The sequence below is a fragment of the Paenibacillus sp. MMS20-IR301 genome (genome assembly GCF_032302195.1).
In the GTDB taxonomy this organism is placed as follows: domain Bacteria; phylum Bacillota; class Bacilli; order Paenibacillales; family Paenibacillaceae; genus Paenibacillus_AQ.
Map to the genome: position 1 here is coordinate 5,262,412 of NZ_CP135275.1, position 230,686 is coordinate 5,493,097.

Below are 230,686 nucleotides of genomic sequence, written 5' to 3' on the forward strand. Positions count from 1 at the left end.
CTACCCATTCACAGCTGGCGCAGAGTATTCTCGAACTGACCAGCTCCGGCGGCAAAAGACTGCGTCCGCTGATGGTCATTGTCGGCAGCCGTTTCGGCCGCAAGCCCGCCGGGCGCAGAACGCTGCAATTATCCGCCGCTGCTGAATTCATCCATGCTGCCTCACTGATTCATGATGATATTATTGACGGTGCCGAGCTGCGGCGGGGCGGACCTGCGCTGCATATGAAGACCGGCATTCTGTCCGCAGTACATATCGGCAACTATATGTCTGCCCGCATTATTGAACTGCTCAGCAAGTACTCAGGTGATAAGAACCGTTATGTCCATGATTTATCCTCTGTAGCCACTGCCCAGCTATGCCTGGGCGAATACCAGCAGATGGAGCATGTCTTCGATTATGACCTGACACTTGCGCAGTATCTGGAGAAATCACGCAACAAAACAGCCCTGCTGATGGCCACCTGCCTGCGGGTAGGCGCCCTTTCTGCAGAGAGCACAGAAGAAACCGCCGATCTGCTCTATAATTTCGGTGAAGCACTCGGCATGTCGTTCCAGATTCAGGACGACATTCTCGATTTCACCCAATCTGCTGATGTGCTCGGCAAGCCGGCCGGCAGCGACCTGCGCCACGGCCAGATTACCCTGCCAGTGCTCTTCGCCCTGCAGGACCCTAAGCTGGCCCCTGTGATCCGCAGCATCGGCCCTAATTCTTCACCTGAAGAATTAGAACATGTTCTCCAGCTGATTAACAGAAGCGACGCTCTGGCCCGGACAGAAGCTGTCAGCCAGGACTACTTGTCTCAGGCAGCTTCCATCGTGCAGCAGCTTTCCAGCTTCCCGGCGCATGCCGATCTGGAGATTCTGCTGGAGTATTTCGCCGGTCGTGACCGGTGAGTAACAAGGATTAGCCATACGCACTCCAAAAAACGAGCCATGTCGGGCTCGTTTTTTTTGTTTCCCGCTGTTCATCGTCCGCCTAACTGCATTTCGTACAACTAAATTCACAGTTCATCGCTCTATCCACACTATAACTGCACTCTCTACAACTATTTAGCTCATTTGCTTGAAAACTCCCCTTCCCTCATTTTTAGTTGTACGGAATACACTTATCTTGATAAATCCTGCTGTTTGCTGTCTTTTAGTTGTACGAAATACACTTATTCCTCGCTCTCAGTTTCTCTTGCCACCGTCACAATCACTCACTCCCTTCTTTTCGCTAAACAGCGAACGCAGCAAAGCGCCCGTGAACGTATTTAGCTAAAGTGTAGTTTAGGTGTTTTGTTTTTAAGGTTTGCTCTTTGTTGTTTGCTTTTTGTGGTTTGCTTTTGAGGTTTGGGTTTTGCTCTTGGCGGCAAAAAGAAAAGCGCGAAGCCTAAGCTTGTCGCGCTCTTTACTGCCCACCCCAGCCGGGCGGGCCTGTTGTCTTTTTGAAGTTAATGTTGTCTGGGGGAGCGGTTAGGACGGAACGGAGAGGAATTTGGGAACTGAAGAAGCGTCAGCGTTCGCCTGAAAGCTTTCCGCAGGAAAGCTCGCTTCGGAAGCATATGCTTACTTCGGATTCCTACCGCGATCAGCGGTTCTAATCAGGGAATCCGAAGTTAACAGCGATCGGAAGTCCGAAATTCATCGCAGTGCAGTTCCCCAACCGCAACCAGCGCCAGCCCAACCGCCACCCCAGCCAAACTAATTAACGTAAAAATAATCAATTAGCGTGCACAGCAATATCACCATACTGATCACCTGATTCAAATTATAAGAAGCCACCTTCATCAGCTTGCGGTTCGACGGCTTGATAATCTTGTGCTCTGTCATGAGGAGCACCGTTGCAACCCCGATGCCGATCAGATACATCCAGCCCAGATCGCGCCAGAGGTACAGGAAGAGCAGCAGCATAACCATGATGAAATGCAGCGCCTTGGAGATCCGCAAGGCGTTCTCCAGCCCGAAGAAGCTCGGGATCGACCATAGGCCGCTCCGCCGGTCGAAATCAATATCCTGCGTGCCGTAGATAATGTCGAATCCGGCAATCCACAGCATCACTACAGTTCCGATAACGAAGGGAGTAAAGGCGATATTCCCCGTCACTGCAAACCAGGCACCGATCGGCGCTGACGCAATTACAAATCCCAGATACAGATGGCTGAGGAACGTAAACCGTTTCGTATACGAGTAGCTGGAGATCAGTACAATCGCTACAGGCGACAGCAGCAGACAGAGCAGATTCAGCATCCCGGATGCCACAATGAACAGCGCATAATTGATGATGATGAACAGAATAACTTCCTTCTCCGCAAGCAGCCGCTGCGGCAGATGCCGGTGCGCGGTACGCGGGTTATTGCCGTCAAAGGTCCGGTCGACCAGCCGGTTGAACGCATTGGCCCCGTTGCGCGCACCGATCAGCGCGATCAGCCCCCACAGCATCATATGGCCGGACGGCCAGCCGCCCGCTGCCCAGACCATCGAGATGATGGCAAACGGCAGGGAGAATAGCGTGTGGGAGAACATGACGAGCTCGCTGAACATTTTCAGCTTAAGTGCCGTATGCTTAAAAGCATTAATGATAACCATAATAGTATGCCTCTTTCTTAAAATGTACCTTATCGCTTCACATGCCATAGAATAAAGAGCCAAGCGGACACATTACAACGCTTCACCCAATATTGTAAAGGAGCCGGCCTGCAAAGTCATGCTCTTTCTAGAGCCGGGACAGCACTTCATCCAGTGCAGCCAGCAGGGCATCCACATTATCTGCGGTGACGACCAGCGGCGGCTGGAAGGCGAGAACGTTGCGGCCGATGCCGTTTTTGCCGATTAAGAATCCGCGGTCCTTCACCTCTTCAAGCACCAGGTCCGTAAGCTCTGCCGCGCTCACAGCGCCTGAACCGGTCAGCTCCGCACCCAGCATGAAGCCCGTTCCACGAACATCGGTAATCAGCGCAGGATAACGCTCCTGGAGCAGAAGCAGACCCTGCTTCAGACGTCCGCCCAGCTCAGCCGCCCGCTCCGGCAGCCGCTCACTCTGGATATAATCCAGCACGGCCAGCGCGGTAGCTGCGGATACCGGGTTTCCGCCGAACGTCGAAGCCGAAGGCTTGTTCAGTGAAGCGGCAATCTCGTCTGTAGTAGCAAATGCGGCGACAGGAACGCCATTGCCGAGCGCTTTTGCCATACTGATGATATCCGGAACTACACCGAAATGCTCCATCGCGAACATTGCGCCTGTCCGGCCGTAGCCGGTCTGAATTTCGTCGTCAATCAGCAGCACACCATACTCCTCCAGCAGCGCCTTCACCTCACGGAAATAGGACAGTGCAGGCATAATCATGCCTCCGTTGCCTTGAATCGGCTCAACGATCATGGCCGCGATCGAATCACCCTTCTCAGCGAGGACAGCCTTCAGGCCCGCAATAGACCGCGCAGCAGCTTCCTCCAGCGTCATCTCAGGGTGGTAAGGACGTTCAATGAATGTCACATCCTCATCCAGATAAGCATCCGTTCTCCACATCTGCAGGCCGGTGACGCTCATCGTAAGATTGGTCCGCCCGTGCAGGCCGGCTTCCAGTGCGATAAAACCTTTACGCCCTGTATGCATCCGGGCCAGCAGCAGCGCGCCTTCATTCGCCTCGGAGCCGCTGTTCACGAAGAACGTCCGGCGCAGTGCACCCGGCAACAACTCCTCCAGACGCTCCGCCAAATCTACATTCGGCTGGGTCAGGTAGACAGTTGAGGTATGCTGCAGCTGCTGCAGCTGTGCGATTGTGCGTGAAGTGATGGCCGGATTGCAGTGGCCGCAGGCAACAACCGATACCCCGGCGAAGAAGTCCGTATATTCCTTACCCTTCTCATCGTAGACGTACTGCATGCTTCCGCGGACAATTTGCGGGGCATCCCGGTAAAAATGTGCGGTGCACGGGTAGAAATACTGCTTTCTTTTAGCGGCTACCGCTTCTCGTCCAATATAATTGCTCTGTTCCATGAATGTTCCCTCGCTTTCAGCGGCTGTTAACCCCAGATGTTGGCTCTGATAACGTTATGAATGATGAATTAGTCTAAATAGTATGTGAAAAAAGTAACTTTCAAGCCCGCTACCTACCGTTATTATACTAGCTCCGGCATTATTTTAAAATTGAATTATTAATTGAACTGCAGTGAACCAAGTGTGTACCCCGCGTAGACTGGCTTTAATCCGCCAAGCAAATCATCATCCTGTGCCTGAATTCCCTGAATCGCGGCCTGATAAGCAGCAATGATCGTGCGCAATTCTCCGGTGCTGTAAGTAGCGCCTTCGATCCGGAAGCTCGTAATGCCAAGCCCGTTCATCTCCTCAAGCATCGGCAGGTAACACAGCTCTTTGGCAAACAGCAGGTGGCAGCGGCCGTATTGGTCGCGGTAGACCGGGTTCTCGCCTTTATCGGTTTTGAGCACCAGCACGTTATTAGGCACAAACTGGTTATCTTCCTCGCCGATCGGCTCCATTACCTCGGTGTTCTCGAACAGGTCATGCTCCATGTACATCAGCGCAGGCGTACCGTGAGCTACAACCTCCAGCGGCAGATCCGTGCGGGAAATGAAGGTGGCGAAATGCTCCAGCGTCATCTCCGGTGAAACCGTAAGCTTCGTAAGTCCAAGTCCGGCATAGAGTCCGGCAGACAGATGGTTGTATACGTTCAGGTTGGCATCGCCAATCATCGGATAACCGGCTGTACGGTAACGGCGGATCGCCCCAAGGTTCGTAATCATCAGCCCGTCAATCGGCAGCTTCTCCCCATTCAGCAAATGATCATACTGGTCAAAATGCAGCTCGGTCATCATCCGCGGCATCCCGAGATACAGCCTGGTCTGGCCCTTGATTGCACCAAGATCTTTAATGTCCTGTTTAGTGAACGGCCGGTCCGGTTCAAATACATCACCTGGCAGATACAAGCTCTCTACGCCCATCTCCAGCACCAGACGCGCCTGCTCCATATTGTTCACACGTACAGCCAGTTCAGCTTTGTTCCGCTTCGCCTGCTTATCCTCTGTCATCCGTTCACGCAGCTGCTTCACCCGGTCGCCTGACAGCTCACGCTCTGCAGTCGGTGTACTGAATACTTTGCCGGTGCTGTAGAACTTGCCTGTGCCCTCATAACGGCGGTTAATATTTGAAAGTCCCGGTTTGCCAAAAGCATAGGCGGTCGAAAAGTCACGTTTGCGGTTTTTGTACAGCTCTTTGGAGTCCGTGGTACGGTCAAAGCCGAGCGGATCATCAATGTAGCGGTCAAGTGCATCGCCGTAGCTGTTCGCCAGCATCACCATGAATTCCTTGTCGCGCATCCGGCCTTCAATCTTGAAGGAAGTGATACCGGACTCGATCAGCTCCGGAAGATGCTCATACATGAACATATCCTTCACGGCCAGCGGATATTCCGCAGGATAGATGAAGCCGTCACGTTTGATCCGGTAATCCCAGCGGCAAGGCTTCATGCATTTGCCCCGGTTGCTGCTCATCCCGAACACCTGGGAGCTGAAATAGCAGTTCGCCCCGTGCACGGAACACATATCGCCATGAATGAAATACTCCAGCTCCATACCGCTCCGGCTGCCCAGCAGCTTCGCTGTCTGCAGATCCATCTCACGCGAGGTAACGACCCGGCTGACACCAAGCTCCCGCAGCGCATGAATCATCTCCAGATTGTGCACATTCATCATCACTGAAGCATGAACCGGAACGGTAAGCTCCATCTCGCGGATCAGCTGCAGCACGGCCATATCCTGCACAATCAGCGCATCCGGACGGGCGCCGTCGAGGAACCGCAGATACTCCCTGGCCTCTTCCACATCCTCTTCGCTGAACAGATTGTTAACGGTGATATATACTTTTTTGTCCATGCTGCGGGCAATGCTCAGAGCTTCAATAATTTCCTCATGAGACAGGTTATAGCCCTTGCGCATCATTCTCATATTCAGTACTGGTCCGCCAAAATAGACGGCATCACACTTCGACTCAATTACAGCCTTGAAAATATCAAACGTTCCTGCCGGTGCCAGCAGTTCAACCTCTTTGCCATTAAAATAACGTGCCATTTCTTGTTTCCTCCTAAATTCCTACAATAATGCTGTCAAGACTAAGACGACGATAAACATAGCAACAAACAGCGTATCAGCTGCGCCCCACCTCAGGCGGTGGTACCGGCTGCGCGGCGCATCCATGCGGAAGCCCCGGGCTTCCATGGAATAGACCAGGTCCTGGGCACGCCGGAAGGCACTGGCGATTACCGGAACCAGCAGGGATACCAGCATCTTCGCCTTCTCCTTCAGCGGCAGCTCCTTCAGATCCGCCCCCCGTGAAGCCTGGGCCTTGAGGATAATCTGTGCTTCATCGAGAATCGTCGGAATGAAACGCAGCGCAATGCTGATCATCAGTGTAAGCCGGTCCGGCGACAGCCCCAGCTTCTTGAATGGTGCGAGCACCCCTTCAAGACCCTGGTTCAGCTTGGCGGGAGTTGTTGTGAAGGTCAGCAGTGCCGTGAAGGTCAGCAGGAACAGCATGCGGATGACGGAGAATGCCCCCAGCCGCAGTCCGTCCTCATGGAGTGCGAACGCCCCCAGTGACCAGAGGACCTCCCCTTCCTTCACCGACAATGTCTGGACAATGAAAATGAATAGCATCAAATACCGCAGCGGCTTCGCAGCCTTAATAAAGTATTTAAGCGGAATGCGGGTGGTGGCCATGACGGCAATCGAAAATACCGCCAGCAGCCCCATCTCCATCCAGGAATTCGAGATCAGAATGATCGCTACGTAGAGGAGCATCCCGGTTATTTTGGATCTGGCGTCCAGCTTGTGAACCCAGGAGCCTGTATCAATGCTGCGTCCCAGCAGCAGCCGCTCATTCATGGTTATCCCCCGTTTCCTGCGCTCCGCGGGCTTCGCCGCGTTCAGCCAGCAGGGAGGATATCCGCTCAGCAAGGCCCTCCGCGCTAAGGACCGGCTTCTCACCGGCCAGGCCGAAGCGCTCAGCGGCGGCCTGCCAGTACCTTAGCGACTGCGGAACCGTCAGTCCGCAGCGCTCCAGAATCGCCGGATCAGCGGCCAGCTCCTGGCCGCTGCCCTGGAAGGCGAGCTCGCCGCCCTTCAGCAGGGCCCAGCTGTCGGCATACGGCAGCAGCTCATCCATCCGGTGCGTCACGATGATGATCGTCCGGCCCTGCTCGCGGCACAGCCGCTCCAGCAGCGCGATCAGCTCCGCGCGGCTTACGGGGTCCAGGGTAGCCGTCGGCTCGTCGAGCACGACAATATCCGGGTCCATCGCCAGTACGGAGGCGATAGCTGCCTTACGCATCTGGCCTCCGCTAAGCCGGAACGGATTGCGTTCCAGCAGGGCAAGATCAAGCCCCATATCGGTCATCGCTTTACGCGCCCGCTCCTTGGCTTCTTCCAGGCTCATGCCGAAGTTCATCGGCCCGAAGCAAAGATCCTTCTCGACCGTATCCTCGAACATCTGCTGCTCCGGGAACTGGAACACTAATCCGACCCGGCGGCGCAGCGGAAGCAGCTTCGGTGATTTCTCTCCTGCCTTAATCGTCACATCCAGCACCTGGACCGTGCCTTCTGTCGGCTTCAGAATCCCGTTGAACAGCTGCAGCAGCGTCGACTTTCCAGAGCCGGTAGCCCCGGCAATCCCGGTCAGCGAACCCTGGGCAATCTTCAGATCAATCCCGTGCAGCGCCGCCACCCGCCACATGCTGCGCTCAGCGTAGGTGTAGCTTACTTGCTGTAATTGTATGGCCATAGCTTGTCTATAAGCTCCTTTTCGCTGGCGGGTACATCCACCGTAATTCCCCGGCTCTGCAGTTCCCGGGCAAGACGCCACGGGTACGGTTCCAGCAGATGGCATTGCGCAAGGAGGCTTTCGCTGCGGAACAGCTCCGCAGGCGGCACATCAGCAGCAATACTGCCGCCATGCAGGGCAAGCACACGGTCGGAGGCCAGAATCTCATCCGCATCATGGGTAATCATCAGAATGGTGTAGGTCCCTTCTGCGCGCATATCCTGCAGAATAGCCATCAGCTCATTCCTGCTGCCTTCGTCTAACATAGAAGAGGCCTCGTCGAAGATGACGATGCCTGGCTTCATGGCGAGAATCGAAGCAATGGCGACACGCTGCTTCTGTCCGCCCGAAAGCTCTCCGGGATGCTTGGACAGCAGATGGTTAATCCCCAGCTTCCCGGTATAGAACTCCAGCCGCTGCTTCATTTCCTCATAGGACAAACAAAGCCCTTCCAGGCCGAACAGAATATCCTCCTCTACCGTCTGCCCGATGAACTGATTATCAGGATTCTGGAACACCATCCCGACACATTGCCGGATGTCCCGGGTCGTCTCCTCCTGCAGTCTGTGCCCGCAGACATAAATCTCCCCGGCACTCTTAGGCAGCAGGGCATTCAGCAGCTTAACCAGTGTAGATTTCCCGCATCCGTTCGGGCCGACGATGCTTACCCACTGGCCCTGCGGAATGGACAAGGTAATATTATGGAGAATCGGATGCTCCGGATCATACCCGAAGGAGACCTCTTTGAGAGCTATAACAGCGGACTCCCCGCCTGCCTTATTCTCTTGGTTCAAATCATTCATGTTAGTCATCCTTCCGCTGCTAGTGACCCGGTCCGTTCAGGAACTCTTCAAACAAGGATATCTTGGATAGCGACGCTACCACATACCGGACGGCAAAGCCCACAGCAATCCCTGTAACAATCCCGGTGATCAGCAGAACAGGCAGGTAGTAGAAAATACTCGACGAATGGAATACAAACGAAGCCGCAAGCAGCTGGCCGGTATTATGGGCAAGCCCGCCTGCAATACTGATGCCGATGACGCTGAATCTGGTGCCGCCAAGCTTCACAAGGGCGAACATGACAACAAAGCTGAACAGCGAGCCGAACAGGCTGAAGAGCAGACTGGACAGTGTCCCAAGCAGAAAGGCCGTCAGCAGCGTCTTCAGAATCACGAGTACGAATACATCCCTCGCGCGCAGAAAGTAAATACAGGTCAAAATCATAATGTTGGCAAAGCCAAGCTTCGCCCCGGGCATCAGCCCCATCCCGGCAAGCGGGATCTGAGCCTCAACAATACTGAGCACCACCGCAACGGCTGCAAAAATCGCAATGATTACCGTCCGTTTGAGTGCTGTTGCGGATTCACTACTGGACATAGCCATCTACTTCATCCTCCCCCGACCCGCCTGCAATTTCTACTAATACCCGGTGCGGCAGACATACTATGGTCTGCTTGGGCAGTGTAATAAACCCGAATCCGAGGCATACCTGGTCCGGACAGTCGGCATCGTACATCTCGATTCCGTAATCATGCACCTTCAGAATGTTATAGCCCCGGTCAGTCCGGACCTCAATCGTCTGTTCTTCCTTGGTCAGTGTTACCGTTTTGAATAATTCTCCGTCCACCGTTATATTCGCCACGAGCTCTTTGCCCGGCCCGCCTTTATCAGCATCGTTTGACAGCCACCTCGGCACTATAAAAGCGAGCGCAGCAATCAGAACAATAGAAATCAGCAGCACATCTGCGCGTTTCATAAAAATCTCCCTTATTTTTTAATTAAAAACCAGACTTAATAATTATAACGGTCTGCCCTCAATCCTTCAATGAATGTAGTCGTTAATTGTCGCATTTCATGCCCAGTTCACAAAATAGGCACGCAAAGCAGAAGCGGAACCTTCCTGAAATTGGATGGCATCCGCTTCTGCAAGAAATATAAGGATAAACGGGAGGTGAAGCCCTTTTTATCCGGTTTTGACCGGATAGATATCCTGGTGCAGCCGGGCCTTCCGCCCGAAATAGTCCAGGAACAATCCGGCGAATTCCGGGTCCCACTGGCTGCCTCTCCCCTGCTCCAGAATGGCCAGTGCCCGGTCATGATCCATCCCCTTGCGGTAAGGCCGGTCCGAGGTCATCGCATCATAGGCATCCGCCACCGCAATAATCCGGCCATGCAGCGGAATATCCGTTCCTGCCAGACCATCCGGATATCCTCTGCCGTCATAACGCTCATGATGTGAACGTACGCCGCCAAGATAAGGCTCCATCTTCTCAGCCGGCTCTATCTGACGCAGGATGTTCTCCCCCAGCACCGGATGGCTCTTGATCTGGTCAAACTCCTCCTCCGTCAGCGCCTCTTCCTTGAACAAAACGCTGTCACTTACACCGATTTTGCCGATATCATGCAGCAGAGCCGATTTGCGCAGGTTATCCAGCTCCTGGCCCGTAAGCCCGGCAAGCTGTCCGATAATGACGGAATATTCCGCCACCCGCAGCGAATGACCCGCGGTATAGGAGTCACGGGCATCCAGCGCCACAGCAAGCGTGGTGAAGTAGCTGTCCAGCAGCTGCCGGTTCTGTTGCTCCCGGGCCTGCAGCCCCCGGACCATCATATTAAAGCCCGCTACCAGCTTCGAGAATTCATCGGAATATTCGTCCTGCACCTGGATCAGATTCCCGTCCTTCACCTGATTCATTGCCTGGTACAGCTCATCAATCGGGTGCTGCACACTGCTCGTCAGCAGCCAGGCCGCGATGGAGGAGAAGGTGGTCCCGATCAGCAGCACCATCCCTGCCCAGGCCCAGTAATTCTGCATCCCGACTCCAACTACCGCACCTCCTTGATCATGCAGGCGGATATGTGTAGCCATGATAAACAGAAACAGCGGAAAGGTGCCGATCAGCATACAGCTCACCATAAATTTGGGGCGGATCGGTATAAACACATGCCCTTCCAGTGAAAAATCAACACCATACTGTTCCAGCGCGCGGTTTCTGAATTCTTTGATCAGGGGAATAATTGCCGTACAGGTAAGGAAAAACTCAATCAGCGCATGCATACTGGCCACCAGTACAGCTCCGCCCATTGCTATAAGCATATAGAAATACGGTATCGTAATCCATCCATTACGGATCATCCAGAACGTCATTAGTATAGCCGGCAGGGATAACCCCATGAGATGCGGCCCCAGAATCCGCTGTACCGCCCGTTTGGGCATTTGATGGGTATGGAGATATGCCTTCTCCAGCATCGGCAGTGTCAGATTCTCCTCAAGCAGAGCTGCCCGGATTGGCTTAATCTGATTAAGGAAGACCCCGATCTCCATTACTGCCATAATGATGAAGGAAAGCATGAGAACCAGCAGAAGACGGAAAAACTCCTGGGTGCTTATCGTCAGCGAGGACAACAGAAGCAGACTTCCTACGGCCAGCACTGCCACTACTGAGCCGAATATATAATTCCGGATCTGATTCTTTAAAAATATTCTGTATAGTCTCATCTGTACCTCATTCCCGTCCGGCCTCAGCCCGTTACCGCTTGTATTTATATATTTTTCATGATATAATAATCCAATATTTGTTTTCGAGTATATTATCCCCATCAAGAAGATGTCAGGCCGATGAATCACTTTTCTATACTATCGGCAGTTTGGACACAAAATCTTACGTTTTCTTGCAGGACCTTTCCTTTTTATGAGATCAAATTCGAACATAGCATTCCGATTCACACTGGCGCGGCCACGGAGCCGCAAGGACAAAAGAGAGGTAGGGCTTTTGTCGTATTGGAAGGATTTTTCTCGCCACACGGCTGCTGGAAATAACAAGGAACTACGACACCCGTTTCGCTCACAAACGGCGGGGGATTCATATACCGATAAGCATGGCTGTGCTGCTTCCCTGAACGCAGGGAAAGGCCCCATGTGTGGAACATATTAGCGCCCGGTAACCGCCTAATTTGCGGATACCGGGCGCGTCTACGTTTCAGGAGGTATTCAGACCGGACGGACCGATGCCGGATTGTCTACATAACGCTCCACGAATTGGCCAACCTTGCGGACATATTGTATTTTATCCGTATCATAAGCAAGACCATGCCCCGCTCCATGCACTACCATCTGCTCCTTCGGACTGCTGCAGGCGCGGTACAATTCCTCCATCATCGCAAACGGCACGAACTTATCCGCGTCTCCATGAATGAACAGGATCGGAACCCTTGCTTTGCGCACCTGCTTCAGCGCAGAGGCTTCACCAAAGAGATAACCGGCCTTGAGCTTGGTAACTAAGCTGGCAACCGGCACGAACGGAAAGCTCGGCAGACGGTACATCCGCCATAGCTGATAGGACAGCTGGGCTTTGACCGAAGTGTATCCGCAATCCGCTACCACTGCCTTCACCTGCGGAGGCAGCTCTTCCCCGGCCGTCATCATCACGGTTGCTCCGCCCATCGATACACCATGCAGTACAATCTGCGCTTCAGGTCCGGTTTCCTCCAGAATATAATTGATCCACTGCAGATAATCGCGCCGTTCGTGCCAGCCGAAGCCAATATAGCTGCCTTCACTCTGCCCGTGCCCTCTGGCATCAGGAAGGAGCACATTATAGCCCAGATTATCGTAATAGTTCTTGGCGGTTGCTCCCATATCCTTGGCTTTGCCGGAATAGCCGTGGGCAATAATCACCGTACGCCCGGCAGCCCGCCCCGATGCCAGAAAGTAACCCTTCAGCTTCAGTCCATCATGCGAGATCAGTTCAGCTTCGCGGAAGCTTTGCCGTGACACCCAGTCTGCGCCTTCCCCCCATGAAGCGCCGGCTACCGGCGGGTCAACCTTGAGATCCGGTGTCTTTGCCAGGAAATCCTTCGGCGCCCGCTTAATTGCCACTCCGTAAAAGAAGAATCCTGCATACACTACCCCTGCTACCATAATAATAAGCCCTGCAAGCAGGATTACACTCCACATACACGTTTCTCCTTCCGGTGAATACCCAGATACTTCAGGGTGATTAATACTCTTGTGTCAACAAACCAGCAGCTATGCAGTCAGTATAGCACGGCTTCCAGCCATCTTGAAATTTCTGCCGGCAGTCTGGATGTTGCGGTTATTCCGCATAAAATAACCCCACAATGTGGGGCTGTATGACTGAGGCACTTTGCGGACTCCTAACCCTTATTGATTCTAAAGGATTAAAAGGGCTGCTCTCGGAGCATATTTCCTCCAAAAGCAGCCCCAAAGTCGCCATTAGCCCGTGGTAAACAGCAAATAGTTTATTTACGTCTGCTATTTCTTGCTCTTCTGCCCAGCAGCAGGCCCAGACCCGCAAGAGCTATACCGGCAATATAATAAGGCGCCGGACTGGATTCTCCCGTCTGCGGAAGAGTGGCTGCCGCAGTCACACTACCCTGCGGAATCTCTTCATCATCTATGGTTAATTCGGGACCCGCTGACGGCGAAGCTGCAGGAGTTCGCACCGGTGCCGCAGTGGCTGGCCGGATTGTAGCCTTCGGCAATATAGTGGCTACCGGTCCGAGCGGAACCGCATCATCCTCTACAATGAAAGTGGTAACCGGCGTCGGCGTCGCCAGAATGAACGTAAACGGCGATACCACTGGCGGAGCCGTTGGTGCCGGTGTCGGTGGCGCTGTTGGTGCTGGCGTCGGTGGAGCCGTTGGCGCTGGTGTTGGTGCTGCTGTTGGTGCTGGCGTTGGCGTCGGTGTCGGTTCCGCTGTTGGTGCTGGCGTTGGTGTTGGTGTTGGTGTTGGTGTTGGTGTTGGTGTTGGTGTTGGTGTCGGTGTCGGTGTTGGTGTTGGTGTTGGTGTTGGTGTTGGTGTTGGTGTCGCTGTCGGCGTTGCCGTCGGTGTCGCTGTCGGCGTTGCCGTTGGTGTCGCTGTCGGCGTTGCCGTTGGTGTCGCTGTCGGCGTTGCTGTTGGCGTTGCCGTTGGTGTCGCTGTAGGTGTTGCCGTCGGTGTCGCTGTCGGCGTTGCTGTCGGCGTTGCCGTTGGTGTCGCTGTCGGCGTTGCTGTTGGTGTCGCTGTCGGCGTTGCCGTTGGTGTTGCTGTCGGCGTTGCTGTCGGCGTTGCCGTTGGTGTCGCTGTCGGCGTTGCCGTTGGTGTCGCTGTCGGCGTTGCCGTTGGTGTTGCTGTCGGCGTTGCCGTTGGTGTCGCTGTCGGCGTTGCCGTTGGTGTCGCTGTCGGCGTTGCTGTTGGTGTCGCTGTCGGCGTTGCCGTTGGTGTCGCTGTCGGCGTTGCCGTTGGTGTCGCTGTCGGCGTTGCTGTTGGTGTCGGCGTTGGTGTAGATGGATCTTGACCTGTATATGGATAGTGGTGAGATTCCCCTGATCCAGAGAATGAAGCTCCAATTACATTGCCGTTAATTTGAGCATTGTTGAAGTTAATGGAAGCTAGCGGTGCAAATACAGTTCCCAATACACCTATGCCTTCAATCTGCACGCTGGTTGCCTGACTGAAGTTATATAACACTTTTGTAGCCTGGGCTGTGCTGCTTTTACCATTTATCCAGACGCCCATGTTCTTCATAGAAACTGTAGATCCGGAAATATTAATTATGGCTGTCGAGCCTTCAGGAATATCAATACTCAGACCATGAGCACTGGATAGCTTGCTGCCGTCTACTGTAAATACATTCACACCGGAATTTTTACCTGTAAGAGTAAGGCTGCCATTATCCGTTGTAGTCCCGTTAGCGGAGACGGCGGCTAGCTGTTCCGATTTATTACGTAATAAGCTGAACTCGGCCGCGAAATCTATGACATTCTTTTTGAGCTGCAATGTTCCTGTACCTCCGCGAGGACCGCCGTTTCCGGTGTAATGCTCTCCGTACACTACATCACCAACGGTCTCCCCCTGCGAATAATTCAAATCGCCACCAGCGATAAGTGAGTAAGCTTCCTTCGTTTCTTGACTAGTCAGACTGTGCCCAACTGAATAGCCTTCTTTTAAATTTACATTTCCGCCCGCGGCTAATCTGCCTTCCACATCACTGTGCATGCCTTCATAGCTGCCCAATATGAACACGTTATACTTAGAAGCATTACCAGGCAAAGAAGCTCCTTCGGCTTTTACTGAAATATTGCCAAGTAGAGTTATTCCGCTGCCACCTACAACCAAAACAGATATAAGACCTAACACGATAAGACGCTTAAACTTACTGAACCGGATCATACAGGCTCACCTCACAGTTAATATAATAAATGCCTTGTTTCATATAACAAAAAAAGGCCGCCGGAAAGAGAGTATGCTCTTTACGGCAGCCGGACGATCATGGCGCTGTCAGGCGCTTTAGATTCCTTGACTTTGCGTCCCGCACTTTCGTACGGTTTGCTTTTATACGTGAGTAAGTTATTATGTTGTGAAATTATGCACTAAATCATATCTACAGTGAAAAGTCTATGACATTCGTTACTCTGGAACTATTTTCAGTTTATCTGCTCCCTCTGCCTGTTGTCAATTAATTCCTTTGTGAATTTTTGAATTATTTCCCCCTTAAAATCTCCCAATGCAGCACTATACAAGGATTTAACGCCAAATGCAGCAGTTTTCTCCCTAATCTCCCTTCTTCTTTTCATACTCCGCAATAAACGATCATGCTTTTTTGAAACTGCGCTAAAAGAACTATTTTTAAATATCGCAAATTTAAGTAAATCAAGATAGGATTCCAGCCCTTCTTGTATTGATTGCAGTTCTTCTAACGTATTCAGCTTCCGCAGGAAATATTGCAAAAATTATACCACACCGTTCCGAGTAAGCTTATGCAGCATCTATCCACATAAAAAAGAGCTGCCTGCGGGAGGACGTCTTCTCCCCAAGCAGCCCCTGTCCCGTTCAGCGGTGATACCGCCAGCTTTTTCGGGAAGAGCCTAACTCTTTAGTTTATTTACGTTTCCCTGATCTTGATTTTCTACCGAGGAATATCCCTAATCCCGCAAGCATTACTCCTGCCAAATAATAAGGGAATGGACTTGATTCACCGGTCTTCGGTAAAGTTGCTACGGCCGGGACACTGCCTAGGGGCATCTCTTCATCAATGATGGTCACCATCGGCGTTGCGGTTGGTGCTGGTGTTGCCACGGCCGGTTTAGGTGTGGCTGATGGCACCGCAGTTGCTACTGGACCCAAAGGCAGAGGATCATCGACGATTATTACAACCGGGATTACCGGCGTCGGTGTTGGTGTGGCAAAAATAAATGGCGGTGTTATTGGAGCCGGTGTTGTTACTGCAGTTGGCGGGGCTGTTGGCGCTGGCGTCGGCGTTGGTGTTGGCGGTGCTGTTGGCGCTGGTGTCGGCGTCGGTGTTGGCGGTGCTGTTGGCGCTGGTGTCGGCGTCGGTGTTGGCGGCGCTGTTGGCGCTGGTGTCGGTGTTGGTGTCGGTGTTGGTGTTGGTGTTGGTGTTGGTGTCGGCGTTGGTGTCGGTGTCGGCGTCGGCGTTGGTGTCGGTGTCGGTGTCGGTGTCGGCGTTGGTGTCGGTGTTGGTGTCGGTGTCGGTGTCGGTGTCGGTGTCGGTGTCGGTGTCGGTGTCGGTGTCGGTGTCGGTGTCGGTGTCGGTGTCGGTGTCGGTGTCGGTGTCGGTGTCGGTGTTGGTGTCGGTGTCGGTGTTGGTGTTGGTGTCGGTTCTGGGGTGTTCGGTGTTCTGGGGTTGGCGTTGGTGTGTGGTGTCGGTCTGGGGTTGGCGTTGGGTGTTGGTGTCGGTTCTGGGGTTGGGGTTGGTGTTACCGTTGGTGTCGGCTCTGGGGTTGGCGTTGGTGCTACCGTTGGTGTCGGCTCTGGGGTTGGCGTTGGTGCTACCGTTGGTGTCGGTTCTGGGGTTGGCGTCGGTGCTACCGTTGGCGTTGGTGCGATTGTCGGTGTTGGGTGTTGGTGCTGTTGGTGCTATCGTCGGCGTTGGTGTCGTACGTTGGCTGCGGCTGTCGGGTTGGCGTTGGTGCTATCGTCGGAGTTGGCGTCGGTGCGGCTGTTGGTGTTGGCGTTGGTGCTATCGTCGGCGTTGGCGTCGGTACGGCTGTTGGTGTTGGCGTTGGTGCTATCGTCGGCGTTGGCGTCGGTGCGGCTGTTGGTGTTGGCGTTGGTGCTATCGTCGGTGTTGGCGTTGGTGCTATCGTCGGCGTTGGCGTTGGTGCTATCGTTGGCGTTGGCGTCGGTGCGGCTGTTGGTGTTGGCGTTGGTGCAATTGTTGGCGTTGGCGTCGGTGCTGCTGTTGGTGTTGGCGTTGGTGCTATCGTCGGCGTTGGCGTTGGTGCTATCGTTGGCGTTGGCGTCGGTGCGGCTGTTGGTGTTGGCGTTGGTGCTATCGTCGGTGTTGGCGTTGGTGCTATCGTCGGTGTTGGCGTTGGTGCAATTGTTGGCGTTGGCGTCGGTGCTGTCGGTGTTGGCGTTGGTGCTATCGTCGGCGTTGGCGTCGGTGCAGCTGTCGGTGTTGGCGTTGGTGCTATCGTCGGCGTTGGTGTAGGCTTCGGCGTTGATGTAGGTTTGACTGTCGGTGTCGGTTTTGGTGTACACTTCGGTGTCGCCGTTGGCTTCGGTGTCGCCGTTGGTGTAGCTGTCGGCTTTGACGTTGCCGTTGGGGTTGCCGTTGGCTTCGGTGTCGCCGTTGGTGTCGCTGTCGGCTTCGGCGTTGATGTAGGTTTGACTGTCGGTGTCGGTTTTGGTGTACACTTCGGTGTCGCCGTTGGCTTCGGCGTGCCGTTGGTGTGCTGTCGGCGGTGTGTTGGTGTTCGTTGGTGCTATCGTCGGCGTTGGCGGCTTCGGTGTCGGCCGTTGCCGTTGGTCGTCGGTGTCGGCGTCGGTGCTTCGTTGGGTGTCTTCCGTTGGTGTCGCTGTCGGCTTCGGTGTCGCCGTTGGTGTCGCTGTCGGCTTCGGTGTCGCTGTTGGCTTGGTGTCGCCGTTGGTGTTGCCGTTGGTGTTCGGCTTCGGTGTCGCCGTTGGTGTTGCTGTCGGCTTCGGCGTTGATGTAGGTTTGACTGTCGGTGTCGGTTTTGGTGTACACTTCGGTGTCGCCGTTGGCTTCGGCGTTGCCGTTGGTGTCGCTGTCGGCTTCGGTGTCGCCGTTGGTGTTGCTGTCGGCTTCGGTGTCGCTGTCGGCTTCGGTGTCGCCGTTGGTGTAGCTGTCGGCTTTGGTGTCGCCGTTGGGGTTGCTGTTGGCTTCGGCGTTGCCGTTGGTGTAGTTGTCGGCTTCGGTGTCGCCGTTGGTGTAGCTGTCGGCTTCGGTGTCGCTGTTGGTGTTGCCGTCGGCTTCGGCGTCGGTGTGCACTTTGGAGTTGCCGTCGGTTTCGTTGTTGGACGTATTGTCAGTGTGACAAAGTCATTAGCAGCCTGCTCATTCGAGGATTGCGCAGCTGTATAATCTTCACTCCGCGATATATCGCTGCCAACTGCAATATTCCGCTCATTCAGATCCAGTGTTTGCTTGAAATCCCTAAAGATCAAAGCGTTCACTCCGCCTGCAGCCTCTAACGCGGGTATAGGGACAAATGGCTTGTTTGAAGCCGCTTCTGCATCCCAGCCCCAGCTGAAGGCGCTGCTCACTGTCAAAACGCCCGTCAACAGAAAGACGGCCGTCTTACTCACTCTTTTTCTCAATAATCTACACCTCCTATTCAGCTATTCTATGAAACTGTCGCCATGCTATAACAACAAAAAGACCGCCACGAAGGGTTAACTTCACGGTGGCCGGACGACCATAGCCTGTGCTAAAGCGGCATTAGATTCCTGACTTTGCGTCCCGCTCTTTCGAATCGGTTTGCGTTTATACATGATCATATGAAATTAATTTGAGCTTATGTACAAACAAGACAAATTCTATTCTTCCACTACTTCAGAACCAATTTCAGTGTATGCGCTCGGCCAGATCATGTCAATATATTTCCAATTAATTATCCATCCTCAGATTAATTTAAACTCCACGAAAAACCCTTATTTTTCAAGGTTTTTTTCATTATCATTCTACAAACCCTTTGCAAAGAAAGTCGCTTTTTCGAATGTTTTAGCGAGATTCAATTTAATTATTAAGATCATACGTTCTCATAATGGGTTATATCATCATAGTAAAATAGTCCTGTTTCAATTAATAAAAAAGAAACGGCTTCTCTCCCCCTTAGGACAGTAACCGTTCCCTTCAATGGCCCCCCGGAGTCGCGTTGTCCCGAAGTTAATCTGCCTCTGCAAAAACTGTCGCCAAGGCCCTTCCCCGCAGCAGCCTTTAATCGACATTTCCAGAGCATTTATAGATAAAGCTGCACGCAGATCGCAGCAGCTTAGAGCAATTGAATCCAGCCGATCATTGAGACCCAGAGTGGAATGCTAAACAGCAGACCGAATACTAAACCACGGCGGAGATTTCCTTCATGACTCATCGCCATTCTCCTTCAATTCAAATTTATTTAAAATATTTATTATTTGATTTTAATATAAATCATATCGTCTGATTTTATTGTGAATTATGTCACATTATCGCTATGTATTTTATAAATACCATTGATTATTTTAAGGACTCCGGGTTAATATACGAATATACGTTCCCTTTGGAGGTGATTTATTCATGCAGAGAGCAGAGGCCCGGGACTATCTGCTGGTGAAATTATATATACTGATTCCGTTCATTGTAACCGCCTTTGAACATGATTCTTCTATAATATCCTTAGAGCTGCGCACCCCCGCACCTTACCTGGAAGCCCTTCATTCAGCGCTCAATGCCGCCAGTGCCGATCTGCGGGCTATACGGGCCGAGATGCGGACTCGCGGGCTTAGAATCTATGAACAGAACTGGCTGGCGGCCGGCGCCGAGGTCAGATTTATCTGCAGAGGCTACCATGAACGGATACTGCTGCTGGATGACGTGATTTCTGTTGAGGCCACTATGCAAATGCGCAGATACCTGGGTCTGGATACAGCCGCAGGCCCTCTTGTCCCGCTAGCAAAAAAATAGGTCCCGCCGTAAACGGCAAGACCTTAAGTACCATATTACACCGGGGGATGTCTGGTAACCTCAATATACATCCTCTACCTGAAAAGAAGCTGATAGCCGGATAAAAATTTGCTTAAATTCCGGGAAACTCCCAGAACCCCAGCCGCCCCTTGGCGGAAACCGGCTCAGCCAGCAGACTTATCTCTTCAAGCTTCCAGGCAAACCGCCCTTCCGCATAATCACCAAATACATACTCGTTCCCGCCGGGCCAGCCCTGCATGGCCAAATCGGATGTAACCTCGCAGCAATCCGCCAGACGGCCGGTGGCAAGGATCTTTCCTGCCGGCAGGTTGTCCGCCGTATAGCCGTGCCGGGCAAGGACGGACAGATACGGCTCACTCCTGCATATCTCCTTATCCACCTGTATTCCTGCGTGGATAGCCAGCTCCCCTCTGTAGGCGGTACGCCAGGAACGGGTTTCGATTTGCTTTTCTCCGAGCGCGATTAAGGTTGCCCACGGCTGGCGGATCGTCAGACATTTCATACGCGCCTTACCTCCTGTTATGTACAAACAAAAAGCGCAGTTCCCGTGCCGGGAAGTCGCGCTGTGTATAACTTCTTAGCTGTATTTTATATTATACATCCTATACCAATTTGTAAAATTTCCAGAGTTATTTCATGGGATACCCCTTACACAAGCTGCTGTACATGCCGAGCAGCCGATTTGCGTACAGATCCGGTGACAGATTCATTTCGACATGCTCCTGCCCATTCCTCCGCATGTATTCTCTTCTGCCATCCTTACGCATTAACGCCAGCGCCGTTCCCACAGCCTGCTCCACCTGTCCCCGCTGATAGATCCTCCCGGTGCGGCCGTCGATCACAAGCCGGCGTATACCATCGGAATCTGTAGTCAGCACAGGGCAGCGGCATAACATCGCTTCAGCTACAGCATAACCAAAGCCTTCAAGGATGGAGGTTGAACACAGCAGCCCTCCCGAATCACCAATAATGCTGAAATAATCCGCCATCTGCTCATGCGGAATATTTGAATACATAATCAGGCGCGGGCTCATATTATTCTCGGCCACAAACCGTTCGAAATCAACTTTTTCTGCCGGATCATACAGTGTATCATCCTGAAAAACCCATAAGTACAGCTCCGAATTATGCTTCATCAGCTGCAGGCCGATTTGCAGAAACTCCCGCCAGTTTTTATTGACCTGCAGACGCCCTACCCAGCCGATAACCGGATAATCCTTCACCGGGTACGCAGTATAGCCGAAGTCCCGTGCATCCACCGGATCATCGAAACAAAAGTGGGGAATACAGGTTATCTTTTCCTGGAGCAGCTTTTGCAAATGGGGCGTCTCCGGGTACAGCAGCGCATCCGCATATCTGCAGATCCGTTCCTTGAAGTCCTCGATAATCTGCCTGGCCTCTTCAATTACGCCCAGTCCCTGGATCTCGAAGACAAGGAGCCCCCGGTACCCGAATTTCCGGATCCGCTCAGCAAGATAGATGTCCGTACAAACAACGATCAGATCAAACTGCTCCCGCTCCAGCAAATTCCGGATGTCGTGATCACTGCTGATAATATGCGTAGGCACATTGCGGATATTATGCCTCCCCTCCCCGTTATGGGTGTAGAGCAGATGGCATTCAATCCCTTTTGCGGCCAGTGCCTTGCAGCGGATCCGGTTTAAAGTCTCCATTCCGCCGCTCGGGTTATAAAACGAAAATAATATTTTCATAACATCACTCATTCTGCACAGTATTTTTTCAACAACCCCGCACTCTTACAAATTCTATAATGATTAGATAGAGCTGCCCAACAGCTCCTTCAGCGCGTCCGTCCGGAAAAGCTCATTGTACAGGTTGTCTTTGACAGAGGGCGTACTTTTATGGCGGTAACCGATCTGCGTGTGGTCATCTGTATAATAGTTGGAAATAGCCGCATCCCCGGTCAGGATTAAATTGTCCAGCATATATTGAACATCCAGATAACCCTTAAACTGCTCCGGTCCGAGGATCATGGTAAAGGGCGTACCGATATGCTCGAGACTTCTGTAAAGCGCATGCTGCACGGCAGCACCAGGCATCCAGCTGAAATCCGTAGTCGGATGAGCAATAGCGGCGAGTTCGATGGAAGGCCGGGAACTAAGCGACAGGTCAAGCACTCTGAAAATGTAATTGCTGAATGTCTGCTCATAAAAACTCTCCGCCAACACATAATCCCCCGCCGCTTCCACAGGATACAGAACAGTAAGGACGGGATGGATATTTCTGCGGTTGCGTGCCTGAAGCCGGGTCAGATGATACATATACCGCCATCTGCGGTGATGCTCGGTGGTAAGCAGCTGTGCCGATACACTAAAAGATGAATTCACCCGGTAATTCATCAATTCCACGGGAATATACCGGATATCGCAATACTCGGTCATCCGCAGCCAATAATCATAGTCCTCTACCGGCTGCATGCCGTAATCCCCGACGAGCCGGGCAATCCCGGCTTTATACATGAAGGAGACCCCAATAATGGAGGAGTCCAGCAGCTTCTCCTTGGGCTGTGACTGATATTGGCGGAGCGCCGCTAACTGATGTTCATCATTCAGCTGCTTCCCGTTATTGTCTATACTCTGAAAAGAACTGTACACGAGCCCCAGCTCCTCCCGCCCTTTAGCTAACGCTGCCCTCAGAAGCTCCAGAAACCGGGGATTATACACATTGTCACTCGACACCCACGTTAAGTATTTTATCCGCTCATCCGTAAAGAGAAGATTAAACCCGGTGTTCAAGGCATGCGCCACACCTTTATTGCTGGAATGAGAGATAACGGATACCCGGGGATCACCGGCAGTATACAATCTGACCAGCGGAAGCATGTCCGGATCGCCATCAATAACAATGATCAGATGAAATTCCTTAAGTGATTGCTGAAGAACTGATTCAAGGGCCTGATGCAGAAAATCCGGCCTTTGCGTGTAGACAGGCATCACTACCCCTGTATCCATCAGCTTCCCCCTCCTTTCTGTGCAGGCATACCAATAGTGTATTTCACTTCCTGCTTATTGCCTGTGTAACCGCCCTGCCTCCGGCTGAACGGACAAAAAAAAGCGGAAGGCCGCTGCAAAGAGCGGTCTCCGCCTCATTCCTGTCAGATACAGCTGCCCTAAATCGGCCAGGAGAATACATCAATCGGTGTAAATTCCGACTGCAGCACCCGCTGTTCCGTGACCAGATTACCGAATTCGTCCAAGCCAAACGAAGAGAATGCAACCTTGGACATCCCGTCAGTATTGCTGATCTGAACCTCATAAGACACATTGCCTGCGATAAAAAACTCCCGGATATCCGCTGCACCACCGGCAACAGTGTACCCGCTGACATACACCGGGACAAGCGTCAGGGTAGTGATCGGCACAGCAAAAATCTCCACAATAATTGTAGCCGCCAGTGTGCCCAGATTGCGCACGCTGACTGCAATGTTGCTGGCTGCTGTTCCTGTAGCCCGTGTATTGGTAATCAGACCTGTAGTATACGGCATGTTCCTCACTCCTTTCTGTTTTCTATCATTCTATTCAATTGCAGGGTTATAGTATCGGGCTCGCTTCCCGGTACAATCATGGAATATTCCTCTACTGGTCAATGACACAACCAACTGCGGCCTATAAACATAACCTGTTATTAAAAAGAAGGAGCATTAGGACATGACTAATTTCAACTTCCAGGTCACCACCGGCTTGCTTCCGAAATTCGAACCATCGATCGCTGTAAACCTGCTTATTCCCGGAATTATGGTTGCAGTCGCTGTAGATTTCACTACTGGTGTACCAATGACCGGACTGTACCGTTCACTGGACGGAGGTGCCAACTGGAGCAACTCCATGCTGCCTCTGCCTCCGGGCTTCACCGGAGCCGAAGCGCCGGTAGTTGCTTATGGCTTCCCCAGCACCTTTGTAGTGACCGCCCATGTCTTTCCCGGAGCGTCGGACGGAACTACCGTTATCTATAAGTCTACCGATAACGGCGCTACCTTCAGCCCGCCGGTCATTGTCAACAGCGGCTATGGCGTATACATCAATAATGATGAGACGAACGTAACAATTGATGTCGGACAATCCAGCCCCTACCTGGGTAACACGTATGTAACCTATAATCATCAGTTTAATGTGGCGAACGGCGGGAACTCCACCGCCTTCTTCAGCCGGTCCCGGGATGGCGGAACCACTTGGGATCAGCCTATCGTGCTGTCCAGCATCTCGGACCAGGTAGAGCGCCCTGATGTCGCCTTTGACTTGGTAGGTACCGTCTACGGTGCCTGGGTCACGGTAAATACCCCCTCACGCTTTTTTGTCAGAATCTCACTGGACGGAGGAACCACCTTCGCCCCCCAGCGGCTCGTGTCCGAGGTCACTCCGGTCCCGACAGTTCTTCCCGTACCCGGCTACGCCTTCCGCGTGCTGACCTTTGCAAATGTGTCAACCGACCGCTCCTCCGGCCCGTTTAGCGGCCGGGCTTATGCCGTCTGGCAGGATTTCAGGCAGGGATACTCCGACATCCTCATGTCCTTCTCGGATAACACGGGAACGAGTTGGTCCAGCCCGGTCAGCATTACCGGCGCACCGGCCGGTTCACAGAATTTCTTCCCTGCCATTGATGTTGACCCCCTGCTTGGCGTAGTGAACATTATCTATTACAGCAACCAGGTAAACGGCTTCCTGCTGGACGTTTATGTCGCCCGCTCCATTAACGGGGGTCAGAGCTTCACCAATACCAGAATCACCAATACCTCCTTCGATCCTAACGCCGGCAGCGTAACCCCGGTCACCGTAATAGGGGATTATATCGATATTTCATCGGTTCCCCCCGGCGGATATATCGGCATCTGGATGGATACCAGCACCGGCGCACAGAACATCGTAGCCGGTTACTCTGACACCGTGATTACCTGAAGCAACCACGAACAATGTCAGCAGCAGCTCCGACTCCGGGCAGTGCAATTCAAAAAGGCGCAGCCCCGGAAATTCCGGAAGCTGCGCCTTAATTAAGTTATTCGGGATGCTGGTGAAGGGAATTGAACCCCCGGCCTACGCATTACGAGTGCGACCAAGCTAGTATTTACTAGGCTTTATAGTGGTTTATAAGCATAATTTATATACCGAAAATACGTATAGATACTTAAGGAGGTTTTTAGATATTTGGATGCCGTTAGAAGTCTTGTTAGAAGAAAGTATTCGCTCATTTACCAATAAATAAATGAACAGAAGCTAAATCTGAGGGAGAATTGGGGGCAGCGTTAACGCCGTCCCCGAGCTTTAATTAGCGCAACTACCGAGACTGCCAGCGCGGCAATTATAATAATCCAAGTTATCACATTTAGCATTTGAGTGCCTCCTTTAAAGGGCTGTTGCCCACCATATTTTATTTTTCTACTGGATCCATCTTCAGACGGACAGCTTACCATCTCTCCCAACATTCCTGAATTCCGTTTATTTCAAGAAAGTAATTTGCACGACGCTCGGTGTCAAATATAAGTCCTCTGCGTTTGCAACACCATTCTTCCGCTTCTGCAATTTGTTCTTCCGTGTAATCTTTGTTGGCTGCTTCTTCATCTTCTAAGTCGAAAAACATTTCAAAGTCTTCCCAATCACCAATGATGGGTATTCCGTTAAATGGGCACTTAAACCTTACTCTCATTATTATCTCCTCCAAGGTTAAAGCTGGCTCAGGAGGAAATGACCAAAGAGGAGTAGTAATGGTTATGGATTGGGAAGAATACCATTATCGAGCTATATTGCAATCCGCAGCTTCAACTGATCCCAAGGATTTGGTCAGTGCAGCAAACAACTACGTAGCAAATTTCGCTGCTCATTCCATGCTTGTCCGCCGTAATCTTACATTAGAAGATCTGGAACCAGTGGTTAAAGCATACGATCGAATTTTCGATGGGTACTGGAGTAAACAAGTCGAAGAATAGACGCAGAAGAACCCCGCCAAATAACTATACGAGGTCCACTTGTATGTCTTTAGTTTTGAATAAAACAATAGCAATAGATAATTCGTCTTGTTCATTAACAAATTAACTAATCATGTGCTACTTTAAAGCCTTCTACAGCCCTTACAAATTGCGAATGTCATTAAATATGGGATGCAGCCTTAATAGGTACAATCGGGTCACTGTAGAGTGAAGTTGTTTTACCAGTAACTCTTCTTACGACAATAAGCGTTATTGCTATAATAATTATAAAGAGAGCCAGTAATTGTGAAATTCTTACGTTTCCATACACGGGATCAAGATAACCTTGTTCAAAACCTAAGGACATCATAGGTGACCACAATCCATTAACAATGTAAGGGATCCAGCTCGGAGACTGAAAGCCCAAGCTATCTGTTCGCAATGCCTCTATGAAAAAACGCCCTGCGGAATACCAGATGAAATAAGACATAAATAGTTCACCAGAGCGCAAAAATTTCTGCCTTCGCAAAATCAGCAATAGAATGAGGCCAACCAAATTCCAAAACGATTCGTATAAAAATGTAGGATGATGAAATACTCCTTCAATTTCCATCTGATTGACAATGAAGTCAGGGAGATGCAATTTTTCGATGAGGAAGGTTTCTTCAACCGGTCCGCCATACGCCTCCTGATTAACATAGTTGCCCCATCGACCAATCAATTGGCCTACAATTAACCCCGGAGCACAAATATCCGCCATACGCCAAAAACTATACCCTTTCTTCCGAAAAAATATTACAGCGAATACAACCGCGCCAATTAATGCACCATAAATTGCAATACCACCATTCCAAATTTTGAAGACTCCCCAGATGTTATCTCTGTAGTCATCCCATTTAAATACAATGTAATATATACGAGCGCCGATGATAGCAGAAGGTAATCCTAACAAGAGCATATCCATGAATACTTCCTGAGGAATATTAAATCTTTTCTTCCCTTCATAGATTACAAATAATAAACCAATTAACGCTGCCATACCAAGAATTAAACCATACCAGTGTATATTTATTGCCCCTAATGAAAAAGCAATTTTGTTCAATTGCAAGTACATCACTTTCAATTCACTCTCCAAATCACCTTAAGTATAAATAATTATAATTGAGTTCCAATTTTATACGCCTCGTCAAGATGATTGTTAAAGAGAATTTCTTTATTCTGCTCAACATGATCATCAAATTCCCCTAAAGTGTTTGTCATAAAATGCACTTTAGAATCTCTCACACCAACAAAGCCGGATAAACCGATGTTAAAGTAGTGCTCCATCATTTGATGATAATTACGTTTTTCCAATTTTACTTGTGTAAACCCAGTCAAAGCAATCCATCTAATACACTTTACTGGAAGCTTATTTGAATTTCCATACGCAAAACCAAAATTCCATACCCGGTCAAGGTAACCCTTCATGATTGCGGGTACACTATACCACCAAACTGGAAATACAAAAACAAGAGCCTCACTAGATTGAATTCTTTTCATCTGCCGCTGGACCTCTTCAGAGTACACCTTATCAGGGTTATTCCAATCGGGTTCGTCCGAGGTTAAAAGAACAGGGTTAAATCCTTCTTTGTAAAGGTCTACTAATTCGTATTGGTTACCAGCTGCTTCAATACCACTAATTAAGCGCTTTGTTACATTCATAGTTAAGGAATCTTCCCTCGGGTGAGCTACAACAATTAGCACTTTCATATTTTTATACTCCTTTATCTGTGACTTAATCAAAGGTTAAACCCTACCAACATTGTAGAGTCAAGGATTAATTTGAGCGACTATCCCCCATGAGCTGATATCGTTATTATTAGGTAGGACCGTGTAACAAAATTCATATACATCGCTAAGTAATGTTTTATTATTTTTCTTTACGAAATTCTTAAACTTCATGTAATACATTTTTGATTTTGAGTAGCTGTCCTCAATGTAAAGGGAACAGTATGTTCCCTTTGGTAAACGAATTTCTTCAAAACCTTCAGGTACAACGGAAGGATCTTCAAGAAATAAATAAGATGCTAAAAATTGGTTTTGTAGAAATTTGGATTTTTCCACAATAAATCCTGGACTTACATTAATATAATCCAAAGAATTGGGTAATGAGATGAACGATTTATAGTACTCTGTTTCCTGGTCTCTTGTTGAAGAAACATTCACAGCTTTACTATAAATAGTTCTTTCTTGAAATTCAGAAGTTACAATTTCATTTGTAGGATGCGATTTCAAGGCCTTGAAAATATCTTGTCTTAACTGAATCCCCTGTTTTAATTTTGTTAATTCCTCAATGCTTTGTTCAATGTGTTTAATCTGTGCTGAATACAATATGTCCAGTTTATTTAGATCCCAATCATCTATACTCGAGTTCTTTATTTCAGCGATGGATAGATTAATGCTTTTTAAAACCTTAATATGATGCAATTGCTGTAGTTGACTGAGTGTGTAATAACGATATCCTGTTTCCTGATTAACGTGGGCTGGAGAAAACAGTCCGATTTTATCGTAATACCGCAAGGTTTGTTGAGGAATACCAAACAACTTTGAAATTTCTCCTATTCTAAACATCATATTCATCCTTCTGTATCCCTACTTTCGAATTACTTATTTATACTTATATTCACAAAATTTAAAAACCTAAATGGATTTGATATTAATGATAAATTCAAATTAAAAAAGCCATCAGCTAATGGCTTCTTAATGATCATTCTGTAGATGTATTTTCCGCTATATAACATTGATTAGCAAACCTTATGACACCCAAACTCCTAGACTTTTTTTAATAAGACCTTATGATCTGCAACCCGGACTATATAATGATACCTGAATTGGAAATATGGTATAATAAATAATTCCCTGAATTGGAAATGGAGGTCTATGCATTGCAATATATTATATATACAGATGAATCTGAAAAAAAGGGGAGGTACTTTGGGAATTTTTATGGGGGGACTTTAATCAGATCTACTGATTTTGATTATATTAACAAGGAACTAAACAAAAAAAGAGAGGAATTAAATCTTACTGGTGAAATAAAGTGGCAAAAAGTAACAGAAAACTATTTAGAAAAGTATATGGACATCATTAATTTGTTTTTCGACTTTGTAAAAGAGGACAAAGTAAAAATCAGAATTATGTTTACCCATAATATGTACCAAGCAGTTGGATTAAACGAAGCACAGAAGGGCAATGAGTATTTCTTACTGTACTACCAATTCTTCAAACATATTTTCGGATTTCAATATTCTAACCCTACAAATGAACCTATCTCTTTATATATTTTATTGGATCAACTTCCTGACAAAAAAGAAAAAAATGAGGAGTTTAAAAAATTTATATATTCCCTTCAGTATCAGGAAATATTCGTCGAATCAAAATTACATTTCAAAAGTATGGATGATATAGGCGAAGCTACCTCACATGAACACATAATATTGCAATGCCTCGATGTTGTTCTCGGGTCTATGGAATTTAAGTTAAATGGAAAAGATCAAGATAAGCCTCCGGGGCAAAGATTACGAGGAAAAAGAACACGAGCAAAAGAAAAATTGTACAAACTAATTAATAAAAGAATACGCGAAATATATCCTAATTTTAATATCGGTGCGACAACAGGTTGTTCTGATCTAAGCGATCGGTGGTCACATCCTTATAGACATTGGAAGTTTGAACCCAAGTATACTAAAGTTAACACTCAATACAATTCAAAAAATAAATGAGCCCCACTTCACCTACTAAGTAGCCCACGTGGAACGTAAGCCTTCGGTGATAGTCAAGCTCATTGTATTTTTATTATATCGTCTGCCCAAATATTTTGCAATGGGTTATAAGCAACTTTTATAATGTATCAAAAATACATTCATAGTTCAAGTGTTTTTTCAGGACAGACTTTAGTATAACGTCTGTCCTTTATATTTGTTCATATGAGCGGAAACTTATACCTTTTAATAATTATTCTCTTTTATTCGTTCGGCATGCCCGCGGCTGCCCGCAGGTGATTAGCCATGTTGTTGTAGTAAGCCATAGCCGACTTATCGCCCTTTACCTTTGCCGCTTGCCAGCCGGGAGACAACCACCGGAAAACCAACTCCTGGACATTGCTCTTCGGCAACTGTGTGAACGGTGCAGTTGATCCCGGCTGCAAAGGGATGCACGCAGCCAGCCGCAGGTTATTAGCAAGATTATGCAGATGCTGCATACCTACTGAGTCACCTGCCTGCCGAGCAGTAAACCACGCCGGAGATACATAATCATCAATGAGTGCCTGGGCCACACTGACCGGCAACTGCACGGCAGCAGGAACCGCAATAACCGCCGGCTCTTAAGCAGTGCTCCGGGGCATTGGCGATTCCATCCTTGGAACGCGTAAAGAAGTCGCAATAACGACCGAAACCCCCACTTTACTTAACTAAAGGTTAGAAGAATGTTAGAAGACGGCCGGTTTAATAAAAAACGACGCGGCCCCGAAACCCCGGAAACCGCGCCACTATCGAATTTGCAAACATGCTGGTGAAGGGAATTGAACCCCCGGCCTACGCATTACGAGTGCGTTGCTCTACCCCTGAGCTACACCAGCTTAAAGGGATGCTTACTCTGCCAAACAAAAAATATTATAACTCTTCCGGCAGAAAACGCAACCCCTTTCCGTCTATAACCTCTTATGTTGCTTAAGCCCTATGCAAGTCCCAGTCTGCGGAAGTAGTCCAGTGCCTGCTTGGCACTTTCCAGCGAAGATACCGCATAGACCTCCTGTTCGACAATATAGTACAGAATTCCGCTTTCCTCCGCTGCATCAAAAACGCTTTGGAAATCTACCGCCCCTTGTCCAAGGTCCGTTTCTTCATGATCTGCCCCGAAATCCTTAATGTGAACCAGCGGCACACGGCCCGCATAGCGGGTGACATAGTCAACCGGCCGGGCCCCGCCCCGGTATACCCAGCCCAGATCAAATTCTGCAAGCATATGCTCTCCCGGAATCTGCTCCAGCCAGATATCGATGATCGCCTTGCCGTCCACTTGCTGGAATTCATAGGCATGGTTATGGTAGCCGTATTTCATGCCAGCCGCCCGTACCATCGCAGACGCCTTCTCCAGAAACGGAACTACCGCTGCTACATCCTCGGCAGACGGATTCTCCGGCAAGGGTGCCGCCGGGGTAATTATATATTGAAGTCCAAGCTCTGCCGCATATTCAATCTCTTGGGATAATGCTTTCTCCATGTTGTCCAGGCTGCTGAAATCCAGGCCCACATGCGCCGAGGGCGCCTTAAGCCCCAGCTTGTCCAGCGTACGGCGAAGCTCCCCGGCAGGCACGCCGAAGTATCCGGCAAATTCCACTGCCCCGTATCCCATTTCGGCAACCTTAGCCAGTGTGCCCAGGAAATCCTGCTCACTCTGGTCACGCAGCGTGTACATCTGAATACCTACTTGCGGTGATTCTCCTGCCATGTAACAATCAGCTCCTTAGCGGTTATTTAATCATACCTTGTCATTCCCTACTGCAATACAGGCAGCAGCATTATTCCCCCAGCAGCTTACGTTCAACGGACTCCAGCTTGCTGCGGCTTGTCGAGGGCTTGTCCCGCCGGTCATCAATTTTGAGTGAAGTCGAAACTCTCAGTGCCCCTGCTGTAAACGGCGACTCATGCAGCGCTTCCACAGCCGCCAGAATCCGCGCAACCGGCCCCTCAATAATCGTCCCCATGGAGGTAAGCTCATAGGTGATTCCCTCCACCGTCTGCAGCACACGCTGCATTTCAGCCACATAGCCGCTGAGACTGGTGCTGCCGGTGCCGACCGGTATAACGGTTACTTCGCCAATTGCCATTTTGTAATCCCTCCCCGGAATATTGTGCACAGCCTGCCCTTTCCTCTCCATTGTAACCCTTCTCATGCCCGCCTACAAACAGCCTGCCGCTTCTTTTTCCAGCCCTGTTTCTGTGGGATTATCCCTGAAATTCTCATTTTCTCCTGAAGCTATTACTATATCCCTAAAATAGTTTCACGAGGGACATGCGTACTATATTTATGGAGTCTTTGTGGCAGCTTTTGGGACAATTTATGACTCATTGAAGACAAAATTTGCAGTCAGACTGTGGATTACCTGTGGACTAACTGTGGATCAGCTGTGAGTAAAACCCGGGAAGCCGCTCCACGCCTGGATTTCCAAAAAAATGTTTACAAACACAATATATTGAGTTACTTTTATTTAACAACAACAAAATATAGTAGAAACAGGTGTTTCACTCATCTAGTAGAGTTGAAGCTTAATAGGGAAACGCGGTGCAAATCCGCTGCGGTCCCGCCACTGTAACCGGACGCTCCAAGGCCTAAGCGGCCTTAAGGGCAGCAGCCTCCGGCAAGACGCCACTAAGAGGCCAGCAGCCTCCCGGGAAGGCGCCGGAGGGTACACGGCAAGCCAGGAGACCTGCCTGTTTCTGTGACACCGACAGACTCCTGCGAGGAACAGGTGAGGTGTCCGTATGCGGCCTGCAAGAGCAGAGCTAGCCTTTCCGTTATTCGGGCCAAAGGCTGCCGATACCTGAGGACAATTATATATTGCTCTCAGGTATCGGCCTTCTGCGGAATGTACTGGAACGGGTTCTACACACCACTGGGCATAATTCTGATACCCGTTTGTATATTCCACTTAGACTACCGGCAGCTGCCCTTTATGCGGGCAGCTGCACTGCGCATCCGGGCATTTCCCGCCTTCCTGGCCGGAGATGCCTTTTTACTGATGTCTTGAAGCATTGCCTTCAAGTTTACAATACTGAGAGGAGAGAGCTATACATGACGCTGCTGGAGAAACGATATAACGGAGGACAAGCTGCACAGGAGGTTCTTCTGGAAGAAGTAATTCATTTGGGTAAGGATATTATCGACAGCCGGGATCTGGATTTGCTGCGTGAGAACGCCAACTTGAACGGGGAGAGCTTCTCCGGCAAGATGAGCAAATTCGGCAGTGAGTATTCCAAATGGTACGCCCGGAATTTCACTATGCCGCCACAGCTCGTTCAAGCGACGCTCGATAATGTCGTATATGTTCACGATCTGGATCAATACGCCATCGGAACAACCAACTGTATCTTCATTCCGTTTGAGCGTCTTCTCCGCGAAGGCTTCAACACCGGCAACGGCAGCGTACGCCCTCCTAACTCAATCATGACGGCAATGTCGCTGGTGGCGATTATTTTCCAGTCCCAGCAGAATGCCCAGTACGGCGGTGTATCCGCGAACAAGCTGGATTACGATCTGGCTCCCTATGTGACCAAATCCTTCGCCAAGCTGTTCCGCAAGGGCCTCGAGTATTTCGAGGAAGGTACCGCAGGCGAGCAGCTCGGTGAGATTACGATGAGCCGTACCGATCTGGAAGAGCAGTATCCGCGCGCCTTCCGTTTCGCTCTGAAAGAGACCGAAAGCGAAACACTGCAGGCAGCCGAGAGCATGGTACATAACCTCAATACAATGTCCAGCCGTTCAGGCGGCCAGATTCCTTTTACCAGCATCAACTATGGTACATGCACCTCACCTGAGGGCCAGCTCGTCATCAGCTCACTCCTGACAGCCACTATGAACGGACTGGGCAGCGGGGAGACACCGGTGTTCCCGATCCAGATTTTCAAATGCAAGCAAGGGGTTAACCAGCAGCCGGGCGATCCTAACTATGAGCTGTTCCTGAAGGCCGCCGAGTGCTCTGCACGCAGATTATATCCGAACTTCGCCAACCTGGATGCTCCGCTGAATATGCAGTATTATGATCCGGAGAATCCGGACACCGAGTTTGCTACGATGGGCTGCCGGACACGGGTGCTCGGCGACCGCTTCGGACGCAATCACTGCTCCGGTAAAGGCAACCTTTCGTTCAACACGCTCAATCTTGTACGTCTCGGACTTGCCTACGGTACAATAACCGGCCGCCGCCTGGCTGCCGACGAGGCCGGCTTCTTCGAAGACCTGAACTATTACATGGATGTTGCACTGGACGGGCTGCTTCACCGGTTCCGTATCCAGGCTGCCCAAAAGGCCAAAGCCTCTGACTTCATGATGCGTGAAGGGGTCTGGGAAGGCGGAGAGCAGCTCGCACCTGACGAAAGCGTCGGCGAACTGCTGAAGCACGGCAGCCTGTCGATCGGCTTCATCGGGATGGCAGAATGCATGAAGGCTATGTACGGCAAGCATCACGGCGAAGATATGGAGATCCACGCCAAAGCTGTAGCCATTGTCCGCCATATGCGTGAATATTGCGACCGGAAGAGCGAAGAGCTGGATCTCAACATTACACTGTTCGCGACTCCTGCCGAAGGACTCTCCGGCAAGTTCACTAAGGTGGACCGCAAAGTACTCGGCTCCATTCCGGGAGTAACAGACCGTGAGTACTATACGAATTCCTTCCACATTCCCGTCTACTACGACCTGAGTGCAGCTAAGAAAATCAGCCTCGAGGCTCCTTTTCATGAGTATTGCAATGCCGGAGCAATCTCTTATGTCGAGCTGAACGGAAATGCCCGCAGCAACCCTGCCGCCTTCGTCAAAATCATCAAATATGCGCTGGAGCAGGAAATCAGCTATTTCAGCATCAACCATCCGATCGACCGCTGCTCGGGCTGCGGCTATGAAGGGGTAATCGGTACGAACTGCCCGTCCTGCAACGCCCATGAGGATACAACCCATATCCGGCGGCTGCGCCGGGTAACCGGCTATTTGACCGGCGATTACCAGACCCGCTTCAACGCCGCCAAGCAAGCCGAAGTACGGGACCGCGTTAAGCATCTATGAATATATGCGGCTATTACCCGGAGTCCATTAACGAAGGAGAGGGCCTGCGGGCCGTCCTCTTCTTCAGCGGCTGCCGCCACCGTTGTCCCGGGTGCTTCAATCCGAAGACCTGGAACTTCAATTACGGTGAGCTGTTCACACCGCAGCGCAGGCAGGAGATCATAAGCGAAATCGCCGGCAATCCGCTGCTGGACGGCCTGACGCTTGCGGGCGGGGACCCGTTCTTCTCAGCAGAGGCGGCTGCAGAATTCATTCACGAGCTGCGCGCCGAGCTGCCGGATTTCCCGGTCTGGATCTACACCGGGTACACGTATGAGGAGCTTACAGCTTCCCCCGGCTCACCGGAATGGGAGCTGCTGGCGCTTTGCCAGGTCGTGATCGACGGGCGGTTCGTCGAAGAGCTCAAAGATACGACACTCCCCTACCGGGGCAGCAGCAATCAGCGCATTATAGATATTCCGGCTAGTCTGGCAGGAGATACAATTGTACTATGGGAGCCTATCCTTAGCTTTCAAGGGGTGTAAAGCTATCTATCTGTTAAAAAAGGGCACTAACCTTCCGCAGCGCGGTGGTTTAGTGCCCTTTGGTATGCTAATTTTCCAGATACCGCGCTTCTGCTCCTACGCCTGTTCTCCTGCTTTGCGGGCTGCCTTATGCGCCGTCTCATCCGCCAGCTCTTCCAGCACGCTGTTCAGACGCAGCTTCAGCTCGTCGGCCAGCTCCACTACCCCCTGGTCGTTCCGCACGGCCTGGGAGTCCACGGCGAAGACGCCGCCCAGGATATGACGGGCGCCCAGCACCGACAGCACCGGCTTCAGCGCATAGTCGATCGAGAGCAGATGCGCCAGGCTTCCGCCCATGAAGAGCGGGAGGACGATTTTGCCGGCCAGCCCTTTTTGCGGGATCAGATCCAGGAAGGTCTTAAGCACACCTGTAAAGGAGGCTTTGTATACGGGACTGACTACAATGACTGCGTCCGCTTCAGCCACCAGCCCGTTCGCTTTGACGATAGCCTCACTCTCAAACTTCGTGTGAATCAGATCCTCAGCCGGAAGCTCGGCAATATTAATCCGCTCCACGGTAAAGCCGCGTCCCTGCAGGTCCGCCTCCGTATATTCGATTACTGCATTAATCCTTGAGACCAGGGATGGTGTACCGTTAATCACAACTATTTTGGCCATTTCCGCACCTCTTCCGTCTGCTTGTATAGGATATGCCGGACTCCGGCACCGGTCATAAATACTTTAAATTAGTAATAATCCTAGCAGAGTACAAGGAATATTGTCAAACCACAATTGTGCTTGCAACCCGGCGGCGCTCTCGGTATAATAAACGGCAAACCTATATCCCGACCAGGCCAATGACCGGCATCCAACCGCGAGGCGTCTGCGACCGGAGCAGTTTCCCTGCTTCCTAAGTTTACCGGGTTTCGCCCGTTACCGCGAAGACCAAAGAGGGCCTTATTCCGCTGCTGTACAGCTGCTTTACGTGAATTAGGCCAACCTGGGTGGCACCGCGAGCTGACGCTCCTCGTCCCATGGATGAGGGCGTTTTTTGCATTTTTTTAAACCCAAAGGAGCGGATCGCGGATGCTGGACATGAATTGGATCAGGGAGAATGAGGACATTGTACGGAAGACGGCTGAATGGAAAAGAGTGGAGTTCCCGCTTACGGAACTCCTGGACTGGGACGACCGGCGGCGGGCGGCCCGCCGGAATGCAGAGCAGCGCCGGGCGGAGCGCAATGCGCTGACGAAGGAGGTCGAGCGCCTGCTGCGCCAGGGCGACACTGCTGGCGGCGAGCAGGCCAAGGAGCAGGTGCGGGAGATCAACCGCCTGCTCACCGGGCTGGAGGCGGAGCTGCTTGAAGCGGAGCGCCGCTGCGGTGAGCTTCTGCTGCTCGCGCCCAATCCCGTATCGGCGGATACGCCGGTCGGGCCGGATGACAGCGCGAATGTGGAGCTGCGGCGGCATGGCGTGCTGCCGGTATTCGGCTTCACGCCGCGCGATCACGTCGAGCTCGGCGAGCTGCACGGCATCCTCGATATTCCGCGCGGCGTCAAAGCCGGAGGCCCCCGCAGCTATGTGCTGAAGGGGGCCGGGCTGCTGCTGCATCTGGCTGTGCAGCGGCTGGCCCTGGATGTGCTCATGCAGCGCGGCTTCACCGTAATGGATGTGCCGGTGATTGTCCGGCCGGAGGCGCTGGAGCGGACCGGCTTCTTCCCGGGCGGCATGGATCAGACCTATGAGCTGACCGGGGAGAAGCGCTGGCTCGCCGGGACCTCGGAGGTCTCGCTGGTCTCGCTCTACAGCGATGAGACGCTGGAGCTCGCTGAGCCGCTGCGGCTGGCCGGGATGTCGGCCTGCTTCCGCCGCGAGGTCGGCTCGGCAGGCCGCGATGTGCGCGGGCTGTACCGTGTCCACCAGTTCTCGAAGATCGAACAGGTGATCATGTGCCGCAGCACCCCCGGAGAATCGGAGCAGATGCTGCAGGAGATTCTCGGCAATGCCGAGCATATTCTCCAGCTGCTGGAGCTGCCTTACCGGGTAGTCGCCGTCTGCAGCGGCGACATGTCGCTTAAGACACACAAGCAATATGATGTGGAGACCTGGATGCCGAGCCGTGGCGCCTTCGGCGAGACCCATTCGGCTTCGAACCTGCTGGATTTCCAGGCCCGGCGCTCGGGCATCCGCTACCGTGACGAAGACGGGCGGCTGCAATATTGCCACACGCTGAACAATACCGCCGTGGCAACGCCGCGCATCCTGATTCCGCTGCTGGAGAACCATCAGCTGGAGGACGGCTCGGTCTACATCCCGCCGGCGCTGCGCCCTTATATGGGCGGTGTGGAGAAGCTGGATTTAACCTGACGAGATACAGAGAAGCTGCTATGGCCTGACCCTAACCGGAGCTCTGTGAGCGTGCACCAACACGAAGAATCTGGAGCGTGTGCCGTCCAGAGAGTGATCGAGAGTTAGCTCAACCGTTATATATTAATTCTGCGGCAAACTTGTACGCAGTTGTATGAAAGGCACTATTCCCCCTTAGTTAAGTGACTAGGGGGGAATCCATATTGTATTCGGTTTTCCGCATACATTTGCCCCGTTCACCCCCGCAGCTTTCAACACGAACCTTAGTAATCAGTAATCCAGCAAGTAAAGCAGCAGGCACAAAAACGGCTTCACTGCCTCTCAAGGCGGCGGAGCCGTTTTTCATAGTTTACATTAAAATAACATGTAGTTTACATTAATTTCAGGAAAATCAACGATTTTCAGCCGGTCTATATATTTACTTTATATATTTTTGGATCATCCTACTATTAATCTATACATTTTCAACAAATTATCCCGAAAAATTGCTTTAAAATTCTATTATCTCTATTATAATAGAGTGCGAATGATATTTTATGGGGAGGTATACTTACATGAAACTTTCTTCACAATGCAGAAGGCCGCTAAGTTTGTTCCTCGCGGTTGCATTGCTCTTGACCGGGATATTCCCGGGATTATCAGCAGGATCCGGCATAGCTGCAGCAGAGCCAATAATAACGGCAGATACCGGAGTTACTCAAGCTCCCCCGGTTACAGCCTCTCCTGCCTCCGGCAGCAAGATTGGCACAGGCTCCACGATTACATTAAGCACTCCGGTTACAGCAAGCGTATACTACAGCGTATATGCTAACGGCAGTATTACCGCAGAAGTGGCAGACCAATTATACACTGCCCCGATTACCGTTGATTCCAGCTATACTTCCCTTACTATTAAAGCCTACTCTTCATTACCCGATTTAGGGAATGGTCCAACAGCAACTTTGCAATATAGCGTTGTGCCTGCGGAGAACAATCTGAAGATCAGCCAAATTCAGGGCGCAGGGCATACTTCCCCTTACGTTAACACTATGGTTGTAAACGTCAAAGGTATTGTTACCTTCATTAAGGATGCGGACAATTTCTATATTCAATCCGCAGCCGCTGATATGGATAATGACATCAAAACCTCCGAAGCTATTCTCGTCTATCAAAAAGGCGGCGGCAACGCTGTGAAGACAGGCGATGCCGTTGCGGTAGACGGAACTGTCAAGGAATACGGCTTCTCCGGACAATTAACGACTACAGAAATCGCCGCAACCAAAACAGCGGTCCTCAGCAGCGGCAACACGCTTCCGGCAGCAACCCTGATTGGAACCGGCGGACGGATCATTCCGCATACGGTTATTGATGATGATAACTTCGCTAAATTTGAGCCGGACAAAGATGCCATCGACTTCTATGAGAGTCTCGAAGGTATGCGCCTGGAGCTTACTAGACCGACCACTGTAGGTCCCGCAGTCTATTATGCTTCCAGCAGCACCTTTGAAATTCCGGTAGTAACGGTTAATGGTACAGCTAACACGACAGAAGTCACTTCCGCAGCAGGCGGACTTGTGCTGACAGGTGCTGATTACAATCCCCAGCGTCTGATTCTCTCGGCGAAGACCGCTCCGGTCCTCAACACCGGCCAGCAGTTCGCCGGCAATATCACCGGTATTCTAACCTATGATTACGGAAAATTCCTTGTTTCTGCCGAGTCAGAAACATTGCCGGCGGTTTCTCCCAGCAAGTTAGTCCGGGAAGTAACCTCACTCAAACCGGAAGGAAGCAAGCTGAATATCGCTTCTTTCAACATTGAGAACTTCTCGCAGCATAATGATCCTAGCAAAATTGAAAATGTAGCCCGGGATATCGTCATTAATCTCAAGACTCCGGACATTATCGGCCTGACAGAAGTGCAGGATAATGACGGAACCGGCACTGGCGGAACCGATGCCAGCGAGAACTACGAAGTCCTGATCGCCGCCATTGCGGCTATCGACGGCGGCGCATCCGACTACGGTTATACGGATATCGCCCCGGAGAACAATAAGGACGGAGGCGTTGAGAACGGCAATATCCGCTCGGGCTTCCTGTACAACAAGAACCGTGTCTCCCTGAAGCCAGGTACACCGGGTACGGCTACTGAAGCTGTCAGCTATAGCGCTGCTTCCGGCCTCAGCCTGAATCCGGGGCGGATCAGCCCGGAGGACGATGCCTTTATAAAGTCGCGTAAGCCACTGGCTGCCGAATTTACTTTCCAGGGCAAAGATATTATCGTCATTGCCAACCACTTCAATTCCAAGAGCAGCGACAACTATTTGTTCGGTTCCGTTCAGCCTCCGGTCTTCACTACAGAAGTACAGCGGGCCAAGATCGCCAGGGTGGTCAACAGCTTCGTTGAAGATGTACTGCAAGAGAACGCAGATGCCAATGTTGTCGTACTCGGCGATCTGAATGACTTCCAGTTCTCGAATACCCTGAATATTCTTAAAGGCAGCGCCCTCACGAATCTCGTGAACACCCTGCCGCTGAATGAGCGTTATTCCTACGTATTCCAAGGCAACTCCCAGACGCTGGATCATATCCTCGTCAACAACAAGCTGGCATCAGCCAGCACACTGGATATCGTGCACATTAATGCCGACTTCGCCGATCCCGGCGATTACCCGAAGGGTACGGAATTCCCGGCCGGCGGAATCCGGATCAGTGACCACGATCCGCTGCTTGCCCAAATTGACTTCGGAACCACCGATTTCAATTTGCGGGTGCTGCATACCAATGATACGCATGGCCATTTGGAAAATGTAGCCAAACGCACCTCCGCCACCAGCAGCGAGCGCACAGGCAATACTGTTTTGCTGGATGCGGGTGATGTTTTCTCTGGAACACTCTATTTCAATCAGTTCAAGGGACAGGCAGATATCAAGTTCATGAATAACATCGGCTATGATGCCATGACCTTCGGTAATCACGAATTTGATATGAACAAGGAAAACCCTGAGGTGCTGAAGAATTTCGTAACAGCCGCCCAGTTCCCGTTTGCAAGCTCCAATATCGACTTCACCACCAACAATAGTGAGCTTGCCGATCTCTACCATGAGATGACCGGAATCCTTGCAACCGATGAAGCTAAGAGTACAGCCAAAGACGGTAACATCTATCCTTCCGTTATTAAGGATGTTTACGGTGAGAAGATCGGTATCTTCGGGCTGACTACTGAAGATACCGTCGGCCTTGCGTCACCGGGCGACAAAATTATTTTCAAGGATCATATTGAAAGTGCGAAGAAGACCGTCAAGGCCCTGGAAGATCAGGGGATTAATAAAATTATTGCCGTTACCCACCTGGGGTACACCGTGGATCAGGAACTCGCTAAGGCTGTTCCGGGTATCGACATTATTGTTGGCGGACATTCACATACGAAGGTGGACAACCCTCCAACTCCAATTATCAATGTAGGCACAGACAAGAAAGTACTGATTGTACAGACCGGTGAATACAGCCAGTTCCTCGGTGAGCTGGACGTTACCTTCGACAAGAACGGTGATATCAAAGCTTACAAAGGAAAACTGCTGGATGTTAACCTGTTCGGCGAAGATGCCGTTGCCAAGAGTATTCTGGCTCCAATCGATGCCGAATTAGCAACCGTTCGGAATACGGTTGTAGGCTACAGTAATGTGGATCTCTATACTCACCTTAACTCCCAGCGCGTTGTACGCAAGCAGGAGACACCAATCGGCAACATGATTGCCGACAGCATCGCTGAGAAGGTTACTGAGCTGATGCCTAGCTTCGTCTCTGAAGCAGACCGCGCTGCCATTAAAGGCGTTGTTGCGATCCAGAACGGCGGCGGTATCCGTGAAGCCATCAATGTGGGCGATATTACAATGGGTGAAGTGCTGACTACACTACCGTTCGGCAACGGGCTTGCCGCGCTCAAGGTTACTGGTGCAGAGATCATCTCTTCGCTGGAGAACTCAGTCAGCGGTCTTGCCTCTGACCAGGGGCGGTTCGCACATGTATCCGGTATGAGATACACCTATGATTCCACTAAGAAGCCTGAGATTATAGATTCATTATCCGGGGCTGTAACCCAGGCCGGTGAACGTATCGTCTCCGTAGAGATCAAGCAGGCAGACGGATCTTACCTGCCGGTTGATCCGAAGGCTTACTATATCCTGTCCACGAACTCCTTCATGGCGGGCGGCGGTGACTTCTACCGCGCATTGGCATCCGCCAAGGCAGACGGACGTTATTATGAGCTGGGTCTTCCGGACTTTGAAGTCCTGCTGGCTTACCTGAAGAAGCATAATCCCGTAACTTCAAGCATTGAAGGCCGGATTACAGATCTGAAGGGCGCGACCCCAAGCCCTACACCGACAACGACACCAGCGCCAACTTCGGCCCCTGGCGGTTCAGGAACAATTACACCAGCTGCAACACCATCACCTGGTCCGTCCGCCACAGCTACGGCAGCCGTACCGGCACAGGTGACGACAATTACTGCAGCCGACCTGACCGCACAGCTCGCAGCACTGCCAGCCGGCAGCAATGAGCTGGTTATTCCGCTTACCGCATCCGCGGGCGGAGCACAAGTCATTCTGCCTGGCAGTGTGCTCGTGCAGCAAGCTGCAGCTAATCCCGGAACAGTGCTTACATTCAACTCGACAGGCGGAGCTTCATATTCACTGCCGCTTAGTATTATTAACGCAGCGGCGCTGACTGCCCAGCTCGGCACCAGCGACTTTACAATTACAGTGTCTATCCTGCAGGCTGATGCAGCGACACTCAGCAGCATCAGCACAGCAATAGCAGCACAGGCCGGTTCCGTTACGCTCGCTGCACCGGTTATCGAATTTACAGTTACCGCCCAGGCCGGAAATAACAGCGTATCGTTGAACAGCTTCGGCAGTACCTACGTGGAGCGTTCAATCACTGCAGCCGGAAGCTTAAGTTCACAAGGAGCCACAGCCGTTTCCTACGATCCTGCCACCGGCAAGCTTTCCTTCGTGCCTTCTGTCTTCTCAAGCGCTACAAGCGGAAACACTGAAGTTACCATTAAACGAAACAGCAACAGCTATTATACTGTGGTGAAATCATCCAAGACCTTCAGCGATACTGCCGGACACTGGGCACAGTCAGCCATTGAGCTGCTGGCCTCCAAGCTGATCATTACCGGCACCAGCAGCACCGCCTTCTCGCCTTCGCAGTCCATTACCCGGGCAGAATTCGCGGCACTGATTACCCGCTCCCTCGGACTTGCCTCCGCGAGCGGTGGAACAACCTTCAGCGATGTCAGCTCAGCTGCATGGTATGCAGACAGCGTACAGACAGCGGCTGCAGCAGGCCTGATTACCGGCTATACAGACGGCAGCTTCAAGCCGGGCAGCCCGATTACCCGCCAGGAAATGGCTGCGGTTCTGTCCAAAGCTATGAAGTATACCGGTAAATCTCTGACTGCTGATCCGGCCGTACTGGCCAAGTTCAGGGATGCTGCAAGCATCCCGGACTGGTCCAAAGCAGCCGTAGCAGAAGTAGCTGCTGAAGGCATCATCCAGGGAACGCCAGACGGATCATTTGCTCCGGCGAAGCTCGCTACCCGTGCGGAAGCCGCCACCATGCTGGAGAAAACACTGAAGTCACTTCAATTCATCAACTAGATTCAAGCGGTTATACGAATATATCCCAATTAGTAAAAGGCGGTTACCCGGCGCATGCTGCGCTGCGGGAACCGCCTTTTTTTTATAAACCGAACTGATCCGGATCAGACTGCTGTCATCGCCGCTTAATTCGCCAATACAGGCAGCTTCACTTCAAACTCAGGAATATACTCCTTCACCTGGTATCCGTCCCGCTCTATGGACAAGATCCGGTAAGGCCGGATCACCAGATAGCTTGTCTTATGCTCCAGCGGCTCGAATAGAGCTGCCGTGATCAGGATATTCCCGCCTGACGCATGCCATCCGCTGCCCCCGTTGATCTCCTGCAGCACATTCCCCTGATCATCCGTAAGCTCATACCCCAGGTAATCCCTTCCAGGATCGATAGACTGCTCTGCCGGCAGCTCAAGCCGGGTTGTAATCCGCGTTGTAATCGGCGTAAGCTCGGCTGTCTCAAGTAGGAAGCGCAGACCGGAGGCTGTGCGGACTATCGGCTCGGCAATGATACTCGAGTAAGTCTGCTTCCTCACCGGCAGCCTGATCTGAAAAGGCTCTTCTATCCCGGCAACATCAATGCTCAGCGTAAGCTCAAAAGCATCAGGAAACGACCGACCGCCCTGATTCTGCAAATCGGTAAATTGAATGATCCGGGAATCCGCATCCTTCCCGGCCAGTGAGAACGGACCGAATGAACCGCCGCCGCTGCTGCCAAGCGGGCCATAGGTATTGATATCCTCACCGTCAATCAACAGCTTAATATTGGTCATTAGATCGCCCAGCTCTCCACTCCGGAACGGCTCCGCCACAGACTGGCGCTGTAGCCCCAGAGACACACGGATTCCGTCGTAAAGCACTTCCGGCACTGATAACGTCAATCCCTCATGGCTATCGCTCTGCTGTTCTATAGCTGCAATCCCCTGCTGCTGCGCATTCCGCAGCCCCAGATCCCCGGCAAGCCGGAAAATGGAATTCATCCCGGGGATTTGCTTGAGTGAATCCGCAAGGGCTGGTGAAATAAACTCTGTGCTTGTAATCAGCAGGAACAGCGCCAGTACCGCAGCTACAATACCCGCACTTCTGCGCAGCAGCCAGCCCCGTGCGGCTCCCGGCCGTGTTGTCTTCAGTTGTTGCAGCTGTCCGCTCTCATGCCGTTTCATAATATCTGCTTCCAGATCTACACGGACCGGTGTATCCCGGATCAGCCGGCTAATACGCTCCAGTTCGTCATCCTCCATATTAGCGTGATTCATGAGTGATCATCCTTTCAGCATTCCGGCCGCGTCCGAGCTTTTTACGCAGCCGTTCATATTTTTTGCGGACTGTCGCCGGGTTCATATCCATAATGGTTCCGATCTCCTCATAGCTATGCTCCTCCAGCGCCCGCAGCAGCAGAATCTGCCGCTCTTCCAGACTCAGCTGCTCCAGCAGCCCGTGGACAACCTCCGTATATCTGGATTCTTGGGTGCCCGCAGCCTCTGCCTGCTGCTGCTGTTTCTTATAGAGTGAGAGCAGCCTGAACCCCCGGTTTCTCTGTTTGATCCGGTCCAGACAATGATTGTGCGCAATACGGTATAGCCATGCCGGAAACGATGCCTGTACTGAATACTGGCTAACCCGTTCCAGCGCTTTGATGAAAATATCCTGGGCTGCATCCTCCGCTTCTTCCCGGTTGCCAAGCAAATAATAACAATACAAATAAATCTGCCGCTGAAAGGTCCTGATGATCAAGGTGTAGGTCTGCACTTCCCCCTGCTGGACCCGCTCCACCATTTGCTCTACCGTAAGCCCCGGGTCCGGCTCAGCTGACAGCGGCGTCTGGAATTCATACTCTGATGTTTTGTTCATCCGGCTGTCTTCCGGCTCCATCACAGCTCCCCCTCCTTTCTTGCCTGTATAACTGAAAAAAGCCGTATTTTGTGACATGCCTGCCAAAAAATTTATGAAATCCGGCCGATTGATCTATTGCACATTCTCATTAGTTCGTTTAACATAAAACTAATATAAAGTTCTATATTTATAGAACTTATTTTCCGTATAATTCACATAGAAAGCAGGAATGCCGTATGAGTTATAAAATCACCGTCGATTTTGCACCCGTCTATGAGTGTATTACCAGCTTAAACGCTTTTCTCGGCAAACAAAATCATAACGCCATGGATGCCGGTGCATTGTGGGTCCGCGGGGTACAGGGCCGCTTCGCCCCTGTTATGCTGCAGAAGATGAAAGAGGTCATGAAGTTCACCGATAATTTCAGCCTGTCCTTGTATATATGGACCTGTCCGGGAGAGCGCTCCGCCGAGGGCTTCCTGGACTGGTTCGAAGCATTGTCCTCAGGGGAGCTGTATGAAATAGCCGGAAGGTTCGGGCAGACCGTTCCCTCGAATCTGGCCGGGCTGCGGGACTCAGCTGCGGAGGTCATCCGGGTATGGAATGCAGAGTATTACCGGCACATTGATCCGGCCATTCTGGAGGGGCTGCAGCAAGAGGCCAAAGCCCGTGCGGCATCACTGAACGAGGACAATGGCCTGGAGGTGTTTGAAGCGGCTACTGAGGGCATGCGGCTGTACCCGCCGGAGACCTTGAAGCAGATTATTCTCACCCCGCAGTATCATGCCCGGCCGCTGGTCACTTCTACCCTTTATGATGAATATATGTTCACCGCCTATTCCTGCGATGCGCTCCCCCCGGAACAGGGCCGCCCCCCTGCATCTTTGCTGCGGCTTACCCGGGCACTCTCGGATGAGACACGCTTGTTCATTCTACGCCTGTTGACCGGCAGACAGCTGAATTTCACTGAAATTGTCAAGGAAGTCGGCCTGTCCAAAAGCACTATCCACTACCATCTGATTGCGCTGCGGGCAGCAGGTCTGGTCATCGTTCACACTTCCGGCAAGAGCACTTCCTACAGTCTCCGGCCTGAAGCGCTGCACAGCCTGCACGGACGGATCGGCAGCTATCTGGAGGGATGAGCAGGATGCAAAAGCGCAGCTACTATGGACTGCTGTCCACCATCTCTTTAAGTGCCTTCGGCGATGCGTTCGGGCTGCTCGCAATGGAATGGCTTGTCTATGAGCTGACCGGCTCCAAGCTCGCAATGGGGGCGCTTGCGCTCAGCTCCATGATCCCGGAGCTGCTGCTCCGGCTGCTCGGCTCGCCGCTGTCCGACCGGCTGCCCCGCGTGCGCTTCATGGCCTGCCTGGCGGCACTCCGCCTGCTGGCCATTCTGCTGCCGCTCGGCATGGGCCTGGCCGGCCGCCTGGAGCTATGGCAGCTGTTCGCGGCCGCCAGCCTCAGCGGAGCCTGCTCGGCGCTGTTCATGCCCACCGCGATGGCCGTCATTCCGGGTGTCGCCGGCACCCGGAAGCTGATGCGCGCCTTCGCCATTATCGACGGCTGCCGGGGCGCGGCAGCACTGCTCGGCCCGGCGCTGGCGGGTGTGCTGACCGCCTCCAGCGGAACGCTCCCGGCGCTCGGCGTCAACGCAATCTGCTATGCTGCTGCGATTGCCACGTTGCTGTGCCTGCCCTGGAACGGCAGGCCGGCCGCCCCTGCCGGCAGCTTCTCTCTCCCGCTCTATCTGCGGGAGATCGCGGAGGGCTTCGCCTTCTACCGGCAGTTCCCCGCAATGCTGACGATCATGTCCATGGCTGCCGTCAGCAATCTCAGCTCCGCGGCCATCGGGACGATGATGGTCCCCTATGTCCGCGAGGTACTGCACCGCGATGCGGCAGCGGTCGGCTCGCTGACCACCGCTTCGGCCCTCGGCTATTTATCCGGCCTGGGCCTGATCACCCTGCTCGGCGAGATTACCCGCAGGCGGATTGTGATGCTCGGCAGCCTGGTCCTCTCCGGCCTGGTCACTGTGCTGTGGAGCTTCATCCCCAGCTATGCCTTCGCCTTATTTGCGGTCTTTGCCGCCGGCCTGCTGGGTCCGTTCTTCAGCTCGCTTAGCTCCTCCCTGCACGGCCAGCTGGTTCCCGGTCCGCTGCAGGGCCGGGTGAACTCGCTCCGCTTCCTGATCGGCGGCAGCCTGCAGCCGCTGGGTGCTCTGGCGGGCGGCGCCGTTGCCGAGCTTTACGGGGTACCGGTTCTGCTGCTGGCCGCAGGAATGCTCCCGGTCCTGTTCTCAGGCGCGGCGCTGCGCCTGCCGCGCATGAAGCTGCTCGACGGCGACTTGTCCGCACTGGAGAAGCGGAGCAGTCCGAAACAGCCAGCCGCGATGACGGGTAGTTTCGAGTAGACAAAGCTGCAGGATAATCTGCCGTCTGCTGTGCTTGCCGCGTATGCCGCTCACCCTCAGCTGCCTGTTGCCCGTCCGGCCGAAGGCCTGCCCACATGCTTTACAACTTTAACCGGTTGATTGAATCTAGCAGTATACTTATACAGCAGATAGATATTAAGTGGATAATCAAAAAGTTTGGAAATAACGGCGGCGGGAAGTCCAAAACTCATCTTTAAGCGGAAAATCATGTACAATGAGCTGCCGTGCGTAGCCAGCCACGCAACGGTTGTTCAAGGGACTAGCTTAGCGTTACGGACATGAGAGACGTTAAGCCTGCGGAAAGGTACATGAGTGCCGGACCTTAAGGACATGAGCGCCGTTATTTCACCGGAAAAGTGGAGTTTATCCATGAAAAGCAGCGGATAAGGGCCGTCATGTCCGTAAGCCCGCCCAAGTGACCTTTTTCGAGCGAATAAAGGCTGTGGTGTCCGTCAGATTGGGAGTGTATTTGAACCAGACAGAGGGGATTGGCCCTCTAAAACCTGCTCCACCCCCACGCTTGGCTTCCTTAGTGGGAGCGAAGGCCAGCAATCGTGTACAATAAGCTGTCACTCGGGTAGGCGGTGAATTATGCCACACACACACACGCGCACGCGCACACTCACCTGCCCGCGCCACGCCAAACAGACGATGCCAGCCATGCGCATCGTCCGTTATCTTTAATCTTATGATTGCCGGAATTCAGTCCATTCCGCTCTCACTGGTTTCGTAATGGCTGATATCCCCGTGAAGCACAATTGCCGGTACACCGTCCGTGATATCGATCCGGCAGAGGCAGGTCGGATGAATATAAGGCAGATCCCAGAGCTTGTTCATGGCCCGCCCTTCGAAATGTGCCATCAACACCTTAATTACAACCGTATGTGTCACAATAAGCACCGTACCGCCGGCATGACGGCCGATAATCTCCTGCAGTCTGCGCAGCGCCCGCTCCTGCACCTCCGTAAAGGACTCGCTGCCCTCTACACGGAACTGCTCCGGATCACCCCAGAAAAACTGATGCTGCTCCGGATATTCCAGCTGAAGCTCCGCAGAATCCCGGCCTTCCCAGATCCCCATTCCGATCTCCTTGAATTCATCGCAGGCCGTGAGCGGCAAGTCCCGTTCCCCCCGGATAAGCTCTGCTGTCCGCAGCGCCCGGGCGCTTGAGCTTGCATACACCGCATCCAGCTTAACATTATGCATGCTCCGGCCCAGCCACTGGGCCTGCTGCACTCCCAGCGGCGTAAGCTCCGAATCCTGATGGCCCTGCATCCGCTTCAGCACATTCCATTCCGTCTGTCCGTGCCGCGTAATATATACTGTTGTCGTATTCATGAACACCTATTCCCTCCTGAAGTTCTCAAGAATCACCTGGCGCAGCCTGCTGCAGAGCAGCTTCAAACTTCAACTTCAAGCCGCTCTGCACCATTATACCGCAAGACTGCACCTCGATTCTCTAGTCTCTCCACGCTCGGATAAGCCGCTGTGCGAGAGCTACATCCGCTTGCGCTCCAGCCACTTCACTGCATAATCCACAATCTCCCGCTGCGGGACCAGTTGAGCTGCCGATGCAGCAACCTTACCGTGGAGGATCAGTCCGGTGTCCTGGTCAAACTCCCTGCCCAGCTCCGCAAAATCGTCCGAATTCCAGTCATAATCACTAAATTCCACCCACTGCCTGGCTCCATCCACCAGCATCGGTGCCGCTGCCATAACCTCCTGCTTGCAGGGATAGTCCGCCCGGTATTCCGCTAAATGCAGTGAAGTATTATTGAGATGTTCTACCCCAAGCAGCAGTACACTTCCCCCCAGCTCATAAATCCGGGCCAGCGGAGAGTGTTCGCCGAAGGCGTATTCAAGCTTATGGCCGTCAATAATGAAATCCCGGTGCCTGCCCCAGGCTGCAAAAGAATCAATCGGATGGCTGCTGCGCCGCACGCCTTGCTGCTTACGAAAGCATTCAGGAATAATCCCCATGCCTCTCAGCGGCGTTAAGTCCGGGTCATACGGCGGCATAGCTTTACGGATCTCCGGCCACCAGGCTTCCGGTACCGGCGGATTACTCCAGCCCGACGGATCGGTCAAATCAGCAGACTGTGTCGGCATGACGAGTGTACCCTCCTCACCCAGCACCTGCTCCAGTGCGAGAATGACGGCAACCGGGCCGCCGGCCACCCACTGCCCCAGCGACTTGAACGAAGAATGCAGCAGCAGGGTCATGCCTTCCTTCACACCAAGCCTCCGGAAATCTTCAGCTAGTCTATCTACTGTTATTAGTGTTCCTTGTACTTCTTCCATGCGGGTACCTCCCAGCCTTCCATCGGTCATGATTGTAGCGAATCTACTATTCCTTATCCTCCGCCTGGCCGGTGTAATGTCCCATTAGTATTTTTGCCCGGTATTCACCTGGAGAGATACCCTCCAGCTCCTTAAATACCCGGGCGAACTGCTTACTGTTCTCGAAGCCGACCGCCTCTGAAACGCCGGCCAGCTTAACGCGGCTATCGGCAAGCAGCTCCTTGGCATGGCGGATGCGAACTTTTTTGAGATAAAGGACAAAGTTCTCCCCGGTATAGGCCTTAAAGGCTTCACTGAAATAAGAATAATTCAGGGAGACATGGTTACTGACCATCGCCATATTCAGCGGACGGGCATAATTGTCTTCAATATACGCAAGAGCCGCTTCCATATCGGCATGCTCGGTATGTGCTGATCTGATTCCTATAATATAATCGTTGACGCTAAGGAGTAAATGCTCAAGCGCACGGTAATATTCGTGGAAATGGCGGAAGTTATGCAAATTTCCCACAAGCCGGTAGAGCTTCAGTACCTCCATCGAGGCTTCCCCATGGACGCGGAATACTTCATCAAGCACCCGCTCATTAATACTCCGCCCTACATGCTCCAGGTAAGCTAAATCCAGATGCACCAGATGATCCGTCTGAAAAATAACGCCAAGCAGCGCCTTGATCTCCTTCTCGCGTTCGGTGCCCAGCATGTTAAGCAGCTTGCGCAGCTCCTCTTCCGGAGAAGGAAAGCTCAGGCGTCCCTCGTGAATATCGGTATAATCCACAAAGCTGGCCTGCGGTGACAGAAAGGTATATTCCAGCGCCCGGCAGGCTTCCAGATAAGAGCTGCGGAACTGCTCTATCTCCGCATTTTCACTGCTGATGCCGACGATTAGCCGCTTGAGCTCCTTGGCTTCAGCCTTCCGGGACAGCTCCAGGAATTGCTTCCTGCTCCCGACAAGCACAAGCTTCCCGTCCCAATCCGTAAGAATCTCCGGGAAGAAATTCTCCAGCGGACCGTTCAGCTGCTCCAGCAGTCCCTGCAGCTCCCCGGGCTTCATTCTTCCGCCGTCCCTGTGATAATAATTCAGCACCCCTACCGTATAAGGAACCTCCAGCCGTGCCAGCTCCTCCAGCTGTGCCGCTGAGACCTCGGCTTCACGCTGCATCAGAAGCCCCCGCAGACGGGCAACCCGCAGCTCCCGGCGGTAGCCCTCCTCCTCCTGCTTCTGCATGCGGCTGCTGGACTCCCGTTCCGCTCCCTCCCTGGCAATCCGTTCAAGGATTTCGAACAGCTCCTCGCGGCGGATCGGCTTCAGCAGATAATCCTTCACACGGTAGCGGATCGCGCTTTTGGCATATTCAAAATCATCATGGCCGCTCAGGATAATCACTGCCGGAGCTTCACCCGGTCCTGCTTCCGCAGATAACCGTTCCAGCAGCGTGATTCCGTCCATGATCGGCATTCTGATATCTGTAATAACTACCTCCTGCCGCTCCTGCTGGTATAGCTCCAGTGCCTCAGCACCGTTACCGGCCATCGTTATGCTATAGACAGACGGATATTCCCGTTCAATCATCGCCTTCAGGCCATGACGGATCATTTTTTCATCATCTACAATCAGCAGATTAGTCATAGCTAGTTATCCCCCGTCAATAGAACTTTGGGCAGTGACATGAACACGGTTGTCCATTTCCCTGCTTCACTCTGCACTTCCAGCCCGTAAGCTTCGCCGTAGAACAGCTGGAGGCGCTGATGCACATTCCGCAGGCCGATGCCGCCCGACTTATATCCGCCGGCACTGCTCCCGGAAGGATCTGCGCCCGGCTCCTCCTTAGCGTAGATCGCCTCATGCAGCGCAGCCAGCCGCTGCGGAGTCAGCCCGAGACCATTATCACGCAGTGCAATGAAGATGTCACCTTCGGCCTCTGTAATATCAATGATCACCGTACGGTCGGCAAGCTCTACGCCATCCCCGCTCCAGGCATGCTTCACACTATTCTCGACAATCGGCTGCAGGGACATTTTTAGCACCTCTATTTCAAGATAAGCGCTGTCAATATTAAGCTGGAGCCGGATAGTGTGTTCAAACCTTATGTTCATGACCTCGATATAATTCTCGATATGGCGGATTTCATCCTTCAGCTTCACATACTCACCCGTCCACTTGAAATTATAGCGCATCATGCCGCCAAGCCCGGTAAGCGCATCCGAAATGGTCCGCTGGTTTTCAATTTCTGCCAGCATTTTGATATTCTCCAGCGTATTATAGAGGAAGTGGGCATCAATCTGATTATGCAGCGTCCGCAGCTCCGCTTCCTTCGATAACGCCTGCTTATGAACAGCCTGGGCCACCAGCGTATTGATAGTATTCAACAGCTTGGAGAAATGATGTGCAAGCTCCCCGACCTCGCCGCCCCCGCTGACGCGGATACTGCCGTACGGCTCACCCCGGCGGACTTTTTTCATTGTCTCAGTCAGGCGGCGGAGATTCTTCAGGATAAAAGCATTCAGCACATAAGCAATAACCGTGACCAGGAAGATGAACCCGATATTTACCCCGATAATCAGATTGCGGGTACGCGAAATATCCGTCAGCAAGCCTTTCATCGAGACCACAGTGACCAGTGACGCATCGATCTGCCCCAGCGGCGCCTGAATCAGCATGAAGGAATTGCCGTTCTCCTTGTAATTCATCTCCCATTCACCAGTTTTGCGGAATGCAGCCAGCCGGTCTTTAATTACTGCGCTCAGCCCCGTGTTATTCGTGAGAAAAGAGTTCTCTGTCCGGGTGAATAAATTCAGCGTATCATCCGCAATGATCATCTGTGACTCATTATCCTGTACGGATGAATACGTCTTCGGAGTGAATTTGCTCAGCAGCATGTCTACCTGTACCATCCCGATGTGATTGCCTGCCGGAATACTGATCTCCCGCAGCACCGACACTTTAGGCTGTCCCTGCTCGGTTTCTCCCGAGAAGCGCTGAATTACATCGATATCTGAGTTCTGAAAGGACCACAGATTCCGCACTCCCTCCAGCTCCATGGCCTTCTGAAACCAGGGCTCCATCGACACCCGGGATTCACGGAAGATGACCGGCCAGAGCTCATATACATTTTTACTGCTGGAGTACAGGTAGAGATGCTCGATATTCGGATTGTTGAACTGGATTTGGCTGAGATTTATAAAGCTGGTTGTACTATAGTCAATCAATTCCCCAAGGGTGGGGTCATTTTCACTGATCAGATATTTCCGGGTGATTTTATCACTGTAAGCCATCTGAAGCGCCCGCTCCATTGCCTCGATCTGGTTAAGCACATGCTGCTTCTCCATTTGCAGAAGATAATTGTTCTTCTCTATCGCATCCCGCATATAGGTATTGTTAATCGCCTTGTACGAATAGAAGGACACCAGCAGGCTGGGTCCCAGAACAATAAAGATATAAGCCACAACCAGCCGGCTCTGCAGTGATCTCCGTCCCAGCCAATAGCGGAAGGAATTCCATAATGCTCCTGTTCGTTCGCGCATGCTCACCTCTCCGTTACCGGCAAATACTTTCCCTAACCAGCCTATAACTTGAAAATAACCCAAAAGCCCGCGGGCAGCGGGCAAATGGGCCTTGCTTATTTACTTACATTCCGAGTTTTGTCTTGTTTTCTTCATACTTAGTCTGGCGGTAAGCATCGAAAGTTGCCTGGCCTTTTTTCTCTTTTTGCGTTAAATATTCAGCCCAGATCTTATCGAAAGCAGCTTCACTTTCAGCCATCAGCAGCTTCGGCATGGTTTTACCGCGCAGCTGTTTCAGCTCAGTGCCAATGATACCCTCCGGTGAGTTTCCTGTAGGATCGATCAGCTGGAATTCCGAAGTGTTGATGGATTTACCCTTGGTCCAGTCTTCCAGTTGTTTATAAGGCTCAACGGATTCCGGTTTCCACTGGTCGGTAATATTCGTGTTCTGCATCATCCAGAAGGTAAACGACGATCCGTATTTCTTATCGAATGCTGCACGGTCTGTATTTGCTAAAGTAAGTGCCTCAGGCAGGAATTGGTCTTTGCCGTCAATTGTATCATAGCTGACCCCTTTTTCGCCCAGGTAAAGATCTTTTTGGCCTTCTTCACTGTTCAGATAGCTGAGGAATTTAATTGCCCGTTCTTTATCCTTAACATCTTTGGAGATCAGAGTAACGGTCCAGCCGGAGATCCCAGGGCCGTTCAGGGTAGGCGGATCAAGCTTGGTATCAGCCGGGCCGTCTACAGCGATATAGATCTGGTCAGGATTTTTCTGCGAAATGGTTCCGAGCTGGGAAGCAAAGTCAGTACGTTGGTACAGCATTGCGAAATAACGTCCCTGTACAATTTTTTCTTCCATTTGTGCCCGTTTGTCAATGAAGATATCTTTGGCCAGCAGTCCGTCCTGGTTAGCTTGACGGAGTGTTTTCATCCAGCGTACGTATTCAGGGTCAGTCTCACGGTCATACACCTTGCCGTCTTTTTCCCAAGGGATCGCCAGGAAGTTCTGAATATAGCCTTCCAGCGAGTCGTTGCCGTTCTCAGTGAATTCATGCAAGCCGAGCGGGATCAGCGGCTGCCCGTTCACTTCAGGGAATTTCTCCTGTGCTGCTTTCAGTGCAGCGAGGAAGCCTTCAGGCGTACGCATGTCAGGGCTGCCAATGGCTTCATAAATATCCTTACGTACTACGAAAGTCTGGTTGGATACATAAGTATCACCGTATTTCTCGTAATCGGCAGGCGAGGAGGAAGAGTTAGGATAGCCGTATACATTGCCGTCCGGTTGTGTGTACCAGCCAAGCTTATCTTTATCGGAAACTTTGAAGAAATACGGATCATATTCTTCAGCCAGCTTGTTGAGCGGAAGCACGAGCTCGCCTTCAACCATCTTCTTGATGGCATCTTCCCAGAAGCCGAGAGTGATGAAGTCAGGCAGCTTGCCGGACGCAATCAGGGTATTCAGCTTTTCGTTCTCATTCCCTGCAGGAACAATAAAGTTAACGTTAACACCGGTTTTCTTGGTAACATATTGCGAAGTTGGATCTACGCCCCATTTGTTGGCGAACCAGGCAAAGTTCAGATACCAGTCAAAGGTGATCGGTGAAGTATCGCTCATCCAGCCCGGCTCATCGCCAGTAGCTGCTGGTGCTGTAGTCTCTGTGGCATTGGTTGCCGGTGCCTCTGTAGCTTCCGTAGCCGGCTTCTCCGTCGCTGTATTTCCGTTTGCGGCATTATTGTTGCTTGAACAGCCCGCAGCCGAGAATGTCAACATTAGTCCCAAGAGCAGTAAGACCATTTTCTTTGGCTTATGTTTCATGCCCATGTTTTGTTTACCCCTTTTCTAGAGAAAATTAATTATAAGCAACTCCGTAGCCCTCAGGATTTCCGGACACCGGAGGAGTTATCTTGTGGTTTGCATTGCAGAATATCAGCCTTTGATGGAGCCGATCATCATGCCCTTAACGAAATAGCGCTGCAGGAACGGATAGACGAACACGATTGGCAGCGTAGTGACTACCATGGTAGCCAGCTTGATGGACTGTGAGGTTACAGTCCGTGTTACCGCACTGCCTTGGGTAGCAACCATCATGGTATTGGAGCTGGACTGCGCCACGACCCGGAACAGATAGGTCTGAATCGGCTGCAGATCCACGTTGTTGATGTAGATCATACCGGTAAAATAATCATTCCATTGATAGACGCCGTGGAACAGCGCAATGGTCGCAATAACCGGCATGGATACCGGAAGTACAATCCTCAGAAGGATGGACCAGTCATTAGCTCCGTCTATCTTGGCTGCCTCTTCCAGACCATCAGGAATTTCCCGGAAGAAGGTCATGAAGATGATGAGATCGAAGAAGCTGAACATCACCGGAATGATATAGACCAGGAAATTATCCAGTAAATGAAGATCGCGGTTCAGCAGGAAGGTCGGAATCAATCCGCCGTTGAAGAACATTGTAATGGTGCCGATCAGGATGTAGATCTTGCCGCCAACCAGCTCTCTGCGGGATAAGGCATAAGCTACCATAGCTGTGAAGAACACATGCACAATAACACCGATTACCGTCTTGGCTACCGTAACCCCCATGGCCAGCATAATCCCCGGATTCTGGAAGACAGTTGTATAATTCTCCAGTGTGAACATCCGCGGCCACCAGTAGATGCCGCCCATCATGGCATCCGTACCATCGTTGAAAGCATTGACCAGCACGTACCAGATCGGGTATAGGGTTATGAAGCAGATGCAGAGCATGACCAGATTGTTGACGATATCGAAGATAGCTTCACCTTTGGTTTTACGTTTAAGAGCAAACATATATAGGTCCTCCTTGTCCTAGAACAGCGACGTGTCGTTGATTTTTTTGGTTACCTGATTGGCAATCAGCAGCAGGAACAGTGCAATGACCGCTTTGACCAGGGTGACCGCCGATGAATAGGAGAAACGGTTAGAGACAATACCGGTCTGATAGATATAAATATCAATTACACTCGATGCACTCTCATTGAGCGAATTCTTCAGCACCAGAATCTGGTCGAAGTTGGAATTCAGTACGCCGCTGACCGCCAGAATGAACAGAATGCTGATCGTTCCGCTGATGGCCGGCAGTGTGACAAACCGCATTTTCTGGAAACGTCCTGCCCCGTCGATCGTCGCCGCTTCATACATTTCCGGAGATACGCCGGCAATCGCTGCGAGATAGATGATGGCGGACCAGCCAAGCTCCTTCCAGATATCGGAGGTAATAATTATCGTCCAGAAGTAACTCGGTTCAGCCAAGTAAGTAATCGGCTTGTCAATCAGATGCAGTGCAAGCAGAATGTTATTGACAATCCCTACATCGGCGAGCCAGGTGGCAAGAATGCCGCCAAGCACAACCCAGGAGAGGAAATGCGGCAGATAGGAGATCGTCTGAATCGCCTTCTTATACCGGAAAGAACGGACCTCGTTAAGAAATAGTGCGAAAATAATCGGCAGCGGGAATCCGATCAGAAGCTTGATCAAACTGATTCCCAGCGTATTCTTGATAACATTCGGCATATCCTCATCTTCGAATAATGCCCTGAAGTGCTTCAATCCTACCCACGGCGCTTCACCAATCGACTTGACGATATTATATTCCTTGAAGGAAATGATCAAGCCGTAAATGGGAATGTAGTTAAAAATGATCATCCAGGCTACACCGAGCAGGGCCATAGTCTGCAGATGACGTTGGGCCACTAATTTCTTCCAGAGCGCGTTTTTACGACCTGAACCGGTTTCGATTGACGCCGGAGTAAGCGGTCCCATGGTGGGACTCGGTCTGGTATTGCGTTTGTTCTCCATCGTATGGACCTCCAAAATACCTGTCTTTATTCTGTAAAGCGTTTTCATCTCTATGCATTTATTGTATGCGTTTTAGTTCTTTCCGAAAAGGTGCCAGATTTCGTATTTGGGGGCTCATTTTTCGGTTTAGGGAATTCTGCTAAAAATCATTTGCCCGTGAGTTTGGATCGGCTAACCAAAGCCGACACGCCCTCCCCTCTGTTGGCGTTCACTCACTAAGGAAGCTAAACGAGGGGGGACTGGTTATAGAGGACCAGTGCCATCTGCCTGGTTCAATAACAATTCAAATCTGACCCTTAACGGACGCCACAGCCTTTATTCGCTCAAAAAAGGTCATTTGGGCGGGCTTACGGACACGACGGCCCTTATCCGCTCCTTTGCATAGGCAAACTCCACTTATCCGGTGAAATAACGGCGCTCATGTCCCTAAGACCGACACTCCGGTACCTTTCTGCAGGCTTAACGTCTCTCATGTCCGTAACGCTAAGCCAGTCACTTGAACAACCGTTGCGTGGCTGGCTGCTTTACTTGCGCGCGGCAGCTCATTATACATGATTTTCCGCTTAAAGATGAGTTTGGACTTCCGGCCGCTGTTGTTTCCTATTTTTTGATGATTACTGCTGTTCATGGTGAAAATCCAGTAACACAGGCGGTCACTGGCATCCCTACAGATCCCAGCTCCCCTCCACCGACTCTCCTTTTTCTAAAGTTTTAGAGTTCAATCTATATAGATCAAGTTAAGATTGATTTTTCTCATTTTTTAAAGAATCCATTTGTTCAAATGGAAAACACACCATGAGAATGAATAAGAAGGCAGCGTTATAATGAAGCACGCTGCCTTCTTTGTGTTAGGTACTTGCTAGTAATTATCCCCGAGATTCGACCCCTTTTAAACGGAAACGTTCTGCGGCGCCTGCAACTATTTATTTGGTTTCTTCAGGAATTTCAAAAATCTCTCCTAATTTCATACCTTTCTGTCCTAGTGTAATGATTTCTCCGCTAGTCTCAATAAACCCATAACTGGCTGCACCGATGGGTCCCATAAAGTTATAGAAAACCACACGATCTGTTAGCTTGGGAATTGTACCATCCTGGTTAGTAATCTTTTGCGGGAAGAAGAACAATCCGCTCGAGGCTTTAACGGAATTAAAGGTAGCACTCCATTTTTGTAAGCAATAGTCTCCTGTAATTTCATAATACGAAATGCCATTTCCTCCAGACAAGAAGAACTGGTCCGCTCTACCCTCTGGAAAATAGTACATTTGCCCTTGGCTCTCATTAACAACATCGAATGACTTTAATGAACTGACGACTGGATATTTTAGTGCTGCGGTTCTAGCTTCGGAAAGTATGGTGGAATTAAATTGATCTTTTAGTTCTTCACTGGCCTTGGCGACAAATACAATCCTTTGTTTTGCATTCCACAGGACATAGCTTTGAGTGGATTCAGCAATAAATCGCAATGGAACCATGACACGGCCTTGTTTGAGATTAGAGGCAGCTTCCAGTTTGACTTCTTTATTCCCGACCTTTGCCGTTTTTTGACCAGCCACTAAAGTGATTGTTTCACTGCCTCTAATTATAGTGACGGTCTTGGACTGGTTATTCCATTGTACTGAAATGCCGGGAATCTTTTGGGCCACCTGCAAGGGAACCATGGTTGTCCCATTTGTAATATACGGAGCTATATCCGTATCTACAAAAGCGTTATTCATAACAATTTCGATAGGCTTAACAGCTGCCGAGACTGTTCCAGCGGTGGTCAATGCGCTCCCCGTGATCAACAGAGAAGCAGTAAGCCATGCGATGACCCCCACCTTTAAATTATTTTTCATGTTGCAATATCCTCCTTGACCCATTTTAGTAAATAACACCCTATTTTTTAGACGTATAAAAATCTACAAAGTTACTAAAACAAAGAGGAAACATGTCTGTTCATAGTTTAATTTCTTCTTTTTTATCTGAATTGAGTAGCGCAGAAGCTGACGCGCCGTTTTGCTTCTCACGTTCTTTTTCAGTTATTTGCGCAAAAAAGAGTAGGTTATCTTTTCAATAACCTACTCTTTTTTTGTTTTTGGCCCTGCGCTTTAACTTAATGACATTGCATCCGGACCTACTCATTTCATCTCATTGGATCTTACAGCGCCTTATAGATTGCAGATGGCAGCTTACGCCATTACCGCCAGAATGGAGGTAATCTCCCCGCGCCGCAGAGCTTCGGCATCCGCGCCGCGCAGCAGCCCGCCCGTAACGATCCGGCTCTCGCCGCTGCAGAAGGTCAGCTCCAGACTCTGGATAACCGCTTGCCCCTCCCCGTAGGTATCCGCATGCCGCGGATTGTTATAGGTCACTTCCGTGCTGCCCAGCAGCTTGAAGGAGACATTGCCCTCTCCGTCGAACAGCCAGCCCGGCAGCGCCGGATTCAGCGCCAGGGTCAGCTCGCCATCCTCTACAGAGAATACCCGGCTGCCGGCCATCATCGTTCTCCACATGCTCAGGAACTCCGCCGTGGAGCCGCTCAGCCGGGCAACGAACCCCCGGCCATGTGTAGCCGGGTCAGGATTCCCGCCTGTGGAAATGAACGAAGAGTTCTCCAGCGTACTGCGCCCGTAAACCGCCGGATCGAGGAACGGAATCAGCGACGTCTTCAGCTCGCTGTAGAATTCGTCATACAGTCCGGCCTTAAGCAGCTCCAGCAGATACTTGTACGACATATGCAGGAAGTTAGATTCACGTTCCTGCCAGCCCGGTGTGAACGCCCGGATCCGGCCGATATCATGCGATTCCTCTTCCAGGGAGGCGGAGGTCCGGTACATCGAGGTTACCGGATCGAACAGCCCGCTCTGCTTGACTTTACTGTATATATCCTGTGCTTCTTCCCTGCTGTCCAGTGTCTTCAGCCATCTCGCCGGCCCTTCCAGGAAATACGGCAGTGCGGAAGCTTCGAATTCCTCCACTACAGCCTTCGGCAGGCCGTATCCGCTGATGACCGGCTGGCCGGACTCATCCGTTACAGGCTGGAAGCGGGTCGCCTCGAACCGGAAGTAAGTCGGCACCAGCCCGCCGCCGATAGCCACTGCGCGCCCGATCCCCTGGTCTACCTTGCTCAGCCAGTTCGCCAGCGTCCTACGGATAACCGCAAGATCAATTTCCGCCGTCTCGCCGGTAATGCCGAAGCGGATCTCCGCCCGGTAAGCCTCACGTGCCGAAGCCACGCGGTCCCAATACGCGAACTGCTCCAGCTTGCCGTCCAGCAGTTCATCCACAGCACTATCTACCCGGTATAGCAGCAGCCCCATCTCGGACGGGAGTGTCACGGTCTCAGGCAAGTCAGTACCGCTCTCCAGCGCCTCCAGCATGAAGACCAGCATCCGCTTCAGCTCAAAGGTCTCGCTCATCCCGGAGCCGACCAGTCCCGGCAGACCGTTCATCGCATCGTTCCAGCCCGGCTTGTTGCCTTCCATCTCTACACCCATTCCGTAAGGATCGAGTGTGGCAAATTTATTGAGTGCAAGCGACAGCAGCTTCACGAACAGGCTGGTCCGGTAGATATCGCCATGTCCGCCTTGTGTACGCAGCCACTGGGTCTCATTAGCCTTACGCTTCAGCTTGTGCAGCTTCTCCTCATCCTCCAGGAGTGCCCCGAACTGCCGGACCTGTCCGCCGCTGATTACATATTTCTCGCTGCGCGGCAGCACATAAGCCGGGCTGTCGTAGAAGGTGTAAGTCTCATCGCCGAACAGCAGCTCCTCCTGGCGTTCCGGATAAATATCCAGATAACCTTCCACCAGATCCAGATTATACGTCCAGTGATCGGACCAGTACCCTTCCCCGAAGGCTGCTTCAACATTCTGCTGCGACCGTGCCAGCACACCGCTCAGAAGTTCCTGTTCACTGATGTTCAGGGCGATATGGTGGTCCGCAATATAGTTAATCAGGCTGCCCGGTGTAAAGCGCTTCGCCAGCAGCGACTCAAACTCTGCATGATGATCCCCCAGTGCTCCGGCAAGCCATGCCTTCAGCTGCTCCTGCTCAGCCGGCAGGATTTCAAAGCTCGTTCCCTGCACACTGAGCGGATTGTAGCCGTCAGCCTGGATGAGGCTGTAGAACATTTTAATGTTGAAGCTGCCGACCTGAGGATGGAAGAATACATCGTTACGCCGGTTCTGGTTCATGTCACGGAAGTTTCCGTTCCCCTGCGAATAGTATTCCGGAGCCAGCGAGAAGAAGTTGTAGTCCCGTTCCATATCGCCATGCTTGCGTGAATACAAATGCACTACGAAGCCCTCACCGCCATTCTCAAAGATGAACGGATAGCCCCCGCGCAGAAAATTGTCCAGATAGGACTGCCGGCAATACGCATCGAACAGCGGCGAGGAGGTGCGCGTGGCAATATCCGCAGTCAATTCTTCAGTCAGACTGGCGGCTTCTGCAGCTTTGGCGGCAAAATACTCCTCACGGCACAGTTCAGCCGCCTTCTTATTGATTCTGGCGATATCATTTACATGCCCGATAATCGTGTTCAGCTTAAGTGACGCACCAGGTGCAAGCGTTCTGGCTGCACCGCTGAAGCCGCATGGCACCTTGTTAACCGGATATTGCGGCTCCGCCAACAGCTCAGCCAGCGGCAGCGCGGCGAAGCGGTCCGGGTACGTAAGCGAGGTGTTCCCGCCGAAAATCACTTCATAATCTACCAGCGGCGTCAGCTGCTCCCCTTCCGCAGTGGAAGAGAGATAGAAATGCCCGCTCTTGATCTCGCTGACCTCTGCATCATCGTTCGTGCTCGAGCGCAGCTTGTAGAACGGAATTCCGTTCTCCATATTGTACACATCCATCCAGCTGCGCAGGAGATTGCCGATTTCCTTGTATCCTCCGTTCGCAACACCGAACGGCAGGATCTCCGGCAGACCGTCCAGCAGCTCAAGCGTAAGCTCCGCGTCCCCGGTATTGGTAATTTCCACACGCCGGATCAGCGCGGCATAATCATCACCGGGCAGATTGAAGTATTGGACAGTCGTCTTAAGTCCATGTACGGTATGAAGCTCTTCAATGTTCAGGCCGTTCGGCAGAATCGTCATAGTCCGCTTGGCTGCAGGATCAGGCCGTGCCGACTGGAACGGCTCATAGATCTCTGCTGTCCCTTTTAGCTTAATGAAAGTACGGAAGCCGGAGGAGGATACATTCTTGTAGGAAATATTGGCCGGGGAGAACTCCATAATGGGCGAGTTCTTGTCACGCACACCGAAGCTGCTGATCCCCTGGCCGCGGTTCACGTAGAAGGTCCACATCGGGATACCCTTCAGCCCGGCAAGTCCGGGCAGGAAGCTGGCGAACGGTTTGCCCTCATGGAACTGCTCAATCACAAATTTACCTGAATCGAAATAATAATGGCTCATGCTTGAATCCTCCTAAAAAAATTATAGATGCTAAACTCCATGGTCTGCAGGCGACCCGGGAAGTACAGTGTATGTCCGCCGGAGCACTTACCCCTGCGTAATCAGATGTGTAACGATAGAATGCGCCGGCAGCGTGCACTCAGCGGTTTCACCGCCTAGTTCCAGCGTAAGGGAACGTTCTTCATCGCCCTCATTCATCAGTATCACTGCGATGCTGCCATCCGGATTACGGAATGCCGCCGACAGTACACCCTCAGCCACCGACTCCCGCCCGATCCGCACCGCACCCGGAATAACGAATTTGCTGAAATGCCCGATGTAATAATACGAGCTGTTGTAATGCACCTCATCCGACGTGGTGTCGGCAATGACCGGCGCATCGCAGAAATTACCGACATGGTTCGGACCGCCCGTCTCATCCAGCACGAGATTCCAGTCCAGATAGCCTTCGGTCCAGGCATTCAGGTCGCCAATCATATTCCGCCCATAGCGTTCACCTGTGAACCACTCACCCAGACGCACGCCGCCCTCCTGGCAGCCTTCGGTGAAGAGCACATGCTTATCCGGGAAAAGCTCATGCACCTGCTCCACCTTGCTGAACTCCTCGCCGCCGTACCAGTGGATACCGGTTCCCCAGACATACCGGGCAGCCTCAGGATCAGAGAGAATCGGCGTTACACGCTCGATCATAATGTCGCGGTTGTGATCCCAGATTACGATGTTCACATCGTCCATTCCTGCATCATGCATAACCGGACCCAGATGATTTTTGACAAAATCACGCTCTTCCTCGGCACTGTATACACAGGAGTCCCAGGTCTGGACAGCGGCCGGCTCATTCTGCACAGAAACCGCCCATACAGGAACACCTTCCTTGCGGTAAGCCTCAATGAACTTGGTATAATACTTTGCCCATACTGCGGCGTACTCCGGCTTCAGCGAACCGCCGTTATTCATCTCCCCGTTCGTCTTCATCCAGGCCGGCGGGCTCCACGGGGAAGCCAGCATCGTGAACGGGCCGCCTTTTACCGCCATCGCATCCTTAATCAGCGGCAGCACCCACTGATGGTCATGGGAAATATCAAAGGTAGCCAGCTCTGTATCGTGATCCTCCACATAGGTATAATTGCCGAGTGCGAAATCGCAGCTGTGTATATGCACACGGCCCATACTGTAACCCAGTCCGTCTACCGGGTGGAAATACCGCCGGATGACCTCTGCCCGCTTCTCCGGGCTCATCCGGGACAGCGTATACGCAGCCGCCTCCGTGAAAGCGCCGCCAAAACCTAGAATAGTCTGAAATGTCTGCTCCGGCTGCAGCCGGATATCGAATCTCCCTCCGTCAGCCGCCGCTGTGAATTTAATTCCCTCTTTGACGCTTAGCCGGTCCCCGGTATCCTTGGCGGTAACTACGGTTTGAACAATTGTCATGATTCTCACTCCTTGATTAATTTGTAAACGAAAGAAATCGAAACCGGTTTCGAATCTGCTGAAAAAAAAGGCATCCGCAGTCGAACGCACTTTTCATTCTTAATACGGCGGAGTGCATGAGGCTCTCTCAACGATCTCTACAGGGAGAACCAGCGCCTGCTTGTTACCCGCAGGACCGTTCATGGAGGCCAGCAGCAGCTCAGCTGCCCGGGTGCCCAGCATCTCCGTGTTCTGGCGGACCGTTGTCAGTGCAGGTGTAACATATCCTGCAAGCTCAATATCATCATAGCCCATGACTGAGATATCTCCCGGAACCGCAAGTCCCAGCTCCTTCGCAGCCATCACCGCACCCAGCGCCAGCAGGTCGCCCGAAGCAAACACGGCTGTCGGCCGCTGCGGCAGCGCAAGCAATTCCTTCATCGCCCGTTGCCCGTTCTCCAGAGAGAAGAATGCCCCTACGGCAATATAACCGTCCGGCACCTCAAGTCCCTGCTGCTGCATTGCCGCCCTGTATCCCAGCTCCCGCTGCTTGCCCGGATATGTGTTCTCCCCGCCGGAGATATGGGCAATTCTGCGGTGTCCAAGCGAAGCCAGATATTCCACAGCCTGCATTGCACCAGCCATATTGTCCGAACAGACCGTATGCGACAAAGCTGTGTCGAAATCGAGAATCACTGTGGGAATATCACTCTCCAGCAGCTCCTTGAAATACGGGTCTTCATAATCCGAGAGGAATACGACAACTCCATCCACGCCGCGAATCCGGCAATTCTCCAGATATCCGCTGCGCTTGCCGCCGACATCCTTCGAGATAAACATAAGAGCGTAACCCTTGGCCACAGCAACCTGCTTGAAGCTCTCAATAACTGCACTGAAAAAGGGATGGCGGATCCCCGCCCCTGTGTTCTCCACAAACAGCACACCAATCGTCCATGATTTCTTGGTGGTCAGCGTGCGGGCATGCGCATTGGGCAGATACCCCATCTCCTGCGCGGTCCGCAGAATCTCCTGGCGCGTCTTCTCCCGCACATCAGAATAGTTATTGAATGCCTTGGATACCGTGGTTGGCGAGTAGCCGGTTCTCTTGGCAATATCGTAAATTGTGGTCATTTCCGGTTCACTCCCGCGGCCTAAATGAAAGCCCTTTTATGCTCACTGCCATTCTAACTTCTTTCCGCACGGCCGTCCAGCACAAAATATCGCTGTACCGAAGGCAGCAGGGTAACAATCTGAATCAGCATTCCGAGTGACATATAGAATACATGAACAACACTGACCGCATTCATCATGTATGTCTGCACCATAATCCAGATAATCTGTCCGAAGCCGATATACATAGAGAAGGACCAGGCGGCATGCAAATTAGTGAATGGAGTCAGCACATTACCCCTGGACCAGTCAGGCTGTTTAAGCAGTCCGTAGAACACAATCAGCGGCAGCACTCCAAAGATGAGCAGCAGTAAAATTCCCGGGATTACGAAATCAGTAAACGGCGATCTTTCCAGCACGGAGGCCGGCATGCCCATCATCTCACCGCTCGGGTCGACTAGCAGCGCCAGCCCGCCTCCAATTGCCCCCAGCCCCAAAAAGGCCTGCAGCACCAGCAGCACAACGACGGATCCGGGTCTTTTTTTGCCAGAGTTCATTTCATTCCCTCACTTCCGGTTCATAGTATATAATGCAGGCCGATCCGCGGAGACAGCATCCTGCCTAATTGCGATTTTACAGGTTTTCCCTCCCGGCCGCCGAGAGAGATGTCACATAATAGGGCAAATTGTCCGCTTTTCCTCCCGGTTATGTGAATGCCTCTGCAATACGCTATACTATTATCAAATCACTGCACAGAAATGGATGGCAGTCTGCATATACGCTGATTTATCAAAATAAAGAAGGGATTGGCAGCGGCGGCCAAAGACCGGCCTGCCAAGTACACTTATGACTGAAACTATTTCTCCGTTATCCAAACAATGTGCATACTGCCATCAGACTAAGCCGGTCTCCGAATTCCGCAGGCGTACCGGCAGGCGCTCCAAGGGAATGTCGCGGCGCGGAGCCTGCCGGGAATGCCGCAAGCTCCGCGGGTCAGAAGCTGCCGGGAATACCCGGCAGCCGGACCGGGAAGACATTCAGCTGCCGGGGCGCCCGCAGAATGCCGGGTTACCTGCGCGGGAACAGAGCGCCCCCCCTCTCTCTGCGCCGGCAGCAGAGGCCGGGGCAGGCACGCCGCGGGCTGCCCGGGTCCGCCAGCCGAAGCAGGCCAAGGAAGCCGGAGCTGCGGCTCCCGGTCTTAAGGGCAAAGCCCGTGCCCGCGCCGCCGAGCCGGCCCGCCGGGCGGCGCAGCAGCGCGGACCGAAGCCGGATCCGCAGGATGCCTCTGCGCTGATTCCGTCCGCCGGCGGCATGATCTTGATGCGCGGGCACAGCGACAAAGGGCGGCGCTGGCATCAGGAGATTGACCATGAGCTTGCGGTAACGCTCGTCCGGGAGCATGCTGCCGTTGTCGTGAACCGGCGTACGATCCGCCGGCTCTACAGCAACAAGGATTTCCGGACCTACATTCTGACCCGGGATAACTATACCTGCTGCTTCTGCGGCCTGTATGGCGATACCATCGACCATCTGCTGCCCCGCGCCAAAGGCGGGCATACAACACCTGACAACTGTGTCTGTGCCTGCAACCTGTGCAATCAGACCAAAGCCGACCAGTATGTTGCGGAATTTATGGGCCGCTAGCGGGCCAGCCTGTATTGGGATGCCTCAAAGTGCTGTCTCTGCAGCAGTATAGCAAAAAAACGCCACTGTCCGGCAGCTGTGTGATAACAGCTGCTCCGGCCTGCGGCGCTTCTTGAGGCTCATTATTATTTCCGAGCTTATGCGTGCTTGATTACCCTGTAATGTTCTTGACCCGCCCTACCTGGCCGTCCGTCAGACGCACCTTGATTCCATGCGGATGGCGGGGCGAATTCGTGAGAATGTCTTTTACCGTACCCTGTGTAAGCTTGCCGGTGGCCTGATCCTGCTTCAGCACAATTTCAACCTGGAGTCCGGGACGGATATCTGCTCTAACCTGTCCGTTCACTTGATCCCCCCTTTCTGCAATCATGTTCTGTTTCATGAATTCAATATGAGTAAATAAGGATGATGACAGCTATGGCCTTTGGCATAACAAGAGCGGAGCTGGCCCGCTGGAAGCAGGCGGTTGCCGCAGGAGAGATTGCTTTCCTCACCCACTACTGGACCGATAAAAGGTTCCCTGATATCACCACAGTAACCAAGGTCGGCTGCAGCGATCTGCCCCGCCTCAGAGAATGGTGTGCAGACAATGGCCTGCCGCCGCAATATATTCATAACCGCGACCCGTTCCCCCACTTCGATCTGCTCGGCCCGAAGCAGGCGGATATTCTCCGGAAGGAAGGACTATGGGAGCAGCTGGAACGGTTCCGTATGCTCTGAATCAGGCACTGCCGTTTATTTCTTGTTCCGCAGATCCTTCATAATCTGCCGCCCGGTAGGAGTCTGGGCCAGCCCGCCTTCTGCCGTCTCGCGGTGCTTCTCAGGCATGGCGGAGCCTACCTCCAGCATCACCTTGATCACTTCATCAGACGGAATGACGCTGCGGACACCGGCCAGGGCCATATCTGCCGCAGCCAGCGCTGTAACCGCACCGAAGCCGTTACGGACAATACAGGGAATCTCAACAAGCCCGCCTACCGGATCACAGATCAGCCCCAGGGTGTTCTTCAGTGCCAGACCTACGGCATGTACGGCCTGGGCCGGTGTACCCCCGCGCATTTCTGTAAGGGCACCCGCCGCCATCCCGATAGCCGAGCCGACCTCAGCCTGGCAGCCGCCTTCCGCTCCTGATACAAACGAATTGTTGGCAATCACATACCCGATAGCTCCGGCAGCGAATAAACCGGTCACCATAAAATCATCATCCCAGCCGAAGCGTTCCTGACAGCTCAGAAACACACCGGGAATAATTCCGCAGGACCCTGCAGTTGGTGTAGCAATAATCCGCCCCATGGACGCGTTCACTTCCGAGACAGCGAGAGCATACGCCATCGCCTGGCCGGCAGGACCGCCAAGACATGGCTCATCTGCCGCGTTATATGCAGCGACCCGCTGGGCGTCCAGACCAGTCAGGCCGCTGCGCGAAGTGGTATCTTCTGTCATGCCGCGGTGAACCGCCTCTTTCATTACGCCGTAATACTGGCTCATGGTGGCGAATTCCTGTTCTTTGGAGCGTCCGGATTCAGCGCTTTGTTCCTCGATCATCAGCTCACCGATGCCGAGTCCCCGTTCTTCACATAATACAGCCAGCTGGCTGAGGGTTTGAAAATTCATGATGTAATGTCCTTCCCTTTCTCATCGCTTACATTATCGTTCAAATCTACCACTGTAACTGTGGCTACCGCCGGCAAAGCCCGCAGATTCTGCAGCAGCTCCGCTGTCGCCGCCTCATCCAGCTCAAGTACTGTCAGGGCTGCGCCGCTGCGGTTCTTGCGGTCCAGCGACATATGCCCGATATTGAACTGGCCCTGCCGCATGACTTCCGTCACGCTCGCCAGCACGCCGAGATAATCCATATGACGAATCAGCACGGTCGGATACATACCGGTAAGCTTCACACCGAATCCGTCGATATCCACAATCTCGATATTGCCGCCGCCGATCGAAATCCCGGTCAGTGTCAATTCGGTTCCGCTTTCCTTGCCGACAAGCCGCAGGCGGACTGTATTGGGATGAGGAAACAGCCCCGTTCCCTGGCCGAAGGAAATCTGCATTCCCGCTTCCTCCGCAAGCTCTATGGAGTCCGGCAGCCGGTGGTCATCGGTAGCGAAATCAAGCAGGCCGCCGGCAATGGCCCGGTCTGTGCCATGGCCCTGATACGTAGCCGCAAAAGAACCGAAGAAAGTAACCTCCGCCTCCCGCGGCAGCTCCCCCAGAACCTGCCTTGCCGCCCTGCCGATCCGCGCCGCCCCCGCTGTATGCGAACTTGAAGGCCCGACCATTGCCGGACCTATAATTGAGAAAACATCTTTAAACCGCATCGCTCAGATCTCCCGCTATCAAAATTCGGCATCGCACAGCAATTCGTGCTGCCTGTATACAGACATATATATTATACTGCGTCCGTGCCAAAGCTACACTATTACATTGTTTGTCATCTTGTGGCGGACTGCTTATGAAGTTAGCACAGGAGCACAACAGTATGTACCGGCACATAACCGGATCTGGCATGCTGCGCGATTATCAGCTGTTACAGGAAAAGAGCACAATATCATCCCGCAGCTGCCAGCCTACAGATGACCAGAAGCTGCGCCCCAGGTCATTCTTCTCAATTACCATCAGATGGCATTTCGTTATGCCTTCTTCCCGTAATCTGCCGAGACAGCGTGTTACCATTTCGCGTCCGGCCCCGCTTCCCCGGCAGCTGCTGCTGACAGCCACATGATACATGTATCCCCTGCGTCCGTCATGCCCGCATAGTGCCGTGCCCGCGAGTGTGCCGTCCTCGTTAAGACATACCTGGCTGATGCCCGGATTTCGTTCCAGGAACCGTACTATATCCGCAGGCTTGTCCGCTGAGCTAAGCCCCATACCTGGCGTATTCTCCCACAAATGATAAGCCACTTCATAATCTTCTGAAGCCATTGGTCTGTATATCATCTCTGCTCCCCGTTTCTATTACAGATTTCCTCTCACCGATTCCGCCTCATACCTCTGCCCTGCCAGAAAGCAGGCAGAGCAAGCAGCCCCGCGGCCGTACACTCCCCTGCAGGCGCGCACCCTTTTCTGGGCGCATGCATAACAATATACGGAGAAGCGGAGAAATGGGCTGCCCGCTTATTACCGCCCGTTCTGCTAGCATAAGGCCCGCAGCCCTCTGAGCTGACCCGGGCCCCGCACCCATCTGACGCCTGTGCTCATCCCCCACCCCGAAAGGATGTTTACCGATGACCAAACATAAGGACTATGATCTGCCGTCCGTCCGCCTGAGCGCGGGCATGTATGCTTTGACCAAGCTGTCTGCCGCCGGACTGACCTTTGTACTTATCTCCCTGTTTATGCTGGGCCATGGTTACGAGAACGGAGTGCCCCAAGGCTGGCCGGTGTCGGTGCCTTATGCCATCTACGCCTACGGCCTGCCGGCAGCAATCCTTGCCGATGCCTTGCTGCGCATGTTCCGTTCCACTTCACTTAGCCCGGCTTTAGTATTATATGCGGTAGCCGGGTTTGGCGCAGGCCTGTGGCTGGTGTCTGAGCAAGGCGGCGAGGCTCTGGCCAGCGGGCTGGCCGGACTTGTAATGCTGCTGATCTTCCGGCTGGCCCAGGTCGCCGGCGAACGCCAGCCGCTGCTGCTTCCGGTATTCGCCCTGTTCATCCCGCTCCTCTGCCTGATTCTTGTCTGAATCAGCGCCGCCCCAGACTACAAACTCCCGGGACGCTGTTTACAGCGCCTCAATGATATCCCCGGCGATTACGGCCGCCGGATTATTCCGCTTCAGGGCAGCCCGTTCCCCGGCCAGCCCGTGGAGATAGACTCCGAATGCTGCCGCTTGTGCAGCATTCAGGCCCTGGGCCAGCAGGCCGGAGATGATTCCGGTCAATACATCGCCCGCGCCTCCGGTTCCCATACCCGGATGGCCTGTAATATTAATATATGCCTGCCCTTCCGGCGTAGCAATGACGGTATGGGCACCCTTCAGCACAAGAATTACGCCATGCTCCCTGGCATAAGACAGAGCTATTCCAATGCGGTCCCGCTGCACTTCAGCTGTGGAGATCCCGGCCAGCCGCGCCATCTCTCCGGGATGCGGTGTCAGAATTACCTGCTGGCGGCGGCTCCATGAGCCGTATCCGGCATCCGCGAGTATATTCAGCGCATCTGCATCAATGACCATCGGGGACCCGGTCCCCTCCCACAGGCTGCGGAGCCATTCTGTATCACTTGCGAACCGGCCAAGGCCGGGGCCGACAGCTATCGCGTCGCGGCTTCCGCTTAGCCGCAGCACTTCAGCAGACGTAGAGGCATTCCATTCCCCGCTGCCGCCGGCAACCGGGGCCAGCATCACCTCCGGCACATTGCCGATCACATAGGGCAGCAGCCTTTCCGGCAGCGCCCAGGTCACCAGCCCGCAGCCGGCGCGCAGCGCAGCGCGGGCTGCCAGCAGGCCGGCGCCGCTCATGCGCAGGCTTCCCGCCGCGAGCAGGACATGCCCGTATGTGCCCTTGTGGCCCTCCGGCGAGCGGCGGCGCGACACGTCAACCTGCAGGCGTGTCCGCAGCACTTCCGGCGTCAGCAGGCTGGCCTCGGCGCCGCTCTCACGGGCCAGGGCAGCGGGGATGCCGATGGAGCGGACCACTACCCGCCCGGCGGCTTCCGCGCCGGGATACTGGAGCAGCCCGCGTTTGAGGAACGCGAGGCAGACCGTCACCGCCGCATGTATGCACGGCTCATGCGTCTCCCCCGTGTCCGCGTCCAGCCCGCTCGGGATGTCCGCGGACACAACCGGTTTGCCGCTGGCGTTGGCGGCGGCAATCAGCTCCGCATAGGCACCGCGCGGGGCACCCGCGCTGCCGGTGCCGAGCAGCGCATCTACGATGCCGCTGCATGCGGCAAAGTCAAGCCGGTCCCTGCCGCAGACCACGGCAGGGAGGCCCAGTGCTGCAGCGGCATCCCGCTGCAGCGCGGCTTCGCCGGCCAGCGACTCCGGCGCGGCCGCGTACACCAGCGTGACGGCGATGCCGGCCTCACGCAGGGTCCTGGCGGCGGCGAGCCCGTCGCCGCCGTTGTTGCCTTTGCCGACGAGGACGAGCCAGTGCTCGCTGCCGGCAGATTCAAGCGCCAGCGCCGGATCGGCGCTGACCGTAAACCCCGCAGCACCCCCTACGCGGGTTCCCGACACTGAGCCTGCTCCATCTGCACCCCATTCGCGGGTTCCCGCCACTGAGCCTGCACCATCTCCTCCCCATCCGCTGGCTTCTGCCCCGTATCCCTGCTCTGCCCTGCTTGCTCCAACTTCACCCGGTCTGCGATTCTCCGCCGCTCCTCCCGCTCCATCAGCACTTCGTCCGCGGGCTTCCGCTCCGTATCCCCGCTCATGCCCCGCCAAGACCCCGCTGCGCTTCCCGCGCCGCCGGCACAGGGCAATAACCTCCTCGGCAATTGCCCGCCCGGCGTTCTCCATCAGGGCAATTGCCGGTATGCCCAGCCGCTCGATCGTCTCCCGGTCCAGTGCCCGCATTTGCTCCGCAGTAACCACATCCATATCCCAGCCTCCTTTAGTTGCTTCGATTGTACTAAGTCATTTACGCTCAATCAAATTACAGGTCCACCCGCCCGCCGGACAACACAGCTGCGGCAAAAAGCCCTCCTGAGTAATCAAGAGGACAAACCTTAAGCTGACTGAGTTCATGCTATACCGAATGAGCTGCCGCGCAGGTCAATGGACAGAATTGGCCCTCTGGAAAGAAAGTAGCCAGGCACGTAACGGTTGTTCAAGTAACTATCTAAGTCTTACGGACAGGAGAGACCTTAAGCCTACGGAAAGGCACCAAATTGCTGGACCTTAAGGACATGAGCGCCGTTATTTCGCCGGAAAAGCGGAGTTAGCCTATGAAAAGCGGCGGATAAGGTCCGTGGTGTCCATAAGACCGCCCAAAAGGCCTATTTTGAGTGAATAAGGGCTGTGATGTCCATAAAGGTCAGCATGGGGGCTGTACTTGAACCGGAGAGTTAGCATTCGTCCTCTATAACCTGATTTAGCGCCACATTTGAATGAGTATCTGCCGGCCGTTCAGCAAGGGGTTTCTTTGGGCATATTCTATTGCATTCCGTACCATTGAACTCTCCATTCCTCATACGGCCTGCAGCATCCAAGCGCACCTGGCCCTATCCCGCTTTGCCTGCCGCAGGCACACATTAACTCCCCATCAATATCCCACAGTGAACCGCTCCCGGCTGAAATTGCCTTCCTCCAGCTCATCGACAACCGCAACGGCAAAATCCTGAATGCTGATGCTGCTCCGGCCGTCCTCGTCCACAATCAGCCGGTCCAGGCCGATGCGGAACTGGCCGGTACGGCGGCCGTTAATGAAGGCTGAAGGGGGGCTCAGGTAGGTATAGTCCAGCTCCGTGCTCCGATAAATTTCGTAGGCATCAGCGTGAGCTGATGCAAGCGGGAAGTAGGCTTCGGGGAAGCTCTCCGTATCCATCAGCCGCTCCCCGGATTCTGTCTTCAGGCTGCCCGCTCCGCCCACTATGATCAGGCGCTCAAGCCCTGCGGCCCGCATGCCTGCCGGGAGTGATTCCGCTACCTTCAGCAGATCCCCCTCATGTCCGGCCGCAGGGCCGAACGCACTGATGACCTCTTCATGTCCGCGCACTGCCTCGGCTACCGAAACCGGGTCCAGAAGATCTGCAGCAACAGCCTTCAGCCGGTCATGGCGGAGACTGAAAGCCTCCGGATTGCGGACGGCTGCCGTGACCTCATGTTTTCTTTTTAACGCTTCCTCCACAATTGCACTTCCGATCCTGCCGGATGCGCCGAATACGACAATATCCATCCCTTGTTGCCTCACTTTCGTCTTAAGCCATGATGTTTACTTACAGCTTTCTCTTTTATTCTTCTACCCGCAATCAGCGCCGCAGGAACATCCCTTGTGAATAAGGCATCACCGGTACAAATCCATACTGCTCATACAGCCTGGCCGCTTCACCGTCAGCGATGAGGCTGGTGTAAGACTGCTCCGGCACCGTTTCCAGATAACCGCGGATTTCGCGCATAATAATTTTCCCCAGACCCCGTCCCTGGCAGGAAGGCTTCACGGCAATATCCGTCACCTGAAAAAAACAGCCCCCATCGCCAACTACACGCCCCATCCCGATCAGTTCATCCTCTGCATACAGGGTCACAGCAAACAACGAGCGGGGCAGGCCTGCTGCCGCCCCCTCCGCACTCATGGCACTAAGCCCGGCTTCCAGCCGCAGGGCCAAATATTGCTCCACCGAAGGCAGCTGATGCCGGATTTCCGGCTGCAATGCCTGTTCCATACGTTCTCCCCCTTAATCTGGCCTTCGGTCTGCATGCAGACGTTCCGCCAGCCTGTTACCAATATATATGACCCTAAGGTTCCCAGGCAAGGCAGCGCCTATTTATCAGGAAAAAATGAAACAGACTCCGCCCCTTCGGCGTACTACTACTCAGAAACTTTGCTGCCCCTGCACCTTGTACCTGCAAGCCGGTTATTCGTAATCCGTATCTGCGGGTAAACTTTGGAATAAGCTCATATTAAGACTACTTGGAAGGTTGGTGAAGTTATTATGTCTCCTACAGGAAAACTCTTTAAATGGGGAACCTTCGCGTACGAGGCTTTTCTGGCACTGCCGTTCATCGGGGGCACCTTTGTAGTGGCGAATGCCTGGGTCCCGCTGGGGATAGCTTTTCTGCTGCATGCCGTAGCCGTGATAATTCTGCTGAGGGAAGGCGGCCCTGTCATTGGTAATATTGTCGGTATTATCACTTCAGTAGTGGCGTGGATTCCGTTTGTCGGCTGGGCAATGCATGCCGTTACCGCGCTTATTCTGCTGATCGAGGGACTGTCCCGTTCACGTAATTCAAACGGCCGCTACTAATGCTGCCCGGACGCACAAAGGGGTATCTCAGCCAGCCGGTTCAAGGCTGCTGAGATACCCCTTCTCATTGCCTCATCAAGGGAGGCATGAGTACTACCTGTGTCATTCTGTTGCTATCCTCGTCCCGCAGAACGGGAATCGGTCCGCCGGCTTCCGGTTTCTCCACTATACCGTGCATTTGCTGTGCTGTTCTCGAAACGTTTGCGCTCCGTGCGCTCCATCTGTACGATCTGACCTTCATGCACCACAATATGCAAGGAGCCAAATTCCATATCATTGAGCAGTTCCGTGATCCGCGCAAGCCATACCTCATCCACTTTCAGTGGTTTAGCCATTCTCCAGCCTCCCTTTCCCCGGACAGGGGATACTCTCCGCCTAAATCCCGTAATAACCAACATGTATACTATGGATTAACTTAGCATGGAACTAAACGGACTGTCAATGAGCATTTTTACGCACAAGAATGCTCTTCACAATCATCGTCACCAGGGCCAGCAGAAGCAGCAGGGAGGCGACGGCGAAGGAGGCTGAGAACTGATATTCGTTGTACAGTATCTCAACATGCAGCGGCAGCGTATTCGTCTCACCGCGGATATGCCCGGATACAACGGAGACCGCGCCGAACTCACCCATAGCCCGCGCATTACACAGAATAATGCCATACAGCAGTCCCCATTTGATATTCGGCAGGGTCACCCGCCAGAAAATCTGCCAGCCGTGCGCACCGAGCGTAATCGCCGCTTCCTCCTCCAGTGTCCCCTGCTCCTCCATCAGCGGAATCAGCTCACGCGCCACAAAGGGGAAGGTGATGAACAGGGTAGCCAGCACAATACCGGGCAACGCGAAGACAATCTTAATATCATGCGCGCTCAGCCAGGAGCCGAACCAGCCGTGGGAGCCGAATACCAGAATGAAGATCAGACCGCCGATAACCGGAGATACGGCAAACGGCAGGTCAATCAGCGTAATCAGAAAGCCCTTGCCGCGAAAACGGAATTTGGTCACCGCCCATGCCGCCGTTACGCCAAATACCGTATTCAGCGGAACCGTGATTGCGGCAACCAGCAGCGTGAGGCGCAGCGCCGAAGCCGCATCCGGGTCGGTCAGCGCCGCCCAGTAGACATCCAGGCCCTTCTTCAGCGACTCTACCAGCACGATAATCAGCGGCAGGGCGATCAGCCAGAGCAGTACCAGCCCGGCAAGGGAAATCAGCAGCCATTTCACTGCTTTTGACTCCGTTGTCCGGGGCGGCGACATGCTTTTCTGCGGCCCGGAGACATGTAAAGGGACTGTACCGGCCATTTTTGTTCCTCCTAAAGTTTTGTGAGCTTCGCTTCCCGGTTTACTTCGTACAAAACTTACTTCGGAAGCATTGACTTAAGTTTTATGGAGCATTTACTTCTCCGATGAATCTTCGCAATAAAACTCGCTTCGTAAGCATTAACTTAGACGGAATCCGTCAAGCGCCCGGGCCCTGCCTTACCGCGAGCTCTTCCGGACCCAGTGCTGGAGCGTATTGATGACCAGCAGCATCAGGAAGGAGATCAGCAGCAGCAGCAGCGCCACTGCCGTTGCTCCGGCATAGTCGAACTGCTCCAGCTTCGACATGATGAGCAGCGGAGCAATCTCCGTGCGCATCGGCATGTTGCCGGAGATGAACACTACCGAGCCGTATTCGCCGATCCCCCGGGCGAACGCCAGGGCGAAGCCGGTAAGCAGCGGCGGCAGCAGCTCGGGCAGGACAATCCGCAGGAAGGTCCGCCCGCGGCCTGCTCCCAGCGTCGCTGCAGCCTCCTCCATGTCCCGGTCAAGATCCTCCAGCACCGGCTGGACAGTGCGGACTACGAAGGGAATGCCGATGAACATCAGCGCGAGTGTAATCCCGAGCGGTGTAAAGGCAATCTTCAGGCCCAGCGGCTCAAGCAGGGAGCCGATCCAGCCGTTCTGGGAATAGAGTGCCGTGAGGGACACACCGGCTACGGCTGTCGGAAGGGCGAACGGCAGATCGATTAGCGCGTCGAATATTCTTTTGCCGGGAAACTCATAACGTACCAGCACCCAAGCCAGTAGCAGCCCCAGACCCGCATCAATCAACGCTGCAGCCGCTGCAGTACTCAGACTGACACGGTAGGAAGCCAGCACACGGGCATCCGTGGCCACATCCCAGAATTTAGCCCAGCTCAGCCCCGTAGAATTGAAGAGCAGCGCCGACAGCGGCAGCAACACTACTAGACTTAAATACAGAACGCTGAATCCCATCGTAATTCCGAAGCCCGGCAGCAGCCTGCGCCGTGACACAGCCGCCCCTGCAGCCTTAGTCGTGACATTCATTTCCCCATTCATCCTTTCCTGCCTTCGGCATGTGGCCGATCAGCACCCTGGCGGGACCCGCTAGCCAAATTCCCCTTATTTTATCCGCATACTCGCAAGCATTAACGCTCTGCCTCTGTTAGCTGCCCGGCACGTAGATTTTGTCGAAGATACCGCCGTCGTTAAAGTGCTTCTCCTGCGTTTCCTTCCAGGTTCCGAATTTATCAGCCAGCGTGAACAGCTTAATCTCCGGGAACTGGTCCTTGAACTGCTCCTTAACACTCTCAAGTGTTGGACGGTAGTAGTTCTCGGCAGCGATCTTCTGGCCTTCCTCAGTGTATAGATACTTCAGGTAAGCATCCGCTACTTCGCGTGTTCCCCGCTTGTCGGCAACCTTATCCACGATGGCTACCGGCGGCTCTGCCAGAATGCTCTCCGAAGGATTGACGATCTCGAATTTGTCCGGACCCAGCTCTTTGATCGACAGATAGGCTTCATTCTCCCACGCAATCAGCACATCGCCGATCCCGCGTTCCACAAAAGTAGTGGTAGAACCGCGCGCACCTGTATCCAGCACCGGCACATGCTTGAACAGCTCGGCTACGAATTCCTGGGCTTTGGCCTCGTCATTATTATTGTGGTCCAGCGCATAACCCCAGGCAGCCAGGTAGTTCCAGCGTGCACCGCCGGAAGTTTTCGGGTTCGGGGTAATCACCTCCACACCTTCCTTCAGCAGATCCGGCCAGTCCTTAATCCCCTTTGGATTGCCCTTACGCACCAGGAATACGATGGTCGATGTATACGGGGAGCTGTTATGATCATATTTGCTCTGCCAGTCCGCGCCGATCAGGCCGGTCTCCTGCAGCGCATCAATATCGTATCCCAGCGCCAGGGTAACCACATCCGCTTCCAGACCGTCGAGCACAGCACGGCTCTGCTTGCCTGATCCGCCGTGGGACTGCTTAATCGTAACCTTCTGGCCGGTCTCCTGCTCCCAGTAAGCAGCGAATGCCTTGTTGTAATTCTCATATAATTCGCGGGTAGGGTCGTAAGATACATTGAGCAGTTCTACCGGGTCCTTGGCAGGCGCTTTAGTCGCCTCAGGTGTAGCCGCAGTGTTCGCTGCAGCCTCCGTTGCCGCCGGAGCTTCTGCCCCCGCGCTGTTTCCAGCGTTGTTATTGCCGCAAGCCGTCAGCCCTGCCGCAAGCAAAAGTGTGAACCCGGTAATAAGCCCTTTCTTAATCCCTTTCTTCATCACAAACCACTCCCCCATCATTTTTGTAGTAGCCCTCATTGCCGCTTCGTTTCATTTGCATGACTTGACAGCTTCAGCATCAGAGATAAGGCGGATTCATGAAGTGAAGACCTATGTACCTTATCCTGATAAAAAAAGACAGAAGAAGGCCCACTTGCGGCCAGTCAAATCGCTCATAAAGACACGTATCTGCAGGCCTGAAGCAGGCGTTCCTCCGTCTGTACGGTAAGAACTTATTTGATTATTCCTACCCATTTAGTAGGTTATACAGATATAATACTGACTGCCGCCTGTACTGTCAAATCTTTTTTTCAATATGGATAAAAGCCCCCGGTTCTGTCTAGCCGCCAGCAAGTGGCCGGTGTTCCTGTAAGACCCACTTGTTATTGATCGCCCAAAGTAATATTATTGCTACATCTTATAGCTCGAAAAAAACATATAATAGATTGAATTACTAGAGCGGTGCACTGCCGGAGACAGGCAGCAGCATTGCCGCAACTGCCGGGGGAAATCATCATGGGAATGGATTTGGAGTACGCGCCTTTGCCGCAGGGACCTCGCCTGCACAAACGCATACTCAGTGAAATCGGAAGACGAATCATTGAAACATACAAGTATGATACACCGCTATGGAGGTTTGCCCTCTGCGGCCCTTGGGCTCTATGTACCCTTGCATTTACTATAGCTGTTATGGGCATTCCAACCGGGCTCGGGAGTGCTGCCGATATTATGCTGGCCGCCGCGGCCGCCACGCTGGTGATGGCGCTGGCCGGCAATCTGCTGGCCGTCTTATTCTCCTTAACCGGGCTGCGCATCCCTCACCTGTTCACTGGCACGCTGCTCAGTACACTTGGAGCCGTGCTCCTCATTCTGTATTATGCCGACCTGGATCTTGAAGCAGCCGCACTCCTTGCAGTCCTTAGCGGCGCAGCCGGCGGGCTTGCAGGTCTGGCCGCCGGACTACTGCGGACCCGGAGAACGGTCACAGGGCTGCTGCTTACTGCTGTGCTCGTTCTCACCCCGCTGGCGCTGGCTTACGGCACAGGGAGCAGTACGGATTCCATTCAGCCCGCAGGTATTGCGGCATCCGCCGCCGACGGCCTGGCTGCCCTGGCAGCCGATCCCGGCCAGCCGGGCAGCTATGCCGTCCGCAGCTTCACGTACGGCAGCGGCCACGACCTGCACCGTACAGAGTACGGTGATGAAGCTTCACTGCTCTCCACCTCCGTGGATGCTACAGAATATATTTCATCCTGGCCTACGCTGCGGACCCTATTCTGGGGCTTTGATCCCGGCGCCCTTCCCTTGAACGCCAAGGTCTGGATGCCGGAGGGAGACGGGCCTTATCCGCTCGTCCTTATGGTGCACGGCAATCATATGATGGAAGACTACTCTGAAGGCGGTTATGCTTATCTCGGGGAGCTGCTGGCCAGCCGGGGCTTCATCGCAGTTACGCTGGATGAGAATTTCCTGAATTACTCCGCCTGGTCCGGCATTCCGGATAATGACTTCAAGGTGCGGACCTGGATGATCCTGAAGCATCTCCAGCAGATTGCCAGCTACGCGGAGCAGTCCGGCACGCCGTTCTATCAGAAGGTTGATTATGACCGCACCGCTTTACTAGGCCACAGCCGCGGCGGTCAGGCCGTAGCCATGGCCGCCGATGCCGCCCGCTGGTTCACCGGCGACCCGGCCCTTGCGGCCACGAAGCAGTTCCATATCCGCTCTGTTATTGCACTGGCCCCTACGGATAAAGCGATAGACAGCAAGCAGGCCAGTCTGGTCGATGTCAATTATCTGACTCTGCAGGGCGCCCGTGACGGCGATGTACATGATTTCTACGGAGACCGGCAGTACATGCGGACCTCCTATACCGGCGGGTCCGCCGCTTTCAAGAGCTCGCTGTATATTGCTGATGCCAACCACAGCCAGTTCAATACGGACTGGGGACTGCATGACCAGACGCTGCCGACCGGACTTTTCCTTGACCGTACCCATATCATGGACGGGGCAGAGCAGCGGCAAATTGCCAAGGTCTATGTCTCCGCCTTTCTGGAGACTACACTGCACGGCAATGCCGGCTATCAGCCGCTGTTCCGCGACTACCGCAGCGGTGCGCAGTGGCTGCCGGATACCACCTCTTACTATAACCGGTTCCAGAGCGGAGCCTATATTGCCGTCGCCAATTATGAAGAAGACCGCAAGCTGAATACGGTGCGGGGCGGTACAGCCACAGTAGAGGGTCTTGACTGGAGCGAAGAAGCCGCGAAGGACCGTGAATCCAAGACCAAGCCTTCCCGCGGCATCGTGCTGGAGCGGAGCAGTATTTCTGAAGCCGCAGCCGATCAGGAAGATTCCGGACAGGAAGATTCCGGACAAGAAGCGTCCTATACCATTCAGCTGAGTAAGTCACTCATCCGCAATCTGTCCGGCTCTGCTGTCCAAGGCCTGACCTTCTCCCTGGCAAATCATAACTCTGCCGGAGAACCTGCAGCAGAGACTGATTCAGCTGCCGGGGCGGTCCTTCCGCCGGATGTGGAGGTAGAGCTGACCGACAGCAATGACATCGCGGCCAGGCTTCCTCTGGATGAGGTAATGGATATTCTGCCATTGCCGCAGACGGAATTCACAATCAGTCCTTGGCTGGAGGAGCGGATCGCAGACGGTAAATTCGGCGATCCCTCAGAAGCCGTATTCCAGACCTATGAGCTGCCGTTTGAACGGTTTCTTGAGGAGGAGCCTGAGCTTGATCCGGATAGCCTGACTGAAATTACATTCTATCTGCAAGGCGAGAACGACAAGATTATGCTGGATGATATCGGCTTCTATGAGCGTGAAGACCTGCCGCAGGGACTGAATTAACCGGCTATTATAAGCTTCATATGACAAACAGCAACAGCCCCCTCCCTGCCTTACACGGCGGAGAGGGGGCTTTCCTGTACAGAGCTGCTGATTGCCCGGGTTCTGCAATTTTATAGAGGTTAAAGTGCCTTAAGACAGACCGGAGCCTGCAGCTCCAGCTCATTGCCGGTCGGAATCAGCCTGCCGCTCTCGCTGTCGATTCTGAAGGAGACAATATTGCCGCTGTTCTGGTTGGCCGCAAGCAGCATTCCCCCGATAATTGCGAAATTCCGCGGGGTCCGTCCTCCGGAGTTGACCCAGTCCGCCGCTTCCAGCAGACCTGTAGCATTATCAATATGGAACAGGGCAATGCTGTCATGTCCGCGGTTTGATACATACAGGTATCTCCCGCACGGGGATACATGGATATCTGCCGCCGTATCGTCACTTCCGGCAGTGTAATGCTCCGGGAGCGTACTGATATGCTGCAGAATCTTCAGATCCCCCTGCTGCTCATCATTCGCAAAGACGGTCACTGTACAGTTCAGCTCATTGACCAGGTAGATCCAGTGCCGGGATGGATGGACGGCGAGATGCCGCGGCCCGGAGCCGGGAGGCAGCCCAACTTCACGGTGGGTGACGAGCTTGCCGTCCTCCACGCGGTAGAACACAATCTGATCCAGGCCAAGGTCACAGACCAGCACATGCTCTCCGGTATGATCCGGAATCACAGAATGCGGATGGGGTGCATCCTGCCGGTCCTGGCGGATACCTGATCCTTCATGCTTCACCTGGGAGGACATGTCCTGAATGGAGCCGTCACTGTTCAGCGGGAACACATTCACATTTCCTCCTGAATAGTTAGCCGTGAATATGTATTCCCCCTGCGGAGCCACCGAGACATAGCAGGGGGCGCCGCCCCCGGTAGGCCGGCTGCCCAGCAGGCGCAGCGCTTTGCTGCCGGGTTCAATGGCGTAGGCATACACCTCGCCTTCGTCCTTTTCACTTACTGCATATAATGCAGTCTTTGCGGCATTAATAGCCAGATACGAGGGATTCTCGATTCCCCGGGTGCTGCCCAGAATCCTCATTTCTCCTGTATCCTTATTCAGCGCGCCCAGAAGAATGGCTGCTTCCTGCTCGCTGTTATAGGTCCCGGTATAGAATAATACTTCGTTAGGCTGGTGCATGGCAGCGGCTCCTTTTATGTAGAATGTTATTACTCTTTATATAACCTGTACTGCAGTGTTTATATTCAAAGCATCTCTGCAAAATTTACTATAGCATGTTTATGGGGGAAGCACATCTGCAAGGATAAAACGTATAAAACAGGGCAGGATAGAATACTAATCATTAGTGTCACGGCAATATTTTACACTTGGTTTAAACGTTCCGCATGAGGTTAATAGTAACCATCGAAGATAATACACACTAAGGAGTTGAGTGATAATGAGTTTACTTTGGATGTTAATTGTTGGTGGCGTAATCGGCTGGCTGGCGGGTCTCATTATGGGCAGAGATATTCCGGGCGGTATTATCGGCAACATTATCGCCGGTATTCTCGGTTCATGGCTCGGCGGCATGCTGCTGGGCAGCTGGGGACCGAAGATCAGTGACTACTATGTCTTCCCTTCACTGATTGGAGCTGTACTACTAATCTTCATCGTCAGCCTGATTCTGCGTTCGGTTGGCGGACGAAGCCGTTCTTAAGCAATAAGGCTGTATTCTTGCCTGAAGCAGCTGAATTATACAACCACAAGACCCGCCAGGGGGACCCTGGCGGGTTCGTTGTGTCAACTGTGCCGGGACCGGGCCACCCGCCCGCACTTCATTCTGAAATGAATTGATTTTCTGCTATAATGGAGAAATAAGTGATCCAAATCACAGAGAGGAACGTGAAGCATGGGTAATATCAACCCCTCACTTCTGCATGTGGGCTCCACGCTGGGAGCCGTGTTCATGGCGCTGATGGTAATTTTCATCCGTATGAAGGCAAGCGCCCGCCCGGTAACTATCCGCAAAATATGGATCCCGCCGCTCGGCATGTCCACCGGCTTCGCCATGTTCGTAGTTCCGGAGGTCCGCTTCCCCTGGTGGTGGGCGGTTGCGGCCTTTCTGGTCGGCTGGTTCATCTTTGCCTATCCGCTGATCCGCAGCACCCGCTTCGAGGAACGGGAAGGGCAGATTTATGCCCAGCGCTCCAAGAGCTTTGCCTTCATTCTGCTTGGGCTGCTGCTGGTCCGCACCCTGCTCCATGAATTCATTAACCAATATGTATCTGTTCCGCAATCCGGCGGCCTGTTCTTCATTCTGGCCTTCGGCATGATCCTCCACTGGAGAGTATTCATGTATAAGCACTATACTCAGATGCTGCCTGCAGAGGCACAGATTCCGCAGCCCCGGGGGTAAGCCGGATACATAAGGAATCGTTACACCAAGGGGGTGTCCCCGGCAGCCATTCACACAGCTGCCGGGGACACCCCCTTATTATCTCTATCCATCCGGTCAGCCTTTGACCGCACCTACCGCGATACCCTTGATGAAATAACGCTGGAAGAACGGATAAGCGGCCAGCACCGGGATAACCCCGATGACTGCAATCGCCATCCGGACCGTCTCGCCCGGCAGATCAAGAATCTGGCCTGACCCGTAGGCTGAATTCGAGTTTTTGAGCGCATCGATATTCTGCATGATCTGATTGAGCAGGTTCTGGATGCTGTACAGCTTCTGGTCAGTAATATAGATGAGGCCGTTGTTCCAGTCATTCCAGTAGAAAATTCCGGCTGTCAGGCCGATGGTAGCCATGATCGGCAGGGAGAGCGGCAGAACGATCTGGAAGAAGGTCCGGTATTCTCCTGCCCCGTCTATTCTCGCCGATTCCAGCACAGGAGCCGGAACGGTCATGGTGAAGTAAGAGCGGGCCAGCATTACGTTGAAGCCGTTCATCAGCAGGCCGGGTACAATCAACGCCCAGATCGTATTTTTGATGCCGAAGAACTGGGTATAGATCAGGTAAGTCGGCACGAGCCCTCCATTGAAGATCAGCGTGAAGAACACCATGAAGGAGAATATTTTATGCCCCGGCATATCCTTCTTGGATAGTCCGTACCCAAGCATGGAGGTAATCAGCAGACTGACCGTGGTACCGGCTACTGTAACTATAACGGTAATCCCGTAAGCCCGGCCGATCAGCGACAGATTTCCGGTCAGATAACGGTACGCATCCAGGCTGAAGGCGCTGGGGAGGAAAGAGTAGCCTTCTTTCAGAATCATATCCTCCGCTGTAAAGGAAGAGATAATGAGCAGGGCAAAGGGAATGATGCAAAGAATGCTTAGAAGAATCAGAAGGATATGGGAGATCCACTGCCATAATCTGTTGTCTGTGTTCATGTAATTCACCTCGTCTTAGAATAGGGCGTTGTCCTTGCTGAACCGCCGGACTGCGTAATTGGACAAGACCACCAGGATAAGTCCGACTACGGACTGGTAGAAGCCGGCCGCCGAGGACATTCCGATATCACTGCTCTGGAGCAGGCCGCGGAAGACATAAGTATCAATTACGTTCGTTGTGTCATACAGCATACCGGAGTTCATCGGCACCTGATAGAACAAACCGAAATCGGAGTAGAAAATCCGCCCCACGGCCATCAGTGTCATAATGATGATGATCGGGGTGAGCAGAGGCAGTGTAATCGTGCGGATCTGCTGCCATTTGCTGGCTCCGTCCAGTGTAGCCGCTTCATAGTATTCCGGGTCGATACCGATTATGGTCGCCAGGTAGATAATGCAGCTGTAGCCTACCGTCTTCCAGATATTCACCAGGGTCAGGATGTACGGCCAATACTTCGGGTCGGAGTAAAAGGACATTGAATCCAGGCCCAGCAGGGGCAGCAGGGTGTTATTCAGGTAGCCCTGGGTATCCCCCAGGAAAGCAAATACCAGGTAGCTGACAATAACCATTGAGATCAGGAACGGCAGCAGTACGATGCTCTGATACAGCCTGGACATGAACTTGTTCTTCACTTCGTTCAGCAGGATAGCAAGTCCTACAGAAAAGATCAGCCCGAGCAGGATGAATGTCCCGTTATAGAGCAGGGTGTTGCGTGTGATGATGTATGCATCCGAGGTTCTGAACAGAAACTTGAAGTTGGTCAGTCCGTTCCAGTCGCTCCCGAGAATACCTTTGGCATAATCAATATTTTTGAACGCAATAACTAGACCGAACATGGGCAGATAATTATTAATCAGCAGGTAAATCATACCTGGCAGCATCATCACCAGAATAGGCAGATAAGGCCTCCACTTCTTCCGGGCTCTGCGCTCGGTAAGCGGCTGCTCAGCTACTGGCGTTACGAGAGTATTCGTCGACATAATGTTGCTCCTTCCGGGTTGTACATAATCTGGTCTCTTGCTCTACCTCTATCTTAAAGATTCACCGCATGCCCCACTACCGCAGGTTCGACCAGATAACAACACATTTTCGACCCGTTTATTTTCCAGTTCAAAGCTCATCTTTGAATCAGATAATAATCTTCTTTACTTTGAATATTATGATTAAGCAAAGGTTCCGCTATAATTTTCCATAAACTAACTAAATGCTTCTACTACAAGGGAGAATTCAAATGGAAAAGTTGAAAATATCGGAGAATAGAAGATTTTTCACACGGCAGGATGGTAAGCCGTTTATCTGGCTTGCAGATACAGTTTGGACCATTGCCCAGAGACTGAAATGGGATGATGCGGAATATCTGATGCAGAAAAGAAAATCACAGGGCTTTACTGTACTTCAGATCGTCGCCCTTAACCCGGAACAAGACAAGGAAATGAAAGATCCTGCCGGGAATAAGGCTCTGTTACATAATAATTTGAACACGCCAAATGAACAGTATTTTCAGTATTTAGATTTCATTTTAGATAAGGCTGAACAATACGGATTCTATGTATTATTACTTCCTGTGTGGGGAGAACTGGTGGTCGGACATAACTGGATGGGAGAATTCTCAGATAAGATTGTTACTGAGGATAATGCTTATGAATACGGGAAATGGATAGGCAACCGCTATAAGGATAGATCAAACATCATTTGGTGTCTTGGCGGGGACAGGCAGCCAGTACATCTTGAGATCGATTATAAGGATGTATGGCGGAGTATGGCCGAAGGTCTTGCAAAGGGTGTACTCGATAAGGACTTACAGTACAAAGGCAAAGAACCTGATTGGGAAAAGCTTCTTATCACTTATCATCCATGCCATGAACAGGAAACCGGGGAATGCTCAACGATGTCCTATTGGACAGACGAAGAGAGCTGGATATCATTTATCATGATTCAATCAGGCCATGGGTTAACACCCAAAAATTATGAATTAGTAAAGACTCAGTATGACAGGGAACATCCGATGCCGGTATTTGATGCAGAACCTGCCTATGAGCAAATGCCGACAGTCTGGCCGGCGACACCTTCAGATTTCCATGGAGAATGGATCGTAAGGAAACGGGCCTATTGGAGTTTGTTTGCCGGTTCTTTTGGCCATACATACGGACATGCATCTGTCTGGTGTATGATTTCAGAAAGGGAACGGGATGTATGGAGAGCCTATTCATGGTTTGAAGCTCTCGACAGGCCTGGTGCGTGGCAGATAAAGATACTTCGTGACTTTTTGGAGTCAAGAGATTTAAGTCAGTGTATCCCGTGTCAGAAACTGCTGCTGGAGCAAAGTGAAACGACAGGCGGTCATATAGATGAACATATTCAGGCTTGCTCTGGAAGTGACGGGAGCTATATCTGCATTTACTTCCCGTCAGGTGGAGAAGAAACAATAGATATAAGCAGACTAAACAGCGATCATTTACAGATGTCTTGGTTTAATCCCAGAGACGGGCAGTGCTATTCGCAAGAGAATGTTATTTCAAATGAACCCGTCCGGTTTGCAAAGGTGTCTACCCATGCAGAACGTGACGTTATCAGGATAGTGACACCAACACGCGGGCAAGAACAGGACTGGGTGTGTGTAATAGAAAGCGGGGAGAATGGCAACATAATTCCCGGAAAAGCACAAACCTATGGGGAAATGCCGGTACCATCAGAAGTTAAGAAAGTTTTCCCGGCATGGTAACAAGCCAACTCCAGCCTAATAATGAAACGGATCAATAGCATAAAAGACCGGTCCCAAGGGACCGGTCTTTTATGCTATTTGCCGCTTGCAGCCAGCCATTCATCCAGCTGCTTCTGTTTCTCGGCAATGATCTTATCAATGCCCGCTGCCTTCAGCTTCTCATTGAACTGCGGCAGGATTTTCTCCGGATCCACGCTGCCGGTCTCCAGTGCGACCTTATACTGGTTAATAACGTTATTCACTGCGGATACCTCAGTCTTGATCGGGTCCATGTTCGGAATGAAGCCCAGCGCCTTGGACTGCACCATATTGTCGCTGAATATCTTCTCTTCCACCCGGCCCTGCGGATTCTCACCGTCAAGCAGGTAGGTAAGATGAGTGTCGCCGAACATGAAGCTCTGACGCACGACATAACCGTTGTCTCCCTCTACAGGAACGATGACATCATCGCTTTTCTTCGTATAATGCTTGCCTTCGATTCCGAAGTTGATCAGGTTGATAATATCCTTATCCGAATAGGTCAGGTTCAGGAATTCCATTGCCTTGGCCGCATTCTTGGTATTGTTGGTCGGAATGGCCCACATCAGACCCAGTACGGTCTGTGTGGTATGCATCGGCTTCTGCAGCGAAATCTTGACCATCTCGGTGCCGTTATTTGCGGTTTCCTTATCCGCCGCCGTCGGACCGTCTGAGGTAATAGTCGCGAAGGCTTTGCCTGCTCTTACTACGTCATTCGGCTGTGTTTTGATGGTAGCCGCATCCTTCGGCAAATATCCCGCAGTGTACCAGCCATGGATTTTCTGCAGTGCAGCCAGATATTCAGGCGTTTCGTACAGATTCACAACCTTCATCGAAGCGTCCCCGGTCATCAGCACACCAAGTCCGTCAGTCAGGGTGTCGTAATCCAGCGAATCAATCAGTGCGGTCATGGACATGCCGCCCAGCGTATTGGAGGAAGCCAGCGGGGTCATCCCGGATTCCTTCTCCTTCACCGTCTGGAACACCTGGTCCAGATCATCCGCTCTAGTCACTGCACTAAGATCGATCCCCAGCTTATCAATAATATCCTTGCGCATTACAATGGCACTTCCGCCCTCAGCTAGCTTGTTGGACGGAGTCGCATAGATTCTGCCGTTGATCTTGGCGGCATCCAGCTTGCTGCCGAGCGAAGTCTTAATGCCTTCCCCGTATTGATCAATAAGGTCCGTTAAATCTGTCAGCTGGTTCTTTGATACCGCATTACTGTAGGCAGCGAAGTCCGTCAGCATAATATCCAGCTTCTCACTGCTGGCGAGCATCAGATTGACCTGCTGATTCCACTGTCCGAACGGGACCGCCATAAGTTTAACTGTTGCGTTTATTTTGGGTACGGTAATTTCGTTGATTGCCGCCTCTACCTCAGCGATATCTTTAGGCGTGTTCCCCAGCATCGGGAAGCCCATAACCACTTCATACGTTTCAGCAGATTCTGTCTGCACCGCTGCTGTGCCTGTATTAGTGCTGGCAGCGCTGCCGTTGTTGTTAGTCCCGGCTGTGTTATTCGAGCCGCATGCCGACAGCAATACCATGGCCGAAGCCAGCAGAAGTCCTGCTGCTTTTCTTTTTTTACTCATTGATCCAACCTCCATGACCATTTTGTTTGTTCCCTGAGTCCATAATATAGCGCTTTCAATCAGGGGACCGCTCGAACTTCGACCAATGGACAACACTTTTTCGACCTGCTGCCTGGGGTCCGGCTTTAGGACCTGCCGCTGCCCTGCTTCAGCTGACGGTACTCATTCGGGTTGATTCCGGTACATTTACGGAACAGCTTGGCGAAATGGGACAGATTCGTATAGCCGATATTGGCGGCGATCGTCGTCACCGGCAGCTTCGTTTTCACCAGCAGCTCTGTCGCCAGAGACATCCGTTCCTGCAGCAGGTATTCTGTCATGGACTGGCCGGTTTCTTTTTTGAACAAACGGTTAATGTAGTCAGGATGCAGATAGAACTGGCCCGCAATGCTCTCCCGGTTCAGCTCCTGCCCCAGATTCTGCGTGATATAAGCCTTCACCTTATTGACAACCGGCTCCGCCTCTTCCAGCTCAGCCGCATAACCCAGCGCCTTCCCCAGCAGATGAGAGATCCAGTCCTTCAGCTCAGCTACACTGTCTGTCGCATGCTCCAGCAAATCAATAGAGGTCGGGTCCTGGAACAGCTGATGCGCCTGGATCCCTTTATCCTGGAGAATGGAGTAGACCATCTGCAGCAGATCCTGGACGAACCGGTGCAGATCTCTTGCCGAAAGTCCCCGTGTTGACTTAAGCTTCTCCAGATACTGGTCCGCCTCATGAAACAGCTTGGCTTGCAGGCCTTCGCGGATCATCACGCTCCACACCTTCATATCAGGCAGCTCCAGCTGAATCCGGGCAGGATACTCCTCCCGCAGCGTCAGCACCTGATTATCGGAGGCGATATTATCCTTCGCCCATTCGCCCAGCCGCCGTTTCAGCTCCGGAAGCTCCTCCATAGATACGGAAGCTCCGATGTAACAGGTCAGATCGCAGTAAAAGAATTTGCGGCAGGAGGCTATATATGTCTCCAGCAGCGTTGTCAGCTCGGCCGGTCCCGACTTCACCTCGTAGAGAACAGCAAGCAGCCGCCCTTCCTCTACAGGCAGGGTCTCTGCACTCTCCCCGTACTCGCCGGCAATCTCCCGGAAGGCATTCATCAGGGCAAACTCCATAATCTTCTTATCCCGGTGGCTGAGCGGCTTATGCCAGCGGCGCACCTGAATCAGCACCGGCAGCACCTGAAAATCCTCAGGAATATAGATATTCCGCTCCTGTGCCGCTGCCCGGATTGCAGCAGGTGTAGAGGGGATTGTCCGGGTAATGATATCGGACCAGAATCTCTCGATGAACAACGGATGATGCTTCACCCAGGACTTGCTCTGCTGCCGGAGTTTATGCTCGCTCTTAATCTGCTGGACAGCCTTGCGGATAGCTGACTCCAGCTCATCCGGCGGGATTGGCTTAAGCAGGTAATCAAGACTGCCCAGTTGAATCGCTTTCTTGGCAAAGTTGAAGTCGGCATGACAGGTCAGGAAGATCGACTCCGTAACCGGAGAATGCTCACGGACCCATGCCAGTAGCTCAATTCCGCTCTCGCGGGGCATCTCAATATCGCAGAGCATGACATCAATGGAATACTGCGCGTAGATCTCCCTTGCCTGGCTGGCATTATTAGCCGTGAAGACCCGGGTAATCCCGATACTCTCCCAGTTCACCGAATTGACCACACTGCGGATTGCCAGCGGTTCATCATCCACAATTAAGAGCTGCGTCATTCATCATACCCCCTGTGTTCATCAGTTGTTAGCATGCAGCGGAAGCTTTAGCTGCACTATGGCCCCATGCGGCTCTGCATTAGTGAATAGAAGGGTAGCCTTATCCCCGTACAGAAGCCGGAGGCGGTGCCAGACATTCCAGATGCCGATATGCTCGTTCCCCTGCCCGTCTATAATCCGCTCACCCTTGTTCAGCAGCGCCAGCATCGACTCTTCATAGCCGGTCCCTTCATCCTTCACGGTAATCAGCATATAAGGTGTGGCGCCGGTCTCGTCCAGGCTGACCTGAACCTCCAGTACAGGCAGCTCTTTCACATCTGCATAAGCATGCTTCAGGGTGTTCTCCACGAAGGATTGGATCAGTAGCGGCGGAACCGGAACCTGCAGCAGCTGTTCAGGGGCTTCGATCCGGCAGATCAGCTGCTGCTGATATCTCAGCTCGTGGATACCGGTGTAGTTGCGCACATGCTCCAGCTCGTCCCCCAGCGTCACGAAGGTCAGATTACTGCGGAACATATAGCGGAAATAACGGACCAGGCGGAGTGTCATCTCCTTGATCAGCTCATAATCCTTATCGAGCGCAAGACTATAGATCAGATTAAGTGTATTCATGAAAAAATGCGGATTCATCTGCAGCTGAAGATGCTGCAGCTCCGCCTTCTGCTTGCTCAGCTGCTCCTCGTAGACATGAATTTTCAGCTCCTCCATCTGCTCCATCATCCGGTTAAAGGTGGAATGCACGGCCATGAATTCTACCGAGGTAGGATACGGCTCGATCCGCGTATTCACGTTACCGTCCCCGATCCGCTTCATCGCCGTAAGGATCCGGTTCAGCGGCACGAGAACCACCTTGCGCAGATACAGGAAGAACACAGGCAGCAGCAGGATGCTGATAATGGTAATGCCTGTGACAATCCGGTTAAGATAGGGCAGATTCTGCAGCAGCGTTGCATTCGGAATAATAGCTGCCAGACTGAAATTGCCCTTGGAGGAATGCTGCATAACAACGAGGTATTTACCGCCGCCGGAACCGGCCAGGCCGTTCTCCGGCTGCCCTGCAGCCAGCTTGAACTTGTGGGCATCCAGATAGCCCTCATCCGACAACGGCTGATTCCGGTCATCCAGAAACATGGAGGTGCCGTCGGCCCCCAGGTTGATATAGGCTAACGGTGTCTGCAAAGTGCTGAGGTTCACCCAGGCGCCCGCCCAGGCATTCTCGGCACGCAATAACCGGAATAAATAATGGCTGCCGCCGATATCCTTTACGAACCAGCCTGTGCTGAACTCATCCGGGTCCGGGCTGACCAGCAGCTCCTCCCCGATATAGCGGGATACCCTCAGATACTCCGCATCTCCCACCCCGGCAATGGAGTCGGTCAATTCCTTGCGGGACAAAGAGTAGACAAACATCGAGTTGACCACCGTCTTATACATCATCATGTCCGTATTGAGCTTAGTGCTCACCCAGTACTGCGTGAGGCGGTATTCATCCTCTGAAGACGGTGCTCCGAGATTGCGGACATCATAGTTTGAAGAGGCCAGGCCCAGCAGATATTGATCTACAGTATCCAGCCCTTTATCAATCTGTTTCATATACAGCGAGATCATATTATGGTTCGAGATCGACACCTGGTTCTGAACTACCCGGACCGTATAATAGTTATAGTAGTGAAGCAGGATAAGGAGCGGAATTGCACTCAGCACCACCCCGAGGGCCAGCTTCATCCGTATCGAGTTTCTTCCTGTCCAAGGATACAGGAGCCATTTCTTCATGCCGTTCCCCCTTATTCCACAAGACCGCCGGGTTAGCTTAGAGCGATCCGCATATGTTCATTAGTCTACCAGATTGCCGGACCGAAGAAAGCAAATTCCGACAAATAACGAGCTTATCCGCTACCTGGCCGCGCCTAGTATCCATTGTCTCTGACCACCGGTAAAGATATGTATCTATTCTAGAAAATGCCCCGCTTCGCTGCTACCTCCTTTTCGACCTGACAGCAACATATTCTCGACATCCTGCTTCACCTGAAAATATCTGACCAAGGCTGTTAATTGTGGCGGAAAAAGTGCAGGGACTATAAGTCTTTTTCGGACTGATGTCAGGTAACTTGCAATCAGATCAGTTAGAATAGAGGCATACTTAACCTCAGTCTTCCATACAATCCCCCGCATCACACCTGATTGGTCTGGAAGGATAGGCTGGGTATTACTTTTAGAGAGTGGGGACAGGGCAATTGAAAAGTAAATCGAGAAGAGTGGCAATCGTCGGCTCCGGCATGGTTGGCTCCAGCTGTGCCTATTCGATGGTCAATCAGGCGGTATGTGATGAGATTATGATGATCGACCGCACCTATGACCGGGCCATGGCACAAGCGCTGGACCTCTCGCACTGCATGGATTTCACCGGAACACGCACCAAGGTCTATGCTGGCACAGCAAGTGATTGCGCCGGGATGGATGTTGTTATCCTGACCGCAGGCGCTAATCCCAAGCCGGGGCAGACCCGTCTGGATGTGCTGGATGCTGCCGCTGTAATTACCAGGGAGATCGTTACCGAGATTATGGCCGGAGGTTTCGACGGTATTTTTGTTGTGGCTGCGAACCCTGTTGACATTGTAACTTATATGGTTTGGCAAATATCCGGGCTGCCGCGGCACCGGGTTATCGGCACCGGCACCTCCATCGATTCCTCCCGGCTCAAAACGCTGCTGTCCGAGGTATTCACCATCGATCCGCGCAGCGTCAACGGCTATGCACTCGGTGAGCACGGGGAGTCCCAGTTCGTGGCCTGGTCCCATGTGACCATCGGCGGCAAGCCGATTCTGCAGATTATGGAGCAGCACCGCGAACGCTTCAGCAGCCTCGATCTGGAGGATATCGCCCGCAAGACGAAGGATGCCGGCTGGGAAATCTTCACCCGTAAAGGCTCGACGCATTTCGGCATCGGCAGCGCCTTGGCCTATATTACCCGTTCCATTCTGAACGACGAGCATAAAATCATTGCCGTCTCAGCAATTCTGGACGGTGAGTACGGGCAGAGCGGTGTCTGCGCAGGGGTTCCGGCCATCATCAGCGGCAGCGGCATCCAGGAGCTGCTGGAGCTGAATCTCAGCGACTCCGAGATGGTGAAGTTCGGGGCTTCCTGCGGTATTATCCGCAGCGGCATCGACAGCCTGCAGCCGGGAGATAAGACCCTGTAAGCCTGCTCCGCATCAGGCAGTTCAACAGCAAACACCCCGCTGCCGCACGCTTAAATGCGTGTTGCAGCGGGGTGTTCTTTTTATAGCAGATACTTGAAGAACGCTCTGATTACTGGAATTTCTCGATTTCACTGCGCAGTCCGCTCATCATCTGATTCAGCGCTTCCGCAGAGGTTACTATTTTACCCATCATATTTCTCTGCTCCGTGGAAGCCGCTGCCACCATCTCCGCACTATCTGCAGAATCTCTGGCAATGGTCAGCATATCGGTGATGGACGCCGTAATCTCCTCTGTTCCCGCCGACATCTCCTCATTCACCGCAGAGACATCCTGAATCTGAAGCGATACCTCACGGATCGAGGACCGGATATGCTCGAAGGAGGAGCCTACATTTTTCATTTTTCCCATTCCGTCACCGATCTCCGTAATGCTCTTCTCCATCGAAACCGCAGCATCCCGGGTCGAATCCTGAACCTGGCGGATTAATTCAACAATGTTAACTATGGCACTGTTCGTGCGCTCTGCCAGCTTCTTCACTTCATTGGCAACGACTCCGAAGCCGCGCCCGTGCTCGCCTGCTCTGGCTGCCTCAATCGAAGCATTCAGCGATAACAGCCCTGTCTGATTGGAGATTTCCGAAATGACATCGATAATCTGCCCAATTCTCTCTGCTTGTCCGGTCAGTTTGCCGATCAGCTCTGAGGTCTGGCCTGCAGTAGCCGTAATTACAGTCATCTGCTCCAGTGTAGATTGAATTTCCAGATAACCGTTCTCGACCTCACTGCTGACCGCCTCTGCCTGGTCGGATACGCTGACTGAGGATTCGGAGATCCGCTGCAGCCCGATAGCCATCTCTTCCGTTGCTCTTGCCGACTGCTCCGAGCCTCTGAACTGCTCTTCCATACCGTGCGCCACTTCCTGGACCACAAGCTCGATCTCGGCTGAAGTATTGGAGGTCTGTGTAGCATAATCCAGCACCTGCTCGGCGGATACGGCGACCTGCGCCACTGCAGCATCGATTTTGCCGACAATACCGGACAGCGCACCAATCATGTCATTGATGCTCTGGCTCATCTGGCCCATTTCATCCCCCGAACGCACAGGAATCCGCTCGCTTAAGTGTCCTTCCGCAACTTGTGTGACTACTCCGGAAATAAGCTTAATCGGCTTCACCAGCAGCCGGGTCAGATACAGTGACAACGCAATGACCAGCAGAATTACCCCGATCATGAACAGGATAGATATTCTCTGGGCAGCATTTACTTTGGCCACCAGCTCGCTAACCGGAACGCTGATCAGCAGCTTCCAGTCTGTGCCGGGAATGGAACGGTAATACGTTGTAATCTGCTTGCCGTCTTCGCCCTTGTAGGTTTCCGAACCCGATTCACGGAGCAGGATATTTGCGGTTGCCTTCTTCTCGCCTGGTGTCAGGGCATAATCTGCGATATTTTTTCCGATCCGCTCCATGTCAGAGTAAGTATAGTACACCCCTTGCCCTGAAATGACATAACCATAACCAGTTTCAGCAATATGTATTTTTTTACTCATCTCCATCAGAATATCAGGAGTAACCGAGAAGGCGATCCCTCCGGCAAATGTCTTCTCCTGGCTGACAGCCGGAACGAGTACCGGGATAACATATTTATTCAGCGGCTCCAAAAAAGACATCACGCCCACTGCCGGCTTCAGGCTGGATTTCGCCTTGAGGAAATATTCCGCCTCGCTTATATCAGCTGTCTGATTAAGGGCATTGGATAATTTCCCGTCCTCCCCAACGACGCTATAGCCCTCTGACTGCCTGTCGCTTTCCTCCAGAATTTTGATTACCGGCAGTAAGGTATCCGGCTGTGCGGTGTCAAATTCAGGATGAAGCGCCATCAGCTCTTCTACTGCCGACGTTCTGGTACTCAGCCACTCATCGATTCTGGATGTGTTCATTTCCAGAATATTCTCCGCCAGTTCCCCGCTGTCTGCCCGGGTTACACCTCCGAAATACTGCATGAAAAAGATGGTTGCTCCCAGCAAAGGCACAATTGTAACCGCCAGTATAATGAGCGACCATTTGCTTTGCAAAGATAAAAGTTTTCCATTCTTTGCATTCATTTTCATTCTTGCCCATAAGCCTGCGCTTTTCAAGTTAAATCCTCCTGACACCAGTCGTATTCTTCCATATGTTGTAAATACATATATTTATATCGGCATAAATAGACAAAAGTCATTATACTCACCATAAAAAATAAGCCTCAAGACCCAATATTTAGGATCAAGAAAGCTTATTTTTACATAATTTTTTCATATATTTATAAATTTCTACCCTGCACTATTGGCTGGAATTTAGATTAGCGCAGCAAGAGCTGTTGCATAGGCACTATGAAGACCTGCAGACAGGAACAGGTATCGTCATTATGTGGCATCAGGCCTTCGGCGGCTGCAATGCACGCATGCTGTTCAGCACGGCAAGCACGGTTACTCCGACATCCGAGAATACAGCTTCCCACATGGTAGCAATTCCGAAGGCTCCGAGGATCAGAAAGACTGCCTTGACCCCCAGCGCAAAAATAATATTCTGCCACACAATTGCCCGTGTACGCTTGGCGATGCCGATAGCAGCAGCAATCTTCGAAGGCTCATCCGTCATAATGACTATATCTGCCGCTTCAATCGCCGCATCCGAGCCTAGTCCGCCCATAGCGATTCCGACATCTGCTCTGGCCAGCACCGGGGTATCATTAATTCCGTCTCCGACAAAAATCATCGTCTCCCGCGGTCCCTTCTCCCGCTCCAGCCGCTCGATGGCTGCAACCTTATCGCCGGGCAGCAATTCGGCATGAATCTCCTGAATACCCAGCTGCCGTCCAACCGACTCCGCTACTGATGAAGCATCTCCGGTCAGCATTACGGTCTTGCGAATACCGAGCGCATTCAGTGCCTGGATCGCCTGAAGGGCATCCTCCTTCACCTCATCGGCAATGACCAGGTATCCGGCATACTGGCGGTCCACTGCGATATGAACTACTGTCCCTTGCTGCTCCGGCTTGCGGCTCAGTATCCCTTCCCGTTCCATCAGCCGGGCATTCCCGGCCAGAACCGCTTTGCCTTCAGCGGTAACCGATATCCCATGGCCGGATATTTCATTGTAGTCTGCGACAGCCTCACCGGGGATCTCCTTGCCGTAAGCAAGGCGGATGGATTCGGCAATCGGGTGGCTGGAATGGCTCTCGGCATAAGCGGCAATCCGCAGCAGCTCCTGCTCCGTGAAGCCCTCTGCCGGATAACTTCCGGTCACACTGAACTGCCCTTTGGTCAATGTTCCTGTCTTATCGAATACTACAGTCTTCACATCATTCAGCGCCTCAAGGAAATTGCTGCCCTTCACGAGAATTCCGTTGCGGGAAGCCGCGCCAATGCCGCCGAAGAATCCGAGCGGGATGGATACTACAAGAGCACAAGGACATGAAATCACGAGGAAGACCAGGGCGCGGTAGATCCAGTCGGAGAACGTAGCCCCGCTGAGCACCAGGGGCGGAACAACAGCCAGCAGCAGCGCTGTTATGACAACTACCGGCGTGTAGGCCCGGGCGAACTTCGTGATGAAATTCTCGGTTTTTGCCTTGTTATTGGTTGCGTTCTGCACCAGCTCCAGAATCTGCGAGACTGCCGACTCGCCGAAATCCTTCGTCACCTCAATGGTCACGACACCATTACGGTTGATGAAGCCGCTCAGCACCTGGCTGCCCGGCTCTGTAGACCGGGGAACCGATTCACCGGTCAAAGCCGAGGTATCCATCATTGCGCTGCCTTCCAGAATAATTCCATCCAGCGGCACCTTCTCACCCGGCTTGACGACAATGCTGTCTCCGACAGTTACCTCTTCCGGCGACACCTTCCGCAGAGTACTGCCTTCCTTCAGATAGGCAAACTCCGGGCGGATATCCATCAGGGCCGTAATGGAGCGGCGTGAACGGTTCACGGCCATCCCCTGGAACAGTTCGCCTACCTGATAGAAGAGCATAACTGCTACACCTTCCGGGTATTCCCCGATGGCGAATGCCCCGATTGTCGCCAGCGCCATCAGGAAGTTCTCATCGAACACCTGGCCGCGGACAATATTCCGGGCCGCCGATAAGACTACCTCGCCGCCGACAATCAGATAAGCCGCGAGAAAAATCAACAGCTCCAGGGGACCGCTGACCGGCAGGAACATTCCGGTCGCAGCCAGTATAGCGCCTCCCCCCAGGCGGAGCAGTATGCTGCGGGTCCCGCCCTCGCCATGCTCGTGGCTGTGGCCGTGGCTGTGCGCTGCAGCATGGGATTCGCCATGGCTGTGGCCGTGGGCCGCGGCTTGGGATTCGCCATGGCTGTGGCTGTGGGCCGCGGCTTGGCTGCTGCAGCATTGGTCATCGCTGCATGCCGCCCCGTTAGCAGAGTCAGGCGCATGGTCCTGGGCCTGAACTGCTGCACGGCGGAGCGGGCCGGAGCTGCCCGCCGGCTGCGGCTTCCTCACTGCCCGGGAAGCAGGAACCTCCCGCAGCTTCACATGCGGCTCAAGCTTGGCAATTGTCCGCTGCGCCTGTTCGCCAGCTTCTTCCGCATCTGCTGCCGCCGTCTCCAGCATCATTGTCTTCGTGGCAAAATTGACGGAACAAGAATTAATACCCTCTATCTTCTTAACCTTATTCTCAATTTTCATGGCACAGTTTGCACAATCGAGCCCCTCGAGTATCCACTTACGCTTCACATTGCCTTGCATCGTATTCAAATGACTCATCTCCCTCAGCCGTTCTTATTTATATATGAGTATTTGTTCATATGTTAACTTACACATATTATATTCCCCTGAATCTTGAAGTGTCAATGCACGAAGTGCATAGTTTGCGACTTTTTCAAGAAATCTAACAGAGATACCGCTGGCTCTGCTTATGCTGCAAGCTGTAGATGGGTATGATTGAGCAAATCAGGGGTATTTGTGCCCCCTTTTTCGCTGAATTTGTGCTGGGCGGGCATTTTTTAGGGGCATTTCTGCCCCTGTTTTCGCCGGTTTTGCGCCGGGCAGGCATTTTAGGGGCACTTCTGCCCCTATTTATTGCTGGTTTTGCGCCGGACGGGCATTTTAGGGGCATTTCTGCCCTTATTATTGCTGGTTGGGCTGAATGGGCATTTTAAGGGGATTTTGCTGTTAATTTCAGCTATCGGCGACGATTCATAAGTACCATCTAAGTAAGCCTGAATGTGGCTCCGGAGTGGAATGTAGAAGAAGAACCACTAACCACCCAAGTCGAATATGAACACCGTCTGGCGCACAATTTGGTACTGTGGGTACCGTGGGTATTGTGAGTACTTGCGCTACTTGGGCTACTTCGGGCACTTCGGATGCTTCAGATGCTTCGGATATTTCGGATACTTTGGGGTGCTTGAACTACTTGGGGTGCTTGGGGTGCTTGGTTACTTCGGACACTTTAGGTACTTCGGGTACTTCAGACACTTCGGGTACTTCAGACACTTCAGACACTTCGGGGACGGACACCACAGCTCTTATCAGCCCGTTTTTGTTCCATTTGACGAGCATGCGGACATCACAGCCTTTATTCGCCACTTTTGGTGTGCTATCTTCAGTTTTCTAGCGAAATAACGGCGCTGGTGTCCGTAAAGGTTAGCATTCAAGCGCTTTTCCATTTTTTAACGTCTCTCCTGTCCGTAACGCTACACTATGTACTTGAAACCGGTCTGTAACTGGCTACTTATTGACTGAGATCATTGGTGTCCCTGTTTTCGCCGGCTTGAGGCTGAGAGGGCAATTAGGGGCATTATTGCCCACGAATTGTGGGAAGCAGGCTAAGTGGGAAAGAAGCTTAGCCCAAGACATTATTAAACAAGCAGCCCAACCAGCAGAACAAACAGGACAATAAGCTTTGGTTACTGGCAGGCCAGACCTAATGTTGTACGGATTACAACTTGGACTCATGAATTTAGCGCTGTTCGTAAGAATTATTGTACAGTTTGCATGAATTCTCGCGCCAGTCCCTAAATTAAGCGAAGATTACTGCCTTTTGTACAACAATTCCTAATTCAGCTTGATATGATGAGCGGAATGTTGCATTTCGTGCAGGATTGGGTTTAGTTTCTTAAGATTCCTGTCTAGCTTATATAAGCATAAATAAAATCATCCGATCTGTTACTTTGAATAAATTCACGTAGGTTACTTGTAATTTTGACTCACTCCATATAATATTAACATATGAGCAGTTATTCATATGTTATTCTGAAGAGGGGTATTAGTAATGAACAATCATACTCACAATGGCAGTAAATCAGATAGCTCGAAGGGGACGCATTCCCACGAACATCATTCGCATTCGCTATCAAATTCCCACCCTCATTCTCACACTCACAATCATTCTCATGCGCCTTCAACTTCCCACTCACACGTACACGATCATGCACACGGTCACTCTCATGCGCATTCCCATGCTCCGGATAACAAGAAGGGGCTGCTTATCGCCTTAATCATTACCGGCGGGATTATGTTTCTGGAATTCTTCGGGGGTCTTGTCACAGGCAGCCTGGCGCTGCTCTCTGACTCCGGGCATATGCTCAGTGATACCGCTTCGCTGGCACTGAGTCTGGTCGCTATGATCCTTGCGGTCAGACCGCCGTCCCACAAGAATTCCTACGGCTTTTACAGATTCGAGATTATGGCCGCACTCTTCAACGGGGTGACCTTGTTTGTTATCGCCGGTTTTATTATTCATGAAGCGTACGGGCGCTTCTTCTCGCCGCCGGCAGTGGCCAGCGGAAGCATGATGCTGATTGCTGCTGTCGGTTTGCTGGCTAATCTTGTCAGCGCCTGGTCCCTGATGCGCCGAAGCGGGGCGAAAGACAATATCAATATCCGCAGCGCCTATCTCCATGTGATCAGCGATGCCCTCGGCTCCGTCGGTGCGCTGGCCGCCGGGTTAATTATGAAGCTTTTCTCCTGGTATATGGCCGACCCTATCATCAGCGTCCTGGTCGCGCTTCTGATTCTGCGCAGTGCGTGGGGCGTCATCAAGCAGGCCTTTCATATCCTTATGGAGGGTACTCCGCTCACTGTGAATACCCATGATGTGCAGGAAGCCCTGCTTGGCATTAATGGCGTTACCGATGTCCATGACCTGCATATCTGGAGCATTACCTCCGGACTGAATGCGCTTAGCGGCCACTTGCTGGTCGACGATCACACGGATCACCAGCAGGTGCTGCAGCAGGCACTTAGCCTGATAGAGGAACGCTTCAGCATTCAGCACACTACCCTGCAAATCGAGGGTTCCGCGGTGAAGCATAAAGAGCTGCCGGTTTAAACAGATCAGCATAGCTTAATGCGGCTGCAGCCTGTAGCCTGCGGCCAGCTGAACCAGCCCGCTTCATGCTCACACCGTTCCTCATCTGAACAAATCCGAACAAAAAAGGGAATGCCCCGGCAGCCTGCTTCCAGCAGCCGGGGCATTCCCTTCTTCATTTGCAGGTGAAGCTATTCATGCCGGATATGCTCATGGGTCTGCAGAAAAATCTGTTCCACATGCGCATCATTCAGCGAGTAATATACGGTCTTCCCTTCCTTGCGGCGCTTTACTATCCGCAGGTTACGCAGGTAGCGCAGCTGGTGTGATACGGCCGACTGTCCCATATCCAGGATGGCCGAAAGATCATGTACGCACAGCTCTTGCTGGGACAAGGCGTAAATCAGCCTTACTCTTGTCGGATCACCCAGCGCCTTGAACATCTCCGCCATCTTATCCGTAGTCCCCCGGTCAGGCAGGATCAATGCCATAGATTCCGGTTCCAGCTCGGAACCATTGCATGTGTTGTCGCATTCTTCAAGTGCCGCTGGCTCCATGCTCTCGCCCTCCTCCATCTGCTTATCCGGCTATCCGGCTGTTAATAGTATCTTCTACGATTAATTATAGAAAAAACTGCGGGCAATGTCCATCACCAGCCGGCAGGTATTCTTAAACCGCCTTACGCCAAAAGAAGAATAACCCTCCAGCCAGGAATACAATCAGGCTCCCGGCCACCACAATCATCAGACTTTCTAACGGAAGGTTGAATGCTCCGAAGTTCTCTTCCCCGTAGGGCGACATTGCGAGCATCGGCTGCACCCACGGATAATACGGGCCGAATCTCGAAGAATTAACAATCAGCATGTTGGGAATGGTGAAGCTCACATTCAGGGCAAGTGGTGCACCGAAGCTGCTCCAGCCCTGGGATACAGCCAGCTGCAGTGCGGCCAGCGGCAGACAGGCAAACCAGCCGCCGAACAGGCCAGGCAGCAGCAGGGACCACGGCACCGCCCCTTCGGCACCGCGGTATAATCCTACACCCAGCACAGCAGCCAGCAATGACAGCTGGACAACAGCAAGGAGCAGCATGATCATCAGATACTTAGCCATGTACACCCATGTTCTTCTTACCGGCAAGGCCAGCAGCAGCTTCCAGCCGCCGTCACTATGCTCGCTGCGGCAGATCAGGGCTGCGAAGATTCCCGAAAGCACCGGGAGAAATAACAGGGCATGAATGACTGTCATGGCATTCATCAGAACCTGCCAGCTGAGTGTTCCATTCTCTTTCAGGTCAGTGATTAAACCAATGGGCACAGAAATGGCCGGGCTAAGCAGCACCAGCAGCCAGATCCAGGATTTCGATATTTTGAGCCGTTCGGCGGACAGGATGCCCAGGAAGATTCTCATACTCAGCCCACATCCTTCCGTGCAAAATGAAGGGCTCCCGGCAGCAGCACCAGGCCTCCAAGCAGCAGGCCCGCAGCGCTGTACAGCCAAGGCTGCTCCGCATTCCAGGCGAGATCAGGCCAGGAGAGCGGAACCCAGCCGGAGAGGAATACTGAGAACAGGCTGAGCAGTGACAAGGTCATGCCCAGCGACACAGGCAGCGTCTGGTTCCGGCTGGATAAGGACAGCCACAGCTGCAGTACAATGACAGGCAGGGCTGCCGCATACGCTGCAAATCCGATCCGCAGCACATCAGTATAAGGCACCGGCTGGCTGCCGAACCCTAGCAGCAGTCCAAGAAGCAACGTGCCTGCCGACAGCAGCAGGCAGGAGACAACAAGCAGCAGCAGACAGAGCAGCAGCTTAGCCATGAATACCGCAGTGCGGGAGATAGGCAGTGCAAGCAGCTGCTTCCATGAGCTGGTCTGATGCTCTACATTCCCGATCAGCGAACAGAGCAGTGTTCCGCCGAGATACAGGGCGACCGGTACGAAACCGGACACATTGCGCAGCAAGCCCCCCCACAGGTCTGCGCTGTACTGCTCGCGCAGATAATCATAGCGGAGCCCGAAATTGACTCCCTGCATCGCAATCAGGCCAATCGGCCCAAGGAATACGAGAAACCATAAACCCTTTCCGCGGATCTTCAGCCAGTCCGCCGACAACGCACGCCAGATCATGACTGATCTCCCCCAATCACCTGCAGGAAGAACTCCTCCAGCGACTGCCGCCGCTCTTCGACCCGGTATATGGCATGGCCGTTCTCCACCAGCTCCTTGATCAGCAGCGCTATTCTGGCATCGCTCATCCGGGGCAGAATCAGCCGGTCCTCCTGCAGCTCACCCCCGCAGCCGCGCCGCAGGGCAAGCACAAGCGCCGCTTCCGGCTCAGACAACGCCAGGCGGAGATCTCCGGCCGCCTGCTGCTGCAGATGGGCGATTGTATCCTGATAGACCATCTGCCCCTCGCGGATAATACCGACGGTGCCGGCCATCTGCTCAATCTCGCTCAGCAGATGGCTGGAGACTAAGACGGTAATGCCCTGCTCCTCCGGCAGCCGCTTAATCAGCGAGCGGATCTCCTGGATGCCCGACGGGTCCAGACCGTTGGTCGGCTCATCCAGAATGAGCAGCTCCGGGCTGCCCAGCAGCGCAGCAGCGATACCCAGGCGCTGCTTCATACCAAGCGAGAAGCCTTTGACCGGCCGTTTCTCTTCCCCGATGAGTGACACGATTTCCAGCACCTCTGCTATGCGGGCTTTCGGCACATCCAGAATCCGGCGGATCGCCTCAAGATTGTCTACGGCACTCAGATGCCCGTAATACGAAGGAGACTCGACCAGCGAGCCTACTTTACGCAGAATCTGCAGCCGGTTGCGGTTCAGCTCCCGGCCAAAAATCTCGATACTCCCCGATGTCGGCTTAATTAGTCCCAGCAGCATGCGGATTGTGGTTGTTTTGCCGGCTCCGTTTGGTCCGAGAAATCCGTAAATTTCCCCTTTGCCGATATTCAGATTCAGCTTCTGCACGGCCGGGCGGCCGCGGTATTCCTTAAGTAAATCTCTGGTTTCAATTACTGTTTCCCTGGTTTCCATGATTTCATTCACCTCTGCATTCAGCATAATGCCTTAAGGTTAAATACACGGAAGGGGCCAGTTTAAATTTTGTTTAAAATCTCCCGGTCCTGCTGCCTGCTCCAGATTACAATCTCGGTTCCCTTACCGGTGCTCTGCATACTCCATTCCAGCTCCATCCTTTTCAGCAGCAGATCGACTATGGACAGGCCGAGGCCCGCCCCTTTGGAATCCGTGCCTCCGTTCAGGCCGGCCCCGCGGTCCGCGATGACAATGACACGCTTGCCACCGCGGATTTCGGTGCGGGCCGCCACATACTTGCCTATGCGCGCATGGCGCAGAATATTCTGGAACAGATTATCCAGTACCCTGCGGAACCAGCTGTCATCCACCATCCAGTACAGCGGAGCCGCCTCCAGCTCCATCTCAATCTCGAAGCCCTCCTTCTCCCAGAGCGGATACCAGGCGGCAGCGCTTTCGCGCAGCAGCCTCAGCACATCCCGGCGTTCCAGATTCAGCGTGATCCGCCCGCTGGTAAGGAGATTATAAGACAGCAGGTTCTCAATCAGCACACCGAGGCTGTCAATCCGCTGATCCATCAGCACCAGTGATTCCTGTCCCCGGGGCGACAGCTCCTCCCTGCCCAGCACATGCAGATGGCTGCGGATGACCGTTAGCGGAGTACGCAGGTCATGAGACAGATCTGCTACAAGCCGCTTGCGCAGCCCTTCCTCCTCGGCTTCCCGGGTCCGGCTGGTCCCGAGTTCAAGCACCATTGTATTGAAAGCTTCCTCCAATTGGCCGATCTCATCCTGTCTGCCCAGCGCAATCAGCTGCGGCAACCGGTCCGTATCAGTGAATCTCATGGCTGTCTGCAACCGCAGCAGCCGTCTGCGGATACTAATGAAATACAGCAGGGATACAACAACAAATCCGGCAAACAGCAAGAGCAGCAATACCATGTACCAGAAGCCCCGTGTCTGAAGATAAGGCTCCCCCTGCACACTCTCCGGTATCTGCATCACCATGAAGCCTTCCCCGGCTTCAGCCTTGTCGCCGATAAAAGCAACAATGGCGAGCGGATCACGCGCAGCGCTTTTTTTCATAAAGGCAATGGCATCAGCGGGACTCCACTGCAAAGGAATCGCCTGCTCCTTCAGTTCAGGAAGCCTGGAGGACAGCTGTACCCGGGTGGTTCCCTTGCCGTCTACCCAGAACATTCCGGCAAGCGGATATTCTGTGCTTAGCTGCCCGAGCCGTTCATCAATAGCCTCCGGCTCCTGGCCGAGCAGCTGCTGCGCTTCCTGATGCCACTTCACTTCTAGCTCGCTGATGTTGGAATATGGCGTATGTTCTGCCGCCGGCTCCCCCTGATTCAGACTGGCGAAGATATTGTAGCCAAGAAACAGCAGGGGAATGAACACAGGGATGAACAGAAGCGCGACGATAATAATCAGCAAGTAGCGGGAGAGCAGTGAGCGGCGCGGAAAGATGCGGTATTGCCCCGTCCGCTTCACGGCCGCACCCGGTAGCCGATGCCCCGCACCGTTTCGATAATCTCCGGTGCCGCCGGGTCCAGCTCCAGCTTTTCACGCAGATAACGGATATGTACCATAAGTGTCTTGTCGCCTTCGATATAGCTCTCGCCCCAGACCGCTTCATAGATCTGCTCCTTGGTGAGAATCTGGCCGAGATGGCGCAGCAAATAGGAGAAAATCTGAAACTGCTTACCTGTAAGCATAATTTCCCGGCCGCTGGCTGCCTCCCTGATCACACTGCTGCCCGGTTCAACTATCAGATGCCGCAGCGCGAGCGGAGCAGATGCTGCTGTACCGCTGCGTCTTAAGAGGACTTCAATCCGTGCAGCCAGCTCATCAGGATGAAACGGCTTGGTAAGATAATCATCAGCGAACTCCAGCCCCTGCAGCTTGTCATCTATTGAGGTCCGTGCTGAGAGCATCAGGATCGGCAGACCCGGATACGCCCGCTTCAGGCGCTGGCCGACAGTGAACCCGTCGAGACCGGGCAGCATGACATCCAGAATAGCCAGCTGACAGCCCTCCGCTGCTTCCAGCACACCTTCCCCGCTCTCCAGCCAGCGGACAGCATATTCCCTTTCCCGTAAATCGGCCGAAACGGCAGTTCCGATTTCACGCTCATCCTCTACGTACAGCAATGTAACACCCACTATTCTTTCCGCTCCCTTCTCTCCCAAGGCTTGGCTGCCCATAGCCGCACTCCTCATATTACATAACAAATCCCCGGAAGCAGGCAGCAAGCATACTGCACTCCGGGGAGAATAATCCTGCATCATTCAAGCACTGAAACCGAAATGAGCCGGCGGCTTGTCCTCCGGTTTCCCGAAAAGATAACCCTGACCCAAATCCATGCCGATATCCCGGCAGAACAGAAACTCCTCACGGCGTTCGATTCCTTCCGCAAGCACACTTGCGCCGAAATCCCCAGCCCGGGAGACAATCTCCTTAAGGATGATTTGCTTGTCCGTATTCTGATCGCAGAAGCTGATCAGCTCGCGGTCAATCTTAACATAATCCGGCTGCAGGCTGGACATCACCTCGACCGTTGAATACCCGGCACCGACATCATCCAGCGCCACCAGCATCCCCTGCTGGCGGTATTCGGCAAAAATCGCGCGAAGATGTGAAATATCGCTGATTTTCTCCGTTTCTACGACCTCAAACACATAATCCTCAGGGTTCTGATCCAGCCGCTGAATCGTCTCAAACGTATGGGTTAGACAATACTTCGGATTATAGATGGAGGATGGCAGAAAGTTAATGAACCGTTTGATGCCCTTGGGCAGTAATCGGGTACTGGTCTCAATAGCCGAGATCCGGGCTGCCCGGTCCAGAAAGGAGTGAAAACCTGTGCGCCGGGCAATCTCAAACAGCTCATAGGGCTGAAAGTAGCTGCCATGCGGCAGCGGCCGCAGCAGCAGTTCGAAGCCTACAATCTCTTCCCTGAAGTCCACAATCGGCTGCATAAAGCTGCAGAAATCATGGCTCATTATAATGGATACCAGATTCTCACTGGAAAAGCGGACCTTCAGCTGGTCCAGTGTAAGCCAGCGGTCCCTGGAGCCGGCGGCACCACTGCCCTTGATGCATAAGGATAAGGCTGGCTCATGCTGCCGCTGATACAAATCCAGCAGCTCAATCAGCCCGAGCAGATCCTCCTTGCAGGCATAGGGAATGATGCAGGTCCTTCCGGTTCCATACACATCATATCCTGCAGCCCTGACCGCAGCGGCAAGCGGAACAGAATAGGGGCGCAGCTTCAGCTCCCCTTCGTCTTCTATCGGGTCAATGTCAGCGCAGTCAACACAATTCATGGCAATCCCCTCCGCCTCAGGATGTCGAAATACTCACGCAATTATAGCATGATTTCCCATATGCCATCTATGATTCGGGGGAGATAGGCGGCGCAATAATTATTTTACTGATCCGGCCGCAGTCCGCTGCCATACGCCATTCTCCTTGTTGCTGCCCGTATATTCAATTCGTGCCGGGGCAAGCTCAAGAATGACATAGTCCGGATCATCCGGGCCTTTGAACCACTGTTCCAGTGCCTTGTTCCAAACCTTGGCCCGGAGGCCTTCGTTCTTGCTCACAGTCACTGTAGCTTCAATCTCCACTACATCCTTGCCTCCGCCCTGTTCATAGCCGAGCAGCAGACAGGCATGCGGATTAGTCTGCAGCTCCTCGACTTTATGGGTGCGGCGGTCCGTAGCCAGGTAAATATCCAGCCCGTCATGAAAAACAGCCATATAACGCACCTTCGGTTTGTTGCCGGCTTCGATGGTGCCGAAGGATCCGAACTTGTTGTCATCCAGCGCCTGCACGATTTTCTTCTCCAGCTCTTGTTGCTCCATTGTCATAAAACCCCTTCCTGATCAGGTGAATATAAGTTTGTATATTCACTTCCGCAATTTGGATTTATTATAAAAACTGTGCCTTGTGTAGTGTACCCGCCCGGTTCATATTGAATCCCGGAGCCGACTCATAAATTCAACCAGAAGGAGCTTCTCCCCTTGAAAAAATTAATCTGGATCGGCTGTCTCTCCTATTTCGTCATCGGTCTTGCACATGTCGTGCTGGGCTCTATTCTGCCGGTGCTGCTCCAGCATTATGACCGCAGCTACAGTGCCGGAGGCGAGCTGATCTTCAGCCAGTTTGCCGGTTTCCTCGCCGGTGTGCTGGTCTCACCGCTCTTGAACCGCCGCTTCGGCAAACGCGGCGGCATACTAATCGCCACCGGCCTGCTGCTCGTTGCGGAAACCGCCTATGCGTTCCTCCCGCCCTGGGGCTGGATGTACGTTATCGCTGTAGCCGCAGGCTTCGGCTTCGGGATGATCGAGGCCGTCATCGGCACGATCATTATTGCAGCCGTCACAGAGGGCACGGCCATCGCCATGAGCCGGCTGGAGGTGCTGTTCGGCGTAGGCGCACTGCTTATGCCGCTGATTGCCAGCCCGCTTATCGCCGCCGGCTACTGGAGGCTGGCTTTTCTGATTGTTGCCGCCTTCTCCCTCATCTCCCTGCTCTTCTGGGCTAAAGGCGGCTTCGGGAAGCTGCAGGCGGTGCTGGATGAGCGCCCGCCGCGCCAGGCAGCAGGCAGCATCCGAACCCGGTTCAGCCAGCTGCCGTACAAAGGCAAACAATGGGTCCTGCTTGGCCTGTTCATTGTTTTCTTCTTCCTCTATGTAGGCACGGAGATGAGTCTGGTTAATTTCATGCCGGCGATCTTTATCGCCAAGCTGGGCATGAGCGAGGCTTCGGCGGCACTGACCGTCACCTTCTTCTGGCTGGCCATGTCGGCCGGCAGGCTGTTCGCAGGCAGTATTGCCGAGCGGTTCTCTTACCGCCTTTATGTGCTGGTCAGCTGCTTTGCCGCACTGCTTTTACTGATTATTTTCCCGTTTACCGAGCACCGGATTGCCGCATTTGCCGTCATTCTGCTGCTTGGGCTGTTCATGTCCGGCCTCTTCTCCATCGCCCTCGTCTTCTCCAGCAAGCTGCTGCCCGGAGCCGAGGAATCCACACCGAGCATCATGATCGCCTCCGGCGGAATCGGCGGGGCGGTATTACCGCTCCTCACCGGCTGGTCCATGGATCATCTGCAGCTTGCACAGACATCGGCGCTCCTGGCCGCGCTCGCCGGCGCATTATTCCTGCTTAGCGTGGCCGCATGGAAAATCGGGTAATATAGCAGGCAGGATCATTATTCTGATTATAAGGACGGAGTCCAATATGGCTGAGCAGCAATCCGGACAAACTGAATTTGCGAACGAACCCACGCTTCATACAGCACTCTTGCAATTCATTTTCCCGTTCTCCATTAAGACGGGAGAGGACAAGGAGCTGATTGGACGCCTGCGCGAGGACGGGTTTATGCCTTTTTTTCTGGACAATAAAGGTTTGGAGCATGCTTATTACGGGGAAAAGCACTGTGTCTCTCATGAGAAAATGGAGCGCAGCTACCTGCCGTTTGCCGCCCATGTACTGTTTCCGCGTGAGAAGGATACCGACTCCTTCCGGCGCTTCTCCCGTGCGAACAATCTGGACTGCCGGCTCGACATGCCGCTTCAGCCTGTGAATTTCCGCGTGCTCTCCACCGATGTGTTCATCTGCCCGTTTCAGCTCGGCTTCCTTAATGTCAGGGTCGAAATCCGGGAGGAGCATCTCCCCTTCAGCATAGCGGTGGAATTCGCCGACCGCTTCCGTATGCTGGAGGATGTTTCTTATCAGGATAAACAGACCCGTATCCACTGCGAGGATAAATCATTCGATCAGGTAGAGGATTTCGTATTCAAGGATCTGGTGTCCGGCCTGGAGCCGTTTCTGGACCCTGCGGAAATCAATGGCGCATATTTTGAAACCTTGCCTTTCTTCGTCGATGAGCGGATGCTGGTACAGGCTTTTTACGGCTTTGACCGCCGGGAGGATGACGATGAGATCAGTGTGGAGCTGCGTTACCGGGCCTCCCAGCTGGATGGGCTGAATGTGGAGAACAGGCCCTATATGAGTGCCAGCGATCCCGAATATATTGAGCAGTATACCCGTGAGCATTGCTACAGCCGCTGGGGACCGGACACCTATTACATGACCAATGAGCAGACCTTCTGCTGTCTGAGCCGGGCTAAGCCGGACGTCGCCACCCAGTTGATCAATCAGATGTACGGCGAGTATTATTACGGCTTCCTGTTGAGTATTTTTCATAAAATCGTGCTCCTGAAGCTCGCCAACCTGCACTCCCGGCTGCGCATCAACCACGATTCCGATGAAATCGAGAATCTGATTTTCCTGATCAACAAATTTTCGGCCAAGTTCTATTTTCTGGAGCTGATTTCGCAGTCGCAGGGCCGGGAGATTTTTTTCCAGCTGCGGAAGGTGTACGGCAATGATGCCCTCTTTGATGAGGTGAAAATGACGCTGAATGACCTGTTTCAGTATCAGGATAAATTCCAGGCCAAGCGGCGGGACACGCTGCTCATGGTACTCACTGTGTTTACGGTGGTCAGCGGGATTTACGGCATGAATCAGGTCATCGAGGACTTGAAGGGAAAGATCGACTGGGGCAAAATGCTGGGATACTCCCCGTTTGAATATTTCGCCCTGTTCCTCACCTTTTCAGGGATTGCAGTCAGCCTCGGGCTGACGTTCAGAGAGGCCTGGAACGCAGTACGCAGCCGCCGCAGAAAACGGTTCTATGATAAAGATTAAGGGTCATAGACTGGACAACCGGCAAAGTGCCGTCTATAATACACCGTAAGAACATAGCAATACCCGTGAACTTCATAGAACCAGGGGTGCTGGAATTGGCCGGCTGAGATTGTATCCCGCAAGCAGAAATGGCAGAACGTCCGTAACAGGAGGGTATCCATATCTGCGGAAAGATACTGACCCTTATACCTGATCTGGATAATGCCAGCGTAGGAATTTTCATTCAATTACAGCCCCTTTACGGGTCCTGCATTGAACCCCCTTGCGCAAGTAACTGGCGTCCCGGATCTCCGGGGCGCTTTTTTGGTATGCGTTATTCTGAATTTTGGAAGACTAGGGATTGCTGGAAGGAGAGAGATAAGGAATGGGAGTCAAAAAAACATTGCTGCTCGTGCTCAGCTGCCTGCTTGTAATCATGATAGCCGGCTGCGGAGGCGGGAACAACAGCGGGAACGCAGCGGGCAACGGCGGAGGCGGCGAGCCTGCCGCCGGGAACAGCACGGCTGCTCCTGAGGCAACCGCCGGCACGGCTACTGAGGCACCGGCGGCGTTAATCCCGGTCAAGATCGCCCTGGACTGGACACCAAACACGAATCACACCGGCCTGTACGCCGCTAAAGAGCTGGGATATTACGCCGAGGAAGGCCTCGACGTTGAGATCGTGCAGCCTGGCGCTGCCGGCTCCGATACGATGGTCACCTCCGGCGAAGCCCAGTTCGGCATCAGCGCGCAGGAGGCACTGACACTGGCCCGCCTGCAGGATGTGCCGCTCGTATCCGTCGCTGCCATCATTCAGCATAATACTTCAGGCTTCGCCGCTCCGAAGGACCGGAATATTAAGACGCCGAAGGATTTTGAAGGTAAAACTTACGGCGGCTGGGGTTCTCCGGCAGAGGAAGCAGCCATGAAAGCGATCATGGACCCTGAAGGCGGAGATGTCTCCAAAGTGAAGCTGGTGAACATCGGCGAAGCCGATTTCTTCACCGCCGTGAAGCGCGATATTGACTTCGCCTGGATTTTCTACGCCTGGACCGGTATCGAGGCCGAACTGCGCGGGGAGCCGCTGGACATGCTGTACCTGAAGGATTACGCGCCGCAGCTGGATTATTACACGCCGGTGCTGACGACCAGCGAGAAGGAAATCGCCGAGCATCCTGAAGTGGTGAAGGCCTTCCTCAAGGCTACGTCGAAAGGGTATCAGTATGCAATCGATCATCCGGAAGAAGCGGCTGTAGTGCTGTCCGATGCCGTGCCTGATCTTGATCCTGAGCTGGTTCTGGCCAGCCAGAAATGGCTAAGCCCGAAATATAAAGACGATGCCGCCCGCTGGGGTGAGCAGAAGCTGGAAGTATGGCAGAATTATGCCGACTGGATGTACGGTCTGAAGCTGCTCGACAAGCCGCTGGATGCAGCAGGTACGTTTACAAATGAATTTTTGCCGGAACAGTAATTTACAGGAACCATATCTTACAGGAACGATAACCTACCCGAGAGGATTGATTAATAATGGCTAATACACTGCTCAGCATTCAGGTAATTCCCAAGACTCCTAATAATGAGGACTCCATCCCTTACGTGGACACGGCAATTGAGGTAATTCAGCAGTCGGGGGTTAAGCATCAGGTGAATCCGCTTGAAACGACGATGGAGGGCGAGCTTACCGAGCTGCTTGAGGTTGTGCGGCAAATGCATGAGGCATTGATTGCCAAGGGCAGCCCAAGCGTGATCTCGCAGATCAAAATCGCCCATAACCCGGGCGGCATCAGCATGGACAAGCTGACGGAGAAATACCGGCCGTGAGAAGCACCTGGAGACTGATCTGGCCGCCCCTTGTGGCGGTCATCTTTTTTCTGGGCGTCTGGCAGTTAGCGGTCTCCCTGTTCCATATCCCGGCCTATCAGCTCCCGAGTCCGGCGGATATTGCGCGTGAAACGAAGGGTAATGCTTCCGGCATCTGGGCCCATACGGCGGCTACCCTCCGGCTGACCCTGGTCGGCTTCCCGGTCGGCACAGGTATCGGCCTCATTGTAGCCCTGCTGCTGCATCTGCTGCCCTGGCTTAAGCGGGCCATCTATCCGCTGCTGATTCTCAGCCAGAATGTGCCTTCCATCGCTCTTGCACCGCTGCTGATTGTCTGGTTCGGCTTCGGGCTGCTGCCTAAGATTGTTCTAATCACTCTCGTCTGCTTTTTTCCGGTCGCCGTTGCCGCTATGGGCGGGCTGGCGCAAAGTGACGGGGTAATGATGAATTATATGAAGATGGCCGGGGCAAGCAAATGGCAAATCTTCACCAAGCTGGAGCTGCCCGGCTCCCTGCCCGCGCTCTTCTCCGGACTCAAAATCTCCGCAACCTACGCCGTCATGGGCGCCGTCGTTGCCGAGTGGATTGGCGCAGACAAAGGGATAGGCTATTATCTGCTGCTCCAGAAAGCTTCTTACCGCGCAGACCGGATGTTCGTCGCCATTGCCGTTATTGTGCTGCTGAGCCTCGTGCTGTTCGCACTGATTGCGCTGCTGGAGAAGTGGCTGGTGCGCTGGAAGCCGCGTAAAGAGGCATAGCCTTTATGGAAGGATATTCACCCGGAAGCAGCCTGCTTACGGGCAAAGAAGAACGGAGGGTCCGACTTGTCTCATCTTACTGATATTAAACTTACCAAGACGGACGGTATTGACACCAGCCGCCTTGAGCACCGGAACATTACGCCTGCACTGGAGGTCAGCGGGGTCTCGAAGACCTTCACCCACCGCCGCCGGGAAACCCCGGTCCTCCATGATGTCTCGTTAAAGGTAGCGCCTCAGGAGTTCGTCTCCATTGTCGGCCCGTCCGGCTGCGGCAAAAGCACCCTGTTCCACATTATCGGCGGCCTGACGCTGCCCGATGCCGGAACCGTCCGGATGGACGGCAGCGAGGTCACCGGAGCGCGCGGCAGGATCAGCTACATGCCGCAGCAGCCCGCCCTGTTCCCTTGGCGGAGCATCCTCGACAACGTCCTGCTCGGCACCGAGCTGCAGGCGGCACCGCAGCCGGGTGCCCGCGAGGCTGCTCGGCACTGGCTGGCCAAGGTCGGCCTCAGCGGGTTCGAGCACGCTTACCCGCATATGCTGTCCGGCGGCATGCAGCAGCGCGCCGCCTTCCTGCGGGCCCTGCTGTCGCCGCAGGAGCTGATGCTGCTCGACGAGCCGTTCAGCGCGCTGGATGCGCTGACCCGCGAGCAGATGCAGCGCTGGCTGCTGGAGCTGTGGGAGGAGAACCGCCGCTCCGTGCTGTTCATCACCCACAACATCGAAGAGGCGCTGCTGCTCTCCAGCCGCATCTACGTCTTCTCCGGACGGCCCGGTTCAGTCATCCACAGCGTGGATGTCCCTTTCCCTCGTCCGCGCCGTGAAGAGGTACTGGACGCGCCGGAGTTCCTCCGGCTGAAGCGCCAGCTCTCGCAGTGGATGCGCGAGGAGCAGGCGAAGGGTTAGACTTAGCCGCGCTGCCGCAGTATGGCCGGATGGTTTGGCCGGGGGCAGGGAGGTGCGGTACTATTTAATTGGATTTATGACACTTAATTTCTTCGCTCTATCTTCTGTGACGGGATTAGTTGGATTTTCTACACTTAATTCTTTCTATTTTACCCATTCTAGCTAGTATGAGTGAAATTAAGTGTTGTTTTTCCAACTATTACAGCGCATATAGAGATTTCCCCATTTTTAAGTGTCGTTTTTCCACTTAATTCCCTGCAGCCCACTACTGCCAGCATCCTCATGCTCCCCAGCTTACCCTCACCGCTATCCACAACACTCCAACACTCTATTTTACTCAACTTCCAAGCACCGTCCGCTGCCCAACCTCCTGCCCGATTCTCCATCGCCAATTATGCCGCTACAGCAAAAATTCTAATCACCCTCCCGCCGGCAATTACCGCCAGTCCCCAACTCTACATCCAGCCCTTCTCCTCCGCCAGACGCACCGCTTCAATCCGGCTTTTCACTTCCAGCTTACCGAGAATCTCCGAGATGTAGTTGCGGACAGTGCCATAGGAGAGATGCAGCGCCGAAGCGATTTCCCCCGCGCTTTTGCCCGCTCCGGCCAGCTTCAGAATCTCCCGCTCACGGTCTGACAGCGGGTTCTCTTCGCGCAGGCTGCCGAAGACCAGCTCCGGGGATACCTCGCGGTGTCCGGCCATGACCCGGCGGATTGCCTCCGCCAGCTTGTCCACCGGCTCATCCTTCAGCAGATATCCCTGTATCCCGGCCTTCACGCCCCGCTCAAAATATCCCGGACGGGCGAAGGTGGTCAGGATGATGATTTTGGTGGCACAGCCCCGCGATTTCAGGATCTCCGCCACCTCCAGGCCGCTCATCAGCGGCATTTCAATATCCATCAGACAGACATCCGGCTGAATCCGTTCAATTAATGCCAGTGCCTCAGCTCCGTCCCCGGCTTCCCCGGCCACCTCAATATCATCCTCCAGATCCAGCAGCGAGGCCATCGCCCCGCGCAGCAGCCGCTGATCCTCGGCAATCACAATGCTTATCATGCTGTTTCTCCATCCTTTCCTTCCTTGACTACTCTTGGAGTTACCACAGTCAGCAGCGTTCCGCCGCCGGCCAGCGGAGTCAGGCTCAAAGAACCGTCAATCAGCGCGAGCCGCTCGGCCATCCCCTTCATGCCATTGCCGTCCTGGCGGTGTGCCTCTCCCTCAGCCCCCCGGCCCTGCTGTCCGGCCCCGATTCCAACGCCGTTATCCTCCACCGTTATCCGCACCTCTCCGGCCGTCATTGCAATGCCGATCCGGCACAGATTCGCCCGGCTGTGCTTGACGATGTTCGTCACTGCCTCCTTAATGCAGAGGCTGAGGATATTCTGCGTCAGGTCGGATACTTCCGGAAGCGCCGCATCACCGTCGACTTCCAGCACGATCTCTGCACTGCGCAGCATCTCCCCGGCTTCAGCCAGCTCTTCTGCCACAGAGACCGCACGCATCTCCGAGACCAGCTCCCTTACCTGGCGCAGCGCAGCGCGGGAAGTGCGCTGAATCTCCCGCGCTTCGGCCTGCGCCCGCTCCGGATTCTTGGAGACCAGCTTCTCGACAAGCTGGCTCTTGAGTGTAATCAGCGACAGAGTATGGCCCATTGTGTCATGCAGATCACGGGCAATCCGCATCCTTTCCTCGCGCTTGACCATCTCCTTGATGACCTCATTGGCCTGATCCAGCTCCTTCTCCAGCATCCGCCGGCGGTTCATCGAGCGGATGCCAAAGGGCGAAATCAGCATCATCATAACAAAAGGAAACAGGAACAGGCCCTCCGTAGTGTAAACTTGGCCAAAGCATACAATCGCCAAACCAATCACCATCACTGTAAATACTGCAAAAGCCTTTTTGAACCTGCGCAAATCAGTGTACCAGCCGATAAAGTTACTGGTGAAAAAACCCATATACAGATTGTAAGGACTGAACACAAGGCATAACACCGTAATCAGCAGCATCTGCAGCCCCAGCCAGACGGAATACGTTCGGCCTACCGACCAGTAGAGCTGACGGTACGTAACCGTGAACAGCACAACCAGCGCGTACCCTGCCATCAGCTTTAATCCGCTGTACCCTTTAAGATTGAGGACCGGGAACACCAGATAGATCAGCCAGATAAAAGGGAAAAAGCCAAACCTTTGCGGGAAGAACCGGAACTGCTTAAGTGCTGCCATTGTACATTACACCGCTTCCTGTTTTTTTCGGATATACACCGATAATAGCATAAATACGGCCAGGTAGCCGGCGAGCAGTAGCACTGAATCCCACTTCGGCGACTCTCCGCTCACAATGGCCCACGCCCCGCTTCCATAATTGTAGGAAGGCAGCCACTTTCCGATGCTTTGCATGATTTTGGGCATAATCTCCAGGGGCATCCACATCCCTCCGGCTACTGCCAGTCCCATGTAGAGCACGTTGCTCACTCCGCTGGCCGTATCCACCCGCTTCATTGAGCCGATAATCGTACCGAGCGCGAGAAATGGCAATGAACCCAGGATCAGCCACAGCCCGCTAAGCAGCCATTCTGCAGCAGACAGCGACACCCCGTTAATCAGATAGCCGGCCACAAAGATGCACAGCACCGAGAAGAGATGCATTACGGTTTGGCCAAACATTTTTCCCAGAAAATAAACTGATGCCGGCAGCGGAGTAATCCGGATGTACGTATTCCAGCCCTGGGTCCGTTCCTGCACCAGCCGGATGCCGAGCGTCATGATCGCCGAGCCCATCACACTGAAAGCCGCCATCGACATGAGATAATGCGCCTGCCACTGCGGGGCATCATCCGTTCCTGTGTTAACCACCTTCGTAAATATAAAATAGAACATAATCGGCATGAGCAGCGACCAGAACACATAATAGGGATTGCGGATAATCCGCAGCAGCTCCGCCTTGCATTGGGCCATCATTTGTTTCATCATTGTGCTTTCTCCTCCAGGCTCATAGTCAGCTGCTCGAACGCTTCATCCAGCTTCCCCTGATCAATTTGAACATCCTTTACCGCCAGCCCCCCTGTAAAAATAGCCCGTAGTGCCTCATCTGTACTCTCCGTTGTTACATGCAGCCGTCCGTTCTTCTCATAGCAGCCTTCAATCCCCGGCAGCTTCAGCAGCTGTCCCCGCAGCTCTGCAGGATCACCCAGCGGCAGGAAGGAAAGAGACTTCTTGACGATCCGGGACTTAATCTCCTCCGGACTGCCGTCTGCAGCAAGTGCTCCGCGGTTAAACAGCAGGATCCGGTCGGCGATATCCTCCGCTTCCTGCAGATAGTGGGTGGTAAAAAGGATTGTTTTGCCCTTGGCGGCCAGCCCCTTCACCGTCTCCCAGAAATGCCGCCGGGCGTTAATATCCAGTCCCACCGTCGGCTCATCGAAGAACAGCAGCTCCGGGTCCCCTGCCAGCGCCAGTGCGAAGCTGAGGCTGCGCTTCTGGCCGCCGGACAGCTTCTCGGCGAAGCGGCTGAGATCTGCCGGCGCAAGCCCGGTGGCCTCAAGCAGCACATCCATCTCCATCGGCTTGGGATAATAGCTGCGGATCAGCGACAGAATTTCCCGTACCTTCAGCCGGTCCATCACGCTTACCTCCTGCAGCATGGCGCCGGTCCGCTCACGCACCTTGACATCCTTGGGCGGAAGTCCGAACACCCTGACACTTCCTTCCGTCGGCTCCAGCAGGCCCAGCAGCATGGATAAGGTGGTCGTTTTACCCGCCCCGTTCGGTCCAAGCACCGCCGTAATCGATCCCCGGCTAATGGTGAAGCTGACATTATCGACTGCTTTTTTATCCTGGAAGCTTCTGCTGACCCCGCTTATTTCAATGATGTGTTCCTGTTCCATCCTGGATCCCTCCGTATCTGTTAGCCCTCTCGGCTATATTTCTATAGTACCGGAGGCTGTAATAGAACATCAGTAAGGACTGTCACCGGTTACAGGTGACAACTGTCACCCAGGCTTCTTTAGCACAAACAGCAACGGCGATGCGATTCTTCTGGGGCGTACCCGATTTAGCGGGAAGTTAGCGTGAAATATAGGGATTATTGATTGCGATTTGAACAAATGCTGTCATGGCTTACCCCGCGGCAGGCAGGAGCGATGATTAATGGTGTGATGTAACCATTGGGAGTGCGGGTGCAGCAGCCCTCTCGTTCAGTCCGATTTGAGCAGGAGCATAGGCAATTTTCCTCTTGAGTTTCCCGCCGTCCAGCCCCACTGGAATCAGCCCAATTGTATATGAAAAACCGTTTACATTCGGTCTCCACGGAGGGGATTGGGCCGAATGCGCTGTTAGTTACCCTGATTACCTCGTACAGCCCACTTCGAGCGGAATTAAAGGCGTTTAGTGGGGGCGTTAGTAGGAGCGTTGGTGGAAGCGTTAGTGGAATTGAGTTCCACCACCGAATCCTCATGGCAGGCTACAGCCCCCTAATAGCAAACAAGCCCTCCCCCTTTATCGGGGAGGGCCTCAAGCACCAGCGGTCTGCCTTTGCCTTTGCCAGCAGCATCTGTCTGCCGCTTAGCGCTGCATGAATCCTTTATTCAGCAGGAACTCCTTCATATGCAGCCGGGAAGGCTGGGTCTGGCGCTTCGCCATCATCTCTGACCAGGCGGTATCGCTCTGTCCGCCGGTCCGCTCACGCATATAGTCCCGCGAGATGTCGTCGTACACCCCGGCCTGCTGCACAGTGGTTCCGGCGTCATAGCGGTTATGATGCAGCACCGCAGCCAGCGGCAGGCGCGGCCGCACCCCATTCACTGCGGCCGGGTAGCCGAGGCACATGCCGAATACCGGATAGACCAGCTCGGGCAAGCCTAGCAGTTCAGCCGCCTTGGCAATTTCGTTGCGGATGCCGCCGATATAGACAATTCCAAGCCCCAGCGACTCAGCTGCCACGGCAGCATTCTGTGCCGCCAGAGCAGCATCAACAGTAGCGACGATCAGATTCTCAGTCGTATCCTCATACGATTCCGTTCCCTGCAGATGGGGAGCCGCAGCCTCACGCAGCCGGTAAAGGTCGGCACACCAGACCAGGAACACCGGACACTGCTCAATATATGCCTGATTACCCGATAAGGCGGATAACTGCGCTTTAAGCGGCTGCTCTGTAACGGCAATAACCGAATAAGCCTGGACATTGCTGGAGGTAGACGCCATTTGGCCCGCCCCGATAATAGCTGCCAGCAGCTCATCGCTGACCGGCTTGTCCTGAAATTGACGGACGGAAGTATGGCGGTGCAGCAGCTTGATTGTTTCACTTACAGGTTGCATCTTCAGTCCACCTCTCTATTCTCAGTACTATGGCATATTATGAACATATTTGTGCACGGAGACAACCTGAAGCGCCGCTCCTCACCATCCGCTTCCCCGCTTCACTTCCTGAATAATGGCCGCAACTGCCGCATCAATCTGTTCGAACCCGGCCCGGGAAATGCTGATACGGATGAATTTATCCCGGTCACGGTAGCCGGATACGTAGAATCCATTGCCGGGGACAACGCTGATCCCCCGTTCATCCAGCCGCTTGACCAGCCGCTCCAAATTTACGGTTACCGGCAGCTTGAACTGCATATATATCCCGGAACTGTCCGCAGAGGCTTCAATTAGACCTTCCGTATTATGCCGCTGAAGCGCCTCATATACTGCCTGAATTCTTTTGGCATACATGGCTTTAATGTTGTGCCTGTGATGCCCGTACATGCCATTCTTGATATAGACCTCAAGCGCCGCCTGGGAGAGCAAGGAGGTGTCCGTATACCCTTTATACGCGCGGAAGGTCTCCAGCAACGGTTCGGGCAGCACAACGGCACCCAGTCTGAGGCCCGGAAAGATAATTTTGGAAAAGCTCTTCATATAGATAACACGGGAAGTCTGATCATAAGCATACACAGGATTGAAATGCCGCCCGGTCCCCAGATCGGCCATATAATCATCCTCAGCGATATATACATCATATTTGCCGGCCAGTCCCGCAATGGCCTTCCGCTCCTCTGGGCTGTAGGACGTTCCAAGCGGGTTATGATACCTCGGCATAGTATAAAAAAATTTAAACCGGCCGCTCGCAAATTGCTCCTCCAGCTCACGCAGGTTAATTCCGGCTGCAGAGCGGCTGATTCCGCTCACGGGCAGTCCCTCCGCTTCCAGATACCGCAGATAGATATCATAACCCGGCTGTTCTACAAGGATCTCCGTTCTGCCGCCCGGAAACGGCATTCTGGCCAGAATCTCCAGTGCCTGCTGGATTCCGGAAGTGACGATAATCCGCTCCGCCTTGGCAAAAACCTGATACTCCGCCAGATGCGACACCAGCGTGCGGCGCAGCGTATCCAGCCCCAGCGCATCTCCATAGGTGAACAGATGATACTTATACTGGTCGATCGCCTTATTGAGGCAATGCTGGAAATCCAAGTACGGAAATACATTCAGGTCAGGCGAAGCCGAGGCCAGATCAGTAGTCACTCTGCCGCCCGCCGGCCCGGAATCCTCCGTCTTACCTACCACGTAATAGCCGCTCTGCGGAATGGAATAGATCACATGTGTTCTCTCCAGCTCCGCGTACGCGCGCAGAATGGTGCTTACACTACAGCTGTAGAATTCAGCAGCACTGCGTACAGAGGGCAGCTTGTCCCCTGGACGGTAATGCCCCTCCTTCATCCGCTTCTCCATTTCAGCTATCACCGCATGAAACTTTCTCACAGTCCGCCCCCGTCCGGCTTTAATTCATGTTCTTGTATCATACTACCCTATTCTGCTTCATGCGCCCTGCAAGGATCAGCCAACTGTACCGGTACAGTTAAGCAAAGCTGGCATTGCTCCACTGCCGATTTCCCTTTAATTTTAAAATAACAGATCTGATGTTTCACCGCATCCGGTTCTTTCAGCAAAAGGAGATGTTATCTATGCAGCAACAAGGACTTAAGCTGGCTTACAGCTTTGCCGTACTCAATGCAGTCATTATCGGATTCTCATTCCTGTTCACCAAAGTAGCGCTCGGCCATGCCGGACCGCTTGATACGCTCACCTACCGCTTCGCTGCCTCATTTGCCGTGATGTCGGTTCCGGCCGCCTTCGGCTGGGTCAAGCTCTCCTACCGCGGCAAGCCGGTCGGCCGGGCACTGCTGCTGGCAGCAATGTATCCGCTGGGCTTCTTCACGCTTCAAGTCTTCGGACTCCAGCACGCCACCTCCGCCGAGGGCGGAATCCTCTATTCGTTTACTCCGGTCGTGACCATGATCATCGCCGCAATTTTCCTGAAGGAGAAGACGACCCTGCTGCAAAAGCTGTGTATCTTCCTGTCTGTGTTTGGCGTAGTATTCATCTTCGTCATGAAAGGAAGCAGCATTAAGCTGTCCAATATGACCGGAATCGTGCTGCTGTTCCTGACCTGTCTGGCTTTTGCCGGTTATAGCGTGCTGGCCCGTTCACTCTCCCGCCATTTCAGCCCTGCTGAACTCAGCTACCTGCTGATGGGTACCGGCTTCATAACCTTCCTGCTTATTTCACTCACCGGACATGCGGCCGGCGGAACACTCGGTGAATTCCTGCGGCCGCTGCGGAGCGGTACCTTCATCATGTCTGCTGTATATCTGGGGGTTATAGCCTCCCTGGTCACTACCCTGACTTCAACCTATATCTTGTCCAAAATCGAAGCGTCCCTCATGAGTGTGTTCGCCAACCTCTCAACCATCGTCTCCATCGCAGCCGGGGCCTTCTTCCTGGGGGAAGAGATTACGGTGTACCACGGGATCGGCTCCTTTCTGATCATCGCAGGGGTGATCGGCACGAACCGGCTGGGCCGGAAGAAGCCGGACACACAGGATAAGGCTGCAGGCAGATAATCATCAGCTTCCTGCAAATCAAATCAAAGCATATCCTCCAAGAGCAAAAAGGATCGCCGGGCTAAGCTCCCCGGCGATCCTATGAATTATTATACTTTGTCAGTGTTACAGCTTCACCCGCTGCAGCCGCAGCGCATTCAGCACAACAGAGACAGAGCTGAAGGCCATTGCAGCTCCGGCCAGCCATGGAGCCAGGAAGCCCAGCGCGGCAACCGGTATCCCAATAGTGTTGTAAGCGAGCGCCCAGAACAAATTCTGCTTGATGTTGCGCATCGTCTTGCGGCTCATCAGAATAGCATCAGGGATGCTCAGCAGATCGCCGCGCATCAGGGTAATATCCGCCGCTTCCATCGCCACATCGGTACCCGTACCGATTGCCATGCCGGTGTCAGCGGTGGCCAGCGCAGGCGCGTCGTTGATGCCGTCACCGACCATGGCCACTTTGACTCCGCCGCTCTGCAGCCTGCGGATTTCGGCAGCCTTGCCCTCCGGCAGCACCTCGGCCAGCACCGTGCGGATACCCGCCTGTTCAGCAATGGCCCGGGCTGTAATCTGATTATCCCCGGTGATCATCACAACCTCGATACCCATCTCATGTAATCTGGCTACCGCTGCACGCGAAGTTTCCTTAATGGTGTCAGCCACCGCTACAACTCCGGCTATCGCGTCATCCACCGAGACCAGCATCGCTGTTTTGCCTTCCTGCTCCAGCCGGGTCATGATGGCTGCCCACGGCTCAATCTCGAGGCCGCTCTCCTCCATCATCCGCCGTGTGCCTACGCTGACCCGGCGGCCGTCTACTACAGCAGAGACGCCGCGCCCCGGCACGGCCTGGAACTGCCCGGCAGGCGGCAGCTCAATATTCCTGCCCTGTGCACCGGCTACAATAGCATCTGCGAGCGGATGCTCCGAGAGCTTCTCAGCGGCTGCAGTAACGGCCAGCAGCCGGTTCTCGGCGAGCACCTTCCCCTGTGCGGCAATTCCCGTAGTGGTCACGATATCGGTCAATACCGGCTTGCCGCTTGTCACGGTTCCGGTTTTATCCACAACAACCACCTTAATTTCCTGCGCGGCTTCCAGATGCTCGCCGCCCTTGAACAGAATGCCGAACTCCGCCGCCCGGCCTGAGCCGGCCATAATCGAAGTCGGGGTTGCCAGCCCAAGCGCACACGGACAGGCAATAACCAGTACGGCGATCGCTTTCTCCAGCGCATCAGCGAACTGTCCCGGTGCCCCCCAGACATACCAGATTACAAAGGTTAAGGCCGCAATGCCCACTACAATCGGTACGAAAATCCCGGAGATCACATCCGCAATCCGCTGGATCGGCGCCTTGGAGCCTTGCGCCTCCTCCACCACCCGGATGATCTGCGCCAGCGCGGTATCCCGGCCGACCTTACGGGCTTTGATCCGCAGCATGCCGTTCTTGTTCAGCGTAGCACCGATTACAGCATCTCCCGGTTTCTTCTCCACCGGAATGCTCTCCCCGGTCAGCATAGACTCATCTACCGAGGACAATCCCTCTACTACCTCACCGTCTACCGGAACTTTAGTTCCCGGCTTCACCAGTACGATATCTCCCGGAACTACCTCCTCGACGGGAATGCTCAGCTCAGCACCGTCACGCACAACCAGCGCTGTCTTAGCCTGCAGCCCCATCAGGCTGCGGATCGCATCCGATGAGCGTCCTTTAGCCAGCGCCTCAAACCATTTGCCGACCAGAATCAGTGTAATCAGAATCGCGCTGGTCTCATAATACATATCTACCGTATGGTTCATCCCGCTCATCTTCAGGGAGTCTATTGTCAGATACAGGCTGTAAAAATACGCTGCCGAGGTACCCAGCACCACCAGCACATCCATATTCGCGCTGCCGTTCTTCAGTGCCTTATAAGCACTGACGTAGAACTGCCAGCCGATCAGGAACTGTACTGGCGTTGCCAGCACCAGCTGGAACCAGGGATTCATCAGGATATCCGGTGTCCATATCCATGAGGTGAAGGAGAAATGCCCGGCCATCGCCCAGAGCAGCGGCAGTGACAGGATTGCGGAGATAATCCATTTATTCCGCTTATGCAGGATCTCCTCCCCGCGCTGGGCGGTAATATCCTTCCGGTCCTGCTTCAGCGCCGCCTTATACCCGATGCTGCTTACCTTATCTATAATCTCGGCTGTACTGATATTGCCCGGGGAGTATTCGACATGGGCCGTCTCCAGGGCCAGGTTCACATTAACAGCCGCTATTCCGGGCATCCGCCCCAGCACCTTCTCAATCCGTGCCGAGCAGGCGGCACAGGTCATACCCGAAATATCGAAATCTGCCGTTTCCTTCAGCGTATCGTAACCAAGGGAACGGATCTTCTCTTCGATCTGCGGCAGGCCGGCGATATTCGGGTCAAACCCCACCGTAGCCTGCTCCAGAGCCAGATTAACATTGGCCCGGGATACCCCCTCCATGCGGGACAGTCCCTTCTCAATCCGCGCTGCACAAGCAGAGCAGGTCATCCCGGTAATCTGCAGCGTTGCCTGCCCTGCCGGTTCTGCAATCTTGTTCATGCTGTACACACCTCCGCATACCCCCAAGGGGTATAATTATAATGAAAAGAAAAGGCTCTGTCGCAGGCTCCCCTTAAGCAATAGGGTGTCCGGCTCCAAGCCCTTCCAATACAATTTCCGCAATTAAACTACGTCGTAGCCCTGATCTTCAATCGCTGCCTTAATGGCTTCAAGGCTTACAGTGTTCTCGTCGAATTCAACCGCTACTGTCTTCGCCGGCAGGTCAACCTTAGCAGCCGCGCCTACGCCGCTAACCGCCTTCTCCACAGCACTTACACAGTGACCACAAGACATTCCTTCTACATTCAATGTTACGTTCGACATTTGATTACCCTCCTAATTATTATAGCATTACCTTATTGTTCAGCATCCGCTTACCCGGGGTCAGCATCCGCTTAGCTTGCCAGCGGATGCCTGCTCTTATTACTCCCTTTCATGCCTATAGAGTTTGATCTTGAGAAAATACAATAAAAGATGGAAGTAACGGAGGGGATTTTTGGAACTGCAGGAGCGCCAGCGTCCGCCTTTAGGTTTGGATTTCTACCGTGGCCACGGTATCATTCAGGAAATCCAAACCTAACAGCGGCCGAAAGTCCAAAAAGCACCGCAGTTACGGCCCTCATCATAATTGCAACTTCTCCGTTCAAACTCTTTAGGCCGCCCTTCACTTCATTAGCTTATTAACCGTAACCAGCAGCTCATCGATAACCTCATGCTCTCCGGCTTCGATCCGCTCGATAATACAGCTCTTCATATGTCCCTCAAGCAGCAGCTTGCCGACACTGTTCAGTGCAGCTTGTACCGCAGCCAGCTGATTCAGCACATCATCGCAATAGGTATCGCGTTCTATCATGCCTTTGACGCCGCGGATCTGCCCCTCAATCCGGTTAAGCCGGCTATTCAGTCCGCTCTTAAACTCCGGGGAATGATGGCTCTTGCGTACACCGGGAGCGGAGGAATGGCAGTCTTCAGCGCAGTCATGCCCGGCATGCTCCTTCTCATTCTTTGCAGACACAGGAATCAGCCTCCTTACTCATTACTATAATATACCCCCCATGGGTATGTCAAGCGTGACGACTCTTTCCGTTTCCATGCTGATTTGACATGTATATTGCTGCCAATTAGCAGGAAATCTTTTCTGTGAACGCGAATTTCCTAGAAGAAAGGTTTCCAAACTATTTGAATGGAGGAGGAACAGTGCTCAAATCAATGATCAGCCTTATGCATCGCAGCAGGAGCTTAATGTACTCCTTTCTCATCTGCTTTGCCGGGCTGGGCTTATTCATATTCAATATCACCGATAAGGCTTTCCGCTTCTCTCCGGCCGATTGGGGCTGGATCACAGCCATGTCAGGATCAGCCGTCCTGCTCACCGTCTTTACCTTCCAGCTGCCGCCGCAGGGCAACGGGCTGTCACTGGATTCCTCCGTATATCTGGCCTGTATTTTTATCTTCGGACCCTCCTTCGCCCTGCTGGTGCTGCTGCTGTCCTCCCTCGTGCTGGTGTTCATCGAATGGGGAACAACGCTGCTTTGGAAGCACCTGAATAACTTTGCGATATACTGCATTCTGATCAGCTCAGCAGCCTTTATCTTCACGTTGTCCGGCGGACGGCAAGGCCCGCTCCTCGGCAGTCATCTGCCGGCCTACGCCAGTGCCATGCTGGTCTACTTCAGCCTGAATCTGCTTCTTGTCGGGATATTCTACTATTTAATGTTCCATGAGAATCTGTACACTACACTCAAAGATATGCTGACCGACGCTGTACTTGCCTATCTGTGCACACTGGTGCTCTCTCTGGTGCTTACCGTCCTGCTCTACTACAACGGGATGACCGGACTGGCGCTCTTCCTCGGGCTAAGCATTCTGATCTCGTATTCCTTCAAGCGGCTGTTCAGCATGTACCGGAGCATTGAGGAACGGGCGAACCGGGACCAGCGGACCGGACTGTACAACCACAGCTACTTCGAGGCAGCCCTGGAGGAGGAAATGCGCAGATCGGAGGCTAGCGGCCAGGCGCTCTCCCTCGCGATGATCGATATCGATGATTTCAAGAAATATAATGATCATTTCGGTCATCTCAAGGGCGACGGCTTGATTGTCTTTCTGGCAGATTTATTGACAAAAGAAACTGCAAGCACCGGAATTATCGTCTCCCGGTACGGCGGGGAGGAATTTACCCTGCTGCTGCCGGGCTATGATGCCGCGCAAGCCAAGGTGTTCATCGAGCAGCTGCGCAAACTGCTTAATAACTCCATCTTTGAAGGCACCGAGATCTTCCCCCAGGGCTGTCTCGCCTTCTCGGCAGGCATCGCCGGATATCAGCCGGATGTTCACTTCAAGTCCGAACTGGTTGATCATGCCGACCAGGCGCTCTATTATGCCAAGAAGCAGGGCAAAAATATGGTGCATATCTACGGCAACCAGTCCTCACTGGAGCGTGACATCGATTTCAGCCAGGATGTGCGCGACATTGAGCAACAGCTGAACCTGTTCATGTATAAGGATCTGGAGACCTTCAAGCATTCGAAACGAGTATTCCGCTATGCTATGGATATCAGCGAGCTGCTTCAGCTGGACAATCCTGCAAGGCGCCAATTCACGCTCGGGGCACTTATCCATGACATCGGCAAGCTGGAGATTCCCTGGGGCATCCTGAATAAGAAGGACAAGCTCCTGCCGGAGGAATGGGAGATGGTCAAATGGCATGTGACCTGGGGCAAGGAAATGGCCCTGACCAATGACAAGTACAAAGAGCTGGCCCCCTATATTGAGCTGCATCATGAGCGTTATGACGGCAAAGGCTACCCGTACGGCTTCAAGGGCGAAGAGATTCCCCGCCTCTGCCGGATGCTGACTATTATTGACTCCTTCGATGCAATGACTACAGAGCGTCCGTATCAGCCGACCAAATCCTTTAACGAAGCTATTGCAGAGCTGCGCGCCTGTGCGGGAACACAGTTTGACCCTGAGCTGACCGAGCTGTTCATCGGATATATTGAAGCCCGTGAGCTGCGTCCCATTGGTGCTGCTATATCATGAATAACAATTTGCCTGCGGCGCAGGAATGAATGCCGGCCCGTTATGGAATAATTAGAAGACCCGCCGTTCTTGGCTTACAAGGGCGGCTTATTTGCGTCTGCATTTATTTTGCCCAGAAAAAGATTGCTCCCCTATTCAAATTTGAATATAATGAGATTTGTCATTGAATACTTAAGCGAAAAGGAGTTTGTACATGCACACAAAAGAAAGCAATCTTAAGCTCGTCGTTGCCGGACTGCTGCTCGGCATTCTGATGTCCGCTATGGATAATACGATTGTTGCCTCGGCGATGGGTACCATTGTCTCTGAACTGGGGGGGCTTGATAAAATCGTCTGGGTAACCTCAGCCTACATGGTCATGGTTATGGCCGGTACGCCGATCTTCGGCAAGCTGTCCGATATGTACGGGCGCAAACGGTTCTTCATCTTCGGACTAATTGTATTCCTGATCGGTTCAGCCCTCTGCGGTACGGCGGCCAGCATCACCCAACTGAGTATTTACCGGGCGATACAAGGGATTGGCGGCGGTGCGCTGATGCCGATTGCCTTCACGATTGTCTTTGATATTTTCCCGCCGCAGTCCAGAGGCAAGCTTACCGGCTTATTCGGTGCAGTCTTCGGTATTTCCAGTGTCATCGGCCCGCTGCTTGGCGCTTATATTACCGACTACGTCGGCTGGAACTGGATCTTCTATATCAACCTGCCGATTGGCGTAGTTTCGTTCTTCCTGATCATGAGCTCCTATAAAGAATCTGTATCCCATGCCAAGCAAAAGATTGACTGGGGCGGTGCCTTCACGCTGGTGGCGGGCATTATCTGCCTGATGTTCGCGCTGGAGCTGGGCGGCAACCAGTATGCCTGGGATTCAGCTACCATTCTCGGACTGTTCGCCGGCTTTGCTGTATTCCTGATCGCCTTCATCTTCATTGAACGGGTTGCGGCTGAACCGGTAATCTCCTTCGCCATGTTCCGCAAACGGCTGTTTGCCACAAGCAGTCTGCTCGGATTGTTCTACGGTTCTGCTTTTATTGTGGCGACTGTATACATTCCAATCTTTGTCCAAGGGGTATACGGCGGTTCCGCTACCAACTCCGGCCTGATTCTGATGCCGATGATGATCGGTACGGTTGTAGGCAGCCAGTCGGGGGGCCTGCTCACTACCAAAACAAGCTTCCGCAATATCATGATGCTGTCGGCTGTCTGCTTCGTTGCCGGGATTTTCTCACTCAGCACCCTGACTCCGGACACCTCCCGCCTGCTGCTGAATGTATTCATGGCATTGACAGGATTCGGAGTCGGCTTCTCCTTCTCCGTGCTCAGCATGTCCTCCATCCATCATTTCGACATGCGCCAGCGGGGGTCGGCAACGTCTACCAGCACCTTCCTGCGCTCCCTCGGCATGACGCTGGGGATTACCATCTTCGGGATTATCCAGCGCAACAGCTTCACCTCGGAGCTTGGTGCAGCCTTCGGCAACAGCGGCCAGGCTTCCTCCTTCGGCGATCCGCGTGCTGCGCTGACTCCTGAAGCCCGGGCACAAATTCCGGCGCCGGTGCTGGAGAAGATTACACATTCGTTATCCGCTTCAATTACGCATACGTTCATGTGGGCAATTGTGCCTGCGGCGCTTGCAGTTGTGTTTGTTCTGGTGATGCCGAAGGACCGCCTGCTCGTTCAGCCGAAGGAATCGCAGCCGGCTTCAGGCCAGCGGTAAGCGGACATGTCCATGAAGCTGCTGATTCTGGGCTTGCTCCTGGAACGGGATATGCACCCTTATGAAATCACACTAGTCATGAAGGAACGCACAATGGATCAGTTCATCAAGCTGCAGATGGGCTCCCTGTATTATGCTGTGGATAAGCTGGCCGAAGGCGGACATATTGAAGCCGTCGAGATTATCCGCAGCCCTGACCGCCCCGATAAGACAATCTACCGGATCACTGATAAAGGCAGAGAACTCATGGAGCAGCTAATTCTGCAGCAGATCAAGACCAGTGGTCAGCTCTATCATCCGCTCTACATGGCCTTGGCCCTCTCGCGTTATATTGATCAGGAGAAGGTTGAGCGGCTGCTGGAGGAACGGATCCGGGAGACAGAACACCAGGTGAACTACGCTTACCAGGTATATGAGGAGCATATTACGGTGGTCCCCCGCTCAGCGCTGCATCTGATGTACGGCCGATATGAGCACAGTCTGACTGAGCTGAAATGGCTGAAGCGTCTGCATCAGGATGTGGTTGACCGCAGGCTGAGTGATACCGGCAGACCGATTGATTTATAGCATCATCTGCACAAGAGGATTGTTCCCTGCCGCTGCCTGCGGCCCGGGACAATCCTCTATTTGTACTGCGGAATACCATACCAGTTCCTGAAGGTGTACAATATTCTCGCAGTCATTAATTCAACAGGTATGGAGGGATACAATTGCTGAAAGCGTTACCGCTAAACAAACGCGGCATTCCTGCCAGCCGCATTGCTCTAGGTTGCATGGGACTCGGCGGAGAATGGGACCATGAGCCGGTTACGGCTGGTCAAATTAAACAGGGTCATGAGGCCCTTGAAGCAGCGCTGTCGATCGGAATTAACTTCTTTGATCATGCGGATATTTATACCCGCGGCAAGGCGGAGAAGGTATTCGGGCAGATTTTCAAGGAGCGTCCGGGCCTGCGCGATGAAGTTATTCTGCAGTCGAAATGCGGAATCAGGCTAATGGAGCCCGGGGATATCACCAATATGTTTGATTTCTCGAAGGAGCATATTCTGGGCAGTGTAGACGGAACGCTCTCGCGGCTGGGCACAGATTATATCGATATTCTGCTGCTCCACCGCCCGGACCCGCTTATGGATCCCGAAGAGGTTGCTGAAGCACTGCATCAGCTTAAGGCCGCCGGCAAGGTGCGCCACTTCGGCGTCTCCAACATGAGCGCCGCCCAGATCAAGCTGCTGCAGGCCTACTGTGACGAGCCGTTCATCGTGAATCAGCTGCATATGAGCCTGGCCAAAATCAGTTGGGTCGACGCCGCACTCAGCGTGAACCGTGAACAGTGGAAGGATATCACCTTCCCCGAGGGCACGATAGAATACTGCCGCGAAGAGAACATCCAGCTCCAGGCCTGGGGGCCGCTGGCCCAGGGTCTGTTCAGCGGCCGCCCGCTGGAGGGGCAGCCTGAAAGTGTAGTGAACACCGCAGCCAGAGTCCGTGCGCTCGCTGAGGAGAAGAACACAACCCCCGAAGCGATCGTACTGGCCTGGCTGATGACTTATCCTGCAGCAATTCAGCCGGTCATCGGCACGGTTAATCCGCTGCGCATCAAGGCCTGTGCAGGCGCGGAGAGCATTCAGCTTACGCGCAAGGAATGGTACGAGCTGTATGTCAGCTCGCGCGGGGAGAAGCTCCCTTAGGGAAACTGCTCTCATTATCCTTAGCTGATGAATGACAGATTGTCCCCCGGAAATTAACATTTAAATATAAACCCTGAATAACCGGTATGCGCCAGGCGCAGCCGGTTATTTTTTTGCAAAAACGACATATTCATTCGTTCTTTATTAAGAACATATTTAGATATACAGTGATAAATAGAGATAAATCAAGAAAAACAATGATTTTCGTTCGTTATAAAGGAAATACAGAAGTAAATGACGGTTTTCTTTTTGAAACAATACAGTTATGATTTCATTACCGAAACGTTCTTAATAAAGAACGATAATAACGAACAGATAAACAGATTTTTGAGGGGAGGACTTCCTCTGAAACCCAGATCTAAAAAAAGGGTAAACACGGGCTCCAAAATAGGATTGCGTTCCCTGCAGTCAGGCGTGGTAATCTCTCTGCTCTTCCTGTGTACTTCACAGCAGATCGGCAATACCTACGGCGGCTTTACCGATGCAGCCCAATTGGAGAGTGAGATCAGCTTCTGTGCAGTATTTCCCGAGACGTTCAAAGAACAGCTTATTCAGTTCAAAGGCCATGTTACTGCCGCAGTTCTGTTAGCTGCATCCCTTAAGGACTACAGCTTCCCGCAAAGCTATCAGGGAATATCATCCATAGAGAGCATGTCGCTGACTGAGCTGGACGCTGCCGAACAACATCTCTCAGAACAGTTATCAGAGCTTAATTCCGGTCTGAAGCAAGCAGATATCCAATTGAATGCTAACCAGCAAACCTGGAATGAGCTAACCGCAGAAATAAACGCTGCAGCCGCAGGACTCGCGGTAATCGGAGGATATATGAACAACCTTGATCCTTATTGTCTTGAAATTACTGATGATCAGTTCTTCAGCGAATTCCAGAGCAGCCTCTCGCAGAGCGACGTGCTGTCAGAAACATTGACCGCTTCATTAAACGGAATTATCCAGTACCTGCAGTCACTGCATGATCCGGATACAGCTTATTCCCTGACCGTCAGCGACTTGGTCTATGGTCCCCTTGGTTTCAGCCAGGAGGCGGTTTCACAGCGGTTCATCTTCCCGGTCACGGCCACTCTGCCGGAGGATAATATATCAGGCACTCTGCTCTCCACTTACAACAGTCTTAATTCCTCACTGCTTAGCCTGAAAGACAGTGCGGCTTCCAGCATAGCGGAAATCGGCAGCCAGCAGCAGCTGATCAGCGAGACCCGCAGCGTACGCCTGGAAGAGGAGGAGCAGGCGCGTCTCGCGGAACAGGCGAAGAAAGATGAAGAAGCGAAGCAGGCTCTGGAGAAGCAGAAGGCGGCGGAGGCCAAAGAAAAGGCGGAGGCCGAGGAGAAGGCTGCTGCCAAGCCTGAGGACGGGACTAAACCAGAAGACACTTCCGCAGACAAACCGGGCGAAGTCACAGACCTCCCGGATCCGGCCGGAAGCGGGCAGCCAGAACCTGCCGCAACACCGGCACCTGAATTAACTGAAGCCACGGCACAGGAACCGCAAGCCACGGCAAGCCCTGTACCTGAGCCAGAACCTGCACCAGATCTCTCTAACTCCCAACAAGACAAAGGCGGAGATTAACATGAAGATTAGAAAATGGATTAGTAACCTGCTCTCTACAGCTATGCTCCTGATCTTCATCCTGCTGGTAGCAGCCGTAGTCGTATCCAAGAGCTCCGGCGGTGAGCCTTCCTTCTTCGGGTATGAAATCAAAACCGTGCTCTCCGGCTCCATGGAGCCAGGCATCCAGACCGGTTCGATTGTAGCCCTGAAGCCTGGCGGAGATATGAACCGGTTCCAGAAGGGGGATGTCATCACCTTCAGAAGCGAGGACAATATTCTGATTACCCACCGGATCGTTGAAGCCACACTTAATTCTGCAACCGGTGAGGCTCTATACCGCACAAAAGGTGATAACAATGATGCTCCTGACATGAATCCTGTCAGCTCGGCCAATGTTGTCGCACAGTACACCGGAACCACTATCCCGTATGTCGGGTATGCCATGAACTTCGCCGTCTCCAAAGCCGGCAGTATAATCCTTATGATTGTGCCGGGCCTGATGCTGCTGTTCTATGCACTCTACAGTTCGTGGAAAGCGCTGAGTGCACTTGAAAAGAAAAACGCGGCACTATCCGCTCCTTCCGCACCCGAAACACCGCAATAATTGTTGTTACCTTCCGTTTACGAACCGGAAGATACAAATATATAGGCGCTGCCTACAACTAATCTCAAACAATTAGAGGAGGAATTATTAATGGGTATCAAGAAAACTTTGGGTCTTGGCGTTGCATCGGCTGCACTTGGTTTGTCTTTAATCGGCGGAGGAACCTTCGCTTACTTCAGCGACACTGCACAGAGCACAGCAACTTTCGCAGCAGGTACACTCGATCTGACTTCGGATCCTTCTGTCATCGTTGATATTTCCAACCTGAAGCCGGGCGATACTGTAACTAAGAACTTCAAACTGAAAAACTCCGGCACCCTTGATATCGGTTCAATCAAGCTCAAAACGACTTCAGAGGTAACCGATACGCTCGGCGACAACAATGGCGTTGACCTGAATAAGTTCATTAAAGTGAAATTCCTCGTGAATAAAGACAAAGCGACCCTCACTTCACCGACAGTGGTCTATGAGACTACACTCGCTGATCTGAAGAATATCACCCCGGATCTTGTAGATAACACCGGAACTTTCATTGAGCAGCTCTTCACTGAAGCTGACGGCATCAAAGCCGGTACGGAGGACAGCTTCACAGTACAGTTTGAATTCGTGGATTCCGGCGAAGCACAGAACTATTTCCAGAAAGATAAAATCAAACTGATCTGGGATTTCGAAGCTAAACAAGGTGCTAAGAAAGCCTACTAAGAACTGATGCGTTGTCTAAAAGCAGTATATCTGAAGCCGGCAACGGTCAAGGTATACTGCTTTTTCTCCCGCCCGCATGATTTTTGTCGGTTTTGCGAATTTTTGTTATACTAGTGTCAAAAAGTACGGAGGGCGTTGTAATCATGTCAGATAATATGGGAAGCCGCATCCATAGGCTTCGTCAGGAGAAGGGTTATTCTCTATCCGAACTGGCGGACAAGGCTGACGTGGCGAAATCATACTTAAGCAATGTGGAACGGAATATTCAATCCAACCCCTCCATTCAATTTATCGAAAAGATTGCTGACGCGCTTCAGGTATCCATTCATGTTTTGCTGTATGGCGGACTCGCTGAGACCGAAGAACCGGCTCTGGACGGAGAATGGTTCAGCCTGGTTCAGGAGGCTATGGCTTCCGGTATAAGCAAGCGTGAATTTAAGGAATTTCTTGATTACCAGAAATGGCGGCTGGACCAGAAGGATAATTGAACAGAATGATCCGGTAAAGCCAGGCGCGGTCCGCTGCACCCGGTTATGCCCCTGCCCGGGAATACAGAAAAGGGCACAGCGTTCTAATCGCTGTGCCCTTTTCTGTATGTATCCCTGCAAGACTGGTTATCCTACATCGCCTGAAGTGCCTTCTCATTAAAAAAACGGCGGATCTCATCCGCCTGGATACCGGCCCGCTTAGCAGCCATGAGCAGATATACCCATTCTAAATCCAGATCAACTGCCTGAAGCTCATCATTCCCCTGGTTGGACTGATCCAAGAAATCTCCTCCTAGAATTTTTCTCGTCCCCAGGCAGTCCGGCCATCATAGTATTTCTACTTTAGATCCGAGACTTTGTGCCCCTGCCTTTCAGCAGGTTTACCCTTTACTGGACCCTTTGTTTTGAAAGGATCTGGATAAAATCAATGAAACCGTTCTCCGCAATAACATTATACAAGAACTTTAACGAAAAGTGTGTCGATATCTGGAATTTTTTTATGTTAAGTTGTGAAGAACCTTAGCTGAAATTGCCTACAGCTTGTATAAATATTCCCATTTTTATTTCAAGCGCCCTCATTCCGTTTAAATATAGTTATTATAGACTTCGCTTCCGTGACACAATATAAGAGTAATTACCCAATTTTATGTTTTGCAACTACAAAAATTCTTAAAAATTTTATTTTTATTTTTTATAGTTTGAACTGGAAAGCTACCTGTTGATTTAGGATACAGGAATGCCCAAAGAGCTTCTTGCTGAACGGCCGAAATTCATTCTATTGTATTCACCTTCTATCCGCGCGACAGCTTATTGTACACGATTGCTGGCCTTCGCTCCCACTAAGGAAGCCAAGCGTGGTGTTGGAGCAAGTTATAGAGGGTCAATCCCCTCTGTCTGGTTCAAATACACTCCCAATCTGACGCATACGGACACCACAGCCTTTGTTCGCTCGAAAAAGGCCATTGGGGCGGGCTTACGGACATGACGGCCCTTATCCGCCGCTTTTCATAGGCAAAATCCACTTTTCCGGTGAAATAACGGCGCTGATGTCCTTAAGGTCCGGCACTCAGGTAGCTTTCTGCAGGCTTAACGTCTCTCATGTCCGTAACGCTAAGCTGGTCCCTTGAACAACCGTTGCGTGGCTGGCTGCATTTTTTAATGGTGGGTACATTCAACCCATTTACCTGCGCGCGGCAGCTCATTGTACATGATTTTCCGCTTAAAGATGAGTTTTGGACTTCCGGCCGCCGTTATTTCCAAATTTTTTGCTGATTACCGCTGTTTATGGTGAACATTCTGTAATTCAGGTTTTCTAAAGTATTTTAGTACAATCTATATAGCATTTTTCTTTACTCCGGCCTTGCCTATAAGATTTATGATTGTTCCGTATGAATCTCATGTTGAATCATACCGTTTTGCGAACGGATTGCCCGAAAGTATGAATTGATTACCCTGCCGGAAAGTAGCACAATAATGGTGAGAATGAAACCGCAAACATTGCAGCTCCGCCTGGTGGCACACTTGTATGCCGCGTGTGGAGTTTATCCGTTAGGAGGACCTATTCATGGCCATCAAAGAGCCCTATACCCATTCCGTCTGGAGCAAATACTACGGCCCCAACCTGGGCTACATCCAGGAGAAATATGAGCAATTCGTCCACAACCCGGCTTCCGTCGAGCCTCACTACCGTGATCTGTTCACTGTATCCGGTCCGCCTCCGCTCGCCCCTGAGACCGACAAGACGCCTCCACCGGCAATTTCCGGGGATACCGAGTGGCTCAGAAAGGCCGTAAAGGCCTCCAAGCTGATGGCCAACATCCGGATCTACGGTCATATGGCTGCGGATATTGATCCGCTGGAGCGGAGCAGCAACCCGATGGCGAAATGGCTGGAGATTGAGACTTACGAGCTCACCCGCGAAGACCTGAATGCCCTGCCCGCATCGCTGATCTGGGAGAATGCCCCGGAGGGCGTGCATACTGCCATGGATGCCGTTCACCGGATGCGCCAGGCATACACGCAGACTATTGCCTATGAGTTCGGGCATGTGCATGATGAACGTGAGCTGCGCTGGCTTAACAGCCAGGCTGAATCGACCACCTCACCGGCTCCCTTGAACAATGCAGAACGCAAGGAGCTGCTGAAGCGGCTGATTCAGGTAGAGCAGTTCGAGACCTTCCTGCATAAGACATTCGTCGGCCAGAAGCGCTTCAGCCTGGAAGGCAATGATGCCCTTGTCCCTATGCTGGATGAGATTGTACGGGCTGCCGCCCATGACGGCGCTGAACATATTCTTATGGGGATGGCTCACCGCGGAAGACTAAACGTGCTTGCCCATATTCTGGGCAAACCTTATGATATTATTTTCTCGGAATTCCACCACTCGCCGAACAAGGAGCTGTTCCCGTCCGAAGGCTCCATGGGGATTAACTATGGCTGGACCGGCGATGTGAAATACCATCTGGGAGCTGACCGGGCTGTCCGTGAGGGCGAAACCGTGCGCACCCGGATTACGCTCGCCAACAACCCGAGCCATCTGGAGTTCGTTAATCCTGTAGTAGAAGGCTTCACACGCGCAGCACAGGAGGAACGCAGTGCTCCGGGCTTGCCTAAGCTGAATACGAATAAGGCGATGGCTGTACTGATGCACGGCGACGCCGCTTTTCCGGGCGAAGGTATTGTTGCTGAAACTCTTAATATCGGCAAACTGCAAGGTTATCAAAACGGCGGTACTGTGCATATTATCGTCAATAACCGGATCGGCTTCACTACGGAAAGTGAAGATTCCCGCTCCACCCACTATGCCAGTGACCTTGCCAAAGGCTATGAGATTCCGGTGGTGCATGTTAATGCAGATGATCCGGAAGCCTGCATTGCTGCCGTCCGGCTGGCCAGTGCTTACCGCCACCAGTTCAAGAAGGATTTCCTGATTGATCTGATCGGCTACCGCCGCCACGGCCATAACGAAATGGATGATCCGGATACTACCCAGCCGCTGGTCTACAGCAAGGTCCGCAGTCATCCTACAGTCTACCGGGTATACGCTGAACGGCTGCAGCGCGAGAAGGTGGTTACCGCGGAGGATGTGCAGCGGATGATTACGGATGCCGATCAGGTGCTGCAGCAGGCCTTCGACCAGATGAAGGAAGGCAAACAGAAGAGCGCGGAATCCAAAGCCTCCGTAGCCCTGGACACATCTTCTCCGCCTCAGCGCATGACAGCAGTTCCGCTGTCCAGTCTGCAGGAGATCAACCGTGAGCTGCTTAGCGTTCCGGATGGCTTCACAGTCTATCCGAAGCTGGAGCGGATTCTGAAGCGCCGCAAGGATTCCCTGAATGACGGTGAACGGGTCGACTGGGCGCTCGCCGAAACGCTGGCCTTCGCCACCATCCTGAAGGACGGCACTCCGATCCGGCTCAGCGGCCAGGATTCACAGCGCGGCACCTTTGCCCACCGGCATCTGGTCCTCCATGACAGTGAGAGCGGTGAACTTTTCTCTCCGCTGCATCAGCTGACGAATTCCCGCGCCTCCTTCGGCGTCTACAACAGCCCGCTGTCGGAAGCCTCTGTACTCGGCTATGAATATGGCTATAATGTTTTTGCACCGGAGACCTTCGTGCTCTGGGAAGCGCAGTACGGCGATTTCGCCAATGCCGCCCAGGTCATTATAGACCAGTTCATCGCCGCCGGCCGGGCCAAATGGACACAGCGCAGCAATCTTACCATCCTGCTCCCTCATGGCTATGAAGGCCAGGGGCCGGAGCACTCGAGCGGCAGGCTGGAGCGTTTTCTGCAGCTGTCTGCAGAGGAGAACTGGACTGTCGCGAACCTGACCTCCGCCGCCCAGTATTTCCACCTGCTGCGCCGCCAGGCTGCCCTGTGCGGCCAGGGGGATGCCCGGCCGCTGGTTATCATGGCACCGAAGAGTCTGATCCGCAATCCGCGCAGCACCTCAGCCGGAGCAGACCTCGCCTCCGGCACCTTCCAGCCGGTGCTGCCCGAGCCGCTGCTTGGCAAGAATCCCGGCGAGGTCAAGCGCCTCGTCGTGTGCAGCGGCAAGGTCGCTATCGACCTGCAGGCTGAGCTTGAGGGAGCGCGCGGCCAGGACTTCTCCTGGCTCCATATTCTCCGCCTGGAGCAGCTGTATCCGTTCCCGGAACGTGAGCTTGGCACCTATCTCAGCAGCTTCGGCTCCCTGGAGGAGATCGTCTGGGTGCAGGAGGAACCGAAGAATATGGGCGGCTGGAGCTATGCCGAACCCCGCCTGCGGGCTATCGCCCCGCAGCAGGCGGTCCAGTACATCGGCCGTCCGGAGCGCTCCAGCCCGGCCAGCGGCTATGCGGATGTACACAGCTTCGAGCAGCGGCGCATCGTTAGGGAAGCCCTGAAGTTAAATGCCCCTATACAAGCACCTGTACCGTCCTCCTGAACGCAGGAGGCGGACTCATAATAACGTAATTCACTATATTTGGGGAGGTAACGGCCTGTGTCCGAAATTAAAGTACCCGATCTGGGCGAATCCATTTCCGAGGGAACCATCTACAAATGGCTGGTGAAAGAGGGCGACACTGTCGGCCAGGGTGATGTGCTCGCGGAGCTTGAGACCGATAAGGTCAATCTGGAGATCAGTGCGGAGGAGGATGGCGTAATCTCCTCCATCCTGCGCCAGGCGGGCGAGAACGTTGCCGTTGGCGAAGCCATCGGCATTATCGGCAGCCCCGCCGGGCTGGACGCTGACGGCGCAGCGCCGTCAGCGCCTGCACCTGCAGCAGCGGCTGAGCCTGCCGCTGCCGTAACCGCCCCAGCCGCCGAAGCTGCGGCCGGGGGCACTGCGGCCCTGGCCTCGCCGGGGGCGCGCAAGCTGGCCCGGGAGCGGGGCATCGACCTCGGCGAGGTCAGTCCCCGCGACCCCATCGGCCGGATTGCCCAGGCCGATGTGAACGGGCATGGCGCAGCCGTGCCGCAGGCCGCTGCGCCTGCCGCTCCGGCGCCGGCACGGCCGGAGCCGGTGAAGCCCGCGCTGCAGGCAGCGGGCAAGGCACCGCACGCTGAGGATGGCAAAGCCACCGAGCGCAAGCGCATGTCGCGGCGGCGGCTGACGATCGCCAGCCGCCTCGTCGAAGCGCAGCAGACGGCCGCGATGCTGACCACCTTCAACGAGGTGGACATGACCGCGATTCTCGACATCCGCAAGCGCCGCAAGGATGCCTTCAAGGAGAAGCATGATGTCGGACTCGGCTTCATGTCCTTCTTCACCAAAGCCGTAATCGGCGCGCTCAAGGCTTATCCGCTGCTGAATGCCGAGATCGACGGTGAGGATCTCCTGCTGAAGAAGTATTACGACATCGGCATTGCCGTTGCCGCCAAAGAGGGCCTGGTCGTGCCGGTCGTCCGCGATGCGGACCGGCTCAGCTTCCCGGAAATCGAGCGGCAGATCGGTGAGCTCGCCGCCAAAGCACGCACGAATACGCTTAGCTTGCCTGAGCTGCAAGGCGGTACATTCACGATTACGAATGGCGGTGTATTCGGCTCTCTGCTCTCTACACCAATCCTCAATACCCCGCAGGTCGGCATTCTCGGCATGCACAAAATCCAGCTCCGCCCGATCGCCTTGGACGAGGAGCGGACTGCCAACCGCCCGATGATGTATATCGCTTTGTCTTATGACCACCGGATCGTAGACGGCTCAGAAGCCGTAAGCTTCCTGGTCAAAGTCAAGGAATTGCTGGAGGACCCTGAAGCCTTGCTGCTGGAAGGCTAACCTTCCATTAGCAACCTTAAATCCTGCATCATGGACAAACAGGCATCCGGAGAGCGAACGCTCTGGCCGGATGCCTGTTTGTTGTTAAGCCCAGGGATGGAAATAGAGTAATTGTACTGTATAATGTAGATTCCCTGCTAAACTTTGGCAAACCTGATTCTGCTTGGAGGTGCGATTATGCAGCAGATACATAAACGAATACATAATGGAGCAGACATTCTCCGCCTGGTAGAGGAGGATGCCTGGATGATGGGTATTCTGGAGACCGCCCGGACTCTGCAACTGCCGGACTGGTGGGTCTGCGCCGGGTTTGTCCGCTCCAAGATCTGGGATGTGCAGCACGGATTCCCGGAGAGAACACCGCTGGCGGATATTGATGTCATCTATTATGACCCTGGAGATCTGCGGGAAGAGACAGAGAAATGCCATGAAGCGGAGCTGCAGAAGCTTCATCCCGGCCTTCCCTGGTCCCTTAAGAACCAGGCCCGTATGCATACCGTCAACAACCTTCCGCCTTACTCTTCAGCCGCGGACGGAATGTCCAAATTCCCTGAGACAGCAACTGCACTCGGACTCTCCCTGACTGCAGCCGGACAATTAATCTTGGCCGCCCCCCATGGAGCCGCGGACGCAATCGATCTGGTACTCCGTCCCGCGCCGTACTTCGCAGCCCGGCCGCAGCTGCTGCCTGTATACGAGAAGCGGATCCGCAGCAAGAACTGGCAGCGCATCTGGAGCGGTCTGCGGATTCTCCCGGCAGAGCCGCCTAAATACACCTAGGGGCTCAGCCCAAAGAACAGCAGACTCCCTGCATAAGGATCTGCTGCTCTTTGGGCTGTTCTGCAATTGTTACACCGCCAAATCGATGCCCACCACACCGACAACTTCCCCGCGCCCGTCCTTAATCGCTCTGGAGAGGGTAATACAGGAACGCTTGGTGATCGCCGAAACGTACGGCTGAGAGACAAACTGCCCCTCATTCATTGCACCGCTCCACCAGTCGCGGCGCTTGGCATTGAGCAATCCGGCCGCAGGCTCCGAGAAGATGAAGGTGCCGTCCGTCCGGTTTGACCAGATTGCCTGCACATCCGGCACCTTCCGGATGCAGGCAGTAAGCACATGACTATGACTGGCCGTATCAGGTGAATACAGCTCCTGCTTAGATGTAATCTCCGCAAGCAGAAGCTGCATTTCCTGCAGCTTGTCCGCATACCGGCTCATCTCGATTACTTCACGGCCGGAAATAGTGTTCACGGACTGCTGCAGTGCTTGTGATTCCAGCAGCAGGCTGGCGCTGACCTCATTCAGCTGCCCGATCTGTGTCCGCTGCCGGGTTACCTGCTCCAGTGTCAGATCTACCCCGGCAATGGTCTCATTGACAATCCCCACTGCACCGCTCAGCTCGCCTGTAGCCTCATCAATCATCCTGCTCTGCCGTTCTGCGGCTGCAACAGATTCCGTTACGGCCATGCCTACCTCTTCCAGACTGCCCGAGATATCTCCCAGGCGCTGCTTCACGTTGGCTACTTCGTTCACACCATGCTCTACCGCTGCCCGTTCCTTCGTCACCGACTCCAGTACCTGCCGCACTCCGTTATTGATATCGAGCAGTACACCCGAGGAGCGTTCCACGGAGCTCCGGCTCTGGTCAGCCAGCTGCCGTATCCGGCTGGCGACAACGGCAAAGCCCCGCCCCTGCTCGCCTGCACGGGCAGCTTCTATGGAAGCATTAAGAGCCAGCAGCGAGGTTTCATTACCGATTCCGACAATCAGCGAATTGATCTCCTCCACCAGAGCGATATGTCCGCTGAGAATTGTGAATTTGTTCAGCATATCCCCGCTTCTCTCCTGCAGTTCCCCCATGACCTCATCGGTATTCTTCAAGGAAGCCATCATTTCCGCCATTCCTGAGACTGTAGCCTGCATGGTCTCCCCCAGCCTTACGGTCAGCTCTTCAATATGCGAGGTCACCGCTGCCACGCCGCCCATTGTGGCAAAAGCCCCTTCAATATTCGCTTTCGCCTCATTGCTGCGGATCTGCAGATCCACCTCATATGCATGGGAGTAATCGGCTGTCTGCTGCAGCCCTCCCGTATGGCGGCTGATCTCCTCCAGTGCGCCATGCAGCCTGTCGGCAGTGACCACAATCTCATTGCCCAGCTGTTCAACCTTACCGCGCGCTTCAGCCAATAGCCTGTCTGAAGCTCCCCCGCTGCGGCATCCGTCCAGGGCAAATCCTCCGAGCCCCGCCATTAACACCAGCAGAATAATTTTGTTAACCCAGTATATATCAATCCACAAGCTGTACACAGCTGCAATCAGCAGCAAAACAACGACTAGAACGGCCTTTCTCCGGTGAATACTCATATTCCCACGTCCACTCCACTCTATCATGTTATGTATCCTAACATTATATCAGTGGAGCTAAATTAAGGAAATAGTTATGCCCGTTAATACCAAATTAAATCTTAACAAAGTGGCCGGGCTAATGAATTCAGGCCTCTCTTCGTTTCAGCATTCCGCGGGCAATCCACACCCCGGCTGCTCCGGCCTGTGCCAGGCCGCGGGTTATGCCCGCTCCGTCTCCGCCGCAATAGAGTCCGGAGATTTCTGTCTCGAACTCCTCCGTCAGCTTGGGCCGGGCAGAATAGAATTTCGCTTCTACGCCATAGAACAGCGTATGCTCAGAGGCGATCCCCGGAGTCACCTTCTCCAGCGCCTCTACCATTTCAATCAGGCTCTTCATCGTGTTGTACGGCAGCACCAGTCCCAGGTCACCAGGCACTGCTTCCTTCAGCGTAGGCTCCAGGAACCCTTCCTTGATCCGTGTCTCTGTAGACCGGCGGCCGCGCAGGATATCACCATACTTCTGTACGATAACCCCTCCGCCGGACAGGTCATTCGCCCGTTTACAGATTTCCCGGGCATATTCATTCGGCTTGTCGAACGGCTCAGTGAAGGTATGGGAGACCAGCAATGCAAAGTTGGTATTCTTGGACCCCAGCGCGGGATCCTTATAAGAGTGTCCATTGGCTGCCATAACTCCACTGTGATTCTCCACTACTACATGGCCTGAAGGATTACTGCAGAAGGTACGGACCCGTGTTCCTACTGAAGTATTGAACACAAATTTACCCTCATACAGATGCTCGTTAATCTCCCGCATCACTACATCCGAGGTTTCCACACGCACGCCTACATCGACCTGGTTATTATACATTTTGAGCCGCCGCTTCTTCAGTACCCCGGTCAGCCAGGCTGAGCCGTCCCGTCCGGGAGCGACCATTACCTGGTCCGCTTCGTGAACTTCTCCGCTCTTCAGCGCAATCCCCGTGATGCGGTGCGAGCCGCCTTCCTTGACTGTAATGATATCCTCTACCTCGGCTTTGAATAACATATCGACACGTGTTTTCAAATATTCATATATAGATTTAAGAATCTCAAGATTCTGTTCTGTACCCAGATGGCGGACCTGTGCCCGCAGCAGCTTAAGGCCGGCAGCATATCCCCGCTGCTCTATTCCGCGGATGCTCTCGGTCGTCGGATCGGTAATTACCGGCGTCGCCCCATGCTCCAGATTGATGCTGTCAACATATTCAATCAGCTCTATTACCTTGGAAGGAGGCAGATAATCGGTCATCCAGCCGCCAAATTCCGTTGTGATGTTAAATTTGCCGTCGCTGTACGCACCGGCGCCGCCAAAGCCTGCTGTAATAGAACAGGCAGGAAGACAGCCTGCGAATTCCTTACGGCCCGAGGCCGGCGGGCAGAGCTTGATTTTCTCCTCCAGAATCGGGCAGCTGCGGCGGTAAATATCATGGCCCTTGTCGACCAGCAGAACCTTCATCTCAGGCGCTTTAAGCGTTAATTCGTAGCAGGCGAATATTCCGGCCGGGCCGGCTCCAACCACAATCACATCATATTTACTCATGATTTCTGTTCCTCCCAGGATGAAACGGCTTCCCATGCGATGCATAAGAACGACTCCGCTTCTGCGATAAATATAATTGTACTTACGCATACAACACAAAAAATCCCGACCACTTCACAGGTATGCAAAATGCACCCTATTCGTAGCCAGGAATTTACGGTCCCCTGTAGAAACCCCCAATCCTTATCATTGGGGATATACGAACAGCTAAGCTCAATTATACGAGCCAATTGGAATTCTACAGAAATTAAACGAATGTGTCAAGGATAAATAACATTAATAATTCGTGTTTAAAGGGTGTGCAATAAAATATTAGCTATAATTACCTAGAAACTTTCTCCTAAACACGAACGTTATTCCAAACAGCAGATTCAGAAGGAAAAACGGGGGGATTGTCGAATATATAAGTATATTGCCACTGGAAAAGAGGACATCTTATGCATATCCCGCCGCCCACTCCTCGCCAGATTTACTGGAACCGTATCCTTCTCAATACATTTTGGATGGTCCTGCTTGTCTATCTGGCTAGCCAGTTATTCGTTTCCCTATCCATGTGGGGCCATCGGCCTGAGCTCTCCGGCGGACAATATTTCGTGAACCATGTACTAATCCCCGACTCTATTTTGCTCGCTATGCTGCTTGCTCTGGAGATTGTGCATAAATGGAAGCCCTGGATGTCTGAGTTCTCAATCATTGTTGCAAGCCATCTGTTCGGCATTCTGATTATTATGAACCTGAGCACAGAGTACCATGTAAAGCCCCTGATTATGCTGCTTCCGCTGCTGGTATCTATGATCTACCTGAAGGGTATTTACCTGAAGGCTTCTACTACCGTCTGCCTGCTATATACAGTGCTCTTATTCCTCACTACACCTACATATGAGTATACCCTGCGTATCCAGAATCTGATTATCGCCGTGATTTTTGCCGGAACCTCTATCGCCGGCTTCGGCGTCATTGCCAGAGGACGTGATCTGATGCGGTCGCTCGAGAATTCGGTGAAATCAGAGCAGGATCTGCGCATTCAGAATATTATTATGGACAGGCTGTCCAAGATCGACCCTTTAACCGACTTATACAACCATAAGACCTTTCATGAATATCTGGGCTGGCTGATTGATCATCAGCAGAACAACCCTTTTCCGATGCAGCTGGCTGTAGTAGATATCGATAATTTCAAAAAGGTAAATGACCAGTACGGGCACTGGGTCGGGGACATCGTGCTGAAGCAGGTAGCCGCAGTCATGCTGCAGCACATCGCTTCGGATGACTTCGCAGCACGATATGGCGGTGAAGAGTTCGTTATCATATTGACTGCTAAGCCTCTGGAGGAATCCCAGCAGATTATGGAGAAGATCCTTACCGGGATTGCCGAAATGACCGTCAGCGAGATGGAGAATAAATCAGTCACCGTCAGCATCGGAATGCATGACTATGGCGGGAATGATTCCAAGAGCTCTACGTTTCAGCAGGCGGATGATGCCCTGTACGAAGCCAAGAAAACAGGCAAGAATAAGATCGTTATTTTCTAGGACTATATCTTAAATATTTATGCAAAAAAGCGGGTCCGCACGGCATATCTTACTATGCCAGCGGCCCGCTTGTTCATATACACTCTCTAGTTCAGCTGATCCATGCCATATCGCTTCTGCGGTTCAAGCAGTTCGATCACCTTACGCTGCGGTACGGGCCGGCTGATCAGGTAGCCCTGTACTTTGTCACAGCCCGATTCCTTAAGGAAAGCCAGCTGGCCCGCATCCTCCACACCTTCTGCTACAACATCAAGACCCATCTTGTGCCCCAGAATAATGATGGTCTGGACAAACGACTGGCTGTAGGCTTTATCCGCCAGCGAATCGATGAAGATCTTATCCATTTTGAGCGTCGAGATCGGCAGCTGCTGAAGATAGCTCAAGGAGGAATACCCCGTCCCGAAATCGTCCAGCGCGATCCGGATACCGTGTGATTTGAGGAATTCCAGCTTGCTGACCGTACTTTCGAAGGATTCCATGAAGATCGATTCCGTAATCTCCAGCTCCAGGCTGGATGGCGGCAGACCGCTCTCCTCCAGGCTGTCCAGCACAATTTCTACGAAATCATCCTGCAGCAGCTGTATAATCGAGATATTTACTGATATTTTGTAAGCAATTCCTGTCCGCTGCTGAATGCCGTGCATGAACTTGCAGGCCTCCCGCAGTACCCATTCCCCGATGTATATAATCAGTCTGGAATCCTCGGCAATCTTGATGAAGGATAACGGCGAGACGAATCCGAGCACCGGACTATTCCAGCGGATCAGCGCTTCGAACCCCGAGATCAAACCGGACTCGATCTGGACCTGGGGCTGGTAATGCAGCTCGAATTCATTGTTATTCATCGCGCTCCGCAGGTGCTTTTCGATATTCATCCGCTCATTGAAGGCTGTATGCATCGACTTATCGTACACAACATAAGTGCTTTTTCCTTCTTCTTTGGCTCTGTACATCGCTACATCCGCATTCTTCAGAATCTCTTCTGTAGTCTCGCCATCCTCCGGATAGAAGGAGATCCCGATGCTTGCCGATACGTACAGATTGCTCTCGCCGATGAGGAAGGATTTGCGGAAGGAGCGCATGATATCCTCGGCCAGATTCAGCACATCCGCACGGCTCTCAATATCCTTGATGAATACGACAAACTCATCACCGCCGAGCCGGGACAGCATATCCCCTTCACGGACTACCGACTGCAGCCGCTCACTTGCTTTGCGGATCAGAATATCGCCTGATTTATGACCCAGCGTATCATTAATGTATTTGAAATTATCGGTATCCACAAACAGCAGTGCCGCTTTGCCGCCGGGATGGCGGAAGTAATTCTCCATAGTCTCCAGCAGCGAGATACGGTTCGGCAGATTGCTCAGTGAATCCACATATGCCAGACGGTGCATATTCTTCTGATTCTCCACCAGCGTATCATATTGCCCCACAAGCTCCTGCTGTGTTGCTGTAAGCTGCTCATAGGTTGCTTCAAGCTCCTGGTAGCTGTTATTCAGATTGAATTCCGCCTGCTTGCGCTTGCTGATATCGATCAGGGAGCCCAGGAAGAGCACAATCCGGTCCCGCGGGTCGACAATCGCTTTGCCCCGTACCTCAAACCAGATATATGAATTATCTTTGGTCCGCATCCGGTACTCTGTCTCATACACCGGGGTCAGCCCGGTAAGATGCTCCTGTCTGGCTTTGCGCGAGGACTCCTGGTCATCCGGATGGATGATGCTGAGCACCCCGCCCTCGAAGGAGTTGATCTCCTCTTCAGTGTAGCCCATCACCTCATACCAGCGGTCGGAGAGCTTATAGAAGCCGCTCTCCCAGTCCAGCTCCCACAGGTAGGCCCCGGAGCCTTCCGAGGCCAGCCGGAAACGCCGTTCGCTGACGCCGAGCCTGTTGAACTGGTCCTGCAGCTCAACCTCGGTTGCAGCCAGCTCCTCGTAGGTGGACTCCAGCTCCTCATAGCTAAGCTGCAGCTTGAGCTCATTCTGTTTGCGCTCATCAATGTCGAGACCAACCAGAACGAAGATATCCTCCGCCTGATCATCCATCCCCTTAATCAGCGTAGTCCGTACTGAGAAATAATGCGCATCCGGCGAGCGCTCCGGAAGCTTCAATTCTACATTGGTCACATAATCGAGATATACGGCCCGCGTCAGGAGATCCCGGAGCACCGCAGCTCCGCCCCCAAGGCCAGGCAGCTCATCGATGCCCTTGCCGAGCACCTCTCTCTCTTTAAGCCCGGTCATTTTCTCGGCATAATGATTAAAGCGGACACTCCGCTTGTCACCATGAACCGCCCAGACAATCATCCCGGTATGTTCAATCACATCCTTGAAGAATTCCTGCTCGGAATGAATGGCACGCCGCAGACGCCGGATATACACTCTGAGCAGAACAATGCCGAAGGCAAGCAGAATAAGCCCGATAGCTATGCCTGAGATCACTCTGTTACGGATCATCGAATTATGGTAGTCCGAATGGACGAAGAAGTACTGCTGGTACAGCTCTTCAAAAGCTCCGGAGCGCTCCAGCCGCGCCAGTCTCGCATTTACATAAGAGACCAGCTCCGGCTTGGATTTACTGATCCCGTAAGCGACATCCTGCGGGTACAGGGCATTCAATTTGCGGACAATCGTTCCGGTCAGCCCCTGCTCAACAATCAGGTAATCAACTACACCCTGATTCTCGAACAGCAGATCAATTTCGCCTTTGCGCAGAGCTTCCAGCGCTTCTGGTACAGTGGAATATTCTATGTATTGTGATGGTGCAATGCCTGCCTTGCTCTGCAGAACCGTTTCGGCATATTGGCCCCGTCCCACACCAATCGTGTAATTCTTCAATGTGTTCAGTGTCACTTCTTCAGTAAGCTCCTGGCGGGAATAGACGGATATATAGCTCTTAAGTACCGGCCTCGAGAACAGAATATCCCGTTTTCTCTCCTCACTTACAACCATAAGGCCCGTAGTATCAATCAGTCCTTCGGTCAGCTGCTGGTACGTCTTCTCCCAATCCCCGGTGCTGTAACGAATCAGATAATCCTGTTTTTCAAAGATCATACTTGTCAAATCAATATCAAAACCCGTTAAATATCCGTTCTGTATATACTTGTAAGGAGGATATTCCAGCTCTGCCTGGTACTTAATATCCTGTCTTTCAGCGTGAGCGGCAGCGGGGTGTGCAAGCATGAGCACAATGCTAATTAGTAGCAACAATTTACACCGCTTCATCGCAATTCTCCTTTATCTAGAAAAATCGGCTGAACACATCTATTTACAAGCTCTATTCGACAAAAAATGGTAAGGTTCCTGCTAGTTACGCCGTATTTCTGATAAAATATGCAAATCCCGCCAAAGCGTTTATTAAATGTTCCAGTTATCATGCACAGCATACAAATTCTTTAATTCCAAGAAATAAAGTAAGAAACTTTAGATTTATATTGCATTTTGCGAGCAAAATGTGGATAATAGCAATAACGATTGATAATGATTATCATTATTGAATATTCATCATTCATGACTTTACTATATTCGAGTAAAAGGAGACTGAACACCCATGAACGCAGCCACTAGCCGGACGGCCCTGCAGGTTGATGATTATCTGGATCTGCTCAATCTTGCTGTAAAAGTCGGAGATCTGAAATGGCAAAAAGAAATCAAATCCAGATTGCAGTACATCCTCTGTCTGCAAACCAGATAGTCCCCATACGAAGCTATAACGCCGCCTTTCCGGTTACGGGAGGCGGCTTTTTTTGCAGAAAATTTATAGGATCGCAGGCAACTCCAGGCAGCAGTGTATCTGCGGCCTTCGAAATGTTTAAAATATAGTATAATGATCAGCATATGATAATGAAGAATAGCCTATAGATCGGAGCGTGCCAGCTTGAGAAGAATCCTCGCTTTAGTTCTGATTGTATCCCTGCTCTATGTCCCGGCTGCCTATGCAGCAGATATACCTGTCCGGCAGGGCGTTGTTACGGATGAGGCCGGCCTGCTCACCGCGCAGGAGGCAGCAGCTATTGCCAAGGCAGCCGTAGGTGACCGGTATACCGTCAACATTCTGACCATTGATGAACTGGATGGTGCCAATTCGGCTGATTATGCAGAAGAAGTATATAATACCTGGGGACTAAAGACCCGGGATGTCCTGCTGCTGATTGCGTACGGTGATCAGCAGACCGAGATCAGCTTCAATAACCCTGCGCTGCAGAGCGAGCTTGACGCCCAGTCGCGGAACCGCGGCGGGAAGGCAGGCAGCGCCGCGATTACTTCACTGCTGGAGAATTACTTCAACCCCTATGCCAGAGACGGCGATTTCGCCGGAGGCATTAGCTCTGTCATCCGCGGGCTGCAGGCGGCAGGCAGCGTGCAAGGGGGCACTGCAGGGGGGGTATCAGGTAGTACCGGGAGCAGCGGGACTGCGGGTACCGGCGGAACCGGAACAGCGGCGCAGAGCGGTACTGGCACCGGCGGGCTCTCCTTCGTTACCCTTGCCGCTGGCCTGGCCGGGGCAGCCCTTCTGCTGGTTGTACTGTACGTGCTGATCGCCGGATTGCGGCGCAGGAGCCTGCTGGTGCAGCAGCAGGGGCAGTTGGACGGCCTGCTGGTCCGGGCGAACCGTGCCCTTGAATCCCTGCAGCCCTTCCAAGGGATCGTGCAGGGCAAGACGGGAGAGATGGTCGAAGGCATCTCACAGCGGCTGAGTGCCAAGCTGGTTGAGATTTCAGCACTGAAGTCGGCTGGTCAAGGCGCCCTGCCGCCGTTCTACCGCTTAACTGCCCTCAAGACAGCCATTGCAGAGCTTCAGCAGGCTGAGGACAAATTCCGCACCTCTCTGGAGGAGGAGGAGAAGGGAATCGCCGTTGTCAGCGATGCTGACCGGAACGTTAAGCAGCGGATTACCGAGCTGAAGCAGGATGCACCCGAGCTCGACGGGCAATTACAGCAGGCCGTGAAGGAGACGGGATACGCGCTGCAGGACATTGCCGAGGATCTGCAGGAGCTGGCGGAAGAGACCGCGAAAGCGGATCAGCTTGAGCTGTTCGACCCCATTGCCGCGCAGGTTATCACGGATGAGGCTGCAGAGCGCCAGGAGCAGATTGAGCGTGATCTGCAGGATGTGGATGCCTATGATGATAAGCTGAAGGCATTCCCCGGGGCACTTGCGGCTACCCGGAGCCGCATCGCCGGGCTGATTGAGCAGAATTCCCTGCACAACATGAAGGTCAAGCCTTATGACAGCCTGGAGCAGGCAGCAGCGCACGCAGCTTCGCTGGAAGCGTCTCTGCGCAGCGGGGATATGGATGAGGTACGGCGGATCGGCGCCGCGCTTGACGCGCAGCTGGCAGAAGCCGTATCGGTGACAGAGCACCAGGCTCAGATCCGGCAGGACAACCGCCGGGATCTGGAAACGGTGCGCAGCCAGTGGGGTGTCCTTACCCAGCGGCGCAATGAGCTGCAGGGTAAGCTTGCTGAAGCGCAGAACCAGTTCGCGCGCCAGCATCTGGAAGGGCTCCGGCAGACGCTGGAGGAGACTGGCACCGCCTTGCGGCAGGGTGCGGGTGAGGTGCCGCAGCTCGAGACCTGGACCAGCGATGCCCGCGGAGAATACGGGCAGGCCCGCAGCGGCCTCGACCGGCTGCTTGCCCTGCAGGATGAGACTGCTGCCAGCTTCAGCAGCATCGATGACAATATCAGTGCACTGTACGAACGGCTGGACAGCCTGAGAAGGCTGTTCACCGAAGGCCAGAGCAGGGCAGAAGCAGCGCAGGGCCTGCTGCGCAGCAGGGGAATTACTGCGCAGAGCCGCTTCCAGCTCTCCCTCCTGCCGGAGTATTCCGAGCTGGAGCAGCGGCTTGCCGCCCGCCCGTATAATCTCAACGAGCTGGAGGGAACCGGGCGGTCGTATGCTTCGCAGATCTCCGCCTTTGTGGAAGAGGCCGAGCGGCTCATCCGCCAGAAGGAGGAGGCGGAACGGGCCGCCCGGCAGGCGGCGCTGCTGGAACAGCAGCGTAGAGAACAAGCCCGCAGACGGATGTCCTCCGGGCCGCCTTCCTCGGGCGGCTTCGGCGGCGGGAACTCTTCAGGCGGCTCCTCATGGGGCGGCGGCGGACGGTCATCAGGCGGCTCTTCGTGGGGCGGCGGCAAGTCCGGCGGGAACTCTTCAGGCGGCTCCAAGTGGTGAGCGGCAGAGAAGGATAACGGCCTGACCTGAACGGGACCCGCATCCAGCGATGATAATAAAAAGACGGCATCAACCAGGTTACTGGCTGATGCCGTCTTTTTTTGCGGGCCTGCTGCTATGCCCGGTCTACTTCTTACTCGTAAAGGTCATTTTATCGAAATTCCCCACATATAACAGACTTTGAGTAGTCGAGCCTTTCAGTGTGACATACAGATCCTGCTTACCGGTCAGCTTCTGGTTCAGCTCTGCACCCGCAGTTTTGTAGGTATCCCATCCTGTTCCTGTATTCGGGAGGCTAATTGTACCTATCAAGGTACCGTCTTTGCCGCCCAGCCGGATTTCAGCTGTCACGTCAGCAGGAGCACGGCTGGTAGGCGCATCATACTGGAAGGATACATAGTCCTTACCCCGTACGCCGAAATCCACATTCTCGAAGGAGAACCAGGCTCCGGTAAACGTATTGCCTACTACAGTTCCTACAGCCTTATTTTCTGTTTTGAGCGGATTGCTGTTGAAGGTATTCTTCGCATCCGACCAGGCTGTCCGGTTCTCAAATTCTACAAGCACATCTGGTTCAGCTGCTGCCAGAGAGAAGGATGCATTATCGAAGTTGCCGATATACTTAAAGGTTGAACTGGTTGTCCCTTTGAATACAAGGTAGATATCCTGCAAGCCGGTGAGGGTCTTCGTCAAGGCGCCGGATACCGTCTTGTAGGTTCCCCACCCATTGGCAGTCGGCGGCGTTGCTAAAGTGCCGACCAGTTCCCCGGTCACTCCGCCCAGGCGGACCTCAACAGAAGAATCTGCTGCCGTATTCGTCGAATTGCCCGCATATTCCAAGGCCCACTGATTCACACCAGTACTACCGAAGTTCATTCCCTTGTATGCCAGCCAGGCTCCGCTGAAGGTGTTGGCTACCTGCTCGCCGCTTTTGCCGCCCTCTGTCTTGAGCGGGCCGCCATTATCCGGATTATTGTCTGTGGACCAGGCATCATATTTCTCCAGCTCCAGCTTGCTATAGTCGGTCCGGATCGCCTGATAGTCCCAGATAAATCTGTCCAGATTAGCAATATATGGGCGGCCGCTGTCCGTGCTGCCCTTCAGCACCATGAACAGCGTCTGCTTGCCGGTCAGCGTACGGTTCAGGATAGCTGATGCTGACGCATATTGATCCCAGCCTGCACTGTTATTCTTGAGTGCTACACTGCCGAGAAGCTCGCCGTCTACAGCGCCCAGCCGCAATTCCAAAGCTGAATCGGCCGGGGTCCGGCCGGAGTTCGCGTTGTATTCAACGGTAATCCTGTTCGCACCCTTTGTTCCGAAATCGATATCTGCAAAGGATAGCCACGCCCCTGTAAAGGAATTACCCACTACCGTACCGCCATTGCCGGCTTCGGTCTTGAGCGGACCGTTATTGAAGGTATTCTTTGCATCCGACCAGGCGGTACGGTTCTCAAATTCCACAACTCCCGAATCCACCACCGGAGGTGCCGGCTCTTCCGCCGGATCCGGTACTACCGGAGTTTTCATCGGTAGAGGCAGCGGCGCAGGCAGCGGATCTTCACCGCCCGGCTGCTCTCCGCCAGGCTCACCAGGATTGCCCGGATTGCCCGGATTGCCCGGATTCTGCGGTGCAGGCTCCGGCTGTGATTCAACCGGATCAGCCAGCCACAGGGAGTCATAGATATTGCCGTTAAAGCTGTCGACCAGATAGATATTTACCTGATACTCTTTGGTATTCACTCCGAAGCTCTGCGTTAATTCAAAGCCGCCCGGCTGCACCGGCACAGCGCTTGACAGCAGCGCCTGCTCCCCGCCGTCCATCAGCTGAATTACAGCTACCGCAGAGCCTGTATAAGATCCCTTGAGCGTACCGGATACCTCTACAGTCATATTGCCGGTGCGCTTTACATCCGCCTTCAGATCATACACATTCCATAAGATGTCTGAGGTGTACGGCTTATCAGACACCAGCGCATCACCTGCAGTGACATTCCGGGTCTCATTTGCTTTGATGCGCACCTGTACGTCACCCGCAGCAAATGCCTGCGGTCCGACCGTCTGGGGATTCGCTTCTGCTGTCTTCCAGCTTGAACCGCCATCAGTGCTGAATTCATAATCCGCCGGGTCTGTGAAGCCCTCTACCGCGGTCCAGCCGAAGGTATTGGCTGTATCATCCACCAGCGGAGCCGCCGGTGTCCCCGGTTTCACCATCTCCTTGACAGTCTCCAGGCTGAAGTCAAATGCGATATCGGAGCTGCTGAAGTTCACTTGATGCACTTCTGCGGCCAGTACATTGACCCCATCCTTCAGGTAAGCCGGATCAATCTCATAACGGTTCCAGTTCCGTTCGTCACCTACAGTAGCATTGGCGTTCGTGCCATAGCCCACTTCTCCTTCCGGCATATTCGTCCGGATAATCTCATGTCCGTTCAGATAGACTATGGCGCCGTCATCACGGATCAGACCGGCATCCAGCTCCAGAATACCCTTCAGATCAGACGCGTTAAACGTTGTGCGGAAGTAGGTCGTCGTATATTTCTTGCCCGCATCGGAGCCATAGCCTACAACCGTCTTGGCATAACCTTTGTTGTCGTAGCCGAGCGGAGCCTGCCCGGAGGACCAGCTGCTGTCGTTGAAACCGGCGCCTGTCCAGCCGCCGGCCGGTGCATTGCCCTTGTCATAATATTTCCACTCTGAGCCTGCACTGATGAGCGCGGTGCGGGAGAGCGTGTTCTCAATATCAGCGCTATAATCCACAGTAGGCGGAGCCGCCTTGGCTGAAGCTCCCCAGGCATAGTTCGGTTCGCTGCCCATTTCGAAATCCAGTGTACCTCCGTTCATCACGTCATCATAGCTGATCCAGGCCTGATCGAAGGATTGGCCGTTCAGCTTAGCCGACTGGATGAAGCGGTTGCCCGAAGACACGTTGTTCGCCTTCAAGGTGAAGGTCTTGCCATTGTCCAGATGCAGGGTCAGCTCAGAGAAAATCGGTGAGCCGATCAGGAAATTGGCATCTCCCGGATTGCCCGGGAACAGTCCCATGGCACTGTAAACATACCAGGAGGACATGCCGCCGGCATCGTCGTCCATGGAAGGCAGGTAACCTTCAGGATCCGCGCGGTAGACCCGCGATTGGATCGGGAACGCATACGGCCCGTGGTTATGATACTTCTGGGTAACCACTTCCGTAGTATATTCTCTGGCATAATATTGAGTCAGATACGGGTACCCCAAATAGTTGAACAGATAAGGCACTTCAATATCCGGCTCGTTGATGGCCATATATTCGTTTCGGGCAAAGAAGTCCTGCAGCTGCTTCGCCATTTCCGTCTTGCCGCCCATCAGCCCGGCCAGACCGTTCATATCCTGTGTAGCAGACCAGCGGTAGGTCCAAAGATTGCCCTGGTAGGCATACTTGTCCACTGCAGTCACATCCCCCTTGGCTACCGTAGTACCGTTCGGGGTAAAGAATCCGGTCTTGACGCCGTTCTCATCAACCTGATTTGCATTCCACAGATTCTGATAAGAGAGGGCAAGCTTCTTATACTTCTCATAGGTGCTCTTATCGCCAAGCAGCGCCGCAAGCTTCATCGGGAAGTAGGCACTCTTCGCCTTCTCCAGCTTGCCGGAAATTTCGCCGTCCGAGATCGAGAAATTATCCGCATCTACAGCCATTCCTTTTAGAGCCGTGTACACATCATAATCCGTGAAGCCTTTTGCATAGGCATCAAGAATGACAGACCCGTTAAACTCATTACGTACCGTAGGGCTTGGCCAATAGCCATCCCCCCACTGTGTATACGTGCCTCTGGTCTTGTACAGGTCAACCAGTGACTTCACCATGTTGTTGTATTTCTGAGGCTCCAGCACCGAGAATAGAGCATACTTGCGGAAATCGTCCCAGGTTGCCCAGCCGTTATAGTATTCGAAATCATCCCCAAGCTCGGAGGCTTGACGCACTGTATTCTCAGCTCTGGCAGCCTTAAATGTTCCGGCTGAGCTGGTCACATTCTTCGGCTGCAGATACGTATGGTACATCTGCGTGTAGAAGACCTTCTTATTCTCTTCATCAGCGTCTTTGATTTCCACCTTGCCTAGCACATCGCTCCATGTGCTGCGGATCTTGGCATGCTGGGCGTCGAAATCCCAACCTGCAATATCCTGCTTCGCTTCAGCTCTGGCCTGTTCCACACTCACGGCGGACAGACCTACTTTAGCCTGAATCACTTTAGCATTGTTTGTATCAAAGTTGACCCAGATGCCGCTGTTTGCCCCGTTACGGACGGCTTCTGTTCCGGTCACATCCCCTTGCCATGAGGTGTAGGAGTCGAAGTTATGATCAAACTGGATGGAATAATACAGCTTATAATAGCCGTTGCCGCATACATTCTTAGATTGAACCATACCTGTAATTTCATTGCTGCCTTCTACCTTCAGGCTGGCATCATGCATTCCGGCATAAGAATTCGAGAGATCCACGAGTACAGAGCCCGTCTTCGCGGAAGCCGGGAACGTATACCGCTGGAAGCCGACATTATCGGATGCGGTCAATTCTACACCGATTCCCGAAGCCAGCGTAACTCCGTAATATCCGGCAGAAGCCTGCTCGCTGCTCTTGTCGTACAGCTGCTTGTATTCATTCACATTCTTCGTGAATGAACGCGTCTCTGGCATCATCAGAATGTTGCCGCCTGCCCCGCTGCAGCCCGCCCCGCTGAACCGCACCTGCGAGAAGCCCTTCAGCGATTTGTCCTGATAATAATAACCGCTGAACGCCCCTCCGTCGCTGTCAGGTCCCAGGGAGACAAGTCCGAACGGTGTCGACGGCCCCGGATTCGTCTGGCCGTTATCGCCCAGGGTGTTGATGAAAGGATCGACATAATCCACCGGGTCCAGATTCAATGCAGGATATGCCGGGTACTTACCGGCTTCCACTCCATATACCTGCAGCTCATACAGCCGGACGGTATTGCCGTTTGCTGCCGCCTTGCTTACATAGAACCGGAGATAGCGGGCTGTCACCGGCTGGGGCAAATACCGGTCAACGACCGTCTGCACATTACCTTGTACGACATCCACATCGCTCCAGCTCTGGCCGTCATCACTCTTCTGCAGCCGGAAGTTCTGCGTATTCCAGAACGGGCTGTTTGAGCTCTCATTGATGGCCGCATTGTAGACTGTCCATTGATTAATGGCATATTCCTTGCCAAGGTCAAGCTTCATCCATTTGATTTTGGCAGTTGTATTATCACACCACTTCGTATCATTCTTACCGTCAACGGCAAATTGCGGCCGTTCATTAGCATTACATTGTCCTGATGCCGTTACCTGCGCATTCAAGGCAACATTCTTGGTAGGAACCACTTCTATACCGGCTTCTTCTGCAGATACTGCGACCGTAAAGACAGTCATGGAGTCGAGCAGGCCAAGGAGCAGCAGAACCGACATCAGAATGGAGAACAGTTGTTTACGCATGAGATTCGTTTCCCTCGCTTTCATCTTATAAAGAAGAGCCGGACAGAATCAGACGGTCGATCATCACAGCCACCTCGGCGCGGGTGACCTGCTTCTTCGGCTGGAATTTGCCGCCGTCTCCCTGCATTAGACCGTTCTTGCCTGCTTCGGCTACACTGGCAGCCGCCCACGAGGAGATATCCTTCATATCCGCATAAGCCGCCGCTGTCTTGCCGCCTGCCGTAAGCTGGAAATGCTTCGAAGCGTTGACCAGGGCTACTGCTGCCTCCTCACGGGTGATGCGCTCACCTGGCCGGAAGCTCCCGTTATATCCGCTCATAATGCTCATGGCAGCAGCTTCCGCTGCCTGCTTGGTATAGTAAGCATTTGAAGGCACATCTGCGAATGGAGTTGAAGCAAAGTTATCCGGAACGCCTCCCGTGCGCTCTACGGCACGCATCAGCAAGGCAGCGAATTCAGCGCGGGTAATGCCTCGTCCGGGTTCATAATGGTCTGCATCCACACCGGTAACAAGCTGCTTGGCCGCAAGCGACTTCACGGCAGATTCCGCCCAGTGTCCGTTCATATCATTGAATTTCTTATCATAGACGAGCAAAGCATAGGTGGAGAAATGTCCAGCCTTGAAAGTTAGCGTACCGTTGTTAATTACCGATCCCGGCACATACTCAGCACTGCTTCCGTCTACATAATAAATCCCGGCAAGCTCCGGATTAAGACCGGCCTGCTGTGTTTCCGTCAGCTTCAGCCTGACATCAGCGTTCTGCGCCAGCTGATGGATTCCATTAGTATTGCTGCCGCTAACTGATTCCAGGTCAAGCGATAGCACAACACCTGTCGATCTAAATGCAGCATTGCCGCTGACGGCCCGGTTAACCAGCGATTGTGCTTCTGCATTCCAGCTTGTGTTAAGGGTAACCCGCAAAATGCCCTGGTCGGCAGCGGTCAGTTTCAAAGCGCCCGCCGGGAAGGAAATTGTACTAGATCCGTTTGTCAGAGTCAGCGTTGTATTTCCCGTATTCAGCACATCCAGGGATTTCGCAGGGAGTTCCAGTGTTATGCCTTGTTCTCCCGCAGCTGCCGGAAGTTCGACTGTGACCTGGCCCCCTGCCTGCTGCATGGCCTGTACCACAGTGTCCGCGCCGACCAGATAATTTCCGTTACTGGACAGCTCCGGCTTGATCCGGGTACCTGATACTTCTCCCGCAGTGGCAGGAATCAAGGCTGGCGGTGAAGCCGGACTGCTGCTTGTAGCACTAGGAGTACTTGTTGTGTCTGGTGCTCCGGTCGGTGCCGGTGTTGGAGCTACTGTTGGTGTTGGCGTCGGTTTTACCGTTGGCACTGGTGTTGCTGTTGGTTTCACCGTCGCCGTTGGTGCAGCTGTCGGTTTTACCGTTGGCACTGGTGTTGCTGTTGGTGTCGGCGTCCCCGGAACCGGTGTCGGTGTCGGCGTCGGCATTCCAGGTTCCCCTTCTCCCGAAACTGTGAAGGTCTCCGTTACTGTAGCTCCACCTGAACCAGCTACTACGGTATAGGTTCCTGAAGGAGCCAGCATCTGACTTGCCGGAATAGCCACCCGCTGGGTGTAGGCTCCGTCTACAGCTCTCAGGACATCAATATAGAATACAGTCTCGGCCGGGCTGACGATTTTGACAACAACCTGATCACTTGGCCCCGCTGTCGTTCCCGACAGTGTGATGCTGCCGCCGCGTCCGGCCTCCTTCCCGCTCAATAGGAGCGTGAAGGGGCCAGCGGCAAAGGCTGCCGCTGGTGAACACAGGAACAATAAGACCATAATGGCCGCTACAACTTTTTTCACCTTAGGATTCCTCTCTTTCCTGTTCACTGAAGTTGGACCGGCTTGGCCAGCTGTCCAGGTGCTTCAAGATTGTTATTAAACTGATCGAATACGAATACCTTGACCCGGAAGTTCCCGCCTTTTACATTGTAGTATTGGGACATCGTTAGTTTGCTGTTCTTGAGCGGGAGCGCATTGATCAGCAGCGGGGTATCCCCGTCCAGCAGTTCGAACACCACATAAGCGCTGCCTGAATAATCTGTCAGGTGATCCAGTGTAACCTCGACCTGAAGCTGATTCTCGCGTTTGAGCACTCCCTCAATCACGTACGTATCTGTAATATCATTTAAAGTGAAAGACTTATCTGAGAGCAGCGCCCCCCCTGCCGGTGTTCCGGCCGCCTCATCACCTTTAATTCGTACCTGAACCATTCCCGCTGCATAGCTGCCGTCACTGATCGGCTGCGGATTCACAGTTACCTGCTGCCAGTTCAACCCTGCGTCAAGGCTGTATTCGTAGGAAGCAGCATCGGTGTAACCGGGTACCGGTGTCCAGCCGAAGGTGTTGCGGGCATCGTCAATGACTGGAGCGGTAGGCGCAGAAGGTTGTTCCCCGCCGGATAGAACAGTAGTCTCGGAGGAGTTATCCCGCTTGTCTACAGCTTTGATGACAAATTCATAATCTACTGCCGGATTGGTTCCGGCTACCTTGTACTCATACTGGTTCTGTCCTTCAGCCGCTGGAACATAAACGTTCCAGTTCATTCCGAGCTTTCCGTTCTTCTCATAGATACGGAAACCTCTTATGGCATCTTCCGCGCTCCGGTCAGCCGGTCTGTCCCAGGTCAGTACCGTAGCCTTGTCCACGGTCCGCTTCGCCGCCAGCTCCTTAACCGCTTCCGGCTTGCTGTCATCGCGGACAATCGTATAGGTATCGAACGGAGACGCTTCACCGGATTTGTAGGAGTTAATAGTAAAGCTGTCTTCCGTCATCGTAATGCCGGAATAGATCGGCATTCTCGGCTGTTCGTAGACAGCCGCGAAAGACGGGTCTACATTTTTATTAACATCGTAGAATTTCGTGCCTGATGAGTTGTTGATCATGTACAGCGTACCGTCCGGATTAAGCGGATTACCGTTGCCATCCTTGGATACATTCTCCACGACCTTATTTCCATACATTTGATTCGAGCGCACATAGACATGGTCATGTCCCTGCAGTACTACGTCGATTCCAAGCTCATCAAAGATCGGATACAGTGTCTCCCGCAGTTCCTTGATCTCATTTTCAGCCGCATGGCCCCCCAGCGAATAGATCGCCTTATGGAAGGCAACGACCTTCCACTTTTTGTCTGTCTGTGCGACTTCTCTCTTCAGCCAGTCAATCTGCTGCTTGAAGGAGTTCTTCTGGCGGTCATCCCAGCCCATGTCCATCGTATTCATGACCATCATGTGGGCATCGCCGTAATCGAAGGAGTAGACACTGCCCGGAGGCAGCGGATCATCGATAGAGTTATTCGGATAATTGAAATGATAGTAGTAGTTATCGTTATAAGGGCCTTCATGGTTGCCGACCGCCGCCATAAGCGGCAGCTTCATCAGAATATTCTGCGGCTTACCGAAATAATCCAGCCATTGCGATTCAAGTGATCCGGCATCCACCTGATCCCCGGTCATGACCAGGAACTTGGCATCCGGATAATCATCCATCCCGTTCTTTAGTGTCTTGGCCCATACCTCATAGTCATTGGTATTTGCTCCTTGAGAGTCGGTCATGTAAAGGAAGTTGTATGCCTTCTCATTCTCCCCCTCAGTCGTGAAGCTGCCGGCAGTACTCCAATTCCCCTCACTGCCTACACGGTATTTATAAGCCGTTCCGGGAGCAAGCCCGGTGGCAATCGCCTTATGGCTGATAAAAGCACCTTTGGTCGAACCGGTAATATTCAGCGTAAGCGCCCGGGTATCAGCCGGATCTCCAACAAAGCGCTGCTTCTCAGGAGAGCTGAAATCTGCATCTGCCGGAACGATCTCTACAATGCTGTCCATAATTCCCGCCGGTGCGCTGTCCGGTCGCTCATAACTTGTATACCAGGCAAAGGAACGGTTGGTTTTCGCTTCGTTCTGGAAGGACATTGCAATTGCAATCGGCGAGTAATCCACTGCCTCTGACATATTATCAGGGCTGTAGGTAAAACTGCCCGCAGCGGTATTATCCGTATATTCCAGTCCAGCCTGCCCGTCATAGGACACGTTCACAATCTGACCGGGCTTCACTATGGAGCCAAGTGTCAGTGTGAGCTGATCAGCAGTACTGCCTTGAACCGCATTCAGGACCGGAATCACTGTCTCTTCTGCCTTAACGGTCAAATGATCAGCCAGAGCAGCCGGTACCGGCTGCAGATCGCCCGTGAGCTGCAGCGCTATACGGTTACCGCCGGAATCCACTTCACCGGAGACGGGCCCGTTATAATTAGCCGGAAGATAGAAGGCAGAGGCAGGCACGATCTGCTTCGTTATTCCCGGACCCGACCAGCGCAGATACAGATTCGAGCCGCCGAAATCTTCGAAATATTCGATTTTGAGGCTGTGTTTCACCCCTGCTTGCAGAGTAACCGGACTGCTTGTCTGCTCCACATCCCAGTCATTCTTCCAGTGATCGATAACGAGCTGGTCATCCAGCCACAGCCGGAACCCGTTGTCACCAATCATATAGAAGGTATATTCACTGGATTCCGGTGCCATGATTTGGCCTGTCCAGCGGATATTGGCATTATCTGCGCTTCCGGCCCACGTCTGGAGCACCGGATCAAGAGTGCTGAAGTTAATCTGGGAATCAATACGGGTGGATTTATAATCACCGAAATCAAATGTTTCGGTACCGGTATAATACTGACCGAGTAGTCCGTGGTCTTGTGAGGCAGTTGCCCCTGATGAAGCGTTTAGTTCGAGGGAAAAGAACGTATCGGAGCTGCTGCCCCGGTCCTGATGTACTTCGGCTGCAATGACATTGGTACCCTTCAGCAGCAGAGCCGGGTCGATATTAAAGTTGTTATCGAGCCGTTCGTCACCGATAGCCGTAGAGGCAGTAGTTTTATAGAGAATTGTCCCCTGCGGCATATTCGTCCGGTAGACTTCCTGACCGTTCAAATATACTACTGCGCCGTCATCACGGACCAGCGTGGCTGCAAGCTTACGGATAGCCGACGGGTCGTCAATTGTAAATTCCTTGCGGTAATACGAGGTTATGAATTTCTGATTGCTGTCCGGCCCGTAGCTGATTCTTGTATTCAAGTCCAGTCCTTTACCGCTGTTGGCATAACCAAGAGGTGCTTGTCCCTGCTTCCACAAGCTATTGTCGAAATAAACATCACGCCATACCGTTGCCTGATCGGAGCCGTCATCCAGATACGACCAGGAACTGTCTCTGGCGATCAGCGGTCCCTCTGCAACAGCAGCTGACAGCAGAGCTTCATTGCCGGCAACAGGTGAGATCCCTCCGTCTGCACCGCTGACAGCAGGCTCTAAAACAGCCCCCGGATGACTACCTGCCTCCCCGGCAGCGTTTGCACCTGTGTCCGCAGGCTCTGCACTGGCCGGAAACACCGGTACATAACCAGCGGTGAACAATGACGTCGTCAGCACTGCAGCTGCAAGCCCGCGGCTTAGCAGCTTAAACCTCTTCTTCACTTCTTTTCCCCCCAAATGAAAGTTATGATCATTTGGAAATAATACGTCTTGAGGTTGAACTGTTCAATGCATGCTTGGTAAAACAATATGCATTTCATGTAAAATTATAAAAAGTTTAATGAAAAATAATTTAATTAAAGGTATATTTATCCATTAATTCCCGCTCTTTATCTCTGAATTTGCATGGATTCAGTGTATAGAACTTACCGTGAGGATAGGAACTGTACCCGTTTAGACAGTGCCGCCGGAAATGTAATCGCAAAGTTAAAATCACCGTAAAATTTACTATGAATTCCAGCGACAAGCGCCAAACTTTATGTATATTTATATCAATTAATGTATAAATTTTTCTATATACAAACAAAAGCAGAACAGCGATCCCCCATGCAACGGAGGATCGCTGTTCTGCATATTGTAAAGCTGTCTTAATGAGCCTCTTCATCCAGGAACGGCTTGTTCACATAGTAATACATCACGCCCATTAATACGCCGCCGCCGATGAGATTGCCCAGCGTGACCGGTACGAGGTTATGTACTACACCGCCCCACGATATCGTACCGGGGTGATTCAGCACAAGCGCAATGGCAAAGGTACACATGTTGGCAATACTATGCTCATAGCCGGAGATAAAGAAACAGAATACGAATAGAACCATGGCGAACATTTTGGCCCCGTCGCTCTTCATCGACATCGGTACGAAGAAGGCGAGGCAAACCAGCCAGTTACAGAGAATGGCCCGGAAGAACAGCTGCAGCGCCGGAGCCTCCATCTTGTGGGCCACCACATTCAGCAGAAAGCTGTTCACCGAGGAATCATGGAACAGTCCGGTCAAAAAAATCAGCAGGGCAAATGCCGTAGCCCCCAGAATATTGCCGATATAGCTCACTACCCACATCCGCACGACCTGGGTCCAGGCCAGCTTGCGTCTTAATGCCGCGTAGGTGTAGTAGAAGGTGTCTCCGGTAAACAAATCCCCGCCGCCATAGGATATCAGGATGATGGCTGCGCCGAATGTGATCGCAGCCATCGGATAGGTCATCGGCGATTGCTCCATATAAAAGAAGTTGCCGGTCTTAAAGGCTACGATAACGCCGAATCCGATAAACATACTGGCGAGCATGGCTCTGGCAATATACCGCAGAATACTCTGCTGGTAAATCTTATTCTTCTTGAGCGCCAGCTTCTCAACCTGCAGCAGTGCCTCGTTCTCCATTTGACCTCCGCATTGACATCGTATTTTCAGTGATTAGAGGCCGTCCTGAGCCTCCGGGTTATTATACCCAATAAACCGCTGGAAATTGCTTGAACCACAGAGAATCAATTATTTATGGAGAAGTCACAGAAAGGCATCTGCCGGTCACCTGCTGTTATCGTCCGGGTCATTCAGCCTGGCAATCGCCTCTGCTTTCTCACTGCTGGCTACGACGATAAGCACAAGTATCAAGCATCCCAGAATCATCAGCCTATCCTCTCCTTCTCCATAGGTCGCCTTAGTGACAACTTATGTGGGAGAGAGGGGTATTATGAATCAGGAAGAAATTTCGGGGATTTAGTCTGAAATACCGCCCTTGTAGTAATACAGCACTTTGTAATTTAGGTCATAGAAAATAATTAAGTATTCTTGGTTACCGCCGCCAGAATACATAGTTCTATTGCCAGTGCTTAAATAATTTTGATGCTTAACCGCATTCTCAACAGTAAATCCTTCTTCTCCTCCCAGTTCACTTTTTGTATTTACTGTATAATAAGAGACCCCTAATTGTGCGTTGTTAAGAATCTCCGAAACATTTATATAGACATTCTGCGATTGCCCGTTGTCTACCTTGTTTATATGAACCCCCTCTGTTAATTCTAGGGCTGAGGAATCCAATACTGGCTGCTTGATGGTGAACTCAACCTTTTGAGTATTATAGGAGACAGGCTCCCCGTCCTTATCATGGAAAACTAGAGTGACGTATTTTTCTCCTGGCAGATTTGGACCATCCAGAATGTAGCCGCCTGAGTACATCCCGTACAGAGGATAAGATACCCCTTTGTTTATATCCGCCTGAGTAACTGGCCCGTCAGTAAAATAGTATCTGAAATTCTTAGCCTTCCTTAAGATAGCACTAGGCATTCCGTTATACTCGGCGCTCAGAGAAGTTCGGTTCAGTAGAAATGGCGAATCTCCGTTTAACAATACACCGCCAATGAGCGGAATAGAAGATAGGGGCCCACTAGTATGCAAAAGGTTCACCTTGGCTTCAGCCTGCTCCAGACGCGGAAGATAGGATGCGTCGAGCAGCTGTTTCTGATTGTTAGTCAGAGCTTCATAAGCCCATCTTGCCCCTTCAATTCTCCGTTCGTCATCGATAGTGATATCGCCGCTGGCTGGAAGGCTGGAGAGGCGGGAGACCGCTAGGTCAAGGCTTTGTTGTTCTGTATAGGAAGCCTCCGCTCGATAATAACCCAGTACTTTCATATTGCGGTCATAAAAAATAATCAAATACTGCTGCTTATCCCAACTGTTAGATAGGGTCACAGTTAACTGCTTGTTATTGTAGAGATATGCAAATTCCTTGAACGCGAGCCACTCCTCCGGACTAAATTCCGGGAAAAATCCGGCAACTTCGGATTGAGAAACTACTGTATAAAAGGCTGCAGTTGGTGCAGCTTGATGCATATATCCGCTGACGTCAATCTCAGAATAGTCACCATAACTGCTTTTTGTAATGACCACACCATCCGTTATCCGGGAGATTGGATTGTCCCATTGTGCAGTAACTACAGGTAGATTGATCGGTTCAGAATAGTATGCTGTTAACTTACCCTGTTTATCGTATAAGCCTACAGTGAGATAAGTGCCAGGCTCCACTTGTCCGAGCATGAAGCTCCTTCCCGCACGAAGATCATACTGATCCGCCCCGTCATTCAGCATCTGCAATTCACTTATCGTTACCGGATTATGGGATATCAGAAATTTAAACGAGCTTGAAGTATAATTCAATAAACCGGGCAAATTCTGCACATCTATCCCAAACGAGGCACTGTTAAGGTAATTCTGCTCACCTGTAGTAACCGCATTAAAATAAGGATATCCCAGACTACCGAGTGGACGGAGGTTTCCGATTGCAGCAACCGAATCGTTCAGCTTATTCTGCAGCTCTGTGCTGACCTTGCCTTTCTGCTCTTCTGACAAACTATCAAATTTACTCAATGCAGCGGCCACCGCATCCTCATCAGCTAAAGTAAGGTCTGCAGCAGCATCCGGTAAAGCTTGAATCCGGGTGAGCGCAAGCTCCAGAGCCTTCTGCTCCGATCTTTTCCAATCCCCTGCGTAATAGTTCAGCGCCTGAAGATTGCTGTCATAGAAGATTACGTAATACGTCTTGTCTGAATTATATTCAAAATACACAGTTCCACTTTCATGGCGGTACAAATAATTCTGGCCTGCCAGGATATCGTCAATCACACTTGCATCATCACCCGGCCCCACGAACGTGTCATGAGCTGTAATCGAGTAATAGACTGCTTGATTTCCGGCTTGCCCGAGCGCCTCAGAAGCATCAATCCGGACATCATAGACATCTGCTCCAACAGAGACTTTGGAAACAGTCACTCCATCATTCAACTCTGAGAAGCGGTCTGATTTCGTAATCGTCATGAGCTTCAGTTCCGTCTTCTGCCTAAAGTAGCCAACTGGCTGATTATCCGCATTATAAAAGACTTGCGTAATATACGGATCGGTGATCCCTTCTAATTGAAAGGCATAAATAGGGAAAACAATCGTTCTATAGAGAGAGTCAAAATGTTCAGGATATAGTTCCCCCGACAACAACTGCTCAACCGGAACAGGACCATTTGAAATATACTGTTCAAAATGGTCTATCTTGGACGCCATTTCGTCTGGAACCAACCTGAAATCAATTGTCAAATTGACTGAATTAGTCATATTTATTGTCTCATTCACAGCAAGCTTCACTCCATCTACAAACGGAATCGCTAATGGCGTGGCTGTTGGAACCGGGGTCGGCGCTATAGTCGGAGTGCTCTGAGATCCGCCACCACCACCACCACCGCCGCCGCTACCAACTGCAGCAGCAGTTGCGGTTGCTTTAGGTGCAGGTGTTGGACTAGCAGACGGCGTTGCAGTTGGCGCCGGTGTCACTGCCAGCTCAGTACCGCTGCCGGTATGTACAGCCGCAGCAGTATCCAGCAGTGACAAGGATTCTGCACGGGTTAAGGCTTTGGCCGGGCCAAAGGTCCCATCCGGATAACCTTTAAGCACTCCTGCCGCAACGGCCGCCGCTACACTCCCTTTGCTCCAGGCTGCGATCTGTCCGGCATCCCTGAATACTGATAGCGCTTCCGTATTACCAGGGCTCAGCTTCAACAGCTTGCTGACAATTACTGCGGCTTCCTGGCGGTTAATCGGTGCATTCGGGCGCATCTCATTATTGAAGCCCTGGATATATCCGGCTGCCACCGCTTTTGACACTTCAGCATATGCCCAGCTTGCAGACGGCACATCCTGAAAACCCACTGTACTTGTTGCTGTGAACTGGTATGAACGGTTCACCAGAGCCATAAACTCCGCTCTCGTAACCGTCTGATTGGGCTTGACCGAGCCATCGGCGAAGCCCTTCAGCAGCCCTTTGTCGAGCCAGCTCTGGATGGTCTGCTGGGCCCAATGGCCTTCATAATCCTTAGTACCCGCTGTCTGTGCCGCCGCTGTACCCATTGAACCGAACAGCAGACTTGTACCCAATATTCCTGCGAGCAATCCATTAAATTTTGTGCTCATTATTACTCTCCCCCGCCAGATAAAACTGCTTCACATTGAATTTATTCGTAGGTCCTAGCTTTCCGCCTATGTCCCCTCCCTGGGACTAAATACTCATTTTCCATAGGTAACATCACCAATAATATCTTATTTGAAAATATTAGTATATTAGATATTTTACGTATCAAATTTCGGGCAAAGTCACACCAAAAAGCCCGCTGAACACCATCAGCAGGCTTCTAATCATTCGTATGTGCCCCCACCGGGTGCAGAATTAAATGTCTCAGTTCAAAAAGCTGCTCAGACCGCTCTCCGCCTGCTTCAAAGCCTGCGGCTGCGAGCCTTCCGTAAGCCCGAGCCGGTTGTTCAGCTGGGTGTTGATCGTTGTCATTTTGGACGTATAATCCTGGCAGCTCTCAATAATCCGCCGGTTGGACTGCTCGGAGGTATCCAGGGCACTAAGCAGATCGCCGATCGCCTGATTCACAGCTTCGAGCGACATGGAGGGCTTGGAGAGCAGCTCCGTTGTCTTCTCGGTCGTTGTGCGCAGGAGCCGCGCATTCTCCTTGAACTGGTCCTCAATCGTCTTGTTGGTTGCTTCCACAGCGTTAATGACATTCTCCTGATCGGCCAGGGACATGGCAATCATCGCCGACACGGTAATCAGGTTGGAGGTCTTATCAATCGCGTTGTTTACGGAATCGATCAGCTTGTCATTGTTATCATTAATGATATCCGTTGCGGCAATCGCCTGATTGTAGAGCAGAATCATTTCGGTCATGGACTGTATCCGTACCATCACCTTGCGCAGTCCCCGTTCCAGATAGGCTTTGCGGAACTCATTCTCCGGCTTGGCGATCTCTACCTCGAACAGCTCCTTCAGTTTGTTGCCGAAGGCTATCTTCGTCTGCAGATTATAAATTTCCTCCATCGAGGTGCGTTTCAGCTGGCGCATGTTGACGATGCTCTCTTCCAGCGTATCGCGGCCATCGCGCAGTCCGGTAATGATGGCATCAATATTGGTGCGGACGGACTGATATTTGTAGACGTAATTTTTGAGCGGGCTCTTGCGCAGCATTTTACCGAAAAAGCTGACGTTCTTGCTCTGCTGCAGCGTCTCACACTCATTCCGCAGCTTCATAATCATATTCGGCACTTCCACCCGCTTGCCGCTCATCAGATCATTCACCGGGCGGTCCAGCAGCTTCAGGGTCTGGCCCGCCTTCTCCTGCGTCTTGACACCAAGCTTGCCGATATCATCCATCAGGGAATCTAGGGCTACCGTGTCGGTTTTGGATACTTGTTCAATTAACTGCGAAGCCTCGGCAACGACTTTCTGCTCATCTTCTTTTCTAAGCTCGATCAACTGTGTGGACATGGTTTTCCTCCTCCTATAATTCGGAACTGCTGTAACGCTGATGAATCAGCTCCGCCTTGGTCTGAAGTTCCATCAGGTCTTTATGTTCGATCGTCGAGGCAATATCCGATATTTTGGAATCGACATCACGCAGACCGTTCAGCAGCATTCTCCGGTTTCTCGTCTTGGCCTCACCGCCCAGACGCAGGAACGGATTGATTACACCGTTCAGGTCCTTCAGCACGAGCCGGCGGACTGTATGGTTGATCTCACCGTTGCCCAGCTCCTGCAGCAGGGGAAGCACGCGCTGAAGTCTGGCGAACAGCGCCAGTGACTTCTCGACAATCTCATTGTCCAGCGTGTCCTTCTGCCCCTCAGAGATGATCATATCCTCCAGGATGCTAAGATACTCCACCACCGGAGCAAACTCCGCTGAGACGGCAGGCTCGGCCCGGTGCTCCTGGCCTGCACGGAGCACCGGAGCTTGTCCTGCAGCGGCGGGCAGGCCGGCTGATGCCTGAGGCGCCGCAGCGGAAGCTGCTGAAATCGCAGCCGGCTCCGGGCCGGCGGGCAGAACTTCCGCCGGCAGATTCACCCTCGTGCGCCTGAAGCCTGTTACCGCATAAGCGGCTCCGGCAACCGGAAGCAGCAGGGAGACCAGCTCGGGCAGGAAGCCCCGGGTCAGTACAGCTAGAGCGTAGCCTGCTGCAGCAAATAATATGACTTTGAATTTGACTTGCATTCTTCTCACCTCTTATGAGCGCGAAGCTTCCACACTCAATTCACGGAATCCGGCACTGCCGATTCTCCGGTTATTCTCATAATCAGCGGCTGCTCTACATGGCTGGCCAGGACGTTGTGTTCGAACTGTGCCGGCTGCACCTCACCGCCAAGCGCACTTTTCACCGCCAAATAAGGGAAGTTGATCCCGGACAGGCAGGAAATGTGCAGACCGCCTGACATCCGCGGGTTAATCTCCAGCAGCTTCGGCACCGGGCCGCTGTATTTCATCTGAATGTTGAAATTGAAAGGAATCCGGTAAGTCGCAGCTACCCTGCGGGCAATCTCTTCAAGCTCCGGAATATGCTCCATCAGCCGCAGGCGTCCGCCTGCCTTGCGGCGCGGTACAGCAGCAAGCAGATTTCCCTGCTCATCAGACAGACAGTCAATGCTGTATTCATAGCCTTCCAGCAGCTCCATAACCATCAGATTAGGGAAGCTGTCAGCTCCGGCCAGAATACGGTATGCATCCTCGAAGGAGATCAGCGGTGTCACATGGCCGAACAGCTCCTCCAGCGGGCTGCGGTTATTATCTATAATACGGAATCCAAGACCGCCTTCTGTCTCCGTAGGCTTGAAGCAGACCTTATGCCCCTTACCGGCAAGATCCTCGTAGGCCGCCTTGAACTGCTCCGCAGTGCTCACCACATGATAGTCCGGAATCGTCATAATTCCGGTAGCCTGGACACTCTCATAGAATTTGCCCTTATCCATAATCATCTCCAGCAGCTCCAGATCGCGGCAGACCAGCACCTTCGTACCGATAGCATCGAACAGGGAAGCATGCAAGGCAATATCCAGCATATGCAGCCGGGGGATGAAGATATCAATTTCATTACGGCGGCAGAAATCGAGGCAGAACTGTACGTATTCCATCCCTGTAAGCGCAGGCTCTGTTCCGGCAACATCAGCGCCCTGCAGCGACATATGCCGGATATCCGGATGGGTGGCAAAGATTTGCACCGGGATGCCGTCTTCATTGTTCCGGATGAGATTCATGTAATGAAAAGCCACGGAAAACCAGCGGTTGAAATAAATATTTACCTTTTTCATTGCGGCCCAACTCCCAGTGCTGTCAAATTATTATATATCTTTTGGACATACTCCATAATCTCATCCCCGGCAAATACCCCCGATTGCTTTGTAAACGGATAATCTAATTCTACTAGACCAGCCTGCTGCTCGGCAAATATTTCTCCATGGCAGGGAGCTATAGCATAATCTGCTGCGGCAAGCAGGCTTTTATCCAGCAGGGAATCGCCGGAGGCGGCCATCGGCTCCGAACGGACGGTGCGGCGGACATGGAGAATGGCATCGCTTTTGTTCACGGATTCCGGCACGACATAAAGCTTGCGTCCCTGCAGCGACACCTTCCAGCCCAGTCCGTCCAGCCGTTCAGCCATGCGGGTAATCTCATCCAGCGGCAATAAGCCACGCTCCACCACATACGTATAGAACAGCTCATCGCAATAACGCTCGCTGATAATCCACTCTGCCCGCACTACAGACCGGACAATACCCGCAGCCTCCCCGGCAGGGGCAGAACCGTTATCCACCAGCCGGCCTACAGCCGCCCGCCATTCCCGGTCCACTTCACCTCTCACCAGAATATTCCCGCCGTTGCTCACGACCGCATAATCCGGAATTACCGTCTCCCGGAACAGATTAATCCGCCGGTACTGGGCAATAGTCCGGGTAGTCACCGGCATGAAAACTATCTTCGCCGCAAGCTCCTGCAGTATCGCCAAAGCCTGCCGCGAAATATACGAAACGGTTCTGCCGTCAACGATCTCGGCCGGAACCAGTCCGGGAGTATCTTCAGGAACACCGATGGCGCTCAGGGAGTAGATCAGCGTGCGGTCCAGATCGCTGGCGTAGATCATTCACTTTCCCCTTTCAACGGCTTAATAATTCCGCAGCAGGAATAAGTAAGTCCCGGGAATACCTCAACAGGCACTCCGCGGTCCTCGGCCAGCAGCAGAATATGCCGGAGATTGGGATTATCCAGCCTGTCGACGAGAATCTTCCAGGGAACTCTGCGCAGCAGCACACGAGTAGTCTCTCCAACTCCAGGTTTGACCAGATTAATGTTGTCAATTCCGAACGTCTCCTGGATGCTGCGGATATCGGCCAGCCCCTGCCAGCTGCTCTCCGGCGGATTCTTCTGCATCTCTTCAGCCATCCGGAGTGCCTCCGCCGCAGCTGCAGCGAAATGAGGGACAACAGCTTCTATGAATACGTTCGACAGGTCGCTATCCAGCCATTCCTTGTAGAATTTAGCCCCGTGAAATTCCTCCGGTCCGATCAGATCATCTCGAAGCACCGTACGGCTCATCAGGCCGGATACCGTAGAGTTCAGGCAGGCGCTGGGAATCAGATAGTCTTCCCGGGTCCCGAATGTTTCAGAACAGTACCCGGGGTCGGCAAGCACTGCAAGATCATCATTCAGCTTAATTCCATATTTGCTGTACAGGCTCTCACAGGCCTCAATCAGCACCTGCCGGATAGCACCCTTTCCTGTCCAGCCGTCAATGAACTGCAGCTTCGCATCACTTCCATGCTGTTGTAGCATATACAGAATTGCATTCTCATCTATCCCTTTGCCACGGATAATGGAGATGCTGTAATGCGGCAGATCCGCCCCGTAGCGCTCCATTATGTACCGTTTGATCAAGACACCTATCGGTGTGCCGGCTCTGGCCAGCGAGACCAGTACTGTACCTGCCGTTCCCCGGCGGGCCACAATCATTTCGGATACAACCGCTACAGCCAGGGCTACCTTCCCCGCCGAATCCCGCAATGTCTCATGGAATAATTCAATGTACTGCTCCGTCGGCTGGTACTCTACAGGAAGCATCTCTGAATAATGCACACCGGACTGGATAGCTACTTCCCGTTCAGCCGTTCCCCGCTCCAGCGATACATTACTCAGATCCTTGAGCAGAAAGGTAACATCCGAAGCCGGATAGCTGCCCAGCGGAACCGGAGGGGATATTCTTTTGTTCATGACCGCTTCAATCTCCATACTCTTCATATCCGTGATCCCCCACTCTCAGGCTCAGAGGCTAATATAATCAGATGTACTTTACTGCCGGCCAGCCGCTGCAGAATATCCGTCATCGGCTTAATCCGCGCCCGCGGTACCTCACGCTCCAGCAGCACAAAGATATCTTCATACTGTCCGGGTTCCACATTGTAGATATAATTCATAATCTCCGGATCGCCGGCTGACGGATAAGCGGCCGCACTATGCACCCCGTAATCCGCACGCTGCTCCGGATGAATCGGACTGCGGGTGGACGACTGATAAGCTACCCCGGCGCCCATCTCTGCAGCAATCCGCATAGGCAGATACATGAACTCGCCTACGCCCATCACCAGGGTGCGGGTGCATTCCCGCAAGCCGCGGAGCAGACCCGCTACCCGGCTTACCCCTTCATCAATTTGCAGGTTATCCGCCCAGTCCAGGCCAAAGCGGCCGCTGAATTTCAAGTAAGGAGCAGGATTAATAACTCCCTGTGCATCTGTCGAAGTCACCGGAAGCCGCTCCAGACCATCAGTCACATAGGTGGTTACCAGCTCTGCCATTGCCCGAGCTTCTTCACCGCCGCTCCCGTTCCCCGCACCCAGCAGCGGAGTGCCCTTCACTTCAATATGGCCCTGGAGCAGGGATAACGCAGTTATCCGGATACCAAGCTCCTGCTCCAGTTCACGGTAGGCCTGAATGTTACCGGCGCTCCGCCAATCAAGGAGCGAAGCCACCACGTACTCCCGTCGCGGGAATTTGGACTGGATATCCCGGATCGTATTGATAGCGGTATTACCCGTTGTAATCTCATCATCCACCAGCACAACCGGTTCTGTTCCCGACAACAGCTTACTATTCAACGCATAACATAAATGGTCTACCGCATGGGAATGCTCTTCTTCGAAGGTTACTACGGACTCCAGCTCGGGAATATGCTCACGGGTCGTATGAATATAGGATGCTCCGCGGGCAAACATATTGTACATGCTGTGTCCCAAAGCGGTAGCGGTTTCGGCAAACCCGATAAAAAGGACAGGCCGCGGCAGAACCAGACATGCAGCAAGCAGGTCGCGATAGGCTTCTTCGGCATATTCCGGATGAATCAGGCCATGAACCGCCTGGTCCATCAGCTTGTCCATCATTTCCCGGTCTGCAGCATCCTCACTCATCTCCAGGTACAGGAGCAAGGCAAGCGCAGCTCCGCTAAGCAGGGGTGTGTAAGGATTAACAGGAATGTGCTTGCCAAGCACTTTGCTGACGAACAGGAAGGAGCGTTTCTTATTGATGCGCGCAGCCATGGCGAATAAGGACTCCACTGGTATATGAAAGGGATTTGCGGTTTCTGTTACCGTAACTTGCAGATTCTCAACGATATTAAATGTGTGTGTATTCGTTCTCGGGCAATAATCCGACAAAATGCTGTTGTTCATGTAACACCCCGTATATTTGAGATCGCAGTAAAATGCGTCTGGCCCAGTTCAAATGCGGCTTAATTTCATTCATCTTGTTGTAGTATTCGCTCTTGAACACTCCACGGCTGCCATCATTACTGTCCACGATACTTAAGGCATCAACATATTCCTCATGCATCACCGTGTACATTGCCTGCACAGGTCTCAGATGGGAAGGATGAATGATGGTCTTGCCGACAATGCCGTTCTCTTTATCCAAAATCACTTCACGGATCAGCCCGTCCATGGCGCTGGTAATGTAATTGTTACGCATCTCGCGGCCGTGCTTGCCATACGTATCTTCAAAAGGCGTCTCCCGCAGCTGCGGACGCAGTACCCGGTGGCCTTTGCTGGCGAAATACTCCCACACAGGGCCTGAAATTACATAGCCCTCTTCCACCCGGCCGAATACATTAATGATATCCGACATGCAGTCACGGATCGGGGTCAGATCATAGATGCTGATATCCGGACTGCGCCGCAGCCCGAACAGGCTGGAGAAATCAGTCGCACCTATTCTTACATTCAGTACATACTCGCGGTATTGGCCCAGCAGGTCCCGGATAGCCAGCAGGCTGTCAATCCGGCTCTCCCGGTAAATAATCGGCGCATTCTCCAGGATCGGCATACCGTACAGGACCGGTGCAGCGTAGCTGCGTGTATCATTGTAATCGGCGATGGCTTCGAAATACTCCACACCGTTCTCTACAGAAAATTTAGGGAAAACAAATCCGGTCAGCAGCGTAATTAACGAGCCTAACCGGAATATCATATCCCGCAGCTGCTCCGGGTTACGCACGCGGATGAACAGCAGCGGCAGACCTCTGGCCGGCTCCCGCTCATTCTCGGCGTACCCTGACAGGAAGGCCAGATGCCTGACGATGGATTCTTCAGCATAATCCACCTCACCGTCACCAATAGCATCCTCCAGATCAATAATGACCGTAACGAGCCCTGAAGCTCTCAACTTAATAATATCTTCAGCAACACTAGCGCGGGTAGCAGGCATATATAGGGCAGCCCCGACGGCGTAAGCCAGTAAATCCTTGCTTGTAGTATGATTGAATGAGACCGGCGGAACATGGAATAATGAAGTTTCTTGCTCTTGCGTAAGGTAATCGAAATATCTCAAGGCCCTTCCTCCTTAATGTTGTGCGGAACACACAAAACGAATAGCCTCTCCTTATAGGCAAGCAGAACCAGCTATGCCGTCCTCTCGGGGACGGCATCCGGCTTTCTCAAATACAAGCAAAGGCCATGCTATAACATATAACGATTACCCGGAAGTACAGAGAGTTTACCCTTCCCGTAAACCCCTGCCCTCCTGTACTGCTATGAACGTAAACCAATCAGGTGAATCAGGCTCTGCGGTTTGCCTCTTTCTTGCGTTTACTGGAGCTGTAAATAATGGTCCCTACAAATACCGCAATCAGAATTGCGAAGAACACCACATGCGGCAATTCGAAGCCGAATGCCCCGGCAAGCATTTTACCGGCAATCAGTGCAATGAGCAGGAATGCCGTCTGTTCCAGTTCAGGATATTTCGCAATCAGCTTGAGGAATACCTGTGCCACACCACGCATCATCAATACGCCGAGGATACCGCCCAGGAAGAGTACCCATACCTCTTCACTCAGACCGAAGGCAGCCACCACACTGTCAATACTGAACGCTACGTCCATTAGTTCAACCATTAGTACGGTCTTCCAGAAAGAAGCGCCTTTGTTCTTAACCTCGCCGTCTTCTCCGCCGCCCTTGAATAATCCTTTGTAAGCAATATAGAAGAGGTACAGCGCACCAAGAACCTTAACGAGTGTGAATTTGACCAGATAAGTACCCAGACCGATCGCCAGGAATCTGAATAAGTAAGCCCCGATGATACCATAGAACAACGCTTTGCGCTGCTGCTCCTTCGGCAAGTGCTTAACCATAACTGCCAGCACCAGCGCATTATCTGCAGAGAGCAGGCCCTCCAGCAGAATCAGGCTCCCGATAATCCCCCAGCTGACAGGATCGGAGAGCGTTCCTACAACGTCACTCCATGAGAAGAAATGCCCATAATTCTCGCCGATGCTTCTAAAAAAATCACTGAACCAGTCCATTCCACCTGCGCCTCCGGTATAATATAATTATTTGCTTCCTGCTACCCAGCGCAGCCCCCAGCCGTAAGCCTCATCCAGCTCCCTGTGACCGCTGAAATATTGTACAAGACGTTCAATACTGAAGGTCTCATTACCCACATTCGTGATCATCGCGATAGCGCATAAGCCTTTACGGTTGTTGTGCTCGTCCAGATTAACAACAATATCCGGTCCTCCATCCTGCTTCACGGTAACTACCCCGTCCGCCTCAGACCAATTGGTAACTCCCTTATAAATAAAAGCAAAAACCAGAATCCGTTCAATCCGTGCAACCTTACTTCCGTTTATACGCAAATTCTCGCCGGATGTTACGGAGCCTGTCCGGTCATCTCCATCGAGCATGACATAAGGCTCCTGCTGCAGGCTGCCGAACAAATTGCCGAGTGCCTGCACAACCCCCTTGCTGCCGTCCTTCAATTCATACAGGCAGGCAAGATCCAGATCCACGCCGCCCTTATTGCGGCTGAACAGCCCGCCCTGCTTCTGATTCCAGTTGAGGTTAATCACCAGCTCTCCAAGACCGGAAGCAGATTTCTTCAGGTTGATGGAATCCCCCTGCTTCTTCAGCTCAATCTTCTTCAGATTGAGGTTCAGCGGCGGTGCTGACGGTTCAGCCGGCTTTGGCGGCGGAGGCACCTGAAGCGGCGGACGCTGCGGCGGCGCCGGGGGCTTCACCGGCTCCGGCGGAGGCGGCGGTGCCGGCTCGTCCTCCACCTCAATGCCATAATTGCCGCACAGTGCTTTGAGTCCGCCTGAGAAGCCAGCGACAATTGCACTGAATTTCCACTCACCGCCATATCTATATAATTCTCCTACCACAACAGCTGTTTCCACAGAGAAATGATTTCCCAGGTTACACCGCAGAAGCTCCGCTCCCGTAGCCTGATCCAGAATCCGGCACTCTGCGTCACTCATTTGTCCGAACATCTGCTTGCGGTTCTCACCATCATACAAGGTAAGGCTAAAGGCAATTTTCGCTATATGAGCTGGAATCTTATCAAGCTGGACCTCAAACTGCTTCTGCCCGCCCGAAGCGGCCCCAGGTACATCCTTGTACCTGAAATACGGCGTAGACGGATTATTATAAAAGATCAGATCGTCGTCACTTTTCACTTTGCCTTCTGCTCCAAGCAGAAATGCCGAAGCATCAATATCCATGGAGGACGGTGCTTTCCACCTGACATCCACAATGATGCTGCGGACTCCCGGATTTCCTTTGGTCAGATCTGCCTTCTGCCCCTTAATCACTTCTGTACTCATTCTTACGCCACCTTTATTCATGGATAAGAGCGAATCTACAAAACAACCCCACAAAGTGGGGCTATGCTTAGCTTTTAAAAAGGGCAGGATCGTTAATGATCCCGCCTTTGAAGCTGTTATTGTGCATCCAGTCCGTAATTCTTGCAAAGAGCGCTTAGCCCGCCGGCAAATCCGCTGCCGATCGCCTGGAATTTCCAATCCGCCCCGTGGCGGTAGAATTCACAGAAGACAACGGCTGTCTCGGTGGAGAAATCCTCACCCAGGTCAAACCGCAGAACTTCGCGGTCACTGGCTGCATCAACAACCCGAACAAACGCATTGGATACCTGTCCGAAATTCTGAACCCGAGCTTCATAATCATAGATGGTTACTGTAATCCCGATGCGCTGGATATTGGCCGGCACCAGGCTGAAATCTACGATGATCTGCTCATCGTCCCCGTCCCCTTCACCCGTACGGTTATCGCCTGTATGGGTTACGGAGCCTTTGCCGCCGCTTGGGTTGTTATAGAATACAAAGTCATCTTCGCCTTTAGCCTTGCCGTCCTCATGCAGCAGAAATGCTGAAGCATCGAGGTCGAAATCCTTGCCGCCGCTATACTTGTTTGTATCCCAGCCAAGTCCTACTACTACCTTCGTCAGGCCCGGATTGGTCTTGGTAAGATCAATCCGCTGCCCTTTGGAAAGACTGATTGTCACTGGCAAATACCTTCTTTCCTATAAGTAATAATCCAAGAGTAATCCAGGCTTATTGCAGGCCGTAATCGCGTGTCAGACCGGAAAGGCCGTCCTTGTAGCCGCTGCCGATGGCATTGAACTTCCATTCTGCACCATTACGGTACAATTCGCCGACCACTACGCCTGTTTCAACGGAGAAATCTTCACCGAGGTCAAAGCGGATGAGTTCCTCGTTGTTTGCATCATTTACGATACGCACGTATGAGCGGGAGACTTGTCCAAAGTTCTGGCTTCTGGATTCAGCTTCATAGATTGTAATGGTAAAGGCAATCTTGTCCACATCTGCCGGAATGTTCAGCAGATCTACCTGAACCTGCTCATCGTCCCCGTCACCTTCACCTGTACGGTTATCGCCGGTGTGAACAACTGAAGCATTCTCATTCTGCTTATTGTTGAAGAAGATGAAGTTCGATTCTTTATCCACCTTGCCGCTGGCATTAGTCAAGAATACAGACACGTCAAGGTCGAAATCCTTGCCGCCGTCATATTTATTCGTATCCCATCCGAGGCCGACAGTGATTTTGGACAAGCCCGGATTAGTTTTGGTCAAATCGATTTTTTGCCCTTTGGATAAGTTAATAGCCATGAATAGAACCCTCTTTTCTCAAATTGGAATTAGATGTACCGTTCTGCCAGCTGATTAATATGTGCCGCGTGAGCGCCTTCACCGATGGCTGCAAATTTCCATTCTGTACCGTGGCGGTACAGCTCGCCGCAGATCAGTGCCGTGAAGCCTGTGTAATTGTCTGTCAGATTGAACTTAACCAGTTCACTGTTTCCGGAAGCATTGATAATCCGGATATACGCCGATTTAATCATCCCGAAATCCTGCTTGCGGTTCACCGCATCATAAATGTTGACTACAACCAGCACTTTATGGACATCGGCAGGAATCGACTTCAGATTTACCATGATCTGCTCGTCGTCCCCTTCTCCTTCGCCTGTCAGGTTATCTCCCGAGTGAACTACGGAGTTGTTCGCATTCTGTTTGTTGTGGAAGCAGACAAGATTCAGCTTATTGGTCAGCTTGCCATTCTCGCTCAGCAGCAGCGCTGAGGCATCACAGTCGATATTCGCCTGTTTCTTGATCCCAAAGAAGCCTCTTGCCGGTTCAGCCGGGTCCCAGCCCAGTCCTACAATTACGTTAGACAGTCCGGCATTTCCTTTGGTTAAATCGATCTTCTGACCTTTTACCAGATTAATTCCAGCCAACTTTACGTACCTCCGTTTCCGAGTAGATATCAGCTTGCGGGTGTTCTAACAGTGATACGATGGATAGGCAGCCTAAGTTTCATCCAATTCCCGGATGTCTTAGCGCTGCAGCTACAGGCTGAATTCGCTTGGGCTCAGTCCGAGCACGCTGCAGATATTCCGCACAACCGTTTTCTCATGCTCATCGAAGTCACCGTCAGCCGCACCAATCGCGGAGCATACGCCTACAATTACACGGCCGACCTCCGGCTTGCCGCTGAATTTAGCAATGGCTTTGAGCGCTTCCTGCTTACCGATCTCCGGAGAGAATTCGAAGTTGTTCACATAGAAATTGAACTGGTTGATGACATCTCTCATGTCAAACACCTTCAGCTCATTGCTCAGGTTCATATATCCGGCCATTTTGTTCTTCTCTGAATCCTCAATCTTGCCGTCAGCAGCAGCCACAAGCGCACAGCCTGCAACTACCGCGTTCATAAAGTCTTTATTTTTGAATTTCTTAACCTGATCCGTCAGTCCGTTTTTTGTCGTATTCAGCCAATTTTTGAATGTGCTCATCGTATTCTCCTTCTATCATATGTTGTAAAGAAAGATATCCCCGAGCCTCCTCTCCGCCATTTCGGGCAGATATTCACTGTTTGTCGATTGCCTAATTCTTACTTCTCTAATATAACCGATTAAATAACAATATTCTACTTTGACAAAATCTCACAGCACCTTCGACAGGAACTCCTGTGTGCGTTCATGTGACGGATTTCCGAACAGCTGCTCAGGCTCGCCCTGCTCGACCACCACTCCCTGCTCCATAAAGAGAACACGGTCCCCTACTTCACGGGCGAAGCCCATCTCATGCGTAACCACAACCATCGTCATGCCTTCGCGGGCCAAATCCTTCATAACTGCCAGCACCTCACCCACCATCTCGGGGTCCAGCGCAGAGGTCGGCTCATCGAAGAGCATAATCTTCGGCTCCATCGCCAGCGCCCGGGCAATCGCCACACGCTGGGCCTGACCGCCGGACAGCGATGCCGGGTACATCTCGGCCTTCTCGCTGAGCCCCACCTTCTGCAGCAGTTCCAGCGCTTTTTGGCGGGCTTTGTCGACTGGCCATTTGCGGACCTGGACCGGGGCCAGCATGATGTTCTCAATCACTTTTTTATGCGGGAACAGATTGAACTGCTGGAACACCATGCCCACTTCAGTGCGGATATCATTAATCCTTGTGCTCTTCGCCATCAAGGAAGTGCCTTCAATAAGAATGTCGCCCTCCTGCGGCTGCTCCAGCAGATTGAGGCAGCGCAGAAAGGTCGATTTGCCCGAACCGGAAGGTCCGATGACCACCACGACCTCCTGGCTGTGGATATCCACGTTAATATCGGTCAGCACCTTATGGGCACCGAACGATTTATGCAGATGTTTGACTGAGATAATAGGCTCCATAAGGGTTACACCTTCCGTTCAATATAATTAAGCAGCTTGCTCAGGGAATAGGTCAGGATAAAATAGATCAGTGCAGCGGTCAGATAAGGCTCCCAGATCCGCAGATACTGCCCCTTCATCGTGTTGCTCCAATACATAATTTCGGGGGCGGCAATCAGCGCCAGCAGCGAGGAATCCTTAACAAGGACGATGAATTCATTCCCGAACGCCGGAACCATCCGTTTAATTGCCTGGGGCAGAATAATAAACCGCATGGCCTGCCATCTGGTCATACCGAGCGATAAGGCAGCCTCCCGCTGTCCCGGGTCAATGGACTGGATTCCGGCGCGGAAGATCTCAGCGGAATAGGCTGCGGAATTGAGTGATAATGCTACGAATGCGCTCATCAGCGCATAGGTTTTTCCATAGAACAAAGGAATCAGGCCGAAATGAACAATCAGAATCTGCACATATAGCGGTGTTCCGCGGAAGATGTTGATATACGCATGAAACGGCCAGCGGAAATACCATCTGGGCGCCATTTTACCGAAACCGATAACCAGGCCCAGAATGGAGCCGCATAGAATGGAAACAAGTGATACACCTATAGTAAACAGCGTTCCCTTAAGCAAAACCGGCAAATAATGAACAATGATGTCAAATCTGAAATCCATAGAACTCTTCCCTTCTCTTCTGCTTATAGCTTTCTCTATCTTTCTTATGTGTTTCAAAAAAAGAAGCATGCGCAATAGCAATCATTACGCATGCTTAATTGTTGCTCCACTCCGCTTACTCTGCGTTCAGCAGTACCTGTGTGTCCGGCTCCTCGCCGAACCATTCCTTATAGATTTTGGCATATTCGCCGTTCTCAATGATGGTCTTGATCGCCGGATCAAGCTTAGCCTTCCACTCGCTGCCCTTAGGGTAGAGGATGCCGTAATACTCGGAACCGAAATTCTCCTTGTCGATAATACCCGTCAGCTTCTCATTCGGATTGTTCTTGATATATTCATTCACAATTGCGATATCCGCAACCACCGCATCCGCACCGCCGCCGTTCAGCTCCATCAGCGCTACCGCATTGCTGTCGAACCGCTTCAGATTGCCGTTGTCGATTCCCATAATGCCGCTCATCAGATCATCCGCAGTAGTTGCTGCCTGAACGGCAACCTTCTTATCCTTCAAATCCAGAGCAGACTTAATATCGCTGCCTTCCTTAACCATAATCATGTTGGTGGATTCGAAATAAGGGATGGAATAGTCATAAGTTTCCTTGCGTTCATCTGTAATGGATACCGAAGAGATGCCGGCCTGGTACTCCGTCCCCTGCTGCACACTGGTCAGCATCGTATCCCAGCCTGTGTTCGTCACAGTGTAATCAATACCTGCTTCCTTCATAACCGCCTTGATGAAATCAATATCAAAGCCCTTGATGGTATCCGTATCCATATACTCCATAGGCGCATAGCTCGCATCGCTGGCGAACTTGATCACTTCTCCCGATGCTTCGCCGCTTCCAGCGTTATTATCCGAACCGCAGCCGGCTATTGCCAGCACTAAAAATGCTACTATACCTGACATCACCCATTTTTTTCTGATTCCCATGTTCCAATCCCCCCACTTATTTGTAAAATAACTTAAAGAGATTTTAACAGATTAAAGCGATGGTGACAATTAACTTTTCCTCAATATGTTATGTAACTTCACATGTTATCAATGTATTGTAACATTTCCTGCGGTTATATTTAGGATACTTTGAATTTTATCCGCAAAAAAACAGCCGGAGTGCCGCCGGAGGAGCCTCATCTCCCACGGCAGCCTTCCGGCTGCTTAATTAGTATCGTTATTCGATTAGATGGGGCTCAGAACGTCAGATCCCCGTCATATGAAGCAATCAGCCGGTACAGCTCCGGACGGCGGTCGCGGAAGATTCCCCACTCGATCCGTCCCACCTCAAGGGCATCGAGATCGAATTCGCTGACCAGCACAGTCTGCTCATCACGCCCCGCTTCGGCAACTTTGTTGCCCTGCGGGCCGGCAATGAACGAAGAGCCGTAGAAGTTAATGCTGGAATCCTCATCCAGCTCCTCGCCAATCCGGTTGGAAGCCACGACAGGAATCAGGTTAGCGGCCGCATGCCCCAGCATGCAGGTCTGCCAGTGATCCTTGGAGTCGATCGATCCGTCCTGCGGCTCTGAACCGATGGCAGTCGGATAGAACAGAATTTCAGCGCCCATCAGGCTCATTACCCGCGCGGCTTCCGGATACCACTGATCCCAGCAGATGCCGACGCCGATTTTGGCATAACGGGTATTCCACACCTTGAAGCCGGTATCCCCCGGATTGAAGTAGAATTTCTCTTCATAGCCAGGGCCGTCCGGAATGTGGCTCTTGCGGTACTTACCGAGCACTGTTCCGTCAGCATCAATTACCGCCAGCGAGTTGTAACGCGCATAATTCTTCTTCTCATAAAAGCTGATCGGCAGCACGACTTCCAGTTCCTTCGCAATAGCCTTGAAATGGTTCACCGCCTTATTCTGCTCAAGCTCTGTGGCATAGGCGTAATAATCGGACTTCTCCTTCTGGCAGAAATAAGGTGTCTCAAACAGCTCCTGCAGCAGAATAATCTGCGCGCCTTGGGCTGCTGCCTCTCTTACCAGCATCTCCGCCTTGCGGATATTCTCATCTATATCGCCGGAACAGCTCATCTGTGTTGCGGCTACTTTTACTAATCTCAATAGTCTACCTCCTAAAAGTGTTATGTGCCCAGCCTGCGGATTTGCTTCGAATAGAATACTCAGCGGAAGCCCCGGGCAATAGTTGGATTTATAGCACTTAATTCGCCCATCCAACCTTATATACCTGATAACAGTTGGATTTATGGCACTTAATTCGGCCCGTATCCTTACGTTCGGCAGATTTAAGTAAAATTAAGTGTCGTTTATCCAATTAAATCCCTATATATCTGCATTTCCCCATTAATAGATGCCTTTTTCCCACTTATTTATACTTCTGCTAGCCACGGGCATCTGCCGGGTGTATTCTACGCGTTACTTCACTGCAGGCATCTGCTGGGTCGTGCAGTGCACATTCCCGCCTTCACCAATCACGGCCATTCCGTTCACCGTGCGGATTCTGCGGTCCGGGAACAGCCCGGCGAGCGTCTCTTCCGCCAGCTTGTCCGTCTCAGCCGCTGTTCCGCCGAATACCGGCAGGATGATGCCGCCGTTCACGAAATAGAAGTTCAGGTAACTCAGAGTCAGCCGGCTGTCTTCAGCATCCACACGGGGCGGCTGCTGAATCTTGATAATCTCAAGCCGCCGGCCCTTGGCATCCACCGCCTGCTCAAGGATAGAGAGGTTCTCCCAGGTAATGGCATAGTTCTCATCCTGCGGGTCCTCGCAGACCTGGATAATTACCTTGCCCGGGGCAGCAAAGCAGGCGATATTGTCGACATGACCGTCAGTTTCGTCCCCGCTTAGGCCGCGCTTCAGCCAGATCACGGACTCAGTGCCGGTATATTGCTGCACATAGCCGGCAATCTCTTCCCGGCTCAGCTCCGGATTACGGTTCGGATTCAGCAGGCACTCTTCCGTGGTCAGCAGCGTACCTTCCCCGTCGCTATGGATAGAGCCGCCTTCCATGACAAGCGGTGCATCCATTCTGGCGGTTCTGTGCAGCTCCAGAATTTGCGGGGCGACCGCATCATCCAGATCCCAAGGCGAATATTTACCGCCCCAGGCATTAAATTTCCAGTTCACGCCGGCCAGGCTGCCGTCTTCGCCAACAACGAAGGTTGGCCCGTTATCGCGCAGCCAGGCATCGTTATGCAAGATAGGCAGCAGCGTTACATTAGCCCCCAGATTCAGCTTCTCTACCGTGTCCATGTCATCGGGATTAACTACCACGCTCACCGGCTCGAATTCGGCAATCGCCTGAATAATCTCGGCATATCCGGCACTTACAGATTCATGATTGTCCGGGTGGACCATCGATTCCTGCACTGGCCAGGATATGAAGGTCCGTTCATGCCGGGCCCATTCCGCCGGCATTGTATAGTGTAAATCTTGTGGATTCATCGTTTAACTACCTCTGCTATTTATATTTGAAGCGGCCTAAGACCCGCAGCTCCTCACCCATCATACAATAATATGCCGGTGCGCTCAATTGCCGTACAGCAATAATCCCTCTGGAAATATCCAGAGGGACTACAGGGTGAGGCATCTGATTATAGCCTGATCTGTTTAATGATATTACCGGCGAAGTCCTTAATGCTGAATTCCCCGTTCTCCAGAATTCCGTAAGAGTTCGGGTTATTCTCTTTCGGCAGGGAGATCGAGCCGGGGTTGAGGACAAATATCCCCTCTTTCACATCCGCTAACGGCAGATGCGTATGCCCCTGGATGAACACATCCTGCGGCGACAGCGCCGGCAGCTGGTCGATGCTGAATCCGTGCCCATGTGTGGCATATATCTTCCGGCCTTCGTGAAGAATCAGCACATAGTCACCCATCATCGGGAACTGCAGCAGCATCTGGTCTACCTCGGCATCGCAATTGCCTCTGACAGCCACAAGCGATTTGCCGTAAGCATTCAGCCTGTCGGCGACCCCTTGCGGATCATAGCCTTCCGGCAGCGGATTCCGGGGGCCATGATACAGGAAATCCCCGAGAATAACCAGCGTGTGCGGCTGCTCTTCCTCCGCCTTCGCCAAGGCCTGCTCCAGCCAGTGCAACGACCCGTGGATATCGGAAATAAACATCAGTTTCATCTTTGCTCTTCCTCTCCATTATGTAGCTTACCCTATAAGAAGCTCACTTCTGCCGGCAACCCATCAAGAACAAGCCGGCTTCAGGATTCATTTCACATTATATCTATTGTATATGCCGCGGACCGGCTAACGCAAAGCAGGACGCCCCGGCGGGGCGCCCTGCACCAATCTGTAACCAACCTTAAGGCAGATTAGACGAGCCCATCAGGAAGCGGTCCACCTCACGGGCGGCCTGACGGCCTTCGTGAATCGCCCAGACCACAAGGCTCTGTCCGCGGCGCATGTCGCCTGCGGCGAAGACACCTTCCACATTCGTCGCCTGCGCACCGAACTCAGCCTTCACGTTCGAGCGCTCGTCACGCTCTACACCGAGTTGTCCCGGCACCGCTTCTTCCGCTCCGGTGAAGCCAAGGGCGAGCAGCACAAGCTGCGCCTTAATAATCTCTTCGCTGCCCGGCACTTCCACAGGAATCATCCGTCCGTCTTCGGTCCGCTTCCATTCGATACGTACCGTGTGCAGCTCCTGCACATGCCCCTCAGCATCGCCGATGAAGCGTTTGGTATTAACCAGATAGCGGCGCGGATCTGCTTCATATAGAGAAGCCGCCTCCTGCTGCCCGTAGTCTACCTTCAACACCTTCGGCCATTCCGGCCAAGGGTTGCCCGGCTGCCGGGTGAGCGGCGACTGCGGCATAATCTCCAGCTGGATCACGCTGCGGCAGCCGTGGCGGATCGAGGTGGCCACACAGTCTGTACCGGTATCGCCGCCGCCGATAACCACAACATCCTTGCCTGCAGCGGACAGATATTCCCCGTCAGCAAGCCCGGAATCCAGCAGGCTCTTCGTATTCATGGTCAGGAACTCCATCGCCTGATGAATACCCTGCAGTCCGCGGCCTTCCAGCGGAAGGTCGCGGGCTTGGGTTGAGCCGCCGCAGAGCACTACTGCATCATGCTCATCCTTCAGCTGCTGCGCCGGGATATCCCGGCCGATTTCGGTTCCGGTTACGAAGGTAATGCCTTCAGCAGCCAGCAGATCGACCCGGCGCTGCACCTTCTTCTTATCCAGCTTCATATTGGGAATACCGTAGGTAAGCAGGCCGCCGATCCGGTCGGCCCGCTCATAGACGGTTACACTGTGTCCGGCTTTATTAAGCTGTGCAGCACAGGCAAGCCCGGCCGGACCGGAGCCTACGACTGCAACTTTTTTACCAGTGCGGGTGAGCGGCGGCTCAGGAACAATCCAGCCTTCCGCGAACCCTCTATCGACAATTGCCTTCTCAATTGATTTAATGGTAACCGGGTTTCCGTTCTTCCCTACAGTACAAGCCCCTTCACACGGGGAAGGACAGACACGCCCTGTGAATTCAGGGAAGTTATTGGTTTTGTGCAGGCGCTTCAGCGCAACCTGCCAGTTATCGCGGTAGACCATGTCATTCCATTCCGGAATCAGATTGTGCAGCGGGCAGCCGCTGGCCATCCCGGATAACATACGTCCTACATGGCAGAACGGTGTTCCGCAATCCATACAGCGGGCAGCCTGCTCACGCAGCTGCTCCTCCTCCAGCGGCACCGAAAATTCATTCCAGTTCTTAATCCGTTCAAGCGGCTCGCATTCCGCAGGCGTCCGCCGCTGATATTCCAAAAATCCGGTTGCTTTACCCATCCCTGTCATCCTCCGAGTCTCTCTGATTGGCCGCCGAAACTGCTTAAAGCGGCATTTATGCCCACATTCAGCTCCAACAAGAGACACACTCTTCTGTCGCCGGACTGCTATTCTGTCACTGTAAAGCAGCGAAGCATTGCCTCCATATTATCATCTATCCGCAGGGTGCGAACATGAGCAATGTCACCTTTTGCAGCAAACAGAACGGACACAGAACTCAGGCGGCGTCTTTCCCCTTAAGAATATTGTAGGCGGCGCTGAATACCCCGAACAAAATCCCCGTTACAGGAAACAGAATCCAGTTGATCTGCCACTGATTATATACCAGCCCGCTGATAAGGAAGATACAGGTTACGAGCGGCCAGACAATTGCAGCCACGGCACCGATAACCCGGTTCTCCTCTTTCTTCGCGTCAGTGAATTCTCCGGTCTTCAGCAGCAGTTGATACGCTCCCCGGATATTACCGTAATAGACGAAGAGGAAGACCGCTACAGCCACAACAGCCAGCAGAACCACTATTCCATACGTGGAAGCGGTATCGCCAAAGGCTGAAGCCACAAAAATGGCAACAGTTGAAAGAATACATAATCCGACTCCTGTAATAAGCGACAGTGTATACGTGGCGGCAAATGAGGACTGCTTCTGCTCAATTTCCGCCTGCAGATGATGCGGAAGGCTGAAGCCGGACTGGATGAATTTATACTTTTCCATCTTCATGCCGCTGTAGATAAACATTGCAATGGCGGGGACCAGCAGCACCAGCAGTGTCACCACCCCGAACACGCCCAGTGCATCCTCTGAAATATAGGACCTCATGAATCCGTTCTCCGCAAGGCTTGTAATCAGAATAAGCAGGGCAGTACCTATCATGCACAGCGCCACACCCAGTCCCACGAGCAGGCCTGCTCTTGTTTTGGCCGCAATAAATTCTTCAGTCTCAAAGCCGGTCAGCACCCGGAGGGGAGGGAGTAGCTCCTCTGTACGGTTAATCCCGTTCTTCGCGCTTGCGGGTTCGATTCCGAGCTCACTGATCAGCTCATCAATATTGCCGAATTCCGAAATGACGATCCCCACCGCCTCGTTCTCCGATTTACCTTCGTGCTTCAGCTCATGGTACTTCTCCTCCATATGGCCAAGCAGCTCCTGCTTCAGCTTCTGCATCTGCTGCGTCCCCGGCAGCGAAGCAAACATAGTATTCAGATATCCGATAATTGTTTCCACGTTCATCACAGCTCCTTAATGAATTGGTTGATAACTTCCTGTGTGACCTGCCATTCCTCACATTTGCTGCGGTAATAGGCCAGCCCCAGCGGAGTGATGCGGTAATAGGTACGCCTTTTGCCGAAGGTCTCATCCAGATAAAAGGAATCGATATACCCGTTCTTCTCCAGCCTCGTAAATGCGGAATAGAGCGTGGTCTCCTTCATAACGTACTTCTCCTCGGATAGCTTCCGTATATTCTTGGAGATCTCGTAGCCGTAGGATTCTCCATCCAGAAGCATGTAGAGAATCATCGTATCGTTGTACCCCCTGATAACGTCACTGCTGATCAATAGAATGCCTCCTGTACTTCATCTGTCGTAGTAATTATGTCCATTGTAGCACAACTACTACGACAGGTGAAGTAGTTTTCACCCATATTGTTATTTATTTGAAAAAAGCAAAAAACCAGGCGCTCAGTCGGCCCGGTTCTATGCTAAGGGAATATGCTCTGAATATAAATGGATAAATAACCAGCTTTACTGCTGCCCAAGATACCGGATGTTGCCGGCCACCTCCAGAAAGACCGGAAGCACCGCTTCCTTATTTCTGTTGAAATACATGAAATACATCAGCATATCCGGCGTATCATCATGCTTAAACACAAAACCGTCCACCCGCCTGCCGTCACCGCCGTCACCCGCACTGCCGACATATTCTTCATACTGCATCAGATCCTTATCCTGAAAAAGAACGTCTCCGCCAAACTTCAGCGACTCCTGCAAATTATCAGGGTTTGCCAGACGGCTTACTTCACTCAGTGCAATAAATTCCGACTTATTCAGCCCAAGCTCCGAGCCGTCTTCATAGTCAAATTCCTGCATCGTATCCGGGATAAAAAAACCATAAGGGTGCATGTCAATTTCCACAAAGGTTGAGGGATATTCTTGCCCTTGGATGAGCAGCGTTCTCTGCTCTGCAGAGCCGGTTAAATCCTTAATCAGCTTAACTTTAGGAATTGCGGTTGCGGTTTGCCCGGGCTGTACCCTTTCCGTTGGCTGCGGAGCGGTATCCGGAGCTTCTGCGGACGGAACCGGCGTAGAAGTAAATGCAGGTATGGAAGATGCTGCTGTTCCGGCCGGGGCGGGCTGTCCGGAACAGCTGATAAGGACGATGAGCGGCAGTATACTGCAGATTCTAACGGGTATGCGCATGATTGCCTCCTTTTTGCTTCTTTAAACCTACCACTATTTTACCTTTTATTGTAATACATTTACAAACAGAACCCGGGCAGCACTGCCCGGGTTCTGTTTATATTAATTAACCGTATCAATATGGAAATGATCCGAATGATCTGCACGGATGTAGATTTTATTAGAGGTTAAACCATGGTTCGTATAGTATATAACTCTGCTGATATTAGAGTTGGCTACGCAAATCTCCAAAAATTTCTTGGCTTCTGCTGCAGTCAGTCCAGCATTTCTGATATCGACTTCCCTGCCGGATTGATGGGTGCTGTGCTCAGGTGTATCTGCTCCGTCCATCAGGCTTCCGTCATTGACCTCAATCAATTTGCTGTAAGCGGAATAGAAAGAGTATCCGATGCTGTATAACGTATCCCGGCAGCTGCTCGTGCACCATGCATGGTCCAGCTTATACATTGCATCAGCCGCAATTCCGTTAGCAGTGTCATTATAGTTAACGTAACCAGGCGTTGACTTGAAGATCCGGACCCAGCCTTTGGGCGAGACGCCGATAGAAGTATGCATTGCATTACGCGAAGCAGCGCCATAACCTCCATCTGCAGTCAAACCTGAATTGCTCTGGAATACTTTAAGGTTGGCAGTTGTCGCTGCATCAAACGAATTGCTCGTATTCCCGTCCAGAGAAGGAGTGCTTGTCCACAAATAAGAAGGTGTAATGCTCCGGTATTGCCTTAAGTTTGCTTTAAGAACTGCTACCTGGGCGTGGGATGTCCCCTGGCTATACGACCCCAGAAAATTAGTTCCATATAGTGAATTCGATTGTGCTGTACCTACAGCTGCAACATTGTTGTGCCCTGCCGCCATGTACGATCATTCCTTCCTTGTGTTAACGCCGGGATTAAGATCACAGGCTCCCGGACCCTGCGTCTTAATTATCGTTACTCTATACAAAGTGAAAGAAAACGATCAAAAAACAACCGCGCTGAAAGTTATCCGGTTCTTCATCCAAAACCCTGCCATTATCCGTTCAAATTCAGTCCTTGAGCAGTCGGCACATGGTTTAAAATGGAATAAAATCAAAACTAATACAAGCGTTTCAATGAATTCTCCGGAGGAATTCACCCAAAAGTCGGCAAGGCAGGGCGTATAAAGTATCAAACTAGTAATAATTTACATCCAATAACTAAAGAGCTGGACAGGAGGGACCACAATGCATTCCATAGCAAATGAAAAACCGCTAAAGCTATTTCAAGAATATAAACAGAATCATCCTATATTATTTAAGGACAAAATCATTCAGTCTTTTTTCGATTCAGAAATCCACCGGAAGCTACTAGAGCGAGGCCTGAAGGGCAGTTCGCAAGCCGGCAGACAGCTTGAAGCAGCATTCAGAGGCTATTATTTTGAATTCCGTTTCACCAGTTTTATAGACTCTATTATAAAATTTCATGCTATAGGCCGGATGCGCCAAAATCACAAATACAGAAAGCGTAATCTGCTGATTTTTGATCAGTCCGGTTCTGAGGAGGGGGAACAAACTTTAGGAGATATTTTAATAAGCAGACAGCACACTTTACCCGAAGAAGACTTCAACACCTGCTCACCGGACTTCATCCATTCCATTAACAACGACAAATTAGCAGAATCATACGCAGCCCTTACCTCCCGCCAGCAAACCATAATTAAGCTTCGTTACGGCCTCTGTTACCGGGACCGTGAGATTGCAGAGATGCTTGACATTAGTCCCCAGGCTGTCGGCAATAACCGCAATAAAGCGTTAAGGAATCTCCGCACCAGGTTGCATGCCCAATGAAAACAAACGCGGAAGAACTACTGTTGACTATGGTTGTAAAGGCACAGGCCGGGGACCGGGAAGCCCTGCAGCAAATCCTTAACCGTTTCAAGCCGTTTATCCAGAGGGTCGCCTGTACAGCCTCCGTGAATGAGCGGGATGATCTGGAGCAGGACCTCACTGAAATGTTAATAAAAAAGATTATGAATTACCCGTTAAACTCTGCTCCGGATTACTCTTCCTTCTGCGGTATGCTGTATAAAGATACGTAGATAACCTTCTCAGTCATTTCCATATACACCTAAAAAAACCGGGAGCCTCCCTCTGGAAGCTTCCCGGTCTTCTTCTGCTTATCAGCTTTGCTTTGTTTACAGAACTGCCAACACTACCATCCCTACCCCTTTAGCTGCCAAAATACTGCTGTCCAGCCGCCCTATCTGCTCTCCGCCGAAGAGCACCGTCCATGCCCCCAGCAGCGGCAGTTCAACAACCGCGCCTTGCGGATTGGCATTGTATAGAACATACAAGTGCTCTGCAGCATCTCCGCCGGCATGGTCCCGGAGAGTGAAGGCCACCGCGCGGGCAGGAGCCTCCTCAAAGATCAGCCTGTCGCGGATCTCCTCAGCGGTTCTCAGCCGGAAAGCCGGATGTTCCGCCCTCAGTGCTATCAGCCGCTTCATATAATCTACGGAACCAGCCTGCTCCGCACAGCGCTCCCAGTCCAGCCAGTTGTCTTCGACTGGTGACTTATAGCTGTTCTCAAGTCCGTGCTTGGTGCGCAGGAACTCCTGCCCGGCATGAATGAAAGGAATTCCCTGGCTGGTCAGAAGCATCGCCGATGCCAGGTGGTGCATAGCCCGGCGCTGTTCATCTGTTGTCCCTTCAGCCGACAGCAGCAGCTTATCCCATAATGTATGGTTGTCATGGCATTCTACATAGTTGACACTTTGCTCCGGCTCCTGTGCATACTGTCCCAGGCCCGGACTGTAATAGATTCCTCCGGCAATTCCAACCTTTACATTCCGTTCAAAGCCGATGCCGCCGCTGATAAAGCCCTTCTGGTCATGCAGAAAGATATTCCCTTTAATGGCATCACGGTACCCGTCATTGAAATGGCCGATGCCCGGCAGCTCATTGGCATGACTCTGATTCGCCCGGAGATCCTCAGCCAGTGCCGTATCCATCATCCAGCCTTCCCCTATTGTCAGGAGTGAAGGATCAAGCTGATCCAGACGGCGGCGGATTTCGGTCATCGTACTGATATCCAGCAGGCCCATCAGATCGAAGCGGAAGCCGTCGAGATGATATTCCTCCGCCCAGTAGAGCACCGACTCTACAATGAACCGGGACATCATCGCCCGCTGCGAAGCAGTGTCGTTACCGCAGCCGGAGCCGTTAGAGAGACGGCCGTCCTCTTTGTACCGCAGATAATATCCGGGAACCAGCTTGGTGAAATTCACCCGGAACCCGTCATAGACATGATTGTATACCACATCCATAATTACACGCAGGCCGCGGTCATGCAGCGCTTGAATCATGGTTTTCAGCTCAGTGATACGCAGGCCCGGCACGTAAGGGTCTGTAGCATAAGATCCTTCGGGAACATTATAGTTCTTCGGGTCATAGCCCCAGTTATAGTGCGGCTGATCCAGCCGTGTCTCATCCACGCTCTCCGTAGCATAATCGTATACAGGCAGCAGCTGGACATGAGTTACACCAAGCGCAGCAATATGATCCAGCCCGGTCGGAATTCCTCCGGGACCGCGCGTACCGCTCTCGGCAAGCCCCAGATATTGTCCTCTATGAGTAATACCGCTCGCAGGATGCATGGACAAATCACGCAAATGAAGCTCATAGATAACCGCATCTACCGGCTCGGCCAACGGCGGTTTGTCCGCTGTCCAGCGTACAGGATCAGTCTTACGTAAATCCAGAATGGCCCCTCTGTCTCCATTCACACCGACCGCACGGGCATACGGGTCAACGGCTTCATTCCAAAGACTGCCAATCCGTACACGGTACGTATAGAACTTTCCGTCCAGATCGCCGGGAACCGTAACTCTCCATGTTCCCCGGACATCGCGGATCATCGGAACCCTCCGGCCCGGTGCTTCCTGCCAGGAAGGATAGAGCACGAGCTCCGCTTCCTGCGCAGTAGGTGCCCACAGGCAGAAGGCTGAACCGGACGGCGAGTAGCTTAAGCCGAGATCATTGCCGTCATAGCTGAACAGCTCATCAAAGCTCCGGTCGAATACCGAGATGCCGCTGGTGGCCGCCGGATCACCATAATAGATCGGTTCCTGCATTTCCTTTTGTACAGACAAGGCAACCCGCCTCCTTTATACCCTTTAGTTAAATATACGGCTGTATGCACAGGGAGTTACATCAAATTCATACAGCTTGTAAGTGAATTCTATCTTGGCTGCCGCCTTAAGTGCAAACGTTTGAATTCTTCAGTGCGGCCAGAGCAAAGCTTCTGTGAAGGCCTGAGAGCTTCCAAATACTCCCCGTTCAGCCGCCCGAAAGTCACCTGGTTCCCGGCTCCGGCAGCTGTGCAATATGAACAGCCACCATCGTCAGAATAGGCTGATTCGGTGCATAGGGAATTCTCCGTTCCCTGCCCGGTGTATATCCGCGGCCTTTATGGCGGATTCCGTTGTCGTGGACGATCAGCATGAGTGTTCCGTCACGATTATCCTCATAACCGATGCCCAGTACCCAATGATAATCAAACACATATTTCCCCCGCCAGCGGAAGCTGAACCATTTATCAAATTTGAGCGCTACGGGGCGCCCCGCATCAATCTCCGACCGGTAACGCCCGGCATCATTAAATGAGGATACCGCAAGCAGCCCGGACTTGTCTGCTCCGCGCGGGGCAGCCTCGCGGATGTAGGCCCGCAGGCCCCGGATGAAGCCGCCGACACTCATCCCCCAGGGCGTCCCCCCATGATGGGTATATATGTAGTTAATATGCGCCGCCTTGGAATCAAAGTGACTGTTCCCCCGGATAAACAGCCTTCCCTTCCGCGTATGCCAATATTCCATTAATGCCGCCATTGTCGCCGGACCGCAGGCAGAAGAGGAAGCCTCTACCCCTGCCTCCCACTGTGTATAAGGCTCCGCCTTCAGCACCCGGCTGAACCGGTCCCGGCTCACGAGGATACTCTCCGCCGGCACAGGCGCAGCACCTGTCCAATCTCTCCAGGCTGTCCCTGATCTGCCGGACGGTCCGGCAACGGCCGGACCCCGGCGGAAGCAGCCGGTTCCTCCCGGCTGCCCTCAGGGTCCGTGTCGATATCGATGGGCAGGGTGAAATAGAACTCCGAGCCTTCCCCTTCCACACTCTCTACGGCAATGGCTCCGCCCATCAGCTCTACCAGCCGTTTGCAGATTGCAAGACCAAGGCCGGTACCGCCATAAAGACGGTTAATGGACGGATGCAGCTGGGAGAAGGACTGGAACAGCAGCGGCTGCTTCTCCGGCGGGATGCCGATCCCCGTATCCTTGACGCTGAATTTCAGCGTCAGCTTCCTGCGGTCCCGGCAATATTCCGTATCCAGTGAGATGATGACCTGCCCGGCCGCGGTGAATTTGACCGCGTTGCTGACAAGATTGACCAGCACCTGCCGCAGACGGGCGGCATCCCCCATAATCTGCTCAGGCACATCCGCAGCCCTCTCACAGGACAGCCCGATATTTTTCTCCCAGGCTTTGGGCCTGAACAGCTCCGTCACACTTTCCAGCAGCTCCCCGAGGCTGACAGGCTCGTTCATCAGGGTCATTTTTCCGGCTTCAATCTTACTGAAATCCAGAATTTCATTCAGAATATATAACAGCGCGGTACTGCTGTCCTTGATAATCTCGGCATATCCCCGCTGCTCCTCATCCAGCTCTGTCTCAGCCAGCAGATCGGTCATGCCCATGATTCCGTTCATCGGCGTCCGCAGCTCGTGGCTCATAATGGCAAGAAACTCTGATTTGGCCTGATCTGCCTTCTCAGCCAGCTCCTTCGCCCGGATAATCTCCTTCTCATCTGTAATATCACGAAAAACAACGACTGCCCCCTTGCGCTCGCCCTTATCCAGTAACGGGGTTACCTGGTACTCCGCCAGGAAGCTGGAACCGTCCTTGCGCCACAACACAGCATCCTTGTTCCGCTGGGATCTCCCGGCCCGGACGGCCTGCATCAGCGGTGATTCTCCCGGACGGTAATGGATGCCGTCAAGCGCGGTCTGCTGCAGATGGTCCAGATAAGGATGGCCGGAGATTTCATCATATTGGAAGCCCAGCATCTGTGCACCGGCCGGATTAATGAAGGTCACCCTGCCCTCGATATCGAGGCCGAAGATACCTTCGGAGACTGCATTCAAAATCAGCGTGTAATCATTGCTCAGCTTCTCTATCTGCTCGGTATGCCGCCTATATTCCGTAATATCACGGGAGATTCCGTATACCCCTACCACCCGCTTGTCCACTATGATAGGAATATTAGTGGTGTTCACCTCCACCGGATGACCGTCTTTATGAATCAGCGTCAGATCATAGCTCTGCGGCTTACCTTGACTGGCCAGGCTAAAATGATGGAGCGTCTTCGCAGCATCCTTCTCTGCGACCAGCGGTCCGTAATGGTGGCCCAGCAGCTCTTCCAGTGAATACCCGCTCAGCTTCTCCAGGTTCGCATTGGCCGTCAGATAATCACCCTGCAAGCTCATGGAATAAACGGCTGAAGGGTTGTATTCAAATAACGATTTGTAGCGCTGCTCACTCTCCTGCAGCTTCGATTCGAACTCTTTGCGCTCGGTGATGTTCCGGCCGACCGCTATAATCTCAACCACCCGGCCCTGCTCGTCAAAAATATAACGGCTGTTCGTTTCAAACCAGATGTAGTGCCCATTCTTGTGGCGGTAGCGGTAGGCGACCGGCGGAATAAACCCGGAGAGCTCGCTTTCTTCCATGACTTGCCTCATCATCTTCAGATCATCAGGATGCAGATAGTGGTAGGCGCTGGTACCGATCATCTCCTCCGGCGCATACCCGAGCAGAGAGCGGCTGGCCGGTGAGCAGTACAGGAAGAGGCTGTCTTTAACGGCATGACGGGATATCAGATCGAGTGAATTCTCCGACATCAGCCTGAAGTTGCGCTCACTGTCCCGCAGCAGCTGTTCCATTTTCATCCGCTCAGTGGTATCCTGCATCATCCCGATCAGCTGCACCGGCCGGCCTTCGGGTCCGAAGTTTACATCCCACTGGATATGCACTGCGACGATATCCCCTTGCGGCAAGATCAGCCGGTAAGCAGTATCGCCGGACTCGCCTTTGCCTACGGCACGTTTCACAGCAGCCTGCAGCAGCGGCAGATCCTCAGGGTGGACAAGCGACAGGAATGCATCATATTCCACATTATTTGCCCCGACGGCATTTTGCAGGATGCGCCGCAGCTCTTCCGAGAAGGCCAGCTTGCCTTTAATTAAATCCCAGCTCCATGAGCCTATCTTAGCCACCCGCTGTGCTGAAGCCAGTGCTTCCTCATTCAGCTTGCGCCCGGTTACATTACGCCCGATGCCCATAATCCGGGTAATGTCACCGTCTTCGTCACGAATCTCATGGAAAGACATCTCAAACCAGAGATAATGCCCTTCCTTGTGGCGCAGCCGCCGGCTGTACGCAATCTTCCTGAGCAGGCCGCTTGAGCTGCTGATTCCTTCAATATCACCCGGATGGTAGAAATCCGCCCGGTTTCTTCCGATCATCTCCTCAGGAAGATAACCGATAAGCGGCAGCGAGGAGGGGGAAATAAAGCTGAGTGTCCCGTCCGGCTGGGAGAAGGAGATCATGCTCTGGTCATCTTTTATAAATAAATTGTACAAATCACGGCTGTCTACAGTCAGCTGGTCCGCAATTTTGCGGTCAGTAACATCCTGTGCATATACAATAATAATAGAATTCTCTTGCCCTGCTTCAGCCGGAACAAAGGTAAGGGACAGCCAGAACGGATATCCGCCGCTGCCTGCAAACCGCTGCTCCTTCAGAAGCGGCTGCCCCTTCAAGAGTAAGAGCTCCTCCATGATTGTGTGTAAAGTAAGGCCATTGTGTTCGTCCTGGCTGGTACGGCCTGCCCCGAATAAGGCGCCTGCAAGAAATTCAGCTTCGCTGCAGCTAAGCAGATTGCAAAAAGCAGGGTTAACCTTAACCCAGTTGTTCCCTTCAGGCGAAAGCACGGCTATCCCCGCCGGAGACATCAGGAATGCCTGATCCAGAATACTGTCATTCTTTGCCAAGTTCCCCATAACATAAGGCCTCCTTCATCTCGAGCCGGCAATTCTGCGGACTCTCTGTTGTCATTTCCTGTCCTTCTATCCTCACAGTATACGATAAGATGAACAAGGAATGAAACGCAGAGGCCGATTTAGGGTAATAAAAATTAAATTGCAAATATTGACGGATTTAGCAGCACGCCCTATATTAAAAAGTAATTATATATCCGTGACTCATTACGCTGGAAGCACCCGTAATAGAGGCCTGTTGGCCTTTATGCGGGTGTTTTTTTTTGTGTGATCAGGGTTTATGGAAACAAGAGGAGGAATTGAAATGAAGAACCTGTACAAGCCCGGTATCCTGCTGTTATCGCTGCTGATTGCCCTGGCCGTACCAGCCGCTTCTGCAGCTGCAGCTGCAACGGTATTTACTTCTTCAATCCAGACATCTTTCGATCTGACGGCAGCTACAGCAGACAGTACGGCCAGAGCACGGCTAAAGAGCCAGTACACCGAATTAACCGCGCTGTCTGCCGAATACGACAGCCGGGAAGTACAGATCAGAAAGCTTCATGACGATAACACCCTGAATCTCACGGCTGTCCGCGAGGCAATCAAGAATATCGATCAGGACTCTATAAACCGGCTGACTGCCTCCGTCACCAGTACTAAGGAGCGTTATCAGCCGCTATTCGACCAGTACAGTGCACTGAACAAACGGATTTCCCTGCTCAAAGGCCTGAAGGACAAGACGCTGAACTCCGTGCTGAAGCTCCAGTCGGAGGCCATGAAGCTGATGGTACAGGCCGCCCGCCAGGAGATACGTGACAAGGAAGCACTGCTTAAGTCCGCCAAGGAAACCCGTGCCCGAAGAATCGCCTCTGCACGTAAGACGCTGGCCGGTATTGAAAGCCCGCAAATCTCTATCAAGTCTCAGAAAAGCGCAGCTTCTGCACTGAACAAACGGCTCAGCGCAGATTGGAGCGATTTCAAAGCAGCCATCCGCAAGCAGAATCCCGTTCCTGCCGGACAGTCCTTGTCTGCAATGAACGCCACTTACCGGCAAATTGCAGCCAGCAAGCAGAAGATTATCGAATATGAGCAGAGAATTGCCGGAATCATCGCGGCCACCCGTAAAGAGATCGGCAGCTGAAGCTCTGCCGGTCCTGTATCTTCTGCATACCTGAGCGCATATGGTAAAAGGACACCTGCATTTTGCAGCGGGAGGAGGCTGTCTATGCGCATCTGCATCATTGCCCCGGAGCAGTTCCCGGTTCCCGGGGACGGTTCTGTGGAAATCTGCATCTGGAATATCGCCCGCCGGCTGGCCCGGAGGCACCAGGTTACCATAATAAGCCGGAGTACATCCGGACTTCCTGCTACGGACGAAGCGGAGCAAGTCAGAATCATCCGGCTGCCGTCCGGAACGCCGCTGCGGTACCGCGACTCCGTTCTAAGCTACCTTGGAGCGGCAGAGCCGTTTGATATTATCCAGGTCGATAACCGGCCGCTGCTGCTGGCCGCTGTCAAGCGGCAGCACCCGGCAACCCCTGTGCTGCTATTCCTTCATTCCCTGACTTTTGTGCCGCCGGGGTCCAGGATTGCCGCCAGCCTTGCCCTGGCAGATGCGGTTGCGGCCAATAGCCGCTCCCTGCAGCAGCGGCTGGCACGGCGGTTCCCCGGACTCCACAGCAGGCTCCGCGTCGTGCCGCTGGGCGCGGACCTGTCGCGCTTCGTCCCGGTGCAGCCGCAGGAGAAAGCCCGCCTGCGCGCGAAGTACGGCCTTGCTCCAGACTTCACGGTCCTCTTCGTGGGCCGGGTCATTCCGCGCAAGGGTGTACCCGTGCTCATCCGGGCGATGCACCGGCTGAACCGGCAAATGCCCGCCCGGCTGCTGATTGCGGGCGGGGGGAAGCCGCCTTATATACGGCGGCTGAAATTGCTCGCCCGCCGGCTGGGCGTGCGCGTATCCTTCCTCGGCAGTATTCCGCACGAGGATATTCACAGCCTGTACCAGAGTGCCGACTGCTTCATTTGTCCCTCCCAGCGGCATGAATCCTTCGGCCTCGTGAACGTCGAGGCCATGGCGACCGGACTGCCCGTCATCGCCTCCAGCAACGGCGGCATCCGGGAGATTATCACCTCCGGCCAGAACGGCTACCTGGTGAAGCAGTACCGCAGCCCGGTTCCGTTCGCGAGACGTATGCTGCAGATCGGCCGCAGCCCCTCACTTGCAGCCAGGATCGGCCTGCAGGGCCGGACTGATGCGCTGCAGATGTTCGAATGGCAGCATACGGCAGAGCTGCTGGAGAACCTTTATCTGAAGCTGGCACCGCAATGAACGGAGGAGACCCGGAGCCGCTGCCGCTCCTCCGGCCCTCAGCTGCCCTGCAACGATTAAGTAGTTGCGACGCAGCTTTCCTGCAACGAATAAGTAGTTGCGACAAAGTGTAGTATGAATTTTGTGACTCATCTCGCAGGAACCCGCTGCAGCGAATAATATACTTAAATTGTAAGCGTTGCCATCAAATAATCGCACAGCACTTTACATCACCAGGACATTGGCAACCCCTACAACACATTATCCGCTGTAGAAAGGGTGCATCATTATGTTAATGATCAAAGCCATCGTAAGACCTGAGAAAGCAGACGAAGTCATGTCCGAGCTGCTGCTTGCCGGCTTCCCCTCCATCAGCAAGATGGATCTGCTCGGCCGCGGCAAACAAAAAGGGATTCAGGTCGGAACCAATCATTATAATCAAATCTCCAAGAAGCTGCTGATGATAGTAGTCCAGGACGACGAGAAGGAGGATGTCATCAGCATTATTATGCGCACGGCCAGAACAGGCGAACATGGCTCATTCGGTGACGGTAAAATTTTCATCCTGCCTGTACAAGAGGCCTACACAATCAGCAACGGCAAAAACCAGCTGTAGGCAGCCCTTCCTTCTGCCTGTCCATATCCAAGAAAGAAGCAGCAAGGCATTCCCCAGCCGCCGGTCTTCACGGGCCCCTGGGTTCGCCTTGCTGCTATATTTGTTCTCCCTGTTCTCAGGCGGGAGACTATGAATATCAGATCATCTGAATAAGTGTAAGCGCCAGCCCCACAACGAAGCCGCAGACCGCACCATTAACCCTGATCCACTGCAGGTCCTTGCCTACCTTCTCCTCCAGCATACTTACGAGTGCGGCATCATCCATCTGATCCAGATTCTCCTTGACCAGCCGGCCTATCCGGTAATGGTTCGCCTCTACGAAGCTGATCAGTGTAGTACGGATCCGGTCTTCCCAGCTGTGGATCCACTCCTGCTCTTGGCTGATCCGCCGGACCAGCCCGCTGTATATCCGGAACAGCCTGCGGCCGCCTCTGGCCTTATCCTCCTCCAGCATCAGCACCGCCTTGCCGCGCAGACTCTCCAGCTGCTGCTGCAAAAATTCTGCTGCGGCCTCCCCTTGAAGCTCATTCAGCGCCCAATTCTTGAGGCTGGCCATCTTCTCTTCATCCTTAACCAGCTGGAATAGTGCCACACGGATCTCCCGGATGATCTGCTCACGGTAAGGGCTGTCTTCTTCACGGAAATCACGGATTCCGGACTGCACCATGCCCTGCAGCATTTCACCCAGCATATCGGCATCAACGAAGCCGACAAACGCCTGAAAGGCCATCCCCTTCAGCCCGCCAAGCTTCACCTCAGCCAGCTTCTCACTGGCGATCTTCCCCAGCATGGCCCGGGTTTCCGGGCGGCCGCTCCAGTTAGAGATCCCCTCCAGCGCATAGTCGAGCGCTGCGATATCCTTGCCGTCATTCATCAGGCTGGTCGCAATCCGGTCAGCAGCACCTCCAAGATCCGCTTCACGCAGATAGCCGGCGGCAGCAGATTGAAGATAAGGCACAGCCTGCTCTACGGGCAGCCGCAGCACCAGCTCCTTGAGCTGCTCCAGCATTTCCGTTCTTGCTTTTCTTCTGGAAAAGAAGCGGGTCAGCATTACAGCCCCCATAGAAACAATGTTGAATGAGCGCAGTTTATTCTCAATGCTCTTCTTGTTCAGCAGCTCATTCTCCATCGCGGAGATCAAAGACTGAATAAGCTTATCCCGGTTCTTCAGCAGCAGCGAAGTATGCGGAATCCTCAGGCCCAAAGGATGACGGAACAGTGCGGTCACCGCAAACCAGTCTGCAATCCCCCCGACCAGGCCGGCCTCGAAGCCCCCGCGGAGCAGAATAACCGCCAGATTCTCCGGCAGAAACAGGGTGAACAGGAAGCCGCAAGCCATGACGGCAAGTGATATTGTAGCTAAATTTCTCGATTTCATAATTTTTTTGTCCCCCTAACATATCGAACCGTAAGCCATTTTTCTACATTTCATTGTACCACGGGAGCACTTCTTTCTGAAAATCTTCAGGCGGAATGCACCGGTTTCCAGAGCTCATAACTGAAAATGGATGAAAATATCATTTTTAAATTTCACAAAAACAATGATAAGATACTATCAAAGTGTAACAGAACTTATTGGGGATCATTACATGACATACAGAACAGGAGAATACTAACATGCTGATTGCACTCGACATGGACGGAACTACTTTGAACGAAGAGGGCCAGATCAGTCCGGAGAATAAAGAAGCTATCCTGCACGCGCAGAGCCTGGGCCATATTGTTATCATCGCTACCGGCCGCTCTTACATGGATGCTGAGCGGCAGCTGCGGCTGGCTGGCCTGAACTGCCCGGTTGTCAGTCTGAACGGTGCACTGGTAACCTTGCCTGATCAGACACTGGCGGCGAGCATACCCATGAACAAAGAAGATATTATTCCGGCGCTGCTCTGGATGAATGAGGTTCCCGGATTATATTATGAGGTGTATACGAAAGATAATGTATATGTTGAGCTTAACAAGCGGGTCGAGATGGAAAAGCTGGCAACGCTGAATGAGGATGAGGTGGAGGAAGAATTCCGCTGGCTGCTGAAGGCAATGGTTGAAATGCAGTTCCAGCAGGCTGCCGTATCCTATGTGGAGAATATGGAGGAAATCTGGAGTAAAGAGGATAACCTGATTTATAAAACGCTGGTCTTCTCACTGAACCGTGAGCTGCTGAAAGAAGCCTCCCTGCGATTCTCCGCCATCCCCGGCCTGATTATTACCGCCTCTCATAGCAGCAATATCGAAATCAACCATAAAAATGCCAACAAAGGCACCGGCGTTGCCATGGTTGCCAAGCATTACGGCATCCCCGCTGCACAAATTGCCGTGATGGGCGACAGCTACAATGACCTGCCGATGTTCGAAATGGCCGGCTACCGGATTGCTATGGAGAATGCGGCTCCGATTCTGAAGGAAACTGCCGACTTTATTACGCTAAACCATAAGGAGCATGGTGTCGCTGCAGGAATCCGGCATCTGCTGGATAAACAGTAACTCTTATATACAATCTTCTATTAAATAAAGAACAGCCCTCACAGGAAGGCTGTTCTTATCAGCGGCGGCTGGTTTCGGAGCGCCCGAGACAACACAAGAGTATACCTCCAAGGTTTATGGCGAGCATTATGATAACTATCAGGCTCTCGGTTGTGGTCAATGTCTGCAATACAGGAATAAACAACGACATCCCTCCATTATGTAGCCTCGTATTTCATATATTTATCCTTTGCCCAATATATTAATCTCAGCTGTCAAAAATTGGACCTTAGAATGAATGGCGTGATTTATGCTGCTCCCTGAACTGCTTCGGGGTGACCTCCTCATACTTTTTGAACACACGGATGAAATAGCTCGTAGTCTGAAGTCCGATCCGCTCGGAAATGCTGTCCAGCCCGAGGTCCGATTCCAGCAGCAGCTCCTTCGCCTTCCTGATCCGCAGCTGCGTTACAAATTCGATAAAGTTGCAGCCTGTCTCTTCCTTGAACAATACGCTTAAGTAGCTGGCATTGAGATGCACATGCCGGGCCGCGTCCTTGATGACCAGCGTTTCCCCGATATGATCATGGATATATTGGATGACCAGATTAATGTAGGAATTATTCGATTTCTTCGGAGGCGCCAGCTCCCTGCCGGTTCCGGTCCTGTTCTTGTCCGCAGCCGGTTTAAGTGCCCGTTCCACAGACTGAATAAGCAGATCCTGCTGCACAGGCTTGAGCAGATAATCAACTGCCCCCAGCTTCAGCCCCTGCTGGGCATACTCAAACTCGGCGAAGCCGGTAAGCAGAATGGTCGGCACCTCAATCTGTTCCTTGCGCAGCGTCTCCAGCACTTCAATCCCGCTGAGCAGCGGCATACGGATATCCGTAATCAGCAGATCATAGCTCCGTTCCCGCAACAACTGCAGGGACTGCATCCCGTTCTCGGCAACGTCCACCCGGAGCAGCTCCTCGCCCCATTGCCGCAGCGTGAAAGAGACACCCATTCTTGCATTATACTCATCATCAGCTACCAAAATTGACGTCCCCATCAACCTCCAGCCCCCTTCCCGTGCTCCGGGGAATACTCAATACCACCGAGGTCCCTTCACCCGGAACGCTATCGACAGAAATTCCGTACTGCTCCCCATAATGTAATTGAATCAGCTTGCATACATTAAACATTCCTATGCCGTTCACGTTCCCGTCCCCGTCAGCCATGAACTCAATATTCATCCGGTTAGAGAGACGTTCCCGGATCATCTTCAGCCTGTCTGCACTTATGCCTACGCCGTTATCCTGCACGTTGAAGGTGATAGCCTCTGCTGATTCATGCACCAGCAGCCTGATTTTGCCGCTGTGCTCCATAGGCTCGATTCCGTGAATCATCGCATTCTCAACAAGCGGCTGGATGGTCAGCTTAGGAATACGCACATTCGCCAGGGCAGGATCAGCCTGAATCTCAACTTCAACCCGCTCATGCCAGCGCATCTTCATAATGTCGGCATAACGCCTGACCTGCTCCAGCTCCTCCCTGACCGATACGAACCCGTCTGCTCCGGCGGTCTTAATACTGTAGCGGAACAGATCAGCAAGCCGTATGACAGTTCCGGCCAGCTCCTGTTCCCCTTTGACAATATGGGCCCAATACAGGGAATCCAGGGTGTTGAACAGGAAATGGGGATGAATCTGGGAATGGAGCGCCTTGATCTCACTTTTGCTCTTCATCAGCTCTTTCTCATACACCGACTTGATCAAATGGTTGATCTCACGCACCATCTGGTTGTACTTCAGATTGAGCTGATTGACCTCACGGTTAAAGTACAGCTCCGGATTCTCCCTGGGACTGCCGATTTTCCCCTTCTGGATTACACGGGTAAGCCTTTTGATCGGAGAGGTAATCAGCAGGGAGAGATAATAGGATAAGACCGCAAACATGATGCTGCTAAGAATGACCGACCAGAGCAGCACATCCTTGAAGAAATAGATATCCTTTGTAAGCGTTCTCTTGGGAACGCTGATCTGGAGCTGCCAGTTGGCGGAGCCGATTGTTTTCTCAATAGTCACATAATCGTCCTGACGGAGCCTGGAGTTCCCGGCAGTGTACAGGAATCCCGCATCCTTATCGGCCGAAATCAGGTTATGCTCCGCATCCAGCAGGCTCATGACGCTGCCTTCCGCCTTGGCCACATCCTTACTGATGAAATTAATCAGGGAAGGCTTGATCCGGATAACGAGATACCCGCCTGATGCATATTCCAGCTTCTCCAGACGGACCTGGCGGACGGCCAGCAGGTAACCGGGATCTTCCGGATCACGCCCGATCCAGACAATCGCCCCGGCCTGGTGGATATCGTCAGCGGCCTGGACATAAGCAGCCCCGACCCTGTCCTCAATCTTCTTGTCTACAATAGGATAGATACTGCCATGCGCCGAGAACAGCTCTATTTCACCGATATGATCAGAATAGGCCGTCTTGTCGATCAGGATTTTCCGCAGCTTCATAATCTCAGCATAAACGGTCCTGTCCCCCTGCCGTTCATTAGTAAGCACATCCTGAAGCCGTTCATCCATCGCCAGCTGGAGCGTTACTACATTAATTTCGTTGAGCAGGGATTCCATGCGGCCGCTGACCTGTACGGCAATCTCATCCATATAGCGGGCGGCATTGTCCTTCTGAACCTTGGAGAGCAGAAAGTAGAGGCTTCCCATCATTAAGGACAGAACCAGCGCCATCATCACTATAAACCCTACAAATATCTGTCCTTTGGTCTGGTCGAGGCCAAGCATTCTCAGCAGTCTCATGGTAATCCCCCCGTGATGCAGATACACAAAAACCTATTCCCCTGATACCGGAAATAGGATTGTGCATACTGGTTTACATATTTGGATAAATCATGATTTTAATGCTGGTATCCTTCTGCGTCCGGGCCATTTCTACCGCCTCCCGGGTATCTTTTAAATCATACTTGTGGGTAATTACTTTTTCAATATCAATCCCGGGGCGGCTCAGGGCCTGAATCGCTGCCGGATACGTATTGGCGTACCGGAACAATCCGTATACATCCAGTTCGGCATCGATAAGGGTATTGATATCCACCGGCACCTCGGATACCGCCGGCATGCCTACCAGCACAACCCGTCCGCCGCGCTTGACTGTGGATACGGTACTGGCGACTGCCTTGCCGTTGCCAGAGGTCTCTACAACCACATCGATCCCCTGTCCTCCGGTAAGCTCCTCCAGCCGGGCCTGCACATCCTCCGTGAGCGGATTCAGAACTGCAGTAACCCCCATCTCGAGCGCCAGCTGCTGGCGGAACGGCACGATATCCGTGGCATAGATTTCGTTCACACCGTATATCCGGGCAGCCTGCACCGCCAGCAGGCCGATCGGGCCCAGCCCTGTAATCAGCAGGCGGTCAGCCGGACCGACCTTGCCCCGGATCATGGCATGCATGCCTACAGACAACGGCTCCAGAAGCGCACCTTCCTCATAGCTCATGCTGTCCGGAAGCTTGAACAGGAAGTCGCTGCGGACGGTTACATATTCAGCCCAGGCCCCGTCCACCGGCGGGGTGGCCATGAACACCACATCCGGACAAAGATTATATCTGCCAGATTTACAGTGCTCACAGCGTCCGCAGGTCACACCCGGCTCTACCGCTACACGGTCTCCGGCGGCTACATTCGTTACTGCAGCCCCGACGGATACGACCTGCCCCGCCAGCTCATGCCCCAGGATGATCGGCTTCTCCACTACATAACGGCCGATGCGCCCGTGTTCATAATAATGAACATCCGAGCCGCAGATCCCGATACAGTAAACCTTGACCAGCGCCTCATCATCCTCCGGTACAGGAATAGGGACCTGCCTGAGTTCAATATCAAGCGGTTGATTCATTACAGCGGCATTCATCATCTTAGCAGTCATTATGTGTTCTCCTTATCCTTATCAGTGATGTGTCCGGTCTCCCGGTAGGTGAAATAATCGAAGTCGGCATGCAGCCGCCGCCCGCTCAGATCCTGAACACAGATGCCCAGGAAGGCGCCGGTAAAGCCCTGGTCCAGAGCAAAGCCATCCTTCACCCATTCGGCATTCTCATCTGAGATTGTGGCCGCATCCAGCGTACCGCCAACCGGCTGCCACTCCACAGCGTCCTTGGAATAATAGAACTGCAGGCTCTCATGATCAATCACCGCCTTCAGGTGGCAGCGCGTCCAGCCCTGGGTGGAAACCGGAGCGGCCAGCGGCTCATCGTATACTCCCCGGCTGCTCGACATGATGCCGACGGATAACCCGGCCTGCTCATCCCGGCTGAGGAACAAATAGTAATAGTTGTTGGTATTGTAGTAGTAGACCAGTCCCGCCATCTGCTGATAGCTCTCCGGTGCGAATTCCAGCGCTGTCTCCGCTTCGGCCCCGAAGGACTGCTGGCGGCGGGCAATCAGGCTCTGCTTATGCTTGGAATACAGCGATTCCCTGCCGTATACCCGCAGGAAGCCGGGACGCTCGTTCACTGTTGCCCAGTCCTCAGTTACCGGACCGCGCAAAGAGTGCAGGTGGATGCTGAAGGCCCCTCCGGTGAAGTGCTCCGTCTCCGGCTCTTCTTCGAAGATGTGCTCCTCCACCTGCGGGCCTTCCACAAGCACCTCAGGCGCTGAGCCGCCGCCGGCCAGGGCCAGCCAGCCGTCCTCCGTCCACTCACATTTCTGGATGGCTGTCTCTCGCCCCAGAGTGCAGCTGCCGGAAGGACGCAGCGGACGCCCGCATAAGTGGACAATGTACAGGCCGTCTTGCGGGGTCTCCAGCAGGCAGGCATGCCCCGCCTTTTGCAGGGCCAGCTCCGGCTGGTCTCTGGAGGTCAGCAGCGGGCCGGACGGGTCTGCTTCATACGGGCCGAATAATGTCTTCGCACGGGCTACAGTAGCCGCATGGCCAAGCCGGGTTCCGCCTTCAGCGGTGAGCAGATAATAATAGCCGTTCGCCCTGTAAATATGCGGCCCTTCGGTCAAACCAAGGGAGGTTCCGTCAAAGATCTTACGGATGGGTCCGACCAGTTCCTTCCGCTCTTCCGAATATTCCTGAATTACGATACCGCCGAACGGATTACGGCCCTTCCGGTGATCCCAGGTCAGGTTCACGACCCATTTGCTTCCGTCTTCTTCATGAAACAGGGATGGATCGAACCCGCTGCTGTTTAGATAGACCGGCTCCGACCAAGGGCCTCTGATATCCTGCGCAGTGACAACATAGTTATGGGTGTCCTTGAACGGACCCATATGGCTTTTCACATCCGTGTAGACCAGGTAGTAGGTTCCCTCATGATAGCTCAGGCAAGGCGCCCAGACTCCGCCGGAGTCGGGATTCCCGGTCATATCCAGCTGACTGGTGCGGGATAGCGGATGGGTAATGACCTGCCAATGTACCAGGTCCCGCGAATGATGGATCTGGACTCCGGGAAACCATTCGAACGTCGAGGTGGCAATATAATAATCTTCTCCCACACGGATAACCGACGGGTCCGGGTTGAAGCCGGGCAAGATGGGATTGCGGATAAGCGGCACAGTTCATACCTCCTGCTCTATTATTTGACTTTGGCGAGCTCTTCCTTCACATCAGCACTTTCCTGCCCGACGATCGAGCCGACCGAATTGAGGAATTGATCCGCCCGTTTGGCATCCAGCACCTGATCGTAGTAGCCGAAGAAGCCTTCAAGATTCTCACTGATGGACTTGTCATATTCATAAGCCAGCGGCTTCATATTAGCTTCATCGAGACCGGGGTTTTTCATCGGACTGATATTCGCGCCTTCATTGATTTCTTTTCGTTGCGCGGAATCGGTCAGGAACCGGATCGCTGTATATGCAGCCTCCTGATTGGTCTTGGAGGAGATGGCCATCCCCGCCCCAAAGCCGCCATGATAGATATTTACGCTGCCGCTGCCTCCGGCTACAGACGGGAACGGCACAAACCCAACTTTGTCGGCAAAATTATCATCCAGGAAGGAGTCCATAGCCCACTCGCCCTGCAGGTACATCGCTGCCTTCCCGTTCACGAACAATGACTCGGCTGCAGCATAATCCAGACCCAGGAATCCGTTTACAAAACCTTTTTTATCAATCGCCAGCTCCCTCAGCAGTTCGCCCGCTTTAACAAAGCTGTCCTGGGTGAAGTCCGCTTCTCCGCTCTTCGCCTTCTCGAAAGGCTCTGTTCCGCCGACCCGCTGTGCGAGATAAGAGAACCAGTGCAATACCGGCCAGCGGTCTTTACCGGCAATCGTGATCGGTGTGATGTTCTTGGCATTCAGCTGATCCACCACAGCCAGCAGCTCATCATAAGTAGCCGGCGGGGTCAGCCCGTTGTCCGCAAAAATCTCCTTGTTATACCAGAGGCTCACGCCGCTGAACAGTACGGGAATCGCATAGGTTTTGCTGTCATACGTAAAGGTCTCCAGCCCTCCGGGCAGGACATTATTCTTGAAATCCGCGTCGCTGCTTAGCTGCTCCGTAATATCCCCCAGCATACTCGTGGCCACCAGTGTATCAAAGGTTTCGCCGCTCCAGTATGTAATGATATCGGGCACCTGATTCCCGGCAATCGCTACCTTCATCTTGGTCTTCAGGGCTTCATCCTCGAAATATTCGGCAGTAATCTGGATATCCGGGTGAGCGGTATTAAATTCATTGATGGACTTCTCAATAATCTCCCGGTTTCTGGTTTCCATGCTCCACATCGTCAGCTTAGTAACAGATTCCGCCGGTTCTCCGGCTGCCGTATCCACGTTGTTCTTGCCGGAACAGCCGGTTAATGTGAGCATTACTAATACAAGCAGAATTGCTAATTTATTCTTCATGGTGATTCCTCCTTATATTTAATAGAATGAATGTCCTGTGCAATCTAACCTTTCACTGCTCCCGCTACGACTCCCTTATGCACATATTTTTGCAGGAACATGTACATCACTATGATCGGCGTTGTGGTGATGACCAGGGCCGCACTGATCAAGGAATAGCTGGCACTGAAATTCCCCTTGAACATCATCAGCCCGATCGGGAGCGTTTTCAAAGCTTCTTTCGAGACCATCACCAGCGGGAAGACGAAATCATTCATAATACTGAAGAACGATACGATGGTAACGGTCGCCAGAACCGGCTTCGCCAGCGGGAAATAAATCCGGAAAAAGCTCTGGTATATACTGCAGCCGTCCACCACAGCCGCTTCCTCAATCTCTTTGGGCACATCCTTGAAGAAGGCGTGGGACAGAAATACGGCTACCGGCAGATTAAACCCGATGTACGGGAAAAATAAGGACCAGAACGTGTCATAAGCGCCTGCCGCATTCGCCATAATGAAGAGCGGAATCAAAGTGCTGTGCACGGGAATCAGCATCCCCAGGAAAAACATCCCCAGCAGCAGCCCCGAGCCCCTAAACGGGCGGGCAGCAAGATAATAGCCGATCAGTGTAGACACTACAAGCAGACCCAGTACCGAGAACAGCGTAATATACAGACTGTTGAATAAATAACTGCTGATGCCCTGATTCCACGCTTTGGCAAAATTCTCGAAATGCCATTCCGTTGGCAGGCCCCAAGGGTTGGCGAAATACTCCTTATCACTCTTGAAGGCCGAGATTACCATCCAGACGAAGGGATACCCGGTGAAAACCAGATGAATCAGCAGAATCAGATAAAGAACAAGCTTTACTGCCCCCTTGCGGCTGCCGGATTTCTGTCTTAGCTTCAAGCCCAGCTGACGCTGCTTCAAAATAACTCCTGTACCGTCCACCTATATTCTCCTTTCTGCATGTTACTGGAATCTGGCGTTGACCCGGCCCAGCCCTTTGGAAATTATCAGGGCAAGCAGCAGGCCGAATAACATCAGGAAGCTTGAAATGGTACTTCCGTAACCATAGTCCATCAGCTTGAAGGCATTTTTCATCATGTAGCTGGCAATCACTTCGCTGGAATTATTTGGTCCTCCTCCGGTCATAATATAAATGAGGTCAAAGTATTTCAGCGAGTTAATAACGCAGTTCAGGACCGTGAACGTAATGATCGGCCAAATCAGGGGAATCTGAATCCGCAGGATGATCCGCCATTCACTGGCTCCTTCCACCTTAGCCGCCTCCAGCACCTCATCGGAAATATTTTGCAGCGCCGCATAAAAGACCACGATATAAAAGCCGATAAACTGCCAGGCCACCACAGCAATTACTGACCCGAGCGCCGTCGACTGCTCCCCCAGCCAGGCATGCGCCAGCTGCCCGAGACCCAGGTTATCCAGCAGGCTGTTAAGCAGCCCGAAGTTCGGGTCATAGATCTGCCCCCAGAGAATACCCAGCACAGCTGTAGAAAGCATGACCGGTGTAAAGTAAATCGTTTTCATAAAGTTTGAACCCTTAAGCTTGTAAGAAAGGATAATCGCCAGGAACAGGCCTGCGGGCAGCTGGATCATTAATGCTCCCAGTGTCAGAAGCAGGGAATTCTTCAGTGAAATCCAGAGGACCGGGTCCTGCAGCAGGCGCAGGTAGTTCTCAAGCCCAATAAAGATCTTCGCCGAGATGGCATCCCACTGGAAAAAGCTGTAGTACACGCTCATGCTGATCGGGATCAGAATAATGCCTGCAAACACTGCAAGTGCCGGGCCCATAAAAAACACACGGCTGGTCAAGCGGCTGACACCCGTTTCTCTCATCATTTAATCTCCTTTCCTGTCGAATCATGAGATTTTCTGTTCTTGTATCCGTTTTCATTATTATCTTAACAAATGTATTCTTCCTTGTTATGAAACGTTGATTGGCTAAAATAGGACATTATTTGGGTCTCCGTGCGTACCGGGGCAGCTCTAATTCCTCCTGCAAAAGATATCCGGGACAGCGGCGGGCGGATGGTGGTATATTATAGTTCTGCTAAAAATTAAACTAATGTGATAGATTGAGCTGTATGATGCTAGCGGCGCCGGAAGTCTCACCTTTAAGCGGAAAATCATGTACAATGAGCTGCCGCGCAGGTAAATAGACTGAAGAAATACAGTAGAATAGAGCTTGCCGTGTTATCAGTGGAGACTCTGCTCCACAGAGTAATTATATAGAGATAAATGAAGGTGATCTAAAATGAACAAGCTAATATTTCATAATATACCGCTCGGTGCTACCGGCGAGAATATACCACAGGCCAGCGTAGCTTCGGCCCGCACCAGCCTTGAAGCGGTGAAGCCGGGAGATAGTGATGCGGCTTATTTCCGCAGGCTGGAGCAAGGCGGCATTCTGCTTAATCCGCCGCAGATCGCAGCGGTGCGGCATCATCTCGGGCCGCTGCTGACGCTGGCAGGAGCGGGCTCCGGCAAAACCTCGGTGCTGATCTGCAGAACCGGGTATTTGCTGTCTGTTCGCGGCATTGCCCCCAGCCGCCTGCTGCTGTTGACCTTCTCCAGCAAGGCAGCGGCTGAGATGCGCGAGCGGATTGCCCTGCTGCCGGGTGTGGACGAAGGCGATGCGGCACGCCTGCAGGCCCGCACCTTCCACTCATTCTTCCTCTATTTCCTGCGGCGGCAGGGGCTGCGGCAGGATATTTTTCATGAGACCCGCCGCCAGCACATTCTGCTGAAGCAGATTATGCGCGAGCTGGGCCTGCCGAAGGATGCCTATCCGCCGGAGAATCTGCTTACGCTGCTCTCCTCCTGCAAGATGAATATGGGCTTGCCGGAGAATCTGCCGGAGACTACGGAAGCCGAGAAGGAAATGAAGGCTATTCTTGCACGGTACGAGCAGTGGAAGACTGACAATTTCAAGATCGATTTCGATGATGTGCTGCTGATCGCTTACCGTATGCTCCGTGAGCAGCCGGCGCTTCTCCATGAGCTGCAGCAGAAATACCAGTATGTCATGGTGGATGAATTCCAGGATACGAATGCGCTGCAGTATGAGCTGGTCAAAATGATCGCCCACCCGCAGAACAATCTGATGGTCGTCGGTGACGATGACCAGACGATCTATTCCTTCAACGGTGCACGCAGCGAGTTCATTCTCGAATTCGAGAAGCTCTATCCCAGTGCTAAAGTCATCACCCTGACGGTTAATTACCGCTCCGGGCCGGCAATTATCGGCCTCGGGAACGGAATTATCCGCCATAATACACGCCGCCGGACCAAAACCCTGCAGGCCGCCAAAAGCAGCGGCAAACCTCCGCGTTACCTGCGCCCGCAGACCGCCGATGAAGAAGCCGGGCAAATTGTGGAGCACATCGAGCGGGAAATCGCCAGCGGTGCGCGGGAATACCGCGATTACGCACTGCTCTACCGGGCCACGAGCAGCAACCGGGCGATCCTGGAGCTGCTGCTGCTGCGCGATATTCCTTATGTTGACTATGGCGAGGGCCAGCTGCTCTACGAGCATTGGCTGATCTCCCCGGTGCTGGATCATCTGCGCCTGTCCCTGAACCGCCGTAACTTCGCCGCGATGGAGAACATCCTTCCGACCCTGTACATGAGTCGGGAGAAGGGGATGGACCACATCCGCCGTATGGAGGCGGTCCAGGCCAAGCAGGGCCCGCTGATTCATCTCTTATCCATGCCGGGCATGGAGGAGTTCAAGGGCGTGAAGCTGCGCGAGCGGCTGGACCTGATCCGCGGCCTGCGCGAGCTGACTCCGCTGCAGGCGATCCGCCAGATCCGCACGGTCTTCTACGACCACTTCATCGAAGCTAATGAACGGCATCAGGCGACCCTGCACCGGGAGACGCTGAAGGAGATGCTCGATGAGCTGGAGGCCTCGGCGGAGCGGTTCGGCACCATTCCGCTGTTCCTTGAATTCATTGACAACGTCACCGAGCGCAATGAACAGAGCCGTCAGCCTGGCCTCAAGGAGCAAGGCAACCGGGTAGCCCTGATGACGATTCACAAGTCGAAAGGGCTGGAGTTCCCGGTAGTCTTCCTGATCGGAGCTTCCGAGGGCATTCTGCCCCATAGCTCTGCGCTGGAAGACCTCCGGCTCAAGGACCGGAAGCCCGGCAAGGCTTCCGTAACTGTTATTAGCGCTGCGGCCGGACGGGCCGCAGCGGAGGCGGGGATGGCTGCGCTGGAAGAGGAGCGCCGGCTCGCCTATGTGGCCGTGACCCGGGCTAAGGAGGAGCTGTTCATCAGCTCCCCCGCCCGGCACCGGGGCAAGAAGGCGGAGGTCTCGCGCTTCATGCTCTCCGCCTTCCGCAGCGCAGCCGGGCCGCAGGCCTCTACTGCATCTTCACCGGCTGCCGGAAGCAGAAGTGCTGTTACGCGAAGCGGCTACGCTTCGGGTTCAGGTTCCGGCGCAGGCTCAGCTGCAGCGCCGGTAAGAACGCATACCGTTCCGGTATGGAAATGCACCGGCAAGGCCTGCCCGGGCTGGACCCGGGTCAAGGCGGGCGGAGCGGAGGACCACCTGGCCTCCAAGCCCTGCCCGCTCTGCAAATCGCCGATGGAGAAGAGCAGCCGGGAGGTTCCTGTGTAGCAGAGCCGGGGCAAGGGCTAGGAATAGGCCAGGCTTTGGGCAGTGCGAAGATATTCATACGTCAGAAGGACTGAAATTCCGCTATTTGTTCAAATCCGGCGAAATTGCACGCTAACCGGACTCAGAATCCCTTATATGACTGAACCGGCCTTCTTTTGAGCTCAAATGGACAAAATAACGGAAACTCAGTCCGCATCAGCTCATATTCTGAGTTTATTGGACAAATAGAGGCTTCTCAGTCCGCTTCGTTCTGCAGAAGGGCATCACTCACATTAATACAGCCGTTCCCGTAACCAGGACACGCCTACCGGCTCACGGTTCACCTAACAGACGGGAAAACAGGTGGAAAAACGTCACTTAATTCCTGGACGTTAACCGGATAAACGAAATTAGTTGGATAAATGACATCTATTCACTCTAATTTCGACTCCATTTGGCTATGTCCGGTATATTAAGTGTATTATTTCCAACTAACCTCCCGGAATCGTCTAATTCCGGCTGATTAAATGCTCTTTTTCCACTTATTCACAGACAGGGACTGGGGCCGTAACCGAGTACAGCTATAGCAGAGGGGCACGCAGCTATAACCTTGGGCGGGGTATTCCGATAGTTTGGGTTACTCGGGTTACTCGGGTTGCTCGGGTTACACAGTTGCTCCGGTAGTGCGGGTAGTGAGAGTTACGCGTGTACACCGATAGTGTGGGGTGTGCGGGTTCGTGGATCTGCAGGTTTGCGGGTCACGCAGTTACTTCGGTAGTTCGAATTGTGCGGGTACACCAATAGTATGGGTTGCACGGTTAGCAAGGGTTGTATAATTACACCAGGTACGCGGGTTGCACGGGTAGTGGTTACCCTAGCCTGACGAGCTCCCTATACCTGTCGATCTGTACCTGCCGATCCCACAAATAAGCCAGAAGGAGCGCCGCTGTAACAGCGGTGCTCCTTCTTATTGCTCATATAGATTCAGTTGCTTCCGTTAAGCCGCTATGCGGGGCTTAAGTCCAGGCCCACAGAAATCCGTCACGGTCCCAGGCGATTCTGCCGCCGTGCAGCTTGCGGAATGCCTTCTTCACTTCTTTGGACAACGAGGCATTGCCGTTCTCGTTCACGAATACAAACTCTTCGCCGAAATTCGCCTTCACATATTCAATCGCAGCGGTCTGGTACAACGTTCCCGTGAACTTAATTTCCTTAACCATCCACTCCGCTACTTCCTGCGCGGTTACTTCCATATAGGGGGACTGCTCCTTCCTGTTCATCTTGCTCGTGTCTGCTCATACATTCCCCCATTATACCATAGCGCCACTTGAATAGAACGGATTGCAGACCGGAGCCGCTGCAGGTCTTGCACACCGACCTAGCCCGTATTTAACCCGCATGCAACCTTTATTCAGCCTTTATCAGCCCTTATCTAGCCCCTATCCAGCCAGTCTAAGAAATCAAGCCCCTTCCTGCTCCAGATGCAGCAGCTGTGCCGGGTCCAGCAGCAGGGTAACGCGGTCCCCTTCCCGGACCCGCAGCCAGCGCCCGTCGTTCAGCAGATCGACGGTTAAGGCGATCCCCTCGGCCACAACCGTGGCCCGGATGATACTGCCAAGAACAGATACCGCCTGAACCTCTCCGTGCACATCGATCAAGCCGTCGGCATCATCCTGAACCCTCTCACCTGCAGCCAGCAGGGTTACCGATTCCGGGCGGATGGCGAACCGGTCGGCGCGGCTCTCGATTCTGCGGAAGAGCGCCAGCGCCTCTGCCCGGCTCAGCACATTATAGCTGCCCATGAACCGGGCAGCGAACTCCGTGCGCGGCGCTGTGTACAGCTGCTCCGGCGAGCCCTCCTGAACCATCCGTCCCTGGTTCATGATGCAGATCCGGTCACTCATGATCAGCGCCTCCTCCTGATCATGCGTGACGAACAGCGTCGTCATGCCGAGCCGCCGCTGAATATCACGGATTTCCGCGCGCAGATTCTTGCGGATTCGGGCGTCCAGCGCGCTGAGCGGCTCATCCAGCAGCAGCAGCTTGGGCTGGACGGCCAGCGAGCGGGCCAGCGCCACGCGCTGCTGCTGTCCGCCGGATAAGGACTGCGGGTGGACATCCCGCTTGTCCTCCAGGTCCACCATCGCCAGCAGCTCTGCACTGCGGGCGCGCCGCGCTGCAGGAGCTACCCCGCGCATGCGCATGCCGTATTCCACATTCTGACTGACGGTCAGATTGGGAAACAGCGCATACGACTGGAACACCATGCCGACATCCCGGCTGCGCGGCGGCAGCCCGGTCATGTCCCTGCCGGCAAGCACAATGCTGCCGCTGTCCAGCTCTGTAAGCCCGGCGATGCAGCGCAGGAGCGTGCTTTTGCCGCAGCCCGAAGGACCCAGCAATGTAACGAGTTCCCCCTCACTCACGCTCAAATCTACACCATCCAGCACCGGGGCTTGGCCGAAATGCTTGCGGATCCCCTGCAGCTTCAGATAATCATTCATTCTATATCCTCCTCACATAAGCTGAATTCGGCTTCCCCTTACTTGGACAGTCTTCCGATCTTCTGCCCGAGCTTCATCAGCACCGCCGACAGCAGCAGAATAAAGACAAAATAAGAGATTGCAATCGCGCTGGCCAAATGGCCGCTTTCCCCCACCCGCTTGTACAAATAAACCTGAATCGTCTGGATATGGCCCCCGACCAGCATATTGGTCAGCACAAACTCCCCGAACAGCACCGAGAACGACAGCAGTGCAGATACGATGACGCCAGGCCAGATATTCGGCAAAATCACAGTAAGGAAGGCCGTACGTCTTCTGGCTCCCAGCAGCTCAGCGGCATTCAGCAGCTCCACCGCGGATACACTGAGCAGGCTGTTGCGGATACCCTGATACATATATGGAAGGACGACCACAAAGTACGCCCCGATCAGCAAATAAGCAGTGCCGGAAATATTAAAGGGGCCTGAGGAATAAGCGCGGATCAGCCCCACCGCAGCCACCACTCCGGGAACGGCGTAAGGCAGAACAACAATCCCCTTCATGAAGCTCTCCCAGCGCGGATAATATACCGTAATCACAAAAACAGCCGGCAGCATGACAACCAGACTGAGCACAACGCTGATTACACACAAATACAGGGAGGTCCAGAGCGCCTCCAGAAACCGGCTGTCCTGAAACATTCCGCTGAACCATTCCAGCGTCCAGCTCTCCGGAAGCAGGGTATTCTGCCAGTCCCGGGCAAAAGCATACAGCCCTGTCGCTACCAGCGGCAGCAGCAGATAGACCATCAGCAGGAGCATGAAGGAACGCGGGCCTGCCCCCGCTTTAGATGTGTTCATCTTCCTGCCTCCTCCCGGGCTATACGCCAGCGGGTCTTCCCCGCCCCGGCGCCGCTGCGTTCACGCCTTCTTGGCCCCGCAGCGCTGAAGCCTTCCATCCGCCGCACCATCCGCTGATTCAGGAATACGGCCAGCAGTGTGCTTAATGCCAGCAGCACGGCAAGCGTGCTGCCCATCTCCGGCTGGGTTACAACATTGCCCGCCACCAGCGAGCCGATGCGCACAGCCAGCAGGTTATAGTTGCCGCCAACCAGCGCATAGGCGGTGGCGTACGCGCCCATGGCATTGGCAAAGAGAATCCCCAGCGTCCCGAAGATGGCAGGGGAGAGCACCGGCAGGCCGACCGTCTTCCAGAACTGCCACGGGCTTGCCCCCAGCAAGGATGCCGCTTCCCTCCACTGCTCCCGGATGCCATAGAACGCCGGATATAAGAGCAGTAATGCCAGTGGAATCTGGAAGTACACATAGACCAGAATCAGACCGGTCCAGCTGTACAGGTTGAAGCCGTCAAACACATTCCAGCCCCACTGCTTGAACAGCAGGGTGAATACGCCATTATTGCCGAGCAGAATAATGTAGGCGAATGCCAGCGGGACCCCTGCAAAGTTCGAGGTCATATTCGAAAGCATCAGCAGCCGGTCGCGCACCGCCGGGGCAAAACGCGTGATGCAGTACGCGCAGGCCAGTCCCACCCCCAGCCCGATCAGGCTGGAGAGCACCGAGATCAGCAGGCTGTTCTTGATGGCCTGCATGTAGTAGGCGCTGCTGAGCGCATGCACATAGTTGCCCAGCGTGAAGCCTGCTCCGCCAGCGCTGCGGAGGCTGCCGGTGAGCATCGAGAAGATGGGGACCACCTGAAAAGCCAGTACCATCAGCACAAACGGGGCCAGGGCCAGCAGCAGACTGCGTTGTCGTTGTTTCATTCCGGGGCGTTCCCCTCTCTCATAGAATAGCAAGCGGGCGCCCCGGATACAGCAAGGCGCCCATCATTAATTACCTGTACATGCAGTTAGTTCAGGTGTACCAGCACCCGTTCCTGCCACAGCTGCGGAATCGTCTTGGCGGTTTCTTCCCACACTTTATAGTCGCCTACCGGCTTCACGTTGGCGTATTCGTCTTGTGCAAGCAGCTTGGCTGCTACATCGTCCGGCAGCTTAACGCTCTCACGGATCGGACGGGCATACCCTTTAGCCAGATTGATCTGGCCTTCATCACTGAGAATGTACTCGCGTGTCAGCTTGGCGGCGTTCGGATGCGGCGCCCATTTGTTGATGATGGTCGCATATCCGCTCACGACACTGCCTTCCTTCGGAATGGCAACGTCAAAGCTGTCCTTATCGATCTGGTCCTTATAGTTCAAAGCGTTGAAATCCCAGAGCAGGGTAACCTCCACTTCGCCCTTCTCAATGTTCGCCAGTGAAGCCTCAGCGTTAGAGAGGCGGCCCTTCTTTGCCAAATCCTCGAAGAAGGCAAGCCCCGGCTCAATATTGGACTCATCCCCGCCGAAGGCGATCGCTGCCGCAAGCACAGCCATCTGCGCCTGGGCCGCTTTGGTGACATCGCCCACGATGATTTTATAGCTGCCGTTCTTCAGGTCCTCCCAGCTCTTAGGCGGATTAGCCACCAGCTTGGTGTTGGTCAGGAAGGCGATGCTGCCCTGATAGCCGACTACCCAGTGCCCGTCCTTATCCTTGGCCCAGTCGGGGATTTCATCCCAGTAGGAGGTTTTGTAAGGCTGGGTAACGCCGGTGTCGACCGCAACCGGACCGAAAGCGATACCTACATCGCCTATATCTGCTGTAGGTTTATCTTTCTCAGCTTCGAACTTGGCAATTTCCTCCGCGCTCGACATATCTGTATCGGTATGTGTAATGCTGTATTTCCCCGTAATATCACTCCAGGTATCCTTCCAGTTGGCCCAGGAATCCGGCATGCCCACACTGACGACGGAACCTTCTTTGGCAGCTTCAGCTTCAATGTCGCTTAGACTCAGCTCTGCAGTGCTGCCGTTACCTTCATCAGCCTTGGCTTCCGGGTTGGCACATGCGGCCAGCAACAGGACGAGCAAGGACAGCAGCAGACCCATGGACATTAACCGTGCAAATCTCTTTTTCATGATTTCCCTATCACTCCTATTTCTGATTTGCGGGCTCTTGTGTGAATGAAGCTTGTTCGCTGCCCACCTGAAGTATAGAGGCCCATTATTACCCTGGCATCAAGTCAAATAGCAGGATTTGTAAATCAGCAACCTCCCCCGTTAACACAAAAACACAGAAATCTGCTTATGTACCCACCGCAAAATAACCCCGCAAAGTGAGGTTTGGGCTTCGATGATTAAACGATACTATCTTGGACCCCGAAGCATAAAAACTCAAAAAAAACGCCCCCGGTATACCGGGAAGGCGCCAAACCAAGCTGCCGTATCCGGCAAGCTCCAACCATATTACTTTATCTTCTCCGTGCCGCCACACTGACCACACCATAACGGTAGAGCACCTTCCGGCCAAACCAGCCAAACACCCGGTCCGTGAAGAAGCCCATGAATCCGAGGCAGAACAGCCCTACAAAAATCCAGTCCGTACGGAAGAACAGCCGCGAATTCCAGATCAGATACCCTACCCCTTCATTCGAGGCAATCATCTCCGCGCCGATAATCGCCATGTAGGAGGTCCCCATTGCCAGCCGTACGCCGGTGAAAATATACGGAATCGTCGCCGGCACAATGACATGCAGCAGAATCTGCCATTCACTTGCCCCCATACTGCGGGCCGAGCGGACTTTGTCCTCCTCCACCGACATGACACCGGTCAGGGTATTTAATACAACGATGAAGAAGGTAGCGTACATAATCAGCGCGATCTTCGACTGCTCCCCGATTCCGAACCAGACCAGGAACAGCGTTATGAAGGCAATCGGCGGAATGAAGCGGATGAAATTCAGGAACGGCTCGGCAAAAATGCGGATACCATTCACTTTTCCGATGATCAGCCCTGCCGGTATAGCCAGCAGGCTTCCGAGCACCCAACCGACAAGTACACGGTAAAAGCTTATACCGATATACTGCATCAGCGTGCCGTCTTGAGCCAGCTCACGCCCGCCCTTAAGCGTGGCCAGCGGACCGGGAATAACATCCGGCCCATAAAGCCAGGCGCCAAGCTGCCAGATGCAGAGTGCGGCAATCCACAGCAGGGAGACGGAGACCCATTTTTTCTCCACCCATTTCATCAGGCATTCCCTCCTTGGCCTATTCTTCGAAATGATTCTGGATCTGATTATGGAGTGCATAGAATTCCGGCGAAGCCACATCCCGGGGAAAGGGCAGCGCATTATCGTAAATGTCGGTAATATTGGAGGAAGGGCCGACAGACATGATGCCGATCCGCTCCCCCAGCAGCAGTGCTTCCTGAATATCATGCGTTACAAAAATAACGGTCTTATGCGTCTCACGCCAGATGTGCACCAGTTCCCTCTGCATCGTCCGCCGGGTCATGGCATCCAGCGCGCCAAAGGGCTCATCCATCAGCAGGATCGCTGGATCATTCGCCAGCACCCGGGCCAGCTGCACCCGCTGCTTCATGCCGCCCGATAATTCCTTAGGGAATTTATCCTCATGCCCTTTCAGCCCGACAAGTGTGATATACCGGTCTGATATGGCCCGGCGCTCCGCCTTGGCCGTCTTCTTCATCCGCAGTCCGAACTCTACATTCTCCCGCACAGTCAGCCAGGGGAACAGGGAGGAATCCGCCTGCTGGAACACAACCGCCCGGTCCCTGCCCGGCTTATTCACCTCCACATTGTCCACCCGCAGATTGCCTCCTGATTTGGAGACAAAACCGGCAATCATATTCAGCAGCGTTGACTTGCCGCAGCCGCTCGGACCGAGCAGCACGAAGAATTCTCCGCCTTTGATAACCAGGTTCACATCCTTGATAATATAATGAACATCCCCGGCTGCCGGCTCACTGTAGCTTTTGCGCAGCTGCTCGATATGAATGGCATGCTGCCCCGCAGAGGGTTTGGCTGATAAAGACATGAGGCACCTCCTGAAAGTTGGGTTATTTCGTATAGGTCACTTTATCCGGCAGCGCCTGCTTCAGCGGCTCCAGATCAAGCTTGCTGTCCAGGTCAAAATCCTGCGCGATAATCCCTGTGTCGACCATATATTGCTTTTGTCCGGCGAGGCTGTCATAGGCAGCCTGGGTAAAGCCCACCTTCCACGGATTAACCGGCAGGTCCTTCAGTGTAGCTTCCTTCGGCTGCTTCAATTCCTTGAACATCAGGTCAACCACTTCTTCAGGATGCTCCTGCGCATAGGCCGATGCTTCATCCACCGCCGCCAGAAATTGCCCGATTCCTTCAGGGTTGGCCTGCACAAAGGCATTCCCGGCCACAAGCCCCATTCCCAGACGTACGGGGGTCTTGGACATATCCGTCAGCTCATGTACACCCTCAAGCGCAGCCAGCTTATCTACCAGCGCCGAGCCGCTGAACCAGGCTGCATCCACATCACCCTGCTTAAGCGCAATGAAGGCCTCGTCGAATGCACCCTGTCCGGTCAGCGTCACCTCACTCAGCGCGATCCCCTGCTCCTTCAAATATTCATCCCACAGATACGGCAGGAATGTCCCGCGCATGAAGCTCAGGTTCTTGCCCTTAAGATCGGCGGCAGACTTAATTTCGTCCCTTACATACAGCTTCCATACCGCCGCAGCCTGATCCGTAGCCTGGCCGGCAGAGGCAATAATCGAATAATCCCCCTTGGCCACCGCATTCAGCACCGGGAAGTCCGCGCCGAAGGCGACATCCACCTGATTGATGAAGAGCGCGTTCACACCTTCTGCCGGCGTCCCGAAGTTAATGATTTCTGCGTCGATGCCATGATTGGTGAAGATGCCTTTATCCAGCGCCACCCGGAAGACCGGGTTCGTATTGATATCGGCAATTTTAATCCTAAGAGTCTTCTGTTTATTGCCGTCCGTACCCGTCGACGCTGCCGCATCCCCCTTGGAGCTGCAGCCGGAGAGAACCAGTACCAGGGATAAGGATAATAACAGCAAAGCTGAGCTATACCATGATTTTCTCAAAACAACACACCTCTTCGTCGTTTATTATTTCCCTTGCCTGCTCTAGCTGCTTCTCTGGCCGCTCCCCTCATCCGCTGTAGCCACACAAGCAGCTCCCTCCATGAACGGCAGCGTAGTCGCTACACTTACCACAGAATCTGAACCCTTTGGCGCAGCACCAGGCACTCTGAAGCTGGTCACATCCACCGGCTCAATCGCCTTCTCCTGCGGCTGCGCCAGCTGCGGCACCCAGGCGTACGGCACCCGGTAAGAACGGTAGACCATATTGGTATTCCGGCGGTCAGTGTAAGGGGAGATATACTCCCAGACCAGCTCATGCTCTGCTGTCACCTCGAACAAACGGCCGTTGGAACCTTCCGTAATCAGCGTGTTCCCGTTCGCAAGCCGCTGCGCTGAGCTGATGTACGGGCTGTAGAATTTGTAGGAATCCGTCGGAACGGAGAAGCCTGCCTCTGCGGAGGTGTATTGCCATTCAATATCCAGTGTCACCGGATTGATCTCCAGAACCCTTGAATGGTCACGCAGCGCATTCTTCTGTCCAAAAGGTGAAGCCGGATTCGGCAGACCGTATCCGCCCCAGCCGCCATTATCGAATACCAGCAGATTGCCTTCGCCCGGCAGGCCCTTCGGAATAATGTGGGCATGATGCTGGCCGATAATCCAGCCGATATGCTTCACTTCAGGCAGGGAGTAGTCCGGTCCCAGCCGCCAGACAATGGCCCCTGTCCGCTTATCGGTTATAGCAATGATATTGGCTTCACGGGCATCCCAGATAATATTATCCGGGTGAAAGCGTTCATCCCCGTTATCGTAGAACTTGTTAGGCCCGACATACGAAGCCGAGTTAATGTGCAGCCAGTCGCCTACGCCGCCGCCCAGATCCCCGAAGGAACGGGTGTTGGGATCGCGGAAGAGAACATTGCGGGCCGCCTGATCGAAGCCCAATTCGGCAAAATGATCGCTGGCCCTCCACTCCCAGATCACCTTACCCTCCCAGTCCACTTCGATAATCGTATCGTCCAGCAGCTGCTTGTCAGAGATCTCAGGATTGTATAGATTCTTATGCGCCAGTATTAGCGTTGTTCCGCTGTTAGCCGAAGGATCAAGGCCAGGAGCATAGTACCCGACCGGATTGCCCTGCCGCTGATAGTCATGATGCTGGCGGGCATACCACAGCGGCTCATACCCCGGGTCCTCGATATGCTCATAGCTGTTGTATTTCCAGACGATATTCCCTTCCCAATCGACCTGAACGAGATCGACATTATCCTGAATGCCGAATTTGGGATCTCTTCTGCCTGTGCTGCCCAGCACATAACCGCCGGGGAGGATTTTGGCGGGGAACCCGATCAGCCCCTGCCACAAATGCACCTCCTTGCCGCTCATGTCGATCAGCACAACGCCCTCTTCACCTGCCTGAAATACGGTGTACCCGCTCCATGCCTTAGCCGGGTTGTATACCGTTGCCCCTGTCGGATAAATTGTTGAATGTCCCATTTGATCACTCCTAAAGTTTTGTTAGCATTTGCCTCTTTGAGTCACTTCGGACAAAACTTACTTCGAAAGCATAACCTTAGTTTTGTTAGCATTTGCTTCTTTGAGTCACTTCGGACAAAACTCACTTCGGAAGCATAGGCTTAAGTTTTGTTGGTATCTGCTTTATATCAGTAGCTGAGATATTTGGTCTCTGTCGCAGCTCTCCGCGGCTTCTGCTCAGGGGCGGGCGGAACAGGCGGATCAAGATTCTGTTTCGCCAGCTTCAGCAGGGTATCCGAGAATCCTTCCAGATTGCTGATGATCCGTTCATAGAAGCGGCTCTGCAGCTCCAGCTCCTCGTCCGTGAACCCCTCGAACAGAAGCGTAATACATCGGGCCCCGATGTCGCCGCTCTGCTCCACCAGTTCCCTACCCTTAGCGGTAATATCAAGCAATACCGTTCTCCGGTCATCTTCCTTGCGTCTGCGGACGGTGAATCCCCCGGCCTCCAGCTTGTCGCTAAGCGCCGTAATGGCCCCTGAAGTGAAATCCAGCTGCTCCGCCAAATCACCGAGCCGCTGTTCTCCTTCACGGATAATTTTCTGCAGAATCAGCATACCCGGCAGGGAAATCCCCTCTACGGTCACCCGGTCCCGCTCCTTAACGAATCTCCGCACCATCTTGCGGAACAGGAAATCCGCTTCCTCCAGCCGCTCCCAATCTGTGCTGTCCATCCTGCCTCTCCCTTCGCTTCCTGCCGCATTGCAACACAAAAAGGCTCCCGGAAATCCCCCTGTTGCAGGAGAATTGCGGAAGCCTTTGGCGGTCCAATCGGCTCATCTATTATTTCACTGTTCATTTAATTACTGGTGAAGTATTGTTGTAATCATATACCCCTTAAACCCACCTGTCAAGTGTGGTTTAAGATATATATAAGTCATGTACTATATAATTTGAACCTGTGATCTTGAGCTACGATCAAATCGGTCTGAAATTAAAATCCATTGTATTGGATACACTTGTTTCTTAGGATTTAGGCAGTTCAAGCTCATTTCATTGTACGAAATACAATAGAATGAATTTTTCGGCTGTATAGCAGGGATTCAAATGTATAAAATACAATTACTCTATCATTATGGGCGTTCTCTTATCGCAAATAAAACTTAACGTTTGCAGTTCAAGATATAAAGCATGAGAATTCATGTATGTATGCAACAATCCTTACGGACAGCCCCATATGTATGACTTCAAGGCGTAATACGTACAGCAATAGCCCTGGCCTGCATTGGCCAAGGCTTATTGCTCTTATAACAATCCGGCGGCTTGTTTAGTTACAGTCTTACGTCCCTCTTATCTTATATACCCATTACGATAAGCTGATTACATAAGTTATGAACTGATAGGCGTTGTCCTTCAGCACGGTTGCCGAAGCCAGCAGCTTCTTGCCCGAAGGGCTCCAGCGCAGCTGATCGGACAGGTGAATATCATTCAGTACAGGTGTCTGCTCTCCGGTCTCTACTTCGGTGATGAACAAATCCTCCTGATCGTCGGCTGCGCCAGCTGCCGATGTTGCATAGGCCAGCTTACTGCCGTCCGGCGACCAGCCAGTGCCGAAGATCTGCTGGCCGGTAGCCAGCACAGACTGCTCATTGCCCTCACTGTCACAAAGCTTCAGCACCATCACTCCGGGCCCTGTCCGCTCCACGATGGCGAGCCTGCTGCCGTCCGGTGACGGTACGGCCCACATCACATTTTTTTTCAGCGCTTTCGTCTGCTTCGTCCCGGTATCGTAGGCACTCAGCTGGCTGTCCTCCCCTGTAACATAGAGAATCCGGCTGCCGGTCTGGACCACTTCATGCACATAGGGGATGCCGGTAGCCAGCACTGTCTCCTGCTTGCCGTTCAGATCAGCACTAATAATATTGCCTTCCATATCGGGGTAAATCACATGCCCGTTATCCGACCATCTGCCCTCTTCACTTCTGAACTCCGCACCGCTCGCCTTCACCGAATTCCCTGTGGAGAGCTCCATAATATAGCCGAGGCCTGTTGCGTCATACAGCTCTTTGTAGAATAAATGTGTCTTGTCCGGAGACATAAGCGGTGCACCATAATTCTGCTCGCCCTCCTGCAGCGGCGTTTCCCCGCCCGTAGAGAGCGTGTGAAGATAGAGGTTGCGCGGATAGCGCTCCTGGCCTTCAATTACCTGCGGAGCAAGACTGCGGTTCTCTTTGTTCACTACAATCATATCCTCGCTGACGAATTCTGTGCCCCGCACGCCTTCAATCTTATCAATCCCCGCAAGCTTCAGCTGGGTATAGACCGATTCGCTGCGGTTATCGAGCACTGTAATGGTCTGGCCGGCCTTCTCGACCACCTGCCGCGTCTCCGTATTCTCCGTACTGCAGCCTGCTATAGACAGCAGAACCGTACCGCATATCAGAATTCTCCGCATATTGCCATGTCTTCTCTTATGTTCAGGCTTCATCTCTGTTTCCCTCCAGCTTGTGTTACTCCCAGCATAACGGGTACTTATTTCCAAACCGCAGCCGGATTGTTTCGAAGTTGTAAAATACCCCCACAAAGTGATGCCCAGACTTCGATGGTTACTCAGATACTTTGCGGGGACCCCAACACATATAAGTTCTTTTACAGTGGAAACGATTCTACCGTCACCACGGGAAAGGACAGCAGAAACTCGGCCCCGCCGGAGCTGTCCAGCAGCGTAATGCTGCCGCCCTGCTTCTCCACCAGATTGTGTACCAGGGACAGCCCCAGCCCGGTGCCCCCCGAAGCCCGCGAACGGTCACGGTTGACGGTGTAGAACGGCTCGAAGATTAAGTCGCGCGATTCCTCCGGAATGCCGATTCCTGAATCACGGACCGTAATATATACCCGCTGGTCTTTAACCTCGCTATGCAGGCGGATGGTTCCCTGGGGGACATTATATTTAATCGCATTGTCGAGCAGGTTGATGAAGATATGCATGAAGCTCTCTTTATCAATCCAGATATGGGCCGGCTTAACATCAAGCGTAATCGTTAGCCCGTAGCGCTCCGCTTTGCCCTTCATCCGGCTGCAAATATCGCGCAGTGTCTCTTCAATCTCCAGCAGTCCGGCCTGGGATTCGAAATCATACTTCTCCAGTGCAGTCAGCTGCAGCACCTTCTCAACCATCTCGTAGAGCCGCTGCGTCTCCTTGGCGATACTGATCTTGGCATCATGCAGCAGCTCAGGATCATCTTCGTACATGTTCAGCAGATCGACATATGCCTTGATTGAGGTCAGCGGCGTCTTGAATTCATGGCTGATATTCCCGATATACTGCTTCTGCTGCTGCTCCAGCGCCTGCAGCTTCTCCACGGCCAGCTGCAGCTTGCGCCGCTCCTCGTCCTTCGCAGCGATACTGCTCTCAATCTCCCGGCTCATGAAGAAGATCCCCTCCGCCAGCTCACCAAGCTCATCCTTGCGCTGCAGCGGCGGAGCCTTAATATAATCGGCACGGCGGATCTGCTCGGCCGATTGCCTCAGCCGGCCGATGGCAGCCGCAGCGCGGTTAAAGTACAGATAACCGAAGATGAAGCTGAATACCAGCACCGCGCCGCCTGTCGTCAGGAACAGATTCAGCAGCGTCTGCTGGAAGCTCTGCGCATTCTTCAGCGGATATTGCAGCTGCACCACGCCCATTTGCTCGTCCGGCCCCTGGAGCGGGGCCAGATAGAACAGCCTCCCGCCTTCACTCTGATAGGCGACTTTATTATTCAGCGCGTACCCGAGTGCTGTACTGACATCCGGGCGGTCCGGGCCCGGCTCCCCCTGGGCGGAGGTACCCACCTGCTGTCCCTGGATATCGTACAGGGTCACTTCAAGGCCCGTGAACCCGGCCAGCTCGGCAGCCAGCGCCCGCCCCCGCTGCTGCAAGAACTGCTGCGGCTCCAGACGCGCTCCGGTGTAGAAGGTCTGCTTCACACGCAGATTGACGGTGGTAATATGCTGGGCCAGACTGCTCTCAATCTGACCCTGCTGGTTCCGCTCGACTCCGCGCAGCACGAAATAGCTAAGCACGCTGACAGCCAGAATGAGCAGCACCGCCAGGAACAGGCTGAACTTCAGCTTGATGCTGATTCTCATGGGTAGCTCCCCGCAGGTACCGCCTTATACCCCACGCCATAGACCGTCTGGAGAATGTTCTGGTAGGGCTCGCCCAGTTTTTTGCGCAGCCGCTGAATATGAATGTCCACGGTACGTGTACCTCCCGCATAATCCATCTCCCAGACCTGCTCCAGCAGCTCCTCGCGCATATACACCCGCTGCGGATGGGAGAGCAGCAGCAGCAGCAGATCGAACTCCTTCGGCGTCAGCTCAAGCTGCTCCCCGCCGAGCTCGGCGCTGCGCCGGTCCGGGTGCACCCGCAGGAGGCCGTATTCAATCTGTTCGCCCTTGACCTCGGATGTGTTCTTCTCCAGCCTGCGCAGCAGCGCCTTCACCCGGGCCAGCAGCTCGCGGATCTCAAACGGCTTAGTCATATAATCATCCGCACCCAGCTCCAGGCCGACGATTTTATCGACAATATCATTTTTAACCGTCAGCAGAATAATTCCGATATCATCACGGTCCTCAAGCCGGCGGCACACATCATACCCGCTCAGCTTCGGCATCATTACATCCAGCACCAGCACATTCGGACGGAAGGTATTCGTCTTGCTCAGTGCTTCCTCCCCGTCACCGGCGGTCTCAACCTCATAGCCTTCACGCCGCATCGCATAGGCAATTGCACTTACAATGGCCGGTTCATCATCGACGACCAGAATTTTTTTCATTGGATGCTCATCCTTCCGCTTGCGCTTCTTCTTATTGGGATCAATAGATTGCTGTATTCTCTCAAGGATAACGCAGATACAGAAGCAGGCCAAGATAACCCCACATAGCGGGGCCCTTTCATGGAAGCTAACTCAGGTATGTATATATAGAATCACCGCCGGAGCCTGCGGGCAAACATCGGATGCGGCGAATGCACTTATACAGATTATTTTACCGGAAATGCATCCTCTCCGCCGTCCGGACGTAGTACAAACCAGATGCTCCCCAACATTTAGGTTATCTTTAAGAAGACTTAAGCTTCATTTCAGTTTTAACGGGTAAACTGTACTTAGCTGAAGTTCACTAGCCGCCGCAAATCACGAACCTTGACCTATATAACCAAACATGAAAAGAGGAAATCAGACATGAAGATAAAACGGATGAATATTAAACGGGTAATGATTGTCGGAACAATGATTGTAGCGATGTCGTTCGGAGGAACGGCCTGGGGCAAGCCTGCATTACATACACTCCCTGTTGCCAAATGGTCCACATCGGATGTGGCCGATAAGGATGAGCTGCTGGATGCCCTGAGCCTGAGCCCATCCTCGGATGACGAGCTGTACGATGCTTTGTACGACGGTAAATCACTGAAGACTATTGCTGAAGAGAACGGCGGAAATATTAACAGTGTAATCAGCCTGCAGGTCAAACAGCTGACACAGCAGCTGGATGCCAGATTTGCGAGCGGAAGCATTACGCAGATGCAGTACACGGCACAAAAAGCTGAGCTGCGGGAGATCGTTACGGAGAGCGTGATGACTTCGTTCGGTTAAGGAAGCGGTCAATATAATTTAATATACCTGAGCAGACACGGCTACGCCGTCCTTAAGAGGATGGCGTAGCCGTTTTGGGCTGCGGCAATATAATCAGTATATTTCTATGCTGGCTGTAATCTATTGGAAACTATTTAATTTATCAAAATTTTAAATTCCACAACTCTTTTTGCCGATAAAATGATTAAGAATTACACCTATACACACAGCTGTAGAGACGCAACAGGAAGTGGAGAAGTGATAAACGGATGAAAATAAAAAGCATTGGCATGAAGATCAGCCTGATTGTGATTGGGGTGCTGCTGGTTTTTTCAGGGGCCGTGATGGTTGTGGTTATCCACGAAATGAGCGATGGAATCAAAACCTTCGCCAGAGAAAAAGCGAAAAGTGATCTGTTGCTGGCCAGCGGCTTCCTTGAGCATAAATATCCCGGAGACTGGCAGATCAAGGATGGAGCCCTTTACAAAGGGGACATCCCCATTAACGGAAACGATAAGCTTGTCGACGAAATCGGCGAAATGACCGGAGATACAGTGACCGTCTTTCAGGAGAATCAGCGTGTAGCCACAAATGTCATGATTGATGGACAACGTGCTGTGGGGACGCCTGTATCAGAGATTGTGGCCGAGACGGTTCTGCGCGGCGGCCAGCAGTACTTCGGGGAGGCTAATGTGA

Annotated in this window: 186 protein-coding genes, 1 tRNA gene and 6 riboswitches (2 of these 193 running past the window's edge); of the genes, 53 read left to right on the plus strand and 134 right to left on the minus strand. The window is 53.0% G+C overall.

The genetic code is table 11. The annotated features are described in order from the left end of the window. Positions 1–896, plus strand: the 3' portion of a protein-coding gene (locus LOS79_RS22450; protein ID WP_315412470.1) for a polyprenyl synthetase family protein. 85 nt of this gene lie to the left of the window's left edge; only the last 896 of its 981 coding nucleotides appear in the window; the start codon falls outside the window, past its left edge; its stop codon occupies positions 894–896. A 789-nt stretch (positions 897–1,685) separates the two neighbouring features. Here the strand turns inward: LOS79_RS22450 and LOS79_RS22455 are convergent. The 14 genes from LOS79_RS22455 to LOS79_RS22520 all read right to left on the minus strand — a co-directional run bounded on the left by LOS79_RS22455 (position 1,686) and on the right by LOS79_RS22520 (position 17,478). Next, positions 1,686–2,570 (minus strand): UbiA-like polyprenyltransferase, encoded by an 885-nt coding sequence (locus LOS79_RS22455; RefSeq protein WP_315412471.1) that lies wholly within the window; start codon positions 2,568–2,570, stop codon positions 1,686–1,688. Between the two features lie 127 nt (positions 2,571–2,697). Beyond that, the gene (locus tag LOS79_RS22460) at positions 2,698–3,978 is read right to left on the minus strand and encodes an aspartate aminotransferase family protein (protein ID WP_315412472.1); all 1,281 of its coding nucleotides are present in this window, start codon (positions 3,976–3,978) and stop codon (positions 2,698–2,700) included. A gap of 158 nt (positions 3,979–4,136) precedes the next feature. Then, entirely contained in the window at positions 4,137–6,065 is a 1,929-nt protein-coding gene (locus tag LOS79_RS22465; RefSeq protein WP_315412474.1) for a peptidase U32 family protein, read from the minus strand. Positions 6,066–6,086: 21 nt separating this feature from the next. Continuing rightward, positions 6,087–6,878: an energy-coupling factor transporter transmembrane component T family protein gene (locus LOS79_RS22470; RefSeq protein ID WP_315412476.1), complete on the minus strand. Its 792-nt coding sequence runs from the start codon at positions 6,876–6,878 to the stop codon at positions 6,087–6,089. After that, positions 6,871–7,773: an energy-coupling factor transporter ATPase gene (locus tag LOS79_RS22475; RefSeq protein ID WP_315412477.1), complete on the minus strand. Its 903-nt coding sequence runs from the start codon at positions 7,771–7,773 to the stop codon at positions 6,871–6,873. The genes LOS79_RS22470 and LOS79_RS22475 overlap by 8 nt, the downstream gene beginning before the upstream one ends. Further along, positions 7,749–8,615, minus strand: coding sequence for an ATP-binding cassette domain-containing protein (locus LOS79_RS22480; protein WP_315412478.1), 867 nt, complete (start codon positions 8,613–8,615; stop codon positions 7,749–7,751). Before LOS79_RS22480 ends, LOS79_RS22475 begins: the two co-directional genes overlap by 25 nt. Positions 8,616–8,634: 19 nt before the next feature. Beyond that, positions 8,635–9,198: a Gx transporter family protein gene (locus LOS79_RS22485; RefSeq protein WP_315412480.1), complete on the minus strand. Its 564-nt coding sequence runs from the start codon at positions 9,196–9,198 to the stop codon at positions 8,635–8,637. Further along, entirely contained in the window at positions 9,182–9,571 is a 390-nt protein-coding gene (locus LOS79_RS22490; protein WP_315412481.1) for a NusG domain II-containing protein, read from the minus strand. Before LOS79_RS22490 ends, LOS79_RS22485 begins: the two co-directional genes overlap by 17 nt. A gap of 207 nt (positions 9,572–9,778) precedes the next feature. Next, positions 9,779–11,254, minus strand: a complete 1,476-nt coding sequence (locus LOS79_RS22495) for an HD domain-containing phosphohydrolase (RefSeq protein ID WP_315412483.1) — start codon at positions 11,252–11,254, stop codon at positions 9,779–9,781. 552 nt (positions 11,255–11,806) lie between these two features. Continuing rightward, positions 11,807–12,772 (minus strand): alpha/beta hydrolase, encoded by a 966-nt coding sequence (locus LOS79_RS22500; protein ID WP_315412484.1) that lies wholly within the window; start codon positions 12,770–12,772, stop codon positions 11,807–11,809. Between the two features lie 305 nt (positions 12,773–13,077). Then, on the minus strand, positions 13,078–14,991 hold the full coding sequence (locus LOS79_RS22505; protein WP_315412485.1) for a choice-of-anchor A family protein: 1,914 nt from the start codon (positions 14,989–14,991) through the stop codon (positions 13,078–13,080). Between the two features lie 81 nt (positions 14,992–15,072). Next, positions 15,073–15,162, minus strand: a riboswitch (cyclic di-GMP riboswitch). An 83-nt stretch (positions 15,163–15,245) separates the two neighbouring features. Next, complete coding sequence (locus LOS79_RS22510; RefSeq protein WP_315412486.1) at positions 15,246–15,395, minus strand: hypothetical protein; 150 nt, start codon at positions 15,393–15,395, stop codon at positions 15,246–15,248. Positions 15,396–15,699: 304 nt separating this feature from the next. Continuing rightward, on the minus strand, positions 15,700–15,867 hold the full coding sequence (locus LOS79_RS22515; protein ID WP_315422390.1) for an LPXTG cell wall anchor domain-containing protein: 168 nt from the start codon (positions 15,865–15,867) through the stop codon (positions 15,700–15,702). 828 nt (positions 15,868–16,695) lie between these two features. Then, on the minus strand, positions 16,696–17,478 hold the full coding sequence (locus LOS79_RS22520) for a hypothetical protein (RefSeq protein ID WP_315412487.1): 783 nt from the start codon (positions 17,476–17,478) through the stop codon (positions 16,696–16,698). Positions 17,479–17,710: 232 nt separating this feature from the next. Here LOS79_RS22520 and LOS79_RS22525 point away from each other — a divergent pair, with 232 nt between their 5' ends. Together LOS79_RS22525 and LOS79_RS22530 are read left to right on the plus strand one after the other, a co-directional pair. Then, positions 17,711–18,166 carry a hypothetical protein gene (locus LOS79_RS22525; RefSeq protein WP_315412488.1) on the plus strand — a complete coding sequence of 152 codons (456 nt, stop codon included), beginning with the start codon at positions 17,711–17,713 and terminating at the stop codon, positions 18,164–18,166. A 318-nt stretch (positions 18,167–18,484) separates the two neighbouring features. Further along, a riboswitch (cyclic di-GMP riboswitch) is annotated at positions 18,485–18,577 on the minus strand. A gap of 783 nt (positions 18,578–19,360) precedes the next feature. Next, positions 19,361–19,747, plus strand: a complete 387-nt coding sequence (locus tag LOS79_RS22530) for a YhjD family protein (protein WP_315412489.1) — start codon at positions 19,361–19,363, stop codon at positions 19,745–19,747. A gap of 112 nt (positions 19,748–19,859) precedes the next feature. Here LOS79_RS22530 and LOS79_RS22535 read toward each other — a convergent pair whose 3' ends face one another. The 4 genes from LOS79_RS22535 to LOS79_RS22550 all read right to left on the minus strand — a co-directional run bounded on the left by LOS79_RS22535 (position 19,860) and on the right by LOS79_RS22550 (position 23,273). Then, positions 19,860–20,270 carry an ASCH domain-containing protein gene (locus tag LOS79_RS22535; RefSeq protein WP_315412490.1) on the minus strand — a complete coding sequence of 137 codons (411 nt, stop codon included), beginning with the start codon at positions 20,268–20,270 and terminating at the stop codon, positions 19,860–19,862. A gap of 127 nt (positions 20,271–20,397) precedes the next feature. Continuing rightward, entirely contained in the window at positions 20,398–21,441 is a 1,044-nt protein-coding gene (locus LOS79_RS22540) for a glycosyltransferase family 4 protein (RefSeq protein ID WP_315412491.1), read from the minus strand. 102 nt (positions 21,442–21,543) lie between these two features. Beyond that, positions 21,544–22,740: a glycosyltransferase family 2 protein gene (locus LOS79_RS22545; protein WP_315412493.1), complete on the minus strand. Its 1,197-nt coding sequence runs from the start codon at positions 22,738–22,740 to the stop codon at positions 21,544–21,546. Between the two features lie 158 nt (positions 22,741–22,898). Further along, positions 22,899–23,273 (minus strand): hypothetical protein, encoded by a 375-nt coding sequence (locus tag LOS79_RS22550; RefSeq protein ID WP_315412495.1) that lies wholly within the window; start codon positions 23,271–23,273, stop codon positions 22,899–22,901. 163 nt (positions 23,274–23,436) lie between these two features. Here LOS79_RS22550 and LOS79_RS22555 point away from each other — a divergent pair, with 163 nt between their 5' ends. Next, a complete protein-coding gene (locus LOS79_RS22555; protein ID WP_315412497.1) occupies positions 23,437–24,681 on the plus strand; it encodes a sialidase family protein in 1,245 nt (414 codons plus the stop codon). 505 nt (positions 24,682–25,186) lie between these two features. Here the strand turns inward: LOS79_RS22555 and LOS79_RS22560 are convergent. Then, positions 25,187–25,426, minus strand: a complete 240-nt coding sequence (locus LOS79_RS22560; protein ID WP_315412499.1) for a hypothetical protein — start codon at positions 25,424–25,426, stop codon at positions 25,187–25,189. Between the two features lie 64 nt (positions 25,427–25,490). On the opposite strand from LOS79_RS22560, the gene LOS79_RS22565 reads away from it, so the two are divergent. Continuing rightward, positions 25,491–25,706 carry a hypothetical protein gene (locus LOS79_RS22565; protein WP_315412501.1) on the plus strand — a complete coding sequence of 72 codons (216 nt, stop codon included), beginning with the start codon at positions 25,491–25,493 and terminating at the stop codon, positions 25,704–25,706. Between the two features lie 160 nt (positions 25,707–25,866). On the opposite strand, the gene lgt is transcribed toward LOS79_RS22565, so the two are convergent. The 3 genes from lgt to LOS79_RS22580 are packed head-to-tail and all read right to left on the minus strand — an operon-like array spanning position 25,867 to position 28,304. After that, a complete protein-coding gene (gene lgt / locus LOS79_RS22570) occupies positions 25,867–26,799 on the minus strand; it encodes a prolipoprotein diacylglyceryl transferase (RefSeq protein WP_315422393.1) in 933 nt (310 codons plus the stop codon). A gap of 41 nt (positions 26,800–26,840) precedes the next feature. Beyond that, positions 26,841–27,434, minus strand: a complete 594-nt coding sequence (locus tag LOS79_RS22575; RefSeq protein WP_315412502.1) for an NAD(P)H oxidoreductase — start codon at positions 27,432–27,434, stop codon at positions 26,841–26,843. A 60-nt stretch (positions 27,435–27,494) separates the two neighbouring features. Next, positions 27,495–28,304: a MerR family transcriptional regulator gene (locus LOS79_RS22580; protein ID WP_315412503.1), complete on the minus strand. Its 810-nt coding sequence runs from the start codon at positions 28,302–28,304 to the stop codon at positions 27,495–27,497. Between the two features lie 305 nt (positions 28,305–28,609). Between LOS79_RS22580 and LOS79_RS22585 the strand changes: the two genes are divergently transcribed. Continuing rightward, a complete protein-coding gene (locus tag LOS79_RS22585) occupies positions 28,610–29,446 on the plus strand; it encodes a DUF3800 domain-containing protein (RefSeq protein ID WP_315412504.1) in 837 nt (278 codons plus the stop codon). A 242-nt stretch (positions 29,447–29,688) separates the two neighbouring features. Here LOS79_RS22585 and LOS79_RS22590 read toward each other — a convergent pair whose 3' ends face one another. From LOS79_RS22590 to LOS79_RS22605, 4 genes are all read right to left on the minus strand, one after another. Next, positions 29,689–30,018, minus strand: a complete 330-nt coding sequence (locus LOS79_RS22590; protein WP_315412505.1) for a hypothetical protein — start codon at positions 30,016–30,018, stop codon at positions 29,689–29,691. Positions 30,019–30,231: 213 nt separating this feature from the next. Further along, positions 30,232–30,303 (minus strand) — tRNA-Thr (locus tag LOS79_RS22595). Between the two features lie 98 nt (positions 30,304–30,401). Continuing rightward, positions 30,402–31,175, minus strand: coding sequence for a sugar phosphate isomerase/epimerase family protein (locus LOS79_RS22600; RefSeq protein ID WP_315412506.1), 774 nt, complete (start codon positions 31,173–31,175; stop codon positions 30,402–30,404). A 70-nt stretch (positions 31,176–31,245) separates the two neighbouring features. Further along, the gene (locus LOS79_RS22605) at positions 31,246–31,554 is read right to left on the minus strand and encodes an MTH1187 family thiamine-binding protein (RefSeq protein WP_315412508.1); all 309 of its coding nucleotides are present in this window, start codon (positions 31,552–31,554) and stop codon (positions 31,246–31,248) included. A gap of 391 nt (positions 31,555–31,945) precedes the next feature. Further along, positions 31,946–32,177, plus strand: a riboswitch (cobalamin riboswitch). Between the two features lie 342 nt (positions 32,178–32,519). On the opposite strand from LOS79_RS22605, the gene LOS79_RS22610 reads away from it, so the two are divergent. Both LOS79_RS22610 and nrdG read left to right on the plus strand, forming a co-directional pair. Further along, positions 32,520–34,505 (plus strand): anaerobic ribonucleoside triphosphate reductase, encoded by a 1,986-nt coding sequence (locus LOS79_RS22610; RefSeq protein WP_315412509.1) that lies wholly within the window; start codon positions 32,520–32,522, stop codon positions 34,503–34,505. Continuing rightward, on the plus strand, positions 34,502–35,029 hold the full coding sequence (gene nrdG / locus LOS79_RS22615; RefSeq protein WP_315412510.1) for an anaerobic ribonucleoside-triphosphate reductase activating protein: 528 nt from the start codon (positions 34,502–34,504) through the stop codon (positions 35,027–35,029). Before LOS79_RS22610 ends, nrdG begins: the two co-directional genes overlap by 4 nt. A gap of 96 nt (positions 35,030–35,125) precedes the next feature. On the opposite strand, the gene ssuE is transcribed toward nrdG, so the two are convergent. Then, positions 35,126–35,686, minus strand: a complete 561-nt coding sequence (gene ssuE / locus LOS79_RS22620; protein ID WP_315412513.1) for an NADPH-dependent FMN reductase — start codon at positions 35,684–35,686, stop codon at positions 35,126–35,128. Positions 35,687–36,094: 408 nt separating this feature from the next. On the opposite strand from ssuE, the gene serS reads away from it, so the two are divergent. After that, on the plus strand, positions 36,095–37,375 hold the full coding sequence (gene serS / locus LOS79_RS22625; RefSeq protein ID WP_315412514.1) for a serine--tRNA ligase: 1,281 nt from the start codon (positions 36,095–36,097) through the stop codon (positions 37,373–37,375). Between the two features lie 554 nt (positions 37,376–37,929). Beyond that, complete coding sequence (locus tag LOS79_RS22630) at positions 37,930–43,017, plus strand: S-layer homology domain-containing protein (protein WP_315412515.1); 5,088 nt, start codon at positions 37,930–37,932, stop codon at positions 43,015–43,017. Between the two features lie 125 nt (positions 43,018–43,142). Here the strand turns inward: LOS79_RS22630 and LOS79_RS22635 are convergent, their stop codons facing one another. Both LOS79_RS22635 and LOS79_RS22640 read right to left on the minus strand, forming a co-directional pair. Beyond that, on the minus strand, positions 43,143–44,267 hold the full coding sequence (locus LOS79_RS22635) for a DUF4179 domain-containing protein (protein WP_315412516.1): 1,125 nt from the start codon (positions 44,265–44,267) through the stop codon (positions 43,143–43,145). After that, the gene (locus tag LOS79_RS22640; protein WP_315422395.1) at positions 44,254–44,883 is read right to left on the minus strand and encodes an RNA polymerase sigma factor; all 630 of its coding nucleotides are present in this window, start codon (positions 44,881–44,883) and stop codon (positions 44,254–44,256) included. The genes LOS79_RS22635 and LOS79_RS22640 overlap by 14 nt, the downstream gene beginning before the upstream one ends. 197 nt (positions 44,884–45,080) lie before the next feature. Between LOS79_RS22640 and LOS79_RS22645 the strand changes: the two genes are divergently transcribed. Further along, entirely contained in the window at positions 45,081–45,986 is a 906-nt protein-coding gene (locus LOS79_RS22645) for an ArsR/SmtB family transcription factor (RefSeq protein ID WP_315412517.1), read from the plus strand. Further along, positions 45,983–47,257 (plus strand): MFS transporter, encoded by a 1,275-nt coding sequence (locus LOS79_RS22650; protein WP_315412519.1) that lies wholly within the window; start codon positions 45,983–45,985, stop codon positions 47,255–47,257. The genes LOS79_RS22645 and LOS79_RS22650 overlap by 4 nt, the downstream gene beginning before the upstream one ends. Positions 47,258–47,980: 723 nt before the next feature. Here the strand turns inward: LOS79_RS22650 and LOS79_RS22655 are convergent. The 12 genes from LOS79_RS22655 to LOS79_RS22710 form a co-directional block, all read right to left on the minus strand. After that, a complete protein-coding gene (locus LOS79_RS22655) occupies positions 47,981–48,616 on the minus strand; it encodes a histidine phosphatase family protein (RefSeq protein WP_315412521.1) in 636 nt (211 codons plus the stop codon). A 159-nt stretch (positions 48,617–48,775) separates the two neighbouring features. After that, on the minus strand, positions 48,776–49,579 hold the full coding sequence (locus LOS79_RS22660) for an AAC(3) family N-acetyltransferase (RefSeq protein WP_315412522.1): 804 nt from the start codon (positions 49,577–49,579) through the stop codon (positions 48,776–48,778). Positions 49,580–49,625: 46 nt separating this feature from the next. After that, positions 49,626–51,206, minus strand: a complete 1,581-nt coding sequence (locus LOS79_RS22665) for a response regulator (protein WP_315412523.1) — start codon at positions 51,204–51,206, stop codon at positions 49,626–49,628. Positions 51,207–51,208: 2 nt separating this feature from the next. After that, entirely contained in the window at positions 51,209–53,101 is a 1,893-nt protein-coding gene (locus tag LOS79_RS22670; protein WP_315412524.1) for a cache domain-containing sensor histidine kinase, read from the minus strand. 103 nt (positions 53,102–53,204) lie between these two features. After that, a complete protein-coding gene (locus tag LOS79_RS22675; protein WP_315412525.1) occupies positions 53,205–54,905 on the minus strand; it encodes a type 2 periplasmic-binding domain-containing protein in 1,701 nt (566 codons plus the stop codon). Positions 54,906–55,010: 105 nt separating this feature from the next. Beyond that, the gene (locus LOS79_RS22680) at positions 55,011–55,901 is read right to left on the minus strand and encodes a carbohydrate ABC transporter permease (protein WP_315412527.1); all 891 of its coding nucleotides are present in this window, start codon (positions 55,899–55,901) and stop codon (positions 55,011–55,013) included. An 18-nt stretch (positions 55,902–55,919) separates the two neighbouring features. Continuing rightward, positions 55,920–56,909: an ABC transporter permease gene (locus LOS79_RS22685; protein WP_315412528.1), complete on the minus strand. Its 990-nt coding sequence runs from the start codon at positions 56,907–56,909 to the stop codon at positions 55,920–55,922. A 923-nt stretch (positions 56,910–57,832) separates the two neighbouring features. Next, complete coding sequence (locus LOS79_RS22690) at positions 57,833–58,744, minus strand: copper amine oxidase N-terminal domain-containing protein (RefSeq protein WP_315412530.1); 912 nt, start codon at positions 58,742–58,744, stop codon at positions 57,833–57,835. A gap of 333 nt (positions 58,745–59,077) precedes the next feature. Next, entirely contained in the window at positions 59,078–62,305 is a 3,228-nt protein-coding gene (locus LOS79_RS22695; RefSeq protein WP_315412531.1) for a cellobiose phosphorylase, read from the minus strand. A gap of 87 nt (positions 62,306–62,392) precedes the next feature. Beyond that, positions 62,393–63,736 (minus strand): glycoside hydrolase family 30 protein, encoded by a 1,344-nt coding sequence (locus LOS79_RS22700; RefSeq protein ID WP_315412532.1) that lies wholly within the window; start codon positions 63,734–63,736, stop codon positions 62,393–62,395. A gap of 99 nt (positions 63,737–63,835) precedes the next feature. Continuing rightward, complete coding sequence (locus LOS79_RS22705; protein WP_315412534.1) at positions 63,836–64,846, minus strand: LacI family DNA-binding transcriptional regulator; 1,011 nt, start codon at positions 64,844–64,846, stop codon at positions 63,836–63,838. Positions 64,847–64,899: 53 nt separating this feature from the next. Next, positions 64,900–65,382, minus strand: coding sequence for a hypothetical protein (locus tag LOS79_RS22710; RefSeq protein ID WP_315412535.1), 483 nt, complete (start codon positions 65,380–65,382; stop codon positions 64,900–64,902). 289 nt (positions 65,383–65,671) lie between these two features. Here LOS79_RS22710 and LOS79_RS22715 point away from each other — a divergent pair, with 289 nt between their 5' ends. Then, complete coding sequence (locus LOS79_RS22715) at positions 65,672–66,469, plus strand: HNH endonuclease (protein ID WP_315412536.1); 798 nt, start codon at positions 65,672–65,674, stop codon at positions 66,467–66,469. A 151-nt stretch (positions 66,470–66,620) separates the two neighbouring features. Here the strand turns inward: LOS79_RS22715 and LOS79_RS22720 are convergent, their stop codons facing one another. Next, complete coding sequence (locus LOS79_RS22720) at positions 66,621–66,815, minus strand: YwbE family protein (protein WP_315412537.1); 195 nt, start codon at positions 66,813–66,815, stop codon at positions 66,621–66,623. Positions 66,816–66,886: 71 nt separating this feature from the next. Between LOS79_RS22720 and LOS79_RS22725 the strand changes: the two genes are divergently transcribed. Continuing rightward, positions 66,887–67,189 (plus strand): hypothetical protein, encoded by a 303-nt coding sequence (locus LOS79_RS22725; protein WP_315422397.1) that lies wholly within the window; start codon positions 66,887–66,889, stop codon positions 67,187–67,189. 15 nt (positions 67,190–67,204) lie between these two features. Here the strand turns inward: LOS79_RS22725 and sdaAA are convergent, their stop codons facing one another. The 3 genes from sdaAA to LOS79_RS22740 form a co-directional block, all read right to left on the minus strand. Continuing rightward, positions 67,205–68,083, minus strand: a complete 879-nt coding sequence (gene sdaAA / locus LOS79_RS22730; protein ID WP_315412538.1) for an L-serine ammonia-lyase, iron-sulfur-dependent, subunit alpha — start codon at positions 68,081–68,083, stop codon at positions 67,205–67,207. Further along, the gene (sdaAB, locus tag LOS79_RS22735; RefSeq protein ID WP_315412539.1) at positions 68,080–68,790 is read right to left on the minus strand and encodes an L-serine ammonia-lyase, iron-sulfur-dependent subunit beta; all 711 of its coding nucleotides are present in this window, start codon (positions 68,788–68,790) and stop codon (positions 68,080–68,082) included. Before sdaAB ends, sdaAA begins: the two co-directional genes overlap by 4 nt. Before the next feature lie 202 nt (positions 68,791–68,992). Continuing rightward, a complete protein-coding gene (locus LOS79_RS22740) occupies positions 68,993–69,394 on the minus strand; it encodes a GNAT family N-acetyltransferase (protein WP_315412541.1) in 402 nt (133 codons plus the stop codon). Positions 69,395–69,696: 302 nt separating this feature from the next. On the opposite strand from LOS79_RS22740, the gene LOS79_RS22745 reads away from it, so the two are divergent. Then, complete coding sequence (locus LOS79_RS22745; protein ID WP_315412543.1) at positions 69,697–70,152, plus strand: hypothetical protein; 456 nt, start codon at positions 69,697–69,699, stop codon at positions 70,150–70,152. A gap of 39 nt (positions 70,153–70,191) precedes the next feature. Here LOS79_RS22745 and LOS79_RS22750 read toward each other — a convergent pair whose 3' ends face one another. The 3 genes from LOS79_RS22750 to LOS79_RS22760 form a co-directional block, all read right to left on the minus strand. Continuing rightward, the gene (locus tag LOS79_RS22750) at positions 70,192–72,012 is read right to left on the minus strand and encodes an NAD(P)H-hydrate dehydratase (RefSeq protein WP_315412544.1); all 1,821 of its coding nucleotides are present in this window, start codon (positions 72,010–72,012) and stop codon (positions 70,192–70,194) included. Between the two features lie 664 nt (positions 72,013–72,676). Further along, positions 72,677–73,309: an NAD(P)-dependent oxidoreductase gene (locus LOS79_RS22755; RefSeq protein ID WP_315412545.1), complete on the minus strand. Its 633-nt coding sequence runs from the start codon at positions 73,307–73,309 to the stop codon at positions 72,677–72,679. 73 nt (positions 73,310–73,382) lie between these two features. After that, on the minus strand, positions 73,383–73,796 hold the full coding sequence (locus LOS79_RS22760; protein ID WP_315412546.1) for a GNAT family N-acetyltransferase: 414 nt from the start codon (positions 73,794–73,796) through the stop codon (positions 73,383–73,385). Positions 73,797–74,066: 270 nt separating this feature from the next. Here LOS79_RS22760 and LOS79_RS22765 point away from each other — a divergent pair, with 270 nt between their 5' ends. Then, positions 74,067–74,378, plus strand: coding sequence for a hypothetical protein (locus tag LOS79_RS22765; protein WP_315412547.1), 312 nt, complete (start codon positions 74,067–74,069; stop codon positions 74,376–74,378). Between the two features lie 113 nt (positions 74,379–74,491). On the opposite strand, the gene LOS79_RS22770 is transcribed toward LOS79_RS22765, so the two are convergent. From LOS79_RS22770 to LOS79_RS22785, 4 genes are all read right to left on the minus strand, one after another. After that, positions 74,492–74,713, minus strand: coding sequence for a YezD family protein (locus tag LOS79_RS22770; RefSeq protein WP_315412548.1), 222 nt, complete (start codon positions 74,711–74,713; stop codon positions 74,492–74,494). Between the two features lie 103 nt (positions 74,714–74,816). Next, positions 74,817–75,680, minus strand: coding sequence for a sulfate ABC transporter permease subunit CysW (gene cysW, locus LOS79_RS22775; protein ID WP_315412550.1), 864 nt, complete (start codon positions 75,678–75,680; stop codon positions 74,817–74,819). A 177-nt stretch (positions 75,681–75,857) separates the two neighbouring features. After that, positions 75,858–76,709, minus strand: a complete 852-nt coding sequence (gene cysT, locus LOS79_RS22780) for a sulfate ABC transporter permease subunit CysT (RefSeq protein ID WP_315412551.1) — start codon at positions 76,707–76,709, stop codon at positions 75,858–75,860. A gap of 118 nt (positions 76,710–76,827) precedes the next feature. Beyond that, the gene (locus LOS79_RS22785; RefSeq protein WP_315422399.1) at positions 76,828–77,943 is read right to left on the minus strand and encodes a sulfate ABC transporter substrate-binding protein; all 1,116 of its coding nucleotides are present in this window, start codon (positions 77,941–77,943) and stop codon (positions 76,828–76,830) included. Between the two features lie 516 nt (positions 77,944–78,459). Between LOS79_RS22785 and LOS79_RS22790 the strand changes: the two genes are divergently transcribed. Continuing rightward, positions 78,460–80,805 carry a poly(ethylene terephthalate) hydrolase family protein gene (locus LOS79_RS22790; RefSeq protein WP_315412552.1) on the plus strand — a complete coding sequence of 782 codons (2,346 nt, stop codon included), beginning with the start codon at positions 78,460–78,462 and terminating at the stop codon, positions 80,803–80,805. Positions 80,806–80,924: 119 nt separating this feature from the next. On the opposite strand, the gene LOS79_RS22795 is transcribed toward LOS79_RS22790, so the two are convergent. Then, a complete protein-coding gene (locus LOS79_RS22795; RefSeq protein WP_315412553.1) occupies positions 80,925–81,974 on the minus strand; it encodes a lactonase family protein in 1,050 nt (349 codons plus the stop codon). Between the two features lie 259 nt (positions 81,975–82,233). On the opposite strand from LOS79_RS22795, the gene LOS79_RS22800 reads away from it, so the two are divergent. Together LOS79_RS22800 and LOS79_RS22805 are read left to right on the plus strand one after the other, a co-directional pair. Next, a complete protein-coding gene (locus tag LOS79_RS22800; RefSeq protein ID WP_315412554.1) occupies positions 82,234–82,494 on the plus strand; it encodes a GlsB/YeaQ/YmgE family stress response membrane protein in 261 nt (86 codons plus the stop codon). Between the two features lie 192 nt (positions 82,495–82,686). Further along, the gene (locus tag LOS79_RS22805; RefSeq protein WP_315412555.1) at positions 82,687–83,193 is read left to right on the plus strand and encodes a CcdC family protein; all 507 of its coding nucleotides are present in this window, start codon (positions 82,687–82,689) and stop codon (positions 83,191–83,193) included. A 96-nt stretch (positions 83,194–83,289) separates the two neighbouring features. On the opposite strand, the gene LOS79_RS22810 is transcribed toward LOS79_RS22805, so the two are convergent. Beyond that, positions 83,290–84,174, minus strand: a complete 885-nt coding sequence (locus LOS79_RS22810) for a carbohydrate ABC transporter permease (protein WP_315412556.1) — start codon at positions 84,172–84,174, stop codon at positions 83,290–83,292. A 15-nt stretch (positions 84,175–84,189) separates the two neighbouring features. Then, complete coding sequence (locus LOS79_RS22815) at positions 84,190–85,155, minus strand: ABC transporter permease (RefSeq protein ID WP_315412557.1); 966 nt, start codon at positions 85,153–85,155, stop codon at positions 84,190–84,192. Positions 85,156–85,406: 251 nt separating this feature from the next. Here LOS79_RS22815 and LOS79_RS22820 point away from each other — a divergent pair, with 251 nt between their 5' ends. Beyond that, positions 85,407–86,897 (plus strand): glycoside hydrolase family 140 protein, encoded by a 1,491-nt coding sequence (locus LOS79_RS22820; protein WP_315412558.1) that lies wholly within the window; start codon positions 85,407–85,409, stop codon positions 86,895–86,897. 74 nt (positions 86,898–86,971) lie between these two features. On the opposite strand, the gene LOS79_RS22825 is transcribed toward LOS79_RS22820, so the two are convergent. From LOS79_RS22825 to LOS79_RS22835, 3 genes are all read right to left on the minus strand, one after another. Continuing rightward, complete coding sequence (locus tag LOS79_RS22825; protein WP_315412559.1) at positions 86,972–88,510, minus strand: ABC transporter substrate-binding protein; 1,539 nt, start codon at positions 88,508–88,510, stop codon at positions 86,972–86,974. A 125-nt stretch (positions 88,511–88,635) separates the two neighbouring features. After that, positions 88,636–90,225 (minus strand): response regulator transcription factor, encoded by a 1,590-nt coding sequence (locus LOS79_RS22830; protein WP_315412560.1) that lies wholly within the window; start codon positions 90,223–90,225, stop codon positions 88,636–88,638. 21 nt (positions 90,226–90,246) lie between these two features. Further along, positions 90,247–91,998, minus strand: coding sequence for a sensor histidine kinase (locus LOS79_RS22835; protein WP_315412561.1), 1,752 nt, complete (start codon positions 91,996–91,998; stop codon positions 90,247–90,249). A 461-nt stretch (positions 91,999–92,459) separates the two neighbouring features. Here LOS79_RS22835 and LOS79_RS22840 point away from each other — a divergent pair, with 461 nt between their 5' ends. After that, entirely contained in the window at positions 92,460–93,425 is a 966-nt protein-coding gene (locus tag LOS79_RS22840) for an L-lactate dehydrogenase (RefSeq protein WP_315412562.1), read from the plus strand. A gap of 109 nt (positions 93,426–93,534) precedes the next feature. Here the strand turns inward: LOS79_RS22840 and LOS79_RS22845 are convergent, their stop codons facing one another. Next, the gene (locus tag LOS79_RS22845) at positions 93,535–95,499 is read right to left on the minus strand and encodes a methyl-accepting chemotaxis protein (RefSeq protein ID WP_315412564.1); all 1,965 of its coding nucleotides are present in this window, start codon (positions 95,497–95,499) and stop codon (positions 93,535–93,537) included. Between the two features lie 340 nt (positions 95,500–95,839). After that, entirely contained in the window at positions 95,840–98,185 is a 2,346-nt protein-coding gene (locus LOS79_RS22850) for a heavy metal translocating P-type ATPase (protein WP_397386680.1), read from the minus strand. 176 nt (positions 98,186–98,361) lie between these two features. On the opposite strand from LOS79_RS22850, the gene LOS79_RS22855 reads away from it, so the two are divergent. Together LOS79_RS22855 and LOS79_RS22860 are read left to right on the plus strand one after the other, a co-directional pair. After that, a complete protein-coding gene (locus LOS79_RS22855; RefSeq protein WP_315412565.1) occupies positions 98,362–98,589 on the plus strand; it encodes a hypothetical protein in 228 nt (75 codons plus the stop codon). A gap of 1,115 nt (positions 98,590–99,704) precedes the next feature. After that, positions 99,705–100,763: a cation diffusion facilitator family transporter gene (locus LOS79_RS22860; protein WP_315412566.1), complete on the plus strand. Its 1,059-nt coding sequence runs from the start codon at positions 99,705–99,707 to the stop codon at positions 100,761–100,763. A 170-nt stretch (positions 100,764–100,933) separates the two neighbouring features. Here LOS79_RS22860 and LOS79_RS22865 read toward each other — a convergent pair whose 3' ends face one another. The 8 genes from LOS79_RS22865 to LOS79_RS22900 form a co-directional block, all read right to left on the minus strand. Beyond that, positions 100,934–101,299 carry an ArsR/SmtB family transcription factor gene (locus tag LOS79_RS22865; protein WP_315412568.1) on the minus strand — a complete coding sequence of 122 codons (366 nt, stop codon included), beginning with the start codon at positions 101,297–101,299 and terminating at the stop codon, positions 100,934–100,936. Between the two features lie 112 nt (positions 101,300–101,411). Then, positions 101,412–102,149, minus strand: a complete 738-nt coding sequence (locus tag LOS79_RS22870) for an ABC transporter permease (protein WP_315412570.1) — start codon at positions 102,147–102,149, stop codon at positions 101,412–101,414. A 2-nt stretch (positions 102,150–102,151) separates the two neighbouring features. Then, positions 102,152–102,868 (minus strand): ABC transporter permease, encoded by a 717-nt coding sequence (locus tag LOS79_RS22875; protein ID WP_315412572.1) that lies wholly within the window; start codon positions 102,866–102,868, stop codon positions 102,152–102,154. Beyond that, positions 102,865–103,782, minus strand: a complete 918-nt coding sequence (locus LOS79_RS22880; RefSeq protein WP_315412573.1) for an ABC transporter ATP-binding protein — start codon at positions 103,780–103,782, stop codon at positions 102,865–102,867. Before LOS79_RS22880 ends, LOS79_RS22875 begins: the two co-directional genes overlap by 4 nt. A gap of 62 nt (positions 103,783–103,844) precedes the next feature. Continuing rightward, positions 103,845–105,278 (minus strand): sensor histidine kinase, encoded by a 1,434-nt coding sequence (locus tag LOS79_RS22885; protein ID WP_315412574.1) that lies wholly within the window; start codon positions 105,276–105,278, stop codon positions 103,845–103,847. After that, complete coding sequence (locus tag LOS79_RS22890) at positions 105,275–105,991, minus strand: response regulator transcription factor (protein WP_397386681.1); 717 nt, start codon at positions 105,989–105,991, stop codon at positions 105,275–105,277. The genes LOS79_RS22885 and LOS79_RS22890 overlap by 4 nt, the downstream gene beginning before the upstream one ends. 84 nt (positions 105,992–106,075) lie before the next feature. After that, positions 106,076–107,113 (minus strand): EAL domain-containing protein, encoded by a 1,038-nt coding sequence (locus tag LOS79_RS22895; RefSeq protein ID WP_315412576.1) that lies wholly within the window; start codon positions 107,111–107,113, stop codon positions 106,076–106,078. A 99-nt stretch (positions 107,114–107,212) separates the two neighbouring features. Next, complete coding sequence (locus tag LOS79_RS22900) at positions 107,213–107,653, minus strand: pyridoxamine 5'-phosphate oxidase family protein (RefSeq protein ID WP_315422405.1); 441 nt, start codon at positions 107,651–107,653, stop codon at positions 107,213–107,215. 159 nt (positions 107,654–107,812) lie between these two features. Here LOS79_RS22900 and LOS79_RS22905 point away from each other — a divergent pair, with 159 nt between their 5' ends. The 6 genes from LOS79_RS22905 (at position 107,813) to LOS79_RS22930 (ending at position 113,971) form a co-directional block, all read left to right on the plus strand. Next, entirely contained in the window at positions 107,813–108,985 is a 1,173-nt protein-coding gene (locus LOS79_RS22905; protein WP_315412578.1) for an MFS transporter, read from the plus strand. A gap of 46 nt (positions 108,986–109,031) precedes the next feature. Continuing rightward, on the plus strand, positions 109,032–110,504 hold the full coding sequence (locus LOS79_RS22910) for a hypothetical protein (RefSeq protein ID WP_315412580.1): 1,473 nt from the start codon (positions 109,032–109,034) through the stop codon (positions 110,502–110,504). 72 nt (positions 110,505–110,576) lie between these two features. Beyond that, positions 110,577–110,737, plus strand: a riboswitch (TPP riboswitch). Positions 110,738–110,868: 131 nt separating this feature from the next. Continuing rightward, complete coding sequence (locus tag LOS79_RS22915; RefSeq protein WP_315412582.1) at positions 110,869–111,954, plus strand: ABC transporter substrate-binding protein; 1,086 nt, start codon at positions 110,869–110,871, stop codon at positions 111,952–111,954. A 56-nt stretch (positions 111,955–112,010) separates the two neighbouring features. Then, on the plus strand, positions 112,011–112,304 hold the full coding sequence (locus LOS79_RS22920) for a thiamine-binding protein (protein ID WP_315412584.1): 294 nt from the start codon (positions 112,011–112,013) through the stop codon (positions 112,302–112,304). Continuing rightward, positions 112,301–113,062 (plus strand): ABC transporter permease, encoded by a 762-nt coding sequence (locus tag LOS79_RS22925; protein WP_315412585.1) that lies wholly within the window; start codon positions 112,301–112,303, stop codon positions 113,060–113,062. The genes LOS79_RS22920 and LOS79_RS22925 overlap by 4 nt, the downstream gene beginning before the upstream one ends. Positions 113,063–113,146: 84 nt before the next feature. Beyond that, positions 113,147–113,971: an ABC transporter ATP-binding protein gene (locus tag LOS79_RS22930; RefSeq protein WP_315422407.1), complete on the plus strand. Its 825-nt coding sequence runs from the start codon at positions 113,147–113,149 to the stop codon at positions 113,969–113,971. A 455-nt stretch (positions 113,972–114,426) separates the two neighbouring features. Here LOS79_RS22930 and LOS79_RS22935 read toward each other — a convergent pair whose 3' ends face one another. The 6 genes from LOS79_RS22935 to LOS79_RS22960 all read right to left on the minus strand — a co-directional run bounded on the left by LOS79_RS22935 (position 114,427) and on the right by LOS79_RS22960 (position 120,710). Further along, the gene (locus tag LOS79_RS22935; RefSeq protein ID WP_315412586.1) at positions 114,427–115,029 is read right to left on the minus strand and encodes a response regulator transcription factor; all 603 of its coding nucleotides are present in this window, start codon (positions 115,027–115,029) and stop codon (positions 114,427–114,429) included. After that, complete coding sequence (locus tag LOS79_RS22940; protein WP_315412588.1) at positions 115,026–116,195, minus strand: sensor histidine kinase; 1,170 nt, start codon at positions 116,193–116,195, stop codon at positions 115,026–115,028. Before LOS79_RS22940 ends, LOS79_RS22935 begins: the two co-directional genes overlap by 4 nt. A 6-nt stretch (positions 116,196–116,201) precedes the next feature. Beyond that, positions 116,202–116,939, minus strand: coding sequence for an ABC transporter permease (locus tag LOS79_RS22945; protein ID WP_315422409.1), 738 nt, complete (start codon positions 116,937–116,939; stop codon positions 116,202–116,204). Next, entirely contained in the window at positions 116,939–117,856 is a 918-nt protein-coding gene (locus LOS79_RS22950) for an ABC transporter ATP-binding protein (protein WP_315412590.1), read from the minus strand. The genes LOS79_RS22945 and LOS79_RS22950 overlap by 1 nt, the downstream gene beginning before the upstream one ends. Positions 117,857–118,532: 676 nt before the next feature. Continuing rightward, positions 118,533–119,285, minus strand: coding sequence for an oxygen-insensitive NADPH nitroreductase (nfsA, locus tag LOS79_RS22955; RefSeq protein WP_315412592.1), 753 nt, complete (start codon positions 119,283–119,285; stop codon positions 118,533–118,535). An 81-nt stretch (positions 119,286–119,366) separates the two neighbouring features. Then, positions 119,367–120,710 carry an aminotransferase-like domain-containing protein gene (locus tag LOS79_RS22960; RefSeq protein ID WP_315412593.1) on the minus strand — a complete coding sequence of 448 codons (1,344 nt, stop codon included), beginning with the start codon at positions 120,708–120,710 and terminating at the stop codon, positions 119,367–119,369. A 203-nt stretch (positions 120,711–120,913) separates the two neighbouring features. On the opposite strand from LOS79_RS22960, the gene LOS79_RS22965 reads away from it, so the two are divergent. After that, the gene (locus LOS79_RS22965) at positions 120,914–121,852 is read left to right on the plus strand and encodes a DMT family transporter (protein WP_315412594.1); all 939 of its coding nucleotides are present in this window, start codon (positions 120,914–120,916) and stop codon (positions 121,850–121,852) included. 105 nt (positions 121,853–121,957) lie between these two features. On the opposite strand, the gene LOS79_RS22970 is transcribed toward LOS79_RS22965, so the two are convergent. The 3 genes from LOS79_RS22970 to LOS79_RS22980 all read right to left on the minus strand — a co-directional run bounded on the left by LOS79_RS22970 (position 121,958) and on the right by LOS79_RS22980 (position 125,423). Next, positions 121,958–124,408 (minus strand): heavy metal translocating P-type ATPase, encoded by a 2,451-nt coding sequence (locus LOS79_RS22970; RefSeq protein ID WP_315412596.1) that lies wholly within the window; start codon positions 124,406–124,408, stop codon positions 121,958–121,960. 123 nt (positions 124,409–124,531) lie between these two features. Further along, positions 124,532–124,732 carry a copper ion binding protein gene (locus tag LOS79_RS22975; RefSeq protein ID WP_315412598.1) on the minus strand — a complete coding sequence of 67 codons (201 nt, stop codon included), beginning with the start codon at positions 124,730–124,732 and terminating at the stop codon, positions 124,532–124,534. Between the two features lie 340 nt (positions 124,733–125,072). After that, positions 125,073–125,423, minus strand: a complete 351-nt coding sequence (locus LOS79_RS22980; protein ID WP_315412599.1) for a metal-sensitive transcriptional regulator — start codon at positions 125,421–125,423, stop codon at positions 125,073–125,075. A 227-nt stretch (positions 125,424–125,650) separates the two neighbouring features. Here LOS79_RS22980 and LOS79_RS22985 point away from each other — a divergent pair, with 227 nt between their 5' ends. From LOS79_RS22985 to LOS79_RS23020, 8 genes are all read left to right on the plus strand, one after another. Beyond that, the gene (locus tag LOS79_RS22985) at positions 125,651–127,450 is read left to right on the plus strand and encodes a bifunctional diguanylate cyclase/phosphohydrolase (RefSeq protein WP_315412600.1); all 1,800 of its coding nucleotides are present in this window, start codon (positions 125,651–125,653) and stop codon (positions 127,448–127,450) included. A 193-nt stretch (positions 127,451–127,643) separates the two neighbouring features. After that, complete coding sequence (locus LOS79_RS22990; protein WP_315412602.1) at positions 127,644–129,164, plus strand: MDR family MFS transporter; 1,521 nt, start codon at positions 127,644–127,646, stop codon at positions 129,162–129,164. Between the two features lie 6 nt (positions 129,165–129,170). After that, positions 129,171–129,731: a PadR family transcriptional regulator gene (locus LOS79_RS22995; RefSeq protein ID WP_315412604.1), complete on the plus strand. Its 561-nt coding sequence runs from the start codon at positions 129,171–129,173 to the stop codon at positions 129,729–129,731. Positions 129,732–129,874: 143 nt separating this feature from the next. Then, positions 129,875–130,852: an aldo/keto reductase gene (locus LOS79_RS23000; protein ID WP_315412606.1), complete on the plus strand. Its 978-nt coding sequence runs from the start codon at positions 129,875–129,877 to the stop codon at positions 130,850–130,852. Positions 130,853–131,245: 393 nt separating this feature from the next. Further along, positions 131,246–132,436, plus strand: a complete 1,191-nt coding sequence (locus tag LOS79_RS23005) for a hypothetical protein (RefSeq protein ID WP_315412607.1) — start codon at positions 131,246–131,248, stop codon at positions 132,434–132,436. 1 nt (position 132,437) lies between these two features. Next, a complete protein-coding gene (gene sipW, locus LOS79_RS23010; protein WP_315412609.1) occupies positions 132,438–133,022 on the plus strand; it encodes a signal peptidase I SipW in 585 nt (194 codons plus the stop codon). Between the two features lie 90 nt (positions 133,023–133,112). Beyond that, positions 133,113–133,724 (plus strand): TasA family protein, encoded by a 612-nt coding sequence (locus LOS79_RS23015; RefSeq protein ID WP_315412610.1) that lies wholly within the window; start codon positions 133,113–133,115, stop codon positions 133,722–133,724. 143 nt (positions 133,725–133,867) lie between these two features. Beyond that, positions 133,868–134,212: a helix-turn-helix domain-containing protein gene (locus LOS79_RS23020; protein WP_315412611.1), complete on the plus strand. Its 345-nt coding sequence runs from the start codon at positions 133,868–133,870 to the stop codon at positions 134,210–134,212. 131 nt (positions 134,213–134,343) lie between these two features. Here the strand turns inward: LOS79_RS23020 and LOS79_RS23025 are convergent, their stop codons facing one another. Beyond that, a complete protein-coding gene (locus tag LOS79_RS23025) occupies positions 134,344–134,493 on the minus strand; it encodes an anti-repressor SinI family protein (protein WP_315412613.1) in 150 nt (49 codons plus the stop codon). A gap of 29 nt (positions 134,494–134,522) precedes the next feature. Beyond that, positions 134,523–134,607, minus strand: a riboswitch (cyclic di-GMP riboswitch). A gap of 1,169 nt (positions 134,608–135,776) precedes the next feature. Here LOS79_RS23025 and LOS79_RS23030 point away from each other — a divergent pair. From LOS79_RS23030 to LOS79_RS23040, 3 genes are all read left to right on the plus strand, one after another. Further along, the gene (locus LOS79_RS23030) at positions 135,777–138,641 is read left to right on the plus strand and encodes a 2-oxoglutarate dehydrogenase E1 component (RefSeq protein ID WP_315412616.1); all 2,865 of its coding nucleotides are present in this window, start codon (positions 135,777–135,779) and stop codon (positions 138,639–138,641) included. Positions 138,642–138,698: 57 nt separating this feature from the next. Further along, on the plus strand, positions 138,699–139,973 hold the full coding sequence (odhB, locus tag LOS79_RS23035; RefSeq protein WP_315412617.1) for a 2-oxoglutarate dehydrogenase complex dihydrolipoyllysine-residue succinyltransferase: 1,275 nt from the start codon (positions 138,699–138,701) through the stop codon (positions 139,971–139,973). Positions 139,974–140,150: 177 nt separating this feature from the next. Beyond that, on the plus strand, positions 140,151–140,753 hold the full coding sequence (locus LOS79_RS23040; RefSeq protein ID WP_315412618.1) for a nucleotidyltransferase family protein: 603 nt from the start codon (positions 140,151–140,153) through the stop codon (positions 140,751–140,753). A gap of 69 nt (positions 140,754–140,822) precedes the next feature. Here the strand turns inward: LOS79_RS23040 and LOS79_RS23045 are convergent, their stop codons facing one another. Further along, complete coding sequence (locus LOS79_RS23045) at positions 140,823–142,340, minus strand: methyl-accepting chemotaxis protein (RefSeq protein WP_315412619.1); 1,518 nt, start codon at positions 142,338–142,340, stop codon at positions 140,823–140,825. 127 nt (positions 142,341–142,467) lie between these two features. Continuing rightward, positions 142,468–143,904 carry an NAD(P)/FAD-dependent oxidoreductase gene (locus LOS79_RS23050; RefSeq protein WP_315412621.1) on the minus strand — a complete coding sequence of 479 codons (1,437 nt, stop codon included), beginning with the start codon at positions 143,902–143,904 and terminating at the stop codon, positions 142,468–142,470. A gap of 123 nt (positions 143,905–144,027) precedes the next feature. Continuing rightward, positions 144,028–144,127, minus strand: a riboswitch (purine riboswitch). A gap of 280 nt (positions 144,128–144,407) precedes the next feature. Between LOS79_RS23050 and LOS79_RS23055 the strand changes: the two genes are divergently transcribed. Next, the gene (locus LOS79_RS23055) at positions 144,408–145,436 is read left to right on the plus strand and encodes a GGDEF domain-containing protein (RefSeq protein WP_315412623.1); all 1,029 of its coding nucleotides are present in this window, start codon (positions 144,408–144,410) and stop codon (positions 145,434–145,436) included. An 86-nt stretch (positions 145,437–145,522) separates the two neighbouring features. Here the strand turns inward: LOS79_RS23055 and LOS79_RS23060 are convergent, their stop codons facing one another. Next, complete coding sequence (locus tag LOS79_RS23060; RefSeq protein ID WP_315412625.1) at positions 145,523–148,663, minus strand: EAL domain-containing protein; 3,141 nt, start codon at positions 148,661–148,663, stop codon at positions 145,523–145,525. Between the two features lie 325 nt (positions 148,664–148,988). Between LOS79_RS23060 and LOS79_RS23065 the strand changes: the two genes are divergently transcribed. Together LOS79_RS23065 and LOS79_RS23070 are read left to right on the plus strand one after the other, a co-directional pair. Continuing rightward, positions 148,989–149,132, plus strand: coding sequence for a hypothetical protein (locus LOS79_RS23065; protein WP_315412627.1), 144 nt, complete (start codon positions 148,989–148,991; stop codon positions 149,130–149,132). Between the two features lie 183 nt (positions 149,133–149,315). Further along, the gene (locus LOS79_RS23070) at positions 149,316–151,616 is read left to right on the plus strand and encodes a TPM domain-containing protein (protein WP_315412629.1); all 2,301 of its coding nucleotides are present in this window, start codon (positions 149,316–149,318) and stop codon (positions 151,614–151,616) included. A 126-nt stretch (positions 151,617–151,742) separates the two neighbouring features. On the opposite strand, the gene LOS79_RS23075 is transcribed toward LOS79_RS23070, so the two are convergent. From LOS79_RS23075 to LOS79_RS23215, 29 genes are all read right to left on the minus strand, one after another. Next, on the minus strand, positions 151,743–157,094 hold the full coding sequence (locus LOS79_RS23075) for a glycoside hydrolase domain-containing protein (protein ID WP_315412630.1): 5,352 nt from the start codon (positions 157,092–157,094) through the stop codon (positions 151,743–151,745). Positions 157,095–157,119: 25 nt separating this feature from the next. Next, the gene (locus tag LOS79_RS23080) at positions 157,120–158,910 is read right to left on the minus strand and encodes an S-layer homology domain-containing protein (RefSeq protein ID WP_315412632.1); all 1,791 of its coding nucleotides are present in this window, start codon (positions 158,908–158,910) and stop codon (positions 157,120–157,122) included. 23 nt (positions 158,911–158,933) lie between these two features. Next, positions 158,934–162,575, minus strand: coding sequence for a PA14 domain-containing protein (locus LOS79_RS23085; RefSeq protein WP_315412634.1), 3,642 nt, complete (start codon positions 162,573–162,575; stop codon positions 158,934–158,936). Positions 162,576–163,000: 425 nt separating this feature from the next. Beyond that, positions 163,001–163,789, minus strand: coding sequence for a formate/nitrite transporter family protein (locus LOS79_RS23090; RefSeq protein ID WP_315412635.1), 789 nt, complete (start codon positions 163,787–163,789; stop codon positions 163,001–163,003). A gap of 336 nt (positions 163,790–164,125) precedes the next feature. Beyond that, a complete protein-coding gene (locus LOS79_RS23095; protein ID WP_315412636.1) occupies positions 164,126–167,359 on the minus strand; it encodes an S-layer homology domain-containing protein in 3,234 nt (1,077 codons plus the stop codon). Between the two features lie 262 nt (positions 167,360–167,621). Further along, positions 167,622–168,716 carry a toxic anion resistance protein gene (locus LOS79_RS23100; protein ID WP_315412637.1) on the minus strand — a complete coding sequence of 365 codons (1,095 nt, stop codon included), beginning with the start codon at positions 168,714–168,716 and terminating at the stop codon, positions 167,622–167,624. 13 nt (positions 168,717–168,729) lie between these two features. Next, entirely contained in the window at positions 168,730–169,437 is a 708-nt protein-coding gene (locus tag LOS79_RS23105; RefSeq protein ID WP_315412638.1) for a hypothetical protein, read from the minus strand. 35 nt (positions 169,438–169,472) lie between these two features. Continuing rightward, positions 169,473–170,528, minus strand: a complete 1,056-nt coding sequence (locus LOS79_RS23110) for an ATP-grasp domain-containing protein (protein ID WP_315412639.1) — start codon at positions 170,526–170,528, stop codon at positions 169,473–169,475. Further along, complete coding sequence (locus LOS79_RS23115) at positions 170,525–171,358, minus strand: hydrolase (protein ID WP_315412641.1); 834 nt, start codon at positions 171,356–171,358, stop codon at positions 170,525–170,527. The genes LOS79_RS23110 and LOS79_RS23115 overlap by 4 nt, the downstream gene beginning before the upstream one ends. After that, positions 171,355–172,509, minus strand: a complete 1,155-nt coding sequence (locus LOS79_RS23120; RefSeq protein ID WP_315412643.1) for a cysteine protease StiP family protein — start codon at positions 172,507–172,509, stop codon at positions 171,355–171,357. Before LOS79_RS23120 ends, LOS79_RS23115 begins: the two co-directional genes overlap by 4 nt. After that, positions 172,506–173,801 carry a phosphoribosyltransferase family protein gene (locus LOS79_RS23125; protein ID WP_315422411.1) on the minus strand — a complete coding sequence of 432 codons (1,296 nt, stop codon included), beginning with the start codon at positions 173,799–173,801 and terminating at the stop codon, positions 172,506–172,508. The genes LOS79_RS23120 and LOS79_RS23125 overlap by 4 nt, the downstream gene beginning before the upstream one ends. Before the next feature lie 76 nt (positions 173,802–173,877). Then, positions 173,878–175,086 (minus strand): HpcH/HpaI aldolase/citrate lyase family protein, encoded by a 1,209-nt coding sequence (locus LOS79_RS23130; RefSeq protein ID WP_315412645.1) that lies wholly within the window; start codon positions 175,084–175,086, stop codon positions 173,878–173,880. 226 nt (positions 175,087–175,312) lie between these two features. Then, positions 175,313–176,056: a TerC family protein gene (locus LOS79_RS23135; RefSeq protein WP_315412647.1), complete on the minus strand. Its 744-nt coding sequence runs from the start codon at positions 176,054–176,056 to the stop codon at positions 175,313–175,315. 27 nt (positions 176,057–176,083) lie between these two features. After that, positions 176,084–177,355, minus strand: a complete 1,272-nt coding sequence (locus LOS79_RS23140) for a TerD family protein (protein WP_315412649.1) — start codon at positions 177,353–177,355, stop codon at positions 176,084–176,086. 116 nt (positions 177,356–177,471) lie between these two features. After that, positions 177,472–178,053 (minus strand): TerD family protein, encoded by a 582-nt coding sequence (locus LOS79_RS23145; protein ID WP_315412651.1) that lies wholly within the window; start codon positions 178,051–178,053, stop codon positions 177,472–177,474. A gap of 49 nt (positions 178,054–178,102) precedes the next feature. Then, complete coding sequence (locus tag LOS79_RS23150) at positions 178,103–178,678, minus strand: TerD family protein (protein WP_315412652.1); 576 nt, start codon at positions 178,676–178,678, stop codon at positions 178,103–178,105. A gap of 29 nt (positions 178,679–178,707) precedes the next feature. Further along, positions 178,708–179,304 carry a TerD family protein gene (locus LOS79_RS23155; RefSeq protein WP_315412653.1) on the minus strand — a complete coding sequence of 199 codons (597 nt, stop codon included), beginning with the start codon at positions 179,302–179,304 and terminating at the stop codon, positions 178,708–178,710. A 111-nt stretch (positions 179,305–179,415) separates the two neighbouring features. After that, positions 179,416–179,862, minus strand: a complete 447-nt coding sequence (locus LOS79_RS23160) for a tellurite resistance TerB family protein (protein ID WP_315412655.1) — start codon at positions 179,860–179,862, stop codon at positions 179,416–179,418. Between the two features lie 150 nt (positions 179,863–180,012). Continuing rightward, positions 180,013–180,735, minus strand: coding sequence for an amino acid ABC transporter ATP-binding protein (locus tag LOS79_RS23165; protein WP_315422413.1), 723 nt, complete (start codon positions 180,733–180,735; stop codon positions 180,013–180,015). A 14-nt stretch (positions 180,736–180,749) separates the two neighbouring features. Next, complete coding sequence (locus tag LOS79_RS23170) at positions 180,750–181,397, minus strand: amino acid ABC transporter permease (protein WP_315412657.1); 648 nt, start codon at positions 181,395–181,397, stop codon at positions 180,750–180,752. A gap of 115 nt (positions 181,398–181,512) precedes the next feature. Continuing rightward, positions 181,513–182,328 carry a basic amino acid ABC transporter substrate-binding protein gene (locus tag LOS79_RS23175; RefSeq protein WP_315412659.1) on the minus strand — a complete coding sequence of 272 codons (816 nt, stop codon included), beginning with the start codon at positions 182,326–182,328 and terminating at the stop codon, positions 181,513–181,515. A 257-nt stretch (positions 182,329–182,585) separates the two neighbouring features. Then, complete coding sequence (gene aguB / locus LOS79_RS23180) at positions 182,586–183,461, minus strand: N-carbamoylputrescine amidase (protein ID WP_315412661.1); 876 nt, start codon at positions 183,459–183,461, stop codon at positions 182,586–182,588. A 312-nt stretch (positions 183,462–183,773) separates the two neighbouring features. Further along, a complete protein-coding gene (locus LOS79_RS23185) occupies positions 183,774–184,802 on the minus strand; it encodes an agmatine deiminase family protein (protein ID WP_315412662.1) in 1,029 nt (342 codons plus the stop codon). 149 nt (positions 184,803–184,951) lie between these two features. Beyond that, positions 184,952–185,494: a phosphodiesterase gene (yfcE, locus tag LOS79_RS23190; protein ID WP_315412664.1), complete on the minus strand. Its 543-nt coding sequence runs from the start codon at positions 185,492–185,494 to the stop codon at positions 184,952–184,954. Between the two features lie 181 nt (positions 185,495–185,675). Continuing rightward, positions 185,676–187,160: a glutamate synthase subunit beta gene (locus LOS79_RS23195; RefSeq protein WP_315412665.1), complete on the minus strand. Its 1,485-nt coding sequence runs from the start codon at positions 187,158–187,160 to the stop codon at positions 185,676–185,678. A gap of 217 nt (positions 187,161–187,377) precedes the next feature. Further along, the gene (locus LOS79_RS23200; protein ID WP_315412667.1) at positions 187,378–188,382 is read right to left on the minus strand and encodes a permease prefix domain 1-containing protein; all 1,005 of its coding nucleotides are present in this window, start codon (positions 188,380–188,382) and stop codon (positions 187,378–187,380) included. Between the two features lie 5 nt (positions 188,383–188,387). Continuing rightward, positions 188,388–188,714, minus strand: a complete 327-nt coding sequence (locus tag LOS79_RS23205; RefSeq protein WP_315412669.1) for a PadR family transcriptional regulator — start codon at positions 188,712–188,714, stop codon at positions 188,388–188,390. A gap of 186 nt (positions 188,715–188,900) precedes the next feature. Next, complete coding sequence (locus LOS79_RS23210) at positions 188,901–189,575, minus strand: type IV pilus assembly protein FimV (RefSeq protein WP_315412671.1); 675 nt, start codon at positions 189,573–189,575, stop codon at positions 188,901–188,903. A 102-nt stretch (positions 189,576–189,677) separates the two neighbouring features. Beyond that, a complete protein-coding gene (locus LOS79_RS23215) occupies positions 189,678–190,430 on the minus strand; it encodes a peptidoglycan-binding protein (RefSeq protein ID WP_315412672.1) in 753 nt (250 codons plus the stop codon). Between the two features lie 346 nt (positions 190,431–190,776). On the opposite strand from LOS79_RS23215, the gene LOS79_RS23220 reads away from it, so the two are divergent. Next, complete coding sequence (locus LOS79_RS23220) at positions 190,777–191,379, plus strand: sigma factor-like helix-turn-helix DNA-binding protein (protein ID WP_315412674.1); 603 nt, start codon at positions 190,777–190,779, stop codon at positions 191,377–191,379. Then, the gene (locus LOS79_RS23225; protein WP_315412675.1) at positions 191,376–191,630 is read left to right on the plus strand and encodes a helix-turn-helix domain-containing protein; all 255 of its coding nucleotides are present in this window, start codon (positions 191,376–191,378) and stop codon (positions 191,628–191,630) included. Before LOS79_RS23220 ends, LOS79_RS23225 begins: the two co-directional genes overlap by 4 nt. Before the next feature lie 96 nt (positions 191,631–191,726). Here LOS79_RS23225 and pulA read toward each other — a convergent pair whose 3' ends face one another. The 3 genes from pulA to LOS79_RS23240 form a co-directional block, all read right to left on the minus strand. Continuing rightward, positions 191,727–193,682, minus strand: coding sequence for a type I pullulanase (gene pulA, locus LOS79_RS23230; RefSeq protein WP_315412676.1), 1,956 nt, complete (start codon positions 193,680–193,682; stop codon positions 191,727–191,729). 202 nt (positions 193,683–193,884) lie between these two features. Then, a complete protein-coding gene (locus LOS79_RS23235; RefSeq protein WP_315412678.1) occupies positions 193,885–194,517 on the minus strand; it encodes a C39 family peptidase in 633 nt (210 codons plus the stop codon). Further along, positions 194,514–197,648 carry a PAS domain-containing protein gene (locus tag LOS79_RS23240; protein WP_315412680.1) on the minus strand — a complete coding sequence of 1,045 codons (3,135 nt, stop codon included), beginning with the start codon at positions 197,646–197,648 and terminating at the stop codon, positions 194,514–194,516. Before LOS79_RS23240 ends, LOS79_RS23235 begins: the two co-directional genes overlap by 4 nt. A 301-nt stretch (positions 197,649–197,949) precedes the next feature. Here LOS79_RS23240 and LOS79_RS23245 point away from each other — a divergent pair, with 301 nt between their 5' ends. The 3 genes from LOS79_RS23245 to LOS79_RS23255 all read left to right on the plus strand — a co-directional run bounded on the left by LOS79_RS23245 (position 197,950) and on the right by LOS79_RS23255 (position 200,551). Beyond that, positions 197,950–198,768: a hypothetical protein gene (locus LOS79_RS23245; RefSeq protein ID WP_315412681.1), complete on the plus strand. Its 819-nt coding sequence runs from the start codon at positions 197,950–197,952 to the stop codon at positions 198,766–198,768. A gap of 84 nt (positions 198,769–198,852) precedes the next feature. Next, positions 198,853–199,956, plus strand: a complete 1,104-nt coding sequence (locus LOS79_RS23250; protein ID WP_315412682.1) for a glycosyltransferase family 4 protein — start codon at positions 198,853–198,855, stop codon at positions 199,954–199,956. A 268-nt stretch (positions 199,957–200,224) separates the two neighbouring features. After that, positions 200,225–200,551, plus strand: a complete 327-nt coding sequence (locus tag LOS79_RS23255) for a P-II family nitrogen regulator (protein ID WP_315412684.1) — start codon at positions 200,225–200,227, stop codon at positions 200,549–200,551. 136 nt (positions 200,552–200,687) lie between these two features. On the opposite strand, the gene LOS79_RS23260 is transcribed toward LOS79_RS23255, so the two are convergent. After that, on the minus strand, positions 200,688–201,929 hold the full coding sequence (locus LOS79_RS23260) for a DUF445 domain-containing protein (protein WP_315412685.1): 1,242 nt from the start codon (positions 201,927–201,929) through the stop codon (positions 200,688–200,690). A 239-nt stretch (positions 201,930–202,168) separates the two neighbouring features. Between LOS79_RS23260 and LOS79_RS23265 the strand changes: the two genes are divergently transcribed. Then, a complete protein-coding gene (locus tag LOS79_RS23265) occupies positions 202,169–203,032 on the plus strand; it encodes a Cof-type HAD-IIB family hydrolase (RefSeq protein WP_315412687.1) in 864 nt (287 codons plus the stop codon). Positions 203,033–203,300: 268 nt separating this feature from the next. On the opposite strand, the gene LOS79_RS23270 is transcribed toward LOS79_RS23265, so the two are convergent. From LOS79_RS23270 to LOS79_RS23300, 7 genes are all read right to left on the minus strand, one after another. After that, positions 203,301–204,062 (minus strand): response regulator transcription factor, encoded by a 762-nt coding sequence (locus tag LOS79_RS23270; protein WP_315412688.1) that lies wholly within the window; start codon positions 204,060–204,062, stop codon positions 203,301–203,303. Then, a complete protein-coding gene (locus tag LOS79_RS23275) occupies positions 204,037–205,815 on the minus strand; it encodes a sensor histidine kinase (protein ID WP_315412689.1) in 1,779 nt (592 codons plus the stop codon). Before LOS79_RS23275 ends, LOS79_RS23270 begins: the two co-directional genes overlap by 26 nt. Before the next feature lie 73 nt (positions 205,816–205,888). Beyond that, positions 205,889–206,941 (minus strand): NAD(P)-dependent alcohol dehydrogenase, encoded by a 1,053-nt coding sequence (locus tag LOS79_RS23280; protein ID WP_315412690.1) that lies wholly within the window; start codon positions 206,939–206,941, stop codon positions 205,889–205,891. After that, positions 206,941–208,575 carry a glycoside hydrolase family 43 protein gene (locus LOS79_RS23285; RefSeq protein WP_315412691.1) on the minus strand — a complete coding sequence of 545 codons (1,635 nt, stop codon included), beginning with the start codon at positions 208,573–208,575 and terminating at the stop codon, positions 206,941–206,943. Before LOS79_RS23285 ends, LOS79_RS23280 begins: the two co-directional genes overlap by 1 nt. 20 nt (positions 208,576–208,595) lie before the next feature. After that, complete coding sequence (locus LOS79_RS23290) at positions 208,596–209,864, minus strand: ABC transporter substrate-binding protein (protein WP_315412692.1); 1,269 nt, start codon at positions 209,862–209,864, stop codon at positions 208,596–208,598. A gap of 44 nt (positions 209,865–209,908) precedes the next feature. Then, on the minus strand, positions 209,909–210,796 hold the full coding sequence (locus LOS79_RS23295) for a carbohydrate ABC transporter permease (protein ID WP_315412694.1): 888 nt from the start codon (positions 210,794–210,796) through the stop codon (positions 209,909–209,911). Positions 210,797–210,817: 21 nt separating this feature from the next. Next, positions 210,818–211,708: a carbohydrate ABC transporter permease gene (locus LOS79_RS23300; RefSeq protein WP_315412695.1), complete on the minus strand. Its 891-nt coding sequence runs from the start codon at positions 211,706–211,708 to the stop codon at positions 210,818–210,820. 415 nt (positions 211,709–212,123) lie between these two features. Between LOS79_RS23300 and LOS79_RS23305 the strand changes: the two genes are divergently transcribed. Further along, on the plus strand, positions 212,124–214,493 hold the full coding sequence (locus LOS79_RS23305) for a UvrD-helicase domain-containing protein (protein WP_315412697.1): 2,370 nt from the start codon (positions 212,124–212,126) through the stop codon (positions 214,491–214,493). A 995-nt stretch (positions 214,494–215,488) separates the two neighbouring features. Here LOS79_RS23305 and LOS79_RS23310 read toward each other — a convergent pair. From LOS79_RS23310 to LOS79_RS23370, 13 genes are all read right to left on the minus strand, one after another. After that, entirely contained in the window at positions 215,489–215,725 is a 237-nt protein-coding gene (locus tag LOS79_RS23310; protein WP_036723590.1) for a DUF6953 family protein, read from the minus strand. A gap of 207 nt (positions 215,726–215,932) precedes the next feature. After that, positions 215,933–216,976, minus strand: a complete 1,044-nt coding sequence (locus LOS79_RS23315; protein WP_315412699.1) for an ABC transporter ATP-binding protein — start codon at positions 216,974–216,976, stop codon at positions 215,933–215,935. A 38-nt stretch (positions 216,977–217,014) separates the two neighbouring features. Further along, the gene (locus LOS79_RS23320) at positions 217,015–217,815 is read right to left on the minus strand and encodes an ABC transporter permease (protein ID WP_315412700.1); all 801 of its coding nucleotides are present in this window, start codon (positions 217,813–217,815) and stop codon (positions 217,015–217,017) included. Further along, on the minus strand, positions 217,812–218,738 hold the full coding sequence (locus tag LOS79_RS23325) for an ABC transporter permease (protein ID WP_315412702.1): 927 nt from the start codon (positions 218,736–218,738) through the stop codon (positions 217,812–217,814). The genes LOS79_RS23320 and LOS79_RS23325 overlap by 4 nt, the downstream gene beginning before the upstream one ends. Positions 218,739–218,824: 86 nt before the next feature. Beyond that, the gene (locus tag LOS79_RS23330; RefSeq protein ID WP_315412704.1) at positions 218,825–219,931 is read right to left on the minus strand and encodes an ABC transporter substrate-binding protein; all 1,107 of its coding nucleotides are present in this window, start codon (positions 219,929–219,931) and stop codon (positions 218,825–218,827) included. A 332-nt stretch (positions 219,932–220,263) separates the two neighbouring features. Then, positions 220,264–221,040, minus strand: coding sequence for an ABC transporter permease (locus LOS79_RS23335; RefSeq protein WP_315412706.1), 777 nt, complete (start codon positions 221,038–221,040; stop codon positions 220,264–220,266). A gap of 19 nt (positions 221,041–221,059) precedes the next feature. Next, positions 221,060–221,848: an ABC transporter ATP-binding protein gene (locus LOS79_RS23340; protein WP_315412708.1), complete on the minus strand. Its 789-nt coding sequence runs from the start codon at positions 221,846–221,848 to the stop codon at positions 221,060–221,062. A gap of 22 nt (positions 221,849–221,870) precedes the next feature. Next, the gene (locus LOS79_RS23345; protein WP_315412710.1) at positions 221,871–222,899 is read right to left on the minus strand and encodes an ABC transporter substrate-binding protein; all 1,029 of its coding nucleotides are present in this window, start codon (positions 222,897–222,899) and stop codon (positions 221,871–221,873) included. A 42-nt stretch (positions 222,900–222,941) separates the two neighbouring features. Beyond that, positions 222,942–224,396, minus strand: a complete 1,455-nt coding sequence (locus LOS79_RS23350; protein WP_315412712.1) for an aryl-sulfate sulfotransferase — start codon at positions 224,394–224,396, stop codon at positions 222,942–222,944. A 167-nt stretch (positions 224,397–224,563) separates the two neighbouring features. Further along, positions 224,564–225,109 carry a MarR family winged helix-turn-helix transcriptional regulator gene (locus tag LOS79_RS23355; RefSeq protein ID WP_315412713.1) on the minus strand — a complete coding sequence of 182 codons (546 nt, stop codon included), beginning with the start codon at positions 225,107–225,109 and terminating at the stop codon, positions 224,564–224,566. Positions 225,110–225,741: 632 nt separating this feature from the next. After that, positions 225,742–226,863 carry a TolB family protein gene (locus LOS79_RS23360; RefSeq protein ID WP_315412714.1) on the minus strand — a complete coding sequence of 374 codons (1,122 nt, stop codon included), beginning with the start codon at positions 226,861–226,863 and terminating at the stop codon, positions 225,742–225,744. A gap of 161 nt (positions 226,864–227,024) precedes the next feature. Then, the gene (locus LOS79_RS23365; RefSeq protein WP_315412715.1) at positions 227,025–228,506 is read right to left on the minus strand and encodes a sensor histidine kinase; all 1,482 of its coding nucleotides are present in this window, start codon (positions 228,504–228,506) and stop codon (positions 227,025–227,027) included. Next, positions 228,503–229,195, minus strand: coding sequence for a response regulator transcription factor (locus LOS79_RS23370; protein ID WP_315412716.1), 693 nt, complete (start codon positions 229,193–229,195; stop codon positions 228,503–228,505). Before LOS79_RS23370 ends, LOS79_RS23365 begins: the two co-directional genes overlap by 4 nt. A gap of 405 nt (positions 229,196–229,600) precedes the next feature. On the opposite strand from LOS79_RS23370, the gene LOS79_RS23375 reads away from it, so the two are divergent. Beyond that, the gene (locus LOS79_RS23375; RefSeq protein WP_315412717.1) at positions 229,601–230,011 is read left to right on the plus strand and encodes a hypothetical protein; all 411 of its coding nucleotides are present in this window, start codon (positions 229,601–229,603) and stop codon (positions 230,009–230,011) included. A 248-nt stretch (positions 230,012–230,259) separates the two neighbouring features. Next, positions 230,260–230,686, plus strand: the beginning of a protein-coding gene (locus tag LOS79_RS23380) for a methyl-accepting chemotaxis protein (protein WP_315412718.1). Its footprint extends 872 nt past the window's final position; only the first 427 of its 1,299 coding nucleotides appear in the window; the start codon lies at positions 230,260–230,262; the stop codon falls past the right edge of the window.

Excerpts from the sequence above, each read along its gene's own strand:
- LOS79_RS23340 (WP_315412708.1), bottom strand. The coding sequence starts at position 221,848 with ATGTCTTTATCAGCCAAACCCTCTGCGGGGCAGCATGCCATTCATATC.
- LOS79_RS22790 (WP_315412552.1), top strand. The coding sequence starts at position 78,460 with ATGGGAATGGATTTGGAGTACGCGCCTTTGCCGCAGGGACCTCGCCTG.
- LOS79_RS22460 (WP_315412472.1), bottom strand. The coding sequence starts at position 3,978 with ATGGAACAGAGCAATTATATTGGACGAGAAGCGGTAGCCGCTAAAAGA.
- LOS79_RS23095 (WP_315412636.1), bottom strand. The coding sequence starts at position 167,359 with ATGAGCACAAAATTTAATGGATTGCTCGCAGGAATATTGGGTACAAGT.
- sipW (WP_315412609.1), top strand. The coding sequence starts at position 132,438 with ATGAAGATTAGAAAATGGATTAGTAACCTGCTCTCTACAGCTATGCTC.
- LOS79_RS22700 (WP_315412532.1), bottom strand. The coding sequence starts at position 63,736 with ATGACAATTGTTCAAACCGTAGTTACCGCCAAGGATACCGGGGACCGG.
- LOS79_RS23240 (WP_315412680.1), bottom strand. The coding sequence starts at position 197,648 with ATGGGGAACTTGGCAAAGAATGACAGTATTCTGGATCAGGCATTCCTG.
- LOS79_RS23105 (WP_315412638.1), bottom strand. The coding sequence starts at position 169,437 with ATGCAAGTCAAATTCAAAGTCATATTATTTGCTGCAGCAGGCTACGCT.
- LOS79_RS22670 (WP_315412524.1), bottom strand. The coding sequence starts at position 53,101 with ATGCGCGAACGAACAGGAGCATTATGGAATTCCTTCCGCTATTGGCTG.
- LOS79_RS22740 (WP_315412541.1), bottom strand. The coding sequence starts at position 69,394 with ATGGCTTCAGAAGATTATGAAGTGGCTTATCATTTGTGGGAGAATACG.
- LOS79_RS23280 (WP_315412690.1), bottom strand. The coding sequence starts at position 206,941 with ATGACTGCTAAGATGATGAATGCCGCTGTAATGAATCAACCGCTTGAT.
- LOS79_RS22685 (WP_315412528.1), bottom strand. The coding sequence starts at position 56,909 with ATGGAGAACAAACGCAATACCAGACCGAGTCCCACCATGGGACCGCTT.
- LOS79_RS22945 (WP_315422409.1), bottom strand. The coding sequence starts at position 116,939 with ATGAAACAAATGATGGCCCAATGCAAGGCGGAGCTGCTGCGGATTATC.
- ssuE (WP_315412513.1), bottom strand. The coding sequence starts at position 35,686 with ATGGCCAAAATAGTTGTGATTAACGGTACACCATCCCTGGTCTCAAGG.
- LOS79_RS23320 (WP_315412700.1), bottom strand. The coding sequence starts at position 217,815 with ATGAACACATCTAAAGCGGGGGCAGGCCCGCGTTCCTTCATGCTCCTG.
- LOS79_RS23315 (WP_315412699.1), bottom strand. The coding sequence starts at position 216,976 with ATGAATGATTATCTGAAGCTGCAGGGGATCCGCAAGCATTTCGGCCAA.
- LOS79_RS22490 (WP_315412481.1), bottom strand. The coding sequence starts at position 9,571 with ATGAAACGCGCAGATGTGCTGCTGATTTCTATTGTTCTGATTGCTGCG.
- LOS79_RS23045 (WP_315412619.1), bottom strand. The coding sequence starts at position 142,340 with ATGAGTATTCACCGGAGAAAGGCCGTTCTAGTCGTTGTTTTGCTGCTG.
- LOS79_RS23185 (WP_315412662.1), bottom strand. The coding sequence starts at position 184,802 with ATGAATCCACAAGATTTACACTATACAATGCCGGCGGAATGGGCCCGG.
- LOS79_RS22540 (WP_315412491.1), bottom strand. The coding sequence starts at position 21,441 with ATGGAGACTTTAAACCGGATCCGCTGCAAGGCACTGGCCGCAAAAGGG.
- LOS79_RS22675 (WP_315412525.1), bottom strand. The coding sequence starts at position 54,905 with ATGGGCATGAAACATAAGCCAAAGAAAATGGTCTTACTGCTCTTGGGA.
- LOS79_RS22480 (WP_315412478.1), bottom strand. The coding sequence starts at position 8,615 with ATGAATGATTTGAACCAAGAGAATAAGGCAGGCGGGGAGTCCGCTGTT.
- nrdG (WP_315412510.1), top strand. The coding sequence starts at position 34,502 with ATGAATATATGCGGCTATTACCCGGAGTCCATTAACGAAGGAGAGGGC.
- cysT (WP_315412551.1), bottom strand. The coding sequence starts at position 76,709 with ATGAATGTCACGACTAAGGCTGCAGGGGCGGCTGTGTCACGGCGCAGG.
- LOS79_RS22610 (WP_315412509.1), top strand. The coding sequence starts at position 32,520 with ATGACGCTGCTGGAGAAACGATATAACGGAGGACAAGCTGCACAGGAG.
- LOS79_RS23055 (WP_315412623.1), top strand. The coding sequence starts at position 144,408 with ATGGTCCTGCTTGTCTATCTGGCTAGCCAGTTATTCGTTTCCCTATCC.
- LOS79_RS22970 (WP_315412596.1), bottom strand. The coding sequence starts at position 124,408 with ATGAACAAGATTGCAGAACCGGCAGGGCAGGCAACGCTGCAGATTACC.
- LOS79_RS22515 (WP_315422390.1), bottom strand. The coding sequence starts at position 15,867 with ATGGTGACCATCATTGATGAAGAGATGCCCCTAGGCAGTGTCCCGGCC.
- LOS79_RS22745 (WP_315412543.1), top strand. The coding sequence starts at position 69,697 with ATGACCAAACATAAGGACTATGATCTGCCGTCCGTCCGCCTGAGCGCG.
- LOS79_RS22690 (WP_315412530.1), bottom strand. The coding sequence starts at position 58,744 with ATGAAAAATAATTTAAAGGTGGGGGTCATCGCATGGCTTACTGCTTCT.
- LOS79_RS22915 (WP_315412582.1), top strand. The coding sequence starts at position 110,869 with ATGGGAGTCAAAAAAACATTGCTGCTCGTGCTCAGCTGCCTGCTTGTA.
- LOS79_RS22835 (WP_315412561.1), bottom strand. The coding sequence starts at position 91,998 with ATGAAGAAATGGCTCCTGTATCCTTGGACAGGAAGAAACTCGATACGG.
- LOS79_RS22995 (WP_315412604.1), top strand. The coding sequence starts at position 129,171 with ATGTCCATGAAGCTGCTGATTCTGGGCTTGCTCCTGGAACGGGATATG.
- LOS79_RS22965 (WP_315412594.1), top strand. The coding sequence starts at position 120,914 with ATGCAGCAACAAGGACTTAAGCTGGCTTACAGCTTTGCCGTACTCAAT.
- LOS79_RS22825 (WP_315412559.1), bottom strand. The coding sequence starts at position 88,510 with ATGAGTAAAAAAAGAAAAGCAGCAGGACTTCTGCTGGCTTCGGCCATG.
- LOS79_RS22680 (WP_315412527.1), bottom strand. The coding sequence starts at position 55,901 with ATGTTTGCTCTTAAACGTAAAACCAAAGGTGAAGCTATCTTCGATATC.
- LOS79_RS22750 (WP_315412544.1), bottom strand. The coding sequence starts at position 72,012 with ATGGATGTGGTTACTGCGGAGCAAATGCGGGCACTGGACCGGGAGACG.
- LOS79_RS22805 (WP_315412555.1), top strand. The coding sequence starts at position 82,687 with ATGGGTAATATCAACCCCTCACTTCTGCATGTGGGCTCCACGCTGGGA.
- LOS79_RS23350 (WP_315412712.1), bottom strand. The coding sequence starts at position 224,396 with ATGGGACATTCAACAATTTATCCGACAGGGGCAACGGTATACAACCCG.
- LOS79_RS22600 (WP_315412506.1), bottom strand. The coding sequence starts at position 31,175 with ATGGCAGGAGAATCACCGCAAGTAGGTATTCAGATGTACACGCTGCGT.
- LOS79_RS23215 (WP_315412672.1), bottom strand. The coding sequence starts at position 190,430 with ATGGCGGCAGGGCACAACAATGTTGCAGCTGTAGGTACAGCACAATCG.
- LOS79_RS22895 (WP_315412576.1), bottom strand. The coding sequence starts at position 107,113 with ATGAATTGTGTTGACTGCGCTGACATTGACCCGATAGAAGACGAAGGG.
- LOS79_RS23290 (WP_315412692.1), bottom strand. The coding sequence starts at position 209,864 with ATGAAGAATAAATTAGCAATTCTGCTTGTATTAGTAATGCTCACATTA.
- LOS79_RS22470 (WP_315412476.1), bottom strand. The coding sequence starts at position 6,878 with ATGAATGAGCGGCTGCTGCTGGGACGCAGCATTGATACAGGCTCCTGG.
- LOS79_RS22785 (WP_315422399.1), bottom strand. The coding sequence starts at position 77,943 with ATGAAGAAAGGGATTAAGAAAGGGCTTATTACCGGGTTCACACTTTTG.
- LOS79_RS22715 (WP_315412536.1), top strand. The coding sequence starts at position 65,672 with ATGACTGAAACTATTTCTCCGTTATCCAAACAATGTGCATACTGCCAT.
- LOS79_RS23305 (WP_315412697.1), top strand. The coding sequence starts at position 212,124 with ATGAACAAGCTAATATTTCATAATATACCGCTCGGTGCTACCGGCGAG.
- LOS79_RS22755 (WP_315412545.1), bottom strand. The coding sequence starts at position 73,309 with ATGGATATTGTCGTATTCGGCGCATCCGGCAGGATCGGAAGTGCAATT.
- LOS79_RS23175 (WP_315412659.1), bottom strand. The coding sequence starts at position 182,328 with ATGGGAATCAGAAAAAAATGGGTGATGTCAGGTATAGTAGCATTTTTA.
- LOS79_RS23370 (WP_315412716.1), bottom strand. The coding sequence starts at position 229,195 with ATGAAAAAAATTCTGGTCGTCGATGATGAACCGGCCATTGTAAGTGCA.
- LOS79_RS22810 (WP_315412556.1), bottom strand. The coding sequence starts at position 84,174 with ATGAACACAGACAACAGATTATGGCAGTGGATCTCCCATATCCTTCTG.
- LOS79_RS22940 (WP_315412588.1), bottom strand. The coding sequence starts at position 116,195 with ATGGCAGCACTTAAGCAGTTCCGGTTCTTCCCGCAAAGGTTTGGCTTT.
- LOS79_RS22535 (WP_315412490.1), bottom strand. The coding sequence starts at position 20,270 with ATGAAATGTCTGACGATCCGCCAGCCGTGGGCAACCTTAATCGCGCTC.
- sdaAA (WP_315412538.1), bottom strand. The coding sequence starts at position 68,083 with ATGAATTTTCAAACCCTCAGCCAGCTGGCTGTATTATGTGAAGAACGG.
- LOS79_RS22765 (WP_315412547.1), top strand. The coding sequence starts at position 74,067 with ATGTCTCCTACAGGAAAACTCTTTAAATGGGGAACCTTCGCGTACGAG.
- LOS79_RS23015 (WP_315412610.1), top strand. The coding sequence starts at position 133,113 with ATGGGTATCAAGAAAACTTTGGGTCTTGGCGTTGCATCGGCTGCACTT.
- LOS79_RS22695 (WP_315412531.1), bottom strand. The coding sequence starts at position 62,305 with ATGAGCCATTATTATTTCGATTCAGGTAAATTTGTGATTGAGCAGTTC.
- LOS79_RS23330 (WP_315412704.1), bottom strand. The coding sequence starts at position 219,931 with ATGAAAAAGAGATTTGCACGGTTAATGTCCATGGGTCTGCTGCTGTCC.
- LOS79_RS23270 (WP_315412688.1), bottom strand. The coding sequence starts at position 204,062 with ATGGGGACGTCAATTTTGGTAGCTGATGATGAGTATAATGCAAGAATG.
- LOS79_RS23245 (WP_315412681.1), top strand. The coding sequence starts at position 197,950 with ATGAAGAACCTGTACAAGCCCGGTATCCTGCTGTTATCGCTGCTGATT.
- sdaAB (WP_315412539.1), bottom strand. The coding sequence starts at position 68,790 with ATGCGGTTTAAAGATGTTTTCTCAATTATAGGTCCGGCAATGGTCGGG.
- LOS79_RS22820 (WP_315412558.1), top strand. The coding sequence starts at position 85,407 with ATGGAAAAGTTGAAAATATCGGAGAATAGAAGATTTTTCACACGGCAG.
- LOS79_RS22975 (WP_315412598.1), bottom strand. The coding sequence starts at position 124,732 with ATGTCGAACGTAACATTGAATGTAGAAGGAATGTCTTGTGGTCACTGT.
- LOS79_RS22565 (WP_315412501.1), top strand. The coding sequence starts at position 25,491 with ATGGATTGGGAAGAATACCATTATCGAGCTATATTGCAATCCGCAGCT.
- LOS79_RS22455 (WP_315412471.1), bottom strand. The coding sequence starts at position 2,570 with ATGGTTATCATTAATGCTTTTAAGCATACGGCACTTAAGCTGAAAATG.
- LOS79_RS22575 (WP_315412502.1), bottom strand. The coding sequence starts at position 27,434 with ATGAAAGTGCTAATTGTTGTAGCTCACCCGAGGGAAGATTCCTTAACT.
- LOS79_RS23310 (WP_036723590.1), bottom strand. The coding sequence starts at position 215,725 with ATGGAAGTAACCGCGCAGGAAGTAGCGGAGTGGATGGTTAAGGAAATT.
- LOS79_RS23255 (WP_315412684.1), top strand. The coding sequence starts at position 200,225 with ATGTTAATGATCAAAGCCATCGTAAGACCTGAGAAAGCAGACGAAGTC.
- LOS79_RS23120 (WP_315412643.1), bottom strand. The coding sequence starts at position 172,509 with ATGAAGAGTATGGAGATTGAAGCGGTCATGAACAAAAGAATATCCCCT.
- LOS79_RS23100 (WP_315412637.1), bottom strand. The coding sequence starts at position 168,716 with ATGTCCACACAGTTGATCGAGCTTAGAAAAGAAGATGAGCAGAAAGTC.
- LOS79_RS23050 (WP_315412621.1), bottom strand. The coding sequence starts at position 143,904 with ATGAGTAAATATGATGTGATTGTGGTTGGAGCCGGCCCGGCCGGAATA.
- LOS79_RS22630 (WP_315412515.1), top strand. The coding sequence starts at position 37,930 with ATGAAACTTTCTTCACAATGCAGAAGGCCGCTAAGTTTGTTCCTCGCG.
- LOS79_RS23300 (WP_315412695.1), bottom strand. The coding sequence starts at position 211,708 with ATGATGAGAGAAACGGGTGTCAGCCGCTTGACCAGCCGTGTGTTTTTT.
- LOS79_RS22635 (WP_315412516.1), bottom strand. The coding sequence starts at position 44,267 with ATGAATCACGCTAATATGGAGGATGACGAACTGGAGCGTATTAGCCGG.
- yfcE (WP_315412664.1), bottom strand. The coding sequence starts at position 185,494 with ATGAAACTGATGTTTATTTCCGATATCCACGGGTCGTTGCACTGGCTG.
- LOS79_RS22870 (WP_315412570.1), bottom strand. The coding sequence starts at position 102,149 with ATGAGAATCTTCCTGGGCATCCTGTCCGCCGAACGGCTCAAAATATCG.
- LOS79_RS23150 (WP_315412652.1), bottom strand. The coding sequence starts at position 178,678 with ATGGCTATTAACTTATCCAAAGGGCAAAAAATCGATTTGACCAAAACT.
- LOS79_RS23335 (WP_315412706.1), bottom strand. The coding sequence starts at position 221,040 with ATGAAATGGGTGGAGAAAAAATGGGTCTCCGTCTCCCTGCTGTGGATT.
- LOS79_RS23090 (WP_315412635.1), bottom strand. The coding sequence starts at position 163,789 with ATGGAGAACGAGGCACTGCTGCAGGTTGAGAAGCTGGCGCTCAAGAAG.
- LOS79_RS22665 (WP_315412523.1), bottom strand. The coding sequence starts at position 51,206 with ATGACTAATCTGCTGATTGTAGATGATGAAAAAATGATCCGTCATGGC.
- LOS79_RS23135 (WP_315412647.1), bottom strand. The coding sequence starts at position 176,056 with ATGGACTGGTTCAGTGATTTTTTTAGAAGCATCGGCGAGAATTATGGG.
- LOS79_RS22500 (WP_315412484.1), bottom strand. The coding sequence starts at position 12,772 with ATGTGGAGTGTAATCCTGCTTGCAGGGCTTATTATTATGGTAGCAGGG.
- LOS79_RS22560 (WP_315412499.1), bottom strand. The coding sequence starts at position 25,426 with ATGAGAGTAAGGTTTAAGTGCCCATTTAACGGAATACCCATCATTGGT.
- LOS79_RS22815 (WP_315412557.1), bottom strand. The coding sequence starts at position 85,155 with ATGTCGACGAATACTCTCGTAACGCCAGTAGCTGAGCAGCCGCTTACC.
- LOS79_RS23325 (WP_315412702.1), bottom strand. The coding sequence starts at position 218,738 with ATGAAACAACGACAACGCAGTCTGCTGCTGGCCCTGGCCCCGTTTGTG.
- LOS79_RS22510 (WP_315412486.1), bottom strand. The coding sequence starts at position 15,395 with ATGAAAAGAAGAAGGGAGATTAGGGAGAAAACTGCTGCATTTGGCGTT.
- LOS79_RS22650 (WP_315412519.1), top strand. The coding sequence starts at position 45,983 with ATGAGCAGGATGCAAAAGCGCAGCTACTATGGACTGCTGTCCACCATC.
- LOS79_RS22950 (WP_315412590.1), bottom strand. The coding sequence starts at position 117,856 with ATGGAACAGGAACACATCATTGAAATAAGCGGGGTCAGCAGAAGCTTC.
- LOS79_RS22655 (WP_315412521.1), bottom strand. The coding sequence starts at position 48,616 with ATGAATACGACAACAGTATATATTACGCGGCACGGACAGACGGAATGG.
- LOS79_RS22890 (WP_397386681.1), bottom strand. The coding sequence starts at position 105,991 with ATGGGCAGCCAAGCCTTGGGAGAGAAGGGAGCGGAAAGAATAGTGGGT.
- LOS79_RS22855 (WP_315412565.1), top strand. The coding sequence starts at position 98,362 with ATGGGTATGATTGAGCAAATCAGGGGTATTTGTGCCCCCTTTTTCGCT.
- LOS79_RS23220 (WP_315412674.1), top strand. The coding sequence starts at position 190,777 with ATGCATTCCATAGCAAATGAAAAACCGCTAAAGCTATTTCAAGAATAT.
- LOS79_RS22725 (WP_315422397.1), top strand. The coding sequence starts at position 66,887 with ATGGCCTTTGGCATAACAAGAGCGGAGCTGGCCCGCTGGAAGCAGGCG.
- cysW (WP_315412550.1), bottom strand. The coding sequence starts at position 75,680 with ATGGCCGGTACAGTCCCTTTACATGTCTCCGGGCCGCAGAAAAGCATG.
- LOS79_RS22770 (WP_315412548.1), bottom strand. The coding sequence starts at position 74,713 with ATGGCTAAACCACTGAAAGTGGATGAGGTATGGCTTGCGCGGATCACG.
- LOS79_RS22985 (WP_315412600.1), top strand. The coding sequence starts at position 125,651 with ATGTACTCCTTTCTCATCTGCTTTGCCGGGCTGGGCTTATTCATATTC.
- LOS79_RS22875 (WP_315412572.1), bottom strand. The coding sequence starts at position 102,868 with ATGATCTGGCGTGCGTTGTCGGCGGACTGGCTGAAGATCCGCGGAAAG.
- LOS79_RS23250 (WP_315412682.1), top strand. The coding sequence starts at position 198,853 with ATGCGCATCTGCATCATTGCCCCGGAGCAGTTCCCGGTTCCCGGGGAC.
- LOS79_RS22920 (WP_315412584.1), top strand. The coding sequence starts at position 112,011 with ATGGCTAATACACTGCTCAGCATTCAGGTAATTCCCAAGACTCCTAAT.
- LOS79_RS22505 (WP_315412485.1), bottom strand. The coding sequence starts at position 14,991 with ATGATCCGGTTCAGTAAGTTTAAGCGTCTTATCGTGTTAGGTCTTATA.
- LOS79_RS22910 (WP_315412580.1), top strand. The coding sequence starts at position 109,032 with ATGGCTGAGCAGCAATCCGGACAAACTGAATTTGCGAACGAACCCACG.
- LOS79_RS23065 (WP_315412627.1), top strand. The coding sequence starts at position 148,989 with ATGAACGCAGCCACTAGCCGGACGGCCCTGCAGGTTGATGATTATCTG.
- LOS79_RS23275 (WP_315412689.1), bottom strand. The coding sequence starts at position 205,815 with ATGAGACTGCTGAGAATGCTTGGCCTCGACCAGACCAAAGGACAGATA.
- LOS79_RS22580 (WP_315412503.1), bottom strand. The coding sequence starts at position 28,304 with ATGAATATGATGTTTAGAATAGGAGAAATTTCAAAGTTGTTTGGTATT.
- LOS79_RS22705 (WP_315412534.1), bottom strand. The coding sequence starts at position 64,846 with ATGACCACAATTTACGATATTGCCAAGAGAACCGGCTACTCGCCAACC.
- LOS79_RS22660 (WP_315412522.1), bottom strand. The coding sequence starts at position 49,579 with ATGGAAGAAGTACAAGGAACACTAATAACAGTAGATAGACTAGCTGAA.
- LOS79_RS22605 (WP_315412508.1), bottom strand. The coding sequence starts at position 31,554 with ATGGCAATTGGCGAAGTAACCGTTATACCGGTCGGCACCGGCAGCACC.
- LOS79_RS22880 (WP_315412573.1), bottom strand. The coding sequence starts at position 103,782 with ATGGAAACCAGGGAAACAGTAATTGAAACCAGAGATTTACTTAAGGAA.
- LOS79_RS23115 (WP_315412641.1), bottom strand. The coding sequence starts at position 171,358 with ATGATCTACGCCAGCGATCTGGACCGCACGCTGATCTACTCCCTGAGC.
- LOS79_RS23355 (WP_315412713.1), bottom strand. The coding sequence starts at position 225,109 with ATGGACAGCACAGATTGGGAGCGGCTGGAGGAAGCGGATTTCCTGTTC.
- LOS79_RS22860 (WP_315412566.1), top strand. The coding sequence starts at position 99,705 with ATGAACAATCATACTCACAATGGCAGTAAATCAGATAGCTCGAAGGGG.
- LOS79_RS23075 (WP_315412630.1), bottom strand. The coding sequence starts at position 157,094 with ATGCGTAAACAACTGTTCTCCATTCTGATGTCGGTTCTGCTGCTCCTT.
- LOS79_RS23030 (WP_315412616.1), top strand. The coding sequence starts at position 135,777 with ATGGCCATCAAAGAGCCCTATACCCATTCCGTCTGGAGCAAATACTAC.
- LOS79_RS22800 (WP_315412554.1), top strand. The coding sequence starts at position 82,234 with ATGAGTTTACTTTGGATGTTAATTGTTGGTGGCGTAATCGGCTGGCTG.
- LOS79_RS22830 (WP_315412560.1), bottom strand. The coding sequence starts at position 90,225 with ATGACGCAGCTCTTAATTGTGGATGATGAACCGCTGGCAATCCGCAGT.
- LOS79_RS22465 (WP_315412474.1), bottom strand. The coding sequence starts at position 6,065 with ATGGCACGTTATTTTAATGGCAAAGAGGTTGAACTGCTGGCACCGGCA.
- LOS79_RS23060 (WP_315412625.1), bottom strand. The coding sequence starts at position 148,663 with ATGAAGCGGTGTAAATTGTTGCTACTAATTAGCATTGTGCTCATGCTT.
- LOS79_RS23225 (WP_315412675.1), top strand. The coding sequence starts at position 191,376 with ATGAAAACAAACGCGGAAGAACTACTGTTGACTATGGTTGTAAAGGCA.
- LOS79_RS23365 (WP_315412715.1), bottom strand. The coding sequence starts at position 228,506 with ATGAGAATCAGCATCAAGCTGAAGTTCAGCCTGTTCCTGGCGGTGCTG.
- LOS79_RS23125 (WP_315422411.1), bottom strand. The coding sequence starts at position 173,801 with ATGGCTGCGCGCATCAATAAGAAACGCTCCTTCCTGTTCGTCAGCAAA.
- LOS79_RS22530 (WP_315412489.1), top strand. The coding sequence starts at position 19,361 with ATGCAGAGAGCAGAGGCCCGGGACTATCTGCTGGTGAAATTATATATA.
- LOS79_RS23020 (WP_315412611.1), top strand. The coding sequence starts at position 133,868 with ATGTCAGATAATATGGGAAGCCGCATCCATAGGCTTCGTCAGGAGAAG.
- lgt (WP_315422393.1), bottom strand. The coding sequence starts at position 26,799 with ATGTACTTGCAATTGAACAAAATTGCTTTTTCATTAGGGGCAATAAAT.
- LOS79_RS22555 (WP_315412497.1), top strand. The coding sequence starts at position 23,437 with ATGACTAATTTCAACTTCCAGGTCACCACCGGCTTGCTTCCGAAATTC.
- LOS79_RS22485 (WP_315412480.1), bottom strand. The coding sequence starts at position 9,198 with ATGGCTATGTCCAGTAGTGAATCCGCAACAGCACTCAAACGGACGGTA.
- nfsA (WP_315412592.1), bottom strand. The coding sequence starts at position 119,285 with ATGCAACCTGTAAGTGAAACAATCAAGCTGCTGCACCGCCATACTTCC.
- LOS79_RS23260 (WP_315412685.1), bottom strand. The coding sequence starts at position 201,929 with ATGAAATCGAGAAATTTAGCTACAATATCACTTGCCGTCATGGCTTGC.
- LOS79_RS22645 (WP_315412517.1), top strand. The coding sequence starts at position 45,081 with ATGAGTTATAAAATCACCGTCGATTTTGCACCCGTCTATGAGTGTATT.
- LOS79_RS23195 (WP_315412665.1), bottom strand. The coding sequence starts at position 187,160 with ATGGGTAAAGCAACCGGATTTTTGGAATATCAGCGGCGGACGCCTGCG.
- LOS79_RS22710 (WP_315412535.1), bottom strand. The coding sequence starts at position 65,382 with ATGAACTCTGGCAAAAAAAGACCCGGATCCGTCGTTGTGCTGCTGGTG.
- LOS79_RS23160 (WP_315412655.1), bottom strand. The coding sequence starts at position 179,862 with ATGAGCACATTCAAAAATTGGCTGAATACGACAAAAAACGGACTGACG.
- LOS79_RS22795 (WP_315412553.1), bottom strand. The coding sequence starts at position 81,974 with ATGCACCAGCCTAACGAAGTATTATTCTATACCGGGACCTATAACAGC.
- LOS79_RS22640 (WP_315422395.1), bottom strand. The coding sequence starts at position 44,883 with ATGGAGCCGGAAGACAGCCGGATGAACAAAACATCAGAGTATGAATTC.
- LOS79_RS23375 (WP_315412717.1), top strand. The coding sequence starts at position 229,601 with ATGAAGATAAAACGGATGAATATTAAACGGGTAATGATTGTCGGAACA.
- LOS79_RS23110 (WP_315412639.1), bottom strand. The coding sequence starts at position 170,528 with ATGAAAAAGGTAAATATTTATTTCAACCGCTGGTTTTCCGTGGCTTTT.
- LOS79_RS22900 (WP_315422405.1), bottom strand. The coding sequence starts at position 107,653 with ATGGAGCAACAAGAGCTGGAGAAGAAAATCGTGCAGGCGCTGGATGAC.
- LOS79_RS22935 (WP_315412586.1), bottom strand. The coding sequence starts at position 115,029 with ATGATAAGCATTGTGATTGCCGAGGATCAGCGGCTGCTGCGCGGGGCG.
- LOS79_RS22550 (WP_315412495.1), bottom strand. The coding sequence starts at position 23,273 with ATGCCGTATACTACAGGTCTGATTACCAATACACGGGCTACAGGAACA.
- LOS79_RS22475 (WP_315412477.1), bottom strand. The coding sequence starts at position 7,773 with ATGGCCATACAATTACAGCAAGTAAGCTACACCTACGCTGAGCGCAGC.
- LOS79_RS22545 (WP_315412493.1), bottom strand. The coding sequence starts at position 22,740 with ATGGATACAGGGGTAGTGATGCCTGTCTACACGCAAAGGCCGGATTTT.
- LOS79_RS22760 (WP_315412546.1), bottom strand. The coding sequence starts at position 73,796 with ATGGAACAGGCATTGCAGCCGGAAATCCGGCATCAGCTGCCTTCGGTG.
- LOS79_RS22865 (WP_315412568.1), bottom strand. The coding sequence starts at position 101,299 with ATGGAGCCAGCGGCACTTGAAGAATGCGACAACACATGCAATGGTTCC.
- LOS79_RS23040 (WP_315412618.1), top strand. The coding sequence starts at position 140,151 with ATGCAGCAGATACATAAACGAATACATAATGGAGCAGACATTCTCCGC.
- LOS79_RS23265 (WP_315412687.1), top strand. The coding sequence starts at position 202,169 with ATGCTGATTGCACTCGACATGGACGGAACTACTTTGAACGAAGAGGGC.
- serS (WP_315412514.1), top strand. The coding sequence starts at position 36,095 with ATGCTGGACATGAATTGGATCAGGGAGAATGAGGACATTGTACGGAAG.
- LOS79_RS23140 (WP_315412649.1), bottom strand. The coding sequence starts at position 177,355 with ATGAGTACAGAAGTGATTAAGGGGCAGAAGGCAGATCTGACCAAAGGA.
- LOS79_RS23360 (WP_315412714.1), bottom strand. The coding sequence starts at position 226,863 with ATGAAGCCTGAACATAAGAGAAGACATGGCAATATGCGGAGAATTCTG.
- LOS79_RS22990 (WP_315412602.1), top strand. The coding sequence starts at position 127,644 with ATGCACACAAAAGAAAGCAATCTTAAGCTCGTCGTTGCCGGACTGCTG.
- LOS79_RS23210 (WP_315412671.1), bottom strand. The coding sequence starts at position 189,575 with ATGCGCATACCCGTTAGAATCTGCAGTATACTGCCGCTCATCGTCCTT.
- LOS79_RS23170 (WP_315412657.1), bottom strand. The coding sequence starts at position 181,397 with ATGGATTTCAGATTTGACATCATTGTTCATTATTTGCCGGTTTTGCTT.